The following is a 196,814-nucleotide window of genomic DNA, read 5'->3' on the forward strand; positions in this document are numbered from 1 at the left end:
TCTGCTAATAGTTGGAAAACTTCTGACGCTTCTTCAACTGTCGCGGCATTGAAAACTAAAGCGACGTTATTTCCAACAATTAATGGAGGAGCCATACCTTCAGGGCTGTCAGAGACCATGACGTTTGTATCGTTGATTTTCAGATTAGCGTTCATTACTAAATCCTTCATGCTTTCATCAACAGGATGGTTGTCGTCATGCGGCATGTCTCCAAAAGTCATAATTTTTGCAGGCTCTGTTTTGAATACTTTCTCGTAAAAGACGATTGCTTCTGCAGTTTGGTTTTTAAAATGCAAATAGATATCCATGCTATTTCCTCCAATCTTGTGCCTATACTTTATCACGAAGAAAGGGCTATCAATAGTAATTTGACTCCTATAAAACGATAAAAGGTACTGCTTCAGTAAACTGCTCTTATTAAAAGAAATAGAAAGCTGCTTTCTTCGACTGTTTGATAAAGATTTATGGTATTGTCTGATATGAGGGACAATAGTGTAGATCGAATCCTCATTTTATTCCTAATTATGATAAAATATGAGACGATAAAAATATAAAATTCAAAGGAGCGATTCATTATGCCATTCGTGCACATTGAGTTAGTTGAAGGAAGAACGGAAGAGCAGTTAACTAAAATGGTGGAAGAGGTAACCGAAGCAGTGTCAAGAACAGCTGGAGCACCAAAGGAAAACATCCATGTTATTGTTAATGAAATGAAAAAAGGAAAGTATGCACAAGGCGGCAAGTGGAAATAATAATTTATATTATACTTGCATTTCAAATCAATAAGTGTTTATAATTACTTTGTAATTGATTGATGAAGAAAGACACCTGAACTTGAAGGCTGTTTAACAGAGAGGAAAAGCAAGGCTGTAACTTTTCCAGACAAGCACAAGGAATGACCACTTTCTGAGACTTCTGTGTAAATACAGAGGCGGAACAGCGCCGTTATCGCTTGTGAGGGACAGAGATGCTGTCCAAAGATTAGGTGGAACCACGTTTATTCGTCCTAGTACCGTTATGGGTACTAGGACTTTTTTTATTCGTATTCCGTTTATCGAACTCGCTTATCAGCAGTACGCAAAATTTTCGATTGTTGAATAGTTTTACAGGAAGATTTTTAGTTTTTATTTCTGTAAGATGCGATGATTGATTTTGCACAATTACTAATAACTACGACTTAAAAGCTGAGCAAATTCGAGAAGCCTTTCTTATTATCAATCAAAAACTAATTAAGGGGGAACTACAGGATGGTAAAAATTTCATTTCCAGATGGATCAGCAAAAGAATTTGACAATGGTATTACTGGTTTAGAAATCGCGAAAAGTATTTCCAGTTCATTAGCAAAAAAAGCATTGGCTGTTGTAGTCAATGGGGAACTTGAAGATTTAAATCGGGTAATTGAAGAAGATGCAGAGTTAAAAATTATAACTGAAAAAGATGAAGAAGCCTTACCGCTTATCCGTCATTCAAGCGCACATTTAATGGCGCAAGCAATTCGTCGTCTATTTCCGAATATGCATTTTGGTGTGGGCCCGGCAATTGACACAGGTTTCTATTATGATACGGACAATGGTGAAACTCAAATCAGCGAAGAAGATTTTCCGGCGATCGAAAAAGAAATGAAAAAGATTGTGAAAGAAAATTTACCGATTGAACGAAAAGTTATGAGTCGTCAAGAAGCGTTAGATTTCTTTAGCTATGATCCTTATAAGGTAGAATTGATCACAGATCTTCCAGAAGACGAGGTCATTACTGCTTATACACAAGGGGAATTTACTGACTTATGTCGTGGACCTCACGTGCCATCAACTGGGAAAATCAAAATCTTCAAATTATTGTCTGTGGCAGGTGCTTACTGGCGCGGAAATTCTGATAATAAAATGATGCAACGAGTTTACGGCACAGCTTTCTTTAATCAAGCTGATTTAGATCATTTCTTGCAGATGCGTGAAGAAGCCAAAGAGCGCGATCATCGTAAACTAGGAAAAGAGTTAGATTTATTTATGATCTCTCAAGAAGTAGGATCAGGTCTGCCATTCTGGTTGCCAAAAGGTGCAACAATTCGTCGGATTATTGAACGTTATATTGTTGATAAAGAAATTTCCATGGGGTATGAACATGTATATACTCCGGTTTTGGCTGATACGGGCTTATATAAAACATCTGGTCACTGGGATCACTATAAAGACGATATGTTCCCAATCATGGACATGGGTGATGGCGAGGAATCATTAGTTCTGCGTCCAATGAACTGCCCGCACCATATGATGATCTACAAAAACCATATCCACTCATACCGTGAATTGCCAATTCGGTTAGCTGAGCTTGGAATGGATCACCGTTATGAAAAATCTGGTGCACTATCAGGCTTGCAGCGCGTTCGTGAAATGACAATGAATGATGCACACATCTTTGTTCGTCCTGACCAAATCAAAGAAGAGTTCCGTCGTACATTAGATTTGATTTTAGAAGTATACAAAGATTTTGGTTTTGAAGATTATCGTTTCCGTCTAAGCTATCGCGATCCTGAAAATACTGAAAAATACTTCGATGATGATGCTATGTGGGAAAATTCGCAACGTCTATTGAAGGAAGTTATGGATGAATCAGGCTTTGATTATTTTGAAGCAGATGGTGAAGCGGCCTTCTATGGTCCAAAATTAGATGTACAGGTGCAAACAGCGCTTGGAACAGAAGAAACATTGTCAACAATTCAATTTGACTTCTTACTGCCTGAACGTTTTGATCTTACTTATATTGGTGAAGATGGGAAGGAACATCGTCCTGTTGTTGTTCACCGTAGTGTGGTTTCAACAATGGAACGATTTACTGCATATTTGATTGAACAATACAAAGGGGCTTTCCCAACTTGGTTAGCACCAGAACAAGTGGCGATCCTGCCAGTATCACCAGAGCATCATGGGGATTATGCTTATGAAGTCAAAGATCGTTTAGTCCGTGAAGGTGTTCGTGTTGAAGTTGACGACCGTAACGAAAAACTTGGATATAAGATTCGTCAAGCGCAAACACAAAAAATTCCTTATCTATTGGTAATTGGTGACAAAGAAGTAGAAAGTGCTTCTGTAAATGTTCGTCGTTATGGTAGTGAGGAACAAGAAGCACAAGATTTGAATATGTTCGTTGAGGCTATCAAAGATGATATTGACAATCTAAGTCGTAATTAAAAAGAATAACAAGTTTTCGTACCATCAGACTGTAGACAAAGTCCATTTTTTTTGGATGATGTCTACAGTCTTTTTCCTTTATCTGTTCTTCTTTGATATTTTGAGTGAATAAGTAGAAAAAGTATTAACTGGCACAAACCGAAACTTTCGATTCATTTGTGGAAAACTTTTTAAAGAAAATGCGTAATAACCGCTTTTCAAATTATCGGAGTTTTCCACAAAAAAATGCTCCGAAAAATGTTTCACGAAAAATAAGTTTTTAATTGGTTGAAAACCCACGTTTTATGCAAATGAATATATAAATTAAAAATTTTTTCATCTTACCGTGAAACACTTCTCTTTTTTTATCGTGAAATAAATGAAAGTTTTTAAACTATGGTAAAGGAACTATGATTAATCCTTTTGAAAAAACTCTTTTTCGGCTACAATAAGACAAGTAACTGTCAAAGTGGAAGGAACAGATGAATGAAACTAACGAATCCATTTAAGAAATTTTTTGAAAAACTGAAGCTTGCGGACGAAAGTGGCCGCAATCAAAATAAAAGCCACATACCTTTTAGATTGAACTTTTTATTTTTTATCATCTTTGCACTGTTTGTAATTCTAGTCACACGATTAGGCTATCTGCAAATAGTTGAAGGTGACAAGATGAAGGCGGAAATGAAGGCTTCAACGACTATCACTGTAAAAGAAAATGCACCTCGTGGTGTAATTTATGATGCCAAAGGTACAGCCTTAGTCAATAATACCGGGAATTCTGCAATCACCTTTACCCGAAGCAATATGATGCAGAGCGAAGACATTCTTGACTTAGCGATTGAGCTAAATAAATTGATTGATGTTCCAGTTGATGAAAGTCTAACCACTAGAGACAAGAAAGATTATTGGTTAGCAGATCTAAAGAATAGAAAAAAGGCCGAAGAGCGGCTTTCTTTTAAAGAAAAAAATCTTGATAATACCAACGAATATCAAAAATTAGTTGATAAAGTCAAAGATAGTGAAATTCAGCTCGATGAAGAACAGCTTAAAGTTGCAACGATTTTCAAACGTATGAATGCAGCATCAGCACTGAGCACGGTTTTTGTAAAAAATGAAGGTGTGACTAAGGAAGAATTAGCAGTAGTTGCTGAACATGCTTCAGATCTGCCCGGTGTGTCCACGGGAATTGACTGGGATCGTTCATACAATGATGATTTAGATGGTTCACTAAAAAGTATCTTAGGAACGATCACAACGGAAAAAGAGGGACTGCCTGCCGAAGAAGCAGATGAACTATTGAAAAAAGGTTACGCTCGCAATGATCGTGTAGGTAAGAGCTATTTAGAAAAGCAGTATGAAGAACAGCTTCAAGGTAAAAAAGGCGAATATAAAGTTACCTTGAATCAAAATGGCAACATCGAGAAACAAGAAGAGATCAAAAAGGGTGAAAAAGGATCGAATATTGTTTTAACTATCAACTCTGACTTCCAGAAAAAAGTTGAAGATATTTTGAAAAAACACTATCAAGGTTTAGTTGATAGTGGGGTTGCGAAGTATTCTCCTGGAGCTTATGCCGTTGCAGTGAATCCTAATACTGGCGAGGTTTTAGCTATGACAGGCTTTACTCACGATTCAAGTAGTAAAGAAATAGAAGAAAATACATTAGGAACAATCACTAGTGCTTTTGAACCTGGTTCAGTCGTTAAGGCTGGTACTGTTACAGCTGGCTATCAAACTGGGGCAATAACAGGAAATGATACCTTAATCGATCAGCCGATCAAATTATCTGGTACTGCGTTAAAAGGATCGATCTATAACAAAGTTTTGGGGAATCAAATTCCATTGAATACGGTAAAAGCTTTAGAATGGTCATCCAATGCTTATATGATGCAAATTGTTTTAAGGATGCTAGGGGTTCAATACCAGCAAAATATGACTTTGCCGGATAGTGCATCTTCTAAAGAAATGTATGATAAATTACGTAATGCATTTGCAGAATACGGCATGGGTGTGAAGACACAAATTGATTTACCAAACGAATCACCTGGCTTAATCAATGATCAATTTGGTACAGATAATGCCCCTGGAGGCGGAAATCTGCTTGACTTGTCATTTGGGCAGTATGACACATATACGCCAATGCAATTAGCACAATATGCTGCAACAGTAGCAAATGGCGGAACTAGAATCGCGCCGCATGTTGTAAAAGGAATCTATGGCAATAATGACAGCGGCGGATTAGGAAAGCTTCAACAAGAAATTACTGGTAAAAAATTGGATCAGGTAAATATCACAGCTGAGCAGATGGGAATCATAAAACAAGGCTTCTATCAAGCTGTCCACGGAAGTGATCCTTATACGACTGCCAAAGATTTAGCCTCAGCAAAACTAGATCCAGCTGCAAAAACAGGTACGGCCGAAACCGTGGTATCAGTCAATGGACAAGCAGTGAACACCATTAATAGCAATATCGTGGCTTATGCTCCTCACGACAATCCTCAAATTGCTATTAGTGTGATGTTGCCAAATTTAGATGAAGAGCATGATGATACAAACAAAGCTATTGCAAAAGACATAATAAATGCATTTGCAGAGACATATGGCGTACAATAAAGCTAAGGAGCTGTGCTCCTTAGCTTTTTATGATGAAGTCATATTTTTCTTGAACGAGAGGAACGTTAAAAGGATTCTCATTGGATTGGATCACTTTGACAGCATAGGAAAAATACGCGATTTTCCAAAGAGAATGAATACGTTTATATGAAAAGGAGAGCTAAGTATGTCAGTATACGATTTTAAAGTGAAACAAACAGATGGAGCCGAAAAGTCTTTATCAGATTATCAGGGAGAAGTCATCTTGATCGTCAATACCGCAACTGGATGTGGATTTACGCCACAATATGAAGGATTACAAAATTTATATAATCAGTATAAAGACAAAGGATTTGAAATTCTTGATTTTCCTTGCAACCAATTTGGAAATCAAGCTCCTGGTACTGATGTAGAAGTTGCAGAATTTTGTCAGTTGAAATATCATACGACATTTCAAACTTTTGCTAAGATCGATGTTAATGGAGAAAATGAAGATCCGCTTTACAGTTATTTGAAGAGTGCGCAAGGTGGTTTACTTAACAAAGCAATCAAATGGAATTTCACAAAATTCTTGATCGATCGCGAAGGAAACGTGGTAAAACGCTATGCGTCACAAACTAAGCCCGAAGATATTGCGCAGGACATTGAAACATATCTCTAAAATCGTCAAGTAGAATTACTTAACGAATTTGATAAAAAGACTGGTCAAGAAAATAAAAACATGATATGATATCAAAGTCTGAGAAATATCTTGGAAAACTTGTTTTTACAAGGGAGGGAAAATCATGCGCGTAAATATCACTTTAGAATGTACTTCTTGTAAAGAACGTAACTACCTAACAAATAAAAACAAACGTAACAATCCTGATCGTTTGGAAAAAATGAAATATTGCCCACGCGAACGCAAAGTTACTTTGCATAAAGAAGTAAAATAATCGCAACTACGAGTCAGCAATCAAATTTGATTGCTGGCTTTTTTTATTACTCAGAGAAACTTGCACAACTTTTTCAGAAATCTACATAAAATCTTCACAGAATCCTAAACAAAAGCTAACTTTACAATGATAAAACTAGTTATTAAACAAATCAATTATGGAAAGGAAGGATTAGATGCGCAAAGTTCCACCGATTTTGAAGCCGATTGCACTGCTAACATTGTCAATATTAATTGCTACGACATCGGGAATTTTAAATAATTCTAGCTATCGTCAAGTGAAGGCTACGACACCGACGACAGAATCAAGTACTACTGGCACTAACGATTCTTCTCGTGATTTAAATAGTATTACTAGTGAGACAAGTACAATCAATGAACAATCAGAAATAGAAGAACCTGAAAGAAATGAGAACATCGTGGACAGTACGAACGGAGACAATCGAATGGAGGAAACGCAATCTTCAATTTCTACTACTTCCGAGGTGCCTTCATCTTCAACAGAGGAATCTCAAACAACTCCGACACAGCAGCAACAGCCGGCGAATGGACCGATAGGCTCAGAGGAAGGTGATAGTCAATGACTCTGCTATTAGATATTATTAATGGACTAAATAAATTTTTAGGCTTTTTAGATATTAGTCCAAAATATTCGAATAGAGCGTATACGTTGTTAAGCATAATACCAACTGTATACATTTTAAGAATTGTATACGGTCTGTGGCTCAATCAAAATTATCTGCAATTAGTGATCTATAGTTTAGTTTTTATTGGGTTGGTTTATTTCATTGTCTTAAATTTCTTTTATTATTTTTTAGACAAAAACTTAAAAGGAGATATTACGCAGCTTTTTGTTAAATATTTACCTGATGATGCTTTCAATATCCAAAATGAAAAAGCCAAAAAAGCAAAGAAAGTTTTCGAACAGGCTCAGGAAATACCTGTTGAATTCAATGAAGATTATCAATTAAAATTAGTTGAAAACATTCAGGCTCTAATAGACGGAAAAGAAATTACTACTCGAGATATAACGAAGCAAGAAGGGTTCTTGATCGATGAAAATACGCTGTATCCCTATTACTATGTGAAACAGATAGATTCTGCGACCTATCAGCTACAGATAGGAAAAAATTATCGTGAATTGGAAACCATTGGTAGGATTCGTCAAAAAGAGCCGTTACGACCGATAGGATTATTTATTGTTGGTGGAGACTTTGTTAAGGAGGGGGTTCGTTATCATGAACCTTATCGATTGAAATTCTTAGCCAAAAAAGAAGAGGTCACAGCGGCTAAGCGTACACGTCGCAGCAAAAAGTAAAATGCCGTCTGATTGAGACAACTTCTGTTGAAGGAGTACTCGATCAGATCGGCATTTTTTATTTTAAAACATCCTGGATATTTTCGACCATTTTGGTATAAGCGATTGGTCCATTGTATAACCAGCTTGAGTTACCGTCAAATTCATACAAATGTTTATTTTTCACCGCTGGAATATTACTCCATAAAGGATCTTTAAACATTGCAGCACCAGAATCACTGTTAACTAGGAAAATATAATCTGCATCAAGCTGCGACAGACTCTCTAAAGAAACTTGTGAGAAATCGGCAGTTGCCTTTTTACTGATTTCTTTAGTTAATTGTGGAACTTCAAAGCCTAGCTCCTGATAAAGCAGTTGACCGTTAGAGCGAGTATCTGCCACCATAAACGCAGAATTATTCGTTACCCATAAAACAACAGCAGACTTGCCTTTGATTTTGTCTTTTAAATCTTTTTTGGTCTTTTCAATTAGTTGATCATAGTCCTTTTCGACATCTTTGGCTTGTTCTTCTTTGCCTAAAACTTTTCCAACGTCTTCTAGCTGATCACGCCAAGTAACATTATCGCCATTTTTAACAACATAGGTAGGTGCGATTTTAGAATACTCTTTGTATTTGCCACCTTCAAGAGAGCCATTTGAGCCGATTAATAATAGATCAGGTTCAAATTTTAGAACATCTTCGTAAGGCAGATCGTAATTGATTGTTGGAGTACCTTTTAGTTCATCTTGTAAATAATTTTGTATTTTTCCCTCGCCGACTGTCCATTGGGCAACTGGTTTTTCATCTAAGGCGACTAAATAATCCTCTAAGTATGAGGCGATGATTCGCTTAGGCTTTTCAGGAATATCGACTTTGTGGTCTTGGGCGTCGGTCAGGGTTCGAAGATCATTATCTTTACTTTCACTGCTTTGTCCACAAGCTACTAAGCTAAAAAGCGCTATCAGAAAAGTCGTACTTAAAGCTATTTTTTTAAACATAAAAAAACTCCTTCAGAATTAATTGAGAAATGTTCTCAATTAATATTATTACCGAAAGAGAAAAGAGTGTCAACAGTGAGTTTTCTTTCATCAATGGTTGACGATGATGATAAAGAAGGTCATAATTGAGAACGATTATCAGAGAAAAGGGGAAGGTCTATGACAAAATTAACTACGGCCGATCTTTCAATTGGATACGATAAAAAAATAGTTGTGAAAGACATCACAGTAGAAATTCCCGAAGGACAAATCACTAGTTTAATTGGTCCAAATGGTAGTGGAAAGTCGACTTTACTGAAAGCTTTAGCTCGGATTCTTGAGCCGGCTCAAGGAGAAGTTCTTATTAATGATGAGAATGTTCAACGTTTGGATACTAAAGCAGTCGCTCAAAAAATTGCTTCGCTATCACAAACAAGTAATCCAGTAAATGGATTGACTGTTGAAGAAATTGTATCATATGGACGATTTCCTTATCAAAAAGGCTTTTCAGGTTTAAAAGAACATGACCATCAATTGATTCAATGGGCTTTGGAAGCTACGAATTTGCAGGGATTAAAAGAACGCACACTGACAACGTTATCCGGTGGGCAACAACAACGAGTTTGGATTGCAATGGCGCTGGCACAGGATACAGATATTTTAATTTTGGATGAGCCCATTACTTTCTTAGATCCAGCGCATCAATTGGAGATCTTGGAGTTGCTACAAGAGATCAATCGACAGGGGAAAACTATCCTGATGACGATTCATGATTTGAACCACGCGTCACGTTTTTCCGATTACTTACTAGGGATGAAAAAGGGTGAGCTGATTTTTCAGGGATCACCAAAGGAAATTTTTACAGCAGATAAGTTATTAAACTTGTTTGATATCCAAGCGACTTTTGCTACATTCCCTGATACGGATAAACCCTTAGTTGTTGCGTATGATTTAGTGAAGGAGCACTAATAAATGACTAAACGAACATATTTTTTTCCAATTGTTGTGGTATTACTTATAGCAGCAATGATTTTATCCTTAAGATATGGAGCGGTTACGAGTAAGTGGGGAGATGTCTCCAAGGCTGTACTGGCTTTTGACCCTGCTAGTCAGGGTCAGCAGTTAATCCGTTATTTACGGTTGCCGCGAATGTTGGGTGCTGTTCTGGTTGGTGCTGCTTTTGCGATATCTGGGGCTTTGATCCAAGGAATCACTTCCAACCCCATTGCTGATTCAGGTCTGCTAGGAATCAATTCTGGAGCAGGGTTGGGTCTTGCTGTAGTATTTGCATTGAATGCCAATCCTTCTCCAGGTGCGGGGGTATTTGGTTCATTTATAGGAGCATTGGTTTCGATTTTGCTGATTTATTTGGTTTCTACCAAAGTTTCTTTTGGTTTATCTCCAGTTCGGATTGTTTTATTGGGAGCAGCATTAAGCTCTTTCTTTACGGCTGTTAGCCAAAGTATTGGGTTACTATTCAACTTGAATCAAGACATGACTTTTTGGTTTGTTGGTGGAACAGCCAATCTTTCTTGGAATCAACTGCAAGTCATTTTTCCGTTGATTGGTTTAGGAATTATCGGTGCTTGCTTGATTAGTCCGCAAATAACTTTACTGAGTTTAGGAGAAGATACGGCGACTTCACTAGGAAAAAATCCCAGTCGAATTCGTCAATTGAGTTTGTTTCTTGTCTTATTGTTAGCAGGAAGCTCGGTGGCGTTGGTTGGAACTATCAGCTTTCTGGGGTTGATTGTTCCTCACGTGGTCCGTTTTTTTGTTGGGCATGATTATCGTTTTGTGATTCCAGCTTCAGGAATATTTGGTGCTTTATTTTTTGTTGTAGCTGATATTGCTTCTAGACTAGTCGCACCACCTTTAGAAACACCAGCTGGAGTGATTATTACGATCATTGGTGTGCCATTTTTACTTTTGCAGATTAGAAAGGGAAGCTTATGAGGAAAAAAATTGGTTGGTTAATTTTGCTTCTTCTGCTGATTATTGGAATAATCCTTAGTCTTATTGTTGGCACGATCCCATTGTCTTTAAATGATTTGCTGCGAGTGTTTCAAAAAACTGCAACTAGTAGTCAGCAATTGATCGTTTTTGATTTTCGTTTTCCACGACTACTGGTTTCTATAATGGCAGGTATGGGGTTAGCGGTATCTGGTTATCTCTTTCAAACAATCACACACAATGATTTAGCCGATCCCGGAATTTTGGGGATCAATGCAGGAGCGGGATTGACGGTTTTAGTCTACTTAGGTTTTTTTGCTTCGGGAGAAAGTAGCTGGTATTTGCCGTTGATCGCTTGTGCAGGTAGTTTTATTGCGACCGGACTGGTTTATTATTTTGGGCGTCAGTCTGAACGGCTCACACCTAATCGACTGCTTTTAGCTGGTGTTGCGCTGAATGCTGGGATCTCGGCCTTAACATTAATGGGGACTATTCGGGTTTCTAAGGATAATTATCAATTTGTAACAGCCTGGCTTGCTGGGACAATATGGGGGACGACCCAACAACATGTTTTGCTGCTATTACCATGGATGATCTGCCTGTTGCCCTTAATCTTACTACGAGGCCGATCATTGGAAGTACTGGAGTTGGGCGATGAAGTGGCTGTTGGGTTAGGTATAAAATTGAAGCAAACGCAGCTGTTCTTTTTAGCTTGTGCGGTCTGCTTAGCAGCAGTAAGTGTTTCAATTGCTGGCAGTATCAGTTTTATCGGCTTGATTGCCCCCCACATCGCTCGTCAAATAACAGGTCGTAAGAATAATCAAACGTTAGTGATGACGGCCATTATTGGCGGAATCTTATTATTGTTTAGTGATATTTTAGCTAGAGTAATCTTGCCGAATGGTGAAATGGCTGCGGGTATTATTGTTTCATTGATTGGTGCACCATACTTTGTTTTGTTGCTGTTGAAAAAAAAATAATTAGAAATGAGGAAGAATCAGATGGGGTGGACGACAGTATGGAGTCATGCGCAAAGAGGAATTGCGCATCATTGTGCTTCAAAGGGAACTGTACAATTAACGTTGCGGCAAATTGTCCCAGCAAAAAAAATTCGTTTGGTTTTCAAGAATGAGTATGGAACTCAAAAACAAAAAATTCAAAATCTCTCTTTTAAAACAAATGAAAAACGTGAAATGATTCCAGATTTTTCTATAGATCCAGGAGAAATTGTTAAAACAGCATCCATTTTAATTGATCCTAAGGCAGAAAAATGGCAAATTTGTTTCCATGTATCTACAAGTGAGAGCGGCTTTTCCTATGAAGATGCTGATATTTTCACGGGAGCTAGAGAAATGGATTTTTGTTCGGGATTGATGGCAATTGAAGCTGAAATCACGGGACAATGTGTAGTAGCATTCGGTGACTCCTTAACTGAAGGAGCAACTTGGACAGCACCATTACAGAGGAGCCTGCGTAAACAAAATATTTATTTGGTCAACCAGGGTATCAACGGCAGCTGTCTGCTAAAATCGAATAGCGATATATCGACTAAAGATTCACAAAATTTTTTTTACGGCTATAGTGGTGTACAGCGCTTGAAAAATTGTTTGAACAGTCATTGCAATGTTGAAAAGGTCATACTATTTATTGGTATAAATGACTTAATCAATGGCGAGCTCACATTGGAAAGTTTTCAAGTAGAAATAGAAAAGATGATTCAATTATGCGAGAGATACAATGTTGCTTATCAACTGTGTACGTTAACCCCTTGCTTAGGATATTTAGAAATGAATGAAGCAAAAGAAGTACTGCGAAAAGAAATCAATACTTGGTTAATCAGAAACTTTGATGACTTATGGGATTTTTCGACAATCGTTGAAGGGACACAAGGATGCTTGAAAAGGACTTTTGATAGCGGAGACCATTTGCATTTTAATGCTATCGCTGGTTTGGCTATTGCTCGACAAATTTCTAGTGATTTTGTTAAAGGGGAGTAATCCCCTTTTTATTCTGTTTCAATTTTGTTAGTATTTCTAGATAAGAAGGTGAATGAATGGAGAAAGAAAAGCTTCGACAGCTGGCGATAAACAGACTGCAAAAGATAGCTAATAACGGAGAAAGGCAAGTTCAAGTTGAGCTTATTCTCGCCAATTTTTTTAAAAGTAAGGCGTGGAAAGAATCTGCTTCTATTGGTGTGACGATGGCGACTCAATTCGAGTTCCCAACATCACCGTTGATTCAATGTGCTTTTGCGGCTGGTAAGAAGATAGCTGTACCTAAATCATTACCAAAAGGTGAGATGGTTTTTCATTGGATCAATCATAAAACAGATTTTTATACTACAAAATTTGGCGTTGAGGAACCTATGATTGAAGATACGGCAACGTCTGATGAGTTGGATCTATTGGTTGTTCCGGGTTTAGTTTTTAATAGAGCTGGCTATCGTATTGGTTTTGGCGGTGGGTATTATGATCGGTTTTTAGCAGATTATAAAGGGAGGACCTGCAGCTTTGTTTTTGCTGAACAATTGATGGAGGAATGGCAAACAGAAGAATTCGATCAGCCGGTTCAGCAATTATTTCTTTCTTGAGCAGTGTAAATGAAGCATGAACGATTAAAAATTTGAAAGAGGTGGATATATGAGAAAAGATAAGCCTTATGTGATGTATACATTTTTTGCAATTAATACAATTGTTTTCTTGATGCAATACTTATTGCCTGGGTTATCAATTGAAAATCAATTAGGTATGTTCGCACCATCAGTTATTTGGCACCATCAGTATTGGCGCTTTATCACACCGATGTTTATTCATTTTGGCTTGATGCATTTCGCATTAAATGGTGTCGTCCTTTATTATATGGGACAGCAATGTGAAGCTATTTTTGGTCATTGGCGGTTCGCGATCATCTATTTATTAAGTGGTGTGATGGGAAATTTTGCGAGTTTTGCTTTCAATCAACCAACTACTTTATCTGGCGGTGCCAGCACAGCAATCTTTGGTCTATTTGGAGCATTCTTGGTAGTTGGTCTCCACTATCGTGATAATGGAGCAGTTCAAGCATTGACTAGACAATTTGCGTTGTTCATTTTACTGAATTTAGCTTTCGGAATGTTTGACTCAACAATCGATATCTGGGGGCATTTAGGTGGCATTGTTGGTGGGGCGTTGTCTGGCTGGACATTGGCAGTTCCTCATTCTCAGGATCGCTTTACTACTCGTGCACGGATTACCGCTGGATTATTTTTTATCTTTGCAATCGTGCTTTTTGTCTTATTCGGTTTAAGAAAATTTAGTTTGTAACAATAGCTGCGGACGAAAATGTCCACTTTTTTTAATAAACGATGCTCTAGTATTAAGAAATTTTTTTTAAACGAATTATTCATGAAATAAAGCATAGGATGTTTTTAGTGAGTTACAATCGGCTTTTCACTATTGTTAACATACAAAAATAGAAAGAAGTGAGCTTTAATAGAGCTTAAGCTTTTTTCGAAATTGCTACCTAAATAATGTGAGTTACATGATGATTTTACTCTCTATAATTGAAAAAGAGAAATGAATCTAGCGACATTTCTAGATGTCTAGCTGATTCAATTTGCGACGGATGGAACAATATTATAGAATATAGAGTGGATTAGTGTACTTTTTTAAAAAATGGACTAGGAAATAAAGAATAGGCTATAAAAAAGAAAAATTTTTCTGTATAATACTGGGGATGTGGTTTGATGGAAAGTTTATATGATGTGCAGCAGCTATTAAAACAGTTTGGTATTTATATTTATGTTGGAAAACGAATATATGACATCGAGTTGATGCAGATTGAATTGAAAAATTTGTATGAGAGCCGTGTGATTGATCGAGATACTTATCTGCAAGGCTGGGGCATTTTAAAACGAGAACATCACATTGAAGAAAGTCGAGAAGGTGACTAGAGTGGATAAAAAATTATTAGGTATTGACTTAGGCGGGACAACCGTGAAATTTGCTATTTTGACTGAAACAGGTGAAATTCAGCAAAAGTGGAGTATTGAGACGAACATTTTAGATGATGGTTCACATATTGTGCCAGATATTATTGATTCGATTAATCATCACTTATCTCTATATGATATGAAACCTGAACAGTTTATGGGTATTGGTATGGGGACTCCCGGTAGTGTCGATGTTGAGGCAGGAACAGTCATTGGAGCCTATAATCTGAATTGGACGACGTTACAGCAAGTCAAAAGCGAGATTGAAAAAGGAACGAAAATCAAATTTAGTATTGATAATGATGCCAATGTAGCTGCTTTAGGCGAACGCTGGAAAGGTGCTGGCGACAATGAGCCAGATGTAGTCTTTATGACCTTAGGGACAGGTGTTGGCGGAGGAATCGTAATGAATGGTCAATTGCTGCATGGTATAGCGGGTTGTGCTGGTGAAATCGGACATGTAACAGTTGATCCAAACGGTTTTGAATGTACCTGTGGCAAACGTGGCTGTCTAGAAACAGTAGCCAGTGCAACCGGAGTCGTTCGAGTTGCACGTCAACTGGCAGAAGAGTATGCAGGCGGCTCAAAATTAAAGGCTCGTTTAGACAATGGAGAAGACATTACAAGCAAAGACGTTTTTGAACTAGCAGAGGTTGACGGGGATGACCTGGCTTTAATGGTTGTTGATAAAGTGACTTTCTATTTAGGACTAGCTTGCGGAAATATCGGAAATACGTTAAATCCATCCTCAATTATTATTGGCGGCGGCGTATCAGCGGCTGGTGAATTTTTACGTAGCCGTGTTGAAAATTACTTTAAAGAATTTACTTTTCCACAGGTACGGGAGAGTACAAAAATCAAGCTAGCAGAATTAGGAAATGAAGCTGGTGTTATCGGTGCCGCTTCTTTAGCTAAATAGATTAAAAGTAAGAGAGGAATCAAGCTATGTCAATTTGGTGGAAAATTAATATTGTACTAATATCGGTAATCGCACTATTTGCTTTGTATGAGCTGATAGTCCGAATCATGATGAGGCGTTCTGCAAAAATTATTTCTCAGGAAGAATTTCAAGCAGGGATGCGCAAGGCTCAGATTATTGATGTTCGCGAACGAGATGAGTTCAATGCAAAGCATATTTTAGGAGCGCGTAGTTTTCCGTTCAGTATGCTGAAAGAAACATTTGGCTCTTTGCGAAAAGATCAACCGATCTACATCTATGATCATAATAAAGCGGTTAGTGCCCGCGCTGCAAACATGTTACGTAAAAAAGGGTATAAAGATTTGTACATTCTTAAAGGTGGTATGCAAGAATGGACTGGAAAAGTGAAACAGAAAAAAAACGATTAATTTTTTGGCGGCTGGATAAATGTCCGGCCGTTTTTATTTTTTTATATCAAGAGAGAGCTGCGATTTTGTTAAATTGACGGAATATTAAATTGCGCTTATTATGGAAGCTGTAAACTTTTACAGAGTGCTATACAATGAAACAAATGCCTATCATTGAACAGATTAGCGATAAAGAGAAAAGCAAAACAGCACTTTTCTGTAAGAAAATAAAGAAGAACTAGGAGAATTATATGAGTATAAAGTTAGTTGCCATTGATCTAGATGGAACACTATTAAATGATCATCATGAGATCAACCAGCCTGTGATTGATTGCATTAAGGAGGCTCGCAAAGCCGGTGTCTATGTAGTTCTTTCTACGGGACGTCCGTTATCAGGGACTAAATCACAATTAGAGGTGCTAGGATTAGATGCTGAAGACGATTATATCATTACTTACAACGGGGCTTTAGTTTTGAATACGAAAACATGGGAGATTGTAGCGGAACATAGTTTGACGAGAGAAAACTATTTAGAGATCGACCATCTGGCTCGTTTGTTAGATGTTCATTTGCACATTGCAGACAAGCAGGCGATGTATACAGCTAATCGAGATATCAGCCCTTATACAATTTTGGAATCCTATTTAGTCAACATGCCGCTGCATTTTCGAACACCAGAGGAAATTGCTGCAGAGGTGTCGCCAGTTAAGATGATGATGATTGATGATCCAGCAATTCTAGGCGAAGCGTTCAAAAAAATTCCAGCTGCTTATTTTGAACGATATACGATTGTTCGCAGCACACCATTTTTCTTAGAGGTACTAAATCCTAATGCTAGTAAAGGTTTGGCTCTGAAAGAATTGAGTGAACATCTTGGAATACATCAATCAGAGGTAATGGCAATTGGGGATGCGGAAAATGATTTATCGATGATCGAGTTTGCTGGCACTGGTGTAGCGATGGGGAATGCGAGTGAGACAATCAAAGCCACTGCAGATTATACCGTAGCGACAAACTTGGAAGACGGTGTGAAAGAAGCTTTTGAGCGTTGGGTACTAAAATAATTTTTTGCTTCCGATGAATTTAATCATTGGAAGCTTTTTTTGATTGCTTATTCCCTAATTATTCTCTACTCTTAAAGAGACGAAATTATCAAAAAAATGAGGAATGTGTATGAAAAAAATTGCAATTATTGGAGCAGGACCATACGGACTGATTGTCCTAGATAGGTTAATTAAGCAATCTTCATTAAGTGAGAAAATTGAAATATTGCTTTTTGACCCAGATGGACCAGGTGGAAATATCTGGCGTAAAGATCAAAGCAATCAAGTTATTATGAATACCGTTATGCAGCATGTAACACTTTTTTCCAAAGATGAAGGGCCGAATCTTGCCGAATGGAATCAGACGGTGGCGCCTAACTATTTGTCTTCATTAAATCATGGAGAATTTTTTTCTGAGGAGACCAAATTAGGAAAAAATGATTATTGTCAGCGCCGTTATTATGGCATTTACCAATGCTGGTTTTTTGATGAGCTGATGAAAAATCTGCCAGCGAATGTTACTGTCGATTTGATAGAAGAGCAGGTTATTGATCTAACTGTAACGGAAAAAGAGATTTTAATTAAAACTACCAAGAATTTTCAAGTAGATGATGTAATTTTAGCGACGGGTCATTCTGCAAACTATCTGAATGAAACTGAAAATAAACAGCAAAAATATGCCGAAGAACATAATCTTTTTTATCAAGGACCAGGAAACCCTTCTGATACTCGACTGGATCAATTAATTGAGGGGGAGACTGTAATACTTCGCGGTTTAGGACTAAGTTTCTTTGATTATATTGCACTTTTTGTTGCTAAATGGGGTGGGAAATTCATCGAAGAGGATAATTGTTTAGTATATGCCCCCTCTGGAAAAGAGCAGCTCTTAGTTGTTGGTTCAGGAAGAGGATTACCTTATCATGCTCGTCCGAATAATCAAAAAAAGCCCGGAGAAGATGCTCAGCCGCAAATTTTAACGGAAACGTTTATGGAGCATTTTAGAGGAACTGCAGATAATTTATTTGATTTATTAAAAAAGGAAGCTGAACTAGTATATTATCAAAAAAAGCTGGCGAATACAGAGATTGATTTAAGTGGTTTTTTAGAAGAGTATCGAAAAGGTGAACGAGAGGTCGTCCTGTCTAAATATCAAATCTCTGACGAATTACGTTTAGATTGGACAGAACTTTTTGATCCGGCAAAAGAAATATTGCCCAAAGATTTTCCGGATTTCATTCAAAGCTATTTGAAAAAGGACATTGTTGAAGCTGAACGGGGAAATGTCACGGGGCCGATTGCTTCAGCGATTGATACCTATAAGGAGTTGCAGGAACCGTTTAATTTTATGTTAGATAATGAGAAATTTACGACTAAAGAATACTTTGAGGATTTCTTTGGCTCCTTTAATCGCAATTATAGTTTTTTGACGATCGGTGCTCCTGTCGTTAGGCAAAAACAATTGTTGGCTTTAATTGAAGCAGGAGTCATTAAATTTTTAGCACCAGAAATGGACATCAAAAGAGTTAATGGAGAATTTTTGGCCTATAGTAAAAGGAATTCGCGTCATTCTTTTAGGGCGAAAAATTTGATCGAAGCTCGTTTGCCTGCTACTAGCTTGAAACGTACGAAAAATCCTTTAGTGATCCAAATGCGTAAAAAAGGCTATTTATCTTCACACAGCTTGACTGTTGATGGCAGCGAACATTTTACAGGAGCCATTCGAGTCGCTCGTAAGACACATCAAGTGATAGATCAAACTGGTGTTGTGCTCCAACATATTTATTGCTATGGAATACCGCTTGAGGGTCTGGATTGGCTGAATGCCGCTTCGCCAAGACCAAAAAGCAATGATCGTGTCTTTTATTTAGCCAATCAAATCGTTAATACAATTTATCGATAAAAAAGAAAGCCCTTTGGCTTTCTTTTTTATCGTGCGATTCTTTTTCTGCGAGCTTTTTTACGATTTTCATCGATTTTTGATTCTTTTTCATCAATTGGGTCAATTACTTTCTTTTTCACACCCATCACCACACCAGCAACTACTACAGCTGCAGTTAAAGTACCTGTAACGAATCCTGAGGCAAATTTACGCATCGTTTCATCACTCCTTGTATATTAGAGTTAGGGTTTTAACCTTCCGGTTTTGATTGGATAACCCTATGAACCATCGTTATTTAAATTTGGTATTAACTCATTCATTTTGAGATAATATATTTATTGGATTGAGAGGCTATGCCGTTTACTCCTTGAGTTTTTGAAGCTCGTAATCGAAAGACTGGCACCTCTCTCTGATAAGTGGATCACGTATGAGTTAGATGTTGAAAGTTTTTGCTTTACTCCGTATCTCGTACAAGGTAGTGACGCTTTTCAGTTGAGTGGATTTCAATCCAAAATATTTTTTTAGAAAGGTCAAATGCATGTACTTCTTAGGAATTGATATCGGCAAGCGAACCCACGTAGCTTCTTTAATGAGTAAAGAAGGTAAGGTAATATTAAAAGGTTTTTCTTTCCCTAACACTACTGAAGGAGCTGACTCACTGATTGAGCGGATTTCAAAATATTCAGAGACTCCGGCTGACTTTGTTGTCGGAATGGAGGCTACAGGGCATTATTGGCTCTCTATCTTTTCATACCTCCACGAATCAGACTTTTTGATTCACGTTGTGAATCCTCTTCAAACCGATGGCTGGCGCAAAGGAACAGAAATCAGAAAACGAAAAAATGATATTATTGATTCTGTTTTGATTGCAGACTTAATGCGTTATGGTTCCTTTGTAGAAACAGTATTGTCTGATGAAAATGTTTTTTCGTTAAAACAACTTTCACGTTACCGAACCTATTTAGTAGGTACCGTAAGCGACTTCAAACGAAAAATCATAACTATACTAGATCAAGTGTTTCCTGAATATACATCAATTTTTACCAAACAAAGTATTTTCGGAAAAGCGTCTAAAGAGTTATTGCTTGAGTTTAGTTCTCCTGTAGAGCTAGAAGAAATTTCGGCAGAAACGTTGGCTCAATATTTAGCTGAGTTAAGCAGAAACCGAATAAAGCCAGAGAAAGCAGATCAATTGAAGCAAGCAGCTTCTAACTCCTTTGGAGTAAAATTTGCTCAAGAAGCTTTTACATTTCAATTACGCTCCATGATTGAACAATTGAAATTCATCGAAAGCCAAGTAAAGGAGACTGAAAAAGAAATTAAGCGCATAATGAGCGATTTAGACTCCGTTATTCTCACAATCCCTGGAATCGGTCCCATAAATGGCGCGACTATTCTTGGTGAAATTGGAGACATTCACAAATTTTCTAATCCGAAAAAACTGGTTGCTTATGCTGGCATAGACGCTTCTGTGTCCCAATCGGGGCAATATGAAGCAACACATAATGTTATGAGCAAGCGTGGATCTCCTTACTTACGAAAAGCCCTGTTTTCAGCTGCTCTGGTTGCTTCTCAATGTGATCCTGTTTTTCGCGCGTTTTATCAGAAAAAAATTTCTGAAGGTAAGCATCATCTGACGGCCTTAGGTGCTGTTTCTCGTAAGCTTTGTTATGTAATCCATGCTATTTTGACTAAAAATGAACCTTATAAGATTGTTTCCGATTAGCTATTGAACAATCAAAAAAAATCTAATAGTGGAAGGTCTATTTGTTGCACTCATTTTTAGACTTAATTGTTATAAAATATTTTTTTTATTTAGCTATTTTTCACTTGACTCTATATAGTTAGTCTTTCTGAGCAACATAAAATTTATGTTTGCTTTACGAGCTGTATACCTTTTTTATTGTTTCCTTCATTATGAAGCAAAAACGCAAAAATGAAAAGTTTAATGAATGGAAATGGGCTTGCTTTTATTTAGTAAACAAATTATAATTTGTTTACTAAATAAAATAGATATGACAGGAGTAGATTAAATGGCAATTTTAGTTCTAGGGGGAGCAGGCTACATTGGTTCTCATACGGTCGATAAATTGATTTCACAGAATTATGATGTAGTCGTAGTCGATAATTTATTAACAGGGCATCGTAAAGCAATTCATCCTGATGCAAGATTTTATGAAGGGGATTGTCGAGATAAGGCTTTTATGATAGAGGTTTTTAAAAAGGAAACAATTGAAGGTGTCGTGCATTTTGCAGCCAGCTCATTAGTAGGAGAATCAGTAGAAAAACCACTAAAATATTTCAATAATAATGTAACAGGTATGGAGAGTTTACTAGAAGTCATGGAAGAGTTTGATGTGAAGAATATTGTTTTTTCTTCAACAGCCGCGACTTATGGTGAACCGGGTGTTTCCCCTATTACAGAAGAAGTTGCTACAAATCCGACAAATCCATATGGTGAGAGCAAATTAATGATGGAAAAAATGATGAAGTGGTGTGACAATGCCTATGGTATGCGCTATGTAGCTTTACGCTATTTTAATGTTGCGGGTGCAAAGAAAGATGCAAGTATTGGAGAAGACCATGATCCAGAAACCCATTTAATACCTATCATTTTGCAAGTTGCTTTGGGACAAAGAGATCATTTGACTATTTTTGGTGACGATTATGATACACCTGACGGTACATGTATTCGTGACTATGTCCAAGTAGAAGATTTAGCAGCTGCTCACATTCTTGCTTTAGAATATTTAAAGGCAGGAAATCCAAGTAACTTCTTTAATCTCGGTTCAAATAGCGGTTACTCAGTGAAAGAGATGCTAGATGCTGCCAAAGAAGTAACCGGTAAAGAGATTGCTGCAGAAGTTGGACCGCGGCGTGCGGGTGACCCAAGCCGTTTAGTTGCTTCAAGCAAAAAAGTTGAAGAAGCATTGGGATGGAAACCTGAGTATACGGATATTAAAGCAATCATTGAGACAGCGTGGAATTGGCATGTTAGTCATCCACATGGATATGAAGACTAGGGGGAAATAGCGTGTCAATCAGTCAAACGATAAGGGATTTTATCACATTATCCATTCAGTCAGGAGGTTGGATGGAAATGGATCGCTTATACTTAGAAAATCGAGTCATTGCCATGGTTGGAGAGGATTCTTTAGCTAAAGCTGAAGTTCGCGAAGTTACTGAGAGTGCAGTAGATTTAGTAGAACAGCTTTTGATAAAAGCGGAAAATAATAAAGTAATCACTGATTTGCAAGCGGAAAAAGATATTTTAGAAGCGCAGCTGATGGATTTAATGACGCCGCCCCCGTCAGTAGTCAATGCCTATTTTGCTCAGTACTATTCTAAAGATCCAGAACAAGCAACAGACTACTTCTTTCATTTGAGCAGAGCCAACGATTACATTAGAACACGAGAAATTGCCCGCAACATTATCTTCCCCGCTGAAACTGAATATGGAGATTTAGAGATCACGATCAACTTATCTAAACCTGAAAAAGATCCTAAACAAATCGCGGCAGAACGCCAAGCGGTGAAAGTGGATTATCCTAAATGTATGCTGTGTATGGAGAATGAAGGCTATAAAGGGCGATTGAACTATCCAGCACGGACAAATCATCGAATTATTCGAATGAACCTTGATGGAGAAAGCTGGGGATTTCAGTATTCTCCATATGCATACTATGACGAACATTGTATTATTTTATCGGAAGAGCATCGCCCGATGAAAATCACAAGAGCAACGTTCCAACGATTATTGAAAATTATTGAAGTTTTGCCGCATTATTTTGTCGGATCAAATGCAGACTTGCCGATTGTTGGAGGTTCTATCCTTTCTCATGATCATTATCAAGGAGGGCGCCACGTTTTCCCAATGGCTGTAGCAGAGATGGAACGAACTTTCGAGTTAAAAGACTATCCTACTATTCAAGCAGGTATAGTGAAATGGCCGATGTCAGTGATTCGATTGCAAGGAAAGAGCCAAAAGGATTTAGTTAAAGCCTCAAATATGATTTTTGAAAAATGGCAATCATATTCAGACGTAAAGTTACAAATCGTTGCTCGATCTGAAGATGGAACGCCGCATCATACGATTACACCAATTGCTCGTCGAAAGAATGATCTTTTTGAAATGGATCTTGTTTTACGTGACAATAATGTTTCTGAAGAGTTTCCTGATGGTATCTTCCATCCACATCCTGATGTGCAGCATATCAAGAAAGAGAATATCGGCTTGATCGAGGTGATGGGTCTGGCTGTTTTACCTCCACGCTTGAAAAGCGAACTAAAAGAGGTCGAAAGGTATTTATTAGATGAAGAAAATACTATTGCGGATTATCATATGAAATGGGCAAATCAATTGAAGAATGATAATCAAATTACGAGTGAAAATGTGACACAAATTGTTCAAAAAGCAGTGGGATCTGTTTTTGCGCGTGTATTGGAAGATGCCGGAGTTTTCAAGCGAAATGCGAAGGGTCAGTCAGGTTTCATGCGCTTTATTGAGTCTTTGTAGAAAGGGGCAGCGATGGCAACTATTCGAGATATTGCAAAAATGGCAGGAGTTTCACCTGCTACGGTTTCACGTGTGTTGAATTATGATCAAGAATTATCCGTCGCCCAGGAAACAAAGCAACGTATTTTTGAAGTGGCGGAGGAGTTGAACTATACAAAGCACAAACGTGCCAATAAAATCGGCAGAGCGGTGATTCGTCTGGTTCAATGGTATGATGAAGCAGAAGAATTAGCTGATTTATACTATTTATCAATACGTTTAGGAATCGAAAAAAAAGCTGAAGAGTTTAACATCCAGATTCGTCGTGAATCATTAACCGAGTTGTCGGATACTCAAGTTAGTGGAACGATTGCTCTAGGAAAGTTTGATGCAGAACAAATTCGTCAATTGAAACATATTGATGAAAATTTACTTTTGGTTGACTTCGATGGAATGAATATGGGACTAAATTCATTAGTGGTTGATTTTGATCAAAGTCTGGATCTAGTAATTGACCATTTTATTAGGCAGGGACATCAAAAAATCGGAATTCTTTCAGGTGAAGAAAAAACAAAACACAATTTGCAGCCTATTGAGGATCCCCGACTTATTGCTTTTAAGCTTAAGATGAAACAAATCAATCTATATCGACCAGAGCTTACCATGACGGCACCCTTTTCTATGGAAGCAGGTAAAAAAGTAATGGCAGATTTTTTAACCAATGCCCACGAGCTTCCAAATGCCTTATTCGCGTCAAGCGACGCATTAGCTGTAGGTGCAATGCAAGCGATTCAAGCTGCCGGTCTACGAATTCCAGAAGATATCTCAGTGGTGGGATTTAACGATGTCAGTGTGGCAAAGTATGTGTCACCGGCGTTATCAACGATAAAAGTTGAAACTGAGTGGATGGGCGAATTAGCAATCCTAACAATTTTGGAATTGGCTAAAGAATTTTCGCCAGTTCCAAGAAAAATCATGCTGGGAACGAAACTAATTCAGCGGGAGTCATCCAAATAAATTGGAGCAGCCTATTTTGCTGCTCTTTTTTGCTACCAATTAATGAAATCAGAAATTGTTAAACAGTTAGTAGGAAAGCAAATATGGTTTGTGTTAAAATATTGCTATCTTAAATGCGAGGAAATGAACTTTTATGAAATTATTAGCGATAGATACATCCAATCAAACGTTAGCTGTAGCTGTTTTAGAGGACGAGAAAGTGTTGGCTCACTTTCAATTAAATCGAAAAATGAATCATAGCTTAACACTAATGCCAGCAATCGAATCTGTGATGGAAGCCAGTGGGCTGAAGTCAACTGATTTGGATCGAATCGTCGTAGCAAAAGGGCCAGGATCATATACGGGTATCCGAATTGCTGTAACAACTGCGAAAACACTGGCTGAGACATTAAAAATCGAGTTAACTGCGGTTTCTAGCTTAGCTGTAATTGCCGGAAATATCCGTACAAGTAAATTAATTGTTCCGTTGATGGATGCACGTAGGAATAATGTATATGCAGGAGTCTATCGCTGGGAAAACCAACAGTTAGTAACTGAATTAGCAGATCAACACATTTCATTAACTAATTTATTAGATCAGATTAAAGAACCCGCTTGGTTTATCGGAGACGCAAGCAAATTCAAAGAACAGATTGAATCAACTCAATTAACTGCATTGATTTCAGAAGCAGACGAACTAAACTTGCCAAACGGGATAGTCTTAGGAAAATTAGGATTTCTCGCGGAACCGATTGAGAATGTTCATGCTGTAGTGCCAGAATATTTAAAACGTGTAGAGGCTGAAGAGAAGTGGCTGGAAACACATCAACTAGAGGACGAAAATTATGTTGAAAAAATTTAGCGGTCTAGTAAAAACGATATTGTATGGGAAACAGTATCCCTTTAGTGCAAAGTATGTAAGTTTAAGTGATGAAGAATATTTATTAAGAAAAATCATTGACCAAGACATTAAAGAGTTGATTACACTAGAACGCGATGTTTACTTTGGTGAAACTCCTTGGACGAAAAGTGCTTTTCTATCAGAAATACATTCCCCTATCCCCCATTTATATATTTGTATTGTAACCAAGAAAGAGGAAATTGCGGGTTTTATTGGTAGTCGTTTGATTGGAAATGATACGCACATCACTAATATCGCGGTGGGAACGAATTTTCAAAATCGAGGTATTGGCAAGCTATTGATTGACGAAGTAGAAAAATTCGCTATAATGAACGATTGTGAAACTCTGTCATTAGAAGTACGACTTAGTAATACGGATGCTCAACGTTTATATCGAAGACTGGGTTTCTCAGCTCGGAATATTCGCAAAAATTATTATACTGAGAATAATGAAGATGCTTTAGACATGATCAAACGTTTGGAAGTGGGATAAGTTGGAAAATTTGGCAAGGAAATTTTGGGAGATCAGTCAAGCCGCTTATACTGATGGCGCTTCTTGGACTGCTGATCAATTTGCTAGTGATATGAGACAATCTCATAGTCATTATTTTACCGAAACATCGGAAGTTGTTGCTTTCTTAGGATTCCATCAAGTTTGTGATGAGATAGAAATCACTAATATTGCAACAAAAGATAAAGGTCATGGTTATGGAAAAAAATTAATGAAGCGCCTAATCAAGCATGCTGAATCGCAGAAAATAGTGAGTATTTTTTTAGAAGTACGTGCTTCGAATCAAGAGGCGCGTCTTTTTTATGAAAAGTTTGGTTTTCAAGTAATCGGAACAAGAAAAAATTATTATCAGCACCCTCAAGAGGATGCTATAATGATGTCTTTGAAAGTAGGTAACGCAAATGAATGAAACAGAACTTATTTTGGCAATCGAAAGCAGTTGTGACGAGACGAGTGTCGCAGTAGTTGAAAATGGAGAGAAGATTTTGTCTAATATAGTTGCGTCGCAAATCAAAAGTCATAAACGTTTTGGGGGAGTTGTTCCTGAAGTTGCGAGTCGGCACCATGTTGAACAGATCACGATTTGTATTGAAGAAGCGTTAGCTGAAGCGAATGTGACTGCCGAAGACCTTCAAGCAGTTGCGGTAACTTATGGACCTGGACTAGTCGGAGCACTATTAATTGGCTTGAGTGCCGCTAAGGCTTTTGCTTGGGCAAATGGGTTGCCACTATTGCCAATCAATCATATGGCTGGGCATATTTATGCAGCACGTTTGGTTGCTCCCTTGGAATTTCCCTTGATGGCTTTGTTAGTTAGCGGCGGACACACAGAGTTAGTCTATATGACAGAAGATGGTTCCTATGAAATTATTGGTGAGACCAGAGATGATGCTGCTGGTGAGGCTTACGATAAAGTTGGACGTGTTTTAGGATTAAGCTATCCTAGTGGAAAAGAAATCGATGAATTGGCGCACCAAGGTAAGGATATTTATAATTTCCCAAGAGCAATGATTAAAGAGGATAATTTTGATTTTAGTTTTAGTGGTTTAAAGAGTGCCTTTATTAATCTAACGCATAATGCTGAGCGACGAGGAGAAGAATTAGATAAAAAAGATCTAGCCGCAAGTTTTCAGGCAAGTGTCGTTGAGGTATTAGTTACAAAAACGATCAAAGCCTGTGAAGCTTATCCAGTAAAACAATTGGTTATAGCTGGTGGGGTAGCAGCCAATCGAGGGTTACGCGAAGGAATGTCTGCTACAATGAATGTTAAATTGCCAAAAGTAAAACTGATTGTTCCACCGTTACGGTTGTGCGGGGATAATGCAGCAATGATTGGAGCGGCTGCCCATGTTGAACTACAGAAACACCATTTTGCGGATATGAGTTTAAACGCTAAACCAAGTTTAGCTTTTCAACACATTTAACCTCTTGCTATAATGAGCAAAAGGATGTGATGAGATGGAGAAAAAATGGCAAAAAGCCTTTTCGCTTGAAGAAAGACCTACATTAGAAGACATGAAAGAATTTGCTGAGGCTACTTATTTCAAAAAAATATTGGACTATTTAACTGAAGAGTATCAGCCCAAACTTTCAGTTGAATACTCAAAAGAAAAAGGATCGTTTGGCGGTTGGCATTTAAAGACTAAAAAGTATGGAGGCAATATCGGTACGATTTATCTTTGCGATGGCTATGTGAGAATGATGGTCGTTGTATCAGAACTTTTTGAAGAAGAGCTATCAGAAAATATTTTTTCAATGTCTGAAGAAGTACAAAAAACATTTAAGGAAAGTAAGCCTGTGATGGGTGGATACTGGTTTGTTGTAGACGTCATCTCTGAGAAAACTTTGGAAGATCTCAAATATCTAGTTACTTTGCGTGTTCGAAAATTAAAGAAAACATAGTTGTTTAAAGGTCTGAGACATTAACTTGTCTGGACCTTTTTTATAGGTAATTGGGGAATGGAAGGAGCTTTTTCAGAAATTACTCGAAATTTATCAAAATTCAAGGTGCAATTATCGTAAATATTTCCTTAGAAAAATAGGTTAGTGACTTCCTTAAAAATTGAGGAAGTTTTTTTGATTAAAATTGTAATTGTAGTTGAAACTTTTTCTTTATTCAGTTATTATGAATAAAAATGAATTAATTGGACAAAAAAAGAATTAATATTCATTTGATGGAGGGATTACAATGACTAGTATTTTTCAAGGGAAAAGCTTTTTAAAAGAGAATGATTTCAAAAAAGAAGAATTACTTTATCTAATTGATTTTGCAGCACATTTAAAAGATCTGAAGCAACAGAATATTTCGCATAAATATTTAGCGGGAAAAAATATCGCATTACTATTTGAAAAAACCTCTACTCGTACACGTGCAGCTTTTACGACGGCTGCAATTGATTTAGGAGCCCATCCTGAGTATTTAGGTAAAAATGATATTCAATTAGGTAAAAAGGAATCTGTAGAAGATACGGCCAAGGTTCTCGGAAGTATGTTTGATGGGATTGAGTATCGTGGCTTTTCTCAAAAAACTGTTGAAGCTTTAGCCGAGTATTCAGGGGTACCAGTATGGAATGGGTTAACTGATGAATGGCACCCGACACAAATGCTAGCAGACTTTTTGACGATCAAAGAACATTTTGGAAAATTAGAAGGCTTAACATTAGCATATGTTGGTGATGGCAGAAACAATGTAGCTAATTCTCTTTTAATTACCAGTGCGATTTTAGGTATAAACATTTCAATCGTGACACCGGAAAAACTATTTCCAGAAAACGATTTGATAGTGATGGCTGAAGAATATGCAAAAGCATCAAAAGGAAACGTTTTAATTACAGATGATATCGATCAAGGGGTAGCTCAGGCGGATATTATTTATACTGACGTATGGGTATCAATGGGAGAAGAGGAGACTTTCAAAGAACGCATTGAACTGTTATTACCCTATCAGGTCAATCAAGAGTTAATGATGAAAACGCAAAAAAATGAAACAATTTTTTTGCATTGTTTACCAGCTTTTCATGATCTTGAAACAGAAGTAGCGAAAGAGACTAAGAAAAAATATGGATTGAAAGAAATGGAAGTCACTGATGAAGTCTTCCGAGGTAAAAATGCTTTGCAATTCCAACAAGCTGAAAACCGGATGCATACAATCAAAGCCGTGATGGCCGTAACTTTAGGAAATTTATTCATTCCGAAAGCATAAAATACTTTACTTGACTAGTCAGATGGAGATTTTTCTGTTAATATGAATCCCAGATAATTATTCATCGATGAAAAAGAGAAGTCTATGGTCTGTTTCTCAGCGAGTTCGGGTAGGTGAGAGCCGAATAAACAAAAATAGAGGGCGCACTTTCGAGATGAATCGGCAGCTACCGTTATAGCCTAAGTTGGTCGTTTACGACAATAAGAGTGGTACCGCGGGAATTCTCGTCTCTGATGTATTTTGTACATCAGAGACTTTTTTTTGTGAATTTTGCCATTCGCCTTAGCTGTATAAGTAGAAACGTATGCGAAGTGAGAATCAGATTTATTTTCGGAAAGCGATTGTCTGAATCTCAGAATTGATGGATAAAATAGGGAGGAAATTTGGATGAATAACAAAGAAATCGTCGCACAAGCTGTTTTTGAAGTAGTAAAAGAAAACCTTTCGTTATCAGATGTAGAACGTTTGCTGGAAAATCCTAAATCAGTGGACCATGGAGATGTTGCATTTCCGGCATTTGCTTTAGCGAAAGTATTTCGTAAAGCACCTCAGCAAATCGCTGCAGAATTAGCGGAAAAAATTGATCCAACAGCATTTGAAAAAATTGAAGTCGTGGGTCCATATTTGAACTTTTTCATGAAAAAAGAAGTGATTTCCAGCATGGTTTTAAAACAAATTGCTAAAGAAGAAAATCATTTCGGTGACAGCAGCATTGGAAATGAGGGCAATGTGACGATTGATATGTCTTCGCCAAACATTGCAAAACCAATTTCAATGGGGCACCTGCGCTCAACAGTGATTGGTAATTCAATCAGTCTGATCTTAAGTAAAATAGGTTATCAGCCAATTAAGATTAACCATTTAGGTGATTGGGGAACCCAATTTGGTAAATTGATTGTGGCTTATAAAAAATGGGGATCTGAAGAAAAGGTTAAAGCAGAGCCAATCAACGAACTGTTACGGTTGTATGTGGAATTTCATGAAAAAGCTGAAGAAGAACCAGAACTAAATGATGAAGCACGTGCTTGGTTTAAGAAATTAGAAGAAAATGATTCCGAAGCTTTAGAATTATGGAGATGGTTCCGAAGCGAGTCATTAAATGAGTTCAACAAAATCTATGGTATGTTGGAAATTGATTTTGACTCTTATAATGGGGAAGCTTTCTATAACGATAAGATGGATGAAGTTGTTACAATGCTAGAAGAGAAACATTTGTTACAAACTAATGAAGGAGCTGAAATCGTCGATCTTGAAAAATATGGATTGAACCCTGCATTGATCAAGAAATCTGACGGTGCGACATTATACATTACTCGTGATTTAGCGGCAGCTCTTTATCGTAAGCGCGAGTATAATTTTGTTAAATCTTTGTACGTTGTGGGGAATGAGCAAAGCGGACACTTTAAACAGTTAAAAGCTGTTTTGAAAGAAATGGATTTCGATTGGTCGGACGAAATGATTCACATACCATTTGGTTTGATTACAAAAGATGGTAAGAAACTATCAACACGTAAAGGAAAAATTGTTTTATTGGAAGAAGTTTTGAACGAAGCAAAAGACTCTGCATTCGCTCAAATCCAAGAAAAAAATCCTGATTTACCAAATAAAGAAGAAGTTGCTCATCAAGTTGGCGTCGGAGCAGTAGTCTTCCACGATTTAAAAAATGATCGTTTGAATAATTTTGACTTTAGTTTGGAAGAAGTTGTACGCTTTGAAGGAGAAACTGGTCCTTATGTTCAGTATACACATGCTCGTGCAATGACTATTTTAGAAAAATCAGGCTTTAGTGGTGAAAATGAAACAGATTATGCACTGAATGATGCAGATAGCTGGGAGATCATCAAATTGCTTCAAAGTTATCCTGAGGTCGTGATGCAGGCGGCAGATCAATATGAGCCTTCAGTGATTGCAAAGCATTCGATCAAGTTAGCTCAGGCTTTTAATAAATATTATGCCCACGCGAAAATTTTAGTGGATGATGAGCAGAAAAACGCTCGACTGGCATTGGTTCATGCAGTAACAGTCATCTTAAAAGAAGACTTACGACTGTTAGGTGTTCATGCGCCGAATAAAATGTAAATAAAAACCGGAGAAATCTTCTCCGGTTTTTTTGCTAATTAAAAATGGAAATAGTTGATGGATTTTGTAAAAAAGCAGTAACTGATTGTGCATCTTCAGGTGTTCTTGAAATGATAATAATTGTATCAAAACTCGCCATTGTTGCGACAATCAGGTTGCTTGAAAGGTCATCTAAGACTGAAGCTAACAAGTGGGCGTTGTCGGGTAGAGTACTGACAATGGTCATAAATTGAACGGTATCTACCTTAATAATTACATCGCTAGTCATACGAATCAAACGTTTGATATCATCATCCTCAGAAGGGACTTGTTGCTCTTGAAATATTTCAAAGCGTGGTTTGCCTGATTCGTCAATTGTTTTCACGATTTTCAAATCACGAATATCTCTCGAGATTGTCGCTTGAGTAGCTGATACTTGATACTGCTGTAAGTAATCCATTAATTCATTTTGGTTTCTAATGGGATTGTCTGAAATAATTTGCTTGATTAATTCGTGTCGATCTTTTTTTCGCATAAAAAAACTCCTTATTCCTATGTAGTGAACGGGTTTAAAATCCGTGTGTTTCTCATAGTAAGCGCTCGAAAAGGCCTTACTTTTTTTATACTCATGTTGCTAAGAAAAAATCATAATTATAATTATGCACTCAGTATAGCAGAAAAAGTTTTTTTAAACAGTATTCCTTTACAAATATTAATGTACTGAAAAGCAATAGAAAAGGATTGATTTATTAAAAAGCTTCTTGTATAATAACTAATTGTGTGTAGGAGACTATTCACAAAAATCCACATTCTGACTTGATTTGTAAGGCGGTGCTGCTAGTCAGTTCCTTATAAAGAAGAGAGCAGGAGAGGAAAACAAAAAACCAATTGGAGGAAACACAAATGTCAGTATTGTCTATGAAACAATTACTAGAAGCCGGCGTACATTTTGGTCACCAAACTCGTCGCTGGAACCCAAAAATGAAGAAATACATCTTCACAGAAAGAAACGGAATCTACATCATTGACTTGCAAAAAACAGTCAAATTAGTAGATGCAGCTTACGACTACATGAAAGATGTTGCTGAAGACGGTGGCGTTGCATTGTTCGTAGGTACTAAGAAACAAGCTCAAGAAGCAATCAAAGAAGAAGCTATCCGCGCTGGTCAATACTATGTAAACCATCGTTGGTTAGGTGGAACTTTAACTAACTGGGATACAATCCAAAAACGTATTGCTCGTTTGAAACAAATCAACGCTATGGAACAAGACGGTACTTTCGAAGTATTGCCTAAAAAAGAAGTTGTTGGTTTGAACAAAGAACGCGAACGTTTAGAAAAATTCTTAGGCGGTATCGCTGATATGCCTCGTATTCCAGATGTTATGTATATCGTTGATCCTCGTAAAGAACGTATTGCTGTTCAAGAAGCTCATAAATTGAACATTCCTATCGTTGCTATGGTTGATACAAACTGCGATCCAGATGAAATAGATGTAGTTATCCCTTCAAATGATGATGCTATCCGTGCTGTGAAGTTGATCACTGCAAAAATGGCTGATGCTTTCATCGAAGGCAATCAAGGTGAAGATCAAGTGGCAGAAGAAGACTTCGTAGCTGAAGATGGCGGACAAGCAACTTCAATCGAAGAAATCGTTGATGTAGTGGAAGGCGACAATGCTTCTACTGAATCAGCTGAATAATTTCGTAGCATATGCTGCTTCAAAGTAAATATTTTCCTTTGAAGCAGCTTTTTTAGAAAAATTAAGGAGGCCCTTAAAATGGCAGACGTAACAGCTAAAATGGTAAAAGAACTACGTGACATGACTGGCGTAGGGATGATGGATGCTAAAAGAGCATTAGTAGAAGTAGAAGGCGACATTGAAAAAGCTGTGGACCTTTTACGTGAAAAAGGTATGGCTAAAGCAGCTAAGAAAAATGACCGCATTGCTGCTGAAGGTTTAGCTTCAGTTGCAATTCATGGAAATACTGCTGCAATTGTTGAAGTAAACTCTGAAACAGACTTCGTTTCTAAAAATGAAATGTTCCAAGATCTAGTTAAGGAAATTGCATCATTAGTAGCTGAACATAAGCCAGCTGACATGGATGCAGCAATGAAATTAACTAACGCTAAAGGCGAAACCTTAGAAGCAGCTTTGATTGAAGCGACTCAAGTTATCGGTGAAAGAATCAATTTCCGTCGTTTTGAAGTTGTTGAAAAAGAAGACAATGCAGCATTTGGCGGATACTTGCATATGGGTGGACGTATCGCTGTTTTAGCATTATTAAACGGTACTACTGACGAATCAGTTGCAAAAGATGTTGCAATGCATGTTGCTGCAATTAACCCTCGTTATGTAAACGAAAGCCAAATCCCAGAGTCTGAGTTGGAGCATGAGAAAACTGTTCTTACTGAACAAGCATTAAATGAAGGCAAACCAGCTAATATCGTTGAAAAAATGGTTATTGGACGTTTGAATAAATTTAAAGCAGAAATCGCTTTGGTTGACCAACCATTCGTTAAAGATCCTGATATGACTGTTGAAAAATATGTATCTTCTAAAGGTGCTACAGTTGCAAGCTTTGTTCGTTTTGAAGTTGGCGAAGGTATCGAAAAACGTGAAGATAACTTTGTTGAAGAAGTTATGAGCCAAATTAAAAAATAATTCTGTTTTTAAAACAGTCGGGAACGCACGTGAAAAGTGCGCTCCCTTTTTTTAAGCAAATTCAAATTACGCTCGCTTCAAAGGCAGAGTATGCTAAAATATCAATAGAGTGACAGTGGAGGTATTGAGAGATGAATGAACCAAAGTATAAACGTGTAGTATTGAAACTCAGTGGAGAGGCCCTAGCTGGCGATGAAAAATTTGGTATCAATCCACCAGTGATCCAAGAAATCGTTGAAGAAATCAAAGAAGTACATGATTTAGGTATTGAAATGGCGATTATTGTAGGCGGCGGAAATATTTGGCGCGGACAAATCGGCGCGCAAATGGGGATGGAACGTGCTCAAGCGGATTATATGGGTATGTTAGCAACTGTGATGAATGCTTTGGCATTGCAAGATGCGTTGGAAAATATCGGTGTACCGACGCGTGTCCAAACATCGATTGAAATGCGTCAAATCGCAGAACCATATATTCGTCGCAAAGCGGAGCGTCACCTTGAAAAACGTCGCATCGTTATTTTTGCCGGCGGTACAGGAAATCCTTACTTCTCAACTGATACAACAGCGGCATTAAGAGCGGCAGAAGTAAATGCTGACGTAATCTTGATGGCGAAAAATAATGTTGATGGTGTTTATTCAGCTGATCCGAAACTTGATGAAAATGCAGTGAAATATGAAGAATTGACACATTTAGATGTAATCGCTAAAGGATTACAAGTCATGGACTCAACAGCAAGTTCATTAAGCATGGATAATGACATTCCACTTGTTGTTTTTAATTTGAATGAACCAGGAAATATTAAACGTGTTGTGCTCGGTGAAAATATCGGGACAACTGTTAGGGGGAAATAAAATGGCAGATGTAGTAATGAATGAAGCAAAAGACAAAATGAAGAAGGCTCAAGAGGCTTTGCAGCGTCAATTAGGCCAAATTCGCGCTGGTCGTGCAAATGCAAGCTTGCTTGATCGTATCACAGTTGACTATTACGGTGTACCAACACCTGTTAACCAAATGGCATCGATCACTATCCCAGAAGCGCGTGTATTAATGGTAACACCATTTGATAAAAGCATGATTAATGATGTGGAAAAAGCGATCCTAGCCAGTGATATTGGATTGAATCCAGCTAATGATGGTAATGTGATTCGTTTGGTGATTCCTCAGCTGACAGAAGAACGCCGTAAAGAATTAGCTAAAGAAGTTAAAAAAGAGTCAGAAGGTGCAAAAATTGCTGTTCGTAATATTCGTCGTGATGCGATGGATGATTATAAAAAACAACAAAAAAATGGTGATTTGACAGAGGATGACTTGCGCAACGCTGAAAAAGATATCCAGTCATTGACAGATGACAACATTAAGGCGATCGACTCAATTGTTGCTGAAAAAGAAAAGGAATTGTTAGAAGTTTAAACTGATAGAAAAAACCTGAAGAATATTTCTTTGGGTTTTTTTGCTGCGTTTTGCCTTGGCATGGGCAATTTAAATTCATTGAAAAAGCCTAAAGGTATTTATTTTTCGTAGGAATAACCGCATTTTATTGTTATAATGGCAGATGACTTTTCAAAAGTATTTCTAAATTTGCGATTTTAATAGAGGAGGGAAAAACATGGTGTTGCGTTTTTTTCCACAAAAACAAAAATATACGCCAGAAGCTGCGCAATTCGTTTTTGATCCCGAAGGTGCTGTACCGAAGCATATTGCAATTATTATGGATGGTAACGGCCGCTGGGCACAAAATCGACGGTTACCGAGAATTGCCGGACATAAAGAAGGTATGGAAACAGTTAAAAAAATCACGAAACATGCGAATCGTTTAGGCGTAAAAGTTCTAACATTGTATGCTTTCTCAACAGAAAATTGGAAACGACCCGAAGAGGAAGTTAATTTTTTGATGCAACTGCCAGTAGATTTTTTTGATACTTTTGTACCAGAATTGATTGAAGAAAACGTACAAGTCCATGTAATGGGCTACGAAGAATATTTACCTGCACACACTCAAGATGCCGTGAAGCGCGCAATTGAGCAAACGGCTCAAAACGATGGCTTGGTTTTAAACTTTGCCTTGAATTATGGAAGCCGTGCTGAAATCATCACGGCGATTAAGCAAATGGCTCAAGAGGTCAAAAATGATGAACTTTCCGTTGAATCAATCAATGATGACATCGTTGGTGATCATTTAATGACGGGTTTTCTAACTAAAGAATTGAGAGATCCAGAATTAGTTGTTCGAACGAGCGGAGAAGAACGAATCAGTAATTTCTTGCTGTGGCAATTAGCTTATAGCGAGTTATATTTCACTAAAGCCCTATGGCCGGACTTTGATGGTAACCACTTAGAAGCAGCAATCGCTTCTTTCCAACAAAGAAATCGGCGTTTTGGAGGCTTGAACAAGGAGGATAAGAAATGAGACAACGAGTTATTACCGCAGTTGTTGCTTTAATAATCTTTATTCCGATTCTTTATGTCGGTGGAATCGCGGTAGAACTAGCAGCAGCAATACTAGCTGGGATTGGTGTATATGAGTTGTTCCGCATGAAAGGACTTGCGATTTTGAGTTTTGAGGGAGTGCTTTCGATTTTAGGTGCAGTCTTTTTGGTTTTGCCAGCAGAGCGTTGGATGCCGTTTTTAAGTGGAGATAATAGTAATTTTCTATTATTCTATTTAACTGTAATGATTATTTTAGGATTTTCTGTTGTTTCGAAGAATACCTATACTATTGATGAAGCAGGTTTTCCAATTGTTGCAAGTTTATACGTAGGTGTTGGTTTTCAAAATTTAGTTACAGCCCGAGCTGATGGGTTAGCGATTTTACTGTTTGCGTTCTTTGTAGTTTGGGCAACAGATATTGGTGCTTACATGCTAGGACGCCAAATTGGAAAGCATAAACTGTGGCCAGATATTTCACCAAACAAAACAGTTGAAGGTGCATTAGGCGGTATCGCAAGTGCGGTCATTGTAGCAGTAGTGTTTCTTTTAGTTCAACCCGCAGCATTTCAACATAATCTAGTGACGATGATTATTTTTACGATTATTTTCTCAGTTGTGGGGCAATTTGGAGATTTAGTAGAGTCAGCAATCAAACGACATTATGGGGTGAAAGATTCAGGAAATATTTTACCAGGGCACGGTGGAATTTTAGATCGTTTTGACAGTATGCTGTTCGTCTTTCCTGTAATGCATTTATTGGGTGTATTTTAAAAAGAGCGGAAACGCTCTTTTTATTATCTTACTGGTTTTTTTGAAAAGACGTAGTTAAAGTAAAAGCTTTGAGTTTTACTCAGAGTTTCTTTAAATTTTCTATGAAATGATCAGTAAAGGAATGTTTTTTTTTGAGACTATGATAAACTATCTCTAAGAAACTAGTGAAGGTAGGAAAATTATGCGTACGATTATTACGTTTTTAATCGTTTTTGGTGTTCTTGTAATTGTTCATGAGTTCGGACATTTTTTCTTCGCAAAACGCGCGGGAATTTTAGTCCGAGAATTTTCAATTGGCATGGGACCAAAACTTATAGCTCATATGGGAAAAGATGGTACTACATACACGTTGCGTCTATTACCAATTGGTGGTTATGTGAGAATGGCTGGTTTGGAAGATGAAGAAACTGAATTGAGTCCAGGGATGCCACTGTCAGTTGAGCTGACTTCAGATAATAAAGTTCGTCGGATTAATGTTAGTAAAAAAATTCAATTACCCAACAGTATCCCAATGGAGCTGATCACTGCTGATCTTGTAGATGATTTGGTCATTAAAGGTTATGTAAATGGTGATGAGAGTCAAGAGACAAGTTATAATGTACAGCATGACGCAACAGTGATTGAAGAAAGTGGAACGGAGGTTCGGATTGCTCCGCGGGATGTCCAGTTTCAATCAGCGAAGTTGAGTTCACGTATTTTGACTAATTTTGCTGGACCGATGAATAATTTCATTCTGACAATCATATTGTTTATTGCCCTAGCTTTTTTACAAGGCGGAGTAGCAGATTATGCAACCAATCAAATTGGAACGGTTCAAGCGGATAGCCCGGCAGCAGTAGCAGGACTAAGGGATCACGATGCAATCGTTTCTGTTAATGGGAAGAAAATCTCTACTTGGGACGATCTGACTAATACTGTTACGAAAAAACCAGGCAAAGAATTAAATGTAGTGATTGAACGAGATGGTAAAGAAAAGACAGTGCAGATGACACCGAAAAGTATTAAGAGTAATGGTGAAAAAGTTGGCCAAATTGGTGTGACGCCTTATATGAAGACGAGTTTTAGCGACAAAGTAATCGGCGGTCTGACTCAATCGTGGGATATGGTCACTAGGATTTTTGGAGCGCTAGGCTCGTTGTTCACAGGATTTAGTCTTGATAAGCTTGGCGGGCCTGTAATGATGTATCAGATGTCCGCAGAAGCATCAAGAGCAGGAATCAAAACAGTCATTTATTTGATGGCGTTATTATCAATTAACTTGGGAATTGTTAATTTGTTGCCAATCCCAGCTTTTGATGGCGGGAAAATTTTATTGAATTTCATCGAAGGAGTCCGTGGAAAGCCGCTCGATCCAGACAAAGAAGGTATGATTACCATGATCGGATTTGGTTTTATCATGCTGCTAATGATTTTAGTCACATGGAATGATATCCAGCGTTTCTTCTTTTAAAATGAAAGGATCGAAATTATTTCGATCCTTTTTCTAATGCAATCATAAAAAAAAACAGGTATACTGGAACATACTTGAAAAAGTGAAGGAGATGTCATTTTGTCTAAAAATCGTGAGTTGTTCGAAAGTTTATTACGACAAATTGAATTAGCCGAGACAGAGCAGCAGCATCCGCTGATCCAAGCATCAGAGATCAAAGAAGTCGTTGTTCACGAAAAATCACGCGTGTGGGAATTTTTTATTCAAACACCAGAAATTTTACCGGCGAAATTGTTTTACACGTTTCATCAAAAACTGCAAGTCGCCTTTCGATCTATTGCAAAGGTAAAATTACATATCATGCCGGAAGAGCAGCAATTCGACGAAGAGCTTCTACAAAACTATTGGCAATTAGCCTTGAGTGAACAGGATTGTGATACACCCCTGGTTAAGCAAGTTTTGAGCAAACCGTTGCCAGTTGTCCAAGATAAACGAATTGTATTATTGATCGACAATGAGACCGTTATTCCGTTTTTGAAGCAACAATACTTGCCATTGATTGAAGAAAGCCTGGTTTCATATGGATTTCCACATTTGCGGATTGATCCAGAGGTAGATAAAGAGCAGGCTGACAAAAAATTACAAGAGTTTGAAGTACGCAAACAAGCCCAAGCACAAGCTATGCAGGAGCAAGCAGCTGCTAGCTTAGCGCAATATGAATCAAAGAAAAAGGAACAGAAAGAAAATGCGGCTCATTTTGACGGGCCGATACAAATGGGACGGAATATTCCCGCTGATGAAGCTGTTACACCAATGGGAAATATTATTGAAGAGGAACGGCGCATTACAATTGAAGGATTTATTTTTGATAAAGAAGTCCGCGAGTTACGTTCAAAGCGTAAAATCTTGATCTTAAAAATGACCGACTATACTTCTTCGTTTGTAGTAAAAAAATTCTCTAACGGTGAAAAAGACGAAGCTATTTTTGAAGCAATTGCTAATAATAGCTGGATTCGTGTTCGAGGTAGCGTACAAGAAGATACTTTCATGCGTGACCTTGTTATGAATGCACAAGATATTCAAGAAGTTAAGCATCCAGAACGTCAAGATACAGCAACTGAAAAGCGTTCGGAATTGCATTTGCATACCAATATGAGTACGATGGACGCGATTAACAGTGCCAGCGAGCTGGTTGCTCAGGCTGGAAAATGGGGACATCGAGCAATAGCAATCACTGATCACGGCGGTGCACAATCTTTTCCAGAAGCTCATGCGGCTGGAAAGAAAGCTGGAGTGAAGATTCTTTATGGCGTTGAAGCAAATGTCGTTTCCGATGGTGTTCCAATTGCGTATAATGATACCCATGAATCTTTAACAGATGCGACTTATGTTGTATTTGACGTGGAAACTACCGGTCTTTCAGCTGTTTATGATACGATCATTGAATTGGCGGCAGTTAAGATGCATAAAGGAAATGTTATTGATACTTTTGAAGAATTTATCGATCCAGGTCATCCGTTGTCAGAAACGACAATCAACTTAACTGGGATTACTGATGAGATGGTACGAGGGTCAAAACCAGAAAAAGAAGTTATGGAATTATTTGAAAAATTCTGTGAAGGTTCAATATTAGTTGCCCATAATGCTACATTTGATATTGGTTTTATCAATACGACATATGTTCGTCATGATATGCCAGAAACACCCAATCCAGTTATTGATACCCTAGAATTGGCGCGCTTCTTGTATCCTGAGTTTAAGCGGTTTGGTTTAGGTGTTTTAACTAAAAAGTTCGGTGTTAATCTAGAGCAACATCACCGAGCGGTATATGATGCTGAAGCTACGGGCCATTTAGCATGGATATTTGTTAAAGAGGCCATTGAGAAACATGATATGAATTATCATGATCAATTGAACGATCATGTTGGTGAAGGGGATTCTTATAAACGAGCACGACCATTTCATGCAACGATTTTGGCAAAAAATCAGGCTGGTTTAAAGGATTTATTTAAGTTGATTTCAATGTCTAATATCGATTTTTTCGAACGAGTGCCACGGATTCCACGTTCACAGCTAAATAAATTGCGTGAAAATCTATTGGTTGGATCTGCGTGTTCCCAAGGTGAAATTTTTGAAGCAATGATGCAAAAGGGTGTTGAAGAAGCAAAAAATCGTGCGGGATTTTATGATTACATTGAAGTAATGCCCAAGGCAGTTTACGCTCCTCTCATTGAACAAGAACTAGTGAAGAACGAGTCGGATTTAGAAGATATTTTGCGAAATTTGATTCAGATTGGTAAGGATCTAAACAAAGCAGTTGTAGCTACTGGAGATGTCCATTATTTGAACAAGGAAGATGCGATTTATCGCAAGATTTTGATCAGTTCAATGGGTGGCGCAAATCCCTTGAATCGCCATAGCTTACCAGATGTGCATTTTCGAACGACGGACGAAATGCTACAGGCCTTTAGTTTCTTAGGACCTGAACTGGCAAAAGAGGTTGTTATTGAGGGGCCAAATGCAGTGGTGGATAGTTGTGAAGAAATTATTCCTGTCAAAGATGATTTATACACACCAAAAATTCCTGGTTCAGAAGAAGAGATTAAAAAATTGAGTTATGATCGCGCTCGTGAGTTATACGGCTATCCATTGCCAGAAATCATAGAAAAGCGTTTGGAAAAAGAATTGACTTCGATTATTGGAAATGGATTTTCTGTTATCTATTTAATCTCACAAAAGTTAGTTCACAAGAGTAATGCTGATGGTTATTTGGTAGGATCGCGTGGTTCGGTAGGATCAAGTTTTGTTGCTACTATGACAGGTATTACAGAAGTAAATCCTTTACCTCCACATTATTATTGCCCAGAATGTCAATATTCAGAGTTTTTCGAAGATGGCTCTTACGGGTCGGGATTTGATTTACCAGAAAAAGCTTGTCCAAAATGCGGGGCACGATTGAATAAAGATGGACATGATATTCCTTTTGAAACTTTCTTAGGTTTCCATGGGGATAAGGTTCCCGATATCGATTTGAACTTTTCTGGAGATTATCAGGCAGAAGCTCATAACTATACAAAGGTACTGTTTGGGGAGGATTACGTTTACCGAGCAGGTACGATCGGTACGGTAGCTGACAAAACGGCGTACGGATTTGTTAAAGGATATGAACGAGATCATAATTTGCATTTTCGAAATGCCGAAATTGATCGATTAGCTAAAGGAGCGACTGGTGTTAAACGGACAACAGGTCAACATCCAGGCGGAATCATTGTTATTCCTGATTATATGGATGTTTATGATTTCACGCCGATCCAGTATCCAGCAGACGATCAAAATTCTGAGTGGAAAACGACGCACTTTGATTTTCATTCGATTCATGATAACGTATTGAAACTCGATATACTGGGACATGATGATCCAACCGTGATTCGAATGTTGCAAGAATTATCAGGTATTGATCCTAAAACGATCCCAACAGATGATCCAGAAGTAATGAAAATTTTTGCTGGTCCGCAAGTGCTAGGTGTCGAAGCAGAGCAGATTTATTCTAAAACAGGGACATTAGGTATTCCTGAATTTGGGACTCGATTTGTTCGAGGAATGTTAGAAGAGACTGGTCCGACAACATTTGCCGAATTACTTCAAATTTCAGGTTTATCTCATGGTACCGATGTATGGTTAGGAAATGCGGAAGAACTAATTAGTCGTGGAGAAGCCAATTTGGCCGAGGTTATCGGTTGTCGGGATGATATAATGGTCTACTTAATTCATGCAGGCTTAGACAGTGGAATGGCCTTCAAAATTATGGAAACTGTACGTAAAGGTCAATGGAATAAAATTGATGATGATTTACGCGAGACTTATTTAACGGCTATGAAAGAGAATAATGTTCCAGACTGGTACATCGATTCGTGTTCAAAAATCAAGTATATGTTCCCCAAAGCCCATGCGGCAGCTTATGTGTTGATGGCGTTGCGGGTTGCTTACTTTAAAGTTTATTTTCCAATTCTTTATTATTGTGCTTATTTTTCCGTCCGAGCAGATGATTTTGACTTGGTTGCAATGGCGAAAGGCAAAGATGCAGTCAAGGCGGCAATGAAGGCTATAACGGATAAAGGAATGGATGCATCAACAAAGGAAAAAAATCAATTAACTGTCTTGGAATTATGTAATGAGATGCTAGAACGTGACTTCCATTTTGGCATGATCGATTTATACAAATCAGATGCTCAAGATTTCGTAATTGATGGAGATACCCTGATCGCACCTTTCCGTGCTGTACCAGGACTCGGTTTAAACGTGGCTAAACAAATCGTTGATGCACGCAAAGACGGTATTTTTTTATCGAAAGAAGATTTGGCTTCTCGTGGTAAAGTATCGAAGACCTTGATTGAGTATATGGATACTCATGGTGTTTTAAAAGATTTACCTGATGAAAATCAACTTTCATTGTTTGATATGTAAAGAAAAAGATAAATTCAGCTTTAAAATGAAAGAAAATTCCATTATGAAAATGATGCGGTTGAATTTTCAGTAGATTTGTGCTAATATAACAATGTAATCATAGACAGATGGTGAGTGAGCGGATTTTTCGCTCACTCTTTTTAATGGGATAAAGGAGGCTGGCAGTTTGAGCAGTGTAGTCGAAACAGTGACTGACTTAGTAACACCAATTTTAGATGAGCAGAATTTTGAACTAGTCGAGGTAGAATTCCTAAAAGAAGGCAAAAGTTGGTTTTTAAGAGTATTTATTGATAAAGAAGGCGGTATCGATATTGAAGAGTGTGCCTTTGTCAGTGAAAAACTTAGTGATAAGTTGGATTCGATCGATCCAGATCCGATTCCGCAAGCATATTTCCTTGAAGTTTCATCACCAGGGGCTGAACGTCCATTGAAAAAAGAAGAGGACTATCAAAAAGCAATTGGACAATACATCAATGTTTCGTTATATCAAAATATTGATGGAGAAAAGCAATATCAAGGCTTTTTGAAAGAGCTAACCGAGGACGAATTGACATTGACAGTCAAAGTGAAGACACGCACTAAGGATATGGTCTTTGATCGTAAAAATATCGCGAAAGCTCGTTTTGCGATCGAATTTTAATTAGTAAAAAACCAAGCCTATTTTTTCTTAGTAAATTGATATATGTATTGAAAACAAGACCTATTTTACTCTGAGAAATAGATTCGTTAATATGAAATAGGAGGAAAATAAAAATGAGTAAAGAAATGCTGAACGCGTTGGATACTCTAGAAGCAGAAAAAGGTATTTCGAAAGAAATCGTGATCGAAGCGTTAGAGGCGGCATTAGTCTCTGCTTATAAACGTCATTATGGACAATCACAAAATGTTGAAGTGGAATTCAACGAAAAAAAAGGAGATATTCATGTCTATGCTGTGAAGGAAGTAACCGAAGAAGTTATGGACTCGCAGTTAGAAGTTTCATTAAAAGAAGCGATGAATATCAATCCAGCCTATGAGATTGGCGATACGATTCGTTTTGAAGTAACGCCAAAAGATTTCGGTCGAATTGCTGCTCAAACGGCAAAGCAAGTCATCTTGCAACGTGTACGTGAAGCAGAACGTAGTATCATCTATAATGAATACAGTGCTTACGAAAAAGATATCATGCAAGGCGTGGTAGAGCGTCAAGATAATCGCTATATCTATGTTAATTTAGGAAAAATTGAAGCGGTCCTTTCAAAACAAGACCAGATGCCCAATGAATACTACAAACCCCATGACCGCATTAAAGTTTATGTTTCTAGGGTAGAAAACACGTCGAAGGGCCCTCAAGTTTTTGTAAGCCGCAGTCATCCTGATTTATTGCGCCGCTTATTCGAACAAGAAATTCCTGAAGTCTATGATGGTATTGTTGAAATTGTTAGTATTGCTCGCGAAGCTGGTGATCGTGCAAAAGTCGCCGTTCGTTCGACAGACCCTAATATTGATCCGGTCGGAACTTGTGTTGGTCCAAAGGGACAGCGAGTACAGGCCATTGTTAATGAATTAAAGGGCGAAAATATGGATATTGTTGAATGGGATGAGGATCCGGCAGTATTTATTGCGAACTCTTTGAATCCGGCACAAGTTGAAGATGTTATCTTCGATATTGACAATCCAAAAGTTTGTACGGTAGTAGTACCTGATTACCAATTATCGTTGGCGATCGGGAAACGTGGACAAAATGCCCGTTTAGCTGCAAAGCTAACTGCGCACAAAATCGACATCAAATCTGAATCTGACATGGAAGAATTCTACGCTAACTATGATGAACCTGAAGTTGAAGAGAGTGAACCAATTGTCGATGAAGAGATTGCAGAACAAGCACCAGAAGCGATAGAAGAAGTTGAAAGTAGCACTTCTAATCCAGAAGAATAGTTAATATAGGAGGACTGCAAATGAAAAAGAGAAAAGTTCCTTTGCGCAAATCGGTTGTTTCCGGTGAAATGTTCCCTAAAAAAGAGTTAATTCGCATTGCTAAATCAAAAGAAGGCGAAGTTTCAATTGACCCTTCAGGAAAGAAGCCAGGACGCGGTGCATATGTTGCGTTGGAGCCGGCGGAAGTTGAAGAAGCGTGGAAAAAACGTATTTTAGACCGTACGTTGGACATTGAATTAACGGATGATTTTTATCAAGAACTACTTGATTATGTGAAGCACCAAAAAGCCAGAAAAGAGCTCTTTGGCAATGAATAAACAGAAGGCCTTGAACATGTTGGGCCTTGCAATGCGTGCAGGCAAACTGATCACAGGGGAAGAAATGACGATTAACGAGATTCGCAGGAATAAAGTGAAACTTGTAATTGTTACTACTGATGCGAGTGAAAATACACAGAAAAAAGTATCAGATAAAAGTAAGTACTATCAGACGACATATTTTATCGAATTTACTCAAGGAGAGATTTTAGGCGCAATTGGCAAACCTCGGAAAGTTATCGGGGTATTAGACCAAGGCTTCGCCAACAAAATTATGACGTTAATAAAAGGTTAGGAAGGTGATTGCATGGGAAATAAACGAGTGTACGAATTTGCCAAAGAAGTGAATCAATCGAGTAAGGATGTTGTAGAGAAAGCACATGCTTTAGGGATTGATGTAAAAAATCATATGGGTTCATTATCAGGAGACGATGAATCAAAATTGAAACAAGCTTTTTCTAGCAAGCCGCAAATGAATACTCAAGCAAAACCATCAGCTAACCAGCACGAAAAACCAAAATTCCATGGAAAGAGCTCGAAGAACAACCCAAATTTCCAGAATAGAAAAGGAAATAAAGACTTGACACAAAACAATAGACAGAACAACTCAGCGAACGCAAACCGTTCAAATCAAGGACAACGTCCAACACAAGGAAATACTAATAATACACAACGCCCAGCACAAGGTGGAGCAAATAATGCGCAACGCCAAAACCAGGGTCAACGCCCAGCACAAGGCGGAGTAAATAATGCACAGCGCCAAAATCAAGGTCAACGCCCGGCACAAGGTGCTGCAAATAATGCACAACGCCAAAACCAGGGTCAACGCCCAGCACAAGGCGGAGCAAATAATACACAACGCCAAAATCAGGGTCAACGCCCGGCACAAGGTGCTGCAAATAATGCACAACGCCAAAACCAAGGTCAACGCCCAACACAAGGCGGAACAAATAATACACAACGCCAAAATCAGGGTCAACGCCCGACACAAGGCGGAACAAATAATACGCAACGCCAAAACCAGGGTCAACGCCCGGCACAAGGTGCTGCAAATAGCGCACAGCGTCCAGCACAAAGCGGTACGAACAATGCGCAACGCTCGAACCAAAGCGGCTCAACAAATCAAAATGGTAACCAAAGTCGCAATAAAAATAATTATGGTAATCAAAACCGCAACAATAGTTACGGTGGTAACCAAAATCGCAATAAAAATCGTTTTAACAAAAAAGGTAAAAAAGGGAAGCAACAACAGAGCAATAAACCAGCAGTGCCACCACGTAAGTTCCGTGAGTTGCCAGAAATTTTGGAATATACAGAAGGCATGAATGTGGCAGATATTGCAAAGAAAATCTATCGTGAACCAGCTGAAATCATCAAAAAGCTGTTTATGATGGGGGTTATGGTCAATCAAAACCAACCATTAGATAAAGATACGATTGAGCTATTGGCAACTGATTATGGTATTGAACCGCAAGAGAAAGTTACAATTGACATTGCTGATATTGATCGGTTCTTCGATGGCGAAGACGTAAACGAAGAAAAGTTGGTGTCTCGTCCTCCAGTAGTAACGATCATGGGTCACGTAGACCATGGTAAAACAACTTTATTAGACACCTTGCGTCATTCGCGTGTGACGAGTGGTGAAGCAGGCGGAATTACGCAGCATATTGGTGCATATCAAATTGATATTGATGGCAAGCCAATTACGTTCTTAGATACACCCGGACATGCGGCTTTCACAAGTATGCGTGCGCGTGGCGCAAGTATCACGGATATCACAATCTTAGTCGTAGCGGCTGATGATGGTGTAATGCCTCAAACAATTGAAGCAATCAATCATGCGAAAGCGGCGAAAGTACCAATTATCGTAGCGGTTAATAAAATCGACAAACCAGGTGCTAACCCGCAACATGTAATGCAAGAGTTAAGTGAATATGAATTAATCCCTGAAGCATGGGGCGGAGACACAATCTTTGTAGAGATTTCAGCCAAATTCAATCAAAATATTGATGAATTATTAGAAATGATTCTATTGGTAGCTGAAGTGGAGGATTTGAAAGCAGATCCGACTCAACGCGCGATTGGTACTGTAATCGAAGCTCGTTTAGACAAAGGGAAAGGTCCAGTTGCTACATTGCTAGTTCAACAAGGAACAATGAATGTAGGAGACCCAATTGTTGTTGGGAACACATATGGTCGTGTTCGTGTAATGACGAATGATATTGGTCGTCGTGATAAAACAGCTGGTCCAGCAACTCCAGTAGAAATCACAGGATTAAATGATGTACCTCAAGCGGGTGATCGTTTTGCGACATTCGAAGACGAAAAGACCGCTCGTGCTGCTGGTGAAGAGCGCGCGAAACGCGCAGTGCTTGAGCATCGTAGTGCCAGTGCCCGTGTAACATTAGACAACTTATTTGAATCTCTTAAAGAGGGCGAATTAAAGGAAGTTAATGTCATTATCAAGGCAGACGTGCAAGGTTCTGCTGAAGCATTAGCTGCATCATTGAAAAAAATCGATGTTGAAGGCGTTCGTGTGAAGATCGTCCATTCAGCTGTAGGTGCTATCAATGAAAGTGATGTTACTCTAGCCGCAGCAAGTAATGCGATCATTATTGGCTTTAATGTTCGACCTACACCACAAGCAAAACAACAGGCTGCAAACGAAGAAGTTGATATTCGTTTACATCGTATTATTTATAAAGCTATCGAAGAAATCGAAACAGCAATGAAAGGTATGCTTGATCCTGAGTACGAAGAAAAAATCACAGGTCAAATGACTGTACGTGAAACATATAAAGTTTCTAAAGTTGGTACAATCGCTGGATGTTATGTTAATGAAGGCTCTATCCAACGTGATAGCGGAGTACGGATCATTCGTGATGGCATCGTTATTCTTGAAGGAAAGCTTGCCAGCTTGAAACGCTTTAAAGATGATGTAAAAGAAGTTAAAATGGGCTACGAATGTGGAGCAATGATCGAAAACTTTAATGATATCAAAGTTGACGATGTAATCGAAGGCTTCATTATGCAAGAAATCAAACAAAAATAATTGTTGGTTCCGCTATGACTTATATAGTGCGTAGCGGGACTAACAAATGAATGATATGAACAAGGAGGCAGTCGTTATGCCAAATTATCGCGATCGTCGTCTCGCTCAAGAGATTTTAAAAGAAGTCAATGACATCTTGCGAAGAAAAGTTCGTGATCCGCGGGTACAGGACGTAAACATCACTGATGTTCATGTTACAGGCGACTTGCAGCAAGCGACGATTTATTATAGCTTATTATCTGATAAAGCTTCAGAAAAAGAAAAAGCACAAGAAGGATTGAACAAGGCAAGTGGCTTAGTTCGTCGTGAGTTAGGACAGGCCTTATCAATCTACAAAACTCCGGAATTGTTTTTTGAATTAGATGAATCAGTTGAATATGGTTCTAAGATTGATCAAATGATCCGGGACTTAAATAAAGAATAAATTTGTTAGAACCTGATTTTTTTTCGGGTTCTTTTTTGCATTATTGGACAAATCCTGTTAAAGTGTATGCAGTTTGTAATTAATCCTTTTGCTGGATATTTTTCAAGGAGGCAAAGTCTAAAATGACTACGGAATTTGAGGAACGGATGAAGGCTCTCCATAAAGAGTTTGAGAACTTGAGCCCAGAAGAGCGTAAAGCCGTTAAACAAAAAATAAAGAGAATCAATGTCTTAACTTCTCGTAAATTAGAACGAATGAAACATGATTTGCTGCGCATGGAAACAAAGCGTGCCCAGCTTTCATTAGATGGTGAATCAAAAGAACTATCTGAATTGGAAGATCGGATTATCAGTAAAAAAAGAGAGTTCTTAAAATTATTATTTAAAGCAAAAGAGAATTGTTCCAAGAGGTGAGTGAATGGGCTTAATTGAGATTATTATCATTTTAGCCATTGCCATTACCTTATCGAATGTTTTAGCAAAAGTTTTCCCATCATTTCCAATATTTATGATCCAAATCATTCTCGGAATTGTTCTTGGTTTTACTGAAGTTGGAAGTTCGATCCATTTTGAGCCAGAAGTATTTCTTGTAATGATTATTGCGCCCTTATTATTTCGTGAGGGTGAGACCGCAGATATACCATCGATTCTGAAGCATTTTGGTTTGATTTTGCTTCTAGCCTTTGGTGGTGTGATTTTTACGCTATTTGGCCTGGGTTTTGTTTTGCATAGTATTTTACCAGCGATTCCAATTGCAGCTTGTTTAGCGTTTGGTGCTTCTTTAGGGCCAACGGATGCTGTAGCAGTCAGTTCATTGGCAAAACGGTTAAATATTCCTGAATCAGTGATGCACGTCTTAGAAGGTGAAGGACTCATCAATGATGCAACTGGTGTCACGGCCTTCCAGTTTGCTGTAGCTGCTCTATTGACAGGACAATTTTCTGCCGCGGATGCCTCAATTTCCTTATTGGAATCAAGTATTGTAGGCGTATTGGTTGGTCTAGTAATTATATGGATCAAAAATGAGATCATAAAGATTATTGAACGAATTTCTGCCCAAGATGTATCTGCTTATTTGCTGATCGAGCTGATATTGCCGTTTGTGGCGTATTTTATTGCTGAATTGTTTCATGCTTCAGGGATTATTGCAGCGGTGGTAACTGGTGTTTTACAAGCTACTGGCTTTCGTCGAGTGAATTTGTTTGAAGCACAGCTTTCCAATGTAACTGAAAGCTCTTGGAGCACGATTAGCTTTATGCTGAATGCATTGGTGTTCATCTTTTTAGGAATTGAGCTATCTCAAGTCTTTTCACCTGTTTGGAATAGTCGAAATTATTCTAATACTCATCTATTAGGCATTGTATTATTACTCACGGCTCTTTTATTTGTTTTACGTTTTATGTTTGTCAGTGGTTTTTACATTGTTACCCAAGGATGGAAGCGAAGTCATGAGCAGCTGAGAGATCGACTATTGTTGACCTTCGGCGGTGTTAAAGGAACCGTCAGTATTGCAACCATTTTTATCTTACCAACAACGATTAATGGACTGGAGTTTCCTGAACGATCCCTGTTGCTGTTTATCACAGCCTGTGTAACCTTTTTGACACTGATTATCGGGATGATCCTCTTGCCGATACTATCTGAAGGAGAGGTTGTTCCACCAACTGATCCGAAGCTAATGTTGATTCTGCGTGAAGTAATTAGTGAGCTTTATGAAGATTTAGATAATAAAAAACTTAGCGAAAAAGAGCGGTTTGCGCTGCTTGCTGTTATTGCGAATTATCAAGGGCGTGTCCAGATGATCTTCAATAATTCTATGCCAGAAAGTGCACAACAGGAATTTCAAGAAATTCAAGCATTAATAATCTCGGTTGAACGTGATGGATTAGATGAAAGCTTTAGACGTCATCAAATTGACTCAGGTGCTTATCGTTTGTATTCGCGTTTTATTTCAAATGTATCTGAATCCGTGACGAAACAAATGTTGTCGTTACTTAGTTTTTGGTTGATTTTTGTTCGCCGTATTATCCGTGTTATTATGCATCCAAAAATGTTTTGGCAACGCCGGCAGAAGCGCAAAGAGACTGTAGACAATGAAGATATTTCGTCACTTAGAAAGATATTTATTCGTAACAGTGAAGCGATACTAGATAGTTTGGAAAATCTGCGTGATGTTTATGATGAAGATTTGATTGATTTCTTTATTGATGAACGAAAAAATTTGATGCACCAGGTTAGTGGACACGGGCTATTTGGAACGTATTTGATTCAGCAAGATCCAATCTATGCCAAAGAATTGATTCGTGGATTTTATTTGGAAAGAAAAATCATAGATAAGTATGAAGTGAATGAAGAAGTTTCTAACTTCGCGGCCAATAATTATCGCCATCAAGTGAATCAATTAGAATCGTATGCAATGCGACAGCCATCAGATCCAAGTATTTCCTTTGTGATTAGTCGGCAACGTCAAAAGAAAAAAGCGAAAGAAAAGAATTACTAAAATCGCCATTTACAATTGGCGTTTTTTTTTACGCTCTTTTTTTGGTTCCAAGAATTTTTATAAAAAGTATCATTGAGTCCTCAGCGTTGACTTGCCATTTCTCAGAAGAGCTATGCTATAATGGGAACGTTGATTATAAAATGAAATGAGGAAACAGCGATGGACGGTATTTTACCGTTATGGAAAGAGCGCGGTATGACGAGTCATGACTGTGTATTCAAATTAAGAAAAATTTTACAAACTAAAAAAGTTGGTCATGGTGGAACGCTAGACCCTGATGTGGATGGTGTATTGCCGATCTGTATTGGAAAAGGCACTAAAGTGATCGAATACTTACAGGACAGCGGAAAAATTTACGAGGGTGAAATCACGTTAGGTTTTTCTACAACAACAGAGGACCGTAGCGGCGAAGTTGTAGAGCATAAGGCGGTAGATTCACCATTAACAATAGAAGAAATTGATCAGATGATGGCGGCATTTATTGGGACTATCAAACAAGTGCCTCCGATGTATTCAGCTGTCAAAGTAAATGGTAAACGTCTATATGAGTATGCGCGAGCGGGTCAAACGGTTGACCGACCAGAGCGTGAAGCAGTGATTGAGAGCTTTCAGCGAACAACTGCTCCTGTTTATAGCAAAGAGAATAGAACACAGAGTTGGCGTTTTCAAGTTACCTGTGGAAAAGGGACTTATGTTCGAACTTTGGCAGTGGATCTAGGAGAGAAACTCGGATATCCTGCTCATATGTCGGATTTGACGCGCCTAGCAAGCGGCGGATTTTCGGTTGGTCAAGCTGTTACTTTAGCTCAGATCAGTGAGCTGATGGAAAAAAATCAGATTGATCAGGCGTTACAGCCAATTGAAGAAGCGATGAAGGAATTTCCACGGATCGATTTAACAGATAGTGATTGGCAAAAAGTCAAGAATGGACAGCTTTTGCCATTGAAGATTTTTGGGATCAAGAAAATGCCGGGAGAGTTGATTGCTTTCTTCTACAAAAATCAATTAGTTAGTCTCTATGGATTACATCCCGAAAAAAATTGGCTCTTGAAGCCTAGTAAAGTCATTCGAAATGAACTCAGTTGCGAAGGAAAATAAGTCATTAATAGGAATCAGGAGGTATAGCAGATGGAAATTATAAAATTACGTCATCCTTATAAACCAGAAGAAATTCCTGTAGGAGATTGTGTTTTAGTTTTAGGCTTTTTTGATGGTGTTCATCGCGGACACCAAGAAGTTATCAATACTGGTAAAAAGATAGCGCAAGAAAAAAATTTGAAATTGGCCGTCATGACTTTTAATCAGCATCCTGCAGTAGTATTTCAACAAGTGCAAAGTAAGCCAATTAAATATCTTTCAACCTTGAGACAAAAGGAAGAACGAATGGCAGAATTGGGTGTGGAACTTTTATATGAAGTTGCCTTCACATCGTCATTTGCTGCACTGAATCCGCAAGATTTTGTTGATCAGTATATCGTCGGCTTGCATGCCAAGGTTGCGGTCTCAGGTTTCGATTATAATTTTGGAAAGGATCAGGCAGCAGATGCTAAATATCTTCCTAAATATGGGAAGGATCGTTTTGAAGTGGTAATCGTTGCTAAAAAGACGGAAGAATTTGAAACTGAAAAAATCAGTTCTTCACGAATCCGCCGTTTATTGTCAGAGGGCCGATTAGAGGAAGCGAACCATTTGTTGGGGTATATTTATGAGATTAGCGGTACCGTTATTCATGGTGAGGCTCGTGGAAGAAGTTTAGGCTATCCCACTGCAAATATTCAGGTACCTGATGACATGAAGTTACCAAAAGAAGGGGTCTATGTTAATCAAATCAAGGTTGGTGATGAGTGGTATCCAGCAATGGGGTCGATTGGACATAATGATACGTTTGGCTCAAATCGGATGCTGACAGTTGAGATCAATATTCTAGATTTCAATCAACAGATTTATGGTGAGAAGGTCAGTGTACGTTGGTATCATATGTTGCGTGGACAAGTAGCATTTGAATCGGTGGAGGGCTTAATTAAACAGCTTGAAGCGGATGAGCAGGCTACGAGAGCTTATTTTGATCATTTGTAGGACATTCAGAAATGGATGTCTTTTTTTAGCTTTGTTTTAAACCATCGACAAAGCAGAGAGCCCAGCTCTTTGTTATCATAAAATTAAAAGGAGTTTTTAGCATGGAAGACAGTTGGTATATTCGGCCTTATGAAAAAACAGATGAAGAGACACTATTTGCAATGATGGAAAAAGAAGCCGATTGGAGCGGGTATTGCTTTGGTGAGGGAAGAAGAAAGTATGAGCTCGCCTTGGAAACATCCCTAACATATTTGCTTTTTGAGGACAAAAAAATATGTGGATATGCTCGTTGTCGAGAAGACGATGGCTTTGGTATTTATATTTATGATCTTTTGGTGGATACAAATTGTCGCGGGAAAAATTATGGCCGCTATTTGATGGAACAAGCCTGTAAGGATTTTCCTAAGCAGACTGTTTATGTAATGAGTGATGTTGATCCTTATTATGAAAAGCAAGGGTATCAAAAAGAAGGAACAATTTTTATTGTGCAGCCGCAATAATTTTTATCGTTGACTCTCCCTTAACAGGAGACAGTATTCTGTTAATGAAAGGGGAGAAACAAAGTGAAGACAGCTATCGAAGCAAAACAATTAACAAAAGAAATTGGCGGAAATAAGATCGTCAATCAACTATCCTTCACCGTTAATAAAGGTGAAGTTTTTGGTCTGTTGGGACCAAATGGTGCGGGGAAAACAACGACAATTGAAACACTTTTAGGTGTCAAACGACCTGATCAAGGTTCTGCTGAGATCCTTGGAATGAATCCACGGAAACAGCGACGAGAGATTTTTGAACGTGTCGGAGTCCAACTGCAATCATCTAGTTATCAGAATAATATTCGTGTGGGAGAATTGTGTCGAGAACTGTCTAGTTTATACCAACAGCCTCGAGACTATCGAGAATTATTGAGTTTATTCAAGTTAGAGAGGTTTGAAACACAGTTTGTTGAGAAACTTTCCGGTGGTGAGAAGCAAAAGCTTTCTATTGTACTAGCATTGATTCCAGATCCGGAAATCATTTTTTTGGACGAATTGACGACTGGATTGGATACTGAGGCACGTAGAAATGTTTGGCAAACATTGCTCGAATTGAAGGAGACAAAAATAACAATCTTTTTAACAACTCATTTCATGGAAGAAGCAGAAATTCTTTGCGATCGCCTCCTTCTCATTAAGCGCGGAAATCTTGTAGTTGAAGGAACAGTTCCAGAACTGCTGGCAGAGAGTTCACAGAATAATTTGGAGGATGCTTATCTTTGGTATGTTGGGGGGGCTGAGAATGAATAAAGTACTTAATTTAGCAAAAGTTGAAGGGAAATTAGCGATTCGTTCTATTGATGGTATTCTTTTTGGGATCGGAATGCCGCTGGGTATTCTATTATTGACTACTATGATTGCTGGAAATAAACAGGCTGGCAGTGCGGCTTACACATTTTTAGACAGCAGTTTCAGTTCTCTGCTTGTCGTTGGAATCTGTGCAACAGCATTCATGGGTATTCCGCTGACAATTTGTGATTATCGCGATAAAAAAATACTCAAACACTTTTTCGTGACACCAGCTTCGCCTGGACATTTGATCGCTACTCAGGTATTGGTTGCTATGGTCACAGCAATAATTTCTGCGGGGCTGGTAGTATTCGTTTCGGTAGTATTTCTTGATTATCGGATGCAGGGAAGTTGGGGCTTATTGATTGCGAGTTATTTTTTGGTTATGATTGCAATGTATAGTTTAGGTCTATTGATCGCCAGTCTATGTAAGAATATTAAGATTGCCAATTTAGTTTGTAGTTTGGTCTATTTTCCAATGCTCTTTCTATCGGGGGCCGTGATTCCGTTTGAACTTTTTCCTGAAGGAATGCAAAAAGTTGCCGGCATTCTTCCATTGACGCAGGGTGTTCAATTATTAAAAAGTGTTAGTCTAAACCAGCCAGTAGGGAATCCGCAATTTGTGCTAGTTCTTTTGAGCGTAATCACGCTTTTAGGATTCGGCCTAGCTGCGAAGCTATTTCGTTGGGAATAGAAAAGAGGAGGATTTAATGGAACAGGAGTGTGAAAAAATCGAAGAAAAACTTTATCGGATCGGTATGTTTTCTAAGATGAATCAAGTAACAATCAAAACGTTACGTTATTATGATGAAGTGGGGCTGCTGCGCCCCCGCTTCATCGATCCTGACAATGGCTATCGCTATTACAGTTCAAGTCAATTGGAGCCGTTGCATCGTCTCTTAGCTCTTCGAGGTATTGGCTATAGTATTGAAGAAATCAAACAGGTGCAAGACGGTGTGAGCGAGCAACGCATCCTGCAGCGGAAGAAACAACAATTAATGAAAGAAATTTCTGAACGCATGTCGATGCTATCGCAAATTGAAGGATACTTGCAACAGGAGGAAGAAAATTATCACATGGTAGTTAAGAAATTGCCAGGTGCAATCGTAGCCTCGATGCGAAAAACGGTTCCAAATTTTGATGCACTATTCTCAACGATTCCAGAGATGGGAGCGCTGATGGAAAGAGCAGGATGTGTTTGTGCTGTGCCGGAATACTGTTTCAATATTTATCATGACAATGAATACAAGGAAGAAAATATCGATATTGAAGTTTGCGAAGCTGTGACTGAATTAAAAGAGAATATTGGGGATCTCAAATTCAAACATATCGCCGAAGTTCCAGAGGCGGTTTGTACGATGCATAAGGGGCCTTACAAGGGAATTCCTAAAGCTTACGCAGCAGCAATTAGATTTGTTGAAAACAATGGTTACGAGATCATTGATTCCGCTCGTGAAAACTATATTGATGGAATTTGGAATAAAGAGCATCAAGATGATTGGTTAACAGAAATTCAAATTCCAGTTAAAAAAATATAAGATCAAAAGAAATCTTTGGGAAAAAGATTTCTTTTTTTGTGATTAATTGAAGAATAATGACAAAAAGTAATTGTTTGGTTGAATTGGTTGTGATACGCTAGACGCAGCATTAATGAAAACGCTCTATCATTATAATAGAAAGAAGGAAAGAAAATGGCAAAAGAACGTTTCGTTCGAGTATATTCTCAAGGAAAATTGGACGCAATCATGATATTTGTGGATCGTGAAACAGGTGTGAATTATGTGTTCAACAAGGTTGGCTATGCTGGAGGATTAACACCATTATTGGATAAGGACGGCAAACCAGTGATTACATCAATCGAGGAATTGGATAAAAAATAAAGAGCATTAGCCAACAAGTGCGCACAACACTCTTATGCTAAACTTTTAGTATGTAGACAAAGGATATCAGTTCGACAATAATCAAGAAATAGGATGCTTAGAACAATGATAGGCTTTCTCTAAAAGTCGATCTGATACCAAGTCTACATGGAGTTTTTTTGAATTTTGAACAGGGAGTGAAAAAAATGCATGCTTGGGAAGCTATTCAAAAATCGGTAGACTATGTTGAAGAGCACATTAAAGAAGAATTAGCGATTGAAGAATTGGCGCAGGTATCCTATCTGTCGCTTTATTATTTTCAAAAATTATTTAGCCGCTTGATTGGGAAAACGGTGAATGAGTACATTAAGGCCAGACGAGTGGCGAACGCGAAGCCATTATTGCGCTCGACTGATCAAAGAATCGCCGATATCGCTTTTGAATATGGCTTTAACAGTCATGAGACCTTCACCAAGGCCTTTAAGGAAATTTATGGAGTTACTCCTGAAGCCTATCGGAAAAGTAAACTACTGTTAACGGATTTTTTAAAACCAGACTTATCGATTTACTACACGTTGGTAGATGAGGGCGTGCCTCTGATGGTGGACGATATGGTGTTAGAAGTCAATCAGCTCACGATCAAGGAAACAGAATACTATACAGGTGTGTCGAAGCAAATTGATTCTAGTGAGATGAATGGAGTTGGTGTTAATACTCTAATTGACTTATGGGATGAATTTCATGAAAAGAAAGAGACCATTCCTAATTTGTTAAAAGAGGGGGTAGCAATTGATTATTTTACAACCGCTGAGACACCTGGAAAAGTCCTATACTTTGTAGGAGGCTCATCTGATGATAGTCAGGTAGAGGGCTTCAAACAAATTAAGCTAGATCCAGGAGCGTTCTATGTCTGCACCTTTGAAGCAGAGAATTTCACTTATTTAGTAGAAGACGCTCTGTATAAAGCGAATAATTATTTCTTTGAAACGTGGCTTAAAAGACATGGAGTCGAAATGGAGAATATGGCCCATTTTTTGATCCAAAAATATGTGAATGTAACTGATGACCCTAAAATAGAAATATGGATCAAGCCGATCAAATAATTGTAAACTATAAGTGAAAAAACTTCGGATCAATGAGCTGATCCGAAGTTTTTTGTTAATCCCTTTATTCATCTTTATCAATAGAGATGTCCGCCTCTTTATGCAGTGCATAGCCCCAAAAAATCCCCGTCAGTTGTGTGATCAGAAAAAGCGCAATCAACGGGATAGCAGCCGTAAAGGGGGATGAAGAATGATACAGATTTATCAAAGGACTTTTAATAATGATCAAAAAGCAACTTAATACTATATTAAGGATGTTTCCAATGATTAGTAAGGAAATCTGTCGTGTCATCTTGGCATAAAAACCAATAATTACCGTAAGAATTAAAAAAAGAAAAATTCCTATGATTGAATCGAAGAGGTAGTCAATCGCTAAAGAAAGATGGACATAGGGAATCAGATAAAAAATAAAAGGTAATTGCAGGATTCGTTTCTTACTCAGCGCAGTGACCTCCTTAAAATTTTTCTATGGTTATTTTATGACTGATAAATGGTCAAATCAATACAAAAGTAAAAAATACGTTGGATAATGAAAGTTCTTTTATGCTGCTATCAACAAAACATTAACTGTTTAGAACTAAATTTTTTCTTATTGACGCCAATTTTACTAATTTAAAAAAGAAAAAGTAAAAACCGATTTTTTATGGATTTTAGGATAAAAGAGGAAAACAAATGTAAAACATTAGAGATATTCTGAAAAAAATGCGATAGCAAAGCAAATATGAACAGAATATTTTTTCTTTACTATCTGAGAGATTGTGATAATATGATTAGAAATGGAGGGGTTATATGAATAAATTGCAAGATCGTTTTAACAAAAATGTGTATGAAATCGCCGTCTCACTGATTCGTCAATTTGACGAAAAGGTCTCTGGGATTCCTAATATGCTGAAGCTGACATTAGGCGAGCCGGATTTTAATACCCCTGAGCACGTCAAGGAAGCAGGTCAGCAGGCGATAAAAGATAATTTCAGTCATTATACTGGTATGTCTGGTTTGATGGATGTTCGAGAAGCAGCGAGCCGTTTTTTATCTGAAAAATATACAGTGAACTATGAACCGACAAACGAGGTTTTGGTAACTGTAGGCGCAACTGAAGCATTGTCAGCCAGCTTGTTGTCTATCTTAGAAGCTGGGGACAAGGTATTGCTTCCAGCACCAACTTATCCAGGATACGAACCATTGATTCTACTTGCAGGTGCTGAGCCTGTTTACATCGATACACGGGAAACTGGCTTTGTTTTAACACCAGAGCAAATCGATCAGGCGATGGCAGAGCATGGGGAGAAGGTCAAGGCAATCATTATCACCTCGCCTTCAAATCCAACGGGTGTGGCGTACAATGAGAAAGAGGTTTCCGCGTTAAGCCAGACATTGAAAAAGTATCCGATTTTTGTGATCAGCGACGAAATTTATAGTGAACTTAATTATGAGACAAAGCACGTTTCATTTGGAAAATATTTACGTGAACAGACCATTTTAATTAATGGACTGTCTAAATCTCATGCGATGACTGGCTGGCGTATTGGCTTTATTTTTGCACCAGCGGAATTGACTCAGCAGATTATCAAGGTTCACCAATATTTGGTAACAGCGGCCTCAACTATTTCACAAAAGGCTGCGGTTCGAGCGTTGGTACAAGGGATTTCTGATGCTGAAATAATGCGAGAAGAGTATCGTGAACGGCGCGATTTTGTTTATCAAGCGATGACCAAATTGGGATTTGAAGTGGCTCGTCCGTCAGGCGCATTTTATATCTTTGCTAAAATTCCAGCAGATCAAATACAGGATTCAATGGCCTTTTGTATTGAGTTAGCTGAAAAAAATCAATTAGCAATTATTCCAGGGATTGCCTTTGGTCCTGAAGGTGAAGGGTATGTTCGAATAAGTTATGCGGCTTCGATGGAAAATTTAGTTGAAGCCATGAATCGTCTAGCAGCATATATAAAAAAATAAATAGAAACGATCAAATCCTTTTCGATTTGATCGTTTCTATTTTACTTATTTAAATAGTTGAACAGACCGCTGATCGTTTTGTCAGTTAAGCTGATTTCTTTACCATCGACAATAGCTTTTACTACATGATAATAATCAGGCAGATCTGGGACTTCCTTTAATTGCGCTGCTATAAAATCGTTAGCACTAGCATACTCTTTTTCTTTTTCAGAATTGTTCAATTCATAGGTAATCTCTAGCATCTCTATTCGCTTCTCTCACTTAAAATTTTCATTGCATAGGTATTATACAATAAAACTAATAAAAAGTAAGTTATTTCGTCTTTACCAAACATTTACAGTTCTTTACCGATCATTTACATGCATTCAACAAGATATTTACGTTCCATTGTTAAAGTAACGATGTACTAAAAATAAGAGATGTGACATGAAGCATTGAGTCGATTTCTTAAAAAGGAATGCATTATCTATTATAAGGAGTGTACATGAATGAAGAAAATTATTTTAGCATTAGCATTTTCAGGGATTATACTAGCGGGCTGCAGCGATGGGGGCGCAACAAAGGACTCTAGCTCAGCTAAAGAGGATACAGCAAAAATTACTGCCGTTGGTTCAACAGCCTTACAGCCGTTAGTCGATGCTGCTCAAGAAAGCTATACACAAGAGCATCCCAACGTTCAGATCTCTGTTCAAGGCGGCGGTAGTGGAACAGGGTTGAGTCAAGTTGAGAGCGGCTCGGTAGAAATCGGTAATTCAGATGTTTTCGCTGAAGAAAAGGATGGCGTGGATGCTGACAAATTAGTTGATCACAAAGTTGCAGTAGTCGGTTTTGTTCCAGTCGTTAATAAGGATGTTGGCGTGAAAGATGTTACTAAACAGCAATTAATCGATATCTTTACAGGAAAGATTAAAAATTGGAATGAGCTTGGTGGAAAAGACGAAGCCATTCAAGTTGTAAACCGTGCTTCAGGTAGTGGAACTCGTGCAACTTTTGAGAAATGGGGACTAGACGGAAAAGAACCAATTCAGTCACAGGAACAGGATTCATCGGGTACGGTGAAAAAAATCGTGGCGCAAACTCCAGGAGCGATCAGCTACCTTGCTTTATCTTATGTGGATGACAGTCTGCAAGCATTGCAATTAGATGGTGTAACAGCTAACGACAAAAATATTACTACGAATAAATGGCCAATCTGGTCCTATGAACATATGTATACGAACGGTAAGCCAGAAAAAGCGCTAGCAGACTTCTTGAAATATATGACAAGTGATGAAATACAATCAGGACCGGTAAAAGAATTGGGCTACTTGCCAATTACTTCAATGAAGGTAGAACGATCTGTTGACGGTACAGTGAAATAACCATTTTTGCAAAAGTGAGCAAAATGACGTAACAGCTTCCCCAAAAATGAAAAAGGATCGCGGAAAAATCTCCGCGGTCCTTATTTGTTTGGTAATTTAAGAGTAAAAGTCGAGCCGAGTTTCGGATGACTTTCCACTGTGACTGTTCCTCCAAGAATCTCGCTGTACTCCTTGACGATAGCAAGTCCTAGTCCAGTACCGCCCGAGTGTCGAGCACGAGCCTTGTCTACGCGATAGAAGCGTTCGAAGATACGTTTTTGATCGTCTTTTGACATCCCGATTCCGTGATCAGTGACAGTGAATTCTAATTGGTCATTTAGTCGATAGCTTAATTCAATCAAACTATTCTCAGGAGAATATTGAATCGAATTCTCTAAAAGGTTTTTAACGATTGGTTGGAAAAAGGTCAAACGGGTTTGATAGAAACAATTCTCCGCACCATCGATTGTAACTGTGATTTGTTTACTCTTTAGTAAATGCTCATACAACTCTATTTGCTGATGGAGAAAATAGTTCAGTTCGATCGTTTGCCGGTCCTCAGCTAAATCATTGCTATCCTTTGAAAGTTCAATAATGTCTTGAATCAATCGCTGCAACCGTTTGGCATCATTTTGCATGATAGTCAAAAATTCTTCAGTCAAGTCAGGATCATCTTTAGCACCATCTAACAAGGTTTCAGTAAATCCTAATAAGGACGTTACCGGTGTTTTTAATTCATGAGAGACATTTCCAACAAAATCACGTTGAATTTTTTCTAATCGGCGAACGTGGGTCAGATCATAGACGGTCCCCATAATTTGATCACCTTTGATTTCATTCTCGAGATAACGTAAACGAATATCCAAATTCATCGAACTAGGGAGTTTTGTTGAAATTTCTTGATGTACCTGATTTTTATCCACCAATACTTGTTGAATTAATTGAATAAACTTGTTATCCTCAATAACCTGCCAATAGTAGTGTTGACTGGCACCGCCAATTTGCAATAATTCTTCCATTGCCGGATTGATCATAGTAAATCGTCCTTCGGTATCGATAATGAAGACGCCGATTGTCAACTCGTGAAAAAGCGTTGAAAATTGTTCTTCTGTCGATGTGTAAGCAGCATAGGTTTCATTCAACTGTTCGCTGATTTGATTGACTGCGACATAGAGCTCTTGCCATTGCGGCGAATTTTGCATGACATAGTTACTTTTTTCAGGCTCTTTCAACATTCGTTGTAAGACGGGAAGGACTGTTTCAATTGGGCGATTTCGTTGATAGATCAAATAACAGATAATTAAATAAATGAAGACATAAAATAAAAATAAGATAATAAAAATCGTTCGTTGAAAGTTTCGTGTTTTTGGTTGAAAAGCCGAGGTCCTTTTTGCCACGCGTAAGATACCTACTGTAGCATCTTTCGTTCGGATCGGTTGTGCCGTATAAAGCAACTCGGCTTTTAGCGTTGTGCTATGGCGAACAGACGAGCCAACATCGTTGCTGTTTAAAACAATTTTTACCTCCGGGCGATTCTCCCGACTACCTGAAAGATTCGGTTCTGTACTATCAAAAATAATTTTGCCTTTCGCATCTAACAGTGTGATCCGATCATTCGCTTCTTTAGAAAAACTCTCAATTACCTCTCGATTACTGGTTGAATCCAGCTGATTCAAATCTAGTCGATGGATTATAAGCTCGCCATTACTGGTCAAGAATTCTTCCTGCTGTTCCAATAATTCCTTAGTGTAGAAATGGTTTGCTAATTTCCAACTGCCTAAAAAGAGCAGGCAGATAAGGAGAAAGGGAATAAGGTAGTCTAAGTGTTTACGTTTCATTGGGCGGGCACCTGAAATTTATAGCCAAAGCCTCGAACAGTCTGTAAATATTGTGGATGCTTTGGATCAACTTCAATTTTTTCTCGTAAATGTGAAACGTGCACATCTACGATTCGACTTTGACCAGAAAAATCGTATTGCCAAATGCGATCAAGCAGGGTATCACGATCGATTACACGTTCTTTACGTTTCATGAAGTAAACGAGTAATTCAAATTCTTTCGGTGTCAATTCGATTTTTTCTCCTCGAACGGTCACTTGATAATTAGAAAGATCTGCCTTGATTTCGCCTGCTGTCAGAAATTCGTGTTCAATAACTTCCTGACGTGGTTCCACTCTTCGGAAGATTGCCTTCATTCTGGCTAGTACTTCCCGAGGTGAAAATGGTTTAGTTAAGTAATCATCGGCACCAATCTCCAACCCTAAAATACGATCGATAGCATCGTCCTTAGCTGTGAGCATTAGAATAGGTGTGTCGACTTTTTCTTGCCGTAATTTTTTGGCGATTTCTAAACCGTCCATCGATGGCAGCATTACATCTAAAATAATGAAATCAAATTTTTCATTCAAGGCCAGCTCATAGCCTTCTTTACCATCTTCAGCAGTAGTGACAGCGTAACCTTCTTTTTCTAAATTAAAACTTAGCAACTTTACGATCGAAAGCTCATCGTCAACGACTAATACACGTTTCATAAGGGTCTCCTTTTTTAAGAACTTTTCATTTGTGAAAGACTATTTCCATACCTGAATAAATGGTATAATGGGAAAGCAGTTTTGTCACCTATTTTCTATTAATTTGATGGGAGAAATAATGATGCTGGGAATTAGTGCTTGTCTAGGCGGTGTATTTTGTCGCTATGATGGCGGATCGAATGAGATCACGGCGCTGAAAAAGTTAGTTGAAGCGGGTCAAGCAATCATGATTTGTCCAGAAGTCTTAGGTGGTTTGCCAACACCTCGGCATCCTGCAGAGATACAAGGCGGCGATGGCTTTGATGTGTGGCAGGGACAGGCACGGGTTTTGGATAATGAGGGAAATGATTTAACTGAAGCTTTTAAACAAGGTGCGATCAAAGCATACGAAGAATTACAGAAATTGCAGATCACAGGCTTGATTCTAAAAGAAAAAAGTCCATCCTGCGGCAGCAGCTTGGTCTATGATGGCAGCTTCTCAGGTATGCGAATTAAAGGAGCAGGGGTAGCAACAGCCTATTTTATTCAGCAAGGTCTACTTGTTTATTCTGAGGAAAATTGGCTAGAAATGAGGATGACGTAATGGAAATCGAAAAGACAAATCGTATGAATGCGTTGTTTGAATTTTATGCAACGCTGTTAACGGAAAAGCAAATGAACTATATGGAGCTGTACTATGCTGATGATTTTTCTTTAGGGGAAATTGCCGAGGAATATCAGGTGAGTCGTCAGGCAGTTTATGATAATATCAAAAGAACAGAAAAAATATTGGAAGATTATGAGCGTAAGCTGCATCTGTTCTCTGATTATATTGTGCGAGAAGAGCAGTTGGATAAATTGGCACTTTATGTGACCGAGCATTATCCTAAAGATGAGTTTTTAGCCGAAACAATTACTGGCTTACAAGATTTAGATGAATAGAAAGGAAAATAAGCAATGGCATTTGAAAGTTTAACGCAGCGCCTGCAAGCTGCGATGGGGAAGTTACGGAAAAAGGGAAAAGTTACTGAATCAGATATTACCGAAATGATGCGAGAAATTCGTCTGGCATTGTTAGAAGCCGATGTTAACTTGCAAGTTGTGAAGCAGTTTACCAAAGAAGTGCGTACGCGTGCATTGGGTGTGGAAGTTTTAGAAAGCTTGACGCCCGCACAACAAATTGTAAAAATTGTTGATGAAGAATTAACCAAAACGTTAGGATCAGAAGCGGTAGGTATCGAAAAATCACCAAAAATCCCAACGGTTATCATGATGGCTGGTTTGCAAGGGGCAGGTAAGACAACCTTTGCTGGGAAGCTTGCGAATCAATTGATCAAAAATGAAAAAGCTCGTCCATTAATGATCGCAGGTGACGTATATCGTCCGGCAGCTATTGATCAATTAAAAGTTTTAGGTCAACAACTGAATGTTCCAGTCTTTGATATGGGGACAGATGTTAGTCCGGTAGAGATTGTCCGCCAAGGGATGGAACAAGCCCGCGAAAATAAAAACGACTATGTCTTGATTGATACGGCTGGTCGCTTGCATATTGATGAAGCTTTGATGGATGAGTTAAAACAAATCAAAGAAATTGCGCAACCAAATGAAATTCTTTTAGTCGTTGACGCGATGACTGGTCAGGATGCTGTCAATGTTGCACAAAGTTTCAACGAACAGCTGGGAATTACTGGGGTAGTCATCACTAAATTAGATGGTGATACTCGTGGTGGTGCGGCGCTATCGATTCGTGCTGTAACAGGTGCGCCAATCAAATTTATCGGTTCAGGTGAGAAGTTAACGGACCTTGAAGTTTTCCATCCAGATCGAATGTCCAGCCGAATCCTAGGTATGGGAGATATGCTGACTCTGATCGAGAAGGCTCAGCAAGATTATGATGAGAAAAAGGCTGAAGAGCTTGCTCGTAAGATGAAGGAAAACAGCTTTGACTTCAATGACTTCATTGAGCAATTGGATCAAGTAATGGGCATGGGGCCAATCGAAGACCTACTGAAAATGATTCCTGGTATGAGTCAAATGCCTGGTATTGAAAATGTCAAGGTTGATCCAAAGGACGTCGAGCGTAAGAAAGCAATGGTTTTTTCAATGACGCCAGCTGAACGAGAAAACCCAGATTTGTTAAATCCAAGTCGTCGTCGCCGTATTGCGGCAGGTTCTGGAAACTCTGTGGTTGAAGTTAATCGTATGATTAAGCAATTTAAAGAATCCCGCAAAATGATGCAGCAAATGAGCAAAGGCAGCATGCCTGCCGGAATGGATCAAATGTTTGGTTCTGGTATCAAAGGGAAAATGGGCAAGATGGCTATGAATCGTATGGTCAAGAAGAGTAAGAAAAAGAAGAAGAAACGGAAATAAGAGAATAGCAATAGCGTCTGTCTCAAAAACTGAGACGGACGCTATTTTTGTCAGTTGCATTTTTGCCGTTTGTTTAAACGAGAGATGAATCGGTCATTTTATACTAAATCACTGATATGTGTAGAATGCATTATTATACGAACGATGATTGCTCTCTTTAAAAAAAGGGCTCCTTATTAAGATACTAGCCGTAGGAAGTATCGCCAGTGATAAAGGAAGAAAACACCAGTGAGACTTAAAAATAGATAGATTTGTGGTTCTTGTCTAGGAAAAACTTGAATTTCTTTAGGAGCTCTGTGAATGATTTTCTTACTGAGCTTCCAAAGGAAAAAACCAATAAACGCACCAAGCGTATTCATAAGCAAATCATCAATATCAGTTGCTCGCCGATTAAAAAGCTGAAGAAACTCAATCATCAATGAAAATTCACAGCCTAGCAACACTACAAAGCCTAACCTGCGACACTGCTTCCAGATCAACGGCAATAAAAATCCTAATGGAGTGAACATGATAATATTAAGAACATTCAGCATCCCAACACCAGTTTGGAAGGGGGAAAGATTAATTTCTTCAGGGCGAATCAAATCTGGGTAGCTGAGAATATCTTCAAGGGTTCCAACACCAGTAACATTTATAACTAAATAAAGATAGAATAAAAAGATCCAGCGCCAAACCATCGAAGAAATAAAAATGGTTTCTTCTTTTCTTTTTAATACGAAGGCTTGATAGATCAAACAAGGTAAAAAGATACAAGCGATAAGATAAAGTCTGAATAGAATATCTAGGATCATCAAAGAATTACCCCAATTTTTGGTTTAGTTTATTGAATGCACCCGAAAGAACTTTGAAAAATTTTCGGGAAAAGATTAAGATTGCACAGACACAACCGACTATTAAAGTGATAACAACGTTTGTCAGGATAGGATCGCTGATAGACACGTCAACCTGTTCATAATTCTTCTTGCTAAAAAAGTAAAGCCAAGGATCAAAGAAACTAGTATTAAGAATAAATGAGGTAAAAATTGTCATTATCCCCCAAATCGGCCAACGGGATTCTTTGTGCAGTAGATAGGCATTATCGTTTTCCAGCGAGATGGTCTGATATTTTTTGAATATCCAAAATATAAGCAGTGAACTGAGTAAAATAAATAGTACATTCATCCACCAATGTCCCCCCATTTTCCCTACTGAGTAAACAAACAAAGTTTCAGAGAATTGTTTATGCGAGATTTGTTTTGCTGCATAGATGATATTTCCCATACTGTAAGCACTATTTGGAAAAGAAAGCATCATCCACCAATATACTGCCCAAGTTAAAGGACCGAAAACAGTATTTCCAACCATTGCTCCAATAAAGGCGCTGCTGGAAAACATGAAGAATAGCAAACAAAAGTTGCTAACGACGGAAGTTATTAGTTGTCCTAGAGTTGCATTCATATATGGCGCAGGAATTATTGTATGAATCAAAATGGCATAAAGTGATTGTCCAACTAGGAGCGAAATCAGAAGTGGTAACGCGATATATAAAATTTTTTTCTTAAACAAATCTTTTCTTGAAATTCCTAATGAGAATAAAAATTGATTGAATCCAGTTTTTTGATCAATAAAAAAGAGCAAAAAACCAGTTAAGGGAATAAAGAATAATAGAAATGCTTCAGACCTATAAGAGAAATTTGAAGCATAAGGAAACTTGTTTGAATAGTTGGATGCTTTTGAAAGTATTTCAAAAGTGACTCCTTCCTGTGTATAGAAAGAACCAGGTGAGCCAATACCATAAAATGTAAGTTTTCTTTGACGATAATCCCTATAAGAAGTAAATGGCATTTCTTTCATTTTTTCGTTATCCCATGAGGTCAGACTTTCTTTGTGCACTTCATAGAATTCCTTATCATTCGGATCACTATAAGCATTTTCCCACTGATTATTTTGGATTATAACATTGAAGAGGCATGATCCAATTATTAGAATACATGCAGCAATCAAAACTTTCTTATAGCGTTCTAAATAAATTGATCGGATCATTTCAAATGCCCCTTTCTGGATGACTTCAAATTTGCCTCGAAAATATCTTCCAAGGTTAAAGGTAGTTCTTCATAAACAAGCGGTTCAAATCCTTTAATTGCCGTTTCAAGTTCTTCTGAAAAGTTCTCAAAAACGACAGTAACGACACGCCCTTGAAAATCGAGCATTTTAGAATTTTCTTTTACTATAGCTGGAACCTTTTTTGTTTTGAATACAAGCTGAAGTTTTTTGGCCTTTTCACGCATTTCTTCTAAACGATAATCTTTGATGATTGCTTGATTTTTTAAAAGCAGGACACGATCTACCAAACTCTCTAATTCGGCTAAATTATGTGAGGCGATCATAGCGGTTCTTGAATATTCGACAAGATGTTCCATTAGTAAACCGATCACTTCCTTTTTAATAATGACATCTAATCCATCGAAAGGCTCATCCAATAATAAATATTGTGCATTCGAACAGATTGCTAGAATGATTTGAAATAGAGCTTGTTCTCCCTTTGATAATTGTCGATAATTTTGAATTAATGAAAAATTATGCTTTTTCACTAATTCAACAAACAGTGCTTGATCAAACTTTGGATAAGCTAATTGATAAAATTTGCCGATTTTTTGAATAGAATATGTCCGTAAAAAATTTTCTTTTTCATCAATAAAAAAGATTTCTTGTTTAACAGCTGGATGTTCAAACACCGATTCTTGATCAATTAGAATATCGCCCTCATCAGGCAAATAGTGCCCAGCAAGTATTCGGAATAAGGTAGTTTTCCCCGAACCGTTTCGACCAACAAGACCAACAATTTCATTATCATTTAATGTGAACTCAATATCTTTTAGGACAGAGAGCTGATCGATTGTTTTTGCTAAATTTTTGACAATCAAGATGACTGACCTCCTAATTTTTTTTCTGCCTCTTGTATCCATTGCAGTAATTCTTCTTGCGTGACTTGTAAATGATGTGCTTCAATAACTAATTCATTTAGCGTATTTTTCAGTTCTTGAACACGAATTTCGTCTCGAGGTAATTCCTCAATTGCACGAACAAAGGTACCTTTCCCTTTGACAGTGACTAAAACTTTCTCTGCTTCAAGTACTTTATAGGCCTTACTTATGGTATTTGGGTTCATCAATAACTGCTTGGCCATCTCTCTGACTGATGGGATTTTGTCTCCCGGCTGCAGAATCCCATGTAAAATATCCTCTTTGATTCCTAATACTAGCTGCTCGTAGTAAGCTCGACTACTATTTTTATCGATTCGAACCATATCGTCACCACCTTATTAGGTTGTTCGTGTGTACTAGTATACATAGTACACTTAGTTTAAGCAATGACTTTTTTTCGATTTCTGATATACTGGAGGGGAGCGTATGTTCGTTTTTTGAAACTGAGATTAGGAGTGATGAAGATGTATCGTTGTCAATGGTCAGGGAGTAATGAGAATATGCAAGTCTATCATGATACGGTGTGGGGTGTTCCGGAATATGATGATCAACGCCTGTTTAGAAAGCTAGTTTTAGATATGAATCAAGCAGGATTAAGTTGGCAAACTATTTTGAATAAGATGGATAATTTTGATCAGGCGTATGAACAATTTGAGATTGAGAAGGTTGCCAGTTTTGATGAAGCAAAAATAGAAGAGTTAATGCTGGATGCTGGAATCATTCGCAATCGTCGCAAAATCGAAGCTGCAATCATCAATGCACAGAAAATTCTAGAGATGCAGGCAGCGGGGTTAAGTTTTTCTGATTATTTATGGGGCTTCACCAATCATCAAGTCATTGATAATAAAATAGGCGCCATTTCAGAGGTGCCTGCTAAAACTGAACTATCAGACAAAATTGCTAAAGATTTAAAGAAACGTGGGTTTAAGTTTGTTGGTAGTACAACGATCTATGCTTTTTTACAAGCTGTTGGAATCGTTAACGATCATGAAATGGCGTGCTTTCGTCACGAAGAAGTGAAAACGTATTGATTTTTACTTTAAGCAATCTTCTTGAATACTTTTCTACAGTTGATAAAATTAAGCAATAAAGGAAAGAGGTGGACTCAGTGGCAAGAGCCGTTTTTTATGGAGCAATCAGCTTAGATGGTTATTTGGCGGATAAAGAGGATCGATTAGAATGGTTATATCGTCAAGAAGGTGGAGAACTTGTTCCTTATGATGAGTTTTATCAAATGATTGATTATACGATGATGGGCAGACGAACCTATGAAGCCGTTAAGCGGGATGCAGAGCTTGAAGACATTTATCCAGAAAAAGAAAACTATGTATTCAGCCGTTCGGGTATAGAGGTTGATGAGAACCTTCATGTTGTCGCGAAAGATCCAGTTGAGTTTATTAAAGAGCTTCCTGCAAATAAAACTGTTTGGGTAGTCGGCGGAGGAGCCCTTTTGAAGCCAGTGATTGAAGCAGGGCTGATTGAAGAATGGTGGATACAAATTGTACCAATTTTATTAGGAGAGGGTGTTCCTTTATTTTTACCTCAAACCAATCAACAAAAATTACAGCTGTTAGAAACAGAACAGTTTGGGCAGTTTGCTCAGTTGCATTTAAAAAAATAAAAAAGCCAGATTTCTGGCTTTTTTTAATACTCATTAATATCTATTTCGCTAGCTGCGGCTTCAAATTTTGCTTGGCAGGGTAGTAACTGTTTTTTCTTATTCGGAAAAGTTTGATCAAAATCTTCTAAACCTTCAAGATTCGGGTACATTCCTTCAGAAAAATAGATTTTACCATGAATCTTATCAAGAGCTCCAGCCTTCAATGGCAAAGCCATAATTCCTGTATAAAATTTCCCATCAGGCATAGAAATATTGTATTTTTTGGTACCGACAAATCCATAAGGATGATAGTGATAAGTAAAACCGCTAATCACGATTGCTTCATAGTCTAGACGTTTCGCCTCAGCAATAGAATGCTGGATCAACATTCGTCCATAGCCTTGTCGATGATACTTGGGGTGAATGCTAACGGGACCAAAGGAAATAATAGGATATTCAGTTCCATTGTAATCGATAATCATTGCTTTACTGTAAAAGATACTACCGATGATTTTTCCATCCAATTCGATGACGAATGTTAATTCTGGAATAAAATCAGGGTGTTTGCGGAGAGTGTGTGCGAGGTAATGTTCTTCAGCACCAGGCACATATAAATTCCAGAAAGCCTCTCTTGTAATTTCCTCAACTTGGCGATAATCTTGTTCTTCTTCAAGTCTAATAGTAATGGACAAATAATCCCTCCCAGATAGTTTATTAACAAGTATATCACAGTTTTTTTCTTAAAAGAGGGGCTGATCCAACAAGAAACATTCGTTAGAACCACCAATTTCTTATCAAATAAAAAAGGCAAACGAACATTTACTATCGAAATCAATAGCTATATGATCGTTTGCTCTCGTTTTGTTAAGTATTTTTCAAAAGACTTTTGAATCAGTTAATTCAAAGCTTATTAGACTATTTCACTAATTTGTTGAAGAATTCAACGTATTTATCAGTAATCATCTTAAAGAAGTCCACTGTACCGTCGGCAATGTGTCCATCATTGTCGACTAAGTTCATGATGCCGCCAATATAAGCTTCAGGTTGTTGTAAAGTTGGAACGTCTAAGAATACTAATGATTGACGCAAAGCATGGTTTGCACCAAAGCCACCAGGGCCGCCAGGTGATACGGTTACTACTAAACCTGGTTTTCCACCCCAAACACTGCTTCCCATAGGACGAGAACCAACGTCTAATGCATTTTTCAATGCAGCTGGAACAGAACGATTATACTCAGGCGTTACGAAGAACAAGCCGTCGACTTCGCTAACGTCCTTACGAAAACGAGACCAAGCTTCAGGAACGGAGCCCTCAACTTCAAGGTCTTCATTGTAAAATGGAAGATCTCCGATTTCGATAAATTTTGCTTCGAATCCTTCAGGTAATAATTCTGCAAATTTTTTTGCAACGATTTTGTTGTAAGAGTCTTTTCTTAAGCTTCCCACTAAGATACCAATTGTCTTTGTCATAATAATTCCTCCTAATCTGAAATAACATTACGTTTGTTATTCGATGTATTAATCTTACAAAAAATAAGTAAAAGGTGCAAAAGATATGCTTACGAAGAAAAATCAAGCTGTAAAGAAAAAACTCTTTACAGCTAACTCAAAGCGTGTTAGACTACATCTTGTGATTAATTATATGGAGGTGTAGTTATACAATGGCAGTTAAAATTCGCTTGAAACGTATGGGTTCTAAAAAGAAACCTTTCTACCGTATCGTTGTTGCTGATTCTCGTTCTCCTCGTGATGGACGTTTTATCGAAACTGTGGGTACTTACAATCCTTTGAAAGACCCTGCAGAAGTCGTATTAAAAGAAGAAGATGTTTTAAACTGGTTACAAAAAGGTGCACAACCTTCTGATACAGTTCGTAACATTCTTTCTAAAGAAGGCATCATGCAAAAACACCACGACGCTAAATTCGCTAAGAAATAAGGTGATCAATTATGCAAGATTTAACTAACCTTGTGTTGACCATTGTCCACCCTTTGGTGACAAAACCTGAAGAAGTGAAATTAGAGATCGAAGAGTCTAACGATTTCTTAGAGTACAACTTAACTGTTGCACCTGAAGATATCGGTAGAATTATCGGAAAACAAGGCCGAGTGGCAAAGGCGATCCGTACGATCGTTTATAGTGTTCGGACAAATGGACCGAAAAAAGTTCGTCTTAACATCGTGGATGGTAAATAAAGTAAAGCACTCGAGTCAGTTTGATTCGAGTGTTTTTTCGTTAAAAATACGGTAAACTATGGTTGGAGGTGTTTCATCATGAAAAAATATTTGTTACTGTTTAGTGCATTGTTTGTTTTGACGGCCTGCAATACGGGAAATAATGATTCAAAAGATAACACCACGAAGTCGACCGCAGCAGCTACTGAGAAAACCGACTCGAAAACAAGCGTGTCTGCTTCAGATAAAAGCTCAACCAAGTCGAATTCAGATACTTCAGATTCGAAGACACAAGCGAGTTCCACAAAGACAGATTCGACTCACGGCAACCATGCTATGTCAGCAATGGATGAATTGAAAGCCAACTATCCAAATGACAAGTTTCCTGATCCTGCAACTATCAGCGGAGGGAAGCAAATTGGTATCACTGCTTCTGAGGAGCAAGGGGTATTGAAGGTCAATTATTATGTTGTGAATGAAGATACACCTTATAATGATCCAGTGCTAACTAATCAAACGCCAGTGGCTCAATTTCAACGCCAAGTGTTTGACTCAAAGGAAACAGCTCAAAATAAAGTCGGACAAACTTATGATCCAAATGGTCAGCAAGTTGATCTAGGACACAGTATTACTGGTTACCGCAGTGCTGGGGCTGGCTCTAGCTTCATCATGTGGAAAGAAGGCAATTGGAGTTTAGCTGTACAGGCTAACAATCTTGAACAAGAAGATCCTATTCCATTAGCAAAACAAGCTGTTGAGTATCTGGAAACAGCTTTCTTACCAGCACCTAGAGACGCAGGACAAATTTCTTTACGTGTAGCGACAGGTGATCTTCAATCAAATAGCGTAGTTTGGCAAGAAAACAAAATCGTCTATACCATTATGAATGATGATTCGATGAGCAGCTTAAAAATGGCTGTTTCAATGGCAAAATAGAAGAAATAGAAAGAGGAAAATTCGTGACTAATTACTATAAAGTTGGAAAGATCGTCAATACTCACGGGATTCGTGGTGAAGTACGCGTGATTTCTACTACTGATTTTACGGAAGAACGCTATCGAGTCGGAGAAGAACTTTTCTTGTTCCGGGATAAACAAGATGTTCTTCCTTTGACGATTGCGAGTTATCGCAGACATAAAAACTTTGATTTGTTGAGTTTTGAAGGCTATGAAAATATTAATTTAGTCGAACCTTTTCGCGATGGTATTCTAAAGATTTCTGAAAAGCAATTAGGTGAGTTAGATGAGCATGAATATTATTACCATGAAATCATCGGTTTAACGGTTGTTAATGAGGAAGAGAAGGAAATCGGCAAGATCACTGAAATTCTATCTCCTGGAGCTAATGATGTTTGGGTCGTGAAGCGTAAAGGGAAAAAAGACGCGTTAATACCTTACATTGAATCTGTAGTGAAGGCGATCGACTTGACTGAGGGCGTTGTTCACGTGGAAATTCCGGAAGGGTTGTTGGACGATGCGGATTGATGTATTAACAATTTTTCCTAATATGATTGAAGGGCCATTAGGTGAGTCAATCATCGGAAAAGCCGTTGAGAAGGATATCCTGGAGATTAACGTTCATGATTTCCGTGAATATTCGGACAACAAACATAAACAAGTAGATGATTATCCATATGGCGGCGGTGCAGGCATGCTACTAAAAGTCCAACCGATTTATGATAATTTGAAAGCAATCGAAGCAGAAATCGATATTCAGAAGAAGCGTGTGATTCTGCTCGATCCAGCTGGAAAACCTTTCAACCAAAAAATGGCGGAGGAATTTTCGCAAGAAGAGCAGCTAGTGTTCATTTGTGGGCATTACGAAGGGTACGATGAGCGGATTCGCTCCTTAGTGACTGATGAAGTGTCCTTAGGAGATTATGTGTTAACTGGTGGTGAGCTTGGCGCAATGGTCATGATCGATGCAACAGTACGCTTATTGCCGGATGTCTTAGGCAACCAAACTTCAGCAAAAACAGATTCCCATTCGACCGGTTTGTTAGAACATCCGCAATACACACGTCCAGCAGAATTTGAAGGCATGAGTGTTCCGGAAGTTTTGATGAACGGAAATCATCGTTTGATTGAGGAATGGCAATTGAAAGAATCTTTGCGTCGTACGTATTTACGCCGACCAGATATGCTGGATAATATAAAATTAACACCAGAAATGGAAAAATTCTTAAAAGAGATCAAACAAGAAGAACAATAATTTTTTTAGAAGCCCTTGGTTTTAAGGGCTTTTTTGTATGCATACTGTTAAATTCAGTTTGCCAGGATTGTAATGACTTTACTGCAGAAGCAGTTTGACCAAGTAAGAAAAGTCGTTCAGCCATGGGGATACGGAGTAGAGAAGATAATTGGTGTGTATTAGTTATTCAGAGAAAAAGCCTTTTGCCAATAATTCTAAGACAGAGTTTCTTACTAGTCGCTCAACATTTGATTTACTTAGTTAGACTATATTTTAGTTCTCTTAATTTTACAAAAAAAAACCCTTGATTTCTCAAGGGTTCGAAAGACATCTTTAGAATTAACGACGAATTTCTTTGATACGAGCTGCTTTTCCGTGTAATGCACGTAGATAGTAAAGTTTTGCACGACGCACTTTACCGTAACGAACAACTTCGATTTTTGCAACACGTGGAGTGTGAAGTGGGAAAGTACGTTCCACACCAACACCATTAGAGATTTTACGTACAGTATAAGTTTCGCTGATGCCAGCTCCACGGCGTTTGATTACAACACCTTCGAATAACTGGATACGTTCACGAGTTCCTTCGACAACTTTCGCGTGAACACGAACAGTGTCCCCAGGGCGGAATGCTGGGATGTCAGTACGTAATTGTTCTTGAGTTAGTTCTTGAATCAATGGATTCATCTTTATCATTCTCCTTATTCCAAATATTCTTAAGACAGCTGTCCCAGCGGAATATCGTATAATAGATGAGTTTTACACTCACCTGAACATTTTAACAGAGGAATAACTATCTGTAAAGATAAAATTCTTGTCAGATAGACTCTATTTCAATTTTTAACGTAAGTTGCTAGATGCATTATCTGAAAGGTCATTTTGGTTATCATTCTTATTTACATATCCGGTTGCTGACCGTCATGAGCAGGCCATTGACAATCTGTCAGTTGCATATCAGTAAAGACGGCCTTAAAAGAAGAGGCTTCGGGGGAGCAAGCGTAGACACCAAATTGAACTTTAGCATCTCCATTCAACATGTGGCAAATCCTCATTTGCTGGAACTTTTTGCCATCGAGTGAACACTCGATGCAGTAATCATCTTCACGTCTGCTAAGTCGATACCACATGGATTTGATAGACGCGTCAATTTCAGTTGTCGCCCAGTCTGAGTAACCGTGATTTGTCACGACACTGCCTAAATGCTGAAAGTTTTCATTCTCATATTCAATCGAACCCTTCAACCAATTTTCGCTATCTAAATACATTACGATGCCGCATTGATCAAATCGATGGTGACTTTCGGTAAATTCTGTTTTTACTATAAAGCTGAAATACTGTTCATCTGTCTCCATTTGAAAAACCGGGGCATTGTCATTTTGGAAATGATAATAAGTATTTTGCCAAAGATCTGTGTGGGGTTTTAGTAATAACCTCCAAGCTATTTTTTGATAGCTGATAGCTTTCTGGTAAACGTGTCCATTCGAAATCCAATAAATTCATACCATTATCTCCTTAAAAATTTTATTAATAAAATCGTAGCAAAAATATCGCTGGTTAGCTATGGAAATTTTTTTATGAAGTACAGAGGTTCTTTCAAGTGCTGTAAATGTTTTTGAACATTGAAAACAATACTATATGCAAAATAATAATAAAAGACGTTTTAAAATGGTTTTCTATCCAAACCTTAAATCTGTTACAATAAATATATTAAGAAAAAGGCTAATTATCTTTGATTTACTCATCTTCATATTACAGGCAATAAATCGATATTAGAAGGGAAGTGAAGAGACGACTACTTGTGATTTTTTACACAATTAGTTTTTCTCGAAGGTATGGATCGAAAAGCATTATGGATTACTCAAACGGGTGTATTATTGGCATTATTGATCGTTGTCCAAGCAGTAACATCAGGTCTGGGAAATACCTTAGTAACAGGATCTTTGGTTAATTTGATCTTGATTGTTGCCGTAACTACAGGCGGCTTAGCAAGCGGCCTAACAATCGCATTGCTCTCTCCGATTTTTGCTTTTATGTTCGGTATCGGCCCAGCCTTTCCGCAAATAGTATTTTGTATTGCGATAGGGAACGCCGCCTTAGTGATTATTTGGCATTTGTTAGCTGGCTTCAACAAGAAGCAGAATATTATGAATTTCGTCATGGCAACAATTGTTGGCGCCGTGATTAAGTTCGGTGTACTCTATTTGTCAGTTGTTCAATTTGTTGTTCCGATTTTGTTGAAAATGCCTGCGCCAAAGGCAGCGATGGTTTCAGGTGCTTTTTCTTTTCCACAATTGATCACGGCTTTGATTGGCGGCGGATTATCGATTTTAGTGGTTCCTGTACTATCGAAAGCATTAAACCGACAAAGGGTGAGTTAGTAGAAGGAAGGCAAGCAGTTAGAGTTATTTTGGTTAAAAAAAATCTATAGATTCTCCGCGTCTCAAAAAAACTATTTGTTTTTTTGAGACGCGGAGATTTTTTTGCTAAATTTGGGGATATTTGAATTTCTTTTTAGCGATTTGTGCGAGTGCCGTAGCTATTTTGTCATAATCGGAGGAAACGATTTTCTGATGACAATGGATGATCGGCTGATGTAAACGTAAATTAGAAACGGCATCTGCTGAAATAGGGACTTCACTAATAATAATATCTACACGCTGATCAAGTTTGTTCGCTACCTTTAAGTTGAAATAGGAAGAAAAGTATTGGCAAATAGTATTCTGCAAATTCTGATTTGAAATAAGTGAGATAAATGCAACTGTAATCGGAGCCGTATGCTTCTCGAACTCAAGATGTTTATCATAGATCAGACAGTATTGAGGTAAGAGATATTTATGGTAATCTCTAGACCAATCAAATTCAGCTGTCTTCATCTCTGATTCAACCAGATATTGAATGTGTTGGATTTTATGCTTCTTTCGGAGATCATTGGTTTCATGAGAATAATAGGGAAGAAGAGTTTCGAGATAGTTCAAAGCATCGCCGATAAAAGCAATCCGATAGTGCAGACATAAGACAGAATATAAAATTTTTTCTCGCTCTTCATAAGTTAATGGAACAGACAGGTGATAATTGACTCGATCAATAATATAGAAGGCCTTGTGAGAAAACTTCTGTTCATTAAGTGTTTGGTTCAAAAGAAAAAAGTCAGGAATCGTCTCGACAGAGGAATAGCCTCCAAGTGCTACTAGGCTGCTGCAAATCAGTTGTGTATTTTCAATCCTCTTTGCCTCAGACTTTTGAGGTAAATACTTACCAATTGCTGTAGAAAAGGACTCAAAAGCTGCTTGATTCGATCCACAACATGCTTCGTACAAAGGAACTCTGATTTCATGCAGATCAATCTCGAAACCTTGCCGTTCTCTTAAGAGATGAACTGCCAAGTAGTAATGAGTCAAAACATTTTTGTCTAAGGATATTGATTTAAAAACCTCATTGGGGCATTCATCTAAAAGTAAAGAGATATCTAAAAAGCTAAAAGAAGAGAACGGCCAATAGCCAATGCCATAGATGGAGACGTATAAGACTGTATAGAAAAATCTAAGGTTGATTTCATTTCCAGCAATGTAAACATTACGTCTCGAATATATCTCTAATCCAACTTTTTTTAGTGAGTCATTAAGTTCGATGATAATTCTACGTACTTGTGTATAAGATACATGGAGACTATCTGCAACATCTTGAAGTGTTTCAAACTTTGTCATCAATAATGAATTCAGAAGTTGGAACTTTGATGATCTTAAAATATAGAAGTTTAGGATCGTCTGAATATTAAAAGATTGAGAAATCTGCAGTTCAAATATTTGATTTGTTGGAGAATAGTTCAAATGGATCCGATCGGAAAAATCTGATAATCGAATATCGTCTAAAATAGAATGAAAAAGTGAATTCGCTGTTTGGTGATTAATATCCACTACCTGTAGTAACTCATCTAAGGTACAAATATGGTGCTCTGAATCAAAGATTGTTTGAATGAAAAAAATTTTATTTCTATCTAGTTTATTAACGAGAAAGTTCATTTATACCTCCTATAAAACGTTATTTATTTGAAGAATACCATAGATGATTTTTCTTTAATAGAGAAATAGTCGGAAATAATTCAGTTTTATATCGACTTAAATTGAATGGTCATTCAACAAAGTTATTAAAATGTTATTTATAAATAAATGTTTGCGATTTATAGTTTTAAATAATAAATGTTCATTTTTTAGTGGATTCTATGAAATGAAGAACAAATCAAGGCTAAATATTCTTATATACTAAATTTAGAAGGTAATCAAAAAAATTTAACTCAAAATAGCCTATTTGCTTTTTGATAAGGATAAATCAATTGACTTAAACCTAGTTTTTTCGTCCAGACACTGTCGTTAGTGGTCTGGACTTTTTTGTCCCTTTATACAATGAATAATCCTCTTATTGATATAAAAGGTAAAATGAATTTTTTGAGTTAAAAATAAATTAGAAATAGACCGAAGTTCATTTATTTTCCTAATATTAAGAAAAACATGTAAAAATTATAGTCTCTCTATTCTGTATTATGAAGATATAAATCAGTTGAAAGGAAAATAATGGTTTTGGTCTGGAAGGAGTGAGCATAGTGATTCTGGATTTAATGGACACTCGCTACTTAAGACGGTATTTAATACTCAATCATCTTCACTTGAATCAAAATCAGTCAATTGAATTAATGGAGCTGGTAAAACTCTTAAATGTTTCATATCCCACAGTGAAAAAAATTGTGTCGGATATTAAGCTGGACATCCAAGAACTCAACTACGAAGAATACGTTGAACTGATCGATCTCTTTGAACAGAACAAAGTTATGTGGTACGTAAAGAAGAATTTTTCAGCAACAGTTTTTCGCCTTCATTATTTAGAACAATCCTATCGTTTTCAACTATTTTCTCTTTTCATAGAGCCTAAGGAATGGACACTTTCTGAAATCATCAAAAAATTAAATATCTCCTATGCAGTGGTAAAAAAAGAACTTTCTTATTTAAAAAAGGTGATTTATTCACATGCGAATACACTTACATTGAAAAATGATCGTAAGCCTATTCTTTTGGGAGAGGAGATTACTATTCGCTGCATGTATACAGGCGTATTTCAACAAGTATACGGCGCATACAAGTGGCCATTTTTATTTATCAGTACACATGAAGTAGTAGAAATTTTGAGTGTGCTGGAAGGGCTGATTTATCGGAAATTTTGTCCAAGATTTTTAACTATACATTATGGATTAGCTATCTCCTTATTACGGGCAAAAAGAAGATCGGTGCCTGACAATGAGTACTATTGGAAACCATACACTATTGAAGAAAAGCAAGCTTATGACGCTTTTACTCTCATGTTAAGGAAAAAAGGAGCAATGATTAACGCTGACTGGTTAAAGGTGGAGGCTGATTTCATTATCAGCGGAATCATTGCAATGAGTATCGGCCATGATGATGGAAGGTTGCCGGCTTTTTTTACAGAGTCTTCAAAGTTGAAGGAGTTAAATTTTTTACGAAGAGTAGATGCGAAATTGGAAACAATTGAAAAATATGGACTAAGGAAAATGACTGATGAAGAACGGGAAACGACGTTTGCTCGGTTAGTCGGTGTCTTTTATCAAATAGCTATTTATAAGAAGACTTTACAGCAAAGAATCATTGATCTCTATGTTCATCATCCATTTGAGTTTCCTAGTAATAAAGAGCGAGAGAGAACTTTTTATCAAGTCTTCATGAGTAATTCTAGTGTTAATTTGAGTTCAGAAGCAGCTGAATATATCGAGTACTTATGCGTGGCCTATTATAAAATTCTTTTCTTCGAACTGAATCGGCAGCTATTTCATCCAAAAATTCGAATTTATGTCATCAGTAATCGAACACCTGAAATGTTAGTAAGCACGAAGCTGCAAATGATAGGAAATTATTTCAATATTGAAATAGAAAAATGCTTTTGTGAAGAGATAGATTTGATTGTTACAGACATGGCTTTGTCTAGCAATTTTAAGTCTTTTCTATCAAGACGGATACCCGTTATTCATATGAGTGAAGGGTATTGTGCGAGAGACAATGAACTTCTGCAAGAAATGCTGGTGAAGATCGCTGACAGTAAATATCGAAAAATAAAAAATCGAAAATAAAAATGAGGATGTTTTGAAATGAGGAAAAGAATACTTTGGATTCTAAACAGTCTTTTCTGGGTACTTTTGCTGCTGATAGTTGCATCCGCAGCATGGTTTAGATTTGATGATAAAACCGATAAGTCGATTTTTGGCTATCGCTTTTACACAGTTAAAACCAACTCCATGAAGACAGATAAATCAATTAAAAAAAGGTTCGAAGGTGAGACCTTTGAAAAAGGAGATTTACTGATTGTTAAAATCATAACTCCTTCTAAAGTTGAAGTAGACGATGTAGTCACCTTCGTGCCAAGCGGAATAGAGGATGGTTCAATCTATCTGACGCACCGAGTTGTCAGTATGAACAAGGAGAAAAAGACGCTTGTAACAAGAGGGGATGCAAACAATATGGATGATCCAGAAATATCTGCTCAGCAAATAATTGGAATCGTTAATTTCGCTATCCCTTTTATTGGAACGCTCCTAGCGATTATACAAGGCAGTCCTTATTTGTCTATAGGAATTGCGATTGCCGTCATTCTACTATTTAGTCTCATCTCAAAGTATTTTTTTAGCAAGGCTTGACAAAAAGTGTGCATCACTTTTTGATAGCAAAATAAATTTTAAGGGGGATTCTTATGAATTCGAGAAAGAAAAAAGCAGTAGGGTTATCACTTATTATGGTGATTGTCTTGGTATTGATTGGGACCTTTGCCTGGTTTACATCTACAGATAATGTGACCAACAAATTCAAGACAGGGGCGTTACCGGATGGCTCAGTTAAAATCGTCGAGGACTTCGAAGAGCCAGATGGTTGGACACCAGGAGAAGAAGTGAAGAAGGAAGTTGGTGTCCTTAGTAATAGTGATACTGATGTCGTTGTACGTTTGTCATTTAAAGAAGCATTGCAAAAAATGGAAGCAGACGGAAACAAATTAAAGCAATATGCTTTTGATACAGAGCAGAATGATACTGATTTGGTTCCAGTACCATCAATTGATTTTTCCAATAATGGCTATGATGATCCTGCAAATTTAGGGCTAACAGTTTCTGGGCTCCCTGCAGATGTAACAATCGTCGGAAAGCAAGTGTTCACTAATAAGTATGAATTTGCTTTATATCGTGATGTAAGCGGCACACTGTACAAAATGGATGGAGATTTTTCTTATGATTTACAGACAAAAACAGTGACCGTTTCAAATGTGAAATATCTCTACTATAAACTTGGCATATCAAGTGATAAAGATTGGGCAGTCGCTCCACATCCAGCAGATATTACTAAGTCAGCTTTGGATACGAAAATTTTATTGGGGTATTCTGGTGATGTGGACAGTGGAACAGTTACTACTGGAAAATGGGCTTATGATGCTAACGGTGGTTGGTTCTACTACATTGGTACATTGGCTCCTGGTCAAACGTCTCCATTGATTTTAACATCTGTTACATTGGATGGCAGTGCTGACAATACGTATCAATTGATGGATTACTCGTTAGACGTAAGAATTGAAGCACTACAGGCAACGGAAGAAGCTATCGATGGTGGCGGATTCCCAGGAATTCCAACTAATATTGCTAATGCGATTAAGGCGACGTTATAAAAAAACAGCAAGTGCAAGTTCATTTTGCAAAAATGGTCATTTAATAAGCTGTATTGAATGGGAGTGAGGCGGTGAAACGACTAAGCAAAATAATTTTCTTACTATTGGTCATGATCTTGTCTATGATCTCTTTTCAAAACGTCTCAGCTGCTGCAAAAAATTTACCAGATGGATTTTTAGTTGGTGATGAAGATGGAATAAATATCTCAAAAGATGGCGGCTACTTCTTTAACTTAGACGATTTAAAGCCAGGAGATATGGTTAAGCGAAAATTGATCATTAAGAATCTCCGAGACGAAGCGTATGACCTGAAATTAGTTATTAGACCAAAATCAAAAACGGGAAAAATTGATTTGATTGAAAACATATCTATGCAGATTCTTTTTGAGGATCAAGAAGTCTACCAAGGAAACTTAGGTACGAATAATGATGGAAGCAAAGAAGTTTCCTTTGGATCTATTGCTGCAAGATCGGAAAAGGCGGCAGTCATTGATTTAGTGGTGAATGACGTAAAAAAATGGAATCAATTATATTATTCTGGACCAAGCGAAGCCGAGGTTGAATGGCAGTTTATAGCGATCAGTTCAGAAAAAGGAAAAGATCAAAAAGAATCTGTCCCACCCAAAAGTGCTGGAAATAAGCAATCCTTTGAGTCAGGTGGTAAAGGATTGTTTCCCCGTGCTGGAGAAATTTTAAAGAGTAGGTTCATTTGGATAGGACTTATCTTCGTTGCTATCGTTTGTTTGATAGCGGTTAAAAGAAATCGATCAAAAAATATTTAACATTGTCGCAGTGCATATGACTTGAGCACACAAATGAAGCTGGTGCGCTTCAAGTTTTGTTGAAGGCACCAGTTCATTTTATTGAAACGAGGTGATGCTGTTTTGAAGGATCAGCTTCAGAATATTTTTCGTAGGCTTCGATCAAAGATTTCAAAGAGGAGGACACTAACAAGAAGAACGCTTATTGTTTTTACTGTTAGTCTTCTTTCACTTTCAACATTCGCTTGGTTTATAACGAATGACTCTGTACAAAATCATTTCAAATCGGGAAATCCATTGTTCAATGTCGCTTTAGTGGATGATTTCGTACAGTTGGATGAAGTTTCTACTGATACGGAGATCAATAAAGTTGTTGCGGCGAAAAATACAGAAAGCTTGGATGCATTTGTACGTTTGATGGTTTTTCCAGCAGCTATAAGAGATGGAGAGCCTTTCGAAGTCCAGCTAGATAATCAAGTGCAATTGATTGGTCTAGATACAACTAAATGGAAGGATGGGAAAGACGGATATTATTATTATCTGGATAAGCTTGCCCCAGGCGAAACATCTACTAACTTATTCGAAAAAGTGAAACTCGTCATTCCTGATGATCAAAAAGAAAATTATAAAGATGTGAGTTTTGATATCGTTGCAAAAACAGAAGCAATCCATACGAAGAAGTTTGATTATCGTCTTTCTTGGTGGGGCAGTGATGATCCACAGACCGCAGAGCCGCTAAGAACAGTCGATGAAATATTAGCAGAAAAACGTGAGGAATAGGAGGGAGTAATTCATTGAACAAAAGAATAGTGAAGTTCTTATTATTAGCCGTTTTACTCCTTGTATATTAGAGTTAGGGTTTTAACCTTCCGGTTTTGATTGGATAACCCTATGAACCATCGTTATTTAAATTTGGTATTAACTCATTCATTTTGAGATAATATATTTATTGGATTGAGAGGCTATGCCGTTTACTCCTTGAGTTTTTGAAGCTCGTAATCGAAAGACTGGCACCTCTCTCTGATAAGTGGATCACGTATGAGTTAGATGTTGAAAGTTTTTGCTTTACTCCGTATCTCGTACAAGGTAGTGACGCTTTTCAGTTGAGTGGATTTCAATCCAAAATATTTTTTTAGAAAGGTCAAATGCATGTACTTCTTAGGAATTGATATCGGCAAGCGAACCCACGTAGCTTCTTTAATGAGTAAAGAAGGTAAGGTAATATTAAAAGGTTTTTCTTTCCCTAACACTACTGAAGGAGCTGACTCACTGATTGAGCGGATTTCAAAATATTCAGAGACTCCGGCTGACTTTGTTGTCGGAATGGAGGCTACAGGGCATTATTGGCTCTCTATCTTTTCATACCTCCACGAATCAGACTTTTTGATTCACGTTGTGAATCCTCTTCAAACCGATGGCTGGCGCAAAGGAACAGAAATCAGAAAACGAAAAAATGATATTATTGATTCTGTTTTGATTGCAGACTTAATGCGTTATGGTTCCTTTGTAGAAACAGTATTGTCTGATGAAAATGTTTTTTCGTTAAAACAACTTTCACGTTACCGAACCTATTTAGTAGGTACCGTAAGCGACTTCAAACGAAAAATCATAACTATACTAGATCAAGTGTTTCCTGAATATACATCAATTTTTACCAAACAAAGTATTTTCGGAAAAGCGTCTAAAGAGTTATTGCTTGAGTTTAGTTCTCCTGTAGAGCTAGAAGAAATTTCGGCAGAAACGTTGGCTCAATATTTAGCTGAGTTAAGCAGAAACCGAATAAAGCCAGAGAAAGCAGATCAATTGAAGCAAGCAGCTTCTAACTCCTTTGGAGTAAAATTTGCTCAAGAAGCTTTTACATTTCAATTACGCTCCATGATTGAACAATTGAAATTCATCGAAAGCCAAGTAAAGGAGACTGAAAAAGAAATTAAGCGCATAATGAGCGATTTAGACTCCGTTATTCTCACAATCCCTGGAATCGGTCCCATAAATGGCGCGACTATTCTTGGTGAAATTGGAGACATTCACAAATTTTCTAATCCGAAAAAACTGGTTGCTTATGCTGGCATAGACGCTTCTGTGTCCCAATCGGGGCAATATGAAGCAACACATAATGTTATGAGCAAGCGTGGATCTCCTTACTTACGAAAAGCCCTGTTTTCAGCTGCTCTGGTTGCTTCTCAATGTGATCCTGTTTTTCGCGCGTTTTATCAGAAAAAAATTTCTGAAGGTAAGCATCATCTGACGGCCTTAGGTGCTGTTTCTCGTAAGCTTTGTTATGTAATCCATGCTATTTTGACTAAAAATGAACCTTATAAGATTGTTTCCGATTAGCTATTGAACAATCAAAAAAAATCTAATAGTGGAAGGTCTATTTGTTGCACTCATTTTTAGACTTAATTGTTATAAAATATTTTTTTTATTTAGCTATTTTTCACTTGACTCTATATAGTTAGTCTTTCTATTGAGGGGAATTCTGGCATTTATGCAGAATCAACTTCTTTAGCTGAAAGGAGTCCCATTGATTCAACAATTGCAACCACTTCAACAGAAGAGAACTCCGAAATAATTAGTAGAAAAGCTAAGGAGGCTAGCAGTTCTGCAAGTTCTTCAGTTGAAAAATCAGCCGCAACATCTGAGAAAAAAAGTTCGGAAACAGTTAATGAAAAAACAATAGAATCAAGTCATTCATTCGATGAAAAAAGCTCAGAAAGTGATGACGAAAACGAAATCATTCCATTGATCAAACAGCAGCCGTTTTCTTATGATCTTGCCGCTTCTGATGCTCCCGCAAGAAATGTCTCTCAGCAGTCAGCAGTTAAATTTGTATCGACTGCAAATTTTCAATTGGGAGGTTCGGCAATTGATAGTCATGGGGCTCTTTGGACTTGGGGATACAATCATTATGGAGTTCAAGGATTAGGCTTACCGGAGACCGACTATTTAGGTGGAATGAGACGTGTCAACTTTTTCATTGATAACAATATTAAACTGGATAGTATTACAGCTGGATATGTAAACCAATATGCAATCACTACCGATGGAGAACTTTATGCGTGGGGTGATGGTAGGAATGGAAAAGTGGGCATAGGTTCTACCACAAACCAATGGATTCCCCAAAAAGTGAATTTACCTGAGAAAGTTTCGTTTGTTGCTACTGGGCAAGCGCATTTGACTGCTGTATATGCAGTAACAGAATCCGGCAAAGTCTATGCATGGGGATATGGCTCTAGAACGCTTATTCCATGGTTGGGAGAAACGAATACAACACCAAAAGAGATTGACGATCTTACCAATTTAAGTCAGTCTGAAGGAATAAAAAAAATTGCCGTAGGGTATCAACACGTGATGGTTCTGACAAATGAAGGTAATCTTTATGTATGGGGACTGAATGCTGAAGGACAACTAGGCCTAGGAAATACAACGACACGAAATCGACCTACCAAAGTAACTTTTTTTGATGACAAAGAAATTCTAGATATTGATGCAAGATTTTATCATTCGATGGTTCAGACAAATGATAATAAAATCTATGAGTTTGGTAAGCTGTATGGAAAAGGAATGAACGGGCCTAGAGATTTTTCCACGCCCAGATTATTGGAAATAGATACTTCATCGGCTTCATATTCTCCTGTAATACAAAAAATTTACGCCAATGATTATAACGGCTATTTCATTGATCAAAATGGACGTACATGGGTCTGGGGAGGAAATTTGTACTATAACTTTCTGACGGACGGTCCACTATATGGAACGACACCAACAGCATATCCATATGATTTTAGAGATCCATTAAAAGGAAAACTGGACAAATATCTGGAAAAGGCCACACAGCTTCCCAAAACGCTGGGAGATGGCGATACAGAATTCTACGCATACCCCAGCTCTAAAGCACTGAAGGCACCGGTGTTCCATGATATCCCATTTTCACAAATTGACCGTTTGACTGCAACGATCGACAATTATCGTGATACAGGTATGTGGTCGAATGTTGCCGATGGAGACGCAAAGCATCCAACAATATACGATAAAAAATATTACAAAACTGTTGGAGAGATGGGAAATATTACCAGTACAAATCCGTCAAGAGCACAAATGAGAGCGGCGCACAGAAATGTTTGCTTTATAGATAATCAAGATAGGAAACTAGTTTATGTAATTCGACGAACAAATAATAGTCCTGTTCGATATAGCGGCAATTACTACGTTGCAAGTAGTGAGTATAGCGGAGAGTGGTTCGTGGACAATCGTTCAACTACTAATCTGCCACAACATGTCACTGAAACGACGAGTGTTCCAGAAGTTCAAGAAGATGAAAAAAGTTGGATTGAGATCGCTACAGGCGGAGAGCCGAATGATTTTACGGGGACTCAGAATGCAGAGTTTCCCTATACTGTTGAAATGAGTTTTTTTGAATCGTCAGTGACAATTTTGGATTCCACAGGAAATATTTATAAACAGTCTTATAATGGTTCTGGGAACATAGCTTGGGGATGGGATTATGATAAATCCTATGACCTTCCGATTACTGCGACTGGAGCTGCGGATCGATTTGGCTTGTATGATTATTACAACTATGAAATCATGTTTATGCGCGGTTCGCCAAGGGTAATCCCTGGAAATATTGAGATTGAAGCGCCAAGAGAAAAACATTACAAATCACAACAAGTAAAAGAGAAGGTAAAAATTGAGATTGGATTGGGCAGCGCCTATCATAGTGCGCAGTTAAATTTGACTGTGGAGCCTGAATTAAAGGAAACGAAGTATTTAATCATGCCTTATGATACAGATGATCCCAATATAGAAATCAGCAGTCCTTCAGAGGAAGAATTCAATACAGCATATAATCAGGCTGCTTCTTTAGGATATACTGCACTTGATTTAGCCGAAAAAAATAGCTGGAAGGGAATCAAGCAAGGAGTAGATCAACCAGAAGTCAAATTGGAAGATGAAAGTATCGAAGTAACGGACAATTGTATTATTTGGGTTTTAGTCAAAACCAATTACTATGGCGCAGAACCAGCCGTAGTAAGTCGTAAAATATTTGACAATTATTATACTGAAATGACTATTGAACATAACGGAATTGACCATGCGGATACAAGTAATATTCTATACAAACCCACGAGCAAAAATGTGTCTAAGGTGACAAATGATGGGATTGAAAAATTGGTTGGGTTTCCTTTAGATAAGAATGGAAAAGTTATTGGTACAAAAACTAAACCGCCAACTTTTGGCTATGATAAAGCAAAAGTAGCCAAGCTGAGTGATGAGCAATGGAATAGCTTATTTGATTCAGAAGAAGTCAAAGATAATCAAGTCGAACAACAGCGGGCGGCCGTTCTTACAAAAACAAAAAGTGATTTTGAAGCTTCTGGAATGACTTGGTTGCAAGCAATTGAGAGCAAAGTGAAAGCATGGATTGATAGCTGGATCGAAGAATGGGTAGAGGAGGAGTGGCTACCTCTGTTTAAAGAAGCATGGCAATTTTACACGCCACAATCATCAGAAAAGACTTATACACTTAACGGCGTAGCTGCTGCTAATAACGATAACCTTGAAGCTGATGAGGGTGAGTTAGCGGTAAGCGAAAAGTATCTTCATTCTTTCCACTATGAGAAAAATGCGCAAGCTTTCGCTAAAGTTCATTATTTAGGTGTCGATAGTGAAGGAGAAAAACTTAACTCTTTTACTATGGAAACAGAGGAGGTTTTAAAAAAGGTTACGTATAGACGAATGGTTCCAGAGCTATTGATAGATGATATTGAATATCTGCCCATCGAGTACAAGATGACTAACGGCGTACCAGTAACAACTTTTCCAATCAATGTGAGTAACATGACAGAAATTGGTGACAATAATGAGGTAACTTTTAAAGCTGCTGAAGCTGTTGATGATATTACGGTAAATGTTCTTTACAAATCTTATACATCAATCATATTACATGCACGACAAGTGATTCAAAATTCTACTTCGTCAATCAAGAGACCAAGCAGTGGTTTCTTATCTTTAAATAATGTAAAGTTGCCGAATTACGATCAGAAGTTTTCGACTAAAAACGTTGTGGTCAATAGTGGCGATATTAATAAAATTGTTTCTTATAATGAGTATTTACTTTCGTTACAAAAAGGCTTCAAGGGAATCAAGGTCGATTGGATCACACCCCAATACTATAAATATCTTGGGTTTGTCTTAACTGAAGTAGAAAATGAACAAAATATCTCAAAGCTTGATAGCTCCCAAAATATTCACCTAAATTGTACTGGAAAAGAGGTCTATTGGCTAACGGTTTATCTAGAACCAGATACAACAATTCAGAACTATGCTTGGGATCAGAAAACAAATCAATTTGGGAAAGTAAAAATTCCATAGATGAATGAATACTCTATGCCAACTCAATTATTGATGAGGCATAGAGTATTCATTTAGCACTTTTTTTATACTTTAATCTTCGTACGATCGCGATAGCTGGTATGAAGTATATGATGCGCTTTTAAACTTCCTGGTTTTTCTAGGAACTCTTGGTAGATTTTTTGGACGATTGGGCTTTCATTGGATTTCCGCAATCCTTTGCCTTTATCTTCTGAATATAGAGCAGCCGCACGTTTGGTCTTCAAGTCAACGAAGTTACGAACAGAAGCTGGTTGGACGGGTTGTCCACCGCCGTTGATGCAGCCGCCTGGGCAGCCCATGATTTCTACGAAGTGATAGAATTTCTCACCTGATTCGATTTGCTTGAGTAGCTTCTTGGCGTTACCGATTCCTGATGCTACAGCTATATTGATCGTTGCGCCGCTCATTTCGTAGGTAGCTTCTTTGATGCCCTTCATTCCGCGAACCTCTGTGAATTCCACTTGCTCCAATGAATGACCAGCTAAAGTTTCAGCAGCTGTTCTCAAGGCGGCCTCCATAACTCCTCCTGTCGCACCGAAAATATAGCCTGCACCAGTTGCTTCTCCTAGAGGATTATCAAAGACCTCATCATCCAACTCCACGAAACGAACCCCGGCTTTGTCGATCATCCTAGCTAATTCACGAGTAGTCAACGCAACATCACAGTCGGAGTAACCAGCTGCGGCTTCATCTTCACGAGTAACCTCAAATTTCTTCGCAGTACACGGCATGATGCCTACTACAAAAATATCTTTTGGATCGAGCCCTTCTTTTTCGGCATACCAGGTTTTTGCCAAGGCGCCAAACATTTGCTGCGGTGATTTACAGGTTGACAGGTTAGGAATCAGTTCGGGATGATAGTGTTCACAGTATTTTACCCAGCCCGGAGAACAAGAAGTGAACATCGGGAACGGTCCATTATTCCCAACACGTTCTAAAAATTCATTGGCTTCTTCCATAATTGTAAAGTCAGCAGCGACGTTTGTATCGAAAACTTTATCGAAACCAATCTGACGTAAGGCAGCGACCATTTTTCCTTCTACATTTGTTCCGATCGGCATGTTAAAGGCTTCGCCTAAAGTGACCCGAATAGAAGGGGCAGTCTGGACGATCACATGCTTCGTCGGATCTTCTAGAGCATCCCAAACTTCTTGAGTCTGATCTTTTTCATGTATCGCTCCTGTTGGACAAACGACGATACATTGTCCACAGGAAATACATGGCACATCACCTAGATTTTGTTCATAGGCACTGCCAATATGGGTGTTAAAACCACGTTCGTTCGGCCCGATAACACTTACTGCCTGCCATTTTGAACAAGCGGCGACACACCGACGGCAGAGGATACACTTATTATTATTACGAACCATGTGTACAGCACTATCGTCGAATTCATATTCGCAGTTTTCGCCATTGAAATAATCTTCATCGGCCACATTAAACTCCTTACAGAGTTTTTGCAGTTCGCAGTTTCCGCTTCGAATACATGAAAGACATTTTCGTTCATGAGTTGAAAGAATCAACTCTAAAGTTACTCTGCGGGAATTGAACACTTTTTTTGAGTTAGTGGTAATTTCCATTCCTTCGCTGATTGGGTAGACGCAGGCAGTTACCAAACTGCGGGCTCCTTTGACCTCTACTACACACATTCGACAGGCGCCGATCTCATTGATTTCTTTTAAAAAGCACAGAGTAGGGATTTCAATATTGTTGATTCGAGCTGCTTCGAGAATCGTGGTTCCTTCTGGAGCAGTACAAATTTTTCCGTTGATGGTTATCATTACTTCTTTCACTTGCTCCACCTCCTATATGACCGTGATCGCATCATAGCGACAAGTATCAATACATAAGCCACATTTCGTACAGATCGACTGATCGATTTCGTGAGGTTGTTTCACTTCACCACTAATCGCACTTACTGGACATCCTTTAGCACAAGCCCGGCAACCTGTACACTTCTCTGGCAGAATACGGTACTGGATCAAGTTTTTACATACACCAGACGGACAGCGTCGTTCTTCAACATGAGCTAAGTATTCTTCTTTGAAATAACGGAAAGTGGAGAGTACCGGATTGGGAGCAGTTTGTCCAAGTCCGCATAAGGAATTTTCTTGAATATGGTGGCACAGCTCCTCCATCTTATCCAAGTCCTCTAGCGTTGCTTTGCCCATTGTGATTTTGTCTAGGATTTCCAACAAACGTTTCGTCCCAACTCGGCAAGGCACACATTTCCCACAGCTTTCTTCTACAGTAAATTCTAAGAAAAACTTTGCGATATCCACCATACAATTGTCTTCATCCATGACGATCAGACCGCCAGACCCCATCATCGAACCGATTTGCTTCAAATTCTCATAATCGATCGGTATATCGTAATGTTCTTGTGGAATACATCCGCCAGACGGACCACCAGTTTGAGCCGCTTTAAATTTTTTGCCATCAGGGATACCGCCGCCGATGTCCTCAACGATTTCCCGTAAGGTCGTACCCATCGGTATTTCAACTAATCCGGTATTTTGAATTTTTCCTCCTAAGGCGAAAACCTTCGTTCCTTTGGATTTTTCCGATCCGAAGCTAGCAAACCATTCTGGCCCATTTAAAATGATTTGAGGAATGTTGGCCAATGTTTCCACATTATTCACGATCGTCGGTTTTCCAAATAAACCTTTGACTGCAGGAAAAGGGGGACGCGGGCGCGGCTCGCCGCGATGTCCTTCAATACTTTCTAATAATGCTGTTTCTTCGCCGCATACGAAAGCGCCTGCTCCTAAACGCAAATCCAAATCAAAAGAAAAATCGCTGCCAAAGATATGTTTTCCTAGAATCCCTTCCTCGCGTGCCTGCTTAATTGCAATCCGTAAGCGATTTACCGCAATCGGATATTCTGCACGAACATAAATGTATCCTTGGTTAGCCCCAATTGTGTAGCCCGCGATAGCCATCGCTTCTATGACGGCATGCGGATCCCCTTCCAAAACTGAACGGTCCATGAAGGCTCCTGGATCGCCCTCATCGGCATTACAGATAACGTACTTTTGATCTGCTTGGCTAGCCTTAGCAAATGACCACTTCATAAATGTAGGAAAGCCAGCACCGCCGCGACCGCGTAGACCAGAGGTTTCTAAGATGTTCAACACATCTTCGCGAGAAAAACTGTTTACTACTTTTGCTAAGGCCTGATATCCGTCAAAAGCAATGTATTCCCCAATTTGTTCTGGATTGATGCGGCCGCAATTTCGCAAAGCTACGCGTTTTTGCTTATGATAGAAGGGGGTATCCATCAATTTATTAATGATTTCTTTAGTTTCAATATCGTGGTATAACAATTTCTCGACTAGTTTTCCTTTAATCAAATGATCAGAAACGATTTTTTTCGCATGTTTTGCTTGAACTTGGTGATAAAAGACAGCTTCTGGATAAATAATGACGATTGGACCCTGCGCACAAAGTCCAAAGCATCCAGTTTTTACGATATTTACTTTGTCCGTCAAATCATTTTTAGCTAATTCTGTTTTTAAAGCCTCAACAAATTCACTGCTCTTAGATGAAATACAACCTGTTCCAGCACACACTAGTATTTCCTTTTCATATTGATAATCATTACGATCTTCATCATCTAAGCGTATCGTGATTGTTTGGTGATAAGTGTCTCGAAGTTCCTTTAGTTCATTCCAATCTTTCATATTATTTACTCCTGACTCTTAAGAATTCTATTCAACAACAACAATGTCCTAAGAAACTTTCACGACTATTTTACAGGTATCGGATTATTTGAAGATAGTGGAGCGAAATTTTGCTAGTTTCTATTTAGATAGGTGATTAATATTTTATCTGCTTTTTTCTTAGACAGGCGGCCGTAGACTTCTTCATTGACAGTTAATACAGGTGCCAGACCGCAGGCTCCGATACATCTACAGGATTCTAAAGTGAATTTGCGATTAGCAGTCGTTTCACCTGATTCAATATTCAGCTCGGTAGAAAATGATTCTAAAATATCTCCGGCTCCTTTGACGTAACAAGCTGTTCCCATACACACACTGATTGTGTAGTCTCCTTTAGGCACAAAAGTGAATTGCGCATAGAAGGTAGCTGTGCTGTACAGTTCTTCTAAGGAAAGCGCAAGTTCTTTTGAAAGCCTTTTCATAATCTGGATCGGCAAATATCCATAAATCCTTTGAGCTTCTTGCAAGGCTGGCATTTGTGCACCACGTTGTCCCCTTAACTCTTCCACACAAGCTTGAAATTCTTGACGCTGACTTTCTGTTTCAATAAATTCAAATGCTGCAACGGTACTCATAATTTTAACTCCTCCTTTCTAATACTAAATCGAATTTTTAGAATGATTATAATTATTCCATTAGCAAAAAAATATTATATATAGAATAAGTATATCAAAAACAGAAACAACTTTGTGATTAATTATTCAATTGAGAATGAGAACTGTTCTCGTGGATTTGAAGAATAAAAGTATAGATAAAGGAAATGGGTTGAAATAATAGGAGCAAGGTTTTAGTTAGCATTAATCTGTTATTCTAAAATCTATGTTGCGAAGATAAAATAACGAATATTTAAAGCGTTCAAATTTTGCATATGTTGTTTAATATTCGCATTGAAAGGCGCCTTCTATTGTACCTAAGATGAGTCGTTTTTTTTAAAAGATAATCGTTTTAGTTTGTATTAATAATCATTCTAGTTGTATGCTTATATTTTCAAAAAAAGAAGAGCGGATAGCTAAATAAAATGACAAGCTAAAACAAAATCAGTGCCAATATTTTGAGATGGAGAAAATATTGACATTGATTTTTGAGATTTCTAATTTCTCATGTCCTTTTTGAAATATAGGAGTTCGTCGGTTCCACCAGTTTTTGAGGTCAAAGTATTTTTTTATGACGTTGAAGTTACAGTGATAAAGGAGACAATAAAAAACGAAGAAGATTCTTAAAGAATAGTGTTGACATGGGACGCGTCCCATAGTTTATATTCATAGTAGAGAGTTAATATAGGCTATAAATAGGAGGTGAGTCAATTGGCCAATATTCGCGATATCGCTAAAATAGCAGGAGTCTCTAAAACTACCGTCTCGCGAGTGATTAATAATCATCAGTATGTTTCAGAGGAGATTCGAGAAAAAGTTCAAGCGGCCATCGAAAAGACGGGATATGTGGTCAATGGTAATGCGGTGAAGCTGAGTAACGGAAAAAATTATACGTTAGGTGTGACCTTGCCTTATAATAATTCTTGTTACGATCGATTAGTAAATAGTCTATTGTTTCACGCCAAGGAAAAAGGGTATCAAGTATTGCTTTTGCCTACTTATTACGATGAAGAAACGGAAAGCGAGTACTATTCATTACTTGAAAAAAGAATGATCGATGGTTTGATCTTGGTTTCCCGAGCGAGGAATTTGAATGATTGGACGAAACTCAAATCGAGAGGACGAATCGTTTCTACGGAAAAGGTCGCTGATCCAAAAATTCCGATGATCTATCCGGATCGAAAAAAAGCTTATGATCAATTATTCAAACAGCTTGTTCAACAAGGGGTCTCTAAAGTTGTTTTTACCAACAAGCGATCACTTTCTCAAAGTACTAGTGCCAGAGATAAGGCAGAATGTTATCAGAAATTTTTTGGGGAAGTAATAGAAGGGGAAAACTTCTTCACAGGAATTGAGGGCTATGACAGAGGGTATTTTTGGGCGAAGAAAACTTATGAAGAGCAGCCGATCCCTGAAGTGATTTACGCCAATGCCGATGACACGGCGGCTGGTATTATTAGTGGGTTGCAGGAACTAGGGTTTAGTCACGAGAAGGATTATCAAATCATCGGTGAAGGAAATTTACCTTATAGCAAGCTTTTGAACTTTTCTACGATTGATTTTCTACCGGACGAAATTGGTTCAAAGGTGATTGATTATATTTTATCGGATCAAGCAACAGTGAATGTTGCTATGGAACCGAAGCTTATTAAAAGATAGACAGGGGAAAGGAAAGAAAAAAACATGCATATTGAACACGTAGCGATTTGGACAAAGGATTTAGAGAAGATGAAGGCGTTTTATGAAAAGTACTTTAACGTCAGCAGCACGGAACTTTATCATAATAAAAAAACAGGTTTTAAGTCTTATTTTGTCAGCTTTGATTCAGGCAGCCGCTTGGAGCTGACCTCAAAGCAGCATCTTTCTAATCGAGTGGCTGATAGTTTGGGTTATACTCATCTGGCGATTTCAGTTGGTACTAAAGCAGATGTAGATGCGTATGTCGAAAAATTTTTAACTGATGGATTCCCGCTATTGAATGGGCCAAGAACGACAGGCGACGGTTATTATGAAGCAGTCATTCAAGATCCAGAGGGGAACTTGATTGAGCTTACAACCGACTAGAATATCTAAGCAGCAGTTGAAGAAGCGACTGCTGCCATTTTTTTGTTTGAAAAAGCAAGCAAATCTCTTTATGCTTAAGAAGCAGATGGTGAAAGGTGGGGAGTAACTATGGAAAAGAGCAGCGAAAGAAGACAATACAATGAGCGACTGGCGCAAGCGGATGATTTTTTTAAGAAGTTTAGTGCACTGGATACTGAAACATATCAAGCCAGTGTTCTTGATAAGCGGCAAAAGGAATTGATTGGACTAACCATTTCAATTATGTCAAAATGCGAAGAGTGTATTCTTTATCATTTGGAAGAATGTCAAAAAAACGGTGTCACACGAGAAGAAGTAATGGAAGTAGTGAAGATGACGGTAATTGGCGGCGGATCAGTTCTCTATCCTCTTGCTCGAAAAATTTTGAAGCTGTTGGAAGAACTAGCGTATAAATAAAAAATAAGTTTAAGTTGATTTATCTTCTGCTGATTTGCTATACTGTCTTTGAAAATAAATCAACCACCTATTAACGAATGGAGTATGTTTTGTGAGTGTCACAGATATCTAATCAATAAGCTGAATAGCCGAATAAGCCTAGGTTTATTTGGTGTGCTTGTAGAAGTGGTATCTGTCGAATGAATGGGAGTATTGTATTCTCAAGGCGATAGTATGACTATCGTCTTTTTTTGTCCTCCCAGCTTTATACAGTTTGCTTAATTATCAATGAGTCAGATGATATTCAGCAAAATCTTTGCTGCTTCGTTGACTGTATTCTTTCATAATTTTAGGTGAGAATTTATTTTCGAGGCAGATATCACTGAATAGAAAAATGAAAAAGGAGAATGATGTATGCTATCGGAAATAGAGGTTTCACTAGGAAGGAGAAAGAATATGATAACAGGAGAAAAACAAACTTATGAATACAATAAATACCGGAAACCACCAAACTGAAACAATCGCACAAGTTACTGCTGTCTATAAAGATTTATTTGAGATTATGACTGATAAAGGAGTCGGATTGGCTAGAGTAAAACGCGGTCATTATGATGATAAACAAGGCGTTTATCCTGCCACTGGCGATTATGTCGCTGTTGATTGGCAAGGTACAGATCAAAGTATCATTTATCGTACACTGCCGCGAACGTCACGTTTATCACGAATGGATTCCTTTAACGGCAAAGAGCAGCTGATTGCCGCTAATTTTGATTATGTCATGATCTTACAGTCACTAAATCATGACTTTAACCTGCGCCGTTTAGAACGATATTTGACGATGGCTTGGCAATCGGGGGCGATACCGATTGTTCTATTAACAAAAACAGATCAGGCAGGAAACTATTCTGATCAATTTGTAGCAGCTCAAGCTATCGCATTGGGAGCAGAAGTCCATGCGATAAGCGCACAAACAGGCGAAGGTATGGAAGAGTTGTCTCACTATCTGCAGCCAGATAAGACCGTTGTTTTAGTTGGTTCCTCGGGTGTTGGAAAATCTACTTTGATCAATCGTTTATTAGGAACAGAGGTCATGGAAACACGTGAGATTCGTGAAAAAGATGGTCGCGGCCGTCACACAACCAGTCACCGTCAATTATTCAGATTGAAAAATGGCGGGAAGCTGATCGACACACCGGGAATGCGCGAATTTGGAATGTGGGATGTCAGCGAAGGTCTAGAGGAAAGCTTTGCAGATGTAGAAGCATATTTTGGCAGATGCAGATTTAAGGATTGTCGTCATCAAAGCGAGCCGAATTGTGCAATCAAGGAAGCGCTGCGCAATGGAGAATTATCGACAGAACGATGGGAAAGCTATCTGAAGCTTCATGCTGAAGCTAAATATACCAACGATAAAACGGCATATTTAAAGGAAAAAGAAATTTGGTTAAAAGACATCAGCAAGTTTGCTAGACAAATAAAAAATAAGTATCAACATACGGCGTGTATAGAAAGCTTTATTTGCCAAGAATGCGGAATGCCGACGAATCCAGAAAGTGCTGGAAGTCAGCATCGCAACCACTGTCCACATTGTTTAGTCAGTATCCATGTAGACAATCGACCGGGAGATCGTGCTTCGATGTGTAAAGGGCGAATGGAGCCCATCAGTATTTGGTCAAAGGCAGATGGCGAATGGGCAATCATTCATCGCTGTCGCGATTGTGGCACATTAAAAACTAATCGTGTTGCTGCTGATGATAATCAGAAGCTATTGATGAGTTTAGCAGAAAAAGCATTGAAGCATCCACCGTTTAAAATTGGTTAATAGAGGCTGACTCAAAGGCCCCTTGAGCAATGAATCAGAATATAAAAGCCGAACGACTTTACCGCTATCCTGACTGATAGTACAAGGTCGTTCGGTTTTTTGTTTTGCAAAAGGAGGCCGGATTCTTCCCTTTGTCAAAAGGTTATCCTTGCCTCTCTATTTTTTTTGGGATCAGCTTCTTCTTTTAGATTGAATCATTTACAGCTGAGGAAAAAACGATATGCGTGGACGGGGTGCCAAAGCGCATCGTTTCATCAATGAATGCTTCTAAAAGCTCCATATCTTCAGCAACGACTTTGACCAGATAGCTATAGTATCCGGCAATACGATAATACTTTAATACCATTGGCTGCTTCGAACAAAATTCGCGGAACGCTTTACAATTGACTGTTTCAAACATGATAAAGGCTGTGATCCTTTTCCCCATTTTTTGGTAATCGATATTTATGGTGTATTTTTCGATAATCCCTGTATCTTCCATCTTAATAATCCGCTCCTTCACGGCTGGAGAAGTAAGGGAGACTTGCTGAGCAATTTCACTATAGGAGGCACGCGCATTTTTCTTTAAAAGATTCAATATTTTTCTATCTGTTTCGTCCATTATGAATCAACCTTTCTTTTGTTAAGTGAAATGGGCTAAATTCTTTATTTATTAAAGCAAATAGCTCTAAAGACTTTAAAACCGTACTGTAGGTCGTAATAGCTATACCTTATCATAAATAAAATAAGAAGGAGGAATTTAGATGAAAAAAATTTTATTGCTATTGGCTAATGGTTTTGAATCCTATGAAGCGAGTGTGTTTACTGACGTGTTTGGCTGGAATCTTTATGAAGGCGATCGAACAACAGAACTGGTTTCCGTTGGATTGCACTCTGTTTTGGAATGCACCTGGGGCTATTCGTGTATTCCTATGCATCAATTGCAGGAAATTGAGCTGGGAGATTTCGATGCGCTGGCGATTCCTGGGGGTTTTGGGGAAGCAAACTTCTATGAAGATGCATTTAGTGAGGAATTTTTGGAGGTCATTCGAGAATTTGATCAGCAGAACAAACCGATTGCGGCCATCTGTGTTGCTGGGCTGGCAGTTGCCAAGAGTGGTGTGTTAAGTGGCCGCACTGGAACGACCTATCGTTTCAAAAACAATCCACGGCAAATGCAAATGAGACAACTGGGTGTTCAAGTACTATCGACTGAACGGATCGTGGAGGATCAAAACATCATTACTTCCTCTTCACCAGAAACAGCATTGGATGTAGCCTTTCGCTTATTAGAAAAATTGACAAGTAAAGAGAACACATTTGAAGTAAAACAAAGAATGGGATTTACAAAGTAATGGACGAATACTCGCATATTACGGCAATTTTTGCGAGTATTTTCAAGTCCTCTCGTGCTAAACTGAAAGCCAGAAAAGTTGAAGGGAGGCAAAAGAATGAAATTCAAAGGACCAATGCTAGTCGTGAAGGATATTGAAATTGCAAAGAGATTTTATACCGAAGTAATCGGTGTACGGGTGATTGCTGATTTTGGAGAAAATGCCACTTTGACAGGAGGGCTGGCTTTGCAGACCGAAAGCTCCTGGGCAACGTTCACAAAGTGTACTAGTGATTTTTTTACTTATCAGGGCAATGTCGCAGAAATGTATTTTGAAGAAGAGGACTTTGACGGGTTTCTCAAGAAAATTTCAACATTAGAGGTCGAGCGCGTAGGCGAGGAAATGGAAATGCCTTGGGGTCAGAGAGTTCTTCGTCTTTATGATCCAGATAAGCACATTATTGAGATTGGTGAGGATATGAAGGTTATGATGAAGCGGCTGTATGAAACGGGCTTATCCATTGAACAACTTGCCGAAAAAACGTTCATGTCGCCGAAAATTGTGGCAAAAATGTTGAGGTAGAAAGCAGAGCAGCGACCGATTACTCGGCCGCTGTTCATTTATTTTTGGTATATAGCGATACACCGCGCGGTATAGCCCGGAGCATTTGAAACATTTGGAAAACTGCAAGCGATGATTGCACCAGTAGCTGGCAGCTGATCAAGATTGCAAAGCATCTCAATTTGATATTTATCTTGCTCGAGCAGATAACGCTCTCCTTGCCAAGGAACAATTAAATTAGCAACAGCGGGATCTGTATCGGGTGTTTCATGGCCAATTGCGGTGATTGTTCGTTCTTCACTCAAAAATTTTAGTGCTTCCAATGACCATCCAGGATAGTGAGGCTGGCCAGTCTCATCAGGTGCAAAGAAATCTTCCCCTTGACGCTTTGACCAGTCTGTTCGAACCGCAACGAAGCAATCGTCAGGGAATTGTCCATATTTTTTCTCCCAAGCGGTTAGATCATCAATAGTTATCGCATAATCGATATCGTTTGCAACTTTTGCTGTCAGATCTACAACACAAAGCGGCAGCACGGTTTCCTTCAGTGTGATTTGATCAAGTGTTCGTCCACCTTCAACAAAATGAGATGGGGGATCAATGTGGGTCCCATATTGACTGACCAGCTTATACTCACTGGCGCAAACAGTATGCTCATCGTAGGTAAATACTTCTGACATTTCAAGTGTATTATATCCAGCATAATGCGGTGTTTTTTCATTGACCGGATGACTCAAATCAACCCATTGATAGGTAGGTGATTTTATAGTATCCAGCAGCTTCCACAGATTGTTACTCATTATTTATTCCGCCTTTCTAAGCCATGATTTGCTTAACGCCATTTAAAAATCGCTCGACTTCTTCAATTGTATTATATGGAGCAATACCCGCTCGAATAAAGCCGCCAGTTTGATCGATTCCCAAGCGCTCTACAAGAGTAAGTGCGTAAAAATGTCCTTCTGCGATAAAAATACCATAGTCTTCGCACATTCGTGTACAAAATTCAATAGGAGAAATACCTTCAGCGCGAAACGCGATCGTCGGTGTTTTTGCCTGTTTGCTTTGATAAAGTTTAATGCCTGGAATTTCTGCTAAGCCTTGGCGAATTTGTTCAGCAAGCATGTTTTCATAGTGCTCAATCGCATGATAGCCGCTGACCAATTGCTCTTTCAAGGATTCGCCTTCACCTAAACTAGCGATAAAGTGGATTGCTTCCGAAACTGCTGGAATACCTTCGTGATTTTGGGTTCCAATTTCTAATCGGTCAGGAACATTGTTGGGAGCAGGAACTACTTTATAAATTTCAAGACTATCAAACAGTTCTTTACGGATGACCGCCATACCGACGTGAGAGGCGAAAAATTTGTAAGCAGAAGAGAACAGCATATCGATTCCCAGCTCCTGCATATCAACATAGATGTGAGGGATGCTGTGTACAGAATCCACCGCGACTAAGGCCCCTACATCTCTAGCTTTTGCTGAGACAGCCTTGATGTCCGTGATTGTTCCGACGCAGTTTGAGGCATGCCCTACGGCGATCAGCTTCGTTTTTGGACTAATCAATTCATCTAATTTATTCAACTCCAGTTCTAAAGTAGTTGTATTTAATGGGATATACTTTACAATAACGCCGCGATCTTCTGCAGCTCTGCGCCAGGAATCAATATTAGAATGGTGCTCAAGCTCAGTTAAAATAATTTCATCACCTGCTTCCCACTGGTTTGCTAAGGCTCGACTAGTATGGAACATCATCGTAGTAGCGTTCGGTCCAAAAGCAATCTCTGAAGAGTGAGCATTGAATAAGACAGCAATATCTTCTTTGGCTTTTTGAATCAAGGCTTCAGTTTCGTGACTAGTAGGAAAATTACCATGCAGGTTGGCTGCGCCATTGCGCATATAATCACTGATCGCTGTGATTGCGCTGTCTAAAAATTGTGATCCGCCTGGACCATCGAAATAGGCTACTGTTTGTCCATTGTGAGTTCGTTTTAAAGCGGGAAATAATTCTCTGACTTCTTCGATCGGAAATGCTTTTTCCATCAATATCACCTTCCTGAAACGTTTATTTGATACCTTTAGTTTAATAAATAGGTGGGAAGGGTGTCTAAATAAGTACGATGACCGATTTTGGGAGAACTTTAGGTTTTTAAATGAAACAATAAGGGCTATAAAACGTAAAAAACTATCTATTGTGAAAACGGTTGCAAAAATAAAGACAGTGAATTATACTGGTGTATCATGTTAAGGAATGGGGCGAGGTATTTGATCAATGTAGAAAAGTTTGAGGTGTCAAAAAGAGAGCATCCATTTTTTTCAATTACTGATTTAGTCTATCTATTTCTCCAAGAAGAAATCATTCATCTGCATCTGCGACCAAATGAAAAACTCAATGAAAGTCGAATCGCCAATGAACTTAAAATCAGCCGGACACCTGTTCGTAAAGCACTGGATAAATTATTGGAAGAATTTTTAGTAGAAAAAAAGGGCAAGCTTTACACTGTTGCCAGTATGAGTAAATCAGAAAGCCTATTATTATGTGAAGCGCGGATCGCGATCGAGGGCTATGCTGTATTCTTAGCAACGAGCAAAATCACTCCAGAGCAAATAAAGCGCTTAGAGGAATTAACGGTAGAATACGAACAAGTTGATCTAGAAGACGGCAGCTGGCAGTACGCGGAATGTGATCACGCTTTTCATAATATAGTGATTGAGGCAGCGGAAAATCCGCATATTTCCCGCATGTACGAAACCATGGAGCTGCGTTTACGTCACTATCGTCATTGCCTGATCGGGGAAATTGGGAGAAAACAGTTGCGGCCGATCCTTGATAAATCAGCTAGAAATCATCGAGCGACACTAAATGCGATAAAATTAGGTTTTGCCGATCAGGCCAAGGCCTTGATTGAGAAGGACATTAGAGGCATGTACGAAGTATTTTTTGAATGGCGTTAAAGTAGAAAATAAAGTAAATCAGCGGCATAGTTGGAGGACAGTCTGTTTTACTACATGTTAGATAGGAGCGATCTGCTCCTTTTTTGTTGCGCTGACAATGTCGCGTATAAACTTTAAAGACAAGATTACTCTTTTTTTAAAAAATTTTGATTTATGATTGACTCCCACGTTACGTGTGATTCTATACTATAAGTAAGCTAGCGAGATGGAAAAAAAGGAGATTAAAAAATGTTTAAAATTGGAGAATTCTCAAAAATATCAAATACAACTGTTCGAACACTGGATCATTATGCCGCATTAGGGCTGTTAAAACCAAAGGAAATAGATGATCAAACAAATTATCGTTATTACTCAGCTGATCAGCTGTCCCAGTTGAACCAGATCAAATTGCTGCAGCAAACAGGATTACCATTGAAAACAATCAAAGAGATTATTGATACCAATGATTTAGATTTTTTAGAGCAGCATTACAATCTTCAGGAGGAAAAATTGCAAGAGGATTTGGAGGAGCTGCTGACAAAGCAGCGCATGGTCTCGCTCCTTAAGCAAAACATGAAAGAGGGAAAAAATATGACTCAATACAATGTAGTAGTAAAAGAGATTCCAGAAAGAAATGTTCTTAGTGTACGTGATGTTATCGCAGATTACACCCTGGAAGGGGAGCTGTGGCAAAAACTGCAGCAGGGCGTAAGTGAGACGAATGCGAAGCTGAAGCAACCGCCGTTAAACATGACCCTTTTCCACGATGTAGAATATGTAGAAAAAAATGCAGACGTGGAAGTCCAGACAAGCGTCGTGGGTGAGTACCCAGAAGCAGCTGCGAGCACATTTAAGAAGGCACCAGGTTTTATCATGGCCTCAGTAACTTTCAGCGGCAGCTTTGAACAAATGCCGCAAGTCACTCAAACAATTGCTGAATGGTTAGAGGCAAACGAGTATAAAATCGTCGGTCCAATGATCAACATTGGTCATGTCTCACCTGGTGAAGATCCAAATCCTGAAAATTGGGTGACTGAATCGGGTTTTGTCGTTTCAAAATAATTTTACAAGTTCAACTAGCAGTCATTTATGTGGTACGAATACGTGACTGCTTTTTGATTGAAAGGAGTCATTTTATGGAATATATAATTGAAGACTTCACCCCGTCAGGTGGAAAACATTGCATCACGAACGCTTTGAAGCAAGTGTTTGATTACTATGACCATCCGCTGTCTGAGGCGATGCTGTTTGGACTTGGTTCTGGGTTGGCTTTTACGTATATAAACTTAGCCAATTCACCGATGATATCCGGCAGAACGAAACCTATCGAATTTGAAGAGAAGCTTGCAGAACGTCTAACTATTAAAGCCAAATGCCGTAAGCCTAAAAACTATGAGAATTGTCTCGTAAAGACGATAAAGCTGATTCAGCAAAACCATCCAGTTCTCATTTATGTTGATATGCCGTTCATGAAGTATTTAGAAATGGCTCCGTCCAGCCATTTTGGTGGACATGCTGTAGTCTTGTTTGGATTTGATGAGGAGAAACGTTTGTTTTATGTGAGTGATCGGGATAATTCTGACTATCCGATTCGTACACCTAGAGGGGAAATTGCCAGTGATTATCATCTGGTAAGCTATCAAGAAATTGAACAGGCGCGAAGCAGCAGTTTCAGACCATTTCCTGCAAAAAACAAATACTTTGAATTTGATTTTTCGACTTATACAGAACCTCTGACGACAAGTATCATCGCTGCCATAAAGGATACTTGTAAAAGTATGTTGAATCCTCCCGCAAAACTGCTTGGAATTAATGGAATAATAAAATTTTCGCAGGAAATTCTAAAATGGCAGCATTTTTCTCAGGACAAGTTGAAAATAGCCGGAATAACGAATTATTTCCAAATCAGTCAGGATGGGGGAACTGGAGGCGGGATCTTTCGTAAAATGTATGGCGAATTTTTACTAGAGGTGGATGCTATTCTGCCTAATAAAGGAATCGCTGAGCTTGCAGCAGGGTTCATACATTTAGGAGACCAATGGGATATTCTTGCTGCTGATTTATGGTACTTGGGGGAAACAGGAGATTCAAAAATACTGAAACCGTTAAGTAAACAAATTTCAGAAATGGCAACAACTGAGAGAGCACTGCTGCAACAACTAGAATTAACGATCAACAATTAAGATAAAGTAACCCATCCACCCGTGAAAACGGGTGGCTTTTTAACACCTCTAGAAGAGGTCCCCACTCACGTACTCCATAAATGGAGCTTCCCAAAAGACCGCCAACCGCTCGGCGCTCGCTACTTTATTTCTTTTTCTTACTCTTGAATGGATCAACGTATTCTCGTTTACTTATACTATCTCGAATACGATCATCTGATTCCTGCTCTCTTATATATTTTGCGATTGTCTTTTGATTCAACCCCACTGTACTTACGTAATATCCTTTAGACCAGAAACTTTTATTCCCATATTTATAGACTAAGTTTCCATGCTGCTCATGGATCAGAGTCGCACTTCTGCCTTTTAAAAATCCCATGAACTGAGAAATGCTTATTTTCGGTGGAACTCTTACTAACATGTGGATATGATCTGGCATTGCATGAGCTTCGATGATTTCTACTTCTTTCATCTCACAAAGTTTACGCAAAATTCTTCCGATATCTTTTCTTAACTCACCATAAATTACTTTTCTTCTGTATTTTGGTGTGAACACGATGTGGTACTTACAATTCCAGCGTGTATGTGATAAACTTTTGTCGTCATTTGATGGCATAGAAAAACTCCTTTCGATAAAATGAGCGGTTGGTAGCCACTTAGTAGTATATCGAAAGGAGTTTTTAACGCTAAAGCTCTTTCGTCCACGCGTAGAAACGCGCGGTTTTTTTGTTTCACTCGCTAACACGAGCGAAACTGACTGAAGTCATTAATGAAAGAGAAGGATTGAACAGCATTCCGTTCAATCCTTTTCTTTTATTAGTTCAAATAGGTCAGCTGGTTGATTAGAGTAGTCATTCGATAGTCCTCAATTTTCCGGCCTAAAGCAGCTAAGCTTTTCGCTGAAGGAACATCCTCTAAAACAAATAGTCGCTCTTCAGGAATCGCAGGAGTCGAAAAATTGGTTACATAAAGATCGGAGATCAAGGATTTTGGAGCCGATTCAGAATAGATTTTATCTGATTGGATATTCAATAAAAGCTTCCCATGATAATTTTTGTCTAAGTAATAAGCTAAAAGCATGGCATGCTTTGCTCCTAAATCGCTGCACACTTCTGTTGAAACAGGCTTTCGCAGAGCATCCAGTTGCTCTGGCAGGTCGTCCCAGTAAATAAACAGCTTGAACAAAATCAAATGATAATACATCGAATACCAGGGGAAGCGGGTTCTCGCTTCTTGATCTTTCAAGGTTTTCTCTAAAACCTTACTAAAAACAGCGAAGTCCCTTTGAACCGTCAAACTATTATAGAGCTCACGGTTGTAGGCGATATATGTTTCGTAAGGGTACACTTTATAGGAACAATAAACGGATTTCAATAAGGCGATGCAATGTTCACGACTATCTTCAGAAAAGGTAATTCCCAATGCTTGAGTGATCAAAGAAAGGGTTGTATGACAAAGACGCTCAATTCTCATTTCTTCTTCGACATTGTCCCAAGCGTGATCATACCAAAAGATTGTCTGGATCAGATCATTTTGGTGCTGTTTCGTAAGCAGTAATGAAAAATGAGTCATAATCCTATTGATAGGCTCTGCAAAGTGCTTCAATTTTTCTACCGATTGGACATTTTGTTTGCTAGAGTTAAGGAAGCCCTGTTCTTGTCGTAGAAGACTGACAGCTATCAAGAAGGAGTATTCCGTTTTCTGGAGAAAATTAAGCTTCAGGTTAAATTGCTCATTTAAGTGATTGATTGCTCCAAGAATCTTCTTTTGATCGAGTTGAAATGGCCAGCCATAAACATCGTAGACTTCCAAAAAATATCCCGCCATAAATAATCGCACTTGAAGTTCGTCTTTGCCGACAAGGGTCAAATTATTTCGATCAACCTGTAAACCGCGCATCTCTAAGCCTTCATTGAGCTTGACGATCCGCCGATATAAGCTTGAGGAGCTGAGAAATAATTCTTTTTCTAAGTCCGTCCGTAATTTTCCTGGTTGAAAAAAAAGAATTTCCAATAATTGGAAGGTCGGTGATTCTTTAAGGATATCCGAAAAAATCTCACGTACCGTATGATTATCTTTTTCAGTCAGGTGCAGGTCTCCCGAAGTGTTTTTTTCAATTTGAACGATGTCGCCCCACTGATCTTCAATTTCTAAACAATCATTCATAATAGTTTTGGGTACTGCATCGACCTTTTCAGCCAGCTGCTTTACAGAAACATAGTTATTGGCTGTTCGGAGAAGTTCGATTAATTCGATTTGACGATTTTGGGTAGAAGATAAGGCATGTCTCATGGTAGACCTTCTTTCAATCGATTGATACTCCTAGTATATAGGAAAAAATCTTAAGTGAAAATAATAAAGATAGTTAATATGCAAAGTATTTTATAATAAATTTTACAGACATAGCAGGAATCGAATCAGAGATTGTGGCATACTTAACATAGTAAGAATGATAAAGGAGTGAAAGAGTGAAATGAATCGATCAATTGACGGATTCAAATTAAAAGTGATTGCAATTATTGCGATGCTGCTAAATCATATCGGCAGCGGCTTTAGCCTTAATGAACAGTCTGCTGCTGTTTTTTTCTTTACAGAATTCATTGGCAAATTGACTTTTCCAATCATGGCTTATCTGTTAGTGGAAGGTTTCTATTACACACATGACAGAAAGAAATATGCAGGGAGGATGACATTTTTCTGGCTGCTCTCTATTTATCCCTTCCATCTATTATTTGGAGGTAATCATCCTTTTAGACTTTTTGAACTGGTAAATAATATCTTTTTTACACTCTTGATGGGTTTATTGTTGATGGTATGCTGTGAGAGAGTAAAATCACCGTTGTTGAGAAACGTACTTGCCTTTTTCTTTGCAGTGCTGACGATAACTTCTGATTGGTCGTTGATCGGTGTGTTTTTAATTTATGGCTTTTATAAATGGAAAAACAGTAAAATTGGTGTTTGGTGGCCGATTCTTTATACCACATTTTTTTTGACGGTGATGTTGTTAATGATGCATTCGGCGGCTCCTCAAGCAATCCCGCTTTATCAAGTGTTTACCGGTCTAGGTATGTTGCTGGTGATTCCTTTACTATTTGCCTATAACGGAGAAAGAGGATACTCGCCAAAATGGGTAAAATGGGGGTTTTATGGTTTTTATCCATTGCATTTAGCTGTATTAGCGTTGATTCGTTTCTTGATTTAGGATATGGAGGAAAAGATGAAGTATTTTATTCGAGAGTTAGAGGCATCAGAATATCCGCTGCTGGCCGAGTTTCTATATCAAGCCATTTTCCAGAAGGACGAGGAGCATCCTATCTCGCGTCATGTAATCGAGGAGCCGGCTATCAACGTTTATATTAAAAACTTTGGCAGTTATCAGGAGGATTTGTGCCTCTGCGCTGAATTTGACAGGAAAGTTGTTGGTGCGGTGTGGGTCAGAAATATCGATGGATTTGGTTCAATTGATGATCAGATCCCTGAGTTTGCCATTTCCCTTCTTCCTCAATATCGAGGGTATGGTATTGGGACTGCCTTGATGAGAGAGATGTTGAAACGATTAAAAGAGAAAGGGTACGCTCAGGTCTCTTTAGCTGTTCAAAAAGAGAATTATGCATTCAGAATGTATACAAAAGTAGGTTTTGAGATTATTACTGAGACTGCTGAAGAATATATTATGGTTTGTAGACTCAACTAGACAAAAAAAGCTGATAGTTTCCAGAGAAATAACTTATAAGTTTTACAAATTACAGGGGAAATGAGATGCTTTAGTTAAGTTTTAGGGCTAAAGTCGGATGGAAAGTTGTATCCAAAGTTATAAAATGGTATAAATAAAGTTAAAAGGGGAAAACATTATGAAGAAAATAGTTGTTTTAGGTTTATCTGTTGCATTACTAGCAGGGCTGGCTGGCTGCAGCGAAAAACCAGCTGATTCAAATAGCTCAAGCACCAGTTCACAAAAGAGCAGTCAAACGAGCCAAAGCCAATCGAGCAGTGAGACAAGCACCAATTTCAAAGTGAGTGTAGACGATGCAATCAAGTCTTATCAAGAAGCGTATCCTGATAGCGATATCACTTCTATTGATTTAGAAACTTCTTTCGGCAAGTATTTATACAAAATTGAAGGTGTCGATGATAATAAGGAATATGAAGTACGAGTAGATGCCGATACGAAGGATGTTTCTAAAGAGCGTGAAGAAAATCTGGACATGGAAGACAAAGATGGCGTGAAAAGAAAAGAAGACAAGCTGGATTTAGAAAATCTGTTAAGTATTGAAGAAGTTTCCGATATTGCCACAAAACAAGTTGGCAGCGGGAAAGCGACGGACTGGAGCTTAGACAAAGAAATGGGTACCACTTATTGGGAAGTCAAAGTTTTGGATGGTCATAAAGAAACCGAAGTTAAAATCAATGCCCAATCTGGAGAGGTATTAGAAAGTGAAACGGATGATTAATGCTTAAGCAAGCCTGCGGTTGACTCCGCAGGTTTTTTTGAGGAGATCTATCGATAGATTCTGCAATGTTAGTTCTCCATTAAAAAAGAAACCATTCAGCTTAGCATTAAAAGTAGGATGGAAAAGATCCTTTTCTCTCTGAGTAATGTCACAGGATTGAATCAATAGAGAACCGCCAAAGAGGCAACTAGCCCTTTTGACGGTTCTCTATTTTTGTACGGAATTTCTCAATGGGACTTTCCAAATTACAAGTAATTTGGCCTTTTTCTTTTGATTTGAAAAGAAATTCTAAAAAAAAGTTTCCTTTCTTAAAGTCCAATGAATGATCCATTGATTTCTTCTTTTAAATTTTCCAAGGTGATCGTCGTTTGGGTCTCACCGACTCCGCGAACTTGTTTTAACTTTTGGAAGAGGAAGTGTTCCAAATGGGAAAGATCCGTTGCTGCGACTTTTAGTAAATAGTCGTACTCTCCAGTGACTTTATGGCATTCTAATACAGCTGGATACTTGGTGATTACATTTTTAAAGTTATTTGTATTGCCGGTACGGTCTAATTTTACTGAAATAAATGCAAGAATAGATTGTCCAAGCTTCTTACGATCCATTTTGATCGTATATTGCTGGAGGACACCGCTGTTTTCCAGCTTTCGCAGTCGTTCGATCACTGCGGGAGTTGACAGATCGACCATCTCGCTGATCTTTTTACTTGATTGTCGGCTGTCCTTTTTAAGAATATCGAGAATTGCTAAATCAGTTTTATCCATGTGGCAGCTGCTCCATTTCTTTTATGAACTTGTTTCAATTAATATGCTAGCAAACAAGTAAGCAAAGGTCGAACCCAATTTACAACGAAAAAATGAAAACAATTTGGTATTTCTTTCTATTAAATAATAATTCAAAAAAACTTGTCATTTATAAAGTCAAATGCAAAAAAAGTTTTCGATCGTTAAGTCCAGCGATAATAATCTTTAATTGAGTCTTTTAGAACTTTTTTTCCTAAAAAATAAAATTTTAATACTAGGTTAATATTTCGTGTACATTCGAGAAAGGCTCCTTCTTTATAGTAGAGATAGGACAAAGGAAAAAGGAGCAGGGGTGACGGATGATGTATCGAAAGATTATAAAAAATGATGTAAAAGAAAGTAAGCTGATAACCATAATAACAACCATGTTTATTATGGTAGCGGCTGTGTTAGTGGCGTTGGCAACGATTTTGAGTGTGAATTTGGCAGGTTCTATCGACACCTTGATGGAAAAGACGCAATCGCCGCACTATATGCAGATGCACACAGGCACAGTTGATCGAGAACGTTTGGCAACATTTGTTGAAGAGAATGGAAATGTGGCAAATTATGAGATTGCTGAGTTTTTAAACCTTAACGGATCAGATATTGAACTTGGCGAGCATAGCTTTGCTGACAGTGTGGAGGATAATGGACTGGCGGTTCAAAGTAAAAAGCTTGATTACTTTTTGGATATGGACAATCAACCTATTCAGCCGAAGCCGGGTGAACTGTATGTTCCGGTAGCCTTCAAAAAGCAAGGGCTTGCCAAAATTGGAGATCAAGCAAAAATTGCTGGCAAGACGTTTACAATCAACGGCTTTTTACGTGACGGAACGATGAACTCTCAAATGGCGGGATCAAAACGTTTTTTATTGCATCAAAAGGATTACGACGCGCTTTTTTCGAAAGGAAAGCTGGAGTACATCATTCAGTTTCGATTGAAGGATCCAAGTAAACTGAATCAATTTGAGGCCGCCTATAAAAAAGCGGGTTTAGAGGTCAATGGACCCAATGGCACACATCGCTTATTCAAATTGGGCAATGCTATGTCAGATGGAATCATGATCGGCATTTTATTATTGATCAGCTTACTGGTGGTTCTAATGACATTTATGTGTATTCGTTTCACTCTGTTGTCAAAGATCGAGGAGGATTATAAAGAAATCGGTGTGATGAAGGCAATCGGTCTGCAGTTGAAGGAAATTAAAAAAATCTATTTGGCCAAATATGCGGTGATCTCTGTTATCGGCAGTGTGCTTGGTTATCTCATTTCCATTCCATTAAGTTACCTTCTATTGAAAAATATTAAGCTATTCATGGGGGAAAGCAGTAATGAAGGATTGAGCTGGGTTTTGGCCATCGCAGGTGTATTTATAGTAATGGTTTTGATGATTGCTTATGTTTTCAGATTGCTGAATCGTTTTAAAAAGATTTCGGCGGTTGAAGCGATTCGCTTCAGCGGAGCAAACGAAAAGGTTAACACTAAAACACGCTTTAACCTCCGCAAATTAGCATTTTTATCACCCGATACACGAATCGGAATCATCGATATTATGAATCGGAAAAAAATCTATTTGACTATGCTGCTGGTATTCATTCTATCGACTTTTATTATGATCGTTCCAGCATTGGTCTATCATACTTCTTCTTCTGAGAAGTTCGTGGAAAGCTTGGGATTCAGTCATAACGTTGATATAGCCACCAGCCTGTATCAATCAACCAACAGCGTTGAGAATCAGGATAAAATCGAAAGCTATTTGGCTAATGATCCAGATGTTGAGACTTTCAGTAAAATCTCGACGAAAAATTTTGATGTCAAAGAAACTGGCAATGCTGACAGCGTGCTGTCCGTTGAATTAGGAAATCATCAAAAATTTCCTGTAGATTACTTGCAGGGAAAAGCACCGAGTAAAATGAATCAAATTGCCATATCTACGATTAATGCAGAGGAATACAATAAAAAAATTGGTGATTCGATCATTTTGGTCAGAGAAGGTCGCGAGGAAACATTCATAGTTTGCGGAATCTATGCGAATGTATTCAACGGCGGCAAGACAGCCAAGGCAATTTTTGAAGATACCACTGCACCGACGATCTGGACAGATATTTCGATCAAGCTAAAGGATTCAAATAAAGTATCGCAAAAAATGAAGCAATACAAGAAAGATCTGCCTTTTGTCAAGATGAACAATGCAGAACAATTTCGTGATCAAACCTTTGGTTCCACGATACAATCTGTCAAGATGATTTCAATTGGGGCCTTGCTAGTAGCCTTACTGGTCACTGGCTTAATCACTTCTTTATTCATGAAGCTGCTGTTGGTGAAGGACAAAAAGGAAATCGCTACATTGAAGGCAGTGGGCTTCACCAACCAGGAAATTAGAAAGCAATACCTTTCAAGAAGCCTGACCGTCTTAATCGTTGGATTAGGCTCGGGAACGTTATTAGCCATGACGCTTGGAAAAACAATGTCTGGTTTAGTATCGGCGGCTTTAGGCGGAGTCAGTATTCAATTAACAGGAAGTCCTCTGATTTATCTTGGCTGTCCAATTTTGATGCTGGTTGTTACTTATTTCGCCACCAAATCGATAACCGTGCAAGCAGGGAAAATTGAAATCGCTGAAAACTTTAAAGACTAGAAAAGGATGGAGAAAAAAATGCAAACAATCATAAATGGAACAGACATTATCAAAAGCTTTGGTGAAGGAGAAGAACAGGTGACTGTTTTAAATAGCGTGAACATTCAAATTGAAATGGGGCAGTTTGTTGCAATCATGGGTCCTTCTGGCTCAGGAAAATCTACACTGCTTTATGCGATTAGCGGAATGGACAAGGTTGATTCAGGAAAAATAAGCGTTAATAACCAGCAAATCGATACAATGGCAGAAAAACAGCTAGCTGATATCCGCAGGGAACAAATGGGTTTTGTCTTCCAGCAGCCGACCTTGCTGAAAAATCTTTCCCTTATTGACAATATCATCTTGCCGAGCTTAAAAGGAAAAAAGCAGGTCGCCGAGCAAGTGAAGCGGGCAGAAGGCTTGATGGAAAAAGTAGGTATTGCAGAGCTGAAGGATCGTAAAATCACACAGGTATCTGGCGGGCAGCTGCAAAGAGCTGGAATCTGCCGTGCGTTGATGAGTCAGCCGATTATTATTTTCGGCGATGAACCAACCGGAGCTTTGAATTCGAAAGCCGCTCAGGAAATCATGAATATCTTATTGAAAATAAACGAAGATGGGACGACCGTGGTTATTGTCACTCACGATGTGAAGGTAGCTGCGCAAAGTGAGCAGGTTCTGTTCATGGAAGACGGTCAAATTGTCGATACCTTATATTTAGGAAACTGTACGAATGAAAAGCTTGAGAAACGCATAGAAAAAATCAACGAGAAGGTTTTAGCTGTCGAAATCTAATAATAAGTACGAATCCGAAAACGTTACTATGGTAAAATTAGATGACGAACTCAGGAAGCAGGGGGACTGATGGTATACAATATTTTGCATGTGGATGATGAAAAGGAAATCATCAAACTACTAAAGATGTACTTAAAAAGCGAAGATATCAACCATTACGAGGCTGCTAATGGTCGTGAGGCGTTGATAATTTTAGCGGAAAAGAAGATTGATCTGCTGATCGTTGATATCATGATGCCGGAAGTTGACGGTTTTGAACTGATCCGTACTGTCAGGAAAACCAGTAAACTGCCAATCTTAGTAATTTCGGCGCGGGTCGAGGCCTCTGATCGGATTTTCGGACTAGAGATCGGGGCCGATGATTATTTGACAAAGCCTTTTGACCCTCATGAAGCAATCGCTCGAGTAAAGGCGCTGCTGCGGAGGTATTACTCATTAGGCGTGAACAGCGGATTAGGGCAGGATCAGTTAAAAGTCGGCAATTTGACGTTAGATACTCACGCTTGTACTGCTTATGTTGAAGAACAGCTGATCATTTTGACAGCGGTGGAATTTCGCGTGTTGAAGCTATTGATGGAACAGCCGGGTCGAGTGTTCACTAAGGAACAAATCTACGAGCATGGATGGCAGGATCCTTTGGCAGGGGATAATAACGTGAGAGTCATGATGAGCAAGCTGCGAGAAAAAATCGGAAACGAGCGGATTAAAACGATTCGAGGATTAGGCTATCGTTTGGAGGTTGTCCATGAAACAGCTTAGAAATGCGATTTTACGTTCTTTTATTCTCTACTTTTTGGGACTTTCGGTCGTTGGCGGCTTGATCGAGGAATTTTTTTCTCAGTTGCAGATCCTTGTCTTTGAATCGGAGTATCAGGCGCTCTTAATGATTATCGGAGGAGTATTTCAACTCATTGCGATTTTCGGCTTTTCTTATTTGTTTTATCGAAGCTTAAATAAAAAAATCGCAAAGCAAAGTCAGAAAATTGCCAAGCAGCAGAATACGTTGTTTGCCAATATTGCTCACGACCTGAAAACCCCCTTAACCAGTATCTCAGGCTTTTCTAAAGCCTTAAGTGAAGATATTGTCGAGCCGGAGGAACGAGCAGAGGTCTCTTCGATTATTTATCAGAAATCGTTGACGGCTAATGAGCTGTTAGATTTAATGTTTCAATATACAAAATTGAATTCCACAGAATATAGCCTAAAGCGGCAAGAATACGCAGTGAATTATTTATTGAAAGAAGCTATCGCGGATAATTATGACTTGATCGAGCAGCAGCAAATCGAACTGCTTTTAGACCTGCCGGAAGAGCCGATCATAAAGAGCATCGATAAGGTGGAGATGCGGCGTGTGTTTAATAATTTATTGATCAATGCCTGCAAGCATAATCCGCCGAAAAGTAAATTGGCAATTTCAATCACGGAAAACAATAATCAGACAAAAGTTGTCTTAGCTGATAACGGAACGGCGATTCCGCTAAAGGACCGAGAAAAACTCTTTCGCCCATTTGTCAGTGAGAATGAAACCGAACGGAACTTTCAAGGCAGCGGATTAGGTTTAGCAATCGTCAAAGCAATCATTGATAAGCATGGTTTTACAATCGAGCTGCTGGATGATGAAGTATATACTAAAAAATTTGTGCTCACACTTTAAACAATCCAATAGTCTGCTAACAAAGGGACTAAAAATATAAAGGAGGTTTCATATGTTAAAAGCAGCATTTATTTTTGTAGCAGAAGGTGCAGATGGTAAAAAGGATCGTTCAGTTGTGACAACACCCGCAGTTGAATTAACTACGGTTGGTGTAGTGGATTACGAGGAAGCTGTTGAAATTTCAAAAGAACTAGTTGAAGCTGGTATTCAAGCAATCGAATTATGCGGCGGATTTGGTCACTTGGGAACAGCTAAAATTGTTGAAGCGGTTGGAGAGAAGGCAGTTGTTGGTGTCGTAAGATTTGATAAACACCCGGGATTGGGGAATCAATCCGGCGATAGCCTTTATTTGTAAAGAAAAAACTAGAATAAGAGTTGAGAGCAGAAGTATTTTTTATGCTTCTGCTTTCTTATTGTTTACTATAAATGAAAATTGCGATAGAATGAGAAGAAAATTAAAGGAAGATTAATTATGAAATATGCCGATCGAATGGGAAAATTGAATGCTTCAGAAATACGTGAATTGTTGAAGGTCACGGATCGACCGGAAATCATTTCCTTTGCGGGAGGATTACCGGCAGCGGAGCTTTTTCCAATCGAACAAATGGCTGCCGCTTGTATGACTGTTTTGGAAAATGATGGTGAAAAGGCCCTGCAATATTCTGCAACAGAAGGTTTTGCTCCTCTTAGAAAATGGATCGCCGAGCGTGAAAATAGCCGAATTGGAACGAAGCTGACAGCGGATAATATTTTGATTACCCATGGCTCTCAGCAAGCGTTAGATTTGATAGGAAAGCTGTTGATCAATAAGGACGATGTCGTTTTATGTGAAAGCCCCACGTATTTGTCCGCCTTGAATGTCTTTAAAACATTTGAGGGTCACATTCTGGAAGTTCAAACAGATGAGGAAGGTATGATTGTCAGTGATCTGGAACATCTCTTGGCAAGTACTGCGAACGTAAAATTGATTTATGCAATTCCGACCTTCCAGAATCCTTCAGGGAAAACATGGTCTTTAGAACGGAAGAAGCAGATTTTGGCTGTAGCGAATCGATACGACGTGGCAATTATTGAAGATGCGCCCTATGAAGAATTGCGTTATTCAGGGGAAGCAACGCCACCGATGTTCAGCTTTCCTCAATCCGAGAATGTGCTCCGGACTGGAAGCTTCTCGAAAATTCTTTGTCCCGGTCTGCGAATCGGTTGGATTGCGGCGGATTCAAAAGTGATCGAGAAGCTGGTTTTGATTAAACAAAGTACAGATCTGCAAAGCAATACCTTCGCCCAAAGGCAAATTTTTCAGTTTATTCAGGATCATGCTATCGATGAGCATATCAGCAGGCTGATTCAGGTATATCGTTTACGAAGGGATGCGGCAATTTCTGCGATTGAAACATATTTCCCTAAAAATATTCAGTATACGCATCCTAAAGGAGGGCTCTTTATCTGGCTGGAGTTGCCGGAGAGTATCAATACCACTGATTTATTGCAAAAAAGTCTCGAACAAAACGTAGCCTTTGTCAGCGGTGAATCGTTTTATGCAGAAAACCCTAGATACAATACGATGCGCTTGAACTTTTCTTGCATGGATGAGGAAAGGATTGAAGCTGGCTTTAAAATCTTAGGAGAGCTGATTTCGAACGAGCTGAAAGACGAATAAACAGATTTGAAAGAAGAGGTGCTTCGCTTGAGGCCCTCTTTTACTATAGTAGGAAAATAAAATTTTTGAAGAAGAGAGAAGCTGACTTAATGCTATACTTGAAGCAATAGGATGAAGGAGGGATTGGATGATAGAATATGTGAATTTAACAAAAGAAACTATTGCGGATGAGCATCTGTGTTGCGCAATCTCAGGGAAAAAGCATCAAGCTGGTGTTGATACAAAAAGAAACTGGCTCGATGAACGTTTGACAGAAGGGCATGTATTTCGGAAGCTGGATGCGAATGGGAAGGTTTTTATTGAATATGCCCCTTTAGAAACTGCCTGGGTTCCTGTTGTTGGTGAGAACTATTTATATATTTATTGTTTGTGGGTTTCTGGCAGCTTCAAGGGCCAAGGTCACGGAAAAAATCTGCTGAATTATTGCTTAGAGGATGCCAAAAAACAAAATAAAGCTGGAGTATGCGTGATTAGTTCAAAAAAGAAGACTCCCTTTTTAACCGATAAAAAGTTTGTTGAAAAAAGTGGTTTTCAAGTTGTTGATCAAATCGCCGGCGGCTTTGAGCTCCTGGCACTGTCGTTTGACGGAACAGTACCAGCTTTTTCGGAAACAGCCAGAAAGCAAACCATTGACGAACAAGAACTAACGATTTTTTATGGACAGCAATGCCCATTTATCCCAAATGGTTTAAAAGAGGCGCAGGAATACTGCGAAGAAGCAAACATTCCGTTGAGGTTGGTTCCAGTCGACAGCCTTGAAAAAGCAAAACACCAGCCGGGAATATTCAACAATTGGGCCGTTTATCATCAAGGAAAATTCTTAACGGTCCACATGTTGAATAAAAAAGTGTTGAAGAAATTATTGGCTTCAGTGTGAGGGAGAAAATTGAAAAAATATATTGCACTTTTGCGTGGGATCAATGTCAGCGGCAAAAATAAAGTTGCAATGCCCGTATTGAAAAACGCGTTTGAAGAAATTGGCTTCTCTGAGGTTTCGACATATATCAATAGCGGAAATGTGCTATTTTCCAGCGAAAGTGAAGACAAGTCAGAACTAATTTTAAAATGTGAAGCCGTCATCTCTGAGAGGTTCGATTTAACGATTCCAGTTGCCGTCATGGCGGTTGAAGATTTGGTCGAGACAGTAAAGCATGCGCCTGACTGGTGGGGACAGGAAAAAGAAACCATTCATTATGCGATCTTTATGATCGCTCCCATAACCGTATCAGACGTTTTTGCTGCAGTAGGAGAACCAAAAATGGAGTATGAGCGAATCGCTCATTATGGCGAAGTTATTTTTTGGTCAGCGCCTCGGAAAACGTTCAATAAGGCACGTTGGTCAAAAATTGCCAGCTCTTCAGTCAATAATCATGTGACTATCCGCAATGCGAATACAGTCAACAAATTGTTAACAATGGGACACTATTAAAAAATCAAGCAGTCGCAAAACTGCTTGATTTTTTCTATATCAGCGGCAAAATTTCTTGTTGAATAAAATCAACACGATCATAAACATTTTCTTTGAATAAAGCGGTAATTGTGATGATTAGCTTTTGTTCATGGTCAATATAAATGACATTGCCACCGTCTCCCATCGCGGCAATAATTGGTTTTATAGGATCAATGATCCACCATAAGTAGCCATAATCAAGCTGTTCCTGTTCCCAACAAGAGTGCTTTTTCTGCATCATTGTTAGCCAGCTTTTCGGAACGATCGGTTGTCCGTTCCAGCTGCCTTGATTCAAGATTAACCTGCCGATTTTTACCAGTTCGCGTGTAGTCAGCGTTAACCCCCAGCCACCAGCATTCAATCCAGTATTATCTGCGACCCAGCCATTTGAGGTAGTCGATTGATTAAAGGCCATTTGCTCTTTGGCGGATTTCAAATAGATCGTTTTTTCGACATCAATACCTAAGGGCTCGAATAATTCTCTTCGAGCAAAGTCGAGGACATTCTGATTCGTGGAGCGTGAAAGGACGGCGGATAGAAGATCAGGTCCTATCAATGGCGTATAATTGAATTCGCCGATTTGCTGCTTTCCACCTAGTTGCTTTAAGGTGAACTTGACCCAGTCTTTGCTCATGAAATATTTGATATATGCAAGAGGGCCGGACTTATATTTGAAGGGTGCGGTCATAGTTATTAAATTTTCCAATGTAATGTTTTTGATCGTCGTGTTTTTTGTTGGATAATCTGGGAAATAACTTACTATCGGACGGTCCAGTTCATTAAGATAGCCTTGTTCTTGAGCAATTCCTAATAATAGTGACAGGATACTTTTGGTGATTGAATAGACATGGATCTTACTAGATGCATCGCAGTTGTTAAAATATTCTTCATAAAGCAGCTGATCATTTTTTTGCACAATAATCCCAGTAATATTCTGATAGTCTGTCTTGATTTTTTGTTGAATCGGTTTGAATTTCTCTTCGTTCATTGTGTTCCTCCATTTCCGAAGGCGCCTTCTATACTTAGAGTAAGTGCATTAAAAATCATAATCAAGTGTTATTTTAAAAAAGTTAAATTTTACCAAGTCAAGGTCCTTCTCTTTTTTTGCTTCAAAAAGGGTAAAAGGAAATCAAGCTTGTTTTGCTATAGTGAAGAAAAGAAAGCGAGGGATTTACTATGGAACATCGGATTGTTGAATTAGCGAGCTTTAAGCTAGTAGGTTTTAAAAAGGAATCGACGAATGCGAATCGTCAAGGGATGAAGGACTGCCCGGCATTTTGGAATGAGATCGTTTCTGCCGGCAAACAGGAGTCACTTTTACCAATGATCAATCACGAACCATTTGGATTGATTGGAGCTAGTTTTTATAATGTGGATGATACAGATGCACAAAAGTTTGATTATTATATTGCTGTTGCAACTACGAATGATACACCATCGGATTTATATGAAGTTGAGGTGCCGGCAAATATGTGGGCAGTTTTTCCTTGTACGCGAAAAACTTCCGGAAAAACGCAATTTGCGATCGTGTCTAAGTGGGCACCGCAGTCAACGGAATATGAATTGTTAAATGAAGGCTATATGACAGGTGAGATGATTTCCGGTGGTCCGGATCTTGAAGTTTATGGGCGTGGCGATGACATCGAAATTTGGGTACCAGTAAGAAAAAAATAATCGACTCAGCATAAGTTTAGAAAAGTTTAGCAGCTTCTCCTTGATATGCTATTCTTATAAAAGAGAGTTTACAGGAGGAGTTTCATGTCAAAAGATCTTGAGCGTTTTTCAAGCACCTTGGCTTATATAGAAAATCATTTATTTGAAGCCATTTCACTGAAGCAATTAGCAAAGCAGGCGTTGCTTTCGGAATATACTTTCCACCGTTTCTTCACTTATTTAACGGGTTATTCCTTTTCGAATTATTTGCGTTACCGGCGTCTGTCAGAAGCGGTCGAATTATTGCGAAAAGGAATTCCGATTGACGAGATATCTGAACGGTGCGGCTATGCAAACCGTTCAGCTTTTAATCGGGCGTTTTCAAAATTCCACGGCATTGCACCTAGTCAGGCCAAGGATATCGAAGCTGCCGTCAATTTCTTTCCGCCGATTCGATTGGATATTCAGATAAATGGCGGGAAAATGTTGAACTACCATATCGAGCAGCTGCCGAGTTTCACTATCGTTGGTAAAATGGCGGCCTATCAATTGGAGGATGATCTTTTTAGAAATACTGGCAAGCACTGGGAAAGCTTCTTTATGGATCAAGAGCTGAGAACTTTTGCCGAGAGCGATGCCACTCGAAAAAGCTTTTTTGGTCTAAGACGCGCGCCTTATTTTGCTGTCGCAAATCCTGCAAAACCACAATCAGGTTATCTGAATTATTTTACAGGATTTGTTTTGAATCTAAAGACGTCATCAAGCTATTTGACGCTGGAAATTCCTAAACAGACGTATGCTGTTTTCGTTAGCGATCCCTACGATTATCGTAAAACAGAGAATGTTTCAAACGCGTATTACCAATTGCAGCAGCAGATTTTCAATACTTGGCTGCCGCAAACGGAATATCAAAAGATCGACGGACCAGAACTGGAAACCTATCTCACCTTGGGGAATAGCGCATGCTTAGAAATCTGGCTGCCGATTAAGAAATAAGAGAGATGTAAGACAAGAATTTCCAACGTGTTCTTGTCGGATTATTTGGGAACACGGAGGGAAATAGATGCAGGAATCTTATTCAGCAACCAGACATTTTTAAGATTTTTTGACGATAAAGCGTTTTCGTGATATCGTAAAAATAGAAGAAGGAAAGTGAGGGATCTCATATGATTGATTCATCAGTGAAGTAGAAAAGCTGCATTCAGACTGTACCTCTGGAGACTAAGGGAGCAGTGTGCAGATTTTCGAAAAATTGGTGGATGATCATCGAGGTTCCTTTTTATACAGAAGCGGCTTATTTGCTTATTGGTCGAACTGTCTAAAAATAGCTCTGTGACCCAGTTTTTCGAAAATAACTGGGTCTTTTTTGGCTTCATTTGAAGCCAAAGTGAGGTGTTTATTATGACAAATATAAAAATTGATCATTTAACGTTTGGTTATGATCGGCTGGGAACACTGCTTTTTGATGATGCCCAACTAACTATTGCTACTGATTGGAAGCTTGGATTAGTAGGTCGCAATGGGCGCGGAAAAACAACACTGCTGAATTTACTGAGAGGAGAATTACCTTACCAAGGACAGACAGTCCACCAGCTTGAAATGAAATATTTCCCTAAAAAAATCAATGATCCTACGCAATTAACTTATTTTGCTCTAACTGAAGAAGAGGATTTAGAGATTTGGAAAATAGAACGAGAGCTGACGTTATTGAACTGTGATCTGGATATATTGTGGCGTCCATTTTCGACCTTATCTGGAGGCGAACAGACCAAAGCTCTTTTGGCGCTCTTATTTTTGGATGAGTATTCTTTTCCACTGATCGATGAACCGACCAATCATTTAGACATCAAAGGGCGACAATTAGTAGCTGACTATCTTAGAAAAAAACAGCAGGGGTATATATTAGTTAGTCATGATCGAAGCTTTTTAAATCAGGCTGTGGACCATATCCTAGCAATTGAGAAAAGTCAGTTGATTCTTTATCAAGGAAATTTTTCAACTTACGAAGAACAAAAGGCCCAGCGCGATGCTTATGAGCTGGCCCAAAACAGTAAATTGAAAAAAGAGATCAGCCGCCTACAAAGGACTGCACGGGAAAAAGCAGAATGGTCGTTTTCTCGTGAAAAGGATAAAACAAATAAACCCAAGGGATTTATTGATACAGAATATCGCCGAGTCAGTCCTGGGGCGATAGGAGCAGATGCGGCCCGCATGATGAAAAGGTCAAAAGCAATTGTTCAACGAGTAGAAGGGCAAATCAGCGAGAAAGAAAAGCTGCTGAAAAATATTGAATCGGTCGACGCCTTGACCATCTCCTATGAAGAAAATTACCATCGGAGAATTATACAGGTAGAAGATTTAGCTTTAAGCTATTTTGATAGAACATTATTTAGCGGGAAGAGCGTTGAATTATTGCGAGGTGAATGTCTCACGATTATTGGAAAAAACGGCAGCGGCAAAACATCTTTGATCCAAGCGCTGTTAGGAGAATTTCCTGGGGAAATAACAGGAGTGATCCAACGAGTGAACGGATTAACTATCAGCCGTATACGCCAAAATTATGAAAGCAATCAAGGAACTTTAGAGGCCTTTGCGGAAAAAGAGGGATTGGATTATTCTCAATTTTTGAATAACCTGCGTAAACTAGGAATGGAGCGGCAAGTCTTTGCTAATCGGATTCAAGACATGAGTATGGGGCAACGCAAGAAAGTAGAACTGGCAAAATCTTTATCCCAAACAGCTAATCTATATATTTGGGACGAACCGTTAAACTATCTTGATGTCTTCAACCAAAAGCAAATTCTGGAGTTACTGCAGCGCGTGAAACCAACGCTGATTCTGATTGAGCATGACGATTATTTTGTAAAAAAGGTCAGTGATAAAGTTGTCAGATTATAAGCGGAGATTTCGAAAAGAGTGAATGATTAGGCAGTCGCTTTAAGAAAGAAAAGTATTTTTTGATTTTACTTAACGAATGGAAAGTCGCAAGCAAAAAAGCAGGTGGATGTTTAAAGTCCAGCTGCTTTTGACTTATCTCTTTATAAAATGATGCGGAATGCAAATTTTTTCGTGTTTGTTGTAGTAGAAAGCTTCAAAAGCTTTTTTGCCACATTCAGCTAAGTGATGATCAATGGTTGAAAATCCCATCACTTCACTGATCAAGAGATTTTCCCGGCCAATAACTAAGGGCTTATCACTCTTGTGTTGCTGCAAAATAGTTGCAGCAATACTGTCACCAAAAGTCAAAATCCCATCAACTTCTCGTTTCTTAAAGAACGCAGCGCCTTGGATACCATCTTCTGCGACGATGCAATCCCAAAAAATATTGCCCTCATCGAACTCAGGATAAACCTCCTTGGCTTTTTGGATGGAGAATTCGGAGTTGTGGCTAATGTTCTTGCTTCGTCCCAAAGTCATGCCGGGATTTTTCACGCCTTTTTCTTTCATATAGGAAAAAGCCTCTTTTATAGATTTTTTCAGATTGATATAGACACAGCTTACATCGGCATTTGGTATTTCTTCGCAAAAGATGATCGGTCCGTATTGCAGATAGTCAAGAAAAACCTTGATCGAGTTTGCTTTCGTCGTAACGATCAATCCGTCAAATGCGCGTTTAGAAAATTCAGCTAGATAGCGTTTCTCTAATTCTTGATCATAGTTTGTCGGTAATAAACTGATTTGATAACCATGGTCAAAGGCCGCTTGCATGATTCCGCTGAGCATCTGATCGTAATAGTCATGATTGACAAATGGCAGAATCACACCAATGTTTTTGGTTCTGCCATAACTCAGATTTTGAGCGGAACGATTGGGCACATAGTTTAGCTCAGCCATTACCTCTAATACCTTTGCTTGTTTAGTATCATCAACGTAGGGATGATGATTGATGACACGAGAAATGGTTGAGACCGAGTAACCAGTGATTTTTGCAATATCGCGAATATTTGCCATGGGACACCTCTTCTAAACTTTTTAAGCAGCTAAATGCTCTTTTAAATATTCAATAACAGCAGGTCCAAATTGGTAAAAAGTGTATCGACGGTCACGATAAAAGAAACTAACCACGGGACAGCCCAACAGGTCATTGATTAGTAAATGCTTGATTTCAGCCAGCTGAAGATTTTGAATAATCGGCCGCTTAAAACCGCGGCTTCGTACAAGTTTCAATTGGTCCTCAGAAAAATGCAGGGAAACATGAAAATGTTCTTGCGTCTCATCATGCTGAACTTTCACATACGTATTCATAAAAAATTCCTCCTTTTTTCTTTACAAGGGAAGTATAATTTATGAAACGAGTTTCATAGCAAGCGTTTTACTTCATTTTTTAAAATAAGGATAGCTGTTCGCGTTTGTCTTCAAATTCATGCAGGTAGCGAAACACCTCTTCTGACCTCCAAAGGATACCATGCTTTTGACAGGTTTCGATAAAAATTTCCATCAATCGATCGTTGTTTGGGCTATTGCAGACGTAGTTTTCACCGAATGCATACATGTATTTTTTCTTCATGCCAGGAAAGTATTTATCTAATTGCTGATAAAAGTATTCCCGATTACCGGCCCGCATCGTCACACCAAAACCAAAGCATAGTATTCCCTTAACTCCAGCCTGAATGCAATAATCTAAAATGCCGCGTAAATTTTCTTCGCTGTCGTTGATAAATGGCAGGATTGGGGATAACCAAACCACAGTCGGCACCTCTGCTTCTCTAAATTTCATCAAGGTCTCAAATCGTTCTCTAGTCGTTGAGACATAGGGCTCCAGGATTTTACACAAGTCTTCATCATAGGTGGTTAAGGTCATTTCAACAACTGCTTTGGTCTTTTGATTGATCGATTTCAGCACATCCAGATCACGCAAAATCCGAGATGATTTTGTTTGGACCGCCACACCAAACTCGTATTTATCGATCAATTCTAATGCGCCCTGCGTGATCTTCAGCCGTGGCTCTAATTGAATATAAGGGTCAGTCATTGCTCCTGTCCCTATCATGCAAGGTTTTCTCCGCCGTTGTAGTTCTTGTTCAAAAATCTCTAGCGCATTTGCCTTCACTTCAATATCCTCAAAGGTGTGATTGATTTGATAACAATCACTGCGGCTATCACAGTAAATACAGCCATGGGTACATCCACGAAAGAGATTCAAGCCGTTCTTCGCAGACAAAATTGTTTTATATTTCTTGTAATGCATAGTCTACCTCTTTTCAAAAATAAAATGCAACGAAAAGAACGAGAGTTCGTATTTATTATCCCATAAATTTATACTGATAACAATCAAAAGTATAGGTATAATAGGCAATGGAGGTGTTTTTATTGCTCAAAATCGGTGAATTTTCTCAGCTAGGACAGGTATCGATTCGCACACTGAGACACTACGATGAGATCGATCTGCTTCATCCTAAGCTGGTGGATGAAGAATCAGGCTATCGCTACTATTCAGTGAGACAGTTAGATGTCTTAGCACAAATTGTTCTACTAAGAGAGCTAAAGTTTTCTTTGAAAGAAATCAAGAGCTTGATCCAGCAAGATCCCAAAATTTTTACCGCAGCATTACTAAAAAAAGATCGCGAAATTGAAAAAGAAATTCAGCGTGATCAATTCCGCCAACAACAAATACAGCAAATGATCCAACGGATGCAGCACAAAGGGAATTATCAGGTAAAAATCAAAGAAATTCCAGCCTTTCCTGTCATAAGTTTGCGAAAAAAAATCAAAAGCTTTTATCATGAAGGCTTGTTGTGGGAAGAGTTTCAGTCATTGCTAAAAAAACAAGGGCTCTCTTTTCCGTCTGATTCGAATCAATGTTTAACGATTTTTCACGATGAAGAATACTTGGAAGAGGGCGTAGATGTGGAGGTAGCAATTATCTCTAGTAAAAAAGCAGTGAAGCCGCTGCAAATGAAACAGCTTCCAAAAATTGACCATGCTGCAATTTTTTATGTGGAGGGAAATTATCATCAGCTCCCTGAAGCCTACCAAGCATTTGCCAAGTGGCTGGAGGAACACCCAGAATTTCAAATGTTAAAAACCACACGTCAAATTTGTCATATAGGTCCCGAGCATACGAATAATCCAGAGGAATATCTGACAGAATTACAAATTCCATTAATCTCCTTGACTCTCACATAGCGTGAGGATTTATCTTCTAATTAGAGGTCGCGACTCAAAAAAATTAGGGGATATGATTGAGGATAGGTTTTATCCCGAGATAGGAGATATTATGGAAATCAAAGAAATCGGTAAAGTAAAACAAACAGATGCAGGTGTTTATTTGGAGCTGCTTCCTGAGTACCAAGATGGGTTGACTGGACTGGAGGATTTCAGTCATCTTTATGTCCTCTATTGGTTCCATCACTTAGATATTCCTGAATTGCGCGGGACGACAGTCAGTAAACCGTATACTAACGGACCAGAGGAGCTGGGGACTTTCGCAACGCGGGGACCAGTCAGACCAAATCCGATCGCATTATCAGCCGCAAAAATAATCAATATCCAAGGGAACAAAGTGTACGTTGAATATCTCGATGCGGAGGATGGCAGTCCAATTTTAGATATTAAACCTTACACAGCAAGTTCTGATGTATTAGAAAGCTTTAAAGGACCTGATTGGTGTGCACATTGGCCCCAAAGCTTTGAAAGCTCCGGAGGCTTTGACTGGGGAGCTGAATTCAATTTTCCGGAATAAGTGCAGAAGTCTCAGAAATGAGACTTCTTTTTTTGTTTTTTGATAAAACAATTATCGTTGATGTTTCATTGTTGATAAATAAACGTAATGGTGCTATATTATCAAATGTAAGTGATACAGATTTTAAGGAGATGTAATACAGTGAGCGTTAAAGGTTCAGAAATCATTGTTAATAGTTTAGAAAATCATAATGTACCGTTTGTCTTTGGCATTCCTGGTGCTAAGATCGATGGTGTGTTCGATACATTAGAAGATCACGGGCCACAATTAATCTTGGCTCGTCACGAGCAAAATGCGGCCTTTATGGCACAGGCTATCGGTCGTTTGACTGGAGAACCAGGCGTTGTGATCGCAACGAGCGGGCCTGGAGCAAGCAACTTGGCAACTGGCTTAGTTACTGCAACAGCCGAGGGAGATCCTGTTTTAGCTTTAGCAGGACAGGTGAAGCGTTCCGACCTTTCCAAATTGACCCATCAAAGCATGGATAATGCGGCGTTGTTCGCGCCAATCACAAAATATAGCTCTGAAATTCAAGATCCAGAAATATTGTCTGAAAGCATCGCGAATGCTTATCGTATTGCTAAGACGGCTAAAAAGGGCGCAAGCTTTTTGTCGATTCCCCAAGACGTGACTGACGGAGCTGTTAATGGCGAAGCAATCAAGCCATTATCTGCACCGATTCTAGGCTCTGCCTCTGATGAAGATATTGCTGATCTAGTAAAACGAATCAACGAGGCAAAATTGCCAACATTATTAGTTGGAATGCGTGCTTCTGGTAAAAAGGAGACAGCTGCGATTCGCAAATTAGTTGAGAAAACAGGATTGCCTGTAGTAGAAACCTTCCAGGGAGCAGGAATCATTTCTCGCGAATTAGAAAACCATTTCTTTGGTCGGGTCGGTTTATTCCGCAATCAACCAGGAGACATGCTGTTGAAGCGCAGTGATTTAGTTTTAGCAATCGGCTACGATCCAATTGAATATGAAGCACGAAACTGGAATGCTGAAAAGGATGCACGTGTTGTGGTCATTGATGAAGTGCCAATGGAAATTGATCAATACATGCAGCCAGAAGCGGAGTTGATCGGCAGTATCGCTAAAACGATTGAAAAACTGAGTGAAAAAATCGTTACGTATCAATTATCAGCAGATGCGGAACACTATTTATCAACACTGCAAGAAAAACTAACAAATGGAAAGCAAAAAAGTGAAACGGTTGAAGGACGTGTACACCCGTTAGAGGTGATCGATACTTTGCAAAAAAATGTCACAGACGAAATGACAGTAACTGTCGATGTCGGCAGCCACTATATCTGGATGGCTCGTCACTTCCGCAGCTATGAACCTCGTCATTTATTATTTAGTAATGGGATGCAAACTCTAGGAGTTGCTTTACCGTGGGCGATCTCATCGGCATTGGTAAGACCAAATACTCAAATTTTTTCTATTTCTGGAGATGGCGGCTTTTTATTCTCAGGACAAGAATTAGAAACTGCTGTCCGCTTGAAGCAAAAAATCATTCACTTGATTTGGAATGACGGCAGCTATAACATGGTTGAGTTTCAAGAAGAAATGAAGTATGACCGCTCGTCAGGCGTTCATTTTGGTCCAGTTGATTTCGTGAAATATGCAGAAGCCTTTGGCGCGAAAGGGTTGCGTGCAACATCAAAAAGTGAATTAGAAGCAGCCATTCACGAAGGGTTGGCAACCGATGGACCTGTGATCATCGATATTCCAATCAATTACTCGGATAACAAAGAACTAGGCAAGACGATCTTACCGGATCAATTCTATTAAGATGGATCTGATCGATACGTTGTTATTCCAGCTTTTTTAGCTGATGATACCAATGCTTTATGGATAAAACTGAAGCAGGAGGGACTACTAATGACAGTGAAGACAAGAAGTTATATCTACCAGCATGGAACGCTTGGGGGATTAATGCAGGATTTAATGGATGGCACAGAAAAAATCGGTACCCTATCAAATTATGGTGATTTTGGACTAGGCACGTTGGAAGGATCGAATGGAGAAGTTATCTTCTTAGATGGTGTCATCTATCACGCAGATGAGCAAGGAAATATCAATCAATTATCTGGTAGTGAAATGACGCCTTATGCGGCAGTGACAAATTTCGAAGCAGACGATCAGTTTTCTTTAAGTGCTGTTTCTGATGATACTGTAAAATCAGCTATTTTAGAAAGAATCAGTCACAATTTATTTGCGGCTGTTAAAATAGAAGGCACATTCAAACGCATGCATGTGCGTGTAGCACCAAAACAAGTGAAGCCTTATCCACGTTTTGTGGAGATCGCTCGGAATCAGCCTGAATTTGCAGCAGATGATATTACCGGAACGATCGTGGGTTTCTTTACCCCGGGATTATTTCACGGGGCCGCGGCGGCAGGCTTTCATTTGCACTTTATCAGTGATGATCGCAAGTTCGGCGGTCATGTTTTAGACTTTGAATTAGCGGAAGGGGAAGTTAAACTAATGGAGCTAGCAGAATTTCGTCAGCATTTTCCAACTGAGAACGCTGATTACTTAGAAAATGAAATTAAATTAGAGGAAATTGCTAAAGACATCGAAGAAGCTGAGTAAAAATAAATTAAGTCGAAGAACCGTATTACTATCATTTTTTAAAGTATACGGCTCTTCGGCTTTTGCTTTGTAAAGTATTTTCGAGAAAAACTTTTTAAACGTTTTTTCCCATTTTAGATTTGGAAGAGATAAGACGTGAGCGTCCAGGCGCTTGAACCAAAAGGGGCAGCTCCTTTAGCGCATCCTTAGCGATCCATTGCGCTGCTTTTGATTCCTGTGTTTGCATGCTTTTCGCAGTTTTTATCGCCGCTTCCTTTGCTGCTTCATTAGTTTTGCCTAGTTCTCTTAAGGCCCAAGACGCCGCCTTTTTTACCAAGAGCTGATCATCATCTGAATGAAGCTCAATAAGCGTCAAATAGTCCGTTATTTCCTCTGTTGTCAGAGCCGCATGGGTTGAGGTACTGGCAATTAGAGTAAAGGCCGCACGTTTATAAAATAATTTATCAGAATCAATCCATCTTTGTATGAAGTGATCGAAATCATCCTGCTTGATCAAAATATTTTTACAAAATAAATCACAGAGATCCCATGATACAATGCCATCCATGATATAGTGGATATCATCTTCCGAACACTCCTTGGGTTTAAGTGCTAACACAGTAAGTATCTTACATTCATGATAGTTGGTTTTCCACAAACTCATTAGAAAATCTTTCTCTCGAGGAATTTTTTTGGCGAACTTTCTTAAATCAGAGGTGGGCACGCCAATTGTATATTCATCAGGAATTCCCAGCTTAATGATATTCTTTTTAAATTTTTCCGAAGAAGACGCCTTTAAAAAAAGTATAATTTCGTCAATTGTCATGATAAGTATCCTTTTCCTTTAATCAACTTAAAAAGAGCAAAACAATAATCAGATATTCTGATGACTGTTTTGCTCTTTTGAGTCGTTTTTTAAATTCCTAATAGTGGGGCAGGGTTAACGAAACCAGACCACAATGCAGTAGATACACCAAAGTGTAAGTGAACACCTGTTGAATTACCAGTTGTCCCCATGCCGCCTAGTACTTGACCTGCACTGACATCCGAACCTACACCGACACTTGGTGCAGAGACCATGTGCATATAATATGAATAGTACCCATCTGAATGCTGGATGATTACATGGTTCCCAGCTGACCAATGGAAGCCAGCTTCAACAACTTTTCCGCCTTTAGAAGCCAAGATTGGCGTACCAGCTGAACCAGCAAAATCAATACCGTCATGTTGCGTACCAGAAGCACCTGTTGGATCTTGACGAGGGCCGAATGGACTAGTCACTACTAACCCGATAGATAAAGGTGAAGCCCAGCCGCTGCTGTTAACAGCAGGTTTTGATTCAGTTGCCGCTGGAGCAGTCGGGTTTGTTGTTACTTGACTAGCACTTATATCTGTAACGGTTTGTGCTTGCTCTTGTTGTTGTTTTGCTTGTTGTTCTTGTTGCTGTGCTTCAAGCTGAGCGATTTCTGCTTCTTGCTTTTGCTTCGCAGTTTCAGCTTCAGCCGCTTGTTTTTCAGCCTCTTCAGCCGCTTTTTGTGCTTCTTCAGCAGCCTTCTTCGCTTGCTTCTCAGCTTCAGCCTGCGCTTTTGAACGAGCTTCTTCTTCTTTCTTTCTTTGCTCTTCTAGAGCTTTCAAAGCTTCTTGACGTTTTTTCTCAGCGTCTTCTTTTTGTTTTTCATATTTCTCTTTTTGACCTTTTTCAGTCGCAATGCTTGCTTGGATCTCATTGATCTTCACTTGTTGATCTAATTTTGTTTGGACTAATTGATCTTGTTTTGCTTTTAATTCTTCAGTCTTCTTGTTAATGACTGCTAAGCGTTGTTCCGCTTCTTTTTCAAGCTTTTCAAGTTCTGCTTTATCTTTTGTCTGTTGTTCCATGATGTTTTTACTAGCTGTTAGGATAGTAGAGACAGCCATGGTTTTCTTCACAGCTTCGCCTAGTGATTTAGAGTTGATCACGACATCAACGATAGAAGCAGAATCATGGTTTGTTTGCACATCGCGAGCTTGGTTACGAATCTGTTCTTCGCGTTTTTTGATTTTTTCTTGAAGAACGCCAATTTTCGCGGTTAAATCGCTCATTTTCTTTTCTTCATTTGTTTTCTCTTTTAAAACATCATTTACTTCTTTTTCTACAGCAGCAACTTGTTCTTCCACTTCTGCTTTTTGGTCCTCTGCAGATTGTTCAGTTTGCTGCAATTCAGAGATTTTTTTATCTTGATCGGCAATCTTTTGATCGTACTCGTCTGCCAATGCGCTTATTGGGGTAGCGGTCAATGTTAGGGCACACAAAGTTAGTGCCGTATATTTTTTCAACTTAATCAATGGATTCCCTCGCTTTTTTCATCTTTCGGATTCAATTATATAAGAAGAGATGAATAAAAACTGTAAAGTATTTGAATTTTTATCTAACCGTATAGTTTGTAATGATAATGAAATATTTAAAGAGCAAAAATAAGCAATTAATCACTTGACAAACGGCGTCTTTGTTGAAATGGAGCGTAGATTTTGGCTTAATAAAATTATTTTTAATCAATGGAGTTATTCTCAGACTTGGGGTAGAATAAACCAAAAGTTGTTGGTTTTCTTCATAATCCAAAGATGAGGAGAAAAGTACACTTAAATATATGAACTTTTATTGATATCAGTATACATTGGAGGAGTTTTTATGAGTTGGAATAATCCAGAAGCTAAAGAAGAAGCATACAAACTATTACTTTTGCAACAAAAAGCACTATTGGAAGGTGAATCAGATTTAATCGCAAATTTGGCAAATTCATCGGCATTATTAAATCAAACCTTGCAGGATACGGTGTTCGCTGGCTATTATCTTTTCAAAAATGAAGAATTGATCTTGGGTCCATTTCAAGGGAATGTTTCCTGCGTTCATATCGCGATGGGAAAAGGTGTTTGTGGAGAAGCAGCTGAGAAAAATCAAACACTGATTGTTGAAAATGTATTGGAACACAAAAATTATATTGCCTGTGATTCAGCTGCTCGATCAGAAATTGTCGTCCCTATGAAAAAAGGGGATCAGCTTATCGGTGTATTAGACCTTGATAGTTCAGAAATCGGTATGTATGATCAGATTGATCAATTCTACTTAGAGAAATATGTGTCATTATTAATGGAAAACATTGGATAAAATTACGGATGTTGCTTAAAAACACGCTTATTTAATAAATAACACTCTTAATGTGGTTTTTTAATTCGCTTAATGCTACTATATAAGTGTAGTATAAAACATTAATGAGGTGGTTGAATGAATAAAGAAGCGATTATTGTAGGGGAAAGCTATGAGTGCCGTAAAACTGATTTTGCTCGGCCAATCATTGGAGAGGTAATCCGTAAAGAAAGTAATGGTTGTATCGTAAATGTTGAACGTTTTTACGGATTAGATGCGGATAAGATCGATCAGGTAAATGGTCAAGTTTTAATCAAATATAGTGAAATAGCAGGAATTATTTCTAAGGAATGTTTCTTTAGTTAAAAAGACCGTCCTGTTTAGTAAGATCACTCAGAATTCTTTTCTGAGTGATCTTTGTTGTATGTTTTGAAAACCATAGGCTATGCCTATGGTTCCAGAGAGCTTCCAGCGTGGTATTAAAAAAGCCTCCCAAAATTGATAAACTGATGATGGTTTCCCGACCGCATCACAATCAAATTTAGGAGGTATCCTTATGATGAAGGATAAAGAAAGTTTAGCACACTCAAAATGGAGATGTAAGTATCATATTGTATTTGCACCAAAATATCGTAGACAAATCATTTATGGGAAATATAGAGAAAGTATCGGAGCAATCATCCGTAAGCTTTGCGAAAGAAAAGGGGTAGAAATTCATGAAGCAAATGCTTGTAAGGACCACGTTCATCTCCTTGTCAGCATTCCACCAAAGCTAAGTGTGGCTCAATTTATGGGATATTTAAAAGGAAAAAGCAGTTTAATGATATTCGATCGACATGCGGAGTTGAAATATCGATATGGAAATCGTAAATTTTGGTGTCGCGGATACTATGTGGATACGGTTGGTCGAAATAAGGAACAGATAGCAGAATATATTCGTAAACAACTCAAGGAAGATCATGTAGCGGACCAGTTAACATTGTTTGAAGAAGTAGATCCATTTACAGGAGAAAAAAACAAGAAGAGATAAAGAGAGATTCTTTTAGAATCAGCGAGTAGATGTGGTGCGGGAGGAAGCCTTCAGATGGCCTTTCAGGCCAAGGCCGGTAATAGAGGCTTTCAGCCGAAGAGCAAACCACCCGTTTCACGGGTGGTTTTGATTTTAATGAGCGTATATAGTTCTTGCTGGTAGTGTTAATTTGCGTCCAGCTTCAAACTAGCTGCAGGTTCGCAAGGCTGGAGACTCAGGAGTATTAAGCAGCGATTATTAAATAACCTAGCCTTTATTTTTATGATTGATTAAAAAAATAGTTTATTTGAAGTCGTTATCTAAAATTGACAGAGCAAACGTAAAAATAAAGCATGACAGCAAATTCTGCCATGCTTTATTTTTGTGTTTCATTGTTCCTTTTGGATAGACTCAATTAAATAATCAGCGAATCCCGCCGTCGAAAGTTCTTTGATATCAAGCATTTGGGCGAAATCATGAGTCACTTGATTATTTTGAAGGGCCTGTTCGATAGCCTTCGTAACTTTTCGACTAGCTTCGGACCATCCAAGATGATCGAGCATCATGACTGCTGAAAGGAGTAACGAACATGGATTTGCCCAACCCTTGCCAGCAATGTCAGGAGCAGTTCCATGAGTCGCTTCGAAAATAGCATGTCCAGTTTTATAATTGATATTTGCTCCAGGTGAAATACCGATACCACCGACTTGAGCTGCTAAGGCATCAGAAATATAATCGCCGTTTAGATTCGTTGTAGCAACGACTTGATATTTTTCTGGGTACAGAAGAATCTGCTGTAGAAAATTATCTGCAATCACATCGTCAACGATAATTTTTCCTGCGGCTCTGGCTTCAGCTAATGCCGCATCTGCTTTTTCAACCGTTGAATCGGCGGCAATTTTCTTGTATTGATTCATCGTAAAGGCTTCAGTGTAAGTACTTTCAATATAATCATATCCCCAATTTTTGAAGCCGCCCTCAGTAAATTTCATAATGTTTCCTTTATGGATCAATGTCACACGTGTTTTGCCTTGTGCAATAGCGAAGTCTATGGCTGCAGCAATCAAGCGTTCACTGCCTTCTTGAGAAATCGGCTTGATCCCCAAAGCACTTGTATCTGGGAATCGTACTTTAGTGACGGATAGCTGATCTGTCAAGAAGTTTAAAAGCTGTGCAACTTCCTTGGAGCCATTAGCAAATTCGATCCCAGCATAAACATCTTCTGTATTTTCGCGGAAAATGGTCATATCTGTTTTTTCCGGTTCCTTTAGAGGAGAGGGGACTCCTTCAAAGTAACGAACGGGTCGAACACAAGCATAGAGATCCAACTCTTGACGCAATGTGACATTCAATGAGCGAAAGCCTTCACCAATTGGTGTAGTCAAAGGCCCCTTGATAGCAATTTTATGCTTTCTGATCGCCTCTAGGGTTTCGTCGGGAAGCCAAGTCCCAGTTTGATTAAAGGCTTTTTCACCAGCTAGAATTTCTAACCAATCAATCTTTCTTTCACTCTGATATGCTGAGGAGACAGCCGCATCAACCACTTTTTTGGTCGCCTGCCAGATTTCTGGGCCGATACCATCACCTTCAATATAGGGAATGACTGGATTAAATGTGTTTGTCATTAGGCGTGCTCCTTTTGTATTTTTTTATTGATGACCAAAGGCAGAATTCCTTGATTTTTCCAATAGGCAATATCAGCTTCAGAATCAAAGCGCAATTTTGCTTGGAAATGGATATCTTTTTCACCTTTAGCCGTTACATGGATGATTTCATTGATTCCTGGTTCAGCAGGAAAGCTGAAGCTGTAGCTCTCTAAGCCAGTCAAGCCAAGCGTATCAGCTGTTTCACCTGGCAAGTATTCAAATGGAATAACGCCCATCATAACTAGATTACTGCGATGAATCCGCTCATAGCTTTCTGCCAAGACTGCCTTGACACCTAAGAGATTCGTCCCTTTGGCCGCCCAGTCACGCGATGATCCCATCCCATAATCTTTTCCTGCAAGAATAATAGTACCGATATTTTCTTTTTGGTAATGCATTGCGGCATCATATATCGACAATTCTTCACCGGTAGTGGCTAGTTTTGTATAGCCGCCGGTTATTTCAGGTGTTAATTGGTTTTGAATCCGAATATTTCCGAAAGTTCCGCGCATCATCACTTCATGATTGCCTCGTCTAGAACCAAAGGAGTTGAAATCTTTATAAGCTAACCCACGCTCCTTTAAATAGTTACCTGCTGGCGACTGAAGTCCGATGTTGCCTGCTGGGGAGATGTGGTCAGTTGTTACAGTATCACCAAATTTAGCTAGGACCTGTAAGTTTGCCAACGGGTTTTCTTCATTTCCTGTTTGACCAAGGTTTGTGAAGAATGGCGGGTTTGCAATATACGTCGAAGCATCATCCCAATCGTAGCAATCTCCTTCAGAGGTTTCGATCTTGTTCCATCGCTCATTGGAGTGATAAACATTTTTATACGCCTCACGGAAATCTTCAGGATTTAAAAATTTATTGATATAATCATTTACTTCTTCTTGAGAAGGCCATAAGTCTGACAAATAGATTTCTTTGCCATTGATTTCTGCAAGAGCCTCTTTTGTTAAATCTTTTTTGACTGTCCCAGCTAAGGCGTATGCGATCACTAAAGGCGGTGAAGCCAAGTAATTTGCCTTAATCAACGGGTGGATACGGCCTTCAAAATTTCGGTTACCTGATAGAACTGCGGAAACGACTAATTCGCTTTCCTTCAAGGTAGTTTCGATTTCTGGCTCTAATGGACCGGAGTTTCCGATACAGGTAGTACAACCATAGCCCACAATATCAAAGCCTAGTTTCGCTAAAGGTTCTAATAAATTGCCTTTTTCCAAATATTGCGTCACGATTTTTGATCCTGGTGCCAAGGAAGTCTTAATGGTATCAGGGACTTTTAGACCTATTTCTACTGCCTTTTTAGCCAAGAGACCAGCGGCAACCATCACGGATGGGTTACTGGTATTTGTACAGCTTGTGATGGCGGCTAAAGCCAAGTCACCCGTTTCAATGGAAGTATCTGTTCCTTGAATCGTTTCTTTTCGGCCAAGCTCCTCTGGTTTTAAACCAAAGCCTTTTGGTCCGCTTGGATTTGTCAAAGAAGCTTCAAAATTGTCTGATACATCAGCTAATGGAATTCGATCTTGCGGACGCTTCGGACCAGCAACAGATGAGTGTACAGTTGATAGGTCCAATTTAATCACGCGTGTATATGTTGGTGCCTCGCTGCTATCATAAAATAGTTTATTTTGTTTTGCATAAGCTTCGACTAGCTTGACCTGTTCCTCAGAACGTCCTGTTAAACGAAGGTAATTTAGTGTCTCTTCGTCGATCGGACAGAAGCCGCAAGTCGCACCATATTCAGGGGCCATATTTGCAATCGTTGCACGATCGGAAAGGCTCAAGGTTTTATAGCCAGTCCCAAAATATTCCACAAATTTTCCAACAACTTTTTCATTGCGTAAAAGTTCAGTCAAATAAAGTGCTAAGTCTGTTGCCGTTGCGCCTGGGCTCAACGTTCCAGTCAATTCCACGCCGATAACTTCAGGGGTAGGGAAATAGGACGCTTCTCCTAAGATCGCAGCTTCAGCTTCAATCCCGCCGACCCCCCAACCAAGTACGCCTAATCCGTTGATCATTGTAGTATGAGAATCAGTTCCTTCCAATGAATCAGGGAAAAGCAGGTTTTCATCATTTTTGAGGATGACGTCCGACAAATACTCAAGATTGACCTGATGGATAATTCCTGTTTCAGGCGGCACGACCTCAAAATTGTCAAAGGCTTGCTGCGCCCATTTAAGAAATTGATAGCGTTCGTGATTTCGTTCGAATTCTTTTTCGGTGTTGTAGGCTAGACTCTCTTTAGTACCCGCGCAATCAACTTGAACAGAATGATCGACGACTAAAGTAACGGGAATCTCAGGATTGATTAATCGAGGGTCTCCACCAAGTTTTACTACAGCATCCCGCATAGCGGCAAGATCGACTACTGCTGGAACTCCGGTAAAATCTTGGAGAACAACCCGTGATGGTCGAAAGGGTACTACGCCAGACGGCTGCTTTGCATCAAAGGCAATCAGATTTTCTAAATCAGTTATTTCTTGGTGACGCGCCAAACTTTCCAGTAGTACGCGAATGCTGAATGGATAGTCAGCGATTTTTTTTTGGTACGTATCGGCAATTGATGAAAGATCAAAGTATGTATAATGTTCGTCATTGACAAAAAGCTCTTTTTTCCAGTCCAATACAAAATCCCTCCTAAATACGTTATCGTTTAAAATCAGATGGGTTCATTATACGAATAAAAAAAAAGAAAGTAAATGAAATTATTAAAACTATTTCATTTTACGCCAATGGTGTTATAATGTTTCTTAACCCGATTGTAAAATAAAAATAGATAGGAGGACACAGAGATGTTAGATTTGAACCAAATGGCTGAGGTATGCCGAAAAGAGGACTATTTAGAGGCTTCTTTATATAGGAAACATAATGTGAAAAAGGGTTTACGCGATCTGGATGGCAAGGGTGTTTTAGCTGGTTTGACCAATATTTCTACGATTCATCCGCAAATTATGGATGGCGACAAGGTTGTTTCCAAGTATGGAGAGCTGCGTTATCGTGGAATTGATATTAACGAATTAGTAAATGGTTTTGTTTCAGAAGAACGTTTAGGGTTTGAAGAAGTCAGTTATTTGTTATTGTTTGGTACCTTGCCCACCCAAGCTGAGCTAGCGGAATTTCGAACATTGATTGGTAAAAGACGAACGCTGCCTACTAACTTTGTACGTGATGTTATTATGAAGGCACCATCACACAATATCATGAATATGATCGCTCGAAGCGTCCTGACATTGGGATGTTATGATCAAAAGCCCGATGATATCAGTATTGAGAATGTGTTAGATCAAAGTTTATCCCTGATTGCTATTTTCCCAATGATCGCAGTCTATTCCTACCATGCGTACAATCATTACACTAAAGGTGACAGCATGTACATTCATCGCCCTGATGAAAACTTGAGTACTGCAGAAGCAATCCTGACGATGCTGCGCCCAGATAAAAAATATACTTTCCAAGAAGCACAGACATTAGATATGGCGTTAGTTTTACATATGGAGCATGGCGGAGGAAATAATTCGACCTTCACGACCAGGGTTGTTACTTCTAGCGGTACAGATACTTATTCAACTATTGCAGCAGCATTAGGCTCTTTGAAAGGACCTAAGCATGGCGGGGCAAACATCAAGGTCACACAGATGATGGAAGATTTGAAGGCGAATGTCAGCGATTGTGAAGACGAGAACGAGATTCGAGAGTACTTAGAAAAAATCTTGAATAAGGAAGCCTTTGATAAACAAGGTTTGATTTATGGTATGGGACATGCCATTTATGCGGAATCTGATCCGCGGGCTGAAATATTTAAGCGTTATGTTGAAAAATTAGCAATGGAAAAAGGGTCGGAAGCTTCAGCGGAGTTCAATTTATATCGCAAGGTAGAGCGTTTGGCTCCAGAAATCATTTCAGAAAGACGCAAGGTTTACAAAGGTGTCAGTGCAAATATTGATTTCTTCAGTGGTTTTGTTTATCACATGTTAGATTTACCTCAAGAACTATACACGCCAATGTTTGCTATTGCGCGAATCGTAGGATGGTCTGCTCATCGCATTGAAGAATTAATCAATGTACAAAAAATAATTCGACCAGCTTACATGGAGGTTTCAGAAGATCGTGACTATCAAGAGATCAGTGATCGTTCTTAATGCTTCTATAATTTTATCAAATGTTGGTTTATTCGAAAAAAATGGGGACGAGACAACTAAATGTCTCAGTCCCTTTTATTAATGATTAAACCTAATTCAATACAAGCTTTCCAAATACCATCATCAGACACAGCACTCGTTATGTGCGAAGCCTTTTCCTTCAATGCGGGTGTCGCATTTCCCATCGCTACGGGAAAGCCAACGGTCTCAAACATCGTAAAATCATTCTCTTCATCGCCAAAAGCCAAGGCTTGATCTAGCGAAACATTCATCGTATTACAAATTTTTTGGACGCCAGCAGCTTTGGTTCCGGTCCTTAAATGAATACTAGCTGCAACTGGAGCAACCTTTTCCGCCACTAAAATTGAATCTGGATCTAATTGATAATCAATGGTCTCGTTCCAAGGTACCAGCAGCTGTACAATATTTTTAGGTAGAGGATCCTCCTCCTTTAGGATATTATCTTTCACGATTTGTTGCCCCATATATTTGTTAGATTCGAAACAAAATAAGTTCTGCGGAGTTTCGATCAAGCATTCAATCTGACGTTCACGCAGATGATCCAGCAGCTCTTTTACTAGAATTGGCGACATGCTAGTTTGGTGGATCATCTCACCGCGATAATGAACACAGTTGCCATTGGAAGAGATAATGCTGTCGACACCTAGTGTTGATGCAAACTCATCAATTATTCGATGATGACGACCTGAGGCAATCACTGGTTCAATATTGTTTTCTTTTAATTGTTTTAAAGCCTGTTTGGCAGATTCTGGAATTCGGTCTAAAAAAGGCAAATGGTGTGGGAGTTGATTGTCCACTAACGTTCCATCAATATCAAAAAAAGCTACGCGATAATCATTCATAAACTCACCTTGTATATTTAAATTACTCAATTAATCAGCTATTCCGTTTTAATTAGCTGTTATTTTATCTATAATTGAGTTAGATGCTGTGGACTAGTATATTCACCACCAGATTCCTTTGGAATACTGTTTAATAGAGGCTCTAGCCACAGCTCTTTGTCAAATTGTTAATAAGTTTGTTAGCGCATGACATCAGTTCGTGACGCTTGATTGATCACAAGGTTACATAGGCAAAGAGTAAGTGGAGCACAGCGTAAATTTAATCTGTCAGGAGTGGTACTTATGTTGTACGTTGGAATAGATGTTGCCAAGCACAAACATGATTTAGCGGTCATTGATACTGAAGGAACGATTTTTGTCCGTCATCTTCAGATTGAAAACAACCGTGAAGGATTTACAAAACTTCAAATGACGCTTGCCAATCTGCAGAAAACAACTGGTGAAGACATCCAAATCGCCTTAGAAGATACCGGTCATTATTGCTTCAATATCCTACGCTTCCTTCGGACGCAGGGGTACCCAACCTACAGCTATAATCCGTACTTAATCAAAGAATTTGCCAAAAATCAAAGCTTGCGAAAAACCAAAACCGATAAAAAAGACGCCATGACGATCGCTCGAAAACTACGAACAGATTTTGATAAACAATCATTTAGTGCTAATCCTTCAATGATTGAGTTGAAGTATTTAACTCGACATACAGCCAGATTGAAAGAGGATTGTACTCGAAAAAAAGTAAACTACACACGCATTCTAGATATTCTCTTTCCAGAACTAGCACCTTCTTTGGGTTCTTCTTCTGCGAAACACCAATCCTATATATATGCAATCTTAAAAGAATATCCCTCTGCTAAAAAGCTAGGAAATGCACATTTAACGAAGCTGACTAATCTTATTTCAGCGCACTCAAAGGGCCACTTTGGAAAAGAACAGGCGGTCAAGCTCAAAGCGCTCGCGCAAGCCTCTATTGGTCAAGAGTCCCCCGCATTAGAATTTGAACTCCTTCAAACGATTGATGCCATCCAGTATCTTACAACTATGCGAGACAAAGCAGAGAAGGAAGTTGCTCGATTAATGAGTGAAATCGATTCGCCTATTTTAACGATCCCTGGCATTGGTTTTAAATTAGGGAGTGTCATTCTCGCCGAAATTCGGGATATTAAGAATTTTCGTTCGCCGAATCAGCTGCTTGCTTATGCAGGTGCAGAACCTTCCGTCTCCACTTCTGGAATGAATCAAACGGAAACTGGACGAATGGTCAAACGCGGATCTTCGCAATTACGCTGGGCATTGCATGAGTCCGCCAGGCTCATGTCTATTTGGTCGCCGTCTATGCGTGTCTACTTCCAGAAAAAACTAGCAGAAGGAAAACACTACAATGTCGCTATTAGCCATGTCGTAAGAAAACTGGTACGGATCATTTATCAACTACTGAAAGACAATAAACCCTATGAGGAGCAGAAAATGATTATTAACTGATCTTTTCAAAAATTCCCTTTGCCTAGGGTTTCTTTGTCATGCCTTCAAACCACATCCAAACTATGTTATTCAAAATTTTCATATTACGCTTGACTTAATATAGTTTGTCTCTATTGGTTTCGGTTACAATAAGTATAAAAGAAAAAGCTTTAAACATCATCAAATAATTTGCAATTACTTTATAATGTACGGCAGACTGGTAAACGGATTGGTTAATGAAATGAAAGGAGAAAAAATGATTGTATTAATTACTGGAGCTTCTCATACAGGAAAAACGGTACTGGCTCAAAAGCTACTAGAGAAATATCACTTTCCTTATCTTTCGGTTGATCATCTGAAGATGGGGCTGGTGCGAAGCGGCGAAACCAAGCTGACGCCTGAGGATGACAAGGAGCTTACTCCCTATCTCTGGAATATTTTGAAAGAAATTATTAAGACTGCGATCGAAAACGAGCAAAATCTTATCATCGAGGGGCTTTACATTCCCTTTAACTGGAAAGAGTCCTTTAGTAAAGAATTATTGGAACATATCGACTATTATTGTCTGATCATGACACAGAAATATATTGAGAAGCATTTTACTGATATTAAACAGTACGCAAATAGTATAGAGAAAAGACTAGATGATTCTGATTTAACCATCGAATCAATGATTGAGAACAACACTAGGAATTTAGAGATGTGTAAAAAATATGAGTGCGATTATATTCTGATTGATGAGACGTATAAGATCGATTTAAAGCTGGAGAAGTGATGGATATATGTGATACCTTGAATTGTAGAAACAGAACTTTAGGACTGTATGAAAGTCGCTGTCTTTCCATTCACGCTAAAATTCGCTACAATAATAAAAAAGATATAGTTGGAGAAAAACAACATGAAAAAAATTACGATCAAAGAGGTCGCCGAAGAAGCAGGAGTATCAAAAACGACGATCTCACGATTTTTAAACAATAACTATGGCAATATGTCTATAGAAACGAAGGAAAAAATCGCAGGAGTGATCGAGCGGTTAAATTATCGGCCTAGTAAACAAGCGCAAGCATTAAAATCTAAGCACAGCTATTTAATTGGTGTGGTGGTCGCAGATATTTCTAATCTTTATTCTTCATTGCTTTTAAAAGGAATTGGCTCAGTCTTTGAGCAAAGCGGGTACCAAATGATTATTGTAGATGCAGCCAATTCGGTGGCACAAGAAAAGGAATTGTTAGAGAAATTACTGGATCAAAGCGTGGAGGGGATTATCCTTCAGCCATCGTCGCGACAATCAGCCAATTATGAATTTATTACAGAAAGAAATATTCCTCTTTTATTGGTCGATCGACAAACGGAACCGGAAAAATGGTCCTCGGTAATGACAAATAATGTTGCAGCAACACAAGAAGTAGTGGAAAAGGCTTTGAGCAAGGGATACGAAAAAGTAGTCATTGTCAGTGAACCGATAAAAGATGTGAGCACTAGGGAACTACGGTTTCAAACGGTTAAAGAAACCGTCCAAAAGGTTGGAAAGGAGTATCAGCTGGTGGAGGTTACAGATGAGGGGGAGATTCCTGAATTACTCCAACCAATTATAGCTGACTCGAAAAAAAGCCTGCTTTTCGCATCTAATGGCCGAGTTCTGATGGATGTTTTGGCATGGTTGATCAAACAAGAAATCGCGATACCAGAAAAGCTCGGTATTACCGGCTTTGATGATTGGAGCTTAACCGAATTAGTTGGACCAGGGATTACAAGCATAGAGCAGCCTTCCAAAGAAATCGGAAAAATTGCTGGTCAATATCTACTAGAATTGCTAAAAGAACCTAAAGAAAGAGAAGAAATTATTGTGCCGTCAGATATTCGCTGGCGGAAATCAGTTTAGATATGTTATTTTTAAAATAAGTATATGAAGAATAAGCCGCATTTGGAAACCGGTTTCCAAATGCGGCTTATTTTTTTGTATGTATAAAATGTTTTTTAATTATGCAACCGTTGACATATTTTGGAAACCGGTTTACTATGTGTTTATAGAAACCGGTTAACTAATTGAAAGGACGATGTTTATGATGGATAATAGATTAGTGCTGAATTTTTTAGTTTTTGCAGATAGAGTTGCAGAAGGAGAGCTGCAGGCGGACTTGTTACAGGAGGCAGCAGACTTAGGTTTTAGCAAAGTTGAAATCAGAAGAGAATACTTTCAAAAGATTGATGAAGAGATTCCTGTTATTCAATCTGAAGCAACCCGTTTGAAGCAGCAATTATTTTACAGTGTTCCAGATGAGGTCTACATCCAAGGGAAAATCAATCCTAAACTGGAGCAATATCTTATTGAAGCGAAGAAAATGGGGGTCAAGCACATCAAATGGAACATTGGAGATTTTAGCGATGAGCTTCATTTAGACCAATTGAAAGCGCTTCTTAGTGAAGGGGTAGAAATCTCCATTGAAAATGATCAAACCCAAACTTCAGGTACGATCAATGCAATTAGAAAATATATGATGGCAGTGGAGAAAGCCAAAGCCGCAATAGGATATGTCTACGATCTCGGAAATTGGCGCTTTGTAGGAGAAGACGAAATAGAGGCCGCTGAATTGTTAAAGGACTATGTTCATTATATCCACGTGAAGGATGTTCGCTACGAAAACCAAAAACCACAGGCTGCTGGGCTTGACCATGGAGAGATCGCTTGGCGTAAAGTATTGCAGATTCTACCGCAAGAGGTACCTGTTGCCATCGAATATCCGACAGCTTCAAATGCAGAAATCTTAGAGGCAAAAGGATTACTTGAAGGAAGCTGACGGAGTGAAATCATCAAATAAAGCAACGCATGTATACGTCAAGCATATCACTTTTTTTTCACAGTAGAGAAAGAATGATTCTGAAACAAACTAGGAGGAAATCTAATGACTGATCAACAAACGAAAATCGATCCAGAAAAATTTGCCTATCATTTTATGGAAACGATTCATCGCCCCGAAATTGATAAAGAAAATATGGAGAGTGCGGCTAAAGAAGCACTGGCGGCCTATTTAACCGGGTATTATTTGATACAAAAATTCAATCATCTGGAAAATGACTTCTTTGTTGAAGATCATGCAAAACCAATTTCAAAATATCAACGTATCTTAAGTGAACTAAACAACTATTAGGAGGTGGACAAACATGGGTAGCGCACTAACAGGAATATTATTAGCTGTCACCTTTATCATCTTTGTTCTCTACGCCATGAAAGGTGGTAACTTAACCGTCGGCTTCTTTGTAATGGCAATCTTGTGGACAATCATCGGAATGGTTCCTTTTAACACAGCAGTGAAGGAGATATTCACGGAGCCGGTTTTAAATTATGGGAAAACAGCTGCATACATCATCTTTGGGTCCTGGTTTGGCCGAGTCCTGGTTGATACCGGGATTGCCGGAAGCATCAGTCGAAGAACAGAAAAAGTTGGGAAGAAGAGCCCTGTCCTAGCAACGATTTTAATTGCTCTTGTAATCGCTTTAATTTTCACTAGTTCATATGGGGTTGGTTCGGCCATTGCAGTCGGAGTGATTCTATTTCCAATCATGTTCTCAATCGGTGTACCGAAAAACATTGCAGTTTCAATTTTCACAATTGCGATTGGCTCAGCAATGTACGTCAACAATGTCTTATTTGTTCAATTTCAAGTGTTCTTTCCGAAAGTAGAATGGGGGCCGCACTATCAGCGTTTTGGTTTTGTCGCAATGGGTGTGCAATTAGTGATTTTGCTCCTCTTTATTCTGTTCAATTCAAAGAAAATTCGTAATGGAAAACCTGAAATTGTCGAAAGCAGCAAGGAAGAAGAAGTTGTTGAAGTACCAGTTTGGACCTATGTATTGCCAGTTTTACCAGTAGCATTAAGCATTTTTGCTAAATGGGATGCAGTTCCTGCGCTTCACGCGATGTCTGGTTTTACAAGTGTCTTTCAGGAAATCATCCCCAATAGCAAACTCGTTTTAATAATCATCGTTGCTATCATTGCTCCGCTTTCATACTTCCGGGGTCCATTGATGCTGTACGGTGCCGGTGCTGCGACCGCTGCAATTTTAGTGGGGACAGGGATGTTCGATCAATATTTCTTATATGGTTTATTGGTAGTTCCTTCAATGATGGGTGTTTCAGCCTGTATCACTCAGTCATGGAATTTATGGTCAGTCCAATACGCCGGACTGGATACAAAAACATTTTTACTGACAGGAATGCCATGGGCTTGGGCAGCTACCGTTCTGAATTTGATTGCTGCATATATCTTACTTTAAAAGAAAAGAGGAAATAATTATGAGTGAATTTTTAACTATTGGAGAACCAATTGCATTGTTTGGATCAGAAGAAGTTGATAAATCTTTAAAGGACGCCTGTCACTTCCAAAAGTTTCTTGCGGGAGCGGAAGTTAACGTTGCTGTCGGTGTTTCTCGCCTTGGGCATAGCAGCGAATACATTACACAGGTTGGGAAAGATCCATTTGGTGAATTTATTATTGATCGTTTACACGAAAATCAAATCGGAACAGATTATATTTCAGAAACTGCTGATTTTTGGACCGCCTTTCAATTGAAGGATCGTGTCAGTCAAGGCGACCCAAGTATTTTTTATTTCCGTAAAGGGTCAGCTGCCGCACATTTTGAACAAGCGGTGTTGGATAAGATCGACTTCTCAGAGGTGAAAATGGCACATTTATCGGGGATTTTTCCAGCGATTTCGGCAGAAGCTCAAAAGGCTTTTCGTTATCTAATCAGCTTGCTGGAGAAAAATCAGATTCCCACTACCTTTGATCCTAACTTGCGTCCGCAGCTTTGGGCAAGCCAAGAAGAAATGGTTGCGACCATCAATGATTTGGCCTCCCATGCTAAGATTGTATTGCCGGGAATCAACGAAGGAGAAATCTTAATGGGTAGTCGTGATCCTGAAGCAATCGCAGATTTCTATTTAAATAATGGGGAAGCCACTCAAACAGTGATTGTTAAATTGGGGACAGAAGGTGCTTATGTGAAACAAAAGGATGGTACAAGTTTTACTGTGCCAGGTTTTAAGGTACCAGAGGTCGTCGATACTGTTGGTGCTGGAGATGGCTTCGCGGTTGGGTTAATCACTGCTTTAATAGAAGAAAAAAACTTGAAGGAAGCAGTAGTTCGAGCGAACGCCATTGGTGCGATGGCGGTTCAATCACCTGGGGATAATGATGGCTATCCAACACCCGAGGAATTGGGAGAATTTTTACAAAAACAGGAAGTGGAAGCATGAGATTACAAACAGCGATTGATCGTGTTTCGCTAGAAGAGGCAATTGCTTTAGCAAAACAATTAGATGGTAAAACCGATATTTTAGAGATGGGGACATCCTTAGTCAAAGATTATGGCAACTTAGCGATTGAAAAATTGAGAGAGTCTCTGCCACAAACTACCTTACTCGTCGACAGCAAAACAATCGATGAAGGTGCCTACGAATTTAATCAAGCATTCCGTTACGGCGGCGACATCATTACCGTGATGGGAGCGGCGTCCCTAGCTACTTTGCAGGCTTGTTATGAAGTGGCCCAAAAAGAAAATAAGACAATGATGATTGATTTGTTAGAGGTTGCGGATGAGAAAATTGAAGAGATCAAAAATTTTCCAGAAGCGATCTATGCGCTGCATCATTCAGTTGATCGCAAGGATCAGTTCGATGCAGCCTCAAGCGTTGACGCATTTCACAAAAAATACCCCAATATCAATCGGTTGGCAATTGCCGGCGGAATCGATTTGGATCAGGCACGAATTTTAGCCGAGCAAGGAATTATTGAAGTCGTCATCGTAGGATCAAAAATTGCGAAAGCGGCAGATCCGTTAAAAGCGGTAAATGAATTTATGGGAGCTGTTCACAAATGAAAACAATCAAAACAATCATGCAAGAAATCAATCAAGTCATGGAATTAGTCGATGAGAGAGAATTAGACCAAGCCATGCCCTTATTTCAAAAGGACAAACGAATCTTTGTGATTGGGGCTGGCCGCAGTGGGTTTCAAGCTAAAGGATTTGCTATGCGATTAATGCATATCGGCTATACGGATTATGTTATGGGAGAAACGATTACACCTTCTATCCAGAAGGGAGATACGTGGGTCGCTATTTCTGGTTCGGGGACAACTAAAGGGATTGTTTCTGATACTGAAAAAGCGAAAGAACTGGGTCTTGGTATCGTTGCGTTGACTAGTGATGTCAATTCACCATTGGCAAAATTAGCGGATAAAGTGATCGTAGTACCGGGAGCGACTAAGACTGGAGCAGGTATAAAATCTACTCAGCTTCTATCGAGCTTGTTTGACCAAACGGTGCATATTACTTTGGATGCCTTTACTTTAAAATTAGCGCAACGAGATCAAACTTCTAACGAAGATGCACTTCATGAACATGTGAATGTAGAGTAGGTGAGTTTAATGAAAAAAGTTGAAGTTTTGACACGCATCGAAAAAGCCGGTGTAGTAGCAGTCGTCAGAGAAAGCACCAGTAAACAAGCTTTTGAGGCAGCCAAGGCTGTCGTCAAGGGAGGCATAAAAGGTATTGAAGTAACCTTTTCTGTTCCTCAAGCTGATCAAGTTATTACTGATTTAAAAAAGGAATATCAAAATGATACAGGTGTGACTATTGGCGCGGGTACAGTTCTAGATCCTATTACGGCGCGCTTGGCGATTATGGCTGGAGCCGAGTTCATCGTGAGTCCCAGTTTTGACCCAACAACTGCCGAACTTTGTAATTTGTACCAAATACCATACATGCCGGGGTGTATGACGATTACAGAAATGCAGCAGGCAATGAAAAGTGGTGCGGATGTCGTAAAGCTGTTTCCAGCGAATCATTTTACACCACAGATAATCAAAGCAGCAAAGGCACCGCTGCCCCAAGTAAATATTATGCCGACAGGTGGAATTAATCTAGAGAACCTGAAAGAATGGAAAAAGGCTGGAGCAATCATGGTTGGTGTTGGGGGGAACTTATTCAAAGGTGTTGCAAAGGAAGACTATGATTCGGTCACGAAAACTGCGCAAGAATATATTGAGGTATGGCAAACTAATTGAGTCATTACGTTTTTTACACAGTCATTGCACTAGAATAGGGCGTTAGAACCTGCATGTGGGAGGAAGAGATTATTTCATTTATATGATTACTTGAACCTCACTGTTTTATTGACAGATTGACGCTTTTATAATTTACTTTACTAAAAAATGAAGCGCTCTATTTTTATAGAGGGCTTCATTTTTCTTTATATATATTGAAGGAATCTACATCATTAAACTAATTTAATCAGCACGATTCGCAATTCCTGGGATAAATTTTAAACAGTAAAGTGCACATATTCCGACAACGATGTAGATGATTTTCGCAAGAATCGTTGTACTTCCACCAGATATTGCTGCAACCAAATCATATTCAAAAAGACCGACCAATAACCAATTAATTCCACCGACAATCAATAATATAAGCGCGATAATATCTAGGTATTTCATCTGTAAACCCTCCCTTCTATTTGGTCTAACAGTACCATAATTGATTCTACCGACATATTCATCTGCTCATTATACAAATTTTTTTATTTTATTAGATGAAAAAGGCTGCAAATAGTATGAGAGTTCCTAATTAATTTAGTGAACTATTTTCTTTGAGATTATCGAGAATCGTGCAAGTTTTCGTTAGTGGTGAATGAAACTGACAAATCATAATTGATTTTTGTGCATTTTAACTAGTGTAGAGCCGCAAAAAAAATCTTACTCTATAGATGTAAAAGTTTGTTCGAAAACTAAAAATAAGAAGGAAAAGGTGAATAAAATGAGAGTAACAAAAGCAGAGCTGCATCAATTGATCCAAGACAAAATCCATAAGGCTGGATTATCAAAGGAACATGCTGGAATCGTAAGTGATGTCTTGACCTTTGCCGATGCCAGAGGAATTCATTCTCATGGAGCAATGCGTGTCGAATATTACTCAGAGCGAATCGCAAAAGGCGGGATCACGCAGGAACCAAAGTTTAATTTTGAAAAGACTGGTCCAAGCTGCGGCGTCTTTGAAGGAGACAATGGCTCAGGGTTTGTAGCGGCTGAGAAGGCGATGGATCATGCAATCGAGATTGCTAAGGAAACTGGTGTAGCGGTGATTGGTGTTAGAAATATTTCTCACAGCGGAGCCTTGGCTTATTATGTTGAAAGAGCTGCAGAAAAGGATATGGTTGCAGTATCTGTCTGTCAGTCTGATCCAATGGTCGTGCCATTTGGGGGGAGGGAACCGTTTTTCGGAACGAATCCAATCGCGTTTGCAGCGCCGAGTAATGATGAGCGAATCATTACATTTGATATGGCAACGACGGTTCAGGCTTGGGGGAAAATTTTGCACGCTCGTTCGCGTAAAGAATCTATTCCTGATACTTGGGCGGTGGACGAACAGGGAAACCCTACAACAGACTCAACAAAGGTAAATGCCTTAGTTCCAATCTCAGGTGCGAAGGGCTACGGACTGATGATGATGGTCGACGTTTTATCCGGTGTGTTGCTGGGAGTACCATTTGGTAAGCACGTTTCTTCAATGTATCATGATCTTTCTAAAGGAAGAGAATTAGGGCAGCTGCACATTGTTATTAATCCAGAATTTTTTGTCGGCTTAGATACTTTTAAGCAAACAATTTCAACAATGCTAGACGAACTTAAGACTGTTGCTCCGAGTGCAGGTTTCAAGGAAGTGAATTATCCTGGTGAGCGAGGAAGAATGCGTGAGAAGAATTATGAAGAAAACGGGATTGAGATTGTCGACGACATTTATCAATACTTGATCAGCGATGATATCCATTACGATCGTTATGATCATAAGAATAAATTTGCTGAGTAAAATGGTGAATTATTCAGGTTAGTAATTTCTGACACTCAAAGGAAACGCGACAGAATAAGAAGAATTCATTTTCTTAACAAGACAGAATTTTTTTAAGAAAAGGCACTATTTGAGATGACAGCGCGTATAATAGAGGAAAGGCTAGTGAAAGGGAGCGAGTAGAATGTCGAACCCATTTATCAATTCAGGCTTGGAATTTGCCCTAAAAGATTTTTTTCGGGCTAATGTTACGACAGAGCAGGTCTATCCAACCGTTGCAACCGACATCCGAAAAGAACGATTGATTCTCTATGTGTATCCTGATAGCTTAAAATTTGTCTTTGTTGATCAAGAGAAAGAAGTGCAGGAGCAGCAATAGTCCTTTATGCACCCGCAATAGAAAAAGCCAAAACGCTAGTATTCAGCGTTTTGGCTTTTTTATAATGGAGCTGGCGGGAGTCGAACCCGCGTCCAAACACATCGACACCTAAAAATCTACGCTCATAGTCATACTATTTAAATTTCGCTTTGTTCTCTGCCGCATGACAGGCCGCGAACATTGCTAGTCTGATGAGCTCTTTTTCAACTTGCAGACGGAAAGTTGAAACGTATCCCACTTAGAATAGGACCCTTACTCGAGCACATGGGCGATACCGAGAGGATCTACGCTAACTGTTTTTAGGCAGCTAAAGCGTAAGAGTTATTGTTGTTTTTAGCAGTTATATTTAACTGTAACGTTTTAACGTAGACGTAACCTACGAAGCGCAATTCAGGCTCAAACTATGCCTGTCGAATCCGTAACAGCCCCTTGATAATTATTTTTGTTGCAGTAGAAAGTATAACATTCCGTTATAAAAAATGCAAAGATGTAAATGAATATTGAAGATTTAGTCTTCCAAACTCGAAAAATTGAAGAAAAAACAAATTGTTAGTGAAGATACGGGTAAGGTAATGGTTCAAAAAAATGAAATAGAGTATACTTAGAATGAGAATCAGATGATATCAGGGGGTTAAGGTATGAATATTTTAATGATCGAGGACAATGAGTCCGTTTCTGAAATGATGCAAATGTTTTTTCTGAATGAAGGCTGGGAAGCGGAATTTAAATACGATGGGAAGGAAGGGTTGAGTGCGTTTAAGGCTGATCCTGAAAAATGGGACATGATCACGCTTGATTTGAACCTGCCAAGTATGGATGGGATGGAAGTGGGGCGTGAGATTCGCAAGATTTCTAAAACAGTTCCTATTATCATGTTGACGGCTAGAGATTCTGAAAGTGACCAGGTGATCGGTCTAGAGATGGGAGCGGATGATTATGTAACGAAGCCTTTTTCGCCATTAACATTAATCGCACGAATTAAAGCGTTGCATCGCCGCAGCGAGTTGACGTATGAACCACAAAAAGAGACAACTGCCAGCAATGAAAGTTTTGACATTCAAACAGATCATTTCAAGATGAATTTGAAAACACGTGAAGCCTATTTGGATGGAAAAACAATCGAAGGTTTGACACCGAAAGAATTTGATTTATTGTATACGATGGCAAAGAAACCGCGTCAAGTCTTTACTCGCGAACAGTTGCTAGAACTAGTATGGGATTATCAATACTTTGGTGACGAACGTACAGTTGATGCTCATATTAAAAAATTGCGTCAAAAAATTGAAAAGGTTGGCTCACAGGTCATCCAAACCGTTTGGGGTGTCGGGTATAAATTCGACGATACCGAGGTTGGTCGATGAAATACCTTTATCAACAGCTGCTGGCTTTTGGCGGTTTGATTTTATTAATCCTGTTGACATTAGGACTGTCTTTCACTCAATTTACTCGTAAAACGTTAGAGGATAATAACTACAAAGAATTATTCGGCTATGCAGAGTCTATGGAGAAAAATAATATTTCTTTAAGCAGAGATATTCGCTTCGAAGGAATGTCGAGTAATGAGATTTTTCAATTTGCGATTCGTGTAACTGAATCCAGTTTAAATCAGCAGGATGTTTCATTTGTTTTTATTGATAAGGACAGGAATGTCCAATATCCAGAAGAAACAGGAGAGGTAAATCCGCATTTAGTCAGCGATGCCCAATGGCAGTCGTTGAAAGCTGGACAGCAGCAAAAGGAAACCAGCTCAAAAAATGTGATGGGACAAAATCAAACTACCTCGTATGCGATGGTTCCCTTTTTTACTGATGAAGTTTTCTTTGGTGTTTTACTCGTTAGTCAGCCTGCTATGAATGTTGAGACTAGTGTGAATTCGATCGTAACTGACTTGTTTAAAGCGTTCATCATTGCGTCAATTATCGCAATCATAGTCAGCTACTTCTTCGCAACACAGCAGGTAAAGCGAATTAACCGGATGCGCTCTGCGACGAAAGAGGTAGCGATGGGAAATTTTGATGTTGTTGTTCCTAACCGCAATCGTGATGAATTTGACGACTTGGCTGAGGACTTCAATAAGATGACCATTTCCTTGAAGGAATCACAGGATGAGATTGAGCGGCAGGAAGAACGCAGAAAGCAATTTATGGCGGATGCCTCTCACGAGATGCGTACCCCATTAACAACTATTAATGGATTGCTGGAAGGGATGCAGTATAACGCAATTCCAGAAAATCAAAAAGAAAAAGCGATCAAGCTGATGCAAAATGAAACGTCACGACTGATTCGATTAGTGAATGAGAATTTGGATTATGAGAAGATCCGAACCAATCAGATCAGTATTCTTTTACAGAAATTCAACGCGACTGAAGCTGTCGCTACTTTAGTTGCCCAATTGCAGGTCAAAGCAGAAGCGTCAAACGATCAGCTGATACTGCAAACGAAAGAGCCGATCGAAGTTTATGCTGATTATGACCGTTTTGTGCAAGTCATGGTGAATTTGATTCAAAATGCGATTCAGTTTACTACTGATGGAACAGTGAATGTAGTGATTACTAAGCTGGAGCATGCCGTAGAAATCAGGATATCGGATACAGGTATCGGTATGACAGAGGCTCAAGTGAAAAATATTTGGGACCGTTACTACAAAGCAGACCCGTCCAGAAAAAATACAAAATATGGCGAATCAGGGTTAGGTTTATCGATCGTACAAGAATTAGTGCGACTGCATAATGGGACTATCAAAGTTGAGAGTGAATTAAATGAGGGAACGACCTTCACTGTCGTTTTCCCGGATAAGCCTGAGGAAATAGAAAGTACAGAAGAACAAAAAGAAGCGTAAAACCATTTTGGTTCTACGCTTCTTTTTACATGTATTCATATCTGAATTGAGCTAGTCAGCAGATTATAGAATTGCTAAGATAATAAAGTTTAGGATGAACAAAAGATCCACGATCCAAAGAACTGGTGAGATTTCTTTTGTTTTACCTTTGATTACTTTAACGATTGTGTAGAAAATAAATCCGGCAGCGATCCCGTAAGAGATACTGTAGCAAAGTCCCATGAAGATGCTAGCGAAGAATGCTGGAACAGCTTCTTCTAAATCTAACCAGTTAATATCTGCAAAAGAAGCTAACATCATTACACCAACTAAGATCAAAGCAGGTGCCGTTGCTTGTGCAGGTACGATCGCAATCAATGGAGAGAATAAACTGCTTAAAGCAAAGAGAATGGCAACAACAACAGAAGTTAAACCTGTCCGTCCTCCTGCACCGATTCCAGCAGCAGATTCAACGTAAGTAGTTGTATTTGATGTACCAAAGATAGCGCCGATTGAAGTAGCAACCGCATCTGCGAATAAGGCTTTATCCATTTTTGTTTTGAAACCGCGCGAACCATCATCTAATGCTTTTTCATCTTCTTTAGAGAAGATACCGGTTCTGCGCCCAGTACCGATAAAGGTTCCGATGGTATCAAATGTATCAGATAAGCTGAATGCTAAAATCGTCATTAAAACTTGCGGTAATTTAGAAGAATCAGAAAATAGCGAACCCATGCCAGCAGAGCCGAAAGCTGCACCAAATGTTGTACCAAGTTCTTGAATCGAGCTGCCTAGTGAATTTGCTTGCCAATCGATTGAGCCTAATTGAACAACGCCCATAGGAATACCTAATAATGTAGTGATTACGATACCGATTAAAATAGCACCGCGAACATTTTTGACCACTAAGATCGTAGTAACGATTAAACCGATCACAGCAAGCAAAATTGGTGCGTTGTTGAAGTTTGCTAAAGCTGGAACGATTCCGCTGTTGATTGAAACATTTGTTGCTTTGCCGCCTTCAACTACACTGCTAGTAATTGCTGAAGAGTCAGCGCTGAAAGAAAGCAGGCCAGCGTTTTTAATCCCGACATAAGCTACGAAGATCCCAATCCCGCCGCCGATTGCATGCTGCATACTTTCTGGAATTGCATGAATGATTAATTTACGAATTTTTGTGACAGTAATTAAAATATTGATGATTCCGCAAATGAACACCATCGCTAATGCTTGCTGCCAAGAGTAGCCTAGTCCGAATACGACTGTGTAAGTGAAAAATGCGTTCAGTCCCATCCCTGGTGCTTGTGCATAAGGAACGTTTGCAAACAATCCCATCACTAGAGTCCCAATAACAGATGCGATGATGGTTGCTAAGAAAACTGCTTGAAACGGCATCCCTGAAGCTGATAAAATACTTGGATTAACGAATAAAATATAGCTCATGGCGAAGAATGTCGTGACCCCTGCCATTACCTCCGTAGAAATAGTGGTGCCTTGTTCCTTTAATTTAAAGAATTTCTCCATTATGATTAAACGCTCCTTAAGAATAAGTTCATTATATCGGTAAAAACCGAATACTTTCTAAGTATAATGAAGAAACAATCGACTTTCAAGCAATAGTTTAACAAAAGAGCAAACAAAAAGAAGAATGTTCGTGTTTAACGGACATTCTTCTTTTCAGAAGTAAAGCATATTAGGCGGGAGCCGCCAATTAACAGACATAAGCATAAAAAGATATAAGCAACAGCTTTAAATAATGAATTGAAAAACAAGTCTAGTAAGGTCGTTGAAGATAACTCAAAAGAGAGAGAGGAACGAATTGAATAGGCGATTCCACTTGATCCATTACTCAATACAAAGTTTGGCAATTCCTTAAATTGATTCAGACCCTGATGATAGAACGACTGTAGGATCGACTCATAAAGCGGCTCGAAAAGAGTATACAGCAGAATTAAACAAATCGAAGCGATCATCAAGCCTAAGAAAAATTCTAATCCGATGGAGTAGATCAGTTCATGCATTGAAGCGGCCGATTTTTTCTGTATTTTTATTTTGATGCCGAAATATATCAGAAGTAAGATAAATAGACCAATTGCGCAGGCGTTCAGGCGTTCAGAAAAATATTGCTGCAATTGTCGCACTTCTTTTGCAGTAAATAGCTGGATCTGGTTAGAGGAATCCAGATGGTTCAATACGAGCTTTAACGTACCCAAACTAGTCAAGATAAACAGAGCGATCAGACTGATCACCCAAGAAATCGAGAATTGTATGCGATGTCGTTTGATTGTCGAAAGCGTTGTTGTAATAATATCCATGGATTCCACCTCTTACTAATAAGTATAAAATCCTAATTTGAAAGAAATATGAATTCTATCGGAAGAAATAAGCGTGGACAAAAAAACACTCTTCACATTCTCGTGAAGAGTGTTAGTTGTATATTTATTGTGGGCTTTGCTCTTGATATTGCTTATAAGTTTCAGTCTTGTATAATTCTTGAGTGGATTTCTTTCCATTTTGATCAAATAGGCTGGTTGACTTGTCGCCCAATTTGTTCTCGATTTTCTCCATCTTATTCAGACCGTCTTTATAATCATATTGAGAAGCGTCAACAGGTTTCAAGCCGCTTGCTGAGTAGAAGCGCAACAGGTCTCCGTTGTTAATATTATCTGAGGTGCTTAGCTGAGTAGAAACGGCTTCTTTCCACTTCTCTGTTTGCTGTTGCAGACTTTCGCTAGGCTCAGTAATTGCCATGCCGTTACTGTTGCTGTACAAGCTTCCGCTGTAATACGTATATTCAGGAGTTACATAATCCCCATCGCGGAAAGCAACGATTTGGTCATGATCTTGCGACAACAAATCTTGTCCTAATTGGATATACTTGCTTGTATCTACACCTAGAAGGTGCAGCAGAGTTGGTAATGCGTCAACTTCACCGCCATAAGTGTGGTTGATTCCGCCTTTTTCTTGTCCTGGTACGTGAACCATGTATGGTACACGCTGCATTTGTGCGTTGTCAAAGTTTGACCATGTTTCTTTTGACTTACCAAGCAATGGAGCTAAGTCAGAGTTTCTTGAATTCGAGATTCCATAGTGATCGCCGTACATAACGATAATCGAATTATCATATAGGCCGGAAGCTTTCAAGTAATTAAAGAATTCTTCCACTGCTTTATCCAAATAATTTGCTGTAGCGAAGTATCCGTTGATGGTTTCATCACCAGTATCTGCCATTGGGAATCCAGCTTCGTCATTTTTGAACTCGCTGTATGGATAGTGGTTAGATACTGCAATAAATTTCGTGTAGAAAGGCTGTTGCAGACGTTCCAAATACTTCACAGATTGCTGGAAGAACGGTTTGTCATGCAGCCCATACTGGAATGAGTTCTCATCGTTTACATCGTAGTAAGATGAATCGAAGAAATAATCATAACCAAGATTTTTATACGTTTCGGAACGGTTCCAGAAGCTTCCTGAGTTCCCATGGAAAGAAGCGCTAGTGTAGCCTTCTGTCTGTTTTAAGATATCTGGAGCTGCTTGGAACGTATTCTTCCCGCCTAATTGCGAGAATAATGAGCCTTGATTTAAACCGAACAATGAGTTTTCCATCAAGGTTTCAGCATCTGACGTTTTTCCAGCTTTTACCTGATGGAAGAAATTATCAAAACTGAATGTACTGTTGCTATGGAAAATACTATTTAAGAATGGTGTAACTTCGTGTTCTTGACCATTTTCATCTTTCAACTTGTAGTCGATCACAAATTGTTGGAGACTCTCTAAATGGATCGTGATAACATTACGTCCCTTGGCAATCCCATAATAGTCGCTGTTTGGTGCAGCGTAATGATCTTTCACATAGGATTCGACTTCTTTTAAATCATTTGGGCTTGCTTCTGCACGGACTTGGTTGGTTTTATACGTTTGAATGCCGTCATAAACAGTGAAGGCATTGACACCAAGATATTTGATCAAATAATCGCGAGAAAAAGTACGAGTCAATAACTCTGGGCGATCTGCTTCAGCCAAGAAAAGATTTCCTGAGAAAATCATGATTGAAAGAGCAGTCATCGCAAAGGCCATGCGCGCTCGAACAGGATGTTCTTCGCGTTTGATCCCTTTTCTCCATAGTAGAATCGGCAGGATCACGATATCAATTAAGTATAAAACATCGTATGGACGGAAAAGCCGAACAGCACTCTCACCTAAACCGCTAGCAACCTTGCCGGCACCTAAGAAGGTGTTGACTGTAATGAAGTCAGTGAATTCACGATAATAAACAATATTGGCAAAGAGCAAGAAGCTTGCCAGTGCATAGATGACCATCATCGTGATGTAAGAGGCTCTTGACCGCCGCACATATAAAGCGATCGACAATAGAAACATCGTCGACGCGATTGGGTTGATAAACAGGATGAAGTACTGAGTCAGACTTTCGATCCCTAAATTAAATTCAAATAGGTATGCAAAAACACTTTTCGCCCATAATAAGAATGTCAGTAACGCATAAAAGCCGAGACGTTTATTCAAAAATGCAGGAGCTTTTAGTTTTTTCAATAGTAACTTCCTTTCTGCCGCAAAAAAAATGCGAGATGTTCACTTGTTAACAGTTTACTCGCTTACGTCAACTCAGTCAATTCTTATTGAAATCAGAGCAATCATGCTTAAAGAAAACTTTATAAGCGAAAAATACTTATTTTTTTTGCTATACTATAGTAGAAAGCAGGGATGAGAGTGAAAATAGAATTAAATAATTATGGAATTAAACGAATCCGTCAAGGAAATCCATTAATTCAAGCAGAGGATTTAAAACAAAATATAAAAAAAATTCCCTTTGAATGGGTGGAATTCGTTGATAATAAGAATAAATATGTCGCAACTGGTTATTTAGGGAAGCAAAACAAAGGCTTTGGCTGGGTGATTGACCAAACACAACGTCCGATTGACCAAGCCTTTTTTATGGAAAAACTTCAATATGCGTTTGATCAACGGCAAGCTTTTTTCGCAGATGAAATGACGACTGCCTTTCGCATATTCAATGGTGAAGGCGATGGTTTTGGTGGCGTAACTGTTGATTATTATGCAGACTATCTAGTGATTTCTTGGTACAACGAAACGATCTATCACTTTAAAAATATGATCGTAGACAGCTTGCTGAAGGTTTTTCCCAATGCCAAAGGATTGGTTGAAAAGATCCGGTTCAAAAGCGACTTAACAGAAAGCCGCTGGTTAGCAGGCGAAAAACCGCAGGAACCGTTAATAGTACTGGAAAATGGTGTTTCATATGCCGTATACTTAGATGAAGGGTATATGACTGGCATTTTCTTAGATCAAAAAGAAGTTCGAGGACGTTTAACAGAGGGGCTTGCAGCAGGACAAAAAGTGTTAAATATGTTCAGCTATACGGGAGCTTTTTCTGTAGCAGCGGCCTATGGCGGGGCTTTAGAGACGACTAGTGTTGATCTGGCTCAACGTAGTTTGCCCAAAACGCAGGAACAGTTTGAAGTAAACGGCTTGTCCTTGGAGCAGCAAAAAATTATTGTAATGGATACATTTGACTATTTCCGCTATGCAGCAAGGAAGAATTTACGTTATAATTTGATTATCTTGGATCCGCCAAGTTTTGCCCGAAATAAGAAGAAAACTTTTTCGGTAGCAAAGGATTATGGGCGATTGATCGAAGACAGCGTAGATATTCTTTCTGATGAAGGAATGATCATTGCTTCCACGAATGCGGCAAATTTATCAATTAAGAAATTCAAGCAAGCGATCGAAACGGCCTTAAGGAATAAAAATGTTAATTATCAATTAACTGAAAGCTATCGCTTGCCAGCAGATTTTCCAGCCAGCAATTTTGAAGAAAGCAATTATTTGAAGGTATTATTTTATACGATAAAAAAATAGTAGAAAATGGGATGGGATACGTATGATGGATGTTCAAGTAAGAGAGGTGCGATTTGATGCAGGAAAACCCAAAATCTGCGTGCCGATTGTTGGAAAGACTTTCGATGAAATCATTGAACAAGCGAACAAAGCCAAGAAAGTTGCTGAAGTGATTGAATGGCGTGCGGATTATTATGAAGATGTCTTGGATGACGATCAGTTAAATTCAACGTTGTTGGCGTTGCGGGATGAAATTCGAAATATCCCATTGATTTTCAACCTGCGGACGGCTGAAGCTGGGGGCCAGCTCGAGATTTCTCTTAGCCAGTACCGACACATCTATGAATTTGCAGTCTCTTCTCGTGCAATCGACTTAGCGGATGTGGAAGTGACGATCATTGATCAATTATCAACAACATTCATCAAATGGATGCAGGCACTAGATGTACGTGTGATGCTGAGCTACTATAATTTTAAGGAGACACCAGAGGACGCGGTGGTTCTTTTCCGATTGAACCTGATGGAACATTGGGGTGCGGATATCGCGAAGATCGTTGTGTATCCGGAAAACGAGGCGGACGTATTACGCCAAATGGAGATTGTAATGAAGGCACAGACCTTTGTTACGTTACCTGTTGTTTCAGTATCCTTAGGACGCCTTGGGAAATTCTCACAAATCAGCGGATCATTAGATGGATCCTGTATGACTTATGGTTGTTTGGAAGGACAGTCTTATGACGATGCCCAAATTGAGGCAGAAAAATTAGTTATGATGATTAATGAATTGAAATAAAACAAAGCCGAACGAGCATAAACTATCGAAAGTGATAGTAATATGGTCCTTCGGCTTTTCTTTTTTAAAGTTTTTTTCAAAAACACTTTAAAAAAGTATGTTATGAGGTCAATCCATCACATCGACATCAAATATTTCTAGATTGTCCAAACCGCCGTAAATTTCATACCATGGTTTGGCATACTTTGCCAAAATATCGTTCAACTCCTCGACATTTTCGCGGCCTTGCGATTCTAACCACTTGATCAGCCCATCTTTGCCTTGATCGGCGTAAACTTGAACGCCATCACGCCATGTAGCACGACCACCAAGAATTCCGCAGTAATTTGCGCCATGCTCACCGGCAAATTTTAATTCATTACGGAAGATATCGGCGGGCACACCAGCACTCAGGTAAATGAATGGGCGTGTAGCCGCTTCGCCAGCTTCTTTGAAGTATGCAGCCGCTTCTTCTTGTGTGTAGACAATCGGATCCTCCTCTTTATTAAATCCCTCAACGTATTTAAATAAAACAGGCACCTCTACTTTTAAAACATCAATATGGTATTTATCCTTTGTAAATTCTTTGATAGTATCAATTACTTTTTGCGGTTTGATTTTCGCAAACTCTGGTGAGTGATCGTCCGTGATTTTTCCGTCATATACAATTGGTTCAACAAATACAGGAATATCGGCCGCAAGTGCTTCTGTTCCCAAGCGCTCCAGAAATGCGTGCTTCACAGCTAAAATTTCCTTTGGTTCATCTGGATCATAATAGACCAAGACTTTTGCTGCGTCTGCTCCTTTGGCTAATAAGCGATCTAACGATTCATCTGGTAACAACTCAGGCAAGCGACCTGGCGTGTTGGCATCGTAGCCAGTTTTTTCATACGACATGATCAAACCGCAGTTTGGATCTTTGGCTTGGATTCCCTTGAAGCCGTACTGCTCATCAAGCAGAATCGCGCTGACATGTTTCGTTAATTCCTGTGAGACTATTTCTTTAAATTCATAGACTTGATCCATAGAAAACGTTTCTTCTCCAACAGCAGCTTGCATCATCTTTTTCATAGAGCCTCTTTGATCGATTGCTAAGGCCGCAATGACACCTTGATCGTTTGACAGTTGCTGCATCTTTTCGAACTTACCTCTTGAAATTCGTTTCATGATGACTACACCCTTTCTGATTACAAATCCAGTGTAGAACTTTTAAGAAAAAAGACCAAATAAAACGACCAGTTTGTTTCATTTTCATTTTTTTGCTAGACTTTAGAAAATAAATGAAGCGAGGGATAGATTTGGCTAAGAAGAAAATTCAAAAGACCAATGCGATTCGTTTAGTCGAACAAAAGAAAATCGCCTATAAAGAGCATGAATATTCCTGGGGCGAAGATGATTTAGGTGCTGGGCATGTGTCTGAACAAGTCGGGATCGAGCCGGCACGGATATTCAAAACATTGGTGGCAGTAGGGAACAAGACCGGTCCTGTCGTTGCGGTAATTCCTAGCGATCACGAATTGGATCTGAAAAAAATTGCGAAAGCTAGCGGCAATAAAAAAGTTGAGATGCTGCATTTAAGAGATTTAGAAGCAACAACTGGGTATATTCGCGGCGGCTGTTCACCGATTGGTATGAAGAAATTGTTTCCTACATTTGTGGATGCCTCTGCACTGAACTTTGAGCAGATCGCGATTTCAGCAGGTAAAAGAGGGCTGCAAATGGAAATTGCCCCTAACGCCATAGTAGAGCTGACGCAAGGGCAATTCGTTGAGCTGATTCACTAGCTAAAAGCATGATAGGCAGCATGAGTTCCTGCTACATAGCCTGTACAAAATGCGGTGGTGATATTATATCCGCCAGTATAACCATTAATATCGAGCACTTCTCCGGCAAAATACAGGCCGGGGATTTTTTTGCTGGCTAATTCTTTAGGGCTGACTCCCTTTAGCTCAACACCGCCGCCGATAACAAAGGATTTTTCCAACCCGAAGGTCTTGTTTGCATTCAAGGACCAGTCTTTACAATAGGAAACAAATTTTTCCAATTGCTCTTTTGATGCCTGTGAGTAGGCAAGTTCGCCGATACCGCCTTTTTCTAAAAGGAACAGCAGCAGACGCTCTGGTAAAAAGCCGGCCAAAGCATTTTTCAATTGTTTTGTGGAAGCCGCTGAACGTTTGCTGATTTCTTCCATTAAATATGCCGCTGTTTTTTCTGGGAAGCAATCGAGTTTTAGTGTGACAGATTCTTGAGTACGCAATAATTGATTAACAAAGCTGGAGCAGCGTAAGGCAGCTGGACCAGAAACTCCGAAGTGAGTAAAAAGCAGATCCATCTCATGACTAGTGATAGTCTTGCCTCTTTCGTTAATGACAGACAGCTTCACGTCTTGCAAGGCCAGACCCTGCAACGTTCTCTCAGCGACAAAAGCATTCGTCAGAAAAATCGGTGATTCTGTTGGATACAAAGGAGTCACATGATGGCCAAGGCTTTTTGCAAAGCGATAGCCGTCACCTTGCGAACCAGTCGATGGATAGGTGATGCCGCCAGTTGTCACTATGACGCTTTTGGCCGAATAATCGCCTTCAGAAGTTCGAACACCTTGAACAGTCGTCCCGTCAGTAATGATTTTTTCGATCGGTTCTTTAAAATGAAGTGCGACCTGTAGATTCTCCAGTTCGTCCTTCAGAGTATTCACGATCGTGGCAGATTTATCTGAAACAGGGAAGATGCGTCCGTGATCCTCTTCTTTTAAAGCAACGCCGCGTTCGCTGAAGAAGGTCATCACATCTTGGTTGTCAAATTGTGAAAACGTACTATATAGGAAGCGGCCATTGCCGGGAATATGGGTGATTAAGTCATCGACCGGTCGATTGTTTGTCACGTTGCAGCGACCGCCGCCCGTCATTAGCAATTTCTTTCCAAGGCGTTTGTTTTTTTCAAATAGTGCGACCTGCGCACCGTTCATCGCCGCGGTAATGGCGGCCATCATACCAGCAGGGCCACCACCGATCACGATTACATCAAATTTTTTCTTCATTTTATTAAACCCTCATTTACCAATCAATTTGTTTGGATAATCATACCTTAAATACGAACATTTTTCCTTCAAATTGCGATGTAGAATGAATTTTTTTTCACTTCCATTAGAAAATGATGTAAACTATGAGTATTAACTGTGAGGAGGAATTTGATGGAAGTACGAGAGTATGTTGAACAGATTCAAAAGAACTTAGAGGCAAAAGATCCGAATCAAGCAGAATTTTTACAAGCGGTGGATGAATTTTTACCAACAGTGATTCCTTTTCTAGAAGAACATCCGGAATACGTTGAAAAAAATATTTTAGGTATGATTCTTGAACCTGAACGGTTGATTCAGTTTCGTGTACCTTGGCAAGATGATAAAGGCAATTGGCAGGTTAATCGCGGCTACCGTGTGCAATTTAATTCAGCGATTGGCCCGTATAAAGGTGGCTTACGTTTCCACCCAAGTGTGAATTTAAGTATCTTGAAATTTTTAGGTTTTGAACAAATCTTTAAAAATAGTTTGACAGGTCTTCCAATCGGCGGCGGTAAAGGCGGATCAGATTTTGATCCAAAAGGGAAAACGGACTCTGAAGTAATGCGCTATTGCCAAAGCTTCATGACGGAACTATCAAAGCATATTGGTCCGAACCTAGATGTACCAGCTGGAGATATCGGTGTTGGCGGACGTGAGATTGGGTATCTTTTCGGTCAATACAAACGCCTGCGTGAATACGATATGGGTGTGTTGACAGGCAAACCGCTAGGCTTTAATGGTAGTCTTGGCCGAACAGAAGCGACAGGGTATGGAGCAGTCTACTTCGTGAAACATTTATTAGAAGATCGCAACGATTCTTTTAATGGTAAGAAAGTTCTTGTTTCAGGAAGCGGAAATGTAGCAATCTATGCCATTGAAAAAGCGCAAGACCTAGGTGCAACAGCCATTACTTGTTCAGATTCGAATGGTTATATTTACGATAAAGACGGCATCGACGTTAAACTATTGAAGGAAATCAAGGAAGTTCGTCGTGCACGTTTAACAGAATACGTAAAAGAACGTCCGACAGCGGAGTATCATGAAGGTTCTGTATGGGAGCTTGAACAAGCTGCGGATATCGCCTTGCCATGCGCGACACAAAATGAGATCGATGATAAAAAAGCAGCGATTTTAGTGAAAAACGGTGTTAAGGTTGTCGCTGAAGGAGCAAATATGCCAAGCACGATGGCAGCAATCAAGCTATATCATGAAAACGACGTTCTTTACGGACCAGGAAAAGCGGCAAATGCTGGCGGCGTGGCTGTATCAGCATTAGAGATGAGCCAAAACTCTCAACGCTTAGCGTGGACGAAGGAAGAAGTTGACGGCAAATTAGATGCTATCATGAAAAATATCTACGAAACGTGTCGTGATACGGCTGAAAAGTATGCTGAGAAAGACAATTTCGCTGCTGGTGCAAACATTGCCGGTTTTGCGAAAGTGGCTGCCGCAATGCTGGCTCAAGGGACAGTTTAATTTTCAAAAGGTTTTAGCTTGAAAAATGATTAAAAGAAACGTAAAGTATAGATTGTTATGAAGTGACTTTCAAGGAGGAAAAACAATGGCACACATTCAATTCGATTATTCGAAAGTAGCACCATTTGTGAGCGAACATGAAATGGACTACATCAAATCTGAAGTAGCTCTTGCTCACAAAGAATTACGGGAAGGTACTGGCGCAGGAAATGATTACCTAGGCTGGATCGATCTTCCGGTAAACTATGATAAAGATGAATTTGCTCGCATCAAAAAGGCAGCTGAAAAAATCCAATCAGATTCCGAAGTATTAGTAGTTATCGGTATCGGTGGTTCTTATCTTGGTGCTCGCGCGGCAATCGAATTCTTACACCAAAGTTTCTTCAATGTGTTGGATAAAGAAGATCGCAAAGCACCACAAGTATTCTTTGCTGGAAACTCAATCAGCTCAACGTACATCGCTGACTTGATCGAAGTTATTGGCGACCGTGATTTCTCAGTTAATGTGATTTCTAAATCAGGAACAACGACTGAACCAGCAATCGCATTCCGTGTCTTCAAAGAATTATTGATCAAAAAATACGGTGAAGAAGAAGCCAACAAACGTATCTATGCAACAACAGATAAAGCACGCGGAGCAGTTAAGGTTGAGGCAGATGCAGCAGGTTGGGAAACTTTTGTTATTCCTGATGATGTTGGCGGACGTTTCTCTGTTCTTACAGCAGTTGGTTTATTGCCAATCGCAGCAAGTGGTGCGGATATCGATGCCTTGATGCAAGGTGCGGCAGACGCTCGCGAAGCATACTCAAGTGAAAACTTAGAAGAGAACGAAGCATATCAATATGCAGCTCTTCGTAATATTTTATACCGTAAAGGCAAAGTGACTGAAATCTTAGTCAATTATGAACCAGGTATGCAATATTTCAACGAATGGTGGAAACAATTATACGGCGAATCAGAAGGAAAAGACTTGAAGGGCATTTACCCATCAAGTGCCAACTTCTCAACTGACTTGCATTCATTTGGACAATACATCCAAGAAGGTCGCCGCAACATCTTTGAAACAATCGTGAAAGTGGAAAAACCGCGTAAATCTGTGTCAATCCCTTCACAAGAATCCGATTTAGATGGTTTAGGCTACTTAGAAGGTAAAGACGTAGACTTTGTTAACTCTAAAGCTTACCAAGGAACATTATTAGCCCATACAGATGGCGGTGTACCTAACTTTGTATTGAACATTCCTACAATGGATGCTTATACTTTAGGTTATGCAATGTACTTCTTTGAAATCGCTGTGGGTATTTCCGGCTACCTGTTAGGGGTTAATCCGTTTGACCAACCAGGTGTAGAAGCTTACAAGAAAAACATGTTCGCTTTGCTTGGAAAACCAGGATTTGAAGATTTAGCAAAAGATTTGAATAATCGGCTGTAAAAGCTAGTCAAAGAGCTCTCGCGTCGCGAGGGCTCTTTTTAATTGGTATAGTAAAATTAATTTACAGCTAATCAAAATTAATGATAAAAAACATAATGGTGAATAAATGAAATCGGTTTAAAACAAATAAAGATAAATAAAAAATGAACGTCGGATTAAAAATAACCTAAGTTGTTTATGTTCGTGTTTTCCGAATTTTCTAACAATTCCGATATATACCTTGGTATAAAAGCAAAAAAACTAATAAAAAACGTTTTCAATTTATTGTATTTATGTTATTATAAAAACGTAGAATTAAAGGGGGATTTATTATGGAAACTATTGAAATTGGTCTTGCTTATGAATGCCAAGCAATTGGTATAGAAAATGAGGTTGTAGGAGTCGTAGAGCAGCTTTACAATAATACGGTGCTGATTAATGTTGTATCTTGTGCACCGGCAGATCGTGCGGCTGTGATTGAACTGCAAAATCGTTTATTAGTGAAGTACGAGAATATTCACGCTTGCGTGGAAGTCGAATGTACTGCTTAAAGCTTTACTTAAGCATGTGAAATATTTATCTTGATAAGAGAGAGATTCGGATCTTGAGAAGAGATCCGTTTTTTTGTTAGAAAGTATCAATTTTCTCAGTTAAACACACTGAATGATGCCTGAACCCGGCTTAATGAACGAGCTTTCTATTCTTATAGCTGAGACACACAGCGGTATTTTTGAACAGCTGAGGTGGAATAGTCCCTACACGGTGTTCACAAGCCATACGAGTTTGTGAAGGCCTTTTTATTATCGAGTATCGTGTAAGGTGATTTATAGCGTCAAAAGTTAACAACAATTCCATTGAAGCTTTAGATTATAAGAAATACAATAAGAGTATAAGAAGCTGAGGGATTTTTAGCTGCTGGGTGGAAACGAGGGGATATAGATGAATGCAATCGAGATCAAGCAATTAGAGAAAATATATACCGAAGGAAAGAAAGCTTTAGACGATATTAGTTTAGTGGTTCCTGAAGGGACAATTTTTGGTTTTTTAGGACCGAATGGTGCAGGGAAGACGACGACAGTCAAGCTATTGAACGGTATTTTGAATCCGACAGGAGGAGAGATTCGGGTTTTGGGACTTGATCCGGTCAATCAGGCAGAGAAGCTCCATCAATCAACAGGGGTCTTAACAGAACATGCCGGAATGTATGATCAGTTGACCGGGATTGGGAATCTTCGTTTTTTTGGTCAGCTTTTTGGGATGACAAAGGCAGAAAGCGAAACAAGAGGAATGGAGCTGCTGGAAAAGCTAGGTTTGTCAGAGGCAGCTGAAGTGAAGCTGAAAAGTTACTCGACTGGGATGCGGCAGCGTCTGTCTCTTGCAAGAACCCTGATCCATCGTCCGAGGGTCCTATTTTTGGACGAGCCTACCAGTGGGCTTGATCCAGAAAGCACGAAAAGTGTGAATGAACTTCTATTGGAACTTTCCAAAAAAGAAGGGACTACGGTGTTTCTTTGCACACATCAATTAAGGTACGCACAAGAAATCTGTGATGAGTATGGGTTGATGGACAATGGTCAATTATTGGCATTAGGCAGCTTAGAATACTTACGCCAACAAACCTTTAGTCACTATAAGCTATTGGTTGAAACGGATGTTATGCCGCAAATGCTCAACAGTAAAAAAATCGGAGAGAATACTTATGAATTAGCCTTTCAAGAAAAGGCGGAGGTTCCTCAGATAGTAAAAGCAATCGTCCAACAGGGAGGAAATATCTCGCAGGTTACACCGCTGGATTATTCATTAGAAGATATTTATTTTGCTTTGTTAGAAGGAGGGAAAACGCATGTTTAATAGTCGACAAAAAGCCATTATGATCAAGGATATTAAGGGAATCACTGATAATAAGCGCTATTTTTCAGTGTTAACGATTCTTCCGTTACTATTTTCAGTCGTTTTCCCCACGATTATGCTGCTGTCTATTTTGTTAAGCCCAACGGATTCCTCTTCATTTACCGATATGGCTCGGATCGTACCAGACTTTCAAAAGCTGGATCAAGAGCAGCTAGTATATGAACTGCTGATGCTGATGGTTAACAATGTCATTCCGATCTTCTTTTTAATTATACCTATCATGACGGCTAGTGTTATGGCGGCCAGTTCGTTCGTCGGAGAGAAAGAAAAACGCACGCTGGAAACCTTATTTTATTCTCCGTTGTCGATTCGTGAAATCTTTCAGGCAAAAGTCTATGCTTCATTTTTTATCGGTATTTTAATCACCTATGTCTCATTTGTTTTGACAGTGATTGTGGTCGAAGTAGAGATGTACATTCTTAAAGGGATTTTACTTCCTTTGAGTATCAATTGGCTCTGGGTGATGCTGCTGATTGTTCCAGCGATCACGATCATTTCTATCGTATTGATCGTTAAAGGATCGGCGAAATCGATGACAATCGAAGAATCGCAGCAAAAAGCAGCCTTTTTGATTATACCGGTGGCTTTCCTGCTGGTCGGTCAATTTACTGGTATTTTGGTTTTTGGTGGTTGGATCGTCGTTTCAATCGGGATACTCCTGCTGCTGATTGCTCTTCTTTTGCTGAGATACGCTATGACAGGCTTTACCTATGAACGTCTCTTAGAACAATAATAATGAATAAAAGCCCGTAAACAGACTTCCTTGAGGGAGAATGTTTGCGGGCTTTTGACGTTAATCAAATTGCAGAATGCTGGCAGTTTTGGCTTTTATGTCTTCAGACTTGGTAGAAAAGACACTCATGTCATCAGACAGAATACCATCGAGCTGCTGGAAACGCAGGGCAGCGGCTTGACGTTCAGAGTTAACAGGCCAAGCATAGACAGCTTGATTGCGATGATGCAGAGCCTGAATTAAGTCGCCGTTTGCGGTCCGAGATTCGATATTGACGAAGTCTAATGAGTTTTTTGGACTGCCTAAGAGATCGTGGGGCAAAATATATCCAACCTTTAGTTTCGGAAAATCTTTTTTCATTTGATTAGCCGTATCAAGATCCATACTTTGCAGTTCATGATTAGCCAGTTCGGATTCTAGCGGCAGCAGTTTATGGGTGATCGAATTTTTTGTTTTCGCAGTGATTTTCAGTTCAATCAGCAGCTTTTGATTCAAATGATTTGCTGCAGCCAAGTAATCCTTGAACAAGGGGATCTGACTAGTATAGCCATTTTCCCTTAAGGTGACTTTTTTTAACTCTTTCCAAGTCGTTTCATCAACACGTAGATTTTTATCAGCTAATTTTTTTAAATCTTCGTCATGTATCACGACTAGTTGATGATCTGCGGTTTCTTGAACATCCATCTCAATGAAGTCCGGATGTAGCTGTTGACTGGTTCTTTTCAGTGCATCGATCGAATTTTGTATACCGTTATGATCAGAGACCCCTCGATGCGAGATTGTTACTGGATTCGTCGCGCGTTGTATTTGGAAAGCATGGGTGTAATGCAGAGAATAAAGACCAAGGCAAGCGATGACCGATAGGCTTAGCCAAATGATCGACCCTTTGGTCTTAGGCTCGACGCTCGTCGGTTCTTTGTCAGGCGCAGCCAAATAAAGAAAAAAGAGCGCCCATAAAACATTTTGGATTATCCGATACACCAATAATAGAAGCATTGCCGTACTCTGTTTAGTCAACAGCTGTGTGGCCCAAATGAAGCCGATTTTGATTAATAGGCTGGTGGTTAAAAAGATCACAGGGATCAGGAAAAAAAGCGTTAATTGTTTTGGGATGCTCTTTTTCGTTTTTTGCCAGCTGAGTACAATACTTTTTTTCATGGAACTATTTTGCTTCAGATACTTCGGTACTAAAATTGCGCGGTAAAGAAAATAAAGGACAATTAAGTAAAGCAGGAGTATGACAGGCAGTATTTTCCAGCGATGAAGAAACAGAAGCGAGAGCATCTTCGTCGGAAGCGGCTGCCAAACCAGCAACATCTGATAAAATCGAAAGAAAAAAAGCGGCGATAAAAGCAGCCAGAAAGCGAAGCTGACAAATGAAGCCTTCAAAGAGAAGTTTTGAAAGGCTCTTTCGTTTGACTGAACCTGGCTAAAGAGGTTTCCGAAAAGAAAAATCAAGGCAAAAAATAAAAGCAGATAAAAAGGAGAGTAAAGATTATTTAGAAAGCTTTGACGGAAAAATAAAAAAAGTCCTTCGGTTAAGAAAGGCAGACCAAAGCTAAGAATTAGAAAGTTATAGAGAGAAAAAGTGCCAAAAAAATAAGTAAAACGCTGACGTATGGGATTCATAGTTCCTCCTGTGATTCGATAAAAAATCAGTCTTCTTGAAGAAAACGATCGATTAATTAAATGGAATTTTGCAAATAGAAGTTCATCAACCATTATCTGGTTAGGTTGTAAAAAATATATGAACTTTTTACGTGAAAATATTGAAGATTTTGGTTAGGAGGCAGCTTTGATTGTATCCACTAATATCTAATGAAACAGATCTCCAGTCCCATGATTTCGCCAGACCTTTTGAATGGTGCAGATCAGCTGAAAAGTAAATTTTGCAAAAAGAAAAGTCCACTAAAAATTAGTGGACGAGTAAACTGGATAATATGCTGCCACCTTGTAGTAAAGCCAAGCTGTATAAGAAGATCGAAGCTGGTTTAGCTAAGAAGATGATCGCGCTGTATTTTTTAAAGGACATGTTCGTAAGACTAGCCATCAAACACAAGGCGTCATCAGGTGCGACAGGTAAGAAAATCGCTAAAGCGAACAGTTTTTCAAAGCGAGGCTGATCATCTAGCCAATGACTGTACTTTTGGTATACCTTATCACTAACAAGATGCATAATCAAGGGCTTGCCGTAATGTCTGCCCATCATGAATAAAATCAAGGAACCAATTACGATTCCGATATAGTTATAAACAAAGCCCCAGTATGGACCGAAAATCAAGACGCCAGCTGCAAGACTGATACCGCCTGGTATAATTGGTATTACGACCTGAACGATTTGAATCAAAACAAAAATGAGCGGTCCAGCGATTGGCGAGTGTCCGACGAGTTCTCTCAGGGAATTCATATCATTAAAGACTCCCAAACGATAGAAGTAGATAGTTAAACTAACGGTTATGGCGATACCCATCAATGAAATTATATTTAATAGCCTTCTGGATTGAACAACACTCATTTGATTCAGCTCCTTTTATCCTAAAGAATTTCTTTTCTAAAAGAAAATTAGTTTTATTTATAGAGATCATTCCACGCCGTTACATGATCTTAACGGAAACAGCAGAATGAACATTTCTTGTCTCTCTAAAATGAAGTATATAGGATAATTTCATAAAATGCATAGGTCTGAGGTTGTAATTTAGAAATTTCGAATGAAACTTAAAATATTTTTAGATATTTATTGATCGCGCTTACAACGTTGGGCTGTAAACAAAGAGGAACAGGAGAGACTTTCCTGTTCCTCTTTGTTTACCTCATTCGAAAATTTGAACGGGTTCTTTTAAGCGCACGTTCAATCAAGTTTGTAAACATAAAGCCGATCGCGATTGCACCAGAAGTGACTAGGACGGTGACGACTTTTTCCATTGATTCAGTAAACTCCTGGTTCATCATATGACGCACCGCCATGTAGGCAGGACCACCAGGAACCAACGGAATCAAGCTTGGTACATTAAAAACGATCACCGGCATGTGCATGGTCCGTGAGAAAAGAATACTAATCAGTCCAATGATTAGTGCACCTAAAAAATTAGCGATTCCGATGTTTTGATGAAAATATGTTTGTAAGATCCAAAAGGTCATCCAGCCCGCAGCGCCAGTAAAACCGCAGGCTAAAAACGCACGGCGGGGAATATTTGTGATGACACTGAAGGCGATCGTACTAAACATACTGAATAAAAAATTAACGATAAAATTCATGAGCGACCTCCAAGTATGATTGTTTTATTTTAAAAGAAATTAAAAGCGACGATGATTCCTCCGCCGATCGCTCCAGCAATAAATAAAGCCTCAGTAGCGCGAGCAACACCGCTAATCAAATGTCCCGCCATAATGTCGCGAAAGGCGTTGGTAATAGCCAGTCCGGGCACTAGCGGCATAATCGAGCCAATGATCAAGCTGTTTACATCACGAGCAACCGACCAGGAAACAACTAATAAGGACAAGCTTCCAATGACCAGTGCTGCTACAAAATCATTTAAAAACTTCATGCGCAAGTTGTTCCCAAAAAAGGTATGCACAGCAAAACCAATCATCCCGATGACAAATGTCGGGATAAAATCAAACCAGGTTCCATTTAAAATGATCATTAAAGTACTGCTGACGATTCCAGCGGAAATGATTTTCCATAAATAAGGAAAGTCCGGGGTCGCATGATCGACATCCTCCAAATAGAGGTAAAAATCTGGCAAAGAAAGCTCACCATCGGCAAATTGGCGAGACCCTTGATTGACTGCGGTCACTTTTTCCAGATTGATCGCCTGAGGGGTGATTTGAATCACCTGGCTGCTTTGCTCTGAGGGAAAGCCAACGATCAGGCCAGTAGCCGTCACGTAGGTTTGAATATCATCCAGTCCCGCGTTGATCGCGATCCGTTTCATCGTATCTTCCACACGATAGACTTCAGAACCGGACTCCATCATAATCTTTCCGGCTTTTAAGCATGTATTTAAGACAAGCTGTGCATAATTTTGCTGTTCCATAGTTAACCACCTTTTTCTATTCCTATACTATAGTAGAGAAAATAAATAAATTAAACAAGAAAAAGAATAAGGATTGTCACTGGCGCTTAGAGAAAGTATAATAAAGTAACAGCGACTTTTTTTTAAGGTGAGACTGTTTTTACTTTAAAGAAACAAAACTACCCTCAAATGTATAACGGCTCTTTTGATTTTTAATGAAATGAGTTAAAAATTACAAAAATAATAAAACGGTTCCACCCCCTATGTGAGGAAAAAGTTGCAGGTTTAGCATACATTTTTCAAAAAAAGTTACGTAAATTTAGATAACATCTTACATAAGGGTTGCAAAACTAATCAGTTTTTGATTAAAATAAAATGACAAGAAAAATAATAACATTCTGGGAGGAATTACAATGAGAAGAAAAGTTTATACCAAAGACCAGATTCTAAAGGCTGCCTATGAAGTTGTCGAGAATGAAGGATTTTCTGGATTTACAGCACGGAACATTGCCAAAAAAATGGGAATCAGTACGCAACCGATCTATTTAGAGTTCAAAAACATGAGTGATCTTAAAAACACCTTGCTAGATGAGATCTGCAATCACCTGTACTACGATATTTTCCCAGAAGTTCGCACGGGTGACACGATTATTGATTTGGGCTTGAGCTATGTTTACTTTGCAAAAGAGCAAAGCAATCTTTATAACGCGTTATACGTTCAAGAGTATGGCGGCGGCAAGAAGATGCATGACTTTTCTTACAATTACTTCCATCAATTGATCGTAGAGCACCCTAAGTACAAAAACTTGTCTGAAAAACGTATCAATGCGCTACACGTTGGAACATGGATCTGTGTGACTGGGATTGCGACACTAATGTCTTCAGGTATTATTGCGCCGACTCAAGACGAAATTGTTCATTTAATGAACCGTACGATCAAGAATATTTTAGAAGAAGAAGATACTTCTGTGTTAGACACATTATAAAATCTTGACATTTAAACGAAAAAAGGTAAGATAAATGGTGCGGAAGGTTGGCAGAGTGGTAATGCACCGGACTCGAAATCCGGCGAGCCGCAGTAATGTGGTGCACGGGTTCAAGTCCCGTACCTTCCTTATTTATTTTACTAATAGGGCTAGAAGCATTGATACAGAGCGGTTCTGTCAATACTTCTAGCTTCTTTTTTGTGATCGACTAACTTTTGACAACCTGTTGGTAAGTTTGAAGAGCCTTTAAAATTTCTGATTGATTTGATACTCAAAATGGTGAAGGCTGAACGTGGAGGTGAAAAATGGAAAAGGAGTTTGTTGTGTATCAAAGTAAAAGAAAACAAATTGGCTTATCTTTATTGGGACTGTTTATGTTTTTGATGAGTCTGTTCATATTTTTAGCCGGTGCAGCGGACAAGCAGTACTTAGTAATGATAGTCGGGGTGATCGGCTGTGTATTTTTTGGAGCGTGTGAGGTTTTCATTATTAAACAAGTATTTAAGGGGAAAGAGCTTGTCGTATTAACCGTTGAGGGCTTTTATGATTACTCTAGTGCGCTAGCTACAAAAAAATCGCTTATTCATTGGTCTGATGTTCGTGCAATTGAGAGTACAAGTATGGTAAACCAAGACTTTGTATCAGTATATTTGAAAAATCCGGATGCATTTCTTGCAAAAGTATCCTCTTTTCAACGAAAAGCCATTAAGGCCAATAGTAAGATGGGGTATGGAGAAATAAATATAACGCTGCAAAGTGCAAATAAGTGTTCAAATGACCAATTAATCGCCAAAATGCACCTTTTTTTGGATCAGGCAGAAAAAATTGGCGTATTCCAGTCCTCATCTTTTGAAGGTTCAGAGTAAGTTGGGTACCTGGATAGTTGCAAATCTGGAAGCATTTGCTGGATTTCTGGTATACTAAAGTACAAAGATTCTTGAGGAGCGGATAAATATGGAAGAGACAGTATTCTTTAATTTAGGCAATGCGATCGCCGCAAAACGTGATCCTAAGGAATTAATCAAAGAAGCACAAATCGTCAAGGATAATCGAGAGCCATTAGGGAAATTAGTGATTGTAGAAGGTGAAGGGCAAGATTCACTTATCTTGTTTGATCTAGCGGATCAGGAAGAACCCTCAGAAAAGACTGAGGCCTTTAAAGTAAAAAAGATCATTGAATAGTTGCAGTGTCCTTCGTTCATTGAACGGAGGATTTTTTTTGGCATTGGCAGAATAATCGTCAATTAAATGAAAAAATAGATAAGTATTTTTTTCTTTTTGACGATTTTTTAGAAGGGTTAAAAAATTATTTTATAGGTCTTCTGCTCTTATCAATAAAGAACAACTCCTATTTTTAAATTATTTTAAAAAAGCTGAAGTAGAATTTTTGGGGAAAATAGTTTATGTTTGGCTTGCGAAGATGGAGACGGGTACTCGTTTTGAAAAAAAGTAATAAGAATGCTGTGTTGTGTTTTGCATGATCGGTGAGACACACTTTCAAATAAATAGAATCAAACTGAAGAAGGAGGAACGCTTATGAAAGATTACGGATTAAGCTGTCGCAAGCTTTTTGATTTAAAACGTAAGACATTGGAAACTAGAATTAAACATTTCTATAAAGATACTCATGACGGAAATAGCACAATCGAAATGTTGATAGCGCTTCAAACGAGAAATGAACTATGCGAGGGAGATTTTTCATTGATGCTGGCCGATTTAGTTCAACATATTTTTCTAAGAACGAGGTCTAACGCAACTTTGCGCCGGTACTATACTTTTTTTTCGGAGTATTTTGAAAAGAAAGAGTGGCGTCTGCTGCTAATTAAGTTATTTCCGGCTAAAAGCTATATCGCAGAAAAGCTGAAAACCTTATATACACAATTTATTAAAGCTCCATTCGCAAGACTAGTTGGTTCATGATGACGAATGGAAAAGATTCTGAAAAAATACACAAGAGAGGAATGAGAACATGTATACACTAGATGCAGAATTTGAAAAAAGCAATGGCAAACACCACCATCTACGATTAAAGGACTTTGATCCGAGTAAAACAGCAGAAGAAATAAAGACATCCTTAGAAAAAATAACTAAGCTGAATCTTTTTGAAAAAGACGGAGTAGGCTTATTTAAGAAAGTCTTGCATGCAAAAGTCATCGAGAAAAGGGAGACCCCGATCTTTGATCAAGCTGCTAATGAGGTGCCTGCAGCAGTTGAGCAGCAAGCAGCACAAGAAACACCACAAGTGTCTGAGTTTGTGGAAACAGAAATAGAAAAGGTATCGACAGATTTCCGCATCCCAGAGGATCTATCAATTGTAACCGAACGACCGGCACCTGATGTGATGATCCAGACCATTGGATTTCCGCCAGAGATTAATCCGTGGGAGCTAAATGAAATGCAGTCACTCGCCGTGATAACGGCCTGTTTGCCGGATGATTTTTTACTGGAAAATGTTCAGATTGACGATAGTCAAGAATCTGCGAAGTTGATTTTGATTGAACGACTCAAAGAAGGCTGTACGCCAGTCCCTTTAGTGGATCAAGCATCGCCAGAAGAAATACCTAAGAAAAAAAGAAAGCGTTTGATTGATCGTATTCGGAGGCGAGAATAGCTTAGCAGGACTATCCCATTAGAAAATCCAACGTTGGTATGGGAGTGGTCAAAAAGCGCAACTCATTGCGAAGATACTTTACTTGAAAAATTGATCTGCTGAATCAGTAGTCTATTTAGACTGACCAATAGTTCTTTGCAGGATTCGCTGTAAATTTGTTGATATAAGACAAATTATTCGACTCAAAAAACTTTTTTTAATAAGCTTAAGAAAAAAGATTTGAGGGAAAAGCGATGATCAAATTAGCAGTTGAAATAGATGGTGAGGTAACGAAAATTCATTTCGGTGAACAAGGTGCGATGACAATCTATCGCGAACTAAAAAAACTCCCGGATTTGAGCAGTGAGGAACTATTGCTGTATTACAAGGGGCGCGAAGCACATGCAGTCGATTATGCACAAAAAATCGACAAAAAAGTATCGAAGGAAGCGGATAGTTTAGTAACAATCAATGTACCCTGGGACATAGAAGGCTCAGAACTGGCGCAGCAAATGTTATCTGTCTGGGGAGATAACGGGCTGAAAACGACCGGCTTATTTGAGTCGCAAAAAATTGCTCCAAATCATTTTACAGTTGTAGCCAATCATCAAAAAGAGTTGTTTGAAATCTTGGCTACCTTTGGCTATGAGAATAAAAAAGTCAAGGCTAAGCCAGCTAAAGCGCAGCATCGCTGGAATAAAAAGGTCAGTGAAATTCCATTCTATATTGACTACAATGCTGCTAAAGGGGAAGTTGTGTGGCAAAAGCGGAATGAAATGCTGTTGAAGGCGGGAGCGAAACTAACAAGAGAGATGCCGCTGAATAAAGATGGTTCAGTGGGATTTAGTGCACGCTTAACAGAAAAACTGAGGTCGGATCATGCCGATCAAATTTCGGATTTTACGACAACAGAGGATATCGTATTAAAAAGTGTCAATGAGGTCGGGATCTTTCTTTATTACGCAGGAACCAATGGCTGGCTGGTTCTAAAAGACAAAGACGGGAAAACAATCGATGAATATACTATTGTGAAGTAGGGGAAGCTATAATGCTTCTCTTTTTTTGTTGAACACTCCGCTTATAAAAGGGTACCATTATAGAAAAGGATTAAAGGAGCGATTTTATTGAAATTAGCGGTCATTTATTACAGTAAAACGGGACAGACGAAAGAGATGGCGGAGATTATTGCTCAAGGGATGCGGAATGTTGGCAGCGAAGTGCGTGTCTATTCAGTAGATGACTCCATCAACGCGAACTATGTGAATGAATGTTCAGGAATCGTTTTTGGAACACCGACATATATGGCGACGAGTCATTGGCGGATCACTCAATGGTTAATGAAGGAAAGCGGCAATTTCTCTTTAGCTGGAAAATTAGGCGGTGGCTTTGCGACGGCTCATTATGCACAAGGCGGCAGTGATAGCGCAATTCTTTCTATGTTGGGCATGCTGTTAGTAAAAGGGATGCTGATATATTCAGGCGGAGCGACTTTTGGTCAACCGTTTATCCATCATGGACCAGTGGCGCTTGATGCAGTGGGAAATCATTATGAAGACTCAAAAGAAATGTTTGAGCTTTTTGGACAACGATTTGCGGAGAAGGCATTCGAGCTATTTGGAAAATAAGAAAAAGAGAGAAACAATCGGATTCGATCGTTTCTCTCTTTTTTATAGATCCAAATATTTAGTTAAATAATCGGCCATACCATCTTCGGTATTTGGTTTATCAGTAATGTCATTAGCGACTGATTTTACCTGATCAGTCCCATTAGCCATCGCGACGCCCCATCCGGCGAATTTCAGCATATCTACATCGTTGTGCTCGTCACCGAACGCAAGAATGTCTTCTTGCTTCATATTTAAGCTTTCTATAACTCGCTTCAGCCCGTGAGCTTTTTGAATGCCCTTGGCTACGACTTCTAGCATTGGATTCGGTCCGCCCCATGTATTGACTTCGACCTCATGACCGATTTGTTGTTTCAATTCTTCTGAAACACTGCTAACATTTTCCGGTTGGCTGCGCAACAAGACAGAGGTTGGATTTGTTTGTAGCGTGTTGACGGTCAACAGGTTATCTGCAGTCGCGACATCACTAGCAAAGAAGTGCTGATCGAAGAAATTTAAGTCATCAATAAAAAAGGTTTCGCGATTTTCAGCAGCGATAAAATCAAGCTTTAGATTTTTCTTTTCTGCCATCAAATCAAACACGATTTTTCGATTGATGGATGTTTCTTGTTCGTCCGCCCATTTTTTGCCAGGAAGATGGACAAGAGCGCCGTTAAAATTAATCATCGGCGTCGTTAGCTGTAATTCTTGATAAAAGTTTTTACTCATGCGGTAGGGACGACCTGTTGCAATCACTACAGAGTGGCCGTCTTGGATAGCACGACGTAAAGTTTTAGCTGTTTTATCAGTAATTTTTGAATCTTGATTTAGTGTTGTACCGTCTAAATCAATTGCGATCAATTTTTTCATAAAAACTCCTACTTCGTATTAATAGATTTATTTTTGAGGGAAAATAAGTTGAACTCTCGGCGCGCTTAGCATTCGAAAAATGCTGCAAAGAGTAAAACTATTATCTTGCGTTCAATTTGTTTTAGTCTAGCACATCCATTGGAAAACGCAACCGTAGCGCTTTAAAAAGTATGAAAGCATTAGAAAAATTTCAATCTCCTTGAGTGAGAAGGAAAGTTTTTTCTTCTAGACTCTGCTATAGTAGATACATAAAATTGGCGAGGAAGGGGAGTCAAGAAGATGAAAATCAATTGGCGCAGAAATTTGTTTATTTCATGGATCGGTTGTTTTTTCACTGGAGCGAGCTTCAGTTTGGTCATGCCCTTTTTGCCAGTCTATATAGAACAGTTGGGAACAGCTAAATCGCAGGTCGATTTATTCTCTGGATTGGCGATTTCTGTAACAGCATTTTCAGCGGCGATCGTTTCACCGTTATGGGGAAGCTTGGCGGATCGAAAAGGACGTAGATTGATGATGATTCGTGCAGCGGCAGGGATGACTTTTACGATGGGGTCGCTGGCTTTTGTTCCAAATGTCTATTGGTTATTAATCATGCGTTTTATGACTGGTGTGTTATCTGGGTATATGCCGAATGCAACGGCTTTGATCGCATCGCAAGCGCCTAAGCAAAAGAGCGGCTGGGCGTTAGGAACGTTGGCAACAGGCGGTGTCGCAGGAAATTTGATTGGCCCATTAATCGGCGGGATGCTGGCGCAATGGTTTGGTTTGCGAAATGTGTTTATTATTACTGGAGTGATTTTGCTTGTCTGTACTTTTTTAACTGTCTTTATGGTGAAGGAAGATTTCAAACCAATCGAAAAGGCAGACGTTATCAGTATGGCGGAATTACGGAAACGGATCAATTATATGCCGATCCTGATTGGTTTGTTTATCAGTACGTTGATCCTCCAAGTCGGAGTAACGAGTATCAGTCCAATTCTGACATTATACATTCGTGATTTGAGCGGTTCCAGCAGCAATGCGTTGGTCATCAGCGGGTTTATCGTTTCAATCGCTGGGGTATCGGCGATTGCCTCTTCACCGACATTGGGGAAAATAGGGGATCGGATCGGGAATCACAAGGTGCTGTTAGCTGGTTTAGCGCTGTCGCTGATCTGCTTTATACCAATGGCTTTTGTGAAAACGCCTTTTCAACTGGGCGTGCTGCGTTTCTTCTTAGGCTTTTCGACAGGGGCTCTAATGCCGTCTATCAATACATTGATCAGTAAAATTAGTCCTCCTGAAGGCGTCAGTCGTATTTTCAGCTATAATCAGATGTTCAATAACTTTGGACAGGTTATCGGCCCCATGCTAGGGTCAACCGTTGCACATGGGCTGGGCTATCCGGCAGTTTTCCTTGTAACAAGTGCATGTGTTTTTGGCAATATTATTTTGAGTCTTTTTAATTTTCGGAAGCTGCTGGCAACAAAGACGAAGATCTAGAGAGCTGCTAAGATAATAAAAGCCGCTGCATAGGATTTTTGCTTTGAGTGTTATTGCTATACAATGATAGGGCAGCGTGAATCAATCAATTGTAAAGGGAGTTTTTATGACTTATAAACGTGTCAAGATGATGGGTGCCAATTGTCCAACCTGTCAAAGAAAGCTAGATATTTTGTTGAAGGATGGTTTTCAGGAAATAGTCTGTGTTTGCTTCCGCTGTCGAGCAGTCTATGCGTTCGATGGTCAAGAGCTGCAAAAGCTTTCTAATAAAAGACCGCCAACTGTTCAAGAAAAAGCGACCTTAGATGCACTTGTTCAAGCCTTGCCAGAAAAGCACTATTACAAAGGACAAGGAAGTCAACTACGCCAAAACGAGTTTGGCTACCAGCGCAATTGGTTAAGCTTGGCAGAGTATGAACGGCAGTTCGGAGAGGCCTTGAGTTTTAATCAGTGCGATTTACGTCCAGATGCATCAAGCTGTAAATGGTGTGGTCAGGCTTTGCCGAAGGGTCGACGCTCTTTTTGCAAGGATAGTTGTTCTCGCAATTATTCACAGGCGACCTTTACGAAACGGCATATGCCCAGCTTGCCTTATCGGATTGCGTGCCGTGATCGCTTCTTTTGTCAAATCAGCGGAGCAGACCTGGCGCAGTATAACCGACACGGCATACGAATTCCAGCTAGCAAGGGTGAGTTGGCAATCCATCATTTAATTTTTGTCTCGAATAATGGAACAGATCATGAACAGAATCTATTGACCGTTTCCGCTGAAGTACACAGAGCATACCATGCTGGAGATGCTGAAATTACAGCAATTATTCACAGAATTCGCGATCAACGGCTGGAAAAATTCGGTGAAAAAATGCAGTTCAGCGATCCAGCAGGGCAGAGTTAGACTCACGAGAAATAAGGCTGCTCATAGGTTTCGTGGGAAAGAGTTTAACGATTTTAGAGAAGCTGTTTTATTTATATGTCATACCTTGAAAGAGCAGAGCGATTTGATTCTGCTCTTTTTTTGGGGAAAATGGATAAAATAAAAACAACCTCTATCAGATAGGATGCAAGCAGAGCAGAGGAATGTTAATTATAGAAGCGCGTAAATTTTTATAGGCGATAAGAATGAGGTTTACAAATGAAGAACAATTCCTATTGGCTTCGAGCTATGAAAAAAACAAAAAACCAGTTACAATATAGTAACTGGTTTTGTCTATGCTTCAGCTTTTTTCGGTGAAACAAAACGTGCGGCAACAAGTGCGATAACACCCACGATCAGTGATATAATCGTAGATAATTCGAAGTTATAAGAACCACTTTGCAAGGCACCACCTAGATAACAAACGGCTTGTCCAATTGCGAAAGCCCAAAATAATGTAACTAGATATTTCATCAAGAGCACCTCTTTTCGCAAGAATTTCTAGATTTAGTTTAGCATTTTTTTTGAAAATGTAAAGAAAAGTCTCGTGCTTTGAGTTCCGCTGTTACTAGTTGCATGAGATAAATAATCAATCACAATTAACTACATTATTATTAAGGAAGTAGGAGGAGAGCATGATTTTACCACAACTTTATACGAAAACTTCCTATTCATTATTGAAAAGTACTTTAACGATCAGCGATTATGTGGAAACGGCGAAGGCTCGAGGCTATACTGCAATCGCGATTACTGATGAAAATGTTCTGTATGGGGCTGTAGAGTTTTTCCAAGCCTGCCAAAGAAATCAAATGATCGGCATCATTGGTTTGGAGCTGGACTTCTATTTGGAAGAGGCGACCGAAAGAATATTATTTTACGCCAAAAATGTCGCCGGCTATCAAGAGTTGATGCGTTTATCTAGTACACGCATGATGGCAGAAAAGCCGCAGTCATTATCTGAATATAAAATCGACGGAGAAAACGTGGTCACAGTTTTGCCTGTCGATGCACTGAATGAACCACGCGAACCAATTATTGCCAAGATTGCGGAAGCTATAAACGGAGAAATCTATTTAGGGATTTCACCAGAAATAAAGACTTCGGTTTTACCAGAAGGGTTCCCGACAATCGCGATTCATGAAGTAGCGTATTTGGACGCGACCCAAGCTTTTGCGATCAAAGTTATGGGACACATCCAAAACGGCAGTCAGCTGCCTAGAGAAGAGCTGACCAATCAGTTGGGAGACAACTATTTAGTCGAGATGGAAGAGCTGTTGGCCGGCTTTGATGATAAGGACGCGGTCATGAATGCTCAAAAGCTTGTCGAAACGTGTCAGTTTGAATTGCCGCTGCATCAAAAATTACTCCCGCATTATCCAGTACCGACACAGCAAACAGCGGATGCTTATTTGCAAAAGCTTTGCTGGGAAAAATTACCGGAGCGAATTCCTGAAGCGACTGAGGAATATCGTCAGCGGTTGACTCGAGAACTGGGGATTATCCATAGTATGGGGTTCGATGACTATTTCTTGATTGTCTGGGATGTGATGGATTATGTACATCGCAGCAAGATTGTTTCTGGAGCTGGCCGTGGATCAGCTGCCGGTTCATTAGTTGCTTATGTTTTGAGTATTACCGATGTTGACCCGATCAAATACAATCTTTTATTTGAACGGTTCTTGAATCCTGAACGAAACAGCATGCCCGATATCGATTTGGATATTCCCGACAATCGGCGGAATCAGGTTCTGCACTATGTCCATGAAAAGTACGGCCATTTCCATGTCTCGCAAATCGCGACATTTGGAACAATGGCGGCAAAGATGGTGTTACGGGATGTCGGACGTGTCTTCGGCTTATCACAAAGTGAGGCAAACCGCTGGTCAAAGGCGATCCCCAATCAATTGAAGATCACTTTACGAGAGGCTTATGAAAAATCTGAGCCACTGAAACGACTGGTTGCTAATGACGAACGCAGTAATTTACTGTTCCAAACCGCCTTGGCTTTAGAAGGCTTGCCGCGGCACGTCTCCACTCATGCTGGCGGTGTAGTAATCAGTGATATGAACTTGCTCGGTGTCGTTCCCTTGCAGAATGGTTCTGAGGATATTTTACTGACGCAGTTCACCATGACAGATGTGGAGACTATTGGCCTGTTGAAGATGGACTTCTTAGGACTGCGGAACCTTTCTATTATTGATAACGCGTTGCAAAACGTTCGTCGTATTTACCGTGAAGAGCTGAATTTGAAAAATGTTCCATTGGATGATCCAGCAACCTTGGCTCTGTTTCAGCGAGGCGAAACGAGTGGTGTTTTCCAATTCGAATCTGCTGGTATCCGAAAAGTGCTGCGTAATCTGCATCCGACATCTTTTGAAGATATCGTAGCGGTCAATGCATTGTACCGTCCGGGACCGATGCAGATTATCGATCAGTTCATTGCGCGGAAAAACGGCAAGGAGCCAGTCACCTTTCCGGATGCGTCTGTTCAACAGATATTAGCGCCAACATATGGTTTTATCGTTTATCAAGAGCAAATTATGCAGGTGGCTGCTCAGATGGCCGGCTTCAGCTTAGGTGAGGCGGATATTTTGCGGCGAGCGGTCAGCAAAAAGAAAAAGGACTTATTAGATGAAGAAAGACGTCATTTTGTCAGCGGAGCTGTTGGTCGCGGGCATAGTCAAAAGAGTGCTGAAGAAGTGTACGATTATATTGAACGTTTTGCCAACTATGGATTTAATCGGTCTCATTCGGTAGCGTACAGCTTTGTCGGCTATCAAATGGCGTATTTAAAAGTTCATTATCCTGGGGCCTTTTACACAGCGCTGATGCAGTCTGTTCGAAATGATCCAAAAAAGCTGAGAGAATACATCGCCGAAGCTAATCGTGCAGGGGTGAAATTATTGGCGCCGGATATTAATCGCAGCAGCTACAGCTTTACCTTGGTAGAAAAAGCATTGATTCGTTTTGGTTTGGACGCCATTAAAGGAATGCGGCGCGATTTTGTCGGTAATATTTTGGCAACGCGCAAGGCAGAAGGTCCGTTCAAATCCTTGGATCAATTTCTTTTGCGGATTGAATCTCGCTGGCTGAAAATCGACTATATCGCACCGTTGATTTTCATAGGGGCTTTCGATGAGCTGCACCCAAATCGGCGGGAACTGGCTGATGGGCTGGAAGGGAAAATTCAAAATGTGGAGTATAGCGGCGGCAGCATGTCATTGCTGGATGTGATGAGTCTAAAGGAACGTCCATCTGAGGATTATTCATTGGCTGAACGCTTGAATTACGAGGAACAATATCTGGGGCTATATGTCTCGGGACATCCGACGGAGAACTTTCCTAAATTATTGAAGCAAAAGGATTTACAGCCGATTACTGAGCTTACTGTCGGCAGTCATGGGAAGATTCTCTTCTATTTAAAAGAGGTTCGCGAGATCCGAACTAAAAAAGGAGAACAGATGGCGTTTCTGACAGGAAATGACCAAAGCGGAGAGGTATCATTGACGATCTTCCCGCAGTCCTATCGTCGATTACGCAAAGATATTGAACTTGAAAAGGTATATTTGGTTCAAGGGAAAGTAGAGCGCAGCCGCTATGATCAAGCGATCCAGTTATTAGTCGAAGAAATGGTTCCAGCTCAAATCGCAGAAGACGATATCAGTGATAAAACATTGTATCTGCGTGTACAGGAAAAATATGATACGACAGAAATTCAACAGGGAATTGCCGAAAGACTTCAATTATCACCAGGAAAAATCCCCGTTTTGATCTATTATGAAAAAAGTCGTCGAAAGATTGTGCTGGATAAAAAGTTTTGGGTGGGGGTTAATGACACCCTCTTAAATGCTTTAAGTGACATATTAGGGGAACAAAACGTCGTAATAAGATGATTTCTTGTAACTTTCAAAAACTTTTTTCAAAATACGCGCTTTTCCCGAAGACATCCCAAGACTTTTGGGATGTTTTTTGGTAGAATGTACCATGAATTAAACGATGTATGTTTTTTTGAGAATACTTATGAGGTGAGAAAATGAAACGCATTGGAATTTTAACAAGTGGAGGAGACGCTCCCGGAATGAACGCTGCTGTTCGTGCGGTCGTTCGTAAAGCGATTTTCGAAGGCATGGAAGTTTATGGCATCAATTATGGTTTTGCCGGTCTAGTTGCTGGTGATATCCGTCGTTTGGATGTTGCGGATGTTGGTGACAAGATCCAACGAGGCGGAACTTTCTTATATTCAGCTCGTTATCCAGAATTTGCTACTGAAGAAGGGCAATTAAAAGGGATCGAGCAATTGAAAAAATTTGGTATTGAAGGATTAGTAGTAATCGGCGGAGACGGCTCTTACCATGGCGCCTTAGCTTTGACTAAACATGGTTATCCAGCTGTCGGTATTCCAGGGACGATCGACAATGATATTCCAGGAACAGACTTCACTGTTGGTTTTGATACAGCGATCAACACCGTATTAGAATCCGTTGACCGTATTCGTGATACAGCGACGTCACATGTTCGTACATTCGTTATCGAAGTAATGGGGCGGAACGCAGGCGATATCGCTTTATGGTCCGGTGTAGCCGGCGGAGCTGATGAAATCGTTATTCCTGAGCATGATTTCGACATGGAAAAAATTGCGAAGAAAATCCAAGCAGGCCGTGATCGCGGGAAGAAACATTGCTTGATCATCTTAGCGGAAGGCGTTATGGGCGGAAATGAGTTCGCTGATAAGTTAGCTGAATACGGCGACTTCCATACACGTGTCAGTGTATTAGGACACGTTGTCCGCGGTGGTTCACCAAGTGCACGCGACCGTGTGTTAGCCAGCAAATTCGGTTCTTATGCCGTTGATTTATTGTTAGAGGGCAAAGGCGGATTGTGCATTGGTATCGAGGATAATGAAGTGATCGCTTCTGACATCGTTGAAACATTGGAAAACAACAAACACAAACCTGATTTATCATTGTATGAATTGAACCACCAAATCTCATTTTAATCTCGTTAATAATAGTGAAGAGCTATATATTATAAACAATCAAGAAACAAGAATGGAGCGTATTACGTAATGAAAAAAACGAAGATCGTTAGTACATTAGGACCAGCAAGTAACACAGTGGAAACTATCTCTCAATTAATTGAAGCTGGTGCTAACGTGTTCCGTTTCAACTTCTCACACGGAGACCACGAAGAACAACTTACACGTATGAACATGGTTCGTGAAGCAGTAGAAAAAACTGGTAAAGATGTGGGTATTCTTTTAGATACAAAAGGCGCTGAAATCCGTACAACTGTTCAAGACACAACAGAAGCAGATTACGGCCGCGCTGGATATATCGAATTTAACGTAGGCGATGAAACTCGTATCTCAATGGATTCTGAACATAAAGGAACCAAAGAAAAAATCGCTGTTACTTACCCTGGTCTATTCGACGATGCACATATCGGCGGACACATCCTATTCGATGATGGTTTGATTGACATGGAGATCGTGGGCAAAGATGACGCTAACCGCGAATTGATCATGCTGGTTAAAAATGCTGGTATGTTGGGTTCTCGTAAAGGGGTCAACGCTCCTGGTATCTCAATCAACTTGCCTGGTATCACTGAAAAAGATGCAGATGATATCCGTTTTGGTTTAGACAACGACATCAACTTTATCGCTGCAAGTTTTGTACGTAAAGCACAAGACGTTCTTGAAATTCGCGAAATCCTTGAAGAAAAAAATATGACTCACGTTCATATCTTCCCTAAAATCGAATCACAAGAAGGTATCGATAACATCGATGAAATCATCAAAGTTTCTGATGGTATCATGATCGCTCGTGGAGACATGGGTGTTGAAATCGCACCTGAACTAGTACCAATGGTTCAAAAACGTATCATCAAAAAATGTAACGCGGCTGGCAAACCAGTTATTACAGCGACTCAAATGTTAGAGTCTATGCAAGAAAACCCACGTCCAACACGTGCGGAAGCATCTGACGTTGCCAACGCTGTATTTGACGGAACAGATGCTACAATGCTTTCTGGTGAATCTGCAAATGGGAAATATCCAGTTGAAGCTGTAGGCACAATGGCTCGTATTGACATGGAAGCTGAATCTGCTTTGTCAGAATTAGGTTCATTCCAAATCAATGAATTCGATAAATCAAACGTTACTGAAACAATCGGTTTATCTGTTGCTCGCGCTGCGAAAAACTTAGGTGTTAAAACAATTGTTGCTGCAACTGAATCAGGCCACACTGCGCGTATGATCTCTAAATACCGTCCAGATGCAGACATCTTGGCTGTGACTTTCGACGAACATACAAAACGCAGCTTGATGGTTAACTGGGGCGTATACCCAACAGTTGCTGAAAAACCAACAACAACTGACGAAATGTTCGATTTAGCTGCACAAAAAGCAGTTGACTTAGGTTTCGCTAAAGAAGGCGACTTGATCTTGATCACTGCTGGTGTACCAGTTGGCGAACGCGGAACGACGAACGTTATGAAGGTTCAAATGATTGGTTCTAAATTGCTGCAAGCCCAAGGTATCGGCGAATCAACAGTAGTTGCTCACGCAGTAGTTGCTAAAACTGCTGAAGAAGCAATCAAAAATGCGAAAGACGGTATGGTTCTAGTTGTACCAACAACTGATAAAGATTACATGCCTGCAATTGAAAAAGCTGCTGCTTTGATCGTTGAAGACGGCGGATTGACTTCTCACGCTGCTGTTGTAGGTATCGCTCAAGATATTCCTGTAGTAGTTGGTGCGAAGGATGCGACTTCAACAGTTGTTGACGGTGAATTAGTCACTGTTGACCCTCGTCGTGGTATCGTCTACCGTGGACAAACAACAGCAATCTAAGCTTTCGATTAGACTGTCGTTTTAAAAGGAAATTTAGGGACTGCGACCTATGTGTCACAGTCCTTTTCTATGAAAATATCGGGTGGGAAAGCTGGACGAGCTCCACGAGATTTGTCATGGCATCCAGCTTTCTAAGCTAGCTTTTTCAGCAATAAGCGAAAATATTGTTCAAAAGCTGGGCGAGCTTCACGAGATTGGAGCTGGCATCCAGCTTTCTGGGCTAGATTTTTCAACATTAAGCGAAAACAATTCGAAATCTGAAAAGCGATTTAGAATTGTTTTAGTCTTAATGCTCAAAATCTGGACGAGCCCAGAAAGCTTTTGAGGGTGTCAAGAAAATTTCGTTGACAAAGGTTTTTTCCACCTGTATAATATCGATTGTTGCTTAGAGGTGATGAATGATGAAATGGTCGATTGGCGAATTGCGCCGCTATAAAGAAGAAGCACTAAATTTTTCAGAAACGATTGATGTGAATGACGCATTAACAGCCCGCGATAATGAGATCTTGTCAGTAGCTCCGGTTACTGTAGAAGGGATCTTGTCTGTTGGAAAAAATGAATATATTTTACATTATCGATTGAAAACTATTGTAACTGTTCCTTCAGCCCGCTCCTTGGAACCAGTTGATCTGCCACTTGATCTTTCGGTGGACGAAGTATTCATGACACGGGAGCAATGGACTTCAATGGAAGAAGAAAGAGACGAAGAGATTCTTGTCCTAGACAGTGATACGATCGACTTGACCGATTCTATCGAAGATAACATTTTATTAGCGATTCCGATGCAGGTCTTTTCTGAAGAAGAATTACAAGCGACAGATTTACCAAAAGGCAACGATTGGGAAGTCGTGAGCGAAGAAGAGTATTTGCAGAAAAAAGAATCTGCTGAAACAATTGATCCTCGTCTTGCAAAATTATCTGAACTATTCAACGAATCGGAAGATGATAAGTAAGATTGGAATAAAATGTATCAGTAAATGATACTTCATTTTATAAGGAGGTGTAACACCCAATGGCAGTACCAGCTAGAAAAACATCAAAAGCTAAAAAGAACAAACGTCGTACTCACTACAAATTGACCATTAAAGGATTGAACGAATGTCCTAACTGTGGCGAAATGAAGAAGAGCCATCACGTATGTGCCAACTGCGGCTACTATGATGGAAAAGATGTTATGTCTAAAGAAGCATAAGCACTTTTTAATAGAGAAAGTCAAAACCTCAAGACTAACCATGGAGTCTTGAGGTTTTTTTCTTGGCTAAAACAGGCAGAGGATCACTCAATCGAGAATATCTTCTGGTCTTAACAGCGAGTCTGTTTAGATTAATTTCTTTGAAGATTTCAAAGAGCTTTTCATATTAAAAACACTATTCATTTTCCATTCTCACTTTCTTAGGATATAATGAGAATCGTATTGAGTAATTAGGAGGGTATACTATGTCAAAACAACAATTCGGCGTCGTCGGTATGGCCGTAATGGGAAAAAACCTGGCTTTAAATATCGAGAGCCGCGGCTACTCGGTGGCTTTGTACAATCGTACGGGCTCAAAAACTGAAGCGGTGGTAGCGGAGCATCCTGATCGCAATTTAAAAGCAACTTTTTCAATCGAGGAGTTTGTTGACTCGATCGAGAAGCCACGTCGTATCATGTTAATGGTGCAAGCAGGACCAGCGACAGATGCAACGATTCAATCACTATTACCACATTTAGATAAAGGCGATATTTTGATCGATGGAGGAAATACATTCTTTAAAGATACGATTCGTCGCAACGAAGAATTAGCCAATTCAGGAATCAATTTCATTGGTACCGGTGTTTCTGGCGGTGAAAAAGGTGCATTAGAAGGGCCTTCAATGATGCCGGGAGGGCAAAAAGAAGCCTATGATCTAGTCGCTCCTATTTTTGAACAAATTGCTGCGAAGGCCGAAGATGGCGAACCATGTGTTACTTACATCGGCGCTAATGGTGCGGGTCACTATGTAAAAATGGTTCACAACGGAATCGAATACGGCGATATGCAATTGATTGCTGAATCATATGACCTGATGCAGCACTTACTAGGACTTTCAGTTGATGAAATGGCAGAAGTGTTCTCAGAGTGGAATAAAGGCGAGTTAGACAGCTACCTGATCGAGATCACTGCGGACATCTTGACTCGCAAGGACGACGAAGGAACAGATAAGGCTATCGTTGATGTGATCAAAGATGCTGCTGGTAATAAAGGAACAGGTAAATGGACTTCACAAAGTGCGCTGGACTTAGGTGTACCATTACCGTTGATTACAGAGTCTGTATTCGCTCGTTTCATCTCTGCATATAAGGAAGAACGGGTTGCTGCCAGCAAAGTTCTTGCTGGACCAGCGCCTTACAAATATGAAGGTGATAAACAAGAATTAATCGAAAAAATTCGTGAAGCACTTTATTTCAGTAAAATCATGAGTTATGCGCAAGGCTTCTCTGAATTACGGGCAGCATCAAAAGAGTTTGGCTGGGATTTGCCATTTGGTGAAATCGCGAAAATCTGGCGTGCCGGCTGTATTATTCGCGCTCGTTTCTTGCAAAAAATCACGGATGCCTATGAAAAAGATGCAGATTTGGCAAACTTGATGCTGGATGATTACTTCAAGGAAATCACTGACAAGTATCAACAAGCAGTTCGTGAAGTTGTCGCCATTGCTGTTCAAGCAGGTGTGCCGGTGCCAACATTCTCCTCTGCAATCACTTATTACGATTCTTATCGTGCAGAACGTTTGCCAGCGAACTTGATCCAAGCACAACGTGATTACTTTGGCGCTCATACGTATGAACGTACGGATAAAGAAGGAATTTATCACTACAGCTGGTACCACGAAGAATAGCAAGAGTTATTTATAATATTACTGATAACTAACTATAGCTTTTTGACAGGTTTAGCCCTATAATGATAGAGGTTTAATGAAATCCAACTTGGAAAGGAACTAAAAAAATGAGTAATATTCTGATCATTGAGGATGAGAAAAATCTAGCTCGTTTTGTCGAACTAGAATTGAAGCACGAAGGCTATGATACAGAAGTTCATTATAATGGTAGAACAGGACTTGAAGCCGCTTTGGAAAGTGACTGGGATGCGATCTTACTTGATTTGATGCTTCCTGAATTAAATGGCTTAGAAGTTTGTCGTCGTGTTCGTCAAGTTAAAAATACGCCGATCATCATGATGACTGCCCGAGATTCTGTTATTGACCGTGTTTCAGGGTTAGATCATGGTGCAGATGATTATATCGTCAAGCCGTTTGCTATCGAAGAACTATTAGCACGTCTACGTGCATTACTTCGTCGAATCGATATCGAAGGGGATAAGAACGTTGCTAAACAAACAACGATCACTTATCGTGACTTAACGATTGAAAAAGAAAACCGTGTAGTTCGCCGCGGAAATGAAATTATTGAGCTGACAAAACGTGAATACGAATTACTATTGACGCTTATGGAAAATGTCAATGTTGTTTTAGCTCGTGATGTTTTACTTAATAAGGTTTGGGGTTACGAAACAGAAGTAGAAACAAACGTTGTTGACGTGTATATTCGTTACTTGCGTAATAAAATCGATGTACCAGGTGAAGACAGCTATATTCAAACTGTCCGTGGTACTGGGTACGTTATGCGCTCATGAGAAAATTTATCAAGAAACAAAGAGAACTGAAAGGGCCCTCACTCACCATCAAGTGGGCCTTTACAAGTTCTTTCTTTATATTCGTGGTTTTTACCATTTTTGCAGTCATCACATATAAATCTTCGGTTAATTTGATTGTGACGAAGGAAAGAAACAATGTCGAGCGGACGATCTCTGAAGTCACTTCTCGTTTAGCCAACGCAGATGAGGAGCTGACACTAGTCAATACGTACCGCACATTGACAGAGTCCGACAGTCGAGACAATGCGATATACGATCAAAATATGACATTAGAAGGCAATATGATGCGGATCGATGATTTTATTTCAGAGCTCGGACAGCGGCAATTGTCTTTGGATATTTATAATCTGGATAAGAAGCTGATTTTCAAAACACAAAAGGACTATCGCCCGCTAGTGCAGACAAAGCACAAAGAGCCGACGATTGTTACCGTTGATGAAAATAATGGTTTTCTATCTGTTGAACCGATTTATTCTAAGAAGACGCGAGAGAAAATCGGCTATGCTCAAGTTTTTTATGAGTTATCTGATTTTTATGAAATGCGGAGTAAATTACTGCTGACGCTGATCGTTTTGGAAATTGTGTCACTGCTTTTGAGTAGCTTCTTGGGCTTTTTGCTATCTTCTTACTTCTTGAAGCCGGTCAAGATATTGCGAGATACGATGGAGATCATCCGTCAAGATCCGCAGGCTGAGGTACATGTTCCTGAAATAACGACCAATGATGAACTGGCTGACTTGGCTATTATCTTTAATGATGTCATCGATCGCATTCGAATGTATATTGAACAGCAGGAACAGTTTGTTGAAGATGTTTCTCATGAGCTGAGAACCCCGGTAGCAGTGATTGAAGGTCATTTAAATATGTTGAACCGCTGGGGGAAAGATGATCCAGAAATATTGGATGAGTCTATTCAAGCCAGTCTGCAGGAGCTTGTTCGGATGAAGAGTCTAGTGCAAGAAATGCTGGACTTGTCTCGTGCTGAGCAGGTGGATGTTTATTATGGAAATGAGACTTCAAAAGCAAAGGAAGTTACTTACCAGGTATTCAATAATTTTAAGCTGTTATACCCTGAGTTTACTTTTACATTGGATGATGATCTAGATGGTGAGAAGATGCTGAAAATCTACCGCAATCATTTAGAACAAATTTTGATCATCATTTTGGATAATGCCGTAAAATATTCGACAGACCGTAAAGAAGTGCACATTTCGGTTTCTTCGACGCTGAATAAGTTCGAAATCGCCATCCAAGATTTCGGTGAAGGGATCCCAGACGAAGATATTGCTAAAGTGTTTAATCGTTTTTACAGAGTAGATAAGGCTCGTGCCCGTACAAAAGGTGGAAACGGCTTAGGCTTGTCGATTGCTCATAAACTTTTAGAGAGTTATAAGGGAAGTATCAGTGTGGAAAGTTCTGTTGGCAAAGGAACGATTTTCAGAATTTTTATTCCGATGGTGGAAGAGAAAACAGTCGAGTAGAACTCGACTGTTTTTTTATGCGAAAGTTACAAAAAAAATTCACTTAAGATAGCGTTATTTTTGTTTTAAAATCGAACGTTATTTTGGAGTTTCAAATGAACGTTCGAAAAATAAAAAAGATTGAAAAAAAGTGCAAAAAATAGTTGCATTACTGCTTGAAGATTGCTATATTATTAAATGTTCCCAAGAGATAAAAACATCTTGAAAAAAATTAAAAATAATAGTTGACGGATGAAAAATCTTGTGGTATTTTTATAAAGTCGCCGAAACGAAACGAAAAGCAAACTTGTTTTTTTATCAAAAAGTTTTTAAATAAAAGTTGTTGACTTTCAAACAAAAAGCTGATATGATATAAAAGTTGCTGAAACAAAGCGACAAACAATGTAGACCTTTGAAAACTGAACGAATAAAACAAACCAAATGTGTAGGGCGTTTCTATTTAATAGAAACAAACAACATAGCAAGCAATATGCTAGCAAGTCAATTAATACAATTGAGCTTAACAGTTTAACGACTGTTTCAAACACTTTATATGAGAGTTTGATCCTGGCTCAGGACGAACGCTGGCGGCGTGCCTAATACATGCAAGTCGAACGCTTTTTCTTTCACCGGAGCTTGCTCCACCGAAAGAAAAGGAGTGGCGAACGGGTGAGTAACACGTGGGTAACCTGCCCATCAGAAGGGGATAACACTTGGAAACAGGTGCTAATACCGTATAACAATCGAAACCGCATGGTTTCGGTTTGAAAGGCGCTTTTGCGTCACTGATGGATGGACCCGCGGTGCATTAGCTAGTTGGTGAGGTAACGGCTCACCAAGGCAACGATGCATAGCCGACCTGAGAGGGTGAACGGCCACATTGGGACTGAGACACGGCCCAAACTCCTACGGGAGGCAGCAGTAGGGAATCTTCGGCAATGGACGAAAGTCTGACCGAGCAACGCCGCGTGAGTGAAGAAGGTTTTCGGATCGTAAAACTCTGTTGTTAGAGAAGAACAAGGATGAGAGTAAAATGTTCATCCCTTGACGGTATCTAACCAGAAAGCCACGGCTAACTACGTGCCAGCAGCCGCGGTAATACGTAGGTGGCAAGCGTTGTCCGGATTTATTGGGCGTAAAGCGAGCGCAGGCGGTTTCTTAAGTCTGATGTGAAAGCCCCCGGCTCAACCGGGGAGGGTCATTGGAAACTGGGAAACTTGAGTGCAGAAGAGGAGAGTGGAATTCCATGTGTAGCGGTGAAATGCGTAGATATATGGAGGAACACCAGTGGCGAAGGCGGCTCTCTGGTCTGTAACTGACGCTGAGGCTCGAAAGCGTGGGGAGCAAACAGGATTAGATACCCTGGTAGTCCACGCCGTAAACGATGAGTGCTAAGTGTTGGAGGGTTTCCGCCCTTCAGTGCTGCAGCTAACGCATTAAGCACTCCGCCTGGGGAGTACGACCGCAAGGTTGAAACTCAAAGGAATTGACGGGGGCCCGCACAAGCGGTGGAGCATGTGGTTTAATTCGAAGCAACGCGAAGAACCTTACCAGGTCTTGACATCCTTTGACCACTCTAGAGATAGAGCTTCCCCTTCGGGGGCAAAGTGACAGGTGGTGCATGGTTGTCGTCAGCTCGTGTCGTGAGATGTTGGGTTAAGTCCCGCAACGAGCGCAACCCTTATTGTTAGTTGCCATCATTTAGTTGGGCACTCTAGCGAGACTGCCGGTGACAAACCGGAGGAAGGTGGGGATGACGTCAAATCATCATGCCCCTTATGACCTGGGCTACACACGTGCTACAATGGGAAGTACAACGAGTCGCGAAGTCGCGAGGCTAAGCTAATCTCTTAAAGCTTCTCTCAGTTCGGATTGTAGGCTGCAACTCGCCTACATGAAGCCGGAATCGCTAGTAATCGCGGATCAGCACGCCGCGGTGAATACGTTCCCGGGCCTTGTACACACCGCCCGTCACACCACGAGAGTTTGTAACACCCGAAGTCGGTGAGGTAACCTTTTGGAGCCAGCCGCCTAAGGTGGGATAGATGATTGGGGTGAAGTCGTAACAAGGTAGCCGTATCGGAAGGTGCGGCTGGATCACCTCCTTTCTAAGGAATCAGTTCATCTAAGATGAACGTTACGGAAACTACACAGGCTTGCTTTTATTCGTTCAGTTTTGAGAGGTCTACTTTCAAAAAAATACCGGGGCCTTAGCTCAGCTGGGAGAGCGCCTGCTTTGCACGCAGGAGGTCAGCGGTTCGATCCCGCTAGGCTCCATTGATGACGTTGGTCATCATTCGTTCATTGAAAACTGGATACAGAAACATAATTTTAAACAAACCGAGAACACCGCGTTGAATGAGTTTTTTAATACGTTCAATTGCTTATTTTTTTCTGATTGGGAAGTCTATCGCTAGATGAAACAATCAAACCCCTAACGCAAGTTAGGATAAGGTTAAGTGAATAAGGGCGCACGGTGGATGCCTTGGCACTAGGAGCCGATGAAGGACGGGACTAACACCGATATGCTTCGGGGAGCTGTAAGTAAGCTTTGATCCGGAGATTTCCGAATGGGGAAACCCAGCATCTTTTATAGGATGTTACTTTTCAGTGAATACATAGCTGATTAGAGGTAGACGCAGAGAACTGAAACATCTAAGTACCTGCAGGAAGAGAAAGAAAAATCGATTCCCTGAGTAGCGGCGAGCGAAACGGGAAAAGCCCAAACCAAGAGGCTTGCCTCTTGGGGTTGTAGGACTCCGATATGGTAGTTCAGTGAGATAGTCGAAGGACCTGGAAAGGTCTGCTGGAAAGGGTAAAAGCCCCGTAGACAAAATTTGACTGACACCTAGGAGGATCCTGAGTACGGCGGAACACGAGGAATTCCGTCGGAATCCGGGAGGACCATCTCCCAAGGCTAAATACTCCCTAGTGACCGATAGTGAACCAGTACCGTGAGGGAAAGGTGAAAAGCACCCCGGAAGGGGAGTGAAATAGATCCTGAAACCGTGTGCCTACAACAAGTTAGAGCCCGTTAATGGGTGATAGCGTGCCTTTTGTAGAATGAACCGGCGAGTTACGATTACTTGCGAGGTTAAGTTGAAAAGACGGAGCCGCAGCGAAAGCGAGTCTGAATAGGGCGAATGAGTAAGTGGTCGTAGACCCGAAACCATGTGATCTACCCATGTCCAGGTTGAAGGTGCGGTAAAACGCACTGGAGGACCGAACCCACGTACGTTGAAAAGTGCGGGGATGAGGTGTGGGTAGCGGAGAAATTCCAAACGAACTTGGAGATAGCTGGTTCTCTCCGAAATAGCTTTAGGGCTAGCCTCAGAGTAAG

General features: G+C 39.3%; 188 protein-coding genes, 2 tRNA genes, 2 rRNA genes, 1 other RNA gene and 1 pseudogene (2 of these 194 running past the window's edge). 147 read left to right on the plus strand and 47 right to left on the minus strand.

Translation table 11 applies throughout. The features are described 5' to 3' along the window. On the minus strand, positions 1 to 308 hold the 5' portion of the coding sequence (locus IGI67_RS01100) for a VOC family protein (RefSeq protein WP_429956477.1). Its footprint begins 103 nt before the window's first position; only the first 308 of its 411 coding nucleotides appear in the window; its start codon is at positions 306 to 308; its stop codon lies beyond the left edge, outside the window. A gap of 267 nt (positions 309 to 575) precedes the next feature. Here IGI67_RS01100 and IGI67_RS01105 point away from each other — a divergent pair, with 267 nt between their 5' ends. The 7 genes from IGI67_RS01105 to IGI67_RS01135 all read left to right on the plus strand — a co-directional run bounded on the left by IGI67_RS01105 (position 576) and on the right by IGI67_RS01135 (position 8,008). Then, positions 576 to 752, plus strand: coding sequence for a 2-hydroxymuconate tautomerase (locus IGI67_RS01105; RefSeq protein WP_207109832.1), 177 nt, complete (start codon positions 576 to 578; stop codon positions 750 to 752). Positions 753 to 1,247: 495 nt separating this feature from the next. Further along, the gene (gene thrS / locus IGI67_RS01110) at positions 1,248 to 3,185 is read left to right on the plus strand and encodes a threonine--tRNA ligase (protein ID WP_207109833.1); all 1,938 of its coding nucleotides are present in this window, start codon (positions 1,248 to 1,250) and stop codon (positions 3,183 to 3,185) included. A gap of 465 nt (positions 3,186 to 3,650) precedes the next feature. Continuing rightward, positions 3,651 to 5,777 (plus strand): penicillin-binding transpeptidase domain-containing protein, encoded by a 2,127-nt coding sequence (locus IGI67_RS01115; RefSeq protein WP_429956478.1) that lies wholly within the window; start codon positions 3,651 to 3,653, stop codon positions 5,775 to 5,777. A 166-nt stretch (positions 5,778 to 5,943) separates the two neighbouring features. Next, positions 5,944 to 6,417 carry a glutathione peroxidase gene (locus tag IGI67_RS01120; RefSeq protein WP_429956479.1) on the plus strand — a complete coding sequence of 158 codons (474 nt, stop codon included), beginning with the start codon at positions 5,944 to 5,946 and terminating at the stop codon, positions 6,415 to 6,417. Between the two features lie 124 nt (positions 6,418 to 6,541). Further along, positions 6,542 to 6,691, plus strand: coding sequence for a 50S ribosomal protein L33 (gene rpmG / locus IGI67_RS01125; protein ID WP_010740369.1), 150 nt, complete (start codon positions 6,542 to 6,544; stop codon positions 6,689 to 6,691). 175 nt (positions 6,692 to 6,866) lie between these two features. Then, on the plus strand, positions 6,867 to 7,274 hold the full coding sequence (locus IGI67_RS01130) for a hypothetical protein (protein ID WP_207109836.1): 408 nt from the start codon (positions 6,867 to 6,869) through the stop codon (positions 7,272 to 7,274). Continuing rightward, positions 7,271 to 8,008, plus strand: a complete 738-nt coding sequence (locus tag IGI67_RS01135) for a DUF6681 family protein (protein WP_207109837.1) — start codon at positions 7,271 to 7,273, stop codon at positions 8,006 to 8,008. Before IGI67_RS01130 ends, IGI67_RS01135 begins: the two co-directional genes overlap by 4 nt. A 58-nt stretch (positions 8,009 to 8,066) precedes the next feature. Here IGI67_RS01135 and IGI67_RS01140 read toward each other — a convergent pair whose 3' ends face one another. Then, positions 8,067 to 8,987 (minus strand): ABC transporter substrate-binding protein, encoded by a 921-nt coding sequence (locus tag IGI67_RS01140; protein WP_429956480.1) that lies wholly within the window; start codon positions 8,985 to 8,987, stop codon positions 8,067 to 8,069. Positions 8,988 to 9,146: 159 nt separating this feature from the next. On the opposite strand from IGI67_RS01140, the gene IGI67_RS01145 reads away from it, so the two are divergent. The 11 genes from IGI67_RS01145 to IGI67_RS01195 all read left to right on the plus strand — a co-directional run bounded on the left by IGI67_RS01145 (position 9,147) and on the right by IGI67_RS01195 (position 19,158). Further along, a complete protein-coding gene (locus tag IGI67_RS01145) occupies positions 9,147 to 9,935 on the plus strand; it encodes an ABC transporter ATP-binding protein (RefSeq protein ID WP_429956481.1) in 789 nt (262 codons plus the stop codon). Positions 9,936 to 9,938: 3 nt separating this feature from the next. After that, on the plus strand, positions 9,939 to 10,922 hold the full coding sequence (locus IGI67_RS01150; RefSeq protein WP_207109840.1) for a FecCD family ABC transporter permease: 984 nt from the start codon (positions 9,939 to 9,941) through the stop codon (positions 10,920 to 10,922). Then, the gene (locus tag IGI67_RS01155; protein ID WP_429956482.1) at positions 10,919 to 11,899 is read left to right on the plus strand and encodes a FecCD family ABC transporter permease; all 981 of its coding nucleotides are present in this window, start codon (positions 10,919 to 10,921) and stop codon (positions 11,897 to 11,899) included. The genes IGI67_RS01150 and IGI67_RS01155 overlap by 4 nt, the downstream gene beginning before the upstream one ends. A gap of 21 nt (positions 11,900 to 11,920) precedes the next feature. Next, positions 11,921 to 12,916: a GDSL-type esterase/lipase family protein gene (locus IGI67_RS01160; RefSeq protein ID WP_429956483.1), complete on the plus strand. Its 996-nt coding sequence runs from the start codon at positions 11,921 to 11,923 to the stop codon at positions 12,914 to 12,916. Between the two features lie 56 nt (positions 12,917 to 12,972). Beyond that, positions 12,973 to 13,509: a 5-formyltetrahydrofolate cyclo-ligase gene (locus tag IGI67_RS01165; protein ID WP_429956484.1), complete on the plus strand. Its 537-nt coding sequence runs from the start codon at positions 12,973 to 12,975 to the stop codon at positions 13,507 to 13,509. Between the two features lie 49 nt (positions 13,510 to 13,558). Then, a complete protein-coding gene (locus IGI67_RS01170) occupies positions 13,559 to 14,221 on the plus strand; it encodes a rhomboid family intramembrane serine protease (RefSeq protein ID WP_429956485.1) in 663 nt (220 codons plus the stop codon). A 422-nt stretch (positions 14,222 to 14,643) separates the two neighbouring features. Further along, positions 14,644 to 14,850, plus strand: a complete 207-nt coding sequence (locus tag IGI67_RS01175; protein ID WP_207109845.1) for a YqgQ family protein — start codon at positions 14,644 to 14,646, stop codon at positions 14,848 to 14,850. 1 nt (position 14,851) lies between these two features. Then, positions 14,852 to 15,808, plus strand: coding sequence for an ROK family glucokinase (locus tag IGI67_RS01180; RefSeq protein WP_207109846.1), 957 nt, complete (start codon positions 14,852 to 14,854; stop codon positions 15,806 to 15,808). Positions 15,809 to 15,834: 26 nt separating this feature from the next. Continuing rightward, positions 15,835 to 16,236 carry a rhodanese-like domain-containing protein gene (locus tag IGI67_RS01185; protein WP_207109847.1) on the plus strand — a complete coding sequence of 134 codons (402 nt, stop codon included), beginning with the start codon at positions 15,835 to 15,837 and terminating at the stop codon, positions 16,234 to 16,236. Positions 16,237 to 16,466: 230 nt separating this feature from the next. Continuing rightward, positions 16,467 to 17,279 carry a sugar-phosphatase gene (gene yidA, locus IGI67_RS01190; RefSeq protein WP_429956486.1) on the plus strand — a complete coding sequence of 271 codons (813 nt, stop codon included), beginning with the start codon at positions 16,467 to 16,469 and terminating at the stop codon, positions 17,277 to 17,279. A gap of 109 nt (positions 17,280 to 17,388) precedes the next feature. Further along, positions 17,389 to 19,158 (plus strand): FAD/NAD(P)-binding protein, encoded by a 1,770-nt coding sequence (locus IGI67_RS01195; protein ID WP_429956487.1) that lies wholly within the window; start codon positions 17,389 to 17,391, stop codon positions 19,156 to 19,158. A 26-nt stretch (positions 19,159 to 19,184) separates the two neighbouring features. Here IGI67_RS01195 and IGI67_RS01200 read toward each other — a convergent pair whose 3' ends face one another. After that, the gene (locus IGI67_RS01200) at positions 19,185 to 19,352 is read right to left on the minus strand and encodes a DUF3042 family protein (RefSeq protein WP_429956488.1); all 168 of its coding nucleotides are present in this window, start codon (positions 19,350 to 19,352) and stop codon (positions 19,185 to 19,187) included. A 323-nt stretch (positions 19,353 to 19,675) separates the two neighbouring features. Between IGI67_RS01200 and IGI67_RS01205 the strand changes: the two genes are divergently transcribed. From IGI67_RS01205 to argS, 11 genes are all read left to right on the plus strand, one after another. After that, positions 19,676 to 20,863: an IS110 family transposase gene (locus IGI67_RS01205; protein ID WP_429956489.1), complete on the plus strand. Its 1,188-nt coding sequence runs from the start codon at positions 19,676 to 19,678 to the stop codon at positions 20,861 to 20,863. Between the two features lie 307 nt (positions 20,864 to 21,170). Next, the gene (galE, locus tag IGI67_RS01210; protein ID WP_429956490.1) at positions 21,171 to 22,160 is read left to right on the plus strand and encodes a UDP-glucose 4-epimerase GalE; all 990 of its coding nucleotides are present in this window, start codon (positions 21,171 to 21,173) and stop codon (positions 22,158 to 22,160) included. A gap of 11 nt (positions 22,161 to 22,171) precedes the next feature. Further along, entirely contained in the window at positions 22,172 to 23,653 is a 1,482-nt protein-coding gene (gene galT / locus IGI67_RS01215; RefSeq protein ID WP_429956491.1) for a UDP-glucose--hexose-1-phosphate uridylyltransferase, read from the plus strand. A 12-nt stretch (positions 23,654 to 23,665) separates the two neighbouring features. Beyond that, entirely contained in the window at positions 23,666 to 24,649 is a 984-nt protein-coding gene (locus IGI67_RS01220; protein ID WP_429956492.1) for a LacI family DNA-binding transcriptional regulator, read from the plus strand. A 133-nt stretch (positions 24,650 to 24,782) separates the two neighbouring features. Then, on the plus strand, positions 24,783 to 25,490 hold the full coding sequence (tsaB, locus tag IGI67_RS01225) for a tRNA (adenosine(37)-N6)-threonylcarbamoyltransferase complex dimerization subunit type 1 TsaB (RefSeq protein ID WP_429956493.1): 708 nt from the start codon (positions 24,783 to 24,785) through the stop codon (positions 25,488 to 25,490). After that, the gene (rimI, locus tag IGI67_RS01230) at positions 25,474 to 26,022 is read left to right on the plus strand and encodes a ribosomal protein S18-alanine N-acetyltransferase (protein ID WP_429956494.1); all 549 of its coding nucleotides are present in this window, start codon (positions 25,474 to 25,476) and stop codon (positions 26,020 to 26,022) included. The genes tsaB and rimI (IGI67_RS01230) overlap by 17 nt, the downstream gene beginning before the upstream one ends. A 1-nt stretch (position 26,023) precedes the next feature. Beyond that, the gene (gene rimI, locus IGI67_RS01235; protein WP_429956495.1) at positions 26,024 to 26,449 is read left to right on the plus strand and encodes a ribosomal protein S18-alanine N-acetyltransferase; all 426 of its coding nucleotides are present in this window, start codon (positions 26,024 to 26,026) and stop codon (positions 26,447 to 26,449) included. Beyond that, positions 26,442 to 27,464, plus strand: a complete 1,023-nt coding sequence (tsaD, locus tag IGI67_RS01240) for a tRNA (adenosine(37)-N6)-threonylcarbamoyltransferase complex transferase subunit TsaD (RefSeq protein WP_429956496.1) — start codon at positions 26,442 to 26,444, stop codon at positions 27,462 to 27,464. Before rimI (IGI67_RS01235) ends, tsaD begins: the two co-directional genes overlap by 8 nt. A gap of 34 nt (positions 27,465 to 27,498) precedes the next feature. Next, positions 27,499 to 27,942, plus strand: a complete 444-nt coding sequence (locus tag IGI67_RS01245; RefSeq protein WP_207109858.1) for a DUF3788 family protein — start codon at positions 27,499 to 27,501, stop codon at positions 27,940 to 27,942. 286 nt (positions 27,943 to 28,228) lie between these two features. Continuing rightward, a complete protein-coding gene (gene argF, locus IGI67_RS01250) occupies positions 28,229 to 29,242 on the plus strand; it encodes an ornithine carbamoyltransferase (RefSeq protein WP_429956497.1) in 1,014 nt (337 codons plus the stop codon). A gap of 387 nt (positions 29,243 to 29,629) precedes the next feature. After that, positions 29,630 to 31,321 (plus strand): arginine--tRNA ligase, encoded by a 1,692-nt coding sequence (gene argS / locus IGI67_RS01255; protein ID WP_429956498.1) that lies wholly within the window; start codon positions 29,630 to 29,632, stop codon positions 31,319 to 31,321. Positions 31,322 to 31,355: 34 nt separating this feature from the next. Here the strand turns inward: argS and IGI67_RS01260 are convergent, their stop codons facing one another. Beyond that, entirely contained in the window at positions 31,356 to 31,835 is a 480-nt protein-coding gene (locus IGI67_RS01260; protein ID WP_429956499.1) for an arginine repressor, read from the minus strand. Positions 31,836 to 32,203: 368 nt separating this feature from the next. Between IGI67_RS01260 and rpsB the strand changes: the two genes are divergently transcribed. The 25 genes from rpsB (at position 32,204) to IGI67_RS01385 (ending at position 59,586) form a co-directional block, all read left to right on the plus strand. After that, on the plus strand, positions 32,204 to 33,001 hold the full coding sequence (gene rpsB, locus IGI67_RS01265) for a 30S ribosomal protein S2 (protein ID WP_207110594.1): 798 nt from the start codon (positions 32,204 to 32,206) through the stop codon (positions 32,999 to 33,001). Positions 33,002 to 33,079: 78 nt separating this feature from the next. Continuing rightward, entirely contained in the window at positions 33,080 to 33,964 is an 885-nt protein-coding gene (tsf, locus tag IGI67_RS01270) for a translation elongation factor Ts (protein WP_207110593.1), read from the plus strand. Between the two features lie 131 nt (positions 33,965 to 34,095). Further along, complete coding sequence (pyrH, locus tag IGI67_RS01275) at positions 34,096 to 34,818, plus strand: UMP kinase (protein WP_207110592.1); 723 nt, start codon at positions 34,096 to 34,098, stop codon at positions 34,816 to 34,818. 1 nt (position 34,819) lies between these two features. Further along, positions 34,820 to 35,377, plus strand: coding sequence for a ribosome recycling factor (gene frr / locus IGI67_RS01280; RefSeq protein ID WP_429956500.1), 558 nt, complete (start codon positions 34,820 to 34,822; stop codon positions 35,375 to 35,377). A gap of 199 nt (positions 35,378 to 35,576) precedes the next feature. After that, on the plus strand, positions 35,577 to 36,374 hold the full coding sequence (locus IGI67_RS01285) for an isoprenyl transferase (RefSeq protein WP_207110598.1): 798 nt from the start codon (positions 35,577 to 35,579) through the stop codon (positions 36,372 to 36,374). Then, a complete protein-coding gene (locus IGI67_RS01290) occupies positions 36,371 to 37,165 on the plus strand; it encodes a phosphatidate cytidylyltransferase (RefSeq protein ID WP_429956501.1) in 795 nt (264 codons plus the stop codon). The genes IGI67_RS01285 and IGI67_RS01290 overlap by 4 nt, the downstream gene beginning before the upstream one ends. Positions 37,166 to 37,346: 181 nt before the next feature. Then, entirely contained in the window at positions 37,347 to 38,615 is a 1,269-nt protein-coding gene (rseP, locus tag IGI67_RS01295; RefSeq protein WP_207110589.1) for an RIP metalloprotease RseP, read from the plus strand. Positions 38,616 to 38,714: 99 nt separating this feature from the next. Then, entirely contained in the window at positions 38,715 to 43,058 is a 4,344-nt protein-coding gene (locus IGI67_RS01300; protein ID WP_429956502.1) for a PolC-type DNA polymerase III, read from the plus strand. A gap of 166 nt (positions 43,059 to 43,224) precedes the next feature. Further along, the gene (rimP, locus tag IGI67_RS01305; RefSeq protein ID WP_207110587.1) at positions 43,225 to 43,698 is read left to right on the plus strand and encodes a ribosome maturation factor RimP; all 474 of its coding nucleotides are present in this window, start codon (positions 43,225 to 43,227) and stop codon (positions 43,696 to 43,698) included. Positions 43,699 to 43,811: 113 nt separating this feature from the next. Then, positions 43,812 to 44,975: a transcription termination factor NusA gene (nusA, locus tag IGI67_RS01310; protein ID WP_429956503.1), complete on the plus strand. Its 1,164-nt coding sequence runs from the start codon at positions 43,812 to 43,814 to the stop codon at positions 44,973 to 44,975. A 20-nt stretch (positions 44,976 to 44,995) separates the two neighbouring features. After that, positions 44,996 to 45,292 (plus strand): RNase P modulator RnpM, encoded by a 297-nt coding sequence (rnpM, locus tag IGI67_RS01315; RefSeq protein ID WP_207110257.1) that lies wholly within the window; start codon positions 44,996 to 44,998, stop codon positions 45,290 to 45,292. Then, positions 45,285 to 45,587: a L7Ae/L30e/S12e/Gadd45 family ribosomal protein gene (locus IGI67_RS01320; RefSeq protein WP_207110256.1), complete on the plus strand. Its 303-nt coding sequence runs from the start codon at positions 45,285 to 45,287 to the stop codon at positions 45,585 to 45,587. The genes rnpM and IGI67_RS01320 overlap by 8 nt, the downstream gene beginning before the upstream one ends. Before the next feature lie 12 nt (positions 45,588 to 45,599). Continuing rightward, on the plus strand, positions 45,600 to 48,344 hold the full coding sequence (gene infB / locus IGI67_RS01325) for a translation initiation factor IF-2 (RefSeq protein ID WP_429956504.1): 2,745 nt from the start codon (positions 45,600 to 45,602) through the stop codon (positions 48,342 to 48,344). Positions 48,345 to 48,420: 76 nt separating this feature from the next. Continuing rightward, the gene (rbfA, locus tag IGI67_RS01330; protein ID WP_207110254.1) at positions 48,421 to 48,768 is read left to right on the plus strand and encodes a 30S ribosome-binding factor RbfA; all 348 of its coding nucleotides are present in this window, start codon (positions 48,421 to 48,423) and stop codon (positions 48,766 to 48,768) included. A gap of 122 nt (positions 48,769 to 48,890) precedes the next feature. Continuing rightward, a complete protein-coding gene (locus IGI67_RS01335; RefSeq protein ID WP_010746074.1) occupies positions 48,891 to 49,181 on the plus strand; it encodes a hypothetical protein in 291 nt (96 codons plus the stop codon). A 4-nt stretch (positions 49,182 to 49,185) separates the two neighbouring features. Continuing rightward, positions 49,186 to 51,267 (plus strand): cation:proton antiporter, encoded by a 2,082-nt coding sequence (locus IGI67_RS01340; RefSeq protein ID WP_429956505.1) that lies wholly within the window; start codon positions 49,186 to 49,188, stop codon positions 51,265 to 51,267. 159 nt (positions 51,268 to 51,426) lie between these two features. Then, positions 51,427 to 52,365: a tRNA pseudouridine(55) synthase TruB gene (gene truB / locus IGI67_RS01345; RefSeq protein WP_429956506.1), complete on the plus strand. Its 939-nt coding sequence runs from the start codon at positions 51,427 to 51,429 to the stop codon at positions 52,363 to 52,365. Between the two features lie 30 nt (positions 52,366 to 52,395). Continuing rightward, positions 52,396 to 53,343 (plus strand): riboflavin biosynthesis protein RibF, encoded by a 948-nt coding sequence (gene ribF / locus IGI67_RS01350; RefSeq protein ID WP_207110251.1) that lies wholly within the window; start codon positions 52,396 to 52,398, stop codon positions 53,341 to 53,343. Positions 53,344 to 53,444: 101 nt separating this feature from the next. Beyond that, the gene (locus tag IGI67_RS01355) at positions 53,445 to 53,843 is read left to right on the plus strand and encodes a GNAT family N-acetyltransferase (protein WP_429956507.1); all 399 of its coding nucleotides are present in this window, start codon (positions 53,445 to 53,447) and stop codon (positions 53,841 to 53,843) included. A 63-nt stretch (positions 53,844 to 53,906) separates the two neighbouring features. Continuing rightward, complete coding sequence (locus tag IGI67_RS01360; RefSeq protein ID WP_207110249.1) at positions 53,907 to 54,629, plus strand: ATP-binding cassette domain-containing protein; 723 nt, start codon at positions 53,907 to 53,909, stop codon at positions 54,627 to 54,629. Further along, a complete protein-coding gene (locus IGI67_RS01365) occupies positions 54,622 to 55,362 on the plus strand; it encodes an ABC transporter permease (RefSeq protein ID WP_429956508.1) in 741 nt (246 codons plus the stop codon). The genes IGI67_RS01360 and IGI67_RS01365 overlap by 8 nt, the downstream gene beginning before the upstream one ends. Positions 55,363 to 55,378: 16 nt before the next feature. Beyond that, the gene (locus IGI67_RS01370) at positions 55,379 to 56,206 is read left to right on the plus strand and encodes a MerR family transcriptional regulator (protein ID WP_207110247.1); all 828 of its coding nucleotides are present in this window, start codon (positions 55,379 to 55,381) and stop codon (positions 56,204 to 56,206) included. Between the two features lie 153 nt (positions 56,207 to 56,359). Next, the gene (locus IGI67_RS01375; RefSeq protein WP_207110246.1) at positions 56,360 to 56,548 is read left to right on the plus strand and encodes a DUF6440 family protein; all 189 of its coding nucleotides are present in this window, start codon (positions 56,360 to 56,362) and stop codon (positions 56,546 to 56,548) included. A gap of 185 nt (positions 56,549 to 56,733) precedes the next feature. Next, on the plus strand, positions 56,734 to 57,630 hold the full coding sequence (locus IGI67_RS01380) for a helix-turn-helix domain-containing protein (RefSeq protein WP_429956509.1): 897 nt from the start codon (positions 56,734 to 56,736) through the stop codon (positions 57,628 to 57,630). Positions 57,631 to 58,419: 789 nt separating this feature from the next. Beyond that, entirely contained in the window at positions 58,420 to 59,586 is a 1,167-nt protein-coding gene (locus IGI67_RS01385; protein WP_207110244.1) for a pyridoxal phosphate-dependent aminotransferase, read from the plus strand. 41 nt (positions 59,587 to 59,627) lie between these two features. Here IGI67_RS01385 and IGI67_RS01390 read toward each other — a convergent pair whose 3' ends face one another. Further along, positions 59,628 to 59,828 carry a hypothetical protein gene (locus IGI67_RS01390; protein ID WP_207110243.1) on the minus strand — a complete coding sequence of 67 codons (201 nt, stop codon included), beginning with the start codon at positions 59,826 to 59,828 and terminating at the stop codon, positions 59,628 to 59,630. Between the two features lie 246 nt (positions 59,829 to 60,074). Between IGI67_RS01390 and IGI67_RS01395 the strand changes: the two genes are divergently transcribed. Beyond that, positions 60,075 to 60,947, plus strand: a complete 873-nt coding sequence (locus IGI67_RS01395) for a phosphate ABC transporter substrate-binding protein PstS family protein (RefSeq protein WP_429956510.1) — start codon at positions 60,075 to 60,077, stop codon at positions 60,945 to 60,947. Between the two features lie 80 nt (positions 60,948 to 61,027). Here IGI67_RS01395 and IGI67_RS01400 read toward each other — a convergent pair whose 3' ends face one another. Together IGI67_RS01400 and IGI67_RS01405 are read right to left on the minus strand one after the other, a co-directional pair. Continuing rightward, positions 61,028 to 62,764: an ATP-binding protein gene (locus IGI67_RS01400; protein ID WP_429956511.1), complete on the minus strand. Its 1,737-nt coding sequence runs from the start codon at positions 62,762 to 62,764 to the stop codon at positions 61,028 to 61,030. Then, the gene (locus tag IGI67_RS01405; RefSeq protein ID WP_207110240.1) at positions 62,761 to 63,456 is read right to left on the minus strand and encodes a response regulator transcription factor; all 696 of its coding nucleotides are present in this window, start codon (positions 63,454 to 63,456) and stop codon (positions 62,761 to 62,763) included. Before IGI67_RS01405 ends, IGI67_RS01400 begins: the two co-directional genes overlap by 4 nt. 121 nt (positions 63,457 to 63,577) lie before the next feature. Here IGI67_RS01405 and IGI67_RS01410 point away from each other — a divergent pair, with 121 nt between their 5' ends. The 3 genes from IGI67_RS01410 to ffh are packed head-to-tail and all read left to right on the plus strand — an operon-like array spanning position 63,578 to position 65,808. Continuing rightward, the gene (locus tag IGI67_RS01410; RefSeq protein ID WP_429956512.1) at positions 63,578 to 64,039 is read left to right on the plus strand and encodes a DUF523 domain-containing protein; all 462 of its coding nucleotides are present in this window, start codon (positions 63,578 to 63,580) and stop codon (positions 64,037 to 64,039) included. Next, on the plus strand, positions 64,039 to 64,377 hold the full coding sequence (locus IGI67_RS01415; protein ID WP_016180731.1) for a putative DNA-binding protein: 339 nt from the start codon (positions 64,039 to 64,041) through the stop codon (positions 64,375 to 64,377). The genes IGI67_RS01410 and IGI67_RS01415 overlap by 1 nt, the downstream gene beginning before the upstream one ends. A 15-nt stretch (positions 64,378 to 64,392) precedes the next feature. Further along, positions 64,393 to 65,808, plus strand: a complete 1,416-nt coding sequence (gene ffh, locus IGI67_RS01420) for a signal recognition particle protein (protein WP_207110239.1) — start codon at positions 64,393 to 64,395, stop codon at positions 65,806 to 65,808. A 176-nt stretch (positions 65,809 to 65,984) separates the two neighbouring features. On the opposite strand, the gene IGI67_RS01425 is transcribed toward ffh, so the two are convergent. Genes IGI67_RS01425 through IGI67_RS01440 form a run of 4 tightly spaced genes read right to left on the minus strand, consistent with a single transcriptional unit; the run spans position 65,985 to position 69,094 of the window. Next, positions 65,985 to 66,599, minus strand: coding sequence for a VanZ family protein (locus tag IGI67_RS01425; RefSeq protein WP_429958598.1), 615 nt, complete (start codon positions 66,597 to 66,599; stop codon positions 65,985 to 65,987). A gap of 7 nt (positions 66,600 to 66,606) precedes the next feature. Further along, on the minus strand, positions 66,607 to 67,830 hold the full coding sequence (locus IGI67_RS01430) for an ABC transporter permease (RefSeq protein WP_429956513.1): 1,224 nt from the start codon (positions 67,828 to 67,830) through the stop codon (positions 66,607 to 66,609). Next, positions 67,827 to 68,711, minus strand: a complete 885-nt coding sequence (locus IGI67_RS01435) for an ATP-binding cassette domain-containing protein (RefSeq protein ID WP_429956514.1) — start codon at positions 68,709 to 68,711, stop codon at positions 67,827 to 67,829. Before IGI67_RS01435 ends, IGI67_RS01430 begins: the two co-directional genes overlap by 4 nt. Beyond that, the gene (locus IGI67_RS01440; protein WP_207110236.1) at positions 68,708 to 69,094 is read right to left on the minus strand and encodes a GntR family transcriptional regulator; all 387 of its coding nucleotides are present in this window, start codon (positions 69,092 to 69,094) and stop codon (positions 68,708 to 68,710) included. Before IGI67_RS01440 ends, IGI67_RS01435 begins: the two co-directional genes overlap by 4 nt. Positions 69,095 to 69,235: 141 nt before the next feature. Here IGI67_RS01440 and IGI67_RS01445 point away from each other — a divergent pair, with 141 nt between their 5' ends. Together IGI67_RS01445 and IGI67_RS01450 are read left to right on the plus strand one after the other, a co-directional pair. Continuing rightward, a complete protein-coding gene (locus IGI67_RS01445) occupies positions 69,236 to 69,802 on the plus strand; it encodes a DNA-3-methyladenine glycosylase I (RefSeq protein WP_429956515.1) in 567 nt (188 codons plus the stop codon). Between the two features lie 77 nt (positions 69,803 to 69,879). Beyond that, complete coding sequence (locus tag IGI67_RS01450) at positions 69,880 to 70,392, plus strand: dihydrofolate reductase family protein (protein ID WP_429956516.1); 513 nt, start codon at positions 69,880 to 69,882, stop codon at positions 70,390 to 70,392. Between the two features lie 23 nt (positions 70,393 to 70,415). Here IGI67_RS01450 and IGI67_RS01455 read toward each other — a convergent pair whose 3' ends face one another. Continuing rightward, positions 70,416 to 71,063, minus strand: a complete 648-nt coding sequence (locus IGI67_RS01455; RefSeq protein WP_429956517.1) for a GNAT family N-acetyltransferase — start codon at positions 71,061 to 71,063, stop codon at positions 70,416 to 70,418. A 223-nt stretch (positions 71,064 to 71,286) separates the two neighbouring features. Then, the gene (locus IGI67_RS01460) at positions 71,287 to 71,841 is read right to left on the minus strand and encodes an NADPH-dependent FMN reductase (RefSeq protein WP_429956518.1); all 555 of its coding nucleotides are present in this window, start codon (positions 71,839 to 71,841) and stop codon (positions 71,287 to 71,289) included. Between the two features lie 191 nt (positions 71,842 to 72,032). On the opposite strand from IGI67_RS01460, the gene rpsP reads away from it, so the two are divergent. The 5 genes from rpsP (at position 72,033) to trmD (ending at position 74,755) form a co-directional block, all read left to right on the plus strand. After that, positions 72,033 to 72,308, plus strand: a complete 276-nt coding sequence (gene rpsP, locus IGI67_RS01465; RefSeq protein ID WP_088932887.1) for a 30S ribosomal protein S16 — start codon at positions 72,033 to 72,035, stop codon at positions 72,306 to 72,308. An 11-nt stretch (positions 72,309 to 72,319) separates the two neighbouring features. Further along, positions 72,320 to 72,565, plus strand: coding sequence for a KH domain-containing protein (locus IGI67_RS01470; protein WP_207110231.1), 246 nt, complete (start codon positions 72,320 to 72,322; stop codon positions 72,563 to 72,565). A gap of 78 nt (positions 72,566 to 72,643) precedes the next feature. Beyond that, the gene (locus tag IGI67_RS01475; protein WP_429956519.1) at positions 72,644 to 73,480 is read left to right on the plus strand and encodes a membrane lipoprotein lipid attachment site-containing protein; all 837 of its coding nucleotides are present in this window, start codon (positions 72,644 to 72,646) and stop codon (positions 73,478 to 73,480) included. Between the two features lie 23 nt (positions 73,481 to 73,503). Next, positions 73,504 to 74,028, plus strand: a complete 525-nt coding sequence (gene rimM / locus IGI67_RS01480) for a ribosome maturation factor RimM (RefSeq protein WP_429956520.1) — start codon at positions 73,504 to 73,506, stop codon at positions 74,026 to 74,028. Beyond that, positions 74,018 to 74,755: a tRNA (guanosine(37)-N1)-methyltransferase TrmD gene (gene trmD / locus IGI67_RS01485; protein WP_429956521.1), complete on the plus strand. Its 738-nt coding sequence runs from the start codon at positions 74,018 to 74,020 to the stop codon at positions 74,753 to 74,755. Before rimM ends, trmD begins: the two co-directional genes overlap by 11 nt. Before the next feature lie 318 nt (positions 74,756 to 75,073). Here the strand turns inward: trmD and rplS are convergent, their stop codons facing one another. After that, positions 75,074 to 75,421, minus strand: coding sequence for a 50S ribosomal protein L19 (gene rplS / locus IGI67_RS01490; RefSeq protein ID WP_010746105.1), 348 nt, complete (start codon positions 75,419 to 75,421; stop codon positions 75,074 to 75,076). 209 nt (positions 75,422 to 75,630) lie between these two features. Continuing rightward, a pseudogene (locus tag IGI67_RS01495) lies at positions 75,631 to 76,234 on the minus strand (DUF1349 domain-containing protein). Positions 76,235 to 76,566: 332 nt separating this feature from the next. Between IGI67_RS01495 and IGI67_RS01500 the strand changes: the two are divergent. After that, on the plus strand, positions 76,567 to 77,112 hold the full coding sequence (locus IGI67_RS01500; RefSeq protein WP_429956522.1) for an ECF transporter S component: 546 nt from the start codon (positions 76,567 to 76,569) through the stop codon (positions 77,110 to 77,112). 105 nt (positions 77,113 to 77,217) lie between these two features. Here IGI67_RS01500 and IGI67_RS01505 read toward each other — a convergent pair whose 3' ends face one another. After that, on the minus strand, positions 77,218 to 78,753 hold the full coding sequence (locus IGI67_RS01505; RefSeq protein ID WP_207110225.1) for a helix-turn-helix domain-containing protein: 1,536 nt from the start codon (positions 78,751 to 78,753) through the stop codon (positions 77,218 to 77,220). A gap of 578 nt (positions 78,754 to 79,331) precedes the next feature. Here IGI67_RS01505 and IGI67_RS01510 point away from each other — a divergent pair. The 7 genes from IGI67_RS01510 (at position 79,332) to IGI67_RS01540 (ending at position 89,577) form a co-directional block, all read left to right on the plus strand. After that, positions 79,332 to 80,864 (plus strand): helix-turn-helix domain-containing protein, encoded by a 1,533-nt coding sequence (locus IGI67_RS01510; protein ID WP_429956523.1) that lies wholly within the window; start codon positions 79,332 to 79,334, stop codon positions 80,862 to 80,864. Between the two features lie 18 nt (positions 80,865 to 80,882). Continuing rightward, positions 80,883 to 81,428, plus strand: coding sequence for a signal peptidase I (locus IGI67_RS01515; protein WP_207110223.1), 546 nt, complete (start codon positions 80,883 to 80,885; stop codon positions 81,426 to 81,428). Positions 81,429 to 81,481: 53 nt separating this feature from the next. Then, positions 81,482 to 82,441, plus strand: a complete 960-nt coding sequence (locus IGI67_RS01520) for a BsaA family SipW-dependent biofilm matrix protein (protein WP_429956524.1) — start codon at positions 81,482 to 81,484, stop codon at positions 82,439 to 82,441. A gap of 71 nt (positions 82,442 to 82,512) precedes the next feature. Beyond that, the gene (locus tag IGI67_RS01525) at positions 82,513 to 83,223 is read left to right on the plus strand and encodes a hypothetical protein (protein WP_429956525.1); all 711 of its coding nucleotides are present in this window, start codon (positions 82,513 to 82,515) and stop codon (positions 83,221 to 83,223) included. Between the two features lie 102 nt (positions 83,224 to 83,325). Then, a complete protein-coding gene (locus IGI67_RS01530; RefSeq protein WP_429956526.1) occupies positions 83,326 to 83,982 on the plus strand; it encodes a hypothetical protein in 657 nt (218 codons plus the stop codon). 369 nt (positions 83,983 to 84,351) lie between these two features. Next, the gene (locus IGI67_RS01535) at positions 84,352 to 85,539 is read left to right on the plus strand and encodes an IS110 family transposase (RefSeq protein ID WP_429956489.1); all 1,188 of its coding nucleotides are present in this window, start codon (positions 84,352 to 84,354) and stop codon (positions 85,537 to 85,539) included. Positions 85,540 to 85,944: 405 nt separating this feature from the next. Next, a complete protein-coding gene (locus tag IGI67_RS01540) occupies positions 85,945 to 89,577 on the plus strand; it encodes an RCC1 domain-containing protein (RefSeq protein WP_429956527.1) in 3,633 nt (1,210 codons plus the stop codon). 65 nt (positions 89,578 to 89,642) lie between these two features. On the opposite strand, the gene IGI67_RS01545 is transcribed toward IGI67_RS01540, so the two are convergent. From IGI67_RS01545 to IGI67_RS01555, 3 genes are all read right to left on the minus strand, one after another. Next, the gene (locus IGI67_RS01545) at positions 89,643 to 91,391 is read right to left on the minus strand and encodes an NADH-dependent [FeFe] hydrogenase, group A6 (RefSeq protein WP_429956528.1); all 1,749 of its coding nucleotides are present in this window, start codon (positions 91,389 to 91,391) and stop codon (positions 89,643 to 89,645) included. Positions 91,392 to 91,403: 12 nt separating this feature from the next. Further along, complete coding sequence (locus tag IGI67_RS01550; RefSeq protein ID WP_429956529.1) at positions 91,404 to 93,281, minus strand: NADH-ubiquinone oxidoreductase-F iron-sulfur binding region domain-containing protein; 1,878 nt, start codon at positions 93,279 to 93,281, stop codon at positions 91,404 to 91,406. A gap of 113 nt (positions 93,282 to 93,394) precedes the next feature. Continuing rightward, positions 93,395 to 93,895 (minus strand): NAD(P)H-dependent oxidoreductase subunit E, encoded by a 501-nt coding sequence (locus IGI67_RS01555; RefSeq protein ID WP_429956530.1) that lies wholly within the window; start codon positions 93,893 to 93,895, stop codon positions 93,395 to 93,397. Between the two features lie 729 nt (positions 93,896 to 94,624). Here IGI67_RS01555 and IGI67_RS01560 point away from each other — a divergent pair. The 4 genes from IGI67_RS01560 to rsgA all read left to right on the plus strand — a co-directional run bounded on the left by IGI67_RS01560 (position 94,625) and on the right by rsgA (position 98,213). Next, the gene (locus IGI67_RS01560; protein ID WP_429956531.1) at positions 94,625 to 95,572 is read left to right on the plus strand and encodes a LacI family DNA-binding transcriptional regulator; all 948 of its coding nucleotides are present in this window, start codon (positions 94,625 to 94,627) and stop codon (positions 95,570 to 95,572) included. A gap of 24 nt (positions 95,573 to 95,596) precedes the next feature. Next, the gene (locus IGI67_RS01565; protein WP_207110649.1) at positions 95,597 to 95,977 is read left to right on the plus strand and encodes a VOC family protein; all 381 of its coding nucleotides are present in this window, start codon (positions 95,597 to 95,599) and stop codon (positions 95,975 to 95,977) included. Between the two features lie 108 nt (positions 95,978 to 96,085). Then, positions 96,086 to 96,412 (plus strand): carboxymuconolactone decarboxylase family protein, encoded by a 327-nt coding sequence (locus IGI67_RS01570; RefSeq protein WP_207110650.1) that lies wholly within the window; start codon positions 96,086 to 96,088, stop codon positions 96,410 to 96,412. Positions 96,413 to 96,872: 460 nt separating this feature from the next. Next, a complete protein-coding gene (gene rsgA, locus IGI67_RS01575) occupies positions 96,873 to 98,213 on the plus strand; it encodes a ribosome small subunit-dependent GTPase A (RefSeq protein ID WP_429956532.1) in 1,341 nt (446 codons plus the stop codon). Between the two features lie 184 nt (positions 98,214 to 98,397). Here rsgA and IGI67_RS01580 read toward each other — a convergent pair whose 3' ends face one another. Then, positions 98,398 to 98,814: an Lrp/AsnC family transcriptional regulator gene (locus IGI67_RS01580; protein ID WP_429956533.1), complete on the minus strand. Its 417-nt coding sequence runs from the start codon at positions 98,812 to 98,814 to the stop codon at positions 98,398 to 98,400. A gap of 142 nt (positions 98,815 to 98,956) precedes the next feature. On the opposite strand from IGI67_RS01580, the gene IGI67_RS01585 reads away from it, so the two are divergent. Continuing rightward, positions 98,957 to 99,547, plus strand: a complete 591-nt coding sequence (locus IGI67_RS01585) for a DJ-1/PfpI family protein (protein WP_429956534.1) — start codon at positions 98,957 to 98,959, stop codon at positions 99,545 to 99,547. 96 nt (positions 99,548 to 99,643) lie between these two features. Next, positions 99,644 to 100,108 (plus strand): VOC family protein, encoded by a 465-nt coding sequence (locus IGI67_RS01590; protein ID WP_207110655.1) that lies wholly within the window; start codon positions 99,644 to 99,646, stop codon positions 100,106 to 100,108. 38 nt (positions 100,109 to 100,146) lie between these two features. Here the strand turns inward: IGI67_RS01590 and IGI67_RS01595 are convergent, their stop codons facing one another. After that, positions 100,147 to 100,887 (minus strand): cyclase family protein, encoded by a 741-nt coding sequence (locus IGI67_RS01595; RefSeq protein WP_429956535.1) that lies wholly within the window; start codon positions 100,885 to 100,887, stop codon positions 100,147 to 100,149. A 16-nt stretch (positions 100,888 to 100,903) separates the two neighbouring features. Then, positions 100,904 to 102,127, minus strand: coding sequence for a cysteine desulfurase-like protein (locus IGI67_RS01600; RefSeq protein ID WP_429956536.1), 1,224 nt, complete (start codon positions 102,125 to 102,127; stop codon positions 100,904 to 100,906). A 222-nt stretch (positions 102,128 to 102,349) separates the two neighbouring features. Here IGI67_RS01600 and IGI67_RS01605 point away from each other — a divergent pair, with 222 nt between their 5' ends. From IGI67_RS01605 to IGI67_RS01615, 3 genes are all read left to right on the plus strand, one after another. Then, entirely contained in the window at positions 102,350 to 103,039 is a 690-nt protein-coding gene (locus tag IGI67_RS01605) for a GntR family transcriptional regulator (protein ID WP_429956537.1), read from the plus strand. Between the two features lie 228 nt (positions 103,040 to 103,267). Beyond that, positions 103,268 to 104,080: a MerR family transcriptional regulator gene (locus IGI67_RS01610; protein WP_429956538.1), complete on the plus strand. Its 813-nt coding sequence runs from the start codon at positions 103,268 to 103,270 to the stop codon at positions 104,078 to 104,080. Positions 104,081 to 104,154: 74 nt separating this feature from the next. Further along, positions 104,155 to 105,201 carry a BtrH N-terminal domain-containing protein gene (locus IGI67_RS01615; RefSeq protein WP_429956539.1) on the plus strand — a complete coding sequence of 349 codons (1,047 nt, stop codon included), beginning with the start codon at positions 104,155 to 104,157 and terminating at the stop codon, positions 105,199 to 105,201. 124 nt (positions 105,202 to 105,325) lie between these two features. On the opposite strand, the gene tnpA (IGI67_RS01620) is transcribed toward IGI67_RS01615, so the two are convergent. Continuing rightward, the gene (tnpA, locus tag IGI67_RS01620) at positions 105,326 to 105,796 is read right to left on the minus strand and encodes an IS200/IS605 family transposase (protein ID WP_429956540.1); all 471 of its coding nucleotides are present in this window, start codon (positions 105,794 to 105,796) and stop codon (positions 105,326 to 105,328) included. 200 nt (positions 105,797 to 105,996) lie between these two features. Further along, on the minus strand, positions 105,997 to 107,472 hold the full coding sequence (locus IGI67_RS01625; protein WP_429956541.1) for a helix-turn-helix domain-containing protein: 1,476 nt from the start codon (positions 107,470 to 107,472) through the stop codon (positions 105,997 to 105,999). A 181-nt stretch (positions 107,473 to 107,653) separates the two neighbouring features. Here IGI67_RS01625 and IGI67_RS01630 point away from each other — a divergent pair, with 181 nt between their 5' ends. From IGI67_RS01630 to IGI67_RS01640, 3 genes are all read left to right on the plus strand, one after another. Then, entirely contained in the window at positions 107,654 to 108,382 is a 729-nt protein-coding gene (locus tag IGI67_RS01630; RefSeq protein WP_429956542.1) for a TraX family protein, read from the plus strand. 15 nt (positions 108,383 to 108,397) lie between these two features. Then, complete coding sequence (locus IGI67_RS01635) at positions 108,398 to 108,874, plus strand: GNAT family N-acetyltransferase (RefSeq protein ID WP_429956543.1); 477 nt, start codon at positions 108,398 to 108,400, stop codon at positions 108,872 to 108,874. Positions 108,875 to 109,031: 157 nt separating this feature from the next. Continuing rightward, positions 109,032 to 109,631 carry a PepSY domain-containing protein gene (locus tag IGI67_RS01640; protein ID WP_429956544.1) on the plus strand — a complete coding sequence of 200 codons (600 nt, stop codon included), beginning with the start codon at positions 109,032 to 109,034 and terminating at the stop codon, positions 109,629 to 109,631. 308 nt (positions 109,632 to 109,939) lie between these two features. Here IGI67_RS01640 and IGI67_RS01645 read toward each other — a convergent pair whose 3' ends face one another. Next, complete coding sequence (locus IGI67_RS01645) at positions 109,940 to 110,395, minus strand: Lrp/AsnC family transcriptional regulator (protein WP_207110777.1); 456 nt, start codon at positions 110,393 to 110,395, stop codon at positions 109,940 to 109,942. 341 nt (positions 110,396 to 110,736) lie between these two features. On the opposite strand from IGI67_RS01645, the gene IGI67_RS01650 reads away from it, so the two are divergent. From IGI67_RS01650 to IGI67_RS01685, 8 genes are all read left to right on the plus strand, one after another. Further along, positions 110,737 to 113,055 (plus strand): ABC transporter permease, encoded by a 2,319-nt coding sequence (locus tag IGI67_RS01650; RefSeq protein ID WP_429956545.1) that lies wholly within the window; start codon positions 110,737 to 110,739, stop codon positions 113,053 to 113,055. 18 nt (positions 113,056 to 113,073) lie between these two features. Then, complete coding sequence (locus IGI67_RS01655; protein ID WP_429956546.1) at positions 113,074 to 113,829, plus strand: ABC transporter ATP-binding protein; 756 nt, start codon at positions 113,074 to 113,076, stop codon at positions 113,827 to 113,829. 69 nt (positions 113,830 to 113,898) lie between these two features. Continuing rightward, positions 113,899 to 114,588, plus strand: a complete 690-nt coding sequence (locus IGI67_RS01660) for a response regulator transcription factor (protein ID WP_429956547.1) — start codon at positions 113,899 to 113,901, stop codon at positions 114,586 to 114,588. Further along, positions 114,575 to 115,483, plus strand: a complete 909-nt coding sequence (locus IGI67_RS01665; protein ID WP_429956548.1) for a sensor histidine kinase — start codon at positions 114,575 to 114,577, stop codon at positions 115,481 to 115,483. The genes IGI67_RS01660 and IGI67_RS01665 overlap by 14 nt, the downstream gene beginning before the upstream one ends. A 52-nt stretch (positions 115,484 to 115,535) precedes the next feature. Next, positions 115,536 to 115,838: a DUF6506 family protein gene (locus tag IGI67_RS01670; protein WP_207110773.1), complete on the plus strand. Its 303-nt coding sequence runs from the start codon at positions 115,536 to 115,538 to the stop codon at positions 115,836 to 115,838. Positions 115,839 to 115,955: 117 nt separating this feature from the next. After that, a complete protein-coding gene (locus IGI67_RS01675) occupies positions 115,956 to 117,143 on the plus strand; it encodes a PLP-dependent aminotransferase family protein (RefSeq protein ID WP_429956549.1) in 1,188 nt (395 codons plus the stop codon). Positions 117,144 to 117,270: 127 nt separating this feature from the next. Then, a complete protein-coding gene (locus tag IGI67_RS01680) occupies positions 117,271 to 118,020 on the plus strand; it encodes a GNAT family N-acetyltransferase (protein ID WP_429956550.1) in 750 nt (249 codons plus the stop codon). Positions 118,021 to 118,029: 9 nt separating this feature from the next. Continuing rightward, the gene (locus tag IGI67_RS01685) at positions 118,030 to 118,572 is read left to right on the plus strand and encodes a DUF1697 domain-containing protein (RefSeq protein ID WP_429956551.1); all 543 of its coding nucleotides are present in this window, start codon (positions 118,030 to 118,032) and stop codon (positions 118,570 to 118,572) included. Between the two features lie 34 nt (positions 118,573 to 118,606). Here IGI67_RS01685 and IGI67_RS01690 read toward each other — a convergent pair whose 3' ends face one another. Beyond that, positions 118,607 to 119,581 carry a serine hydrolase domain-containing protein gene (locus IGI67_RS01690; RefSeq protein WP_429956552.1) on the minus strand — a complete coding sequence of 325 codons (975 nt, stop codon included), beginning with the start codon at positions 119,579 to 119,581 and terminating at the stop codon, positions 118,607 to 118,609. A gap of 188 nt (positions 119,582 to 119,769) precedes the next feature. On the opposite strand from IGI67_RS01690, the gene IGI67_RS01695 reads away from it, so the two are divergent. From IGI67_RS01695 to abc-f, 3 genes are all read left to right on the plus strand, one after another. Then, entirely contained in the window at positions 119,770 to 120,267 is a 498-nt protein-coding gene (locus IGI67_RS01695; protein WP_429956553.1) for a GyrI-like domain-containing protein, read from the plus strand. Between the two features lie 84 nt (positions 120,268 to 120,351). Further along, positions 120,352 to 121,242, plus strand: coding sequence for an AraC family transcriptional regulator (locus IGI67_RS01700; RefSeq protein WP_429956554.1), 891 nt, complete (start codon positions 120,352 to 120,354; stop codon positions 121,240 to 121,242). Positions 121,243 to 121,647: 405 nt separating this feature from the next. Then, a complete protein-coding gene (gene abc-f / locus IGI67_RS01705; protein ID WP_429956555.1) occupies positions 121,648 to 123,144 on the plus strand; it encodes a ribosomal protection-like ABC-F family protein in 1,497 nt (498 codons plus the stop codon). Between the two features lie 132 nt (positions 123,145 to 123,276). Here abc-f and IGI67_RS01710 read toward each other — a convergent pair whose 3' ends face one another. The 3 genes from IGI67_RS01710 to IGI67_RS01720 all read right to left on the minus strand — a co-directional run bounded on the left by IGI67_RS01710 (position 123,277) and on the right by IGI67_RS01720 (position 125,434). Beyond that, the gene (locus IGI67_RS01710; RefSeq protein ID WP_429956556.1) at positions 123,277 to 124,197 is read right to left on the minus strand and encodes a LacI family DNA-binding transcriptional regulator; all 921 of its coding nucleotides are present in this window, start codon (positions 124,195 to 124,197) and stop codon (positions 123,277 to 123,279) included. A gap of 21 nt (positions 124,198 to 124,218) precedes the next feature. Continuing rightward, on the minus strand, positions 124,219 to 124,491 hold the full coding sequence (locus IGI67_RS01715; RefSeq protein WP_429956557.1) for a hypothetical protein: 273 nt from the start codon (positions 124,489 to 124,491) through the stop codon (positions 124,219 to 124,221). A 79-nt stretch (positions 124,492 to 124,570) separates the two neighbouring features. Next, on the minus strand, positions 124,571 to 125,434 hold the full coding sequence (locus IGI67_RS01720; protein ID WP_429956558.1) for an SPL family radical SAM protein: 864 nt from the start codon (positions 125,432 to 125,434) through the stop codon (positions 124,571 to 124,573). Positions 125,435 to 125,547: 113 nt separating this feature from the next. Between IGI67_RS01720 and IGI67_RS01725 the strand changes: the two genes are divergently transcribed. The 4 genes from IGI67_RS01725 to budA all read left to right on the plus strand — a co-directional run bounded on the left by IGI67_RS01725 (position 125,548) and on the right by budA (position 129,526). Further along, entirely contained in the window at positions 125,548 to 126,372 is an 825-nt protein-coding gene (locus IGI67_RS01725) for a MerR family transcriptional regulator (RefSeq protein WP_429958599.1), read from the plus strand. A 91-nt stretch (positions 126,373 to 126,463) separates the two neighbouring features. After that, complete coding sequence (gene tsaA, locus IGI67_RS01730) at positions 126,464 to 126,928, plus strand: tRNA (N6-threonylcarbamoyladenosine(37)-N6)-methyltransferase TrmO (RefSeq protein WP_429956559.1); 465 nt, start codon at positions 126,464 to 126,466, stop codon at positions 126,926 to 126,928. 141 nt (positions 126,929 to 127,069) lie between these two features. Next, positions 127,070 to 128,722, plus strand: coding sequence for an acetolactate synthase AlsS (alsS, locus tag IGI67_RS01735; RefSeq protein WP_429956560.1), 1,653 nt, complete (start codon positions 127,070 to 127,072; stop codon positions 128,720 to 128,722). A 90-nt stretch (positions 128,723 to 128,812) separates the two neighbouring features. Then, entirely contained in the window at positions 128,813 to 129,526 is a 714-nt protein-coding gene (gene budA, locus IGI67_RS01740) for an acetolactate decarboxylase (RefSeq protein ID WP_207110318.1), read from the plus strand. A gap of 94 nt (positions 129,527 to 129,620) precedes the next feature. On the opposite strand, the gene IGI67_RS01745 is transcribed toward budA, so the two are convergent. Beyond that, positions 129,621 to 130,331: a DNA alkylation repair protein gene (locus IGI67_RS01745; protein ID WP_429956561.1), complete on the minus strand. Its 711-nt coding sequence runs from the start codon at positions 130,329 to 130,331 to the stop codon at positions 129,621 to 129,623. 89 nt (positions 130,332 to 130,420) lie between these two features. After that, positions 130,421 to 131,830 carry a peptidoglycan DD-metalloendopeptidase family protein gene (locus IGI67_RS01750; protein ID WP_429956562.1) on the minus strand — a complete coding sequence of 470 codons (1,410 nt, stop codon included), beginning with the start codon at positions 131,828 to 131,830 and terminating at the stop codon, positions 130,421 to 130,423. A gap of 343 nt (positions 131,831 to 132,173) precedes the next feature. Between IGI67_RS01750 and IGI67_RS01755 the strand changes: the two genes are divergently transcribed. The 3 genes from IGI67_RS01755 to tnpA (IGI67_RS01765) all read left to right on the plus strand — a co-directional run bounded on the left by IGI67_RS01755 (position 132,174) and on the right by tnpA (IGI67_RS01765) (position 133,659). Further along, positions 132,174 to 132,650 (plus strand): GAF domain-containing protein, encoded by a 477-nt coding sequence (locus IGI67_RS01755; protein ID WP_207110321.1) that lies wholly within the window; start codon positions 132,174 to 132,176, stop codon positions 132,648 to 132,650. Between the two features lie 117 nt (positions 132,651 to 132,767). After that, a complete protein-coding gene (locus tag IGI67_RS01760) occupies positions 132,768 to 132,995 on the plus strand; it encodes a hypothetical protein (protein WP_207110322.1) in 228 nt (75 codons plus the stop codon). A 190-nt stretch (positions 132,996 to 133,185) separates the two neighbouring features. Beyond that, a complete protein-coding gene (gene tnpA, locus IGI67_RS01765) occupies positions 133,186 to 133,659 on the plus strand; it encodes an IS200/IS605 family transposase (RefSeq protein WP_429956563.1) in 474 nt (157 codons plus the stop codon). Positions 133,660 to 134,027: 368 nt separating this feature from the next. On the opposite strand, the gene icd is transcribed toward tnpA (IGI67_RS01765), so the two are convergent. Beyond that, positions 134,028 to 135,263 (minus strand): NADP-dependent isocitrate dehydrogenase, encoded by a 1,236-nt coding sequence (gene icd, locus IGI67_RS01770; RefSeq protein ID WP_207110323.1) that lies wholly within the window; start codon positions 135,261 to 135,263, stop codon positions 134,028 to 134,030. Beyond that, entirely contained in the window at positions 135,263 to 137,914 is a 2,652-nt protein-coding gene (gene acnA / locus IGI67_RS01775; RefSeq protein WP_429956564.1) for an aconitate hydratase AcnA, read from the minus strand. Before acnA ends, icd begins: the two co-directional genes overlap by 1 nt. A 186-nt stretch (positions 137,915 to 138,100) precedes the next feature. Here acnA and IGI67_RS01780 point away from each other — a divergent pair, with 186 nt between their 5' ends. Beyond that, positions 138,101 to 139,429 carry a citrate/2-methylcitrate synthase gene (locus tag IGI67_RS01780; protein WP_429958600.1) on the plus strand — a complete coding sequence of 443 codons (1,329 nt, stop codon included), beginning with the start codon at positions 138,101 to 138,103 and terminating at the stop codon, positions 139,427 to 139,429. Between the two features lie 65 nt (positions 139,430 to 139,494). Here IGI67_RS01780 and IGI67_RS01785 read toward each other — a convergent pair whose 3' ends face one another. Next, positions 139,495 to 140,292, minus strand: a complete 798-nt coding sequence (locus tag IGI67_RS01785; protein ID WP_429956565.1) for a Cof-type HAD-IIB family hydrolase — start codon at positions 140,290 to 140,292, stop codon at positions 139,495 to 139,497. 282 nt (positions 140,293 to 140,574) lie between these two features. Here IGI67_RS01785 and IGI67_RS01790 point away from each other — a divergent pair, with 282 nt between their 5' ends. The 10 genes from IGI67_RS01790 (at position 140,575) to IGI67_RS01835 (ending at position 148,817) form a co-directional block, all read left to right on the plus strand. Then, positions 140,575 to 141,771, plus strand: a complete 1,197-nt coding sequence (locus IGI67_RS01790; RefSeq protein ID WP_207110030.1) for an IS110 family transposase — start codon at positions 140,575 to 140,577, stop codon at positions 141,769 to 141,771. A gap of 235 nt (positions 141,772 to 142,006) precedes the next feature. Further along, positions 142,007 to 142,525 carry an AAA family ATPase gene (locus IGI67_RS01795; RefSeq protein ID WP_429956566.1) on the plus strand — a complete coding sequence of 173 codons (519 nt, stop codon included), beginning with the start codon at positions 142,007 to 142,009 and terminating at the stop codon, positions 142,523 to 142,525. Positions 142,526 to 142,648: 123 nt separating this feature from the next. Next, positions 142,649 to 143,632: a LacI family DNA-binding transcriptional regulator gene (locus IGI67_RS01800; protein WP_429956567.1), complete on the plus strand. Its 984-nt coding sequence runs from the start codon at positions 142,649 to 142,651 to the stop codon at positions 143,630 to 143,632. A gap of 181 nt (positions 143,633 to 143,813) precedes the next feature. After that, a complete protein-coding gene (locus IGI67_RS01805) occupies positions 143,814 to 144,548 on the plus strand; it encodes a sugar phosphate isomerase/epimerase family protein (protein ID WP_429956568.1) in 735 nt (244 codons plus the stop codon). A gap of 105 nt (positions 144,549 to 144,653) precedes the next feature. Then, entirely contained in the window at positions 144,654 to 144,899 is a 246-nt protein-coding gene (locus IGI67_RS01810; RefSeq protein WP_207109186.1) for a hypothetical protein, read from the plus strand. A 13-nt stretch (positions 144,900 to 144,912) separates the two neighbouring features. Next, a complete protein-coding gene (locus IGI67_RS01815) occupies positions 144,913 to 146,025 on the plus strand; it encodes a gluconate:proton symporter (RefSeq protein ID WP_429956569.1) in 1,113 nt (370 codons plus the stop codon). A gap of 19 nt (positions 146,026 to 146,044) precedes the next feature. After that, positions 146,045 to 147,007 (plus strand): sugar kinase, encoded by a 963-nt coding sequence (locus IGI67_RS01820; protein ID WP_207109188.1) that lies wholly within the window; start codon positions 146,045 to 146,047, stop codon positions 147,005 to 147,007. Then, on the plus strand, positions 147,004 to 147,630 hold the full coding sequence (locus tag IGI67_RS01825) for an orotidine 5'-phosphate decarboxylase / HUMPS family protein (protein ID WP_429956570.1): 627 nt from the start codon (positions 147,004 to 147,006) through the stop codon (positions 147,628 to 147,630). Before IGI67_RS01820 ends, IGI67_RS01825 begins: the two co-directional genes overlap by 4 nt. Further along, entirely contained in the window at positions 147,627 to 148,169 is a 543-nt protein-coding gene (gene hxlB / locus IGI67_RS01830) for a 6-phospho-3-hexuloisomerase (RefSeq protein WP_429956571.1), read from the plus strand. The genes IGI67_RS01825 and hxlB overlap by 4 nt, the downstream gene beginning before the upstream one ends. Before the next feature lie 9 nt (positions 148,170 to 148,178). Then, complete coding sequence (locus IGI67_RS01835; protein ID WP_429956572.1) at positions 148,179 to 148,817, plus strand: bifunctional 2-keto-4-hydroxyglutarate aldolase/2-keto-3-deoxy-6-phosphogluconate aldolase; 639 nt, start codon at positions 148,179 to 148,181, stop codon at positions 148,815 to 148,817. Between the two features lie 222 nt (positions 148,818 to 149,039). Here the strand turns inward: IGI67_RS01835 and IGI67_RS01840 are convergent, their stop codons facing one another. Then, positions 149,040 to 149,246: a DUF378 domain-containing protein gene (locus IGI67_RS01840; RefSeq protein WP_207109192.1), complete on the minus strand. Its 207-nt coding sequence runs from the start codon at positions 149,244 to 149,246 to the stop codon at positions 149,040 to 149,042. A gap of 319 nt (positions 149,247 to 149,565) precedes the next feature. On the opposite strand from IGI67_RS01840, the gene allD reads away from it, so the two are divergent. Then, complete coding sequence (allD, locus tag IGI67_RS01845) at positions 149,566 to 150,615, plus strand: ureidoglycolate dehydrogenase (RefSeq protein ID WP_429956573.1); 1,050 nt, start codon at positions 149,566 to 149,568, stop codon at positions 150,613 to 150,615. A 163-nt stretch (positions 150,616 to 150,778) separates the two neighbouring features. Next, positions 150,779 to 150,973, plus strand: a complete 195-nt coding sequence (locus IGI67_RS01850) for a hypothetical protein (RefSeq protein ID WP_207109194.1) — start codon at positions 150,779 to 150,781, stop codon at positions 150,971 to 150,973. 62 nt (positions 150,974 to 151,035) lie between these two features. Here the strand turns inward: IGI67_RS01850 and ssrA are convergent. After that, positions 151,036 to 151,402, minus strand: a transfer-messenger RNA (tmRNA) gene (gene ssrA / locus IGI67_RS01855). A gap of 209 nt (positions 151,403 to 151,611) precedes the next feature. Between ssrA and IGI67_RS01860 the strand changes: the two genes are divergently transcribed. Together IGI67_RS01860 and IGI67_RS01865 are read left to right on the plus strand one after the other, a co-directional pair. Next, positions 151,612 to 152,334: a winged helix-turn-helix domain-containing protein gene (locus IGI67_RS01860; protein ID WP_429956574.1), complete on the plus strand. Its 723-nt coding sequence runs from the start codon at positions 151,612 to 151,614 to the stop codon at positions 152,332 to 152,334. Then, positions 152,331 to 153,812: an ATP-binding protein gene (locus tag IGI67_RS01865; protein WP_429956575.1), complete on the plus strand. Its 1,482-nt coding sequence runs from the start codon at positions 152,331 to 152,333 to the stop codon at positions 153,810 to 153,812. Before IGI67_RS01860 ends, IGI67_RS01865 begins: the two co-directional genes overlap by 4 nt. A gap of 63 nt (positions 153,813 to 153,875) precedes the next feature. Here the strand turns inward: IGI67_RS01865 and IGI67_RS01870 are convergent, their stop codons facing one another. The 3 genes from IGI67_RS01870 to IGI67_RS01880 all read right to left on the minus strand — a co-directional run bounded on the left by IGI67_RS01870 (position 153,876) and on the right by IGI67_RS01880 (position 158,342). Next, on the minus strand, positions 153,876 to 155,315 hold the full coding sequence (locus tag IGI67_RS01870) for an NCS2 family permease (protein WP_429956576.1): 1,440 nt from the start codon (positions 155,313 to 155,315) through the stop codon (positions 153,876 to 153,878). 134 nt (positions 155,316 to 155,449) lie between these two features. After that, positions 155,450 to 156,106, minus strand: coding sequence for a hypothetical protein (locus tag IGI67_RS01875; RefSeq protein WP_207109198.1), 657 nt, complete (start codon positions 156,104 to 156,106; stop codon positions 155,450 to 155,452). Between the two features lie 124 nt (positions 156,107 to 156,230). Beyond that, entirely contained in the window at positions 156,231 to 158,342 is a 2,112-nt protein-coding gene (locus IGI67_RS01880) for an LTA synthase family protein (protein WP_429956577.1), read from the minus strand. A 177-nt stretch (positions 158,343 to 158,519) separates the two neighbouring features. Here IGI67_RS01880 and IGI67_RS01885 point away from each other — a divergent pair, with 177 nt between their 5' ends. Both IGI67_RS01885 and aroD read left to right on the plus strand, forming a co-directional pair. Continuing rightward, the gene (locus IGI67_RS01885; RefSeq protein WP_429956578.1) at positions 158,520 to 159,689 is read left to right on the plus strand and encodes a class I SAM-dependent rRNA methyltransferase; all 1,170 of its coding nucleotides are present in this window, start codon (positions 158,520 to 158,522) and stop codon (positions 159,687 to 159,689) included. Positions 159,690 to 159,711: 22 nt separating this feature from the next. Beyond that, entirely contained in the window at positions 159,712 to 160,461 is a 750-nt protein-coding gene (gene aroD / locus IGI67_RS01890) for a type I 3-dehydroquinate dehydratase (RefSeq protein WP_429956579.1), read from the plus strand. Between the two features lie 108 nt (positions 160,462 to 160,569). On the opposite strand, the gene IGI67_RS01895 is transcribed toward aroD, so the two are convergent. After that, a complete protein-coding gene (locus tag IGI67_RS01895; protein ID WP_429956580.1) occupies positions 160,570 to 161,607 on the minus strand; it encodes a tagatose 1,6-diphosphate aldolase in 1,038 nt (345 codons plus the stop codon). Positions 161,608 to 161,738: 131 nt separating this feature from the next. Here IGI67_RS01895 and ybaK point away from each other — a divergent pair, with 131 nt between their 5' ends. Continuing rightward, positions 161,739 to 162,224, plus strand: a complete 486-nt coding sequence (gene ybaK, locus IGI67_RS01900) for a Cys-tRNA(Pro) deacylase (protein ID WP_429956581.1) — start codon at positions 161,739 to 161,741, stop codon at positions 162,222 to 162,224. Here the strand turns inward: ybaK and IGI67_RS01905 are convergent. Then, positions 162,221 to 163,477, minus strand: coding sequence for an NAD(P)/FAD-dependent oxidoreductase (locus IGI67_RS01905; protein ID WP_429956582.1), 1,257 nt, complete (start codon positions 163,475 to 163,477; stop codon positions 162,221 to 162,223). The two genes, ybaK and IGI67_RS01905, sit on opposite strands and share 4 nt — an antisense overlap. Before the next feature lie 153 nt (positions 163,478 to 163,630). On the opposite strand from IGI67_RS01905, the gene gdhA reads away from it, so the two are divergent. From gdhA to IGI67_RS01930, 5 genes are all read left to right on the plus strand, one after another. Then, positions 163,631 to 164,974: an NADP-specific glutamate dehydrogenase gene (gdhA, locus tag IGI67_RS01910; protein ID WP_429956583.1), complete on the plus strand. Its 1,344-nt coding sequence runs from the start codon at positions 163,631 to 163,633 to the stop codon at positions 164,972 to 164,974. An 85-nt stretch (positions 164,975 to 165,059) separates the two neighbouring features. Further along, positions 165,060 to 166,406 (plus strand): glucose-6-phosphate isomerase, encoded by a 1,347-nt coding sequence (locus tag IGI67_RS01915; protein WP_207109206.1) that lies wholly within the window; start codon positions 165,060 to 165,062, stop codon positions 166,404 to 166,406. Between the two features lie 311 nt (positions 166,407 to 166,717). Beyond that, positions 166,718 to 166,936 (plus strand): hypothetical protein, encoded by a 219-nt coding sequence (locus IGI67_RS01920; protein WP_207109207.1) that lies wholly within the window; start codon positions 166,718 to 166,720, stop codon positions 166,934 to 166,936. A gap of 388 nt (positions 166,937 to 167,324) precedes the next feature. After that, positions 167,325 to 168,236 (plus strand): ABC transporter ATP-binding protein, encoded by a 912-nt coding sequence (locus tag IGI67_RS01925; protein ID WP_429956584.1) that lies wholly within the window; start codon positions 167,325 to 167,327, stop codon positions 168,234 to 168,236. Then, positions 168,229 to 169,029, plus strand: coding sequence for an ABC transporter permease subunit (locus IGI67_RS01930; RefSeq protein WP_207109209.1), 801 nt, complete (start codon positions 168,229 to 168,231; stop codon positions 169,027 to 169,029). Before IGI67_RS01925 ends, IGI67_RS01930 begins: the two co-directional genes overlap by 8 nt. Before the next feature lie 60 nt (positions 169,030 to 169,089). Here IGI67_RS01930 and IGI67_RS01935 read toward each other — a convergent pair whose 3' ends face one another. The 4 genes from IGI67_RS01935 to IGI67_RS01950 form a co-directional block, all read right to left on the minus strand. Next, positions 169,090 to 170,187: a glycerophosphodiester phosphodiesterase family protein gene (locus IGI67_RS01935; protein WP_429956585.1), complete on the minus strand. Its 1,098-nt coding sequence runs from the start codon at positions 170,185 to 170,187 to the stop codon at positions 169,090 to 169,092. Positions 170,188 to 170,944: 757 nt separating this feature from the next. Further along, the gene (locus IGI67_RS01940; RefSeq protein WP_429956586.1) at positions 170,945 to 171,544 is read right to left on the minus strand and encodes a TVP38/TMEM64 family protein; all 600 of its coding nucleotides are present in this window, start codon (positions 171,542 to 171,544) and stop codon (positions 170,945 to 170,947) included. A gap of 290 nt (positions 171,545 to 171,834) precedes the next feature. Further along, positions 171,835 to 172,284 (minus strand): threonine/serine exporter family protein, encoded by a 450-nt coding sequence (locus IGI67_RS01945; RefSeq protein ID WP_429956587.1) that lies wholly within the window; start codon positions 172,282 to 172,284, stop codon positions 171,835 to 171,837. Between the two features lie 29 nt (positions 172,285 to 172,313). After that, positions 172,314 to 173,066 (minus strand): threonine/serine exporter family protein, encoded by a 753-nt coding sequence (locus IGI67_RS01950; protein WP_207109457.1) that lies wholly within the window; start codon positions 173,064 to 173,066, stop codon positions 172,314 to 172,316. Positions 173,067 to 173,458: 392 nt separating this feature from the next. Here IGI67_RS01950 and IGI67_RS01955 point away from each other — a divergent pair, with 392 nt between their 5' ends. From IGI67_RS01955 to IGI67_RS01990, 8 genes are all read left to right on the plus strand, one after another. After that, the gene (locus IGI67_RS01955; protein ID WP_207109458.1) at positions 173,459 to 174,031 is read left to right on the plus strand and encodes a TetR/AcrR family transcriptional regulator; all 573 of its coding nucleotides are present in this window, start codon (positions 173,459 to 173,461) and stop codon (positions 174,029 to 174,031) included. A 41-nt stretch (positions 174,032 to 174,072) separates the two neighbouring features. After that, a tRNA-Ser gene (locus tag IGI67_RS01960) sits at positions 174,073 to 174,160 on the plus strand. Between the two features lie 176 nt (positions 174,161 to 174,336). After that, on the plus strand, positions 174,337 to 174,897 hold the full coding sequence (locus tag IGI67_RS01965) for an STM3941 family protein (RefSeq protein ID WP_429956588.1): 561 nt from the start codon (positions 174,337 to 174,339) through the stop codon (positions 174,895 to 174,897). A gap of 88 nt (positions 174,898 to 174,985) precedes the next feature. After that, positions 174,986 to 175,213 carry a hypothetical protein gene (locus IGI67_RS01970; RefSeq protein ID WP_429956589.1) on the plus strand — a complete coding sequence of 76 codons (228 nt, stop codon included), beginning with the start codon at positions 174,986 to 174,988 and terminating at the stop codon, positions 175,211 to 175,213. Between the two features lie 354 nt (positions 175,214 to 175,567). Beyond that, positions 175,568 to 175,951, plus strand: a complete 384-nt coding sequence (locus IGI67_RS01975) for a hypothetical protein (RefSeq protein ID WP_207109461.1) — start codon at positions 175,568 to 175,570, stop codon at positions 175,949 to 175,951. 49 nt (positions 175,952 to 176,000) lie between these two features. Beyond that, positions 176,001 to 176,642: a DUF2922 domain-containing protein gene (locus IGI67_RS01980; RefSeq protein WP_429956590.1), complete on the plus strand. Its 642-nt coding sequence runs from the start codon at positions 176,001 to 176,003 to the stop codon at positions 176,640 to 176,642. A 233-nt stretch (positions 176,643 to 176,875) separates the two neighbouring features. After that, on the plus strand, positions 176,876 to 177,658 hold the full coding sequence (locus IGI67_RS01985; RefSeq protein WP_429956591.1) for a hypothetical protein: 783 nt from the start codon (positions 176,876 to 176,878) through the stop codon (positions 177,656 to 177,658). A gap of 87 nt (positions 177,659 to 177,745) precedes the next feature. Next, complete coding sequence (locus IGI67_RS01990; RefSeq protein ID WP_207109464.1) at positions 177,746 to 178,246, plus strand: flavodoxin family protein; 501 nt, start codon at positions 177,746 to 177,748, stop codon at positions 178,244 to 178,246. Positions 178,247 to 178,288: 42 nt separating this feature from the next. Here IGI67_RS01990 and IGI67_RS01995 read toward each other — a convergent pair whose 3' ends face one another. Next, positions 178,289 to 179,095: a Cof-type HAD-IIB family hydrolase gene (locus IGI67_RS01995; protein WP_207109465.1), complete on the minus strand. Its 807-nt coding sequence runs from the start codon at positions 179,093 to 179,095 to the stop codon at positions 178,289 to 178,291. Positions 179,096 to 179,374: 279 nt separating this feature from the next. On the opposite strand from IGI67_RS01995, the gene IGI67_RS02000 reads away from it, so the two are divergent. Both IGI67_RS02000 and IGI67_RS02005 read left to right on the plus strand, forming a co-directional pair. Next, positions 179,375 to 180,577: a multidrug efflux MFS transporter gene (locus IGI67_RS02000; RefSeq protein WP_429956592.1), complete on the plus strand. Its 1,203-nt coding sequence runs from the start codon at positions 179,375 to 179,377 to the stop codon at positions 180,575 to 180,577. A gap of 106 nt (positions 180,578 to 180,683) precedes the next feature. Further along, the gene (locus tag IGI67_RS02005; protein WP_429956593.1) at positions 180,684 to 181,472 is read left to right on the plus strand and encodes a hypothetical protein; all 789 of its coding nucleotides are present in this window, start codon (positions 180,684 to 180,686) and stop codon (positions 181,470 to 181,472) included. Positions 181,473 to 181,784: 312 nt separating this feature from the next. On the opposite strand, the gene IGI67_RS02010 is transcribed toward IGI67_RS02005, so the two are convergent. Next, complete coding sequence (locus tag IGI67_RS02010) at positions 181,785 to 181,964, minus strand: YjzD family protein (RefSeq protein WP_207109467.1); 180 nt, start codon at positions 181,962 to 181,964, stop codon at positions 181,785 to 181,787. A gap of 161 nt (positions 181,965 to 182,125) precedes the next feature. Here IGI67_RS02010 and IGI67_RS02015 point away from each other — a divergent pair, with 161 nt between their 5' ends. The 11 genes from IGI67_RS02015 to IGI67_RS02065 form a co-directional block, all read left to right on the plus strand. Continuing rightward, positions 182,126 to 185,383 (plus strand): DNA polymerase III subunit alpha, encoded by a 3,258-nt coding sequence (locus tag IGI67_RS02015; RefSeq protein WP_429956594.1) that lies wholly within the window; start codon positions 182,126 to 182,128, stop codon positions 185,381 to 185,383. A gap of 140 nt (positions 185,384 to 185,523) precedes the next feature. Continuing rightward, complete coding sequence (gene pfkA / locus IGI67_RS02020) at positions 185,524 to 186,486, plus strand: 6-phosphofructokinase (protein ID WP_207109469.1); 963 nt, start codon at positions 185,524 to 185,526, stop codon at positions 186,484 to 186,486. Between the two features lie 69 nt (positions 186,487 to 186,555). Continuing rightward, positions 186,556 to 188,340: a pyruvate kinase gene (gene pyk, locus IGI67_RS02025; RefSeq protein ID WP_207109470.1), complete on the plus strand. Its 1,785-nt coding sequence runs from the start codon at positions 186,556 to 186,558 to the stop codon at positions 188,338 to 188,340. A gap of 401 nt (positions 188,341 to 188,741) precedes the next feature. Continuing rightward, positions 188,742 to 189,293: a YceD family protein gene (locus tag IGI67_RS02030; RefSeq protein WP_429958601.1), complete on the plus strand. Its 552-nt coding sequence runs from the start codon at positions 188,742 to 188,744 to the stop codon at positions 189,291 to 189,293. 59 nt (positions 189,294 to 189,352) lie between these two features. Next, complete coding sequence (gene rpmF, locus IGI67_RS02035) at positions 189,353 to 189,532, plus strand: 50S ribosomal protein L32 (RefSeq protein WP_010740070.1); 180 nt, start codon at positions 189,353 to 189,355, stop codon at positions 189,530 to 189,532. A 245-nt stretch (positions 189,533 to 189,777) separates the two neighbouring features. Further along, on the plus strand, positions 189,778 to 191,199 hold the full coding sequence (gndA, locus tag IGI67_RS02040; RefSeq protein ID WP_429956595.1) for an NADP-dependent phosphogluconate dehydrogenase: 1,422 nt from the start codon (positions 189,778 to 189,780) through the stop codon (positions 191,197 to 191,199). 107 nt (positions 191,200 to 191,306) lie between these two features. Next, positions 191,307 to 191,993 (plus strand): response regulator transcription factor, encoded by a 687-nt coding sequence (locus IGI67_RS02045; protein ID WP_010740068.1) that lies wholly within the window; start codon positions 191,307 to 191,309, stop codon positions 191,991 to 191,993. Continuing rightward, positions 191,990 to 193,495, plus strand: a complete 1,506-nt coding sequence (locus tag IGI67_RS02050; protein WP_207109472.1) for a HAMP domain-containing sensor histidine kinase — start codon at positions 191,990 to 191,992, stop codon at positions 193,493 to 193,495. Before IGI67_RS02045 ends, IGI67_RS02050 begins: the two co-directional genes overlap by 4 nt. Before the next feature lie 528 nt (positions 193,496 to 194,023). Next, positions 194,024 to 195,582 (plus strand): 16S ribosomal RNA (locus IGI67_RS02055). Between the two features lie 96 nt (positions 195,583 to 195,678). Next, positions 195,679 to 195,751 (plus strand) — tRNA-Ala (locus IGI67_RS02060). 176 nt (positions 195,752 to 195,927) lie between these two features. Then, a 23S ribosomal RNA gene (locus tag IGI67_RS02065) occupies positions 195,928 to 196,814 on the plus strand; it runs 2,026 nt beyond the window's last position. The 16S and 23S rRNA genes sit together here with 1 tRNA gene alongside, the layout of an rRNA operon.

This window comes from Enterococcus sp. AZ196 (assembly GCF_050498845.1).
Lineage (GTDB): Bacteria > Bacillota > Bacilli > Lactobacillales > Enterococcaceae > Enterococcus_A > Enterococcus_A murrayae.

Excerpts from the sequence above, each read along its gene's own strand:
- IGI67_RS01105 (WP_207109832.1), top strand. The coding sequence starts at position 576 with ATGCCATTCGTGCACATTGAGTTAGTTGAAGGAAGAACGGAAGAGCAG.
- thrS (WP_207109833.1), top strand. The coding sequence starts at position 1,248 with ATGGTAAAAATTTCATTTCCAGATGGATCAGCAAAAGAATTTGACAAT.
- IGI67_RS01115 (WP_429956478.1), top strand. The coding sequence starts at position 3,651 with ATGAAACTAACGAATCCATTTAAGAAATTTTTTGAAAAACTGAAGCTT.
- IGI67_RS01120 (WP_429956479.1), top strand. The coding sequence starts at position 5,944 with ATGTCAGTATACGATTTTAAAGTGAAACAAACAGATGGAGCCGAAAAG.
- rpmG (WP_010740369.1), top strand. The coding sequence starts at position 6,542 with ATGCGCGTAAATATCACTTTAGAATGTACTTCTTGTAAAGAACGTAAC.
- IGI67_RS01130 (WP_207109836.1), top strand. The coding sequence starts at position 6,867 with ATGCGCAAAGTTCCACCGATTTTGAAGCCGATTGCACTGCTAACATTG.
- IGI67_RS01135 (WP_207109837.1), top strand. The coding sequence starts at position 7,271 with ATGACTCTGCTATTAGATATTATTAATGGACTAAATAAATTTTTAGGC.
- IGI67_RS01140 (WP_429956480.1), bottom strand. The coding sequence starts at position 8,987 with ATGTTTAAAAAAATAGCTTTAAGTACGACTTTTCTGATAGCGCTTTTT.
- IGI67_RS01145 (WP_429956481.1), top strand. The coding sequence starts at position 9,147 with ATGACAAAATTAACTACGGCCGATCTTTCAATTGGATACGATAAAAAA.
- IGI67_RS01150 (WP_207109840.1), top strand. The coding sequence starts at position 9,939 with ATGACTAAACGAACATATTTTTTTCCAATTGTTGTGGTATTACTTATA.
- IGI67_RS01155 (WP_429956482.1), top strand. The coding sequence starts at position 10,919 with ATGAGGAAAAAAATTGGTTGGTTAATTTTGCTTCTTCTGCTGATTATT.
- IGI67_RS01160 (WP_429956483.1), top strand. The coding sequence starts at position 11,921 with ATGGGGTGGACGACAGTATGGAGTCATGCGCAAAGAGGAATTGCGCAT.
- IGI67_RS01165 (WP_429956484.1), top strand. The coding sequence starts at position 12,973 with ATGGAGAAAGAAAAGCTTCGACAGCTGGCGATAAACAGACTGCAAAAG.
- IGI67_RS01170 (WP_429956485.1), top strand. The coding sequence starts at position 13,559 with ATGAGAAAAGATAAGCCTTATGTGATGTATACATTTTTTGCAATTAAT.
- IGI67_RS01175 (WP_207109845.1), top strand. The coding sequence starts at position 14,644 with ATGGAAAGTTTATATGATGTGCAGCAGCTATTAAAACAGTTTGGTATT.
- IGI67_RS01185 (WP_207109847.1), top strand. The coding sequence starts at position 15,835 with ATGTCAATTTGGTGGAAAATTAATATTGTACTAATATCGGTAATCGCA.
- yidA (WP_429956486.1), top strand. The coding sequence starts at position 16,467 with ATGAGTATAAAGTTAGTTGCCATTGATCTAGATGGAACACTATTAAAT.
- IGI67_RS01195 (WP_429956487.1), top strand. The coding sequence starts at position 17,389 with ATGAAAAAAATTGCAATTATTGGAGCAGGACCATACGGACTGATTGTC.
- IGI67_RS01200 (WP_429956488.1), bottom strand. The coding sequence starts at position 19,352 with ATGCGTAAATTTGCCTCAGGATTCGTTACAGGTACTTTAACTGCAGCT.
- IGI67_RS01205 (WP_429956489.1), top strand. The coding sequence starts at position 19,676 with ATGTACTTCTTAGGAATTGATATCGGCAAGCGAACCCACGTAGCTTCT.
- galE (WP_429956490.1), top strand. The coding sequence starts at position 21,171 with ATGGCAATTTTAGTTCTAGGGGGAGCAGGCTACATTGGTTCTCATACG.
- IGI67_RS01220 (WP_429956492.1), top strand. The coding sequence starts at position 23,666 with ATGGCAACTATTCGAGATATTGCAAAAATGGCAGGAGTTTCACCTGCT.
- tsaB (WP_429956493.1), top strand. The coding sequence starts at position 24,783 with ATGAAATTATTAGCGATAGATACATCCAATCAAACGTTAGCTGTAGCT.
- rimI (WP_429956494.1), top strand. The coding sequence starts at position 25,474 with ATGTTGAAAAAATTTAGCGGTCTAGTAAAAACGATATTGTATGGGAAA.
- tsaD (WP_429956496.1), top strand. The coding sequence starts at position 26,442 with ATGAATGAAACAGAACTTATTTTGGCAATCGAAAGCAGTTGTGACGAG.
- IGI67_RS01245 (WP_207109858.1), top strand. The coding sequence starts at position 27,499 with ATGGAGAAAAAATGGCAAAAAGCCTTTTCGCTTGAAGAAAGACCTACA.
- argF (WP_429956497.1), top strand. The coding sequence starts at position 28,229 with ATGACTAGTATTTTTCAAGGGAAAAGCTTTTTAAAAGAGAATGATTTC.
- argS (WP_429956498.1), top strand. The coding sequence starts at position 29,630 with ATGAATAACAAAGAAATCGTCGCACAAGCTGTTTTTGAAGTAGTAAAA.
- IGI67_RS01260 (WP_429956499.1), bottom strand. The coding sequence starts at position 31,835 with ATGCGAAAAAAAGATCGACACGAATTAATCAAGCAAATTATTTCAGAC.
- rpsB (WP_207110594.1), top strand. The coding sequence starts at position 32,204 with ATGTCAGTATTGTCTATGAAACAATTACTAGAAGCCGGCGTACATTTT.
- tsf (WP_207110593.1), top strand. The coding sequence starts at position 33,080 with ATGGCAGACGTAACAGCTAAAATGGTAAAAGAACTACGTGACATGACT.
- pyrH (WP_207110592.1), top strand. The coding sequence starts at position 34,096 with ATGAATGAACCAAAGTATAAACGTGTAGTATTGAAACTCAGTGGAGAG.
- frr (WP_429956500.1), top strand. The coding sequence starts at position 34,820 with ATGGCAGATGTAGTAATGAATGAAGCAAAAGACAAAATGAAGAAGGCT.
- IGI67_RS01290 (WP_429956501.1), top strand. The coding sequence starts at position 36,371 with ATGAGACAACGAGTTATTACCGCAGTTGTTGCTTTAATAATCTTTATT.
- rseP (WP_207110589.1), top strand. The coding sequence starts at position 37,347 with ATGCGTACGATTATTACGTTTTTAATCGTTTTTGGTGTTCTTGTAATT.
- nusA (WP_429956503.1), top strand. The coding sequence starts at position 43,812 with ATGAGTAAAGAAATGCTGAACGCGTTGGATACTCTAGAAGCAGAAAAA.
- rnpM (WP_207110257.1), top strand. The coding sequence starts at position 44,996 with ATGAAAAAGAGAAAAGTTCCTTTGCGCAAATCGGTTGTTTCCGGTGAA.
- IGI67_RS01320 (WP_207110256.1), top strand. The coding sequence starts at position 45,285 with ATGAATAAACAGAAGGCCTTGAACATGTTGGGCCTTGCAATGCGTGCA.
- infB (WP_429956504.1), top strand. The coding sequence starts at position 45,600 with ATGGGAAATAAACGAGTGTACGAATTTGCCAAAGAAGTGAATCAATCG.
- rbfA (WP_207110254.1), top strand. The coding sequence starts at position 48,421 with ATGCCAAATTATCGCGATCGTCGTCTCGCTCAAGAGATTTTAAAAGAA.
- IGI67_RS01335 (WP_010746074.1), top strand. The coding sequence starts at position 48,891 with ATGACTACGGAATTTGAGGAACGGATGAAGGCTCTCCATAAAGAGTTT.
- IGI67_RS01340 (WP_429956505.1), top strand. The coding sequence starts at position 49,186 with ATGGGCTTAATTGAGATTATTATCATTTTAGCCATTGCCATTACCTTA.
- truB (WP_429956506.1), top strand. The coding sequence starts at position 51,427 with ATGGACGGTATTTTACCGTTATGGAAAGAGCGCGGTATGACGAGTCAT.
- ribF (WP_207110251.1), top strand. The coding sequence starts at position 52,396 with ATGGAAATTATAAAATTACGTCATCCTTATAAACCAGAAGAAATTCCT.
- IGI67_RS01355 (WP_429956507.1), top strand. The coding sequence starts at position 53,445 with ATGGAAGACAGTTGGTATATTCGGCCTTATGAAAAAACAGATGAAGAG.
- IGI67_RS01365 (WP_429956508.1), top strand. The coding sequence starts at position 54,622 with ATGAATAAAGTACTTAATTTAGCAAAAGTTGAAGGGAAATTAGCGATT.
- IGI67_RS01370 (WP_207110247.1), top strand. The coding sequence starts at position 55,379 with ATGGAACAGGAGTGTGAAAAAATCGAAGAAAAACTTTATCGGATCGGT.
- IGI67_RS01375 (WP_207110246.1), top strand. The coding sequence starts at position 56,360 with ATGGCAAAAGAACGTTTCGTTCGAGTATATTCTCAAGGAAAATTGGAC.
- IGI67_RS01380 (WP_429956509.1), top strand. The coding sequence starts at position 56,734 with ATGCATGCTTGGGAAGCTATTCAAAAATCGGTAGACTATGTTGAAGAG.
- IGI67_RS01385 (WP_207110244.1), top strand. The coding sequence starts at position 58,420 with ATGAATAAATTGCAAGATCGTTTTAACAAAAATGTGTATGAAATCGCC.
- IGI67_RS01390 (WP_207110243.1), bottom strand. The coding sequence starts at position 59,828 with ATGCTAGAGATTACCTATGAATTGAACAATTCTGAAAAAGAAAAAGAG.
- IGI67_RS01395 (WP_429956510.1), top strand. The coding sequence starts at position 60,075 with ATGAAGAAAATTATTTTAGCATTAGCATTTTCAGGGATTATACTAGCG.
- IGI67_RS01400 (WP_429956511.1), bottom strand. The coding sequence starts at position 62,764 with ATGAAACGTAAACACTTAGACTACCTTATTCCCTTTCTCCTTATCTGC.
- IGI67_RS01405 (WP_207110240.1), bottom strand. The coding sequence starts at position 63,456 with ATGAAACGTGTATTAGTCGTTGACGATGAGCTTTCGATCGTAAAGTTG.
- IGI67_RS01410 (WP_429956512.1), top strand. The coding sequence starts at position 63,578 with ATGCTGGGAATTAGTGCTTGTCTAGGCGGTGTATTTTGTCGCTATGAT.
- IGI67_RS01415 (WP_016180731.1), top strand. The coding sequence starts at position 64,039 with ATGGAAATCGAAAAGACAAATCGTATGAATGCGTTGTTTGAATTTTAT.
- ffh (WP_207110239.1), top strand. The coding sequence starts at position 64,393 with ATGGCATTTGAAAGTTTAACGCAGCGCCTGCAAGCTGCGATGGGGAAG.
- IGI67_RS01425 (WP_429958598.1), bottom strand. The coding sequence starts at position 66,599 with ATGATCCTAGATATTCTATTCAGACTTTATCTTATCGCTTGTATCTTT.
- IGI67_RS01430 (WP_429956513.1), bottom strand. The coding sequence starts at position 67,830 with ATGATCCGATCAATTTATTTAGAACGCTATAAGAAAGTTTTGATTGCT.
- IGI67_RS01440 (WP_207110236.1), bottom strand. The coding sequence starts at position 69,094 with ATGGTTCGAATCGATAAAAATAGTAGTCGAGCTTACTACGAGCAGCTA.
- IGI67_RS01445 (WP_429956515.1), top strand. The coding sequence starts at position 69,236 with ATGTATCGTTGTCAATGGTCAGGGAGTAATGAGAATATGCAAGTCTAT.
- IGI67_RS01460 (WP_429956518.1), bottom strand. The coding sequence starts at position 71,841 with ATGACAAAGACAATTGGTATCTTAGTGGGAAGCTTAAGAAAAGACTCT.
- rpsP (WP_088932887.1), top strand. The coding sequence starts at position 72,033 with ATGGCAGTTAAAATTCGCTTGAAACGTATGGGTTCTAAAAAGAAACCT.
- IGI67_RS01470 (WP_207110231.1), top strand. The coding sequence starts at position 72,320 with ATGCAAGATTTAACTAACCTTGTGTTGACCATTGTCCACCCTTTGGTG.
- IGI67_RS01475 (WP_429956519.1), top strand. The coding sequence starts at position 72,644 with ATGAAAAAATATTTGTTACTGTTTAGTGCATTGTTTGTTTTGACGGCC.
- trmD (WP_429956521.1), top strand. The coding sequence starts at position 74,018 with ATGCGGATTGATGTATTAACAATTTTTCCTAATATGATTGAAGGGCCA.
- rplS (WP_010746105.1), bottom strand. The coding sequence starts at position 75,421 with ATGAATCCATTGATTCAAGAACTAACTCAAGAACAATTACGTACTGAC.
- IGI67_RS01500 (WP_429956522.1), top strand. The coding sequence starts at position 76,567 with ATGGATCGAAAAGCATTATGGATTACTCAAACGGGTGTATTATTGGCA.
- IGI67_RS01505 (WP_207110225.1), bottom strand. The coding sequence starts at position 78,753 with ATGAACTTTCTCGTTAATAAACTAGATAGAAATAAAATTTTTTTCATT.
- IGI67_RS01515 (WP_207110223.1), top strand. The coding sequence starts at position 80,883 with ATGAGGAAAAGAATACTTTGGATTCTAAACAGTCTTTTCTGGGTACTT.
- IGI67_RS01520 (WP_429956524.1), top strand. The coding sequence starts at position 81,482 with ATGAATTCGAGAAAGAAAAAAGCAGTAGGGTTATCACTTATTATGGTG.
- IGI67_RS01535 (WP_429956489.1), top strand. The coding sequence starts at position 84,352 with ATGTACTTCTTAGGAATTGATATCGGCAAGCGAACCCACGTAGCTTCT.
- IGI67_RS01550 (WP_429956529.1), bottom strand. The coding sequence starts at position 93,281 with ATGAAAGATTGGAATGAACTAAAGGAACTTCGAGACACTTATCACCAA.
- IGI67_RS01555 (WP_429956530.1), bottom strand. The coding sequence starts at position 93,895 with ATGAGTACCGTTGCAGCATTTGAATTTATTGAAACAGAAAGTCAGCGT.
- IGI67_RS01565 (WP_207110649.1), top strand. The coding sequence starts at position 95,597 with ATGCATATTGAACACGTAGCGATTTGGACAAAGGATTTAGAGAAGATG.
- IGI67_RS01570 (WP_207110650.1), top strand. The coding sequence starts at position 96,086 with ATGGAAAAGAGCAGCGAAAGAAGACAATACAATGAGCGACTGGCGCAA.
- rsgA (WP_429956532.1), top strand. The coding sequence starts at position 96,873 with ATGAATACAATAAATACCGGAAACCACCAAACTGAAACAATCGCACAA.
- IGI67_RS01580 (WP_429956533.1), bottom strand. The coding sequence starts at position 98,814 with ATGGACGAAACAGATAGAAAAATATTGAATCTTTTAAAGAAAAATGCG.
- IGI67_RS01585 (WP_429956534.1), top strand. The coding sequence starts at position 98,957 with ATGAAAAAAATTTTATTGCTATTGGCTAATGGTTTTGAATCCTATGAA.
- IGI67_RS01590 (WP_207110655.1), top strand. The coding sequence starts at position 99,644 with ATGAAATTCAAAGGACCAATGCTAGTCGTGAAGGATATTGAAATTGCA.
- IGI67_RS01595 (WP_429956535.1), bottom strand. The coding sequence starts at position 100,887 with ATGAGTAACAATCTGTGGAAGCTGCTGGATACTATAAAATCACCTACC.
- IGI67_RS01600 (WP_429956536.1), bottom strand. The coding sequence starts at position 102,127 with ATGGAAAAAGCATTTCCGATCGAAGAAGTCAGAGAATTATTTCCCGCT.
- IGI67_RS01610 (WP_429956538.1), top strand. The coding sequence starts at position 103,268 with ATGTTTAAAATTGGAGAATTCTCAAAAATATCAAATACAACTGTTCGA.
- IGI67_RS01615 (WP_429956539.1), top strand. The coding sequence starts at position 104,155 with ATGGAATATATAATTGAAGACTTCACCCCGTCAGGTGGAAAACATTGC.
- tnpA (WP_429956540.1), bottom strand. The coding sequence starts at position 105,796 with ATGCCATCAAATGACGACAAAAGTTTATCACATACACGCTGGAATTGT.
- IGI67_RS01625 (WP_429956541.1), bottom strand. The coding sequence starts at position 107,472 with ATGAGACATGCCTTATCTTCTACCCAAAATCGTCAAATCGAATTAATC.
- IGI67_RS01630 (WP_429956542.1), top strand. The coding sequence starts at position 107,654 with ATGAATCGATCAATTGACGGATTCAAATTAAAAGTGATTGCAATTATT.
- IGI67_RS01635 (WP_429956543.1), top strand. The coding sequence starts at position 108,398 with ATGAAGTATTTTATTCGAGAGTTAGAGGCATCAGAATATCCGCTGCTG.
- IGI67_RS01640 (WP_429956544.1), top strand. The coding sequence starts at position 109,032 with ATGAAGAAAATAGTTGTTTTAGGTTTATCTGTTGCATTACTAGCAGGG.
- IGI67_RS01645 (WP_207110777.1), bottom strand. The coding sequence starts at position 110,395 with ATGGATAAAACTGATTTAGCAATTCTCGATATTCTTAAAAAGGACAGC.
- IGI67_RS01650 (WP_429956545.1), top strand. The coding sequence starts at position 110,737 with ATGTATCGAAAGATTATAAAAAATGATGTAAAAGAAAGTAAGCTGATA.
- IGI67_RS01655 (WP_429956546.1), top strand. The coding sequence starts at position 113,074 with ATGCAAACAATCATAAATGGAACAGACATTATCAAAAGCTTTGGTGAA.
- IGI67_RS01660 (WP_429956547.1), top strand. The coding sequence starts at position 113,899 with ATGGTATACAATATTTTGCATGTGGATGATGAAAAGGAAATCATCAAA.
- IGI67_RS01665 (WP_429956548.1), top strand. The coding sequence starts at position 114,575 with ATGAAACAGCTTAGAAATGCGATTTTACGTTCTTTTATTCTCTACTTT.
- IGI67_RS01670 (WP_207110773.1), top strand. The coding sequence starts at position 115,536 with ATGTTAAAAGCAGCATTTATTTTTGTAGCAGAAGGTGCAGATGGTAAA.
- IGI67_RS01675 (WP_429956549.1), top strand. The coding sequence starts at position 115,956 with ATGAAATATGCCGATCGAATGGGAAAATTGAATGCTTCAGAAATACGT.
- IGI67_RS01680 (WP_429956550.1), top strand. The coding sequence starts at position 117,271 with ATGATAGAATATGTGAATTTAACAAAAGAAACTATTGCGGATGAGCAT.
- IGI67_RS01690 (WP_429956552.1), bottom strand. The coding sequence starts at position 119,581 with ATGAACGAAGAGAAATTCAAACCGATTCAACAAAAAATCAAGACAGAC.
- IGI67_RS01695 (WP_429956553.1), top strand. The coding sequence starts at position 119,770 with ATGGAACATCGGATTGTTGAATTAGCGAGCTTTAAGCTAGTAGGTTTT.
- IGI67_RS01700 (WP_429956554.1), top strand. The coding sequence starts at position 120,352 with ATGTCAAAAGATCTTGAGCGTTTTTCAAGCACCTTGGCTTATATAGAA.
- abc-f (WP_429956555.1), top strand. The coding sequence starts at position 121,648 with ATGACAAATATAAAAATTGATCATTTAACGTTTGGTTATGATCGGCTG.
- IGI67_RS01710 (WP_429956556.1), bottom strand. The coding sequence starts at position 124,197 with ATGGCAAATATTCGCGATATTGCAAAAATCACTGGTTACTCGGTCTCA.
- IGI67_RS01715 (WP_429956557.1), bottom strand. The coding sequence starts at position 124,491 with ATGAATACGTATGTGAAAGTTCAGCATGATGAGACGCAAGAACATTTT.
- IGI67_RS01720 (WP_429956558.1), bottom strand. The coding sequence starts at position 125,434 with ATGCATTACAAGAAATATAAAACAATTTTGTCTGCGAAGAACGGCTTG.
- tsaA (WP_429956559.1), top strand. The coding sequence starts at position 126,464 with ATGGAAATCAAAGAAATCGGTAAAGTAAAACAAACAGATGCAGGTGTT.
- budA (WP_207110318.1), top strand. The coding sequence starts at position 128,813 with ATGACAGTGAAGACAAGAAGTTATATCTACCAGCATGGAACGCTTGGG.
- IGI67_RS01745 (WP_429956561.1), bottom strand. The coding sequence starts at position 130,331 with ATGACAATTGACGAAATTATACTTTTTTTAAAGGCGTCTTCTTCGGAA.
- IGI67_RS01755 (WP_207110321.1), top strand. The coding sequence starts at position 132,174 with ATGAGTTGGAATAATCCAGAAGCTAAAGAAGAAGCATACAAACTATTA.
- IGI67_RS01760 (WP_207110322.1), top strand. The coding sequence starts at position 132,768 with ATGAATAAAGAAGCGATTATTGTAGGGGAAAGCTATGAGTGCCGTAAA.
- tnpA (WP_429956563.1), top strand. The coding sequence starts at position 133,186 with ATGATGAAGGATAAAGAAAGTTTAGCACACTCAAAATGGAGATGTAAG.
- icd (WP_207110323.1), bottom strand. The coding sequence starts at position 135,263 with ATGACAAACACATTTAATCCAGTCATTCCCTATATTGAAGGTGATGGT.
- IGI67_RS01780 (WP_429958600.1), top strand. The coding sequence starts at position 138,101 with ATGGCTGAGGTATGCCGAAAAGAGGACTATTTAGAGGCTTCTTTATAT.
- IGI67_RS01785 (WP_429956565.1), bottom strand. The coding sequence starts at position 140,292 with ATGAATGATTATCGCGTAGCTTTTTTTGATATTGATGGAACGTTAGTG.
- IGI67_RS01790 (WP_207110030.1), top strand. The coding sequence starts at position 140,575 with ATGTTGTACGTTGGAATAGATGTTGCCAAGCACAAACATGATTTAGCG.
- IGI67_RS01795 (WP_429956566.1), top strand. The coding sequence starts at position 142,007 with ATGATTGTATTAATTACTGGAGCTTCTCATACAGGAAAAACGGTACTG.
- IGI67_RS01800 (WP_429956567.1), top strand. The coding sequence starts at position 142,649 with ATGAAAAAAATTACGATCAAAGAGGTCGCCGAAGAAGCAGGAGTATCA.
- IGI67_RS01805 (WP_429956568.1), top strand. The coding sequence starts at position 143,814 with ATGATGGATAATAGATTAGTGCTGAATTTTTTAGTTTTTGCAGATAGA.
- IGI67_RS01810 (WP_207109186.1), top strand. The coding sequence starts at position 144,654 with ATGACTGATCAACAAACGAAAATCGATCCAGAAAAATTTGCCTATCAT.
- IGI67_RS01815 (WP_429956569.1), top strand. The coding sequence starts at position 144,913 with ATGGGTAGCGCACTAACAGGAATATTATTAGCTGTCACCTTTATCATC.
- IGI67_RS01820 (WP_207109188.1), top strand. The coding sequence starts at position 146,045 with ATGAGTGAATTTTTAACTATTGGAGAACCAATTGCATTGTTTGGATCA.
- IGI67_RS01825 (WP_429956570.1), top strand. The coding sequence starts at position 147,004 with ATGAGATTACAAACAGCGATTGATCGTGTTTCGCTAGAAGAGGCAATT.
- hxlB (WP_429956571.1), top strand. The coding sequence starts at position 147,627 with ATGAAAACAATCAAAACAATCATGCAAGAAATCAATCAAGTCATGGAA.
- IGI67_RS01835 (WP_429956572.1), top strand. The coding sequence starts at position 148,179 with ATGAAAAAAGTTGAAGTTTTGACACGCATCGAAAAAGCCGGTGTAGTA.
- IGI67_RS01840 (WP_207109192.1), bottom strand. The coding sequence starts at position 149,246 with ATGAAATACCTAGATATTATCGCGCTTATATTATTGATTGTCGGTGGA.
- allD (WP_429956573.1), top strand. The coding sequence starts at position 149,566 with ATGAGAGTAACAAAAGCAGAGCTGCATCAATTGATCCAAGACAAAATC.
- IGI67_RS01850 (WP_207109194.1), top strand. The coding sequence starts at position 150,779 with ATGTCGAACCCATTTATCAATTCAGGCTTGGAATTTGCCCTAAAAGAT.
- IGI67_RS01860 (WP_429956574.1), top strand. The coding sequence starts at position 151,612 with ATGAATATTTTAATGATCGAGGACAATGAGTCCGTTTCTGAAATGATG.
- IGI67_RS01865 (WP_429956575.1), top strand. The coding sequence starts at position 152,331 with ATGAAATACCTTTATCAACAGCTGCTGGCTTTTGGCGGTTTGATTTTA.
- IGI67_RS01870 (WP_429956576.1), bottom strand. The coding sequence starts at position 155,315 with ATGGAGAAATTCTTTAAATTAAAGGAACAAGGCACCACTATTTCTACG.
- IGI67_RS01875 (WP_207109198.1), bottom strand. The coding sequence starts at position 156,106 with ATGGATATTATTACAACAACGCTTTCGACAATCAAACGACATCGCATA.
- aroD (WP_429956579.1), top strand. The coding sequence starts at position 159,712 with ATGATGGATGTTCAAGTAAGAGAGGTGCGATTTGATGCAGGAAAACCC.
- IGI67_RS01895 (WP_429956580.1), bottom strand. The coding sequence starts at position 161,607 with ATGAAACGAATTTCAAGAGGTAAGTTCGAAAAGATGCAGCAACTGTCA.
- IGI67_RS01905 (WP_429956582.1), bottom strand. The coding sequence starts at position 163,477 with ATGAAGAAAAAATTTGATGTAATCGTGATCGGTGGTGGCCCTGCTGGT.
- gdhA (WP_429956583.1), top strand. The coding sequence starts at position 163,631 with ATGGAAGTACGAGAGTATGTTGAACAGATTCAAAAGAACTTAGAGGCA.
- IGI67_RS01915 (WP_207109206.1), top strand. The coding sequence starts at position 165,060 with ATGGCACACATTCAATTCGATTATTCGAAAGTAGCACCATTTGTGAGC.
- IGI67_RS01920 (WP_207109207.1), top strand. The coding sequence starts at position 166,718 with ATGGAAACTATTGAAATTGGTCTTGCTTATGAATGCCAAGCAATTGGT.
- IGI67_RS01925 (WP_429956584.1), top strand. The coding sequence starts at position 167,325 with ATGAATGCAATCGAGATCAAGCAATTAGAGAAAATATATACCGAAGGA.
- IGI67_RS01930 (WP_207109209.1), top strand. The coding sequence starts at position 168,229 with ATGTTTAATAGTCGACAAAAAGCCATTATGATCAAGGATATTAAGGGA.
- IGI67_RS01935 (WP_429956585.1), bottom strand. The coding sequence starts at position 170,187 with ATGAAAAAAAGTATTGTACTCAGCTGGCAAAAAACGAAAAAGAGCATC.
- IGI67_RS01940 (WP_429956586.1), bottom strand. The coding sequence starts at position 171,544 with ATGAGTGTTGTTCAATCCAGAAGGCTATTAAATATAATTTCATTGATG.
- IGI67_RS01945 (WP_429956587.1), bottom strand. The coding sequence starts at position 172,284 with ATGAATTTTATCGTTAATTTTTTATTCAGTATGTTTAGTACGATCGCC.
- IGI67_RS01950 (WP_207109457.1), bottom strand. The coding sequence starts at position 173,066 with ATGGAACAGCAAAATTATGCACAGCTTGTCTTAAATACATGCTTAAAA.
- IGI67_RS01955 (WP_207109458.1), top strand. The coding sequence starts at position 173,459 with ATGAGAAGAAAAGTTTATACCAAAGACCAGATTCTAAAGGCTGCCTAT.
- IGI67_RS01965 (WP_429956588.1), top strand. The coding sequence starts at position 174,337 with ATGGAAAAGGAGTTTGTTGTGTATCAAAGTAAAAGAAAACAAATTGGC.
- IGI67_RS01970 (WP_429956589.1), top strand. The coding sequence starts at position 174,986 with ATGGAAGAGACAGTATTCTTTAATTTAGGCAATGCGATCGCCGCAAAA.
- IGI67_RS01975 (WP_207109461.1), top strand. The coding sequence starts at position 175,568 with ATGAAAGATTACGGATTAAGCTGTCGCAAGCTTTTTGATTTAAAACGT.
- IGI67_RS01980 (WP_429956590.1), top strand. The coding sequence starts at position 176,001 with ATGTATACACTAGATGCAGAATTTGAAAAAAGCAATGGCAAACACCAC.
- IGI67_RS01985 (WP_429956591.1), top strand. The coding sequence starts at position 176,876 with ATGATCAAATTAGCAGTTGAAATAGATGGTGAGGTAACGAAAATTCAT.
- IGI67_RS01995 (WP_207109465.1), bottom strand. The coding sequence starts at position 179,095 with ATGAAAAAATTGATCGCAATTGATTTAGACGGTACAACACTAAATCAA.
- IGI67_RS02000 (WP_429956592.1), top strand. The coding sequence starts at position 179,375 with ATGAAAATCAATTGGCGCAGAAATTTGTTTATTTCATGGATCGGTTGT.
- IGI67_RS02005 (WP_429956593.1), top strand. The coding sequence starts at position 180,684 with ATGACTTATAAACGTGTCAAGATGATGGGTGCCAATTGTCCAACCTGT.
- IGI67_RS02010 (WP_207109467.1), bottom strand. The coding sequence starts at position 181,964 with ATGAAATATCTAGTTACATTATTTTGGGCTTTCGCAATTGGACAAGCC.
- IGI67_RS02015 (WP_429956594.1), top strand. The coding sequence starts at position 182,126 with ATGATTTTACCACAACTTTATACGAAAACTTCCTATTCATTATTGAAA.
- pfkA (WP_207109469.1), top strand. The coding sequence starts at position 185,524 with ATGAAACGCATTGGAATTTTAACAAGTGGAGGAGACGCTCCCGGAATG.
- pyk (WP_207109470.1), top strand. The coding sequence starts at position 186,556 with ATGAAAAAAACGAAGATCGTTAGTACATTAGGACCAGCAAGTAACACA.
- IGI67_RS02030 (WP_429958601.1), top strand. The coding sequence starts at position 188,742 with ATGAAATGGTCGATTGGCGAATTGCGCCGCTATAAAGAAGAAGCACTA.
- rpmF (WP_010740070.1), top strand. The coding sequence starts at position 189,353 with ATGGCAGTACCAGCTAGAAAAACATCAAAAGCTAAAAAGAACAAACGT.
- gndA (WP_429956595.1), top strand. The coding sequence starts at position 189,778 with ATGTCAAAACAACAATTCGGCGTCGTCGGTATGGCCGTAATGGGAAAA.
- IGI67_RS02045 (WP_010740068.1), top strand. The coding sequence starts at position 191,307 with ATGAGTAATATTCTGATCATTGAGGATGAGAAAAATCTAGCTCGTTTT.
- IGI67_RS02050 (WP_207109472.1), top strand. The coding sequence starts at position 191,990 with ATGAGAAAATTTATCAAGAAACAAAGAGAACTGAAAGGGCCCTCACTC.